This window comes from Halomonas sp. WWR20, assembly GCF_054602495.1.
The window spans coordinates 1-230686 of record NZ_JBTRHR010000001.1; the positions used below are offsets into that span (position 1 = coordinate 1).

Annotated in this window: 198 protein-coding genes and 6 tRNA genes (1 of these 204 cut by a window edge); 59 read left to right on the forward strand and 145 right to left on the reverse strand. The window is 60.6% G+C overall.

Going from position 1 to position 230686, the window contains the following annotated elements:
- The coding region (locus ACW4DH_RS00005) for a zinc-binding dehydrogenase (protein ID WP_459634295.1) at positions 1–778 on the forward strand (778 nt) is incomplete at its 5' end.
- Between the two features lie 143 nt (positions 779–921).
- Here ACW4DH_RS00005 and ACW4DH_RS00010 read toward each other — a convergent pair.
- Positions 922–2028, reverse strand: coding sequence for an FAD-binding oxidoreductase (locus ACW4DH_RS00010; RefSeq protein ID WP_459634296.1), 1107 nt, complete (start codon positions 2026–2028; stop codon positions 922–924).
- 360 nt (positions 2029–2388) lie between these two features.
- Between ACW4DH_RS00010 and ACW4DH_RS00015 the strand changes: the two genes are divergently transcribed.
- Positions 2389–3675 (forward strand): aromatic ring-hydroxylating oxygenase subunit alpha, encoded by a 1287-nt coding sequence (locus tag ACW4DH_RS00015; protein WP_459634297.1) that lies wholly within the window; start codon positions 2389–2391, stop codon positions 3673–3675.
- 85 nt (positions 3676–3760) lie between these two features.
- Here the strand turns inward: ACW4DH_RS00015 and ACW4DH_RS00020 are convergent, their stop codons facing one another.
- Positions 3761–4000: a hypothetical protein gene (locus tag ACW4DH_RS00020; RefSeq protein ID WP_459634298.1), complete on the reverse strand. Its 240-nt coding sequence runs from the start codon at positions 3998–4000 to the stop codon at positions 3761–3763.
- 205 nt (positions 4001–4205) lie between these two features.
- On the opposite strand from ACW4DH_RS00020, the gene ACW4DH_RS00025 reads away from it, so the two are divergent.
- Both ACW4DH_RS00025 and ACW4DH_RS00030 read left to right on the forward strand, forming a co-directional pair.
- A complete protein-coding gene (locus ACW4DH_RS00025; RefSeq protein WP_459634299.1) occupies positions 4206–5798 on the forward strand; it encodes a BCCT family transporter in 1593 nt (530 codons plus the stop codon).
- A gap of 69 nt (positions 5799–5867) precedes the next feature.
- Positions 5868–6767, forward strand: coding sequence for a DMT family transporter (locus tag ACW4DH_RS00030; protein WP_459634300.1), 900 nt, complete (start codon positions 5868–5870; stop codon positions 6765–6767).
- Positions 6768–6811: 44 nt separating this feature from the next.
- Here the strand turns inward: ACW4DH_RS00030 and etfB are convergent, their stop codons facing one another.
- The 10 genes from etfB to rfaH all read right to left on the reverse strand — a co-directional run bounded on the left by etfB (position 6812) and on the right by rfaH (position 17983).
- The gene (gene etfB, locus ACW4DH_RS00035) at positions 6812–7621 is read right to left on the reverse strand and encodes an electron transfer flavoprotein subunit beta (RefSeq protein WP_459634301.1); all 810 of its coding nucleotides are present in this window, start codon (positions 7619–7621) and stop codon (positions 6812–6814) included.
- Complete coding sequence (gene etfA, locus ACW4DH_RS00040; RefSeq protein WP_459634302.1) at positions 7611–8921, reverse strand: electron transfer flavoprotein subunit alpha; 1311 nt, start codon at positions 8919–8921, stop codon at positions 7611–7613. Before etfA ends, etfB begins: the two co-directional genes overlap by 11 nt.
- A complete protein-coding gene (locus ACW4DH_RS00045) occupies positions 8918–10951 on the reverse strand; it encodes a (Fe-S)-binding protein (protein ID WP_459634303.1) in 2034 nt (677 codons plus the stop codon). Before ACW4DH_RS00045 ends, etfA begins: the two co-directional genes overlap by 4 nt.
- 157 nt (positions 10952–11108) lie before the next feature.
- Positions 11109–13181: a dimethylglycine demethylation protein DgcA gene (gene dgcA / locus ACW4DH_RS00050; protein ID WP_459634304.1), complete on the reverse strand. Its 2073-nt coding sequence runs from the start codon at positions 13179–13181 to the stop codon at positions 11109–11111.
- Positions 13182–13192: 11 nt separating this feature from the next.
- Complete coding sequence (locus tag ACW4DH_RS00055; RefSeq protein ID WP_459634305.1) at positions 13193–13726, reverse strand: DUF5943 domain-containing protein; 534 nt, start codon at positions 13724–13726, stop codon at positions 13193–13195.
- A gap of 45 nt (positions 13727–13771) precedes the next feature.
- Positions 13772–14749, reverse strand: a complete 978-nt coding sequence (locus tag ACW4DH_RS00060) for a dipeptidase (protein WP_459634306.1) — start codon at positions 14747–14749, stop codon at positions 13772–13774.
- A 234-nt stretch (positions 14750–14983) separates the two neighbouring features.
- Positions 14984–16126 (reverse strand): choline metabolism transcriptional regulator GbdR, encoded by a 1143-nt coding sequence (gene gbdR, locus ACW4DH_RS00065; protein WP_459634307.1) that lies wholly within the window; start codon positions 16124–16126, stop codon positions 14984–14986.
- A gap of 511 nt (positions 16127–16637) precedes the next feature.
- Positions 16638–16754, reverse strand: a complete 117-nt coding sequence (gene ccoM / locus ACW4DH_RS00070; RefSeq protein WP_459634308.1) for a cytochrome c oxidase subunit CcoM — start codon at positions 16752–16754, stop codon at positions 16638–16640.
- A gap of 147 nt (positions 16755–16901) precedes the next feature.
- Positions 16902–17411 carry an FKBP-type peptidyl-prolyl cis-trans isomerase gene (locus tag ACW4DH_RS00075; RefSeq protein WP_459634309.1) on the reverse strand — a complete coding sequence of 170 codons (510 nt, stop codon included), beginning with the start codon at positions 17409–17411 and terminating at the stop codon, positions 16902–16904.
- A 26-nt stretch (positions 17412–17437) separates the two neighbouring features.
- Entirely contained in the window at positions 17438–17983 is a 546-nt protein-coding gene (gene rfaH / locus ACW4DH_RS00080) for a transcription/translation regulatory transformer protein RfaH (protein ID WP_459634310.1), read from the reverse strand.
- A gap of 223 nt (positions 17984–18206) precedes the next feature.
- Between rfaH and ACW4DH_RS00085 the strand changes: the two genes are divergently transcribed.
- Entirely contained in the window at positions 18207–19577 is a 1371-nt protein-coding gene (locus ACW4DH_RS00085; protein ID WP_459634311.1) for an AmpG family muropeptide MFS transporter, read from the forward strand.
- A 46-nt stretch (positions 19578–19623) separates the two neighbouring features.
- Here the strand turns inward: ACW4DH_RS00085 and ACW4DH_RS00090 are convergent, their stop codons facing one another.
- Positions 19624–21429, reverse strand: coding sequence for an SEC-C metal-binding domain-containing protein (locus ACW4DH_RS00090; protein WP_459634312.1), 1806 nt, complete (start codon positions 21427–21429; stop codon positions 19624–19626).
- 132 nt (positions 21430–21561) lie between these two features.
- Between ACW4DH_RS00090 and ACW4DH_RS00095 the strand changes: the two genes are divergently transcribed.
- The 3 genes from ACW4DH_RS00095 (at position 21562) to ACW4DH_RS00105 (ending at position 26501) form a co-directional block, all read left to right on the forward strand.
- Positions 21562–23466, forward strand: a complete 1905-nt coding sequence (locus ACW4DH_RS00095) for a hypothetical protein (protein ID WP_459634313.1) — start codon at positions 21562–21564, stop codon at positions 23464–23466.
- Between the two features lie 108 nt (positions 23467–23574).
- On the forward strand, positions 23575–25569 hold the full coding sequence (locus tag ACW4DH_RS00100) for a DNA topoisomerase III (RefSeq protein WP_459634314.1): 1995 nt from the start codon (positions 23575–23577) through the stop codon (positions 25567–25569).
- A complete protein-coding gene (locus ACW4DH_RS00105) occupies positions 25566–26501 on the forward strand; it encodes a ketopantoate reductase family protein (protein ID WP_459634315.1) in 936 nt (311 codons plus the stop codon). The genes ACW4DH_RS00100 and ACW4DH_RS00105 overlap by 4 nt, the downstream gene beginning before the upstream one ends.
- A gap of 31 nt (positions 26502–26532) precedes the next feature.
- On the opposite strand, the gene ppc is transcribed toward ACW4DH_RS00105, so the two are convergent.
- The 16 genes from ppc to rpoE form a co-directional block, all read right to left on the reverse strand.
- Positions 26533–29181, reverse strand: coding sequence for a phosphoenolpyruvate carboxylase (gene ppc / locus ACW4DH_RS00110; protein WP_459634316.1), 2649 nt, complete (start codon positions 29179–29181; stop codon positions 26533–26535).
- A gap of 136 nt (positions 29182–29317) precedes the next feature.
- Entirely contained in the window at positions 29318–30151 is an 834-nt protein-coding gene (mazG, locus tag ACW4DH_RS00115) for a nucleoside triphosphate pyrophosphohydrolase (protein WP_459634317.1), read from the reverse strand.
- Positions 30148–32403 carry a GTP diphosphokinase gene (relA, locus tag ACW4DH_RS00120; RefSeq protein ID WP_459634318.1) on the reverse strand — a complete coding sequence of 752 codons (2256 nt, stop codon included), beginning with the start codon at positions 32401–32403 and terminating at the stop codon, positions 30148–30150. Before relA ends, mazG begins: the two co-directional genes overlap by 4 nt.
- Positions 32387–33817 carry a methyltransferase domain-containing protein gene (locus ACW4DH_RS00125; RefSeq protein ID WP_459634319.1) on the reverse strand — a complete coding sequence of 477 codons (1431 nt, stop codon included), beginning with the start codon at positions 33815–33817 and terminating at the stop codon, positions 32387–32389. Before ACW4DH_RS00125 ends, relA begins: the two co-directional genes overlap by 17 nt.
- Position 33818: 1 nt before the next feature.
- Positions 33819–34715, reverse strand: a complete 897-nt coding sequence (gene cysM / locus ACW4DH_RS00130) for a cysteine synthase CysM (RefSeq protein ID WP_459634320.1) — start codon at positions 34713–34715, stop codon at positions 33819–33821.
- Between the two features lie 310 nt (positions 34716–35025).
- A complete protein-coding gene (gene pdxJ, locus ACW4DH_RS00135; protein ID WP_459634321.1) occupies positions 35026–35841 on the reverse strand; it encodes a pyridoxine 5'-phosphate synthase in 816 nt (271 codons plus the stop codon).
- Positions 35842–35970: 129 nt separating this feature from the next.
- A complete protein-coding gene (gene recO / locus ACW4DH_RS00140; RefSeq protein ID WP_459634322.1) occupies positions 35971–36687 on the reverse strand; it encodes a DNA repair protein RecO in 717 nt (238 codons plus the stop codon).
- A gap of 154 nt (positions 36688–36841) precedes the next feature.
- Positions 36842–37741 (reverse strand): GTPase Era, encoded by a 900-nt coding sequence (era, locus tag ACW4DH_RS00145; RefSeq protein WP_459634323.1) that lies wholly within the window; start codon positions 37739–37741, stop codon positions 36842–36844.
- Positions 37738–38430 (reverse strand): ribonuclease III, encoded by a 693-nt coding sequence (gene rnc, locus ACW4DH_RS00150; protein ID WP_459634324.1) that lies wholly within the window; start codon positions 38428–38430, stop codon positions 37738–37740. The genes era and rnc overlap by 4 nt, the downstream gene beginning before the upstream one ends.
- A gap of 39 nt (positions 38431–38469) precedes the next feature.
- Positions 38470–39273: a signal peptidase I gene (lepB, locus tag ACW4DH_RS00155; protein WP_459634325.1), complete on the reverse strand. Its 804-nt coding sequence runs from the start codon at positions 39271–39273 to the stop codon at positions 38470–38472.
- Between the two features lie 11 nt (positions 39274–39284).
- Complete coding sequence (lepA, locus tag ACW4DH_RS00160; RefSeq protein ID WP_459634326.1) at positions 39285–41102, reverse strand: translation elongation factor 4; 1818 nt, start codon at positions 41100–41102, stop codon at positions 39285–39287.
- 272 nt (positions 41103–41374) lie between these two features.
- Positions 41375–42799 carry a DegQ family serine endoprotease gene (locus ACW4DH_RS00165; protein WP_459634327.1) on the reverse strand — a complete coding sequence of 475 codons (1425 nt, stop codon included), beginning with the start codon at positions 42797–42799 and terminating at the stop codon, positions 41375–41377.
- A 197-nt stretch (positions 42800–42996) separates the two neighbouring features.
- Positions 42997–43449, reverse strand: coding sequence for a SoxR reducing system RseC family protein (locus ACW4DH_RS00170; protein ID WP_459634328.1), 453 nt, complete (start codon positions 43447–43449; stop codon positions 42997–42999).
- A gap of 25 nt (positions 43450–43474) precedes the next feature.
- Complete coding sequence (locus ACW4DH_RS00175) at positions 43475–44458, reverse strand: MucB/RseB C-terminal domain-containing protein (RefSeq protein WP_459634916.1); 984 nt, start codon at positions 44456–44458, stop codon at positions 43475–43477.
- Positions 44459–44466: 8 nt separating this feature from the next.
- Entirely contained in the window at positions 44467–45150 is a 684-nt protein-coding gene (locus tag ACW4DH_RS00180; RefSeq protein WP_459634329.1) for a sigma-E factor negative regulatory protein, read from the reverse strand.
- 261 nt (positions 45151–45411) lie between these two features.
- Positions 45412–46017, reverse strand: coding sequence for an RNA polymerase sigma factor RpoE (gene rpoE, locus ACW4DH_RS00185; protein ID WP_459634330.1), 606 nt, complete (start codon positions 46015–46017; stop codon positions 45412–45414).
- Positions 46018–46383: 366 nt separating this feature from the next.
- On the opposite strand from rpoE, the gene ACW4DH_RS00190 reads away from it, so the two are divergent.
- Positions 46384–47463 (forward strand): 3-deoxy-7-phosphoheptulonate synthase, encoded by a 1080-nt coding sequence (locus ACW4DH_RS00190; RefSeq protein ID WP_459634331.1) that lies wholly within the window; start codon positions 46384–46386, stop codon positions 47461–47463.
- An 85-nt stretch (positions 47464–47548) separates the two neighbouring features.
- Here the strand turns inward: ACW4DH_RS00190 and dinG are convergent, their stop codons facing one another.
- A complete protein-coding gene (gene dinG, locus ACW4DH_RS00195) occupies positions 47549–49684 on the reverse strand; it encodes an ATP-dependent DNA helicase DinG (protein WP_459634332.1) in 2136 nt (711 codons plus the stop codon).
- Between the two features lie 35 nt (positions 49685–49719).
- Positions 49720–50994 (reverse strand): ATP-dependent RNA helicase RhlB, encoded by a 1275-nt coding sequence (gene rhlB, locus ACW4DH_RS00200; RefSeq protein ID WP_459634333.1) that lies wholly within the window; start codon positions 50992–50994, stop codon positions 49720–49722.
- Between the two features lie 240 nt (positions 50995–51234).
- Between rhlB and ACW4DH_RS00205 the strand changes: the two genes are divergently transcribed.
- Both ACW4DH_RS00205 and xthA read left to right on the forward strand, forming a co-directional pair.
- On the forward strand, positions 51235–51483 hold the full coding sequence (locus ACW4DH_RS00205) for a hypothetical protein (protein ID WP_459634334.1): 249 nt from the start codon (positions 51235–51237) through the stop codon (positions 51481–51483).
- On the forward strand, positions 51483–52298 hold the full coding sequence (gene xthA, locus ACW4DH_RS00210) for an exodeoxyribonuclease III (protein WP_459634917.1): 816 nt from the start codon (positions 51483–51485) through the stop codon (positions 52296–52298). Before ACW4DH_RS00205 ends, xthA begins: the two co-directional genes overlap by 1 nt.
- Here the strand turns inward: xthA and ACW4DH_RS00215 are convergent.
- The 8 genes from ACW4DH_RS00215 to ACW4DH_RS00250 all read right to left on the reverse strand — a co-directional run bounded on the left by ACW4DH_RS00215 (position 52265) and on the right by ACW4DH_RS00250 (position 59330).
- Positions 52265–53509 (reverse strand): tetratricopeptide repeat protein, encoded by a 1245-nt coding sequence (locus ACW4DH_RS00215; protein ID WP_459634335.1) that lies wholly within the window; start codon positions 53507–53509, stop codon positions 52265–52267. The two genes, xthA and ACW4DH_RS00215, sit on opposite strands and share 34 nt — an antisense overlap.
- 2 nt (positions 53510–53511) lie before the next feature.
- Positions 53512–54267, reverse strand: coding sequence for an energy transducer TonB (locus ACW4DH_RS00220; RefSeq protein WP_459634336.1), 756 nt, complete (start codon positions 54265–54267; stop codon positions 53512–53514).
- Positions 54267–54674, reverse strand: a complete 408-nt coding sequence (locus ACW4DH_RS00225; RefSeq protein WP_459634337.1) for an ExbD/TolR family protein — start codon at positions 54672–54674, stop codon at positions 54267–54269. Before ACW4DH_RS00225 ends, ACW4DH_RS00220 begins: the two co-directional genes overlap by 1 nt.
- Positions 54667–55200 (reverse strand): MotA/TolQ/ExbB proton channel family protein, encoded by a 534-nt coding sequence (locus ACW4DH_RS00230; protein WP_459634338.1) that lies wholly within the window; start codon positions 55198–55200, stop codon positions 54667–54669. The genes ACW4DH_RS00225 and ACW4DH_RS00230 overlap by 8 nt, the downstream gene beginning before the upstream one ends.
- Complete coding sequence (locus ACW4DH_RS00235) at positions 55184–56503, reverse strand: MotA/TolQ/ExbB proton channel family protein (protein ID WP_459634339.1); 1320 nt, start codon at positions 56501–56503, stop codon at positions 55184–55186. Before ACW4DH_RS00235 ends, ACW4DH_RS00230 begins: the two co-directional genes overlap by 17 nt.
- A 56-nt stretch (positions 56504–56559) precedes the next feature.
- Positions 56560–57393 carry a DUF3450 domain-containing protein gene (locus ACW4DH_RS00240; RefSeq protein WP_459634340.1) on the reverse strand — a complete coding sequence of 278 codons (834 nt, stop codon included), beginning with the start codon at positions 57391–57393 and terminating at the stop codon, positions 56560–56562.
- Between the two features lie 261 nt (positions 57394–57654).
- Positions 57655–58581, reverse strand: a complete 927-nt coding sequence (locus tag ACW4DH_RS00245; RefSeq protein ID WP_459634341.1) for an electron transfer flavoprotein subunit alpha/FixB family protein — start codon at positions 58579–58581, stop codon at positions 57655–57657.
- Positions 58578–59330, reverse strand: a complete 753-nt coding sequence (locus ACW4DH_RS00250) for an electron transfer flavoprotein subunit beta/FixA family protein (protein ID WP_459634342.1) — start codon at positions 59328–59330, stop codon at positions 58578–58580. Before ACW4DH_RS00250 ends, ACW4DH_RS00245 begins: the two co-directional genes overlap by 4 nt.
- Before the next feature lie 362 nt (positions 59331–59692).
- On the opposite strand from ACW4DH_RS00250, the gene ACW4DH_RS00255 reads away from it, so the two are divergent.
- Together ACW4DH_RS00255 and ACW4DH_RS00260 are read left to right on the forward strand one after the other, a co-directional pair.
- The gene (locus tag ACW4DH_RS00255; RefSeq protein ID WP_459634343.1) at positions 59693–60889 is read left to right on the forward strand and encodes an acyl-CoA dehydrogenase family protein; all 1197 of its coding nucleotides are present in this window, start codon (positions 59693–59695) and stop codon (positions 60887–60889) included.
- A 10-nt stretch (positions 60890–60899) separates the two neighbouring features.
- Positions 60900–62042: an acyl-CoA dehydrogenase family protein gene (locus ACW4DH_RS00260; protein ID WP_459634344.1), complete on the forward strand. Its 1143-nt coding sequence runs from the start codon at positions 60900–60902 to the stop codon at positions 62040–62042.
- A 199-nt stretch (positions 62043–62241) separates the two neighbouring features.
- Here the strand turns inward: ACW4DH_RS00260 and ACW4DH_RS00265 are convergent, their stop codons facing one another.
- The 6 genes from ACW4DH_RS00265 to ACW4DH_RS00290 all read right to left on the reverse strand — a co-directional run bounded on the left by ACW4DH_RS00265 (position 62242) and on the right by ACW4DH_RS00290 (position 68796).
- On the reverse strand, positions 62242–63396 hold the full coding sequence (locus ACW4DH_RS00265; protein ID WP_459634345.1) for an ABC transporter substrate-binding protein: 1155 nt from the start codon (positions 63394–63396) through the stop codon (positions 62242–62244).
- A 37-nt stretch (positions 63397–63433) separates the two neighbouring features.
- On the reverse strand, positions 63434–64141 hold the full coding sequence (locus ACW4DH_RS00270; protein ID WP_459634346.1) for an ABC transporter ATP-binding protein: 708 nt from the start codon (positions 64139–64141) through the stop codon (positions 63434–63436).
- Complete coding sequence (locus ACW4DH_RS00275) at positions 64128–64895, reverse strand: ABC transporter ATP-binding protein (RefSeq protein ID WP_459634347.1); 768 nt, start codon at positions 64893–64895, stop codon at positions 64128–64130. Before ACW4DH_RS00275 ends, ACW4DH_RS00270 begins: the two co-directional genes overlap by 14 nt.
- Positions 64888–65922 (reverse strand): branched-chain amino acid ABC transporter permease, encoded by a 1035-nt coding sequence (locus ACW4DH_RS00280; RefSeq protein ID WP_459634348.1) that lies wholly within the window; start codon positions 65920–65922, stop codon positions 64888–64890. Before ACW4DH_RS00280 ends, ACW4DH_RS00275 begins: the two co-directional genes overlap by 8 nt.
- Entirely contained in the window at positions 65922–66839 is a 918-nt protein-coding gene (locus ACW4DH_RS00285; RefSeq protein ID WP_459634349.1) for a branched-chain amino acid ABC transporter permease, read from the reverse strand. Before ACW4DH_RS00285 ends, ACW4DH_RS00280 begins: the two co-directional genes overlap by 1 nt.
- A gap of 280 nt (positions 66840–67119) precedes the next feature.
- Complete coding sequence (locus ACW4DH_RS00290) at positions 67120–68796, reverse strand: long-chain fatty acid--CoA ligase (RefSeq protein ID WP_459634350.1); 1677 nt, start codon at positions 68794–68796, stop codon at positions 67120–67122.
- A 206-nt stretch (positions 68797–69002) separates the two neighbouring features.
- Between ACW4DH_RS00290 and ACW4DH_RS00295 the strand changes: the two genes are divergently transcribed.
- The gene (locus ACW4DH_RS00295) at positions 69003–70598 is read left to right on the forward strand and encodes a class I adenylate-forming enzyme family protein (RefSeq protein WP_459634351.1); all 1596 of its coding nucleotides are present in this window, start codon (positions 69003–69005) and stop codon (positions 70596–70598) included.
- Between the two features lie 80 nt (positions 70599–70678).
- Here ACW4DH_RS00295 and ACW4DH_RS00300 read toward each other — a convergent pair whose 3' ends face one another.
- Positions 70679–71446, reverse strand: coding sequence for an enoyl-CoA hydratase/isomerase family protein (locus ACW4DH_RS00300; protein WP_459634352.1), 768 nt, complete (start codon positions 71444–71446; stop codon positions 70679–70681).
- Positions 71447–71562: 116 nt separating this feature from the next.
- On the opposite strand from ACW4DH_RS00300, the gene ACW4DH_RS00305 reads away from it, so the two are divergent.
- A complete protein-coding gene (locus ACW4DH_RS00305; RefSeq protein WP_459634353.1) occupies positions 71563–72540 on the forward strand; it encodes an NADPH:quinone oxidoreductase family protein in 978 nt (325 codons plus the stop codon).
- A gap of 125 nt (positions 72541–72665) precedes the next feature.
- Positions 72666–73595 carry a 2-hydroxyacid dehydrogenase gene (locus ACW4DH_RS00310; protein WP_459634354.1) on the forward strand — a complete coding sequence of 310 codons (930 nt, stop codon included), beginning with the start codon at positions 72666–72668 and terminating at the stop codon, positions 73593–73595.
- A gap of 126 nt (positions 73596–73721) precedes the next feature.
- Here the strand turns inward: ACW4DH_RS00310 and ACW4DH_RS00315 are convergent, their stop codons facing one another.
- The 21 genes from ACW4DH_RS00315 to ACW4DH_RS00415 form a co-directional block, all read right to left on the reverse strand.
- On the reverse strand, positions 73722–75059 hold the full coding sequence (locus tag ACW4DH_RS00315) for a hypothetical protein (RefSeq protein ID WP_459634355.1): 1338 nt from the start codon (positions 75057–75059) through the stop codon (positions 73722–73724).
- A 159-nt stretch (positions 75060–75218) separates the two neighbouring features.
- Entirely contained in the window at positions 75219–75968 is a 750-nt protein-coding gene (locus ACW4DH_RS00320; protein WP_459634356.1) for a class II aldolase/adducin family protein, read from the reverse strand.
- Positions 75969–76041: 73 nt separating this feature from the next.
- Positions 76042–77709, reverse strand: a complete 1668-nt coding sequence (locus tag ACW4DH_RS00325) for a long-chain fatty acid--CoA ligase (RefSeq protein ID WP_459634357.1) — start codon at positions 77707–77709, stop codon at positions 76042–76044.
- A gap of 15 nt (positions 77710–77724) precedes the next feature.
- On the reverse strand, positions 77725–78516 hold the full coding sequence (gene surE, locus ACW4DH_RS00330; protein WP_459634358.1) for a 5'/3'-nucleotidase SurE: 792 nt from the start codon (positions 78514–78516) through the stop codon (positions 77725–77727).
- Positions 78513–79583 carry a phosphotransferase gene (locus ACW4DH_RS00335; protein WP_459634359.1) on the reverse strand — a complete coding sequence of 357 codons (1071 nt, stop codon included), beginning with the start codon at positions 79581–79583 and terminating at the stop codon, positions 78513–78515. Before ACW4DH_RS00335 ends, surE begins: the two co-directional genes overlap by 4 nt.
- An 8-nt stretch (positions 79584–79591) precedes the next feature.
- Positions 79592–80359 (reverse strand): SDR family NAD(P)-dependent oxidoreductase, encoded by a 768-nt coding sequence (locus ACW4DH_RS00340; protein WP_459634360.1) that lies wholly within the window; start codon positions 80357–80359, stop codon positions 79592–79594.
- A gap of 88 nt (positions 80360–80447) precedes the next feature.
- Complete coding sequence (locus tag ACW4DH_RS00345) at positions 80448–81659, reverse strand: acyl-CoA dehydrogenase family protein (protein WP_459634361.1); 1212 nt, start codon at positions 81657–81659, stop codon at positions 80448–80450.
- Positions 81652–82161, reverse strand: coding sequence for a PaaI family thioesterase (locus ACW4DH_RS00350; RefSeq protein WP_459634362.1), 510 nt, complete (start codon positions 82159–82161; stop codon positions 81652–81654). Before ACW4DH_RS00350 ends, ACW4DH_RS00345 begins: the two co-directional genes overlap by 8 nt.
- A 32-nt stretch (positions 82162–82193) precedes the next feature.
- Positions 82194–82979 carry an SDR family NAD(P)-dependent oxidoreductase gene (locus ACW4DH_RS00355; RefSeq protein WP_459634363.1) on the reverse strand — a complete coding sequence of 262 codons (786 nt, stop codon included), beginning with the start codon at positions 82977–82979 and terminating at the stop codon, positions 82194–82196.
- 320 nt (positions 82980–83299) lie between these two features.
- Positions 83300–85267: an acetoacetate--CoA ligase gene (locus ACW4DH_RS00360; protein ID WP_459634364.1), complete on the reverse strand. Its 1968-nt coding sequence runs from the start codon at positions 85265–85267 to the stop codon at positions 83300–83302.
- A gap of 52 nt (positions 85268–85319) precedes the next feature.
- Positions 85320–86018: an ABC transporter ATP-binding protein gene (locus ACW4DH_RS00365; RefSeq protein ID WP_459634365.1), complete on the reverse strand. Its 699-nt coding sequence runs from the start codon at positions 86016–86018 to the stop codon at positions 85320–85322.
- The gene (locus tag ACW4DH_RS00370; protein WP_459634366.1) at positions 86018–86773 is read right to left on the reverse strand and encodes an ABC transporter ATP-binding protein; all 756 of its coding nucleotides are present in this window, start codon (positions 86771–86773) and stop codon (positions 86018–86020) included. Before ACW4DH_RS00370 ends, ACW4DH_RS00365 begins: the two co-directional genes overlap by 1 nt.
- Positions 86770–88035, reverse strand: coding sequence for a branched-chain amino acid ABC transporter permease (locus tag ACW4DH_RS00375; protein WP_459634367.1), 1266 nt, complete (start codon positions 88033–88035; stop codon positions 86770–86772). Before ACW4DH_RS00375 ends, ACW4DH_RS00370 begins: the two co-directional genes overlap by 4 nt.
- Positions 88036–88061: 26 nt before the next feature.
- Positions 88062–89006, reverse strand: a complete 945-nt coding sequence (locus ACW4DH_RS00380; protein WP_459634368.1) for a branched-chain amino acid ABC transporter permease — start codon at positions 89004–89006, stop codon at positions 88062–88064.
- A 76-nt stretch (positions 89007–89082) separates the two neighbouring features.
- Positions 89083–90330: a branched-chain amino acid ABC transporter substrate-binding protein gene (locus tag ACW4DH_RS00385; RefSeq protein ID WP_459634369.1), complete on the reverse strand. Its 1248-nt coding sequence runs from the start codon at positions 90328–90330 to the stop codon at positions 89083–89085.
- 303 nt (positions 90331–90633) lie between these two features.
- Positions 90634–92271, reverse strand: coding sequence for a long-chain-fatty-acid--CoA ligase (locus ACW4DH_RS00390; protein ID WP_459634370.1), 1638 nt, complete (start codon positions 92269–92271; stop codon positions 90634–90636).
- A gap of 60 nt (positions 92272–92331) precedes the next feature.
- Positions 92332–92985 (reverse strand): glutathione S-transferase family protein, encoded by a 654-nt coding sequence (locus ACW4DH_RS00395; RefSeq protein ID WP_459634371.1) that lies wholly within the window; start codon positions 92983–92985, stop codon positions 92332–92334.
- A 61-nt stretch (positions 92986–93046) separates the two neighbouring features.
- Complete coding sequence (locus ACW4DH_RS00400) at positions 93047–93478, reverse strand: hotdog fold thioesterase (RefSeq protein ID WP_459634372.1); 432 nt, start codon at positions 93476–93478, stop codon at positions 93047–93049.
- Positions 93479–93579: 101 nt separating this feature from the next.
- A complete protein-coding gene (locus ACW4DH_RS00405; protein WP_459634373.1) occupies positions 93580–94497 on the reverse strand; it encodes an SDR family oxidoreductase in 918 nt (305 codons plus the stop codon).
- Between the two features lie 51 nt (positions 94498–94548).
- A complete protein-coding gene (locus ACW4DH_RS00410) occupies positions 94549–96540 on the reverse strand; it encodes a TRAP transporter permease (RefSeq protein WP_459634374.1) in 1992 nt (663 codons plus the stop codon).
- Between the two features lie 115 nt (positions 96541–96655).
- On the reverse strand, positions 96656–97798 hold the full coding sequence (locus tag ACW4DH_RS00415; RefSeq protein ID WP_459634375.1) for a TAXI family TRAP transporter solute-binding subunit: 1143 nt from the start codon (positions 97796–97798) through the stop codon (positions 96656–96658).
- A 444-nt stretch (positions 97799–98242) separates the two neighbouring features.
- On the opposite strand from ACW4DH_RS00415, the gene ACW4DH_RS00420 reads away from it, so the two are divergent.
- The 4 genes from ACW4DH_RS00420 (at position 98243) to ACW4DH_RS00435 (ending at position 104380) form a co-directional block, all read left to right on the forward strand.
- The gene (locus ACW4DH_RS00420; protein WP_459634376.1) at positions 98243–100336 is read left to right on the forward strand and encodes a 3-hydroxyacyl-CoA dehydrogenase NAD-binding domain-containing protein; all 2094 of its coding nucleotides are present in this window, start codon (positions 98243–98245) and stop codon (positions 100334–100336) included.
- A 79-nt stretch (positions 100337–100415) separates the two neighbouring features.
- A complete protein-coding gene (locus ACW4DH_RS00425; protein ID WP_459634377.1) occupies positions 100416–101600 on the forward strand; it encodes an acetyl-CoA C-acyltransferase in 1185 nt (394 codons plus the stop codon).
- A 229-nt stretch (positions 101601–101829) separates the two neighbouring features.
- On the forward strand, positions 101830–102936 hold the full coding sequence (locus tag ACW4DH_RS00430) for a zinc-binding dehydrogenase (RefSeq protein ID WP_459634378.1): 1107 nt from the start codon (positions 101830–101832) through the stop codon (positions 102934–102936).
- 28 nt (positions 102937–102964) lie between these two features.
- Positions 102965–104380 (forward strand): aldehyde dehydrogenase family protein, encoded by a 1416-nt coding sequence (locus ACW4DH_RS00435; protein WP_459634379.1) that lies wholly within the window; start codon positions 102965–102967, stop codon positions 104378–104380.
- 74 nt (positions 104381–104454) lie between these two features.
- Here ACW4DH_RS00435 and ACW4DH_RS00440 read toward each other — a convergent pair whose 3' ends face one another.
- The 5 genes from ACW4DH_RS00440 to ACW4DH_RS00460 form a co-directional block, all read right to left on the reverse strand.
- On the reverse strand, positions 104455–105765 hold the full coding sequence (locus ACW4DH_RS00440) for a TRAP transporter large permease (RefSeq protein WP_459634380.1): 1311 nt from the start codon (positions 105763–105765) through the stop codon (positions 104455–104457).
- The gene (locus ACW4DH_RS00445; RefSeq protein ID WP_459634381.1) at positions 105762–106391 is read right to left on the reverse strand and encodes a TRAP transporter small permease subunit; all 630 of its coding nucleotides are present in this window, start codon (positions 106389–106391) and stop codon (positions 105762–105764) included. Before ACW4DH_RS00445 ends, ACW4DH_RS00440 begins: the two co-directional genes overlap by 4 nt.
- A 39-nt stretch (positions 106392–106430) precedes the next feature.
- Positions 106431–107471: a TRAP transporter substrate-binding protein DctP gene (gene dctP, locus ACW4DH_RS00450; RefSeq protein WP_459634382.1), complete on the reverse strand. Its 1041-nt coding sequence runs from the start codon at positions 107469–107471 to the stop codon at positions 106431–106433.
- Positions 107472–107686: 215 nt separating this feature from the next.
- Entirely contained in the window at positions 107687–108676 is a 990-nt protein-coding gene (locus tag ACW4DH_RS00455) for an NAD(P)H-dependent flavin oxidoreductase (RefSeq protein WP_459634383.1), read from the reverse strand.
- A 213-nt stretch (positions 108677–108889) separates the two neighbouring features.
- A complete protein-coding gene (locus ACW4DH_RS00460) occupies positions 108890–109600 on the reverse strand; it encodes an SDR family NAD(P)-dependent oxidoreductase (protein WP_459634384.1) in 711 nt (236 codons plus the stop codon).
- Positions 109601–109912: 312 nt separating this feature from the next.
- Here ACW4DH_RS00460 and ACW4DH_RS00465 point away from each other — a divergent pair, with 312 nt between their 5' ends.
- From ACW4DH_RS00465 to ACW4DH_RS00485, 5 genes are all read left to right on the forward strand, one after another.
- On the forward strand, positions 109913–110902 hold the full coding sequence (locus ACW4DH_RS00465) for a Bug family tripartite tricarboxylate transporter substrate binding protein (RefSeq protein ID WP_459634385.1): 990 nt from the start codon (positions 109913–109915) through the stop codon (positions 110900–110902).
- A gap of 52 nt (positions 110903–110954) precedes the next feature.
- Positions 110955–111461, forward strand: a complete 507-nt coding sequence (locus ACW4DH_RS00470) for a tripartite tricarboxylate transporter TctB family protein (RefSeq protein ID WP_459634386.1) — start codon at positions 110955–110957, stop codon at positions 111459–111461.
- Positions 111462–111530: 69 nt separating this feature from the next.
- The gene (locus tag ACW4DH_RS00475) at positions 111531–113036 is read left to right on the forward strand and encodes a tripartite tricarboxylate transporter permease (RefSeq protein ID WP_459634387.1); all 1506 of its coding nucleotides are present in this window, start codon (positions 111531–111533) and stop codon (positions 113034–113036) included.
- Between the two features lie 28 nt (positions 113037–113064).
- Positions 113065–114069 (forward strand): NAD(P)H-quinone oxidoreductase, encoded by a 1005-nt coding sequence (locus tag ACW4DH_RS00480; RefSeq protein WP_459634388.1) that lies wholly within the window; start codon positions 113065–113067, stop codon positions 114067–114069.
- A 698-nt stretch (positions 114070–114767) separates the two neighbouring features.
- Entirely contained in the window at positions 114768–115580 is an 813-nt protein-coding gene (locus ACW4DH_RS00485; protein WP_459634389.1) for an IclR family transcriptional regulator, read from the forward strand.
- Between the two features lie 126 nt (positions 115581–115706).
- Here ACW4DH_RS00485 and ACW4DH_RS00490 read toward each other — a convergent pair whose 3' ends face one another.
- The 4 genes from ACW4DH_RS00490 to ACW4DH_RS00505 all read right to left on the reverse strand — a co-directional run bounded on the left by ACW4DH_RS00490 (position 115707) and on the right by ACW4DH_RS00505 (position 121023).
- The gene (locus tag ACW4DH_RS00490) at positions 115707–117026 is read right to left on the reverse strand and encodes a lipopolysaccharide biosynthesis protein (RefSeq protein WP_459634390.1); all 1320 of its coding nucleotides are present in this window, start codon (positions 117024–117026) and stop codon (positions 115707–115709) included.
- A gap of 218 nt (positions 117027–117244) precedes the next feature.
- Complete coding sequence (gene cydB, locus ACW4DH_RS00495; protein WP_459634391.1) at positions 117245–118246, reverse strand: cytochrome d ubiquinol oxidase subunit II; 1002 nt, start codon at positions 118244–118246, stop codon at positions 117245–117247.
- 3 nt (positions 118247–118249) lie between these two features.
- Entirely contained in the window at positions 118250–119647 is a 1398-nt protein-coding gene (locus ACW4DH_RS00500) for a cytochrome ubiquinol oxidase subunit I (protein ID WP_459634392.1), read from the reverse strand.
- Between the two features lie 389 nt (positions 119648–120036).
- Entirely contained in the window at positions 120037–121023 is a 987-nt protein-coding gene (locus ACW4DH_RS00505; RefSeq protein ID WP_459634393.1) for a calcium/sodium antiporter, read from the reverse strand.
- Positions 121024–121413: 390 nt separating this feature from the next.
- Between ACW4DH_RS00505 and ACW4DH_RS00510 the strand changes: the two genes are divergently transcribed.
- The 4 genes from ACW4DH_RS00510 (at position 121414) to ACW4DH_RS00525 (ending at position 126566) form a co-directional block, all read left to right on the forward strand.
- Positions 121414–122721 (forward strand): PqiA/YebS family transporter subunit, encoded by a 1308-nt coding sequence (locus tag ACW4DH_RS00510; RefSeq protein WP_459634394.1) that lies wholly within the window; start codon positions 121414–121416, stop codon positions 122719–122721.
- The gene (gene pqiB, locus ACW4DH_RS00515) at positions 122714–124354 is read left to right on the forward strand and encodes an intermembrane transport protein PqiB (RefSeq protein WP_459634395.1); all 1641 of its coding nucleotides are present in this window, start codon (positions 122714–122716) and stop codon (positions 124352–124354) included. The genes ACW4DH_RS00510 and pqiB overlap by 8 nt, the downstream gene beginning before the upstream one ends.
- The gene (locus tag ACW4DH_RS00520) at positions 124351–125013 is read left to right on the forward strand and encodes a PqiC family protein (RefSeq protein WP_459634396.1); all 663 of its coding nucleotides are present in this window, start codon (positions 124351–124353) and stop codon (positions 125011–125013) included. Before pqiB ends, ACW4DH_RS00520 begins: the two co-directional genes overlap by 4 nt.
- Positions 125014–125237: 224 nt before the next feature.
- Positions 125238–126566 carry a DEAD/DEAH box helicase gene (locus tag ACW4DH_RS00525; protein ID WP_459634397.1) on the forward strand — a complete coding sequence of 443 codons (1329 nt, stop codon included), beginning with the start codon at positions 125238–125240 and terminating at the stop codon, positions 126564–126566.
- A gap of 5 nt (positions 126567–126571) precedes the next feature.
- On the opposite strand, the gene ACW4DH_RS00530 is transcribed toward ACW4DH_RS00525, so the two are convergent.
- The 24 genes from ACW4DH_RS00530 to fliD all read right to left on the reverse strand — a co-directional run bounded on the left by ACW4DH_RS00530 (position 126572) and on the right by fliD (position 155894).
- Positions 126572–127273, reverse strand: a complete 702-nt coding sequence (locus ACW4DH_RS00530; RefSeq protein ID WP_459634398.1) for an RNA polymerase sigma factor FliA — start codon at positions 127271–127273, stop codon at positions 126572–126574.
- A gap of 100 nt (positions 127274–127373) precedes the next feature.
- Positions 127374–129572 carry a putative bifunctional diguanylate cyclase/phosphodiesterase gene (locus ACW4DH_RS00535; protein WP_459634399.1) on the reverse strand — a complete coding sequence of 733 codons (2199 nt, stop codon included), beginning with the start codon at positions 129570–129572 and terminating at the stop codon, positions 127374–127376.
- A 169-nt stretch (positions 129573–129741) separates the two neighbouring features.
- Positions 129742–130182: a flagellar protein FlhE gene (locus ACW4DH_RS00540; RefSeq protein WP_459634400.1), complete on the reverse strand. Its 441-nt coding sequence runs from the start codon at positions 130180–130182 to the stop codon at positions 129742–129744.
- Positions 130179–130586, reverse strand: a complete 408-nt coding sequence (locus ACW4DH_RS00545) for a hypothetical protein (protein WP_459634401.1) — start codon at positions 130584–130586, stop codon at positions 130179–130181. The genes ACW4DH_RS00540 and ACW4DH_RS00545 overlap by 4 nt, the downstream gene beginning before the upstream one ends.
- Positions 130587–130702: 116 nt before the next feature.
- Entirely contained in the window at positions 130703–133018 is a 2316-nt protein-coding gene (flhF, locus tag ACW4DH_RS00550; RefSeq protein WP_459634402.1) for a flagellar biosynthesis protein FlhF, read from the reverse strand.
- Positions 133018–135099, reverse strand: coding sequence for a flagellar biosynthesis protein FlhA (gene flhA / locus ACW4DH_RS00555; protein ID WP_459634403.1), 2082 nt, complete (start codon positions 135097–135099; stop codon positions 133018–133020). The genes flhF and flhA overlap by 1 nt, the downstream gene beginning before the upstream one ends.
- Positions 135096–136292: a flagellar biosynthesis protein FlhB gene (gene flhB, locus ACW4DH_RS00560; RefSeq protein ID WP_459634404.1), complete on the reverse strand. Its 1197-nt coding sequence runs from the start codon at positions 136290–136292 to the stop codon at positions 135096–135098. The genes flhA and flhB overlap by 4 nt, the downstream gene beginning before the upstream one ends.
- Before the next feature lie 219 nt (positions 136293–136511).
- Positions 136512–137195: a protein phosphatase CheZ gene (gene cheZ, locus ACW4DH_RS00565; protein ID WP_459634405.1), complete on the reverse strand. Its 684-nt coding sequence runs from the start codon at positions 137193–137195 to the stop codon at positions 136512–136514.
- A gap of 19 nt (positions 137196–137214) precedes the next feature.
- Positions 137215–137604 (reverse strand): chemotaxis response regulator CheY, encoded by a 390-nt coding sequence (cheY, locus tag ACW4DH_RS00570; RefSeq protein ID WP_459634406.1) that lies wholly within the window; start codon positions 137602–137604, stop codon positions 137215–137217.
- A gap of 92 nt (positions 137605–137696) precedes the next feature.
- Entirely contained in the window at positions 137697–139379 is a 1683-nt protein-coding gene (locus tag ACW4DH_RS00575; RefSeq protein ID WP_459634407.1) for a methyl-accepting chemotaxis protein, read from the reverse strand.
- A gap of 70 nt (positions 139380–139449) precedes the next feature.
- A complete protein-coding gene (locus ACW4DH_RS00580) occupies positions 139450–140514 on the reverse strand; it encodes a protein-glutamate methylesterase/protein-glutamine glutaminase (protein ID WP_459634408.1) in 1065 nt (354 codons plus the stop codon).
- A gap of 119 nt (positions 140515–140633) precedes the next feature.
- Positions 140634–141518, reverse strand: a complete 885-nt coding sequence (locus ACW4DH_RS00585; protein ID WP_459634409.1) for a CheR family methyltransferase — start codon at positions 141516–141518, stop codon at positions 140634–140636.
- Positions 141519–141523: 5 nt separating this feature from the next.
- Positions 141524–143686 carry a methyl-accepting chemotaxis protein gene (locus ACW4DH_RS00590; protein WP_459634410.1) on the reverse strand — a complete coding sequence of 721 codons (2163 nt, stop codon included), beginning with the start codon at positions 143684–143686 and terminating at the stop codon, positions 141524–141526.
- A 107-nt stretch (positions 143687–143793) separates the two neighbouring features.
- Positions 143794–145482 carry a methyl-accepting chemotaxis protein gene (locus tag ACW4DH_RS00595; RefSeq protein ID WP_459634411.1) on the reverse strand — a complete coding sequence of 563 codons (1689 nt, stop codon included), beginning with the start codon at positions 145480–145482 and terminating at the stop codon, positions 143794–143796.
- A 217-nt stretch (positions 145483–145699) separates the two neighbouring features.
- Positions 145700–147310 carry a methyl-accepting chemotaxis protein gene (locus ACW4DH_RS00600; RefSeq protein WP_459634412.1) on the reverse strand — a complete coding sequence of 537 codons (1611 nt, stop codon included), beginning with the start codon at positions 147308–147310 and terminating at the stop codon, positions 145700–145702.
- A 240-nt stretch (positions 147311–147550) separates the two neighbouring features.
- Complete coding sequence (gene cheW / locus ACW4DH_RS00605) at positions 147551–148045, reverse strand: chemotaxis protein CheW (protein ID WP_459634413.1); 495 nt, start codon at positions 148043–148045, stop codon at positions 147551–147553.
- The gene (gene cheA / locus ACW4DH_RS00610; RefSeq protein ID WP_459634414.1) at positions 148042–150117 is read right to left on the reverse strand and encodes a chemotaxis protein CheA; all 2076 of its coding nucleotides are present in this window, start codon (positions 150115–150117) and stop codon (positions 148042–148044) included. Before cheA ends, cheW begins: the two co-directional genes overlap by 4 nt.
- 46 nt (positions 150118–150163) lie before the next feature.
- Positions 150164–151129 (reverse strand): flagellar motor protein MotB, encoded by a 966-nt coding sequence (motB, locus tag ACW4DH_RS00615; protein WP_459634415.1) that lies wholly within the window; start codon positions 151127–151129, stop codon positions 150164–150166.
- Complete coding sequence (gene motA / locus ACW4DH_RS00620) at positions 151126–151998, reverse strand: flagellar motor stator protein MotA (RefSeq protein ID WP_459634416.1); 873 nt, start codon at positions 151996–151998, stop codon at positions 151126–151128. Before motA ends, motB begins: the two co-directional genes overlap by 4 nt.
- A gap of 199 nt (positions 151999–152197) precedes the next feature.
- Positions 152198–152500 (reverse strand): EscU/YscU/HrcU family type III secretion system export apparatus switch protein, encoded by a 303-nt coding sequence (locus ACW4DH_RS00625; protein WP_459634417.1) that lies wholly within the window; start codon positions 152498–152500, stop codon positions 152198–152200.
- A complete protein-coding gene (gene fliK / locus ACW4DH_RS00630; protein WP_459634418.1) occupies positions 152493–153686 on the reverse strand; it encodes a flagellar hook-length control protein FliK in 1194 nt (397 codons plus the stop codon). The genes ACW4DH_RS00625 and fliK overlap by 8 nt, the downstream gene beginning before the upstream one ends.
- Positions 153683–154060, reverse strand: coding sequence for a flagellar protein FliT (gene fliT / locus ACW4DH_RS00635; protein ID WP_459634419.1), 378 nt, complete (start codon positions 154058–154060; stop codon positions 153683–153685). Before fliT ends, fliK begins: the two co-directional genes overlap by 4 nt.
- 3 nt (positions 154061–154063) lie before the next feature.
- Positions 154064–154462, reverse strand: coding sequence for a flagellar export chaperone FliS (gene fliS, locus ACW4DH_RS00640; RefSeq protein WP_459634420.1), 399 nt, complete (start codon positions 154460–154462; stop codon positions 154064–154066).
- 22 nt (positions 154463–154484) lie between these two features.
- Positions 154485–155894, reverse strand: coding sequence for a flagellar filament capping protein FliD (gene fliD, locus ACW4DH_RS00645; protein ID WP_459634421.1), 1410 nt, complete (start codon positions 155892–155894; stop codon positions 154485–154487).
- 279 nt (positions 155895–156173) lie between these two features.
- Here fliD and ACW4DH_RS00650 point away from each other — a divergent pair, with 279 nt between their 5' ends.
- The 4 genes from ACW4DH_RS00650 (at position 156174) to ACW4DH_RS00665 (ending at position 159978) form a co-directional block, all read left to right on the forward strand.
- The gene (locus tag ACW4DH_RS00650; RefSeq protein ID WP_459634422.1) at positions 156174–156674 is read left to right on the forward strand and encodes a hypothetical protein; all 501 of its coding nucleotides are present in this window, start codon (positions 156174–156176) and stop codon (positions 156672–156674) included.
- 205 nt (positions 156675–156879) lie between these two features.
- The gene (locus ACW4DH_RS00655; protein ID WP_459634423.1) at positions 156880–157509 is read left to right on the forward strand and encodes a CBS domain-containing protein; all 630 of its coding nucleotides are present in this window, start codon (positions 156880–156882) and stop codon (positions 157507–157509) included.
- A 97-nt stretch (positions 157510–157606) separates the two neighbouring features.
- On the forward strand, positions 157607–158818 hold the full coding sequence (locus tag ACW4DH_RS00660; RefSeq protein WP_459634424.1) for an MFS transporter: 1212 nt from the start codon (positions 157607–157609) through the stop codon (positions 158816–158818).
- 128 nt (positions 158819–158946) lie between these two features.
- Positions 158947–159978 (forward strand): asparaginase, encoded by a 1032-nt coding sequence (locus ACW4DH_RS00665; RefSeq protein WP_459634425.1) that lies wholly within the window; start codon positions 158947–158949, stop codon positions 159976–159978.
- A 37-nt stretch (positions 159979–160015) separates the two neighbouring features.
- Here ACW4DH_RS00665 and ACW4DH_RS00670 read toward each other — a convergent pair whose 3' ends face one another.
- On the reverse strand, positions 160016–160438 hold the full coding sequence (locus ACW4DH_RS00670) for an SRPBCC family protein (protein WP_459634426.1): 423 nt from the start codon (positions 160436–160438) through the stop codon (positions 160016–160018).
- A 201-nt stretch (positions 160439–160639) separates the two neighbouring features.
- Here ACW4DH_RS00670 and queC point away from each other — a divergent pair, with 201 nt between their 5' ends.
- The 5 genes from queC (at position 160640) to ACW4DH_RS00695 (ending at position 164654) form a co-directional block, all read left to right on the forward strand.
- Positions 160640–161362 (forward strand): 7-cyano-7-deazaguanine synthase QueC, encoded by a 723-nt coding sequence (gene queC, locus ACW4DH_RS00675; protein WP_459634427.1) that lies wholly within the window; start codon positions 160640–160642, stop codon positions 161360–161362.
- Positions 161363–162007, forward strand: coding sequence for a 7-carboxy-7-deazaguanine synthase (queE, locus tag ACW4DH_RS00680; protein WP_459634428.1), 645 nt, complete (start codon positions 161363–161365; stop codon positions 162005–162007).
- Positions 162007–162852, forward strand: a complete 846-nt coding sequence (locus ACW4DH_RS00685) for a 6-carboxytetrahydropterin synthase (RefSeq protein WP_459634429.1) — start codon at positions 162007–162009, stop codon at positions 162850–162852. The genes queE and ACW4DH_RS00685 overlap by 1 nt, the downstream gene beginning before the upstream one ends.
- Before the next feature lie 158 nt (positions 162853–163010).
- Complete coding sequence (locus ACW4DH_RS00690) at positions 163011–164360, forward strand: mechanosensitive ion channel family protein (RefSeq protein WP_459634430.1); 1350 nt, start codon at positions 163011–163013, stop codon at positions 164358–164360.
- 39 nt (positions 164361–164399) lie between these two features.
- Positions 164400–164654, forward strand: a complete 255-nt coding sequence (locus ACW4DH_RS00695) for a YkgJ family cysteine cluster protein (protein WP_459634431.1) — start codon at positions 164400–164402, stop codon at positions 164652–164654.
- A 76-nt stretch (positions 164655–164730) separates the two neighbouring features.
- On the opposite strand, the gene ACW4DH_RS00700 is transcribed toward ACW4DH_RS00695, so the two are convergent.
- The 11 genes from ACW4DH_RS00700 to ACW4DH_RS00750 form a co-directional block, all read right to left on the reverse strand.
- The gene (locus ACW4DH_RS00700; protein WP_459634432.1) at positions 164731–165738 is read right to left on the reverse strand and encodes an NADP-dependent oxidoreductase; all 1008 of its coding nucleotides are present in this window, start codon (positions 165736–165738) and stop codon (positions 164731–164733) included.
- A gap of 165 nt (positions 165739–165903) precedes the next feature.
- Positions 165904–167724, reverse strand: coding sequence for a SurA N-terminal domain-containing protein (locus ACW4DH_RS00705; protein ID WP_459634433.1), 1821 nt, complete (start codon positions 167722–167724; stop codon positions 165904–165906).
- Positions 167725–167949: 225 nt separating this feature from the next.
- Positions 167950–168222, reverse strand: coding sequence for a nucleoid-associated protein HU-beta (hupB, locus tag ACW4DH_RS00710; protein WP_459634434.1), 273 nt, complete (start codon positions 168220–168222; stop codon positions 167950–167952).
- A gap of 175 nt (positions 168223–168397) precedes the next feature.
- A complete protein-coding gene (lon, locus tag ACW4DH_RS00715) occupies positions 168398–170806 on the reverse strand; it encodes an endopeptidase La (RefSeq protein ID WP_459634435.1) in 2409 nt (802 codons plus the stop codon).
- Positions 170807–171154: 348 nt separating this feature from the next.
- Positions 171155–172435, reverse strand: a complete 1281-nt coding sequence (clpX, locus tag ACW4DH_RS00720; protein ID WP_459634436.1) for an ATP-dependent Clp protease ATP-binding subunit ClpX — start codon at positions 172433–172435, stop codon at positions 171155–171157.
- Positions 172436–172499: 64 nt separating this feature from the next.
- Complete coding sequence (clpP, locus tag ACW4DH_RS00725; RefSeq protein WP_459634437.1) at positions 172500–173120, reverse strand: ATP-dependent Clp endopeptidase proteolytic subunit ClpP; 621 nt, start codon at positions 173118–173120, stop codon at positions 172500–172502.
- 237 nt (positions 173121–173357) lie between these two features.
- Positions 173358–174701: a trigger factor gene (gene tig, locus ACW4DH_RS00730; protein ID WP_459634438.1), complete on the reverse strand. Its 1344-nt coding sequence runs from the start codon at positions 174699–174701 to the stop codon at positions 173358–173360.
- A gap of 298 nt (positions 174702–174999) precedes the next feature.
- Positions 175000–175074: transfer RNA gene (locus ACW4DH_RS00735), tRNA-His, on the reverse strand.
- A 55-nt stretch (positions 175075–175129) separates the two neighbouring features.
- A tRNA-His gene (locus tag ACW4DH_RS00740) sits at positions 175130–175204 on the reverse strand.
- Positions 175205–175245: 41 nt separating this feature from the next.
- Positions 175246–175322, reverse strand: a tRNA-Arg gene (locus ACW4DH_RS00745).
- Between the two features lie 52 nt (positions 175323–175374).
- Positions 175375–175451, reverse strand: a tRNA-Pro gene (locus tag ACW4DH_RS00750).
- 239 nt (positions 175452–175690) lie between these two features.
- Here ACW4DH_RS00750 and folD point away from each other — a divergent pair.
- The 3 genes from folD to mtnN are packed head-to-tail and all read left to right on the forward strand — an operon-like array spanning position 175691 to position 177831.
- A complete protein-coding gene (folD, locus tag ACW4DH_RS00755; RefSeq protein WP_459634439.1) occupies positions 175691–176554 on the forward strand; it encodes a bifunctional methylenetetrahydrofolate dehydrogenase/methenyltetrahydrofolate cyclohydrolase FolD in 864 nt (287 codons plus the stop codon).
- A 44-nt stretch (positions 176555–176598) separates the two neighbouring features.
- Positions 176599–177069, forward strand: a complete 471-nt coding sequence (locus ACW4DH_RS00760) for an S-ribosylhomocysteine lyase (RefSeq protein ID WP_459634440.1) — start codon at positions 176599–176601, stop codon at positions 177067–177069.
- 36 nt (positions 177070–177105) lie between these two features.
- Positions 177106–177831 carry a 5'-methylthioadenosine/S-adenosylhomocysteine nucleosidase gene (gene mtnN / locus ACW4DH_RS00765; protein ID WP_459634441.1) on the forward strand — a complete coding sequence of 242 codons (726 nt, stop codon included), beginning with the start codon at positions 177106–177108 and terminating at the stop codon, positions 177829–177831.
- 71 nt (positions 177832–177902) lie between these two features.
- Here the strand turns inward: mtnN and cysS are convergent, their stop codons facing one another.
- Positions 177903–179285, reverse strand: a complete 1383-nt coding sequence (cysS, locus tag ACW4DH_RS00770; RefSeq protein WP_459634442.1) for a cysteine--tRNA ligase — start codon at positions 179283–179285, stop codon at positions 177903–177905.
- 3 nt (positions 179286–179288) lie between these two features.
- The gene (locus tag ACW4DH_RS00775; protein WP_459634443.1) at positions 179289–180983 is read right to left on the reverse strand and encodes a glutamine--tRNA ligase/YqeY domain fusion protein; all 1695 of its coding nucleotides are present in this window, start codon (positions 180981–180983) and stop codon (positions 179289–179291) included.
- A gap of 161 nt (positions 180984–181144) precedes the next feature.
- Between ACW4DH_RS00775 and ACW4DH_RS00780 the strand changes: the two genes are divergently transcribed.
- A complete protein-coding gene (locus ACW4DH_RS00780) occupies positions 181145–181642 on the forward strand; it encodes a peptidylprolyl isomerase (protein WP_459634444.1) in 498 nt (165 codons plus the stop codon).
- A 72-nt stretch (positions 181643–181714) separates the two neighbouring features.
- A complete protein-coding gene (locus tag ACW4DH_RS00785) occupies positions 181715–182443 on the forward strand; it encodes a UDP-2,3-diacylglucosamine diphosphatase (protein ID WP_459634445.1) in 729 nt (242 codons plus the stop codon).
- Between the two features lie 41 nt (positions 182444–182484).
- On the opposite strand, the gene ACW4DH_RS00790 is transcribed toward ACW4DH_RS00785, so the two are convergent.
- Genes ACW4DH_RS00790 through ACW4DH_RS00800 form a run of 3 tightly spaced genes read right to left on the reverse strand, consistent with a single transcriptional unit; the run spans position 182485 to position 187526 of the window.
- Positions 182485–186399 (reverse strand): AAA family ATPase, encoded by a 3915-nt coding sequence (locus tag ACW4DH_RS00790; protein WP_459634446.1) that lies wholly within the window; start codon positions 186397–186399, stop codon positions 182485–182487.
- A gap of 42 nt (positions 186400–186441) precedes the next feature.
- On the reverse strand, positions 186442–187068 hold the full coding sequence (locus ACW4DH_RS00795; RefSeq protein WP_459634447.1) for a MiaE family protein: 627 nt from the start codon (positions 187066–187068) through the stop codon (positions 186442–186444).
- A gap of 8 nt (positions 187069–187076) precedes the next feature.
- Entirely contained in the window at positions 187077–187526 is a 450-nt protein-coding gene (locus ACW4DH_RS00800) for a DUF1289 domain-containing protein (RefSeq protein ID WP_459634448.1), read from the reverse strand.
- A gap of 276 nt (positions 187527–187802) precedes the next feature.
- Between ACW4DH_RS00800 and acnB the strand changes: the two genes are divergently transcribed.
- The 4 genes from acnB (at position 187803) to ACW4DH_RS00820 (ending at position 193873) form a co-directional block, all read left to right on the forward strand.
- The gene (acnB, locus tag ACW4DH_RS00805; protein WP_459634449.1) at positions 187803–190406 is read left to right on the forward strand and encodes a bifunctional aconitate hydratase 2/2-methylisocitrate dehydratase; all 2604 of its coding nucleotides are present in this window, start codon (positions 187803–187805) and stop codon (positions 190404–190406) included.
- A 269-nt stretch (positions 190407–190675) separates the two neighbouring features.
- Positions 190676–191281 carry a porin family protein gene (locus tag ACW4DH_RS00810; RefSeq protein ID WP_459634450.1) on the forward strand — a complete coding sequence of 202 codons (606 nt, stop codon included), beginning with the start codon at positions 190676–190678 and terminating at the stop codon, positions 191279–191281.
- A gap of 130 nt (positions 191282–191411) precedes the next feature.
- Positions 191412–191900, forward strand: a complete 489-nt coding sequence (gene rraA, locus ACW4DH_RS00815) for a ribonuclease E activity regulator RraA (RefSeq protein WP_459634451.1) — start codon at positions 191412–191414, stop codon at positions 191898–191900.
- 158 nt (positions 191901–192058) lie between these two features.
- The gene (locus tag ACW4DH_RS00820) at positions 192059–193873 is read left to right on the forward strand and encodes a glycerophosphodiester phosphodiesterase family protein (protein WP_459634452.1); all 1815 of its coding nucleotides are present in this window, start codon (positions 192059–192061) and stop codon (positions 193871–193873) included.
- Positions 193874–193969: 96 nt separating this feature from the next.
- Here the strand turns inward: ACW4DH_RS00820 and ppsA are convergent, their stop codons facing one another.
- Positions 193970–196345: a phosphoenolpyruvate synthase gene (gene ppsA / locus ACW4DH_RS00825; RefSeq protein ID WP_459634453.1), complete on the reverse strand. Its 2376-nt coding sequence runs from the start codon at positions 196343–196345 to the stop codon at positions 193970–193972.
- A gap of 290 nt (positions 196346–196635) precedes the next feature.
- Here ppsA and ppsR point away from each other — a divergent pair, with 290 nt between their 5' ends.
- On the forward strand, positions 196636–197469 hold the full coding sequence (ppsR, locus tag ACW4DH_RS00830) for a posphoenolpyruvate synthetase regulatory kinase/phosphorylase PpsR (RefSeq protein WP_459634454.1): 834 nt from the start codon (positions 196636–196638) through the stop codon (positions 197467–197469).
- Positions 197470–197512: 43 nt separating this feature from the next.
- Here the strand turns inward: ppsR and ACW4DH_RS00835 are convergent, their stop codons facing one another.
- Together ACW4DH_RS00835 and ACW4DH_RS00840 are read right to left on the reverse strand one after the other, a co-directional pair.
- Complete coding sequence (locus ACW4DH_RS00835) at positions 197513–198079, reverse strand: DJ-1 family glyoxalase III (protein ID WP_459634455.1); 567 nt, start codon at positions 198077–198079, stop codon at positions 197513–197515.
- Between the two features lie 103 nt (positions 198080–198182).
- The gene (locus ACW4DH_RS00840) at positions 198183–199286 is read right to left on the reverse strand and encodes an enoyl-CoA hydratase/isomerase family protein (RefSeq protein ID WP_459634456.1); all 1104 of its coding nucleotides are present in this window, start codon (positions 199284–199286) and stop codon (positions 198183–198185) included.
- A 346-nt stretch (positions 199287–199632) separates the two neighbouring features.
- Here ACW4DH_RS00840 and ACW4DH_RS00845 point away from each other — a divergent pair, with 346 nt between their 5' ends.
- Together ACW4DH_RS00845 and ACW4DH_RS00850 are read left to right on the forward strand one after the other, a co-directional pair.
- A complete protein-coding gene (locus ACW4DH_RS00845; protein WP_459634457.1) occupies positions 199633–200067 on the forward strand; it encodes a MerR family transcriptional regulator in 435 nt (144 codons plus the stop codon).
- Between the two features lie 89 nt (positions 200068–200156).
- The gene (locus ACW4DH_RS00850) at positions 200157–201863 is read left to right on the forward strand and encodes an AMP-binding protein (RefSeq protein ID WP_459634458.1); all 1707 of its coding nucleotides are present in this window, start codon (positions 200157–200159) and stop codon (positions 201861–201863) included.
- Between the two features lie 70 nt (positions 201864–201933).
- Here ACW4DH_RS00850 and ACW4DH_RS00855 read toward each other — a convergent pair whose 3' ends face one another.
- The 5 genes from ACW4DH_RS00855 to ACW4DH_RS00875 all read right to left on the reverse strand — a co-directional run bounded on the left by ACW4DH_RS00855 (position 201934) and on the right by ACW4DH_RS00875 (position 205725).
- Entirely contained in the window at positions 201934–202665 is a 732-nt protein-coding gene (locus ACW4DH_RS00855; protein WP_459634459.1) for an S-methyl-5'-thioinosine phosphorylase, read from the reverse strand.
- A gap of 14 nt (positions 202666–202679) precedes the next feature.
- Positions 202680–203261, reverse strand: coding sequence for a hypoxanthine-guanine phosphoribosyltransferase (locus tag ACW4DH_RS00860; protein WP_459634460.1), 582 nt, complete (start codon positions 203259–203261; stop codon positions 202680–202682).
- Positions 203262–203462: 201 nt separating this feature from the next.
- Positions 203463–204485, reverse strand: coding sequence for a beta-N-acetylhexosaminidase (gene nagZ / locus ACW4DH_RS00865; protein ID WP_459634461.1), 1023 nt, complete (start codon positions 204483–204485; stop codon positions 203463–203465).
- 61 nt (positions 204486–204546) lie between these two features.
- Complete coding sequence (locus tag ACW4DH_RS00870) at positions 204547–205065, reverse strand: L,D-transpeptidase family protein (protein ID WP_459634462.1); 519 nt, start codon at positions 205063–205065, stop codon at positions 204547–204549.
- 3 nt (positions 205066–205068) lie between these two features.
- The gene (locus tag ACW4DH_RS00875) at positions 205069–205725 is read right to left on the reverse strand and encodes a TetR/AcrR family transcriptional regulator (protein ID WP_459634463.1); all 657 of its coding nucleotides are present in this window, start codon (positions 205723–205725) and stop codon (positions 205069–205071) included.
- Between the two features lie 209 nt (positions 205726–205934).
- On the opposite strand from ACW4DH_RS00875, the gene lexA reads away from it, so the two are divergent.
- Positions 205935–206579, forward strand: a complete 645-nt coding sequence (gene lexA / locus ACW4DH_RS00880) for a transcriptional repressor LexA (protein WP_459634464.1) — start codon at positions 205935–205937, stop codon at positions 206577–206579.
- A 10-nt stretch (positions 206580–206589) separates the two neighbouring features.
- The gene (dinB, locus tag ACW4DH_RS00885; protein ID WP_459634465.1) at positions 206590–207636 is read left to right on the forward strand and encodes a DNA polymerase IV; all 1047 of its coding nucleotides are present in this window, start codon (positions 206590–206592) and stop codon (positions 207634–207636) included.
- Positions 207637–207660: 24 nt separating this feature from the next.
- On the opposite strand, the gene ACW4DH_RS00890 is transcribed toward dinB, so the two are convergent.
- Positions 207661–208332: an energy-coupling factor ABC transporter permease gene (locus ACW4DH_RS00890; RefSeq protein ID WP_459634466.1), complete on the reverse strand. Its 672-nt coding sequence runs from the start codon at positions 208330–208332 to the stop codon at positions 207661–207663.
- Positions 208333–208441: 109 nt separating this feature from the next.
- Positions 208442–209296 carry a formyltetrahydrofolate deformylase gene (gene purU, locus ACW4DH_RS00895; protein WP_459634467.1) on the reverse strand — a complete coding sequence of 285 codons (855 nt, stop codon included), beginning with the start codon at positions 209294–209296 and terminating at the stop codon, positions 208442–208444.
- Positions 209297–209627: 331 nt separating this feature from the next.
- On the opposite strand from purU, the gene ACW4DH_RS00900 reads away from it, so the two are divergent.
- On the forward strand, positions 209628–211199 hold the full coding sequence (locus ACW4DH_RS00900; protein ID WP_459634468.1) for a ribonuclease J: 1572 nt from the start codon (positions 209628–209630) through the stop codon (positions 211197–211199).
- 121 nt (positions 211200–211320) lie between these two features.
- Here the strand turns inward: ACW4DH_RS00900 and ACW4DH_RS00905 are convergent, their stop codons facing one another.
- The 14 genes from ACW4DH_RS00905 to ACW4DH_RS00970 all read right to left on the reverse strand — a co-directional run bounded on the left by ACW4DH_RS00905 (position 211321) and on the right by ACW4DH_RS00970 (position 223047).
- Positions 211321–211614 (reverse strand): H-NS family histone-like protein, encoded by a 294-nt coding sequence (locus ACW4DH_RS00905; RefSeq protein WP_459634469.1) that lies wholly within the window; start codon positions 211612–211614, stop codon positions 211321–211323.
- Between the two features lie 169 nt (positions 211615–211783).
- The gene (moaA, locus tag ACW4DH_RS00910) at positions 211784–212773 is read right to left on the reverse strand and encodes a GTP 3',8-cyclase MoaA (RefSeq protein ID WP_459634470.1); all 990 of its coding nucleotides are present in this window, start codon (positions 212771–212773) and stop codon (positions 211784–211786) included.
- Positions 212770–213225, reverse strand: a complete 456-nt coding sequence (gene moaE, locus ACW4DH_RS00915; RefSeq protein WP_459634471.1) for a molybdopterin synthase catalytic subunit MoaE — start codon at positions 213223–213225, stop codon at positions 212770–212772. Before moaE ends, moaA begins: the two co-directional genes overlap by 4 nt.
- A gap of 3 nt (positions 213226–213228) precedes the next feature.
- Positions 213229–214011: a cyclic pyranopterin monophosphate synthase MoaC gene (gene moaC / locus ACW4DH_RS00920; RefSeq protein ID WP_459634472.1), complete on the reverse strand. Its 783-nt coding sequence runs from the start codon at positions 214009–214011 to the stop codon at positions 213229–213231.
- The gene (gene moeA / locus ACW4DH_RS00925) at positions 214008–215264 is read right to left on the reverse strand and encodes a molybdopterin molybdotransferase MoeA (protein WP_459634473.1); all 1257 of its coding nucleotides are present in this window, start codon (positions 215262–215264) and stop codon (positions 214008–214010) included. The genes moaC and moeA overlap by 4 nt, the downstream gene beginning before the upstream one ends.
- On the reverse strand, positions 215261–215845 hold the full coding sequence (gene mobB / locus ACW4DH_RS00930; protein ID WP_459634474.1) for a molybdopterin-guanine dinucleotide biosynthesis protein B: 585 nt from the start codon (positions 215843–215845) through the stop codon (positions 215261–215263). Before mobB ends, moeA begins: the two co-directional genes overlap by 4 nt.
- Positions 215846–216014: 169 nt before the next feature.
- Entirely contained in the window at positions 216015–216608 is a 594-nt protein-coding gene (mobA, locus tag ACW4DH_RS00935) for a molybdenum cofactor guanylyltransferase MobA (RefSeq protein WP_459634475.1), read from the reverse strand.
- A gap of 75 nt (positions 216609–216683) precedes the next feature.
- Positions 216684–217922, reverse strand: coding sequence for a uracil-xanthine permease family protein (locus ACW4DH_RS00940; protein ID WP_459634476.1), 1239 nt, complete (start codon positions 217920–217922; stop codon positions 216684–216686).
- 99 nt (positions 217923–218021) lie between these two features.
- The gene (gene upp / locus ACW4DH_RS00945; RefSeq protein ID WP_459634477.1) at positions 218022–218651 is read right to left on the reverse strand and encodes a uracil phosphoribosyltransferase; all 630 of its coding nucleotides are present in this window, start codon (positions 218649–218651) and stop codon (positions 218022–218024) included.
- A gap of 222 nt (positions 218652–218873) precedes the next feature.
- Positions 218874–219566, reverse strand: a complete 693-nt coding sequence (ung, locus tag ACW4DH_RS00950) for a uracil-DNA glycosylase (RefSeq protein ID WP_459634478.1) — start codon at positions 219564–219566, stop codon at positions 218874–218876.
- A 50-nt stretch (positions 219567–219616) separates the two neighbouring features.
- The gene (gpt, locus tag ACW4DH_RS00955) at positions 219617–220105 is read right to left on the reverse strand and encodes a xanthine phosphoribosyltransferase (RefSeq protein WP_459634479.1); all 489 of its coding nucleotides are present in this window, start codon (positions 220103–220105) and stop codon (positions 219617–219619) included.
- Between the two features lie 58 nt (positions 220106–220163).
- Positions 220164–220709: an adenine phosphoribosyltransferase gene (locus ACW4DH_RS00960; protein ID WP_459634480.1), complete on the reverse strand. Its 546-nt coding sequence runs from the start codon at positions 220707–220709 to the stop codon at positions 220164–220166.
- A gap of 137 nt (positions 220710–220846) precedes the next feature.
- The gene (locus tag ACW4DH_RS00965; protein ID WP_459634481.1) at positions 220847–221470 is read right to left on the reverse strand and encodes a riboflavin synthase subunit alpha; all 624 of its coding nucleotides are present in this window, start codon (positions 221468–221470) and stop codon (positions 220847–220849) included.
- 356 nt (positions 221471–221826) lie between these two features.
- Entirely contained in the window at positions 221827–223047 is a 1221-nt protein-coding gene (locus ACW4DH_RS00970; RefSeq protein WP_459634482.1) for a cation:proton antiporter domain-containing protein, read from the reverse strand.
- 141 nt (positions 223048–223188) lie between these two features.
- Between ACW4DH_RS00970 and ACW4DH_RS00975 the strand changes: the two genes are divergently transcribed.
- From ACW4DH_RS00975 to ACW4DH_RS00990, 4 genes are all read left to right on the forward strand, one after another.
- Positions 223189–224232, forward strand: coding sequence for a methionine ABC transporter ATP-binding protein (locus ACW4DH_RS00975; RefSeq protein ID WP_459634483.1), 1044 nt, complete (start codon positions 223189–223191; stop codon positions 224230–224232).
- Positions 224213–224866 carry a methionine ABC transporter permease gene (locus tag ACW4DH_RS00980; protein ID WP_459634484.1) on the forward strand — a complete coding sequence of 218 codons (654 nt, stop codon included), beginning with the start codon at positions 224213–224215 and terminating at the stop codon, positions 224864–224866. Before ACW4DH_RS00975 ends, ACW4DH_RS00980 begins: the two co-directional genes overlap by 20 nt.
- Positions 224867–225003: 137 nt before the next feature.
- Positions 225004–225837 (forward strand): MetQ/NlpA family ABC transporter substrate-binding protein, encoded by an 834-nt coding sequence (locus tag ACW4DH_RS00985; protein ID WP_459634485.1) that lies wholly within the window; start codon positions 225004–225006, stop codon positions 225835–225837.
- Positions 225838–225977: 140 nt separating this feature from the next.
- A complete protein-coding gene (locus ACW4DH_RS00990) occupies positions 225978–226439 on the forward strand; it encodes a GAF domain-containing protein (protein ID WP_459634486.1) in 462 nt (153 codons plus the stop codon).
- A gap of 77 nt (positions 226440–226516) precedes the next feature.
- On the opposite strand, the gene ACW4DH_RS00995 is transcribed toward ACW4DH_RS00990, so the two are convergent.
- The 4 genes from ACW4DH_RS00995 to ACW4DH_RS01010 form a co-directional block, all read right to left on the reverse strand.
- Positions 226517–226593, reverse strand: a tRNA-Val gene (locus ACW4DH_RS00995).
- A 19-nt stretch (positions 226594–226612) separates the two neighbouring features.
- Positions 226613–226689, reverse strand: a tRNA-Val gene (locus ACW4DH_RS01000).
- A 151-nt stretch (positions 226690–226840) separates the two neighbouring features.
- A complete protein-coding gene (glpK, locus tag ACW4DH_RS01005) occupies positions 226841–228340 on the reverse strand; it encodes a glycerol kinase GlpK (protein ID WP_459634487.1) in 1500 nt (499 codons plus the stop codon).
- Positions 228341–228481: 141 nt separating this feature from the next.
- Positions 228482–229351 carry an MIP/aquaporin family protein gene (locus tag ACW4DH_RS01010; RefSeq protein ID WP_459634488.1) on the reverse strand — a complete coding sequence of 290 codons (870 nt, stop codon included), beginning with the start codon at positions 229349–229351 and terminating at the stop codon, positions 228482–228484.
- Positions 229352–229697: 346 nt separating this feature from the next.
- Here ACW4DH_RS01010 and ACW4DH_RS01015 point away from each other — a divergent pair, with 346 nt between their 5' ends.
- Both ACW4DH_RS01015 and glpD read left to right on the forward strand, forming a co-directional pair.
- Positions 229698–230468 carry a DeoR/GlpR family transcriptional regulator gene (locus ACW4DH_RS01015; protein WP_459634489.1) on the forward strand — a complete coding sequence of 257 codons (771 nt, stop codon included), beginning with the start codon at positions 229698–229700 and terminating at the stop codon, positions 230466–230468.
- Between the two features lie 152 nt (positions 230469–230620).
- Positions 230621–230686: the 5' end (the start) of a glycerol-3-phosphate dehydrogenase gene (gene glpD, locus ACW4DH_RS01020; protein WP_459634490.1), read on the forward strand. 1458 nt of this gene lie beyond the right edge of the window; only the first 66 of its 1524 coding nucleotides appear in the window; its start codon is at positions 230621–230623; its stop codon lies off the right edge, out of view.

Consider the following 230686-nt stretch of genomic DNA (forward strand, 5'->3'; position numbering starts at 1 on the left):
TCACTACGTCATGGTGCCGTACGCCGACTTCAACCTGCTCAAGTTTCCCGATCGCGATCAGGCCATGGCCCAGATTCGCGACCTGACCATGCTCAGCGATATTCTGCCGACCGGCTTTCATGGTGCACTCAATGCCAAGGTTGGCGTGGGGTCGACGGTGTACGTAGCGGGTGCCGGCCCGGTAGGCCTGGCCGCTGCGGCTTCGGCCCGCCTGCTGGGCGCCGCCGTGGTCATGATCGGTGACTTCAATCCACAACGCTTGGAACATGCCCGCAAGATGGGCTTCGAGCCAGTGGATCTCAGCCAGCACGATCGACTCGGCGAAATGATCGCGGCGATCGTCGGCGAGCCCCAGGTGGACAGCGCCATCGATGCGGTCGGCTTCGAGGCGGTGGGCCATGGCGGCAAGGAACAACCCGCCGTGGTCTTGAACCAGATGATGGAAGTGACCCGCGAGGCGGGGTCGATCGGCATTCCCGGGCTGTACGTCACCGAGGACCCCGGGGCCACCGAGAAGGCGGCCCAGAGCGGCAATCTGAGCCTACGCTTCGGACTGGGCTGGGCCAAGGCCCACTCCTTCCATACCGGGCAGACGCCGGTGGTGCAGTACAACCGTCAGCTGATGCAGGCGATCCTGCACGGACGGCTCAACATTGCCGAGATCGTCAATGCACAAGTGATTTCTTTGGAAGATGCGCCGCAGGGTTACCAGCAGTTCGATTCCGGCGTGGCGAGCAAGTTCGTGCTGGATCCGCATGGGCTGCTGGGGGCGGCTTAACAGCGAAAACGTACCGGCCTGAGTTAGAAATTTGGGACGCAATGCAGATCAGCCCTCATGACTGTTTGCCATGAGGGCTGACTTCGTTCTTGCTCTCGAATTGCACCCCGCGTCTGAAGAGTCGCGAGCGCAGGCGATTTCCTCTAGAAGTCGACGACTAGATTGCCCTTCGGCCGACTGCAGCAGGACAGGATATAACCTTCTTCGATATCCTCTTCGGTAATGCCGCCGTTGTGATCCATTTCCACTTCACCGGATTTGAGCCCGACGCGACATGTGCCGCATATCCCCATGCCACATGCCTTGGGTATATGCAGCCCCAGCTTCGATGCAGCCGCATGTACCGTCTCGCCAGGCTGGACACGTACGCTTTTCCCCGAGCCGGCGAACTCAACGCTGATCAGATCTGCGTAATCGATGTCTTCAGCCGCTGCCTCGGCCTGTTCGGCCAGCTCCAGCACGTCTTCACGCACATCCAGGGGAGTCGCCCCAAACGACTCTTCGTGATAATGGCTCATGTCGAAGCCATTGCTACGCAGAATATTCTTGATGGCATTCATGTACGGCGTAGGACCGCAACAGAAAATCTCTCTCTCAAGAAAATCGGGCGCCATCAATTCCAGCATTGGCTGCGTCAGGTAGCCACGGTAACCGGCCCACGCCTCGCCGATGTCCTCCTTGTTTTCACATACGATATGCAGCTTGAACTCGGGTATGCGCGAAAACATATGCACGAGTTCGCGATGATAAATGACATCGCGTGGTGCCCTGGCACTGTGAATGAATTCGACATCGACATTGGCATTGGTGTCGAAAAACCAACGCGTCATCGACATCAATGGCGTGATGCCCACCCCACCGGAAAGGAGCAGGACTTTATCGGCAGGAAAGTCTATTGAGTTGAAGTTGCCGACCGGCCCATGTACCACCAGTTCATCGCCGACTTTGAGATTTTCATGCAACCAATTGGATACCTTGCCGCCCGGGATCCGCTTGACGGTGATCGAGAAGCTGTAGGGAATGGATGGCGAACTGGAGATGGTATACGAGCGCATGATCGGCTCGTTCTCGATCTCCAGTTCCAGGGTGACGAATTGCCCCGGTTTGAAAAAGAACAGTACAGGCTGCTCTGCCATGAAGCAGAACGTGCTTACATCCCAGGTTTCCTGAATCACCTTGACGCAGCGTACCGAGTGGCGACCGTTGGTCCAGGTCTGGGTCGTGACCGGATTGAAGAAGTTCATTGTCATCGTTATCTCTGCCTGGCAGTGCCGTGGCTATGCCCACACCGTCCCGTAATGCTCACACGGTCCAGCGCCCTCTCATGCTCGCATTCTGGGTACGCGCCAAACGGCTGGCTTGTCTGTCAGCGACACGCACATGTCTCCTGCCCCCACTCCCTGACAGAGACCGGGCTTTCAAGTCGCCGCTACACCACCTGAGGTCGCGAATAGACAATTGACCAGCTTAGGCATGTACCACAATCGGCCAACAACTACAGTCGCCAGATGCCGCCATGCGCCAATGCCAGGCCTTGTACGACAACAACATCAACCCTTAACTGCATCGCCGTTCTCGCGGGGAGGCGGCGTTCCAAAAGGATATTTGGTATGGACCTGATAGCTTCTCACAAACTGGACGATCCCTTGGCCACGGCTCGCGAGGCGACTGCCGACATGCTGCAGAACAGGGCTCGCACCTTTTCGCTTCCCCAGCCGTTCTACGGCGATGCCAGACTGTTCGCTCTCGATATGCAGGAAATTTTCGAAAAAGAGTGGTTGTTCGCCGGCATGACATGCGAAATCCCCGCCAAGGGCAACTTCATGACGCTCGATGTAGGAGATAATCCGATCGTCATCGTGCGCGGCAGCGAGGGGCAGATCCATGCCTTTCACAATGTCTGCCGTCATCGCGGCTCCCGCCTTTGCGTGAAGGACAAGGGCAAGGTGGCCAAGCTGGTCTGCCCCTACCATCAGTGGACCTACGAGCTCGATGGCCGGCTGCTGTTCGCCGGCAGCGACATGGGTAGTGACTTCGACCTTGCCAGCTATGGCCTGAAACCGGTCAGCGTACGTACGGCCGGCGGCTTCATCTTCATCAACCTGAGCGAGAATCCGCCGGCCATCGACGATTTCCTGGTGACACTGGAGCATTATCTCGAGCCGTACCAGATGGGTAACGTCAAGGTGGCCGTGGAATCGAGCATCGTCGAGCAGGCTAACTGGAAGCTGGTGATCGAGAACAACCGCGAGTGCTATCACTGCAACGGCGCCCATCCTGAGTTGCTCAATTCGTTGCAGGAGTTCGACGACACCGAAGACCCACGCGCCACGGCGGATTACAAGTCGCTGGTCTCTCGCAAGCAGTCGGACTGGGACACCGAGCAGGTACCCTGGCAGCTCAAGCGCTTCGGCAAGCGCAACCGTCTGACCCGTACTCCACTTCTGGACGGCATCGTGTCGATGACCATGGATGGACAGCCGGGCTGCAAGAAGCTGATGGGGCGCTTGACGAGCCCGGACATGGGGTCGCTGCGCATCCTGCACTTGCCCAATTCCTGGAACCATTTCATGGGCGATCATGCCATTGTGTTCCGCGTACTGCCGCTGGGCCCGCAGCAGACGATGGTCACCACCAAGTGGCTGGTACACAAGGATGCCGTCGAAGGCGTCGACTATGATCCCGAGCAGCTTCGCCGGGTGTGGGACGCCACCAACGACCAGGACCGGCGTCTGGCCGAAGAGAACCAGCGCGGCATCAACTCGAAGGCCTACCAGCCCGGCCCCTACTCCACGACCTATGAATTCGGCGTCATCGATTTCATCGACTGGTACGCTGAGCGCATGTTGGAAAACCTGAAACAGGACACGCCGACCCTGCATCTGGCACAAGGCTGAGATTCTCTCGTCCATTACCTGGCCCGCCTTTGTGGGCCAGGCTTTCTTAGGCGGAAGTTGGTATTAACAACCCGACGAGCGAAGGTCAGCGTAACTCGGGGAGCAAAAAACGCTCGATAGCCTGTCGTACTGACGGCAGCATGATATCGCTCCGCTCCATCAGGTCGTGGATCAACGCCTCCAATTCCGGCACGCCGCCCTCGATATACTTGCGTCGTGCCATGCGCGCGCAAGTATCAGGACAAGCATCCTCGGGAATGCGAATACCCAGCGCCACCAGTCGCGCCCGGAAATCGTCACCATCGATCAACTCGACAATCATCATGGTTGAGTCCTCTTGTTATTGTCGCCTGGCTAACACACCCATGAAGTGTAACGGCACTCGATAGGCGATGCGCCTCCCAGCGCGGCGGCAGCTACGCCGATGTCGGTTTCAAACAACTGCGGCTTGCCGTCTCATCCAAGAATGAAAGGCAGCCGTACCTACCGCAATGGCGTATGACTTACACAACAACAAAAGAGGACAACTTATGGACCATGAGGATCCGCTCCTGGCTCCTGGCCAGGACAACAAGCAAGTCATGGGGCTGGACTTTCATAACCCCGTCTTCCCGCTTTCCGCTGTCGCCATTCTGCTGTTCATCGTCTATGCCTTAGTCTATCCCGATGCCGCCAGTGCTCAACTGGGGCTGGCCAAGACCTGGTCGATCGAACACTTCGATTGGCTATTCATGATTGCCGGCAACATCTTCGTGGTGTTCTGCATCGTATTGATCTGCCTACCGGTAGGGAATATCCGCCTGGGCGGCAAGGGCGCCAAGCCGGAATTTTCCCGCATGTCCTGGTTCGCCATGCTGTTCGCGGCGGGCATGGGTATCGGATTGATGTTCTGGAGCGTTGCCGAGCCGGTCGCCTATTACACCGACTGGTACGGCACCCCCCTGAACACTCCCGCCGGTACGCCGGAAGGCGCCAGCGCGGCTATGGGAGCAACGATGTTCCACTGGGGACTGCATCCTTGGGCCATTTATGCCGTGGTGGGGCTGTCGCTGGCGTTCTTCGCCTATAACAAGGGATTGCCACTGACGCTTCGCTCAGCGTTCTATCCTTTGCTCGGCGAGCATACGCGCGGCTGGGCAGGCCATATCGTCGATATCCTTGCCGTTCTGGCGACCATCTTCGGTCTGGCCACCTCGCTCGGCTTCGGTGCCTCCCAAGCGGCAGGCGGCCTGGCCTATCTTTTCGATGTCCCCAATACCATCGGCACGCAGTTGGCCATCATCGTCGTCGTGACCGTTCTCGCCCTGATCTCGGTGTGGCGTGGCATCGATGGTGGGGTCAAGCTGTTCTCGAACATCAACATGGTGATCGCCGCGGCGCTACTGCTCTTCGTGGTCGTAGCCGGCCCCACCTTGGCGATCATTGCGGGAATTGGCACCACCACCATGGATTACCTGAGCCATCTCCTGCCGCTGTCGAACTGGATCGGCCGAGACGATGAAACGTGGTACCACAGCTGGACGATCTTTTATTGGGCCTGGTGGATCTCCTGGTCACCGTTCGTCGGCATGTTCATCGCCCGGGTATCACGTGGGCGCACGGTACGCGAGTTCCTGATCGCCGTGCTGCTGGTACCGACACTGGTCACCCTGGTGTGGATGAGCGCGTTTGGCGGTACTGCACTGTATCAGGCGGCCAACGGTGTCGGTGAGCTGTCCAACGGCATTGGCGACGTCTCGCTGGCAATGTTCCATATGCTCGAGCAGTTGCCACTGACCGGCCTGACCTCGACGCTGGCCATCATTCTGGTTCTGGTGTTCTTCATCACCTCGTCGGATTCCGGCTCGCTGGTCATCGATAACATCACCGCCGGCGGCAAGACGGATGCCCCCAAGAGTCAGCGCGTATTCTGGGCCACGCTGGAAGGCGCCATCGCCGGTGTCCTGCTATATGGCGGCGGCAGCACGGCGCTTGGCGCACTTCAGGCTGGCGCCGTGGCGACGGGGCTCCCCTTCACTCTAGTGCTGCTGGTGATGTGCTTCAGCCTGTATGTGGGACTTCACAAGGAACGGCGGCAACTGGCGACAACACCGAAGGCCACTTCGCTGCGGGAAGCCAAGTAACGTCAAAGTGGCATCCGACCGCCAGCCCATTGCTGGCGGTCGGCTTTTAATCGACCAGGACTCAGTGCAATGCGAAAGAGCTCCTATCGGCGTGGCCTTGCCATGGTTTTTACCGGTATCGTCTTCCTCAGCTTCGACAGCCTGCTGATACGCCTCGCCGGTACGGAAGGCTGGAACATTGTGTTTTGGCGTGGCCTATTCATGTTCTGTGCGCTTGGGCTGGCAAGTTGTTCTGGAGAGAGACTGACCACGCTGCGAGCAAACGCCAGGGCTTCTCTGGCATCCGCCGTGCTTCTCGGCCTGATTTCCAGTCTCTTCGTGCTCGCCGTCATGCACGCCAGCGTGGCCAACGTTGTCGTCATCTTAAGCTCTGCCCCGTTATTTGCCGCCCTGTTCTCTCGCGTGTTCCTGCGTGAGCAGATACCTTTCAGAACTCTGCTGACGATCGTTGCATGCATATGCAGCATGCTGCTGGTATTCGTGGGGTCGGAGTCTGGTGGCATGCTCGAAGGCAATCTCTATGCCCTGGCAGCCGCCGCCGCTGTGGGTGGCAACCTGACCCTGCTGCGTCGCTATCCCTCGATAGACCGCATCCCGCTCATCGCAGGGGGAGGTCTCCTGTCTGCAGCGATTGCCTTACCCATGGCTCACCCTCTAGCACTCAGCGGCCAAAGCTATAGTGTGCTGGCCCTCATGGGATTACTGCAGATGCCGCTGGCGACCGTACTCATCAACAATGCGACTCGCTATCTTCCCTCGGCCGAGGTAGCACTGTTTTATCTGGTTGAAACCGTACTCGGTACGCTCTGGGTCTGGTGGCTTCTGGGGGAGTCGCCCACGGCATCAAGTATGCTCGGAGGTAGCGTGATCATCATGGCACTGCTGGTTCATGCGTGGATTGGATTGCGCCGGGAAGGCACAACCGCACGGCATCACAAAGCCAGTATCCTGACGAAAAGCCCCACCTGAACACGGCGGGGCACATCATTGTCTCCTTAGCCAGACTATCGCCATCAGCGCAGCACGCCCTCTTCCTTGAGCAGGGCGAATATCGCTTCGGCCCCCTGCTCCGGCGACACATCGCTGAGCAGCTGTCCGCCACCGCTTTCCGCCTTGGCTGCTGCCGCCTTGAAGCGATCACGGGCCGAGGAAGATTTGACGATCTTGAGTCGCCTGGGTCGCTTGCGCGCCGGCTGTACCTGCCACTCGGCCTGTAACTCATCCATCACGCTGGCACAGGCATACGTATCGAACTCACCGCGTCGTGCTGGGCCGAACGCGCTTTGGCGCGCGGCCGGTGCGCTGCTATCCACCGTCGCAATGGCCGGCAAGCGGACACGCAAGCGACGCCGTTTGCCTCGCGGCAATGCCTGCAGCACCGTAGCGACACCATGATCGACGCTTTCCACTGCCGCCAGCCCGCTGATCACCGGCCATCCCAGCGCCTCGGATAGAAGGTACGGTACCAGACCCGAGCCTTCTCCCGTCTCGGCACGCGTCCCCGTGAGCACCAGTTGCGGGGCAGCGTCGCGCAGTGTCTTGACCAATGCCGGGACGACATCGGCCCCTGACGCCTGCTTGATCAGGTTCACCTCGCCAATGCCCATGCCCAGATAGCTGCGTAGGGCCTCTTCATTGTCAGTATCATTGACGCTGGCATGGACCAGGCGGACGGCGGCGCCACGCAAGGTCAGCGCCATTTCCACCGCCCGGGCATCCTGATCGGCGCGCCGTGCACGCGCCGTCAACGGATGGCGTCCCACCGACACCAGGACGGCAACATTGAGCCCAGCGTCGTCCGATGACTTGGCGTTATGCGGCATCGCGGTTCTCCTGCTGTTGTTCTCGATCACGCTCAATCCGTGCCACTAGGGCGGCAAGAATTTCTCCGGCGTCGCCGATCACGGCGAGATCGGCGCGCTTGACCATGTCACAGCCCTCATTGAGGTTGATGGCCACAACCTTGTCACAGCTCTGGATGCCCTGAAGATGCTGTATGGCGCCGGAGATGCCCACCGCCACGTAGACTCGCGCGGAAACCCAAGTGCCGGTGGCGCCAACCTGGCGATCCCGCGGCATGAAGCCGTCATCGACCGCCACGCGCGAAGCGCCCTTGGTCGCGCCAAGCACTTGAGCGGCGCGATGATAGCCCTCCCAATCCTTAACGCCATTGCCAGCCGACAGAATGAATTCCGCCTCGGCCAGCGCCACACTGGCCGGATCGACGGCGACCTCGCCCATGTCCTCGATACGACCGAGCACCTCGGGCAGCGCCTGGGTCAGTTCGATCGGCTGGGCGGCATGGCGCGTCTCGCTGACCGGTTCGGCACACTCCGCCAGTGCCAGAGCCACGCGCGGCAGGTTGCGTGAGATATCACTTCTGCCAGCTGCACCGCGTGCCGTACAACGCCATCCGGTGTCGCTGTCGGTGTCCGTCTCGACCTGCCAGACCTGGGTCGCCGGACGCTCACCCAGTCGCACGGCCAGCCGCCGGCCCAGTTCGCCTCCACCGAGTGGGGAATCGGGCAACAGCCAGTAGCGTGGCGCCAGCTCGCGTTCGACACTTTGCAGCGCAGCAATACGCACTTCCGGCAGGTAGCCCGAGAATTCCTCGCCCTCCATATGCAGCAAGCGGTCGACACCGGCCTCGTCGAAGGTCGACTCTTTAAGCTCGCCGCTACCCTCGCCTGCCTTGTGTGCTCCGAAGACAATCGCCAGTACCGCTCCCGGCCGTTCGGGATCGGCATCGGCCAGTTGCCGTGCCAGCCCCAACACGTCACGGTCATGCGAGGAGAGACGACCACCCGGCATGTCGGGCACCACGGCGACCAGAAATGCCGGTGTCTCGATCTCGACGCGGCGGCGCGTGTCCTTGGGCTGCGCCTGACGGCCGCCGGACTGCATTGCAGCCTGCTGCGCGCCACTGCGATCGATACGCTTGATACCGTTGGGGCCGATGAACCCCACGGCACGCGGATTGCGGCGTGTCAGTCCGTTGGGCCCCATCCATTCGCTGGGCGAAGCGCCGCCGCCCAATTCCGCGAGCACCTCGAGATGCTCGGGATGCAGGCGGTTACGAGCGATCCATTCCTTGCGCGGATCACGACGTAGAATCTCGCTCATAGCGTCACCTCCTCCGCAGTACGGCGTGCCTGCCCAGCCGTGTCGTCCCGCGATGCCTTCTCCATCGGTGCCTCGATAGTCAATGCATCGGCGACCAGTTCGGCGATATCCTTGATTTCGGCTTTCGCTGGAGCGCCCGACGACGCGCTACTGGGCGCCACCACACCTTCGAGCATCGCCGTGCATTGCGGACAGCCCACGGCAACCAGTTCGGCGCCGGTCTCGCGCACATCGTTCATGCGCATATCGGGAATGCGCTGCTTGCCGGGAATGTCGGTAATCGGCGCGCCGCCACCGCCGCCGCAGCAGCGCGAGCGGTAACCCGAGCGAGCCATCTCCTGAACCTCGATACCCAGCGCCTTGAGTACCTCGCGCGGCGCTTCGTATTCGCCGTTGTAGCGGCCCAGGTAGCACGGGTCGTGATAGGTCACGCTGCCGCCCTTCCAGGCCTTCAGTGACAGCTTGCCGCTCTCGATCAGTTGGTTGAGATAGGTACTGTGGTGGAACACCTCGTAGTTCCCGCCCAACTCACCGTATTCATTCTTGAGCACATGGAAACTGTGCGGATCGCAGGTGACGATGTGCGTAAAGCGATACTGCCCGAGGGTGGCAATGTTGCGCTTGGCCAATGATTGGAAGGTCGCCTCATCACCCAGGCGCCGCGCCACGTCGCCGCTGTCGCGCTCCTCATTTCCGAGCACGGCGAAGTCGACCTTGGCGGCATGCAGTACGGTCACCAAGGCACGCAGCGTTCTCTGATTTCGCATGTCGAAGACGCCGTCGCCCAACCACAAGAGCACCTCGGCTTCATGCTTGTCAGCCATCAGCGGAAGGTTGAGATCCGCCGCCCAGTGCATGCGCGAGCTAGGATCGAAACCGCCGGGATTGTCAGTCGCGATCAGGTTGTCGAGCACTTCGGCGCCCTTGTTGGGGGTATTCCCGTGCTCGAGGGTCAGGAACCGGCGCATGTCGACGATGGCATCGACGTGCTCGATCATCATCGGGCACTCCTCGACGCAGGCGCGGCAGGTGGTGCACGACCACAGCGTCTCGGCATCGACCAGGGCCTTACCCTGTCGACTGACGATCGGGCCGTGCGGGCTGCCGGCGTGCTCGCCCACCGGCTTGCCTGGATAGGGTGAGCCGGCGTAGCGGGCATCGCTGCCACCGGTCATGCCGACGACCATGTCCTGAATGACCTTCTTGGGGTTGAGCGGTTGGCCGGCGGCGAACGCTGGGCACGCCGCCTCGCAGCGTCCGCACTGCACGCAGGCATCGAAGCCCAGCAATTGGTTCCAGGTGAAATCGGCCGGCTTCTCCACGCCCAACTTCGTCGCGGGATCTTCCAGACGCAGCGCCTTGAGCCCCGTGGAGCGCCCTTCACCGCCCTGCTTGTCCGAAAAGCGCTCGGGACGACGATGAAAGGCGAGGTGTAGCGCGCCGGCAAAGGCATGCTTCATCGGCCCGCCCCAGGTCATGCCGAAGAACAGCTCGCCCAGGCCCCAGGCCACTACGCCGGCCAGCACTACAGCCAGAACCCAGGAGCCCGTCCCTTGTAAAAAGCCATCCGGCAGCACGCCGGCCGTCGGCAGAGTGACCAGGAACACGCCCAGCGAAAAGGCGATCAGGCTCTTGGGCAGACGCATCCAGGGGCCTTTCGACAGCCGCGGCGGGGGATTGCGGCGACGCTTGGCGACGAACACACTCCCGACGAACATGCAGGTCGTGGCGGCCAGCAGCGCCCAGGCCAGAATCGTGCTTTCCAACCCGAAGCCGTGCACGACGATGGCCAGCAAGGCGGCCAGCACGAAGCCACCAGCCGTGGCGACGTGAGTGTTGGACATCGCCTTGTCACGCGCGACGACATGATGCAAATCGACCAGATAGCGCCGTGGCATCGCCGCCAGCCCCCGCATGAGCGGGACCGGCGAGGGCCGCCCCTGGCGCCATAGGCGAACGCGGCGCACGGCACCGATCGCCGCCAGCGCCAGGGCGGAAAAGATCAGGATTGGAAGGATTGTCTCGAGCATCTCACTCTCCCATTGCAGGGTTGGAGCGAAACGAAGTCGAGCGACGACCAGGCAAGGCAAAAATCGACGAAAAAGCGGAGTTTACTAGTGTAAATGAGCATTTTAAGTCGATTTTTAACGCCGCATGGCCGAGCGCAGACCGTTTCGACCAGGCCTGTCAGAAGTCTTTGCATAACCGCAGCGCATCGTAGATCGCGGCGTGCGTATTACGCGGCGCCGTGCAATCGCCCAACCGGAACAGCAGGTAACCCTCGCCACTCTCCGACAGGCACGGCTGAGGCTGGATCGCGTACAGCGCCTCGATATCGATCTGCCCCTTGTTGCGCGACTGCCCCTTGAGGGCGTAGTACAACGATTCGTCGGGGCGTACGCCGTTCTCGACGACGATCTGGTCGACGACGCGCTCCTCCTGGGCACCGGTGTATTCGTTCTCCAGCACCGCCACCAGCGAGTCGCCCTCGCGATACACCTTATGCAGCGCCAAGTCGGAGGTCATGATCACCTCCTTCTCGTAGAGGCTGCGGTAATAGGTCGGGAACGTGGTGCCACCCACCGCTGCACCGGGCTTGATATCGTCGGTGACGATTTCGACCTTGGCGCCTTTGTCGGCCAGGTAGTCGGCCGCCGACACGCCAGCGAACTCGCAGATGGTGTCGTAGATCAGCACGTTCTTGCCCGGCTCCACGGCGCCGCTGAGGATGTCCCAGGTGCTGACCACCAGGCTCTCTTCGCGCAACTCGGCATATCCCCACTCGGGCACCTGCGACAGGAACGGCTGCCCGCCGGTCGCCAGTATCACGATATCCGGGCGCAGGTCGGCGATCGTCGCATCGTCGGCACGGGTGCCCAGGCGCTGATCGACGCCAAGACGCGCCAGCTCCAACTGATACCAGCGGGTGATGCCGGCGATCTGGTCACGCTGCGGTGCCTTCGAGGCCAGGGTGATCTGCCCACCGAGTTGCTCGGCCGCTTCGAACAGGGTGACGTCGTGGCCGCGTTCGGCGCTGACGCGCGCCGCCTCCATGCCGCCGGGGCCACCGCCGACCACGACCACCTTGCGCTTGGGTCCCTCGCTCTTCTCGACGATGTGCGGCACGCCCATGTATTCGCGCGAGGTCGCGGCGTTCTGGATGCACAGCACGTCGAGCCCCTGATACTGGCGGTCGATGCAGTAGTTGGCCCCCACGCACTGCTTGATCTGGTCGACCTGGTCCATCTTGATCTTGGCGATGAAGTGCGGATCGGCGATATGCGCGCGGGTCATGCCCACCAAGTCGACGTAGCCACCCTCGAGAATGCGTTGCGCCTGGTTGGGATCCTTGATGTTCTGGGCATGGATCACCGGTACGCTGACCACTTCCTTGATTCCCGCCGCCAGGTGCAGGAAGGGCTCCGGCGGATAGGCCATGTTGGGAATCACGTTGGCCAGCGTATTGTGCGTATCGCAGCCCGAGCCGACCACGCCGAAGAAATCGACCATTCCGGTCGCATCGTAATAGGCGGCAATCTGCTTCATGTCGTCATGGGTCAGGCCGTCCGGGTGGAATTCATCGCCGGTGATGCGCATGCCGACCACGAAATTGTCGCCGACCTCGGCACGTACCGCCTTGAGCACTTCCATGCCGAAACGCATGCGGTTCTCGAAGCTACCGCCCCATTCGTCGGTACGCTTGTTGACGCGCGGGCTCCAGAACTGGTCGATCAGGTGTTGGTGCACGGCGGACAGTTCGACGCCATCCAGTCCACCTTCCTTGGCGCGCCTTGCTGCCTGGGCGAAGTCGCCGACGATGCGCCAGATGTCCTCTTCCTCGATGGTCTTGCAGGTCGAGCGGTGCACCGGCTCGCGGATGCCCGACGGCGACACCAGGGTCGACCAGTTGAAGCCATCCCAGCGTGAACGGCGACCCATATGGGTAATCTGAATCATGATCTTGCCGCCGTGCTTGTGTACCGCATCGGCAAGATTCTGGAAATGCGGAATGATGCGATCGGTCGACAGGTTGACCGAACTCCACCAGGCTTGCGGACTGTCGATGGATACGATCGACGAGCCGCCGCAGATGCACAGACCGCAGCCGCCCTTGGCCTTCTCCTCGTAATATTTGACGTAGCGCTCGGTGGTCATGCCGCCATCGGTGGCATAGACCTCGGCGTGTGCAGTGCTGACCACGCGGTTGCGGATGGTCTGGTTGCCGATCTTAATCGGCTGAAACAATGCCTCGAAAGCCATCTCGACAGTCCTCAGTTCGCAGGCGTGACAACAAACAGGCCATGATCGTGGCCTTCTTCGGCGGCGCTCTGAACCTGCTCGGCGACGGTGCGCAAGTTGCTTCCCCAGGCGCTGAGGATCTGGTCCATGGCGCCCGCGAACCAGCCGGTGAACATGTATTCGACCTTTCTATCGACCTTGCCAAGCTGGTAGACGAAGGCACTATGCTCCAGGCGCACCCGTGCCGTCCCCGCTTCCAGGTCGATCTGTTCGGTGATGAACCTCCCCCAGCCACGCTGCGACAGGCGCGTCATGTAGTGCTCGAACACCGCCACGCCGCTCAGGCCGTGCAGTTCGGCTTCCTTCTCGCACCAGTGCCAGGCACTCTTGTAACCGGCGTCATAGAGAATCTCGGCGTACTTGTCGGCACCCAGCGCCTCTTCCACGGCGACGTGATTGTTGATGAAGAAGTGGCGCGGCACGTAGAGCATCGGCAGGGCATCGGTGGTCCACACGCCGGTGTCCGAGTCCACTTCAATAGGCAATTCAGGGGCCATCTTGGTCACGGTGTTTTACCTCTGAAACGGTTGTTCTTGTAAAAGCGATTCGGCTCAGGCGCCCCATACCTCTTTTAAAATGCGTACCCAGTTCTCGCCCATGATCTTGCGTACCTGGGTGTCGGAAAGGCCGCGCTTGAGCAGCGCTTCGGTCAGATTGGGGAACTCACCAATGGTGCGAATGCCCAGCGGGTTGACGATCTTGCCGAAGTTGGTGAGGCGGCGGGCGTAGCCCTTGTCGTGGGTCAGCCACTCGAAGAAGTCCTGGCCATGGCCTTGGGTGAAGTCGGTGCCGATACCGATGGCATCCTCACCGACGATGTTCATCACGTACTCAATGGCTTCGCAGTAGTCGTCGATGGTCGAATCGATGCCTTTCTTGAGAAATGGCGCGAACATGGTCACGCCGACGAAACCGCCATGCTCGGCAATGAACCTGAGTTCCTCGTCGGACTTGTTACGCGGGTGTTCCTTGAGGCCGGAGGGCAGGCAGTGCGAGTAGCAGACCGGCTTTTGTGATTCGAGAATGACTTCCTCGGAGGTCTTGGCACCGACATGCGACAGGTCGCACATGATGCCCACGCGATTCATTTCGGCGACGATCTCGCGACCGAAGCCGGACAGTCCGCCGTCGCGCTCGTAGCAACCGGTGCCGACCAGATTCTGGGTGTTGTAGCACATCTGCACGATACCCACGCCGAGCTGCTTGAAGACCTCGACGTAACCGAGCTGGTCCTCGAAGGCATGGGCATTCTGGAAGCCGTAGATGATGCCGGTCTTGCCCTCTTCCTTGGCCCGGGTGATGTCCGCCGTGGTGCGCACCGGACGTACCAGATCGCTGCACTCGGCCATCAACTTGTTGGAAGCCACGATGTTATCGACCGTGGCCTGGAACCCTTCCCACACCGATACGGTGCAGTTGGCCGCGGTCAGCCCGCCCCGGCGCATATCCTCGAGCAGTTCGCGGTTCCATTTGGCGATGATCAGGCCATCGATGACGATGGCATCGTCGTGCAGTTCGGCAGGGGTCATGGCTACGCTCCAAGCGGTGACTTATGCGGGGAGCATAGCCCTGCCTCGCTATCGTTCGGCGCTTGGAAGCGACGGTAAAAATCTCAAAAGCGTCATTGTTGCGTAAACACGACAGCCGACTACGACACGGGAAAGAATTGCGTGATGTCAGACAGAGGCTGACCGAGCAGGCGATGCTGCCCTCAGGTTCGGGCAGCACGCATGATTGCAGGGATACAGGCTTGGACCAGGTCATCAATTCAATAGCGGGACGCTGGCAAAGGTAGGCTCGCCTTGCGCATGGGAAAGCGCCAGCAAGGCACTGGAGACAGGTTCATTGGCGAGAGGCTCGGTCGCCCATGACTTGGTCGCGTACGGGCAACCTCCATCGCGTCCCTGTCGGCTTCGGACACCAGAGCGCTCATCTCGCGGCGGTACGCCGAAATACTCGCGATAACACTTCGAGAAATGAGGCGTCGAGACGAAGCCACATACCGAGGCGACCTCGATGATCGATAGCGAGGTCTGTTTCAGCAACTGACGTGCCCGCACCAGGCGCAACTTGAGGTAATAGCGCGAGGGGGAGCAATGCAGGTACTTCTGAAAAAGCCTCTCGAGCTGGCGCCGAGAGACACTGACGTAACTGGCCAATTCATCGAGCTCGATCGGCTCTTCGAGGTTGGATTCCATCAATGCGACGATTTCCAGCAGCTTGGGCTGGGTCGTGCCCAATACATGCTTGAGTGGAATACGCTGATGATCCTGCTCGTTGCGTACACGCTCATAGATGAACATTTCGGAGATACCCGCCGCGAGCTCACGGCCGTGGTCGCGCTCGATCAGATTCAGCATCATGTCCAGCGGTGCCGTTCCGCCGGACGCCGTGAATCGGTCGCGATCGATGGAGAACAGTCGCGTGGTCAAGACGACCTTGGGGTAAGCCTCTTGCATGGATGCCAGGCACTCCCAATGGGTGCTGGTCTCGTAATGATCAAGGAGCCCCGCCTTGGCCAGGGCCCAGCTTCCCGTGCACACTGCACCCAGCCGGCGCAACTGACGCGACTGAGACTGGAGCCAGTGGATATGCTCACGAGTGACGCTATGCTGCGGGCCGACCCCGCCACATACGACGACCCAGTCGAGTGACAGCGGAATGGTGGTGGATGCGTCGGGGGTTACCTGAAGCCCATCGCTGGCACGTACCGGCGAGCCATCCTGCGTCAGCGTATACCAGCGATACAACTCACGCCCTGCCAACTGATTGGCCATTCGCAACGGCTCTATCGCCGAGGCGAGAGAGATCAGGGTGAAATTATCCAGCAGGAGGAATCCCAGGGTCTGAGGAGCGCCGGAACGACCGGCCGGCGCAGTCGTGCCTGTTGCCTGATTCGATGCCATCTTCGTTATCTCCATCATCTTATTACTCTTGTCGTTTAGACAGGCGTCGCTTGCGCCTCTTGCGCCGTTGTTGTTGTTTTCATATCGGGCCGCAAATGCCTAGGTAGGCCCTACCCCTATGTCGCATATTGGCACGAATACAGGGAGTATTGACGAGACTATTCCTCCCACATGGTCTCAAATGTCGCAAATAGAACACTGAGCGTCGTCAGGATTGGGGTTTTTTACTCTTTGCGTCAAAAACAGATGAGATTGTGATGGATAGTAAATATAGCTATCAGAAAACAGCGGTTTCAGGGACGACCGAATGTCCCGAACGGATCATGCACGCCTGGCGCCGCCCGCCAACCATGGGGGAACAGGAGTAGCACTTACCGGGACGGCTCACATGATGGGAACGATATCGAACCGGCAACAACCACGTACATAAAAAAGCCGGCCCTGAAAGGACCGGCGAGTGGAGGGCTTAAGCCCCCTTCCCCTGACGACAATTACTCTCTGTAGCGTAACGTTACTTTTTACCGTTACGCTTGCTATCGCGGATCACCAGCCAACCCAGCCCGCCCATGAAGGCGATCAATAATCCCACGGCCCCCAGACCGAAAATCACGGCATCGTCCCAGTACATGATCACTCTCCATCGCGGTGTGATGCTGTCACCTTAGTGGGGAATGGCGGGCCCAGGACTGATGTAGATCAAGTTTGGCCATCGCCGCCGGAGCACGCCGGCGCTGGCTTGATCCAGGTCAGGAACTGCCCAGAGTAGAGGGGACCCTTACGGCATTTTGCGATCTTCGAGCTGCGTGTGGCGAATCTCTTCGGCCAGCGGATGCCCTTTGGCCAGCTCAGCGCGCGTCGCCTTACGCAGCGCAAGGACTTCCAGTTCATAGCTTAACGTTTCACCGGCCAGGGGATGGTTGGCATCCACCACGACATGCTGCGTACTCACCTCGAGTACCGTGACGACGCGTGGACCGTCCGGCCCCTGGGCCTGAAAACGCCTCCCCGGCAACACATCATCGCCCCCCGGAAAGGCCGAGCGCGCAATTTGCTGAATCAATGCTTCATCGCGCCGTCCATAGGCCTGCTCGGGCGCCAGGGTGACGCGCAGCGTATCGCCTACGTCGTGATCTTGTAGTGCCTGCTCGAGACCCGCCACAATATTGTCGTGACCGTGCAAATATTCCAGGGGCTTGTCGCGCTGGCGAGAGTCATCGAGTAACGTCCCGCTCGCGTTCTGCAGCGTGTAATGCAGGGTGACGACCTGCTGGGGTGCTATCGGCATGCTTGTCTCCAGAAGGATGGATGCGTTTACGAGCTGCGACGTAACTGGCCAATCGGCAGTTCGAGGCGCTGCTGTTTGTGCAGCATATTGATCAATACGACCGCACGCTCGTCACCTTTCTGGCTTTCGAAGACCGCCTGCAGCTCGCTGAAGGGACCTTCGGCGATTTCCACCATCTCGCCGGGACGGAAGTAGACATTGGCTTCCTGCGCCTCGGGGCTGCGCTGTGCGCACTTCTGCAGCGTTTCGATCAATGCATCGGGTACCGCCAGCGGCTCGCTGCCGAAACTGACCAGGCGGAGTACACCGCGCGTCGAACGGATCGGGCGCCAGTTGCTGGACAGGCGGTCCAGGTGGAGAAACAGATAGTAAGGAAACAGCGGCTCTGCCGCCCAGCAGAGTTTGCCGCGGCGCTTCTTTTGGACTTCAAGTACCGGATGGAAAACCCGGTAGCCTTGATTACTCAGGTGCTCGCTGGCACGAAAGGACTCGCCGCCCTTGCACTGCACCACGTACCAGCGTGGACAGCCGTTCTCATCGGGCGAAGCCGCAGGGTCGCAATGATCCATCATGGTATCTAGCCTTCGTCTTCAGGGTATGCCACGGTACGCAACCAGAAACGTCCCGCGTAGCGGGGCGATATCCTTCACGGCCGTAGGCATTGTCTACCGATACAGGGCATAGCATTGAACAGAGTGATCCAATTGTTACTGTACCGATACTATCATTCGTCCACCCTACGTGTCTGGCCCTTCCAGGGAGCGCTCCGCCGGGTTAGCGCCGTGCGAGGCCGGAATGCGTGAGACCGCCACAACTTCATGGCGAACGGCACTGGGCATCTATACCCAAGCTCCCGTACTGACCATGCTGTTTCTCGGCTTTTCCGCCGGGCTGCCGTTTTTGCTGGTGTTTTCCACCTTGACGGCCTGGCTGCGCGATGTAGGTGTCGAAGTCGCGGCAATCGGCTTCTTTTCGTGGATCGGCATTCTATATTCCATCAAGTTTTTCTGGGCACCGGTCGTCGATCGCCTACCGCTACCGGGGTTGACGCGCGGGTTGGGACAACGCCGCGGCTGGATGCTGCTCGCTCAGGGCATCATTGCCGTCGGGCTGATCGGCCTCTCCGGTCTGACGCCTCAGGGCCATCTCGGCTGGGTCGCCGGCTTTGCGCTGCTGGTCGCCTTCGGCTCGGCCACCCAGGACATCGTCATCGATGCCTACCGCATCGAATCCGCGGTCGAGGAGGTTCAGGCGGCCATGGCCTCGACCTATATCATCGGCTACCGTGGCGGATTGCTGGCCGCCGGTGCCGGCGCCCTGTATATCGCCGATTTGGCGTCGTGGCATGCTGCCTACCTGTCCATGGCCGCCCTGCTGGGCGTGGGCATGCTGACCGTGTTGCTGCGCCCGGAGCCAGCACGCTCTGCCCTGGGCGTCCAGTTGGGTCGTGAGCCGCGAGTCCAGGCTTTCCTGCGTCGCAGTCATGCCTGGCCCCGCCCGGTAAGGCGCCTGACGGCCTGGACATTGGGCGCCGTGGTCTGTCCGTTTACCGACTTCTTCTCGCGCTATGGACGCAGGGCGCTATGGCTCCTGCTGTTCATCGGCGTGTATCGCATCAGCGACCTGTCGATGGCCGCCATGGCCAACCCACTGTATATCGATCTTGGGTTTACCCTCACGGAAATCGCCAATGTGACCAAGGTGTTCGGCATCGCCATGAGCATATTCGGCGGCATCGTCGGCGGGCTGCTGGTCGTGCGTTATGGCGTGGGCCGCATGCTGTTTGTGGGGGCGTTGATGGTGGCCCTGACCAACCTGCTCTTCGTTTTACTGGCCATGTCCGGTCATCAGCTTCCGCTGCTGATCGTCACCATCATGGGCGACAACCTGGCCAACGGCCTGGCCAGCACGGTGTTTATCGCCTTTCTTTCCAGCCTGACGTCACGTGCCTACACGGCCACCCAGTACGCGCTTTTTTCTTCTCTGATGACACTGCCGGGCAAGTTCATCGGCGGCTTTTCCGGCGTTGTAGTCACCGGGATGGGTTACGACACGTTCTTTATGCTAAGCGCCCTGCTGGGCCTGCCTGCCGTATGGCTGGCCTGGCGTATCGCCCGGCACCCGACCTGGACGGCGGAGGTCCACGAGTTGCCCGCTCGGAGCTAGCCCGCCGTGAGCCGAAGCCGGTGATCCTCCAAGTGTCAGGTATCGCTTATTGCTGTTGCGTCAGCCAGTCCAACGCGCCCTGAGTGCTGGTCCACTGGTCGCGCATCAGCATGCGATACTGCCAAGCTTCCGCACGGGAACCGGGAACCGGCGTGTCCACTGCCAGCCGCACCGGACGTGGCCGCTCTTCGCACAACATGGCCACGACATAAGGGTTGGCCTCGTACACGGCCTGCACTTCGCGAGCCGCCTCATCCTGACGCGCCAGCCGGTACAGGGCCAATACCCGCCCCATCAGCACGCCCAGCAGGTTATCCTCCTCGGAAGCCTGCTCGCTTAACGCCAGTGCCTCCTCGTCGCGCCCTTCGCGCAACAGCTGGTCGAGCACCAGCTCACGCAACCCCAGGCTGTCCTCGTCATCCAGCGCCAGAAGCCGCTCGGCCAGCTTGCGGGAGCGTTCACGTGCGCCGCGCTCCATGCCGATGACCAGGGCCAGGCCGCAGCGCAGCAGCACGGCGTTATCGGCATCATGCCAGGCAAAGACACCGCCTTCGGACTCGATCTGGTCCAGCCAGCCCTCGAAGCGCGACGCCAGCGGTTCGAAAAAGCTTTCCGCCATCCACGGCAGGCTGCCGAAGCGGCTGGCCAGGGCCAGCGCCAACGACTGCATTACCCGCGGCGAGTCGAGCCATTCCGGATGGGCACAGACGGTCTGCAGCCAGTCAAGTGCCTCAACCCAGGGATCCGCCACGAACCCCAGCGCAGCCTCCTCATCGACCTCGACCTTGAAGACTTCCAGCCAGGCGGCATACAACGTGTCTTCGCGTGCCGTGGACCGGTACTCGACATGTTGGGCGCCGGCCTGCACAAAATTCAGTTTCGGCGCGGGCGTCAGGACTTCGAACAGTTCCTGCAGCGCCATCAGTGGCTCCGCCAGCGACTCCTCGGAGTTGACCATCTGTTCAGCCAGGGCCGCACCGGGGTTTTCCGCAAGGTCCGCCAGGAATTGCAACTGATCAATATCCAGGTCACTACGCCGGGCCAGGCGCCGAAACCAGAAACGCGCCCGCTCGCGCGCCTCGTCGGCATGTCCCTCATGCAACAGCAGCATGGCTTCGATATACGCTAGTGTGGGCGAGTCCGGTAGCGTCTGCTGAGCACGAACGAAAGCCTCCCGGGCACTGGCGAGATCCTCGCTGTCGAGGTGCATCAGGCATAGTCGTTCCAGAGCCACGCCCCGCAGGAAGGTCGGGCCCCGTTCAAGAATCTCGTCGAGCAATGCGGCTTTCTTGCGATGAAAGCCGCGCTCTTGATAGAGATCGATGAGAATTTCGAAAGCCGGCTCGGCCTGCTCGGGCAGCTGTGACCAGTCGACGGCGTCGAATAGCGTTTCGAGGAGCTGCTGTGCACGCCCCCGCTGGCCGCTCTCGGCGGCGATCAGCCCCGCTTCAAGTAACGCCTGGGCCGGTGCGCGCCCACTGTCCAGTGCGGCCTTGAGCGCCTCGCCCTTCCACTCCTTGAGCGACATCATCCACATCAGATGCGGCGGCAGTGCCCCCGGCAGGGTCACGGCACCACAGCATTGCTTGGTCTTGCGTCCCGAGTCGCACCAGCAGGGCTCGTTACGCCCGGGCTGGGCCAAGGGCTCCGTCTCGAAATTCAGCCGTGCCAGCGGTGTCTGATTCCAGAGCAGCGGCGCCAGCGCCTGGGCCAGCGCCAGATTGCCGCCCAGCCGCCTGGCGCCCTCGTCCCGCGCCCAAGCCATCAAGGCCGGATAATGCTCGTTTTGGCGAATGACGCTCAATGCGCCGCTGGAATACCCCAGCAGTTGTTCTACCCATACGGCCAGCATCGCATCCTCCCCGCGGCAAATCCGTCCAGTTTAGCATGCTCCATCGGGGCTCAGCATGGCCGGCATTTCTCCAGTATCATGCTGGCCACGATATACTGCGAGTCGTTGAGCCCAAGCTTAAGGATATTCACCTTGTTGTTTCCGCGCCCCTTCCGCCAGAAATCCGCTCCCCCGGGTAATGACACGCCACAGGTGCGCCTCGAGCGGGAGGGACGCGATGAGATCCGGCGGATCACCGCGGCCGTTGAAAAGGTCCCCTGGACCGTCAGCCTGATGCAGATTCTATGGACGGCCGGCCCGGTCACGCTGCTGGGGGCCTGGGGCGGTTACCTGCTCGGCTATGGCAAGGCGCCGACGCTGGAAAATTATATCTTCTTTATTTCCTTCACGGTGATTACCGGCGCCGCGGGGATCATCGCCAACATCGCCCACAACCTGACTCGCGGCGGCAGGGCCCAGAGGACTCAGCGCAAGATAGAGCGCGTCATCAAGACCCTGCCCGAGCTGCTGCTGGTGACACGCAACTTGATCGTCGAAAGCCTGGAAGGGGATGCCAGGCGCCGCGAAGCCGCCGCCATGCTGCTGCGCAAGCAGGATCTCTCCCCCGAAGGGGTCGAGCTGGCCGCCATCGAACTGCTCGACGACCGGGATAGCGCCAGGATCATCAGCCAGATCGACATCTACCGACGGGTCGGCCTGCACGCGCGTATCCGCGACCTTGTCGCGCTCAACCGCGAGACGCTGGAGCCACAGTTCGTCGAGCTCTTCGAGGTCGCTCCCGAAGCCACGAGGCTGCTGCGCGAGCGCTTCGAGGGGCATGCGCCCAACATTCATCAGGGCGTGCCCCGCGACGAGAACTTTATCGAGCGAGTCATGGCCGCCATCGAGCAGGACAATGACCTGCTGATGACGCTACAGGATGTCGAGGAGGTTCTCGTACTGGCCTTCGAGCTGATCAGCGGGCGGGAAATTCCCATGCTGAGTTTCGAGTATCGCGGACGTTGGCGACTCGCTCGCGCCTTCGACAACCTCGAAGAAGCCCGCGCGCGGCATCGTATCGCCCAGGCCACCGGTCTGTCGCGCCTCAAGGCGCTGACGGCCTACCTGGCCGAGCAGTCGGGAACGCTGGTCGAGGATGCCGCCTCGGGGCTGCGCGCCGAAGTGCTGCTGGAGCGCTCGGTCCAGGCCATGAATGCCCTGACCGAACAGATCCAACACCTGGCGCAAGCCGTCGAAGCCGGACAAATCGAGCGCAAGCGTACTCTGCGTACCAAGGCCGACATCCTGACCAATGCCATCAAGCTCTACAAGACTGTTTCGAGCGCCTACGAGCAGATCGGCCGCAGCCATGCGCAACTCATCCGCATGGCGGATCGCTGGGAAGCGGTAAGCGCCCACCTGTCCGACGACACTACACGTCTGCGGCTGGGCCCTGGGCGCCGTGGCCTGCGCATACGCGAGCGCACCATCGCCCTGGATGACGAAGCCAAGGCGCAAGTCTGCAAGCGTCTGGCAAAAGCCCTGCAGGCCGCCAACATCAGCGATCGCATCAGCCAGGCGGAAAATGACACCCAGTGGGCCATGGATATCGCCAAACGCCTGGCGATCGACGTTACCCTGGCGCTGGAGCCGTATATCCAGCTTTCACGCCCCGCCGTGCAGCGTGCGATCAACAGCTCCAATGCGGCGGATTTCGGGCAGCTCGAACCCAACCTCTCGGCGGCGGCCAAGGCCGCGCTGGGTGCCGCCATGGTCAAGGAGATCGACAGCGACCTGTCACGCACGGCGGAATCCTTGGCCCTGGCCCTCGTCAGACGCTATCGTGTGGAGCTCGAGCCTAACGCCATCGAATTCTTGAGCCGCCAGTACGGAGCCCGCGAAGCCACACTGCGCATGCTGTCCAACCTGTCGAGTCACACGCGTACCGAGGCGCGCAACATCAGCTATCTCAGCCAGCGGCCACCGGCAGTGGGCGCCCCGCAGCGCGACTGGTATCGCGCTCTGGTACAGGCACGTCGCCATCTGAACCGTCAATAAGCGCTGGCACGCCATCGCTGAGACTATCCAGGCTAGCCAGAATCGGACGAGACTGTAAGAATATCCACCTGTCACACCGTTACCATACCACCGCTTGCAGGACACACCATGCGGCTGATCGTTGCCGAAAAACCCAGTCTCGCCCGCGCCATTGCCGCCGCCCTGCCCACCCCGGCCCAACGCCGCGAGGGTTATCTGGAAGCCGGCGAAGACCGTATCACCTGGTGCCTGGGCCATCTGCTTGAGCAGGCCGCGCCGGATGCCTACGATCCGCGCTACAAGCAGTGGCGCCTCGATCACCTGCCTATCGTGCCCGGTGAGTGGCAGCTGCTGCCACGCGGCAAGGCGCGTGGCCAGTTGGCCGTGATCCGCCGCCTGCTCAAGGCCGCCGACAGCGTGGTACATGCCGGCGATCCGGATCGCGAGGGTCAGTTGCTGGTGCAGGAAGTACTCGAGTATCTCGGCTGGCGAGGCCCGGTGATGCGTCTGCTGATCAGTGACCTCAACCCGCCAGCGGTACGCAAGGCCCTCGCGCACCTGGAAGACAACCGTCGCTACCAACCCCTGTATCGCGCCGCCGAGACCCGCTCGCGAGCCGATTGGCTGTATGGCATCAATCTGTCGCGCGCCTGGACGCTGACCGGGCGCCAAGCCGGCCATGACGGTGTACTCTCGGTAGGCCGGGTCCAGACACCGGTACTGGGACTGATCGTACGTCGCGATCAGGCCATCGCGCGCTTTGTGCCGGCGCCCTTCTATGTACTGTGGGCCGACCTACAGGTGGCGCATGGCGTGGTACGGGCCTGGTGGCAACCCGGCGAACAGCAGCGTCTCGATGAGCAGGGCCGCCTGCTGGAACGTGCCCCGGCCGAGGCCCTGGCAGCGCGCCTGCTCGGCAGCCAAGGCACGCTGACGCGCCTGGAGGCCCAGCACAAGCGTCAAGCCGCACCGCTACCTTATTCGCTTTCCGCGCTTCAGGTCGACGCTGCGCGTCGTTACAAGCTCTCGGCGCAGGCGGTACTCGATACCTGTCAGGCCCTCTACGAGCGCCATCAGTTGATCACTTACCCGCGCTCCGACTGTCGCTATCTGCCTCAGGCACACCTTGCCGAGGCCGCCAAGACGTTGACCGGCGCCTGCCGCAAAGACACGGTGCTCGCCGAGTGGCTGGCCGGCGCCGATTTCTCGCGTCGCTCGCGCGCCTGGAACGACAAACAGGTCGGCGCTCACCATGCGCTGGCGCCTACCGGGCGCACGCCGGACTTCGCCAAGCTTTCGGCCAGCGAAGCCAACGTGTTTAGGCTGATCGTGCGCAACGTCGTGGCCCAGTTCTATGCCCCGCTGGAAACCCGCGAGGTAAAGGCCGAGTTCAGCATCCTCGACGAAACCTTTCGGGCGCAGGGCCGCGAAATCCTCGTTCCCGGCTGGAAGCCGCTGTTCACTACCCGCGACGAAGCGCCTGCGTTGCCGCCCCTGCGCGAAGGCGAAGCGACACGGACCCTGGAATGTGCCGTGGAAGACCGTGAAACCCGTCCCCCGGAGGCGTTCAACGACGCCAGCCTGATCAAGGCCATGATGAACGTGGCTCGCTACGTCCAGGACGATGCGGTCAGGCGCACGCTGCGCGATACCGACGGACTGGGCACCGAAGCGACCCGTGCCGGTATCATCGAAACTCTGCTTCAGCGCGGCTACATCGTGCGTGAAAAGAACGCCCTGCGCGCGACCCGTACCGGTCACGCGCTGATTGCCGCCCTGCCCGAGGCGGCCACTCGCCCGGAACGTACCGCCCTCTGGGAACAACGTCTCTCGGCGATTGCCGAGCGGGACGACCCAGCGGCCCCCTTTCTCGAAGCCCTGGTGATGGATCTGCGCGAACTACTGGGCCAGGCCGATGCCGGACGCATGCAGCAGGCCTTTCACGACGCGCAAGGTCTCGAGGCTCCCGCTCCGCGCAAGCGCAGCGCATCACGTACACGCCGGAGCAACGGTTCGGATAGTAGCAACAAGTCACGCGGGCGCTCTTCTGCAGGTGGCTCGAAAAGCTCCTCCGCCAAACCCCGTGCCGCAACGCGGCGTCGCAAGACATCAAGCTCGTCATGACCCGCGACGCCAGCCCGGCCGATAGCCGGCCCAGCACCGCCCTGTCGCGCTCTCCCTGGTTCATTGTCGGCCCCGGTGCCCTAGGGTGTCTGTTTGCCGCCCGGCTCGTGGAGGTCATGCCACTACGCCTGGTCGGTCGCACTCTCCGCGAGACGCCTTACCGATACCGGAGTCCCCAGGGCATCACGCAACGCATCAGCCTGCCGCGCTTATCCGTAGCCCAACTCGCCGGCGCGCCGCCGCCGGCGCTGGTCATCATTGCCACCAAGGCCTATGCCGCCGAGGAGGCGTTGACGTCCCTCGCCCCCCATATTGCCGCCACAACGCCGCTGCTGCTATTGCAGAACGGCTTCGATGTACAGCCTCGCCTGACGCAGCAATGGACGGGACCGGTACTGTGCGCGACCACCACCGAGGGGGCCTATCGCGACGGACCCGATAGCGTCATCCATGCCGGCCACGGCCAGACCTGGATCGGCCATCTCGAGGGCCGTCACGCCCGCTTGGCAAGGCGAGTCGCCGAGACACTACGGGCCGCGGACTTTTCGGCAGCGGCCTGTGACGATATCCGGGTCCGGCTGTGGCACAAGCTTGGTGTCAATGCCGCCATCAACCCCTTGGTGGCACGTTTCGGCATTCACAACGGCAAGCTGCGCGACGCCGCGTTTCGCCCCCAGGTCGAGGCGCTGATCGACGATATCGTCAGCGTCATGGCAGCGGAAGCCATCCCGCCTCCCGAGGCGGGATGGCGAGCACTAATCTGGAGTGTGGTGGAAGGCACCGCCAACAATCGCGCCTCGATGCTGCAAGACGTGCTCGCCGGACGGCGTACCGAGCGCGACGCCATCCTGGGACCACTGCTCGAGGCCGCGGCACGCCACGGCCTCGAGGTACCGGCGCTGACCGAACTCTACCGCACCACGCCGGCATAAGATGGAAAAGGCAGCGGTCTGCTGCCCGTCGTCACCCGGTGTTGCGCAGCCCCGCGGCAATGCCTGCCATGGTCACCATCAGCGCCCGCGACAGTTCGGCGCTGATGGCGCCATCGGCATCGCGGTTACGCTGCAACAGTTCCGCCTGCAGGCCATGCAACGGATCGATATAGGGATTGCGGACTTCTATGGCCTGGTAGATCAGCGGGGTATTCTCCAGCAGCGCCTGCTGATCGAGAATCGTCAGCAGCACGCCCTCCAGGCGCTGCAGGCGTTCGCGCAACTGTCCGCCAAGTGCCTGCAGAGCGGGTTCATCGACCAGCCGACGCTCGTAGTAAGCAGCGATCTCCGAATCCGACTTGGCAAGCAGCATCTCGAGCATGTCAAGGTAGGTGGCGAAGAACGGCCATTGCGAGCGCATCTCGCGCAGCCGCTCGAGACCACCCTCTTCCTCCAGCCGCTTGGTGAAAGCTTCGCCGCTGCCCAGCCAGGCGGGAAGCATCAGCCGGGTCTGGGTCCAGGCAAAGATCCACGGAATGGCGCGCAGAGACTCTACTCCGCCTTCCTGACGACGCTTGGCCGGGCGCGAGCCGAGCGGCAATCGGCCCAACGCACCCTCCGGCGTCACCGCACGGAAATACGGTACGAAATTCGGATCCTCGCGGACCACTCCCACATAGGCTTTGTGGGCGATATCCGCCAGCCGGTCCATTTCCTCGCGCCATTGCGGCTCGGGCGTGGGCGGCGGCAACAATGTCGCTTCCAGTACCGCCCCGGTGTAGATCTCCATCGAGCGCAGCGCGATATCTGGCTGGCCGAACTTGAAGCGAATCATCTCCCCCTGTTCGGTCACGCGCAGGCTACCATTCACCGATCCCGGCGGCTGGGAGAGAATCGCCGCATGGGCCGGGCCGCCGCCGCGGCCCACAGTGCCCCCACGACCATGAAAGAGCGTCAGCGCCACGCCATGCCGGTCACACACCTCGACCAGGCGCTCCTGAGCTCGATACTGTGCCCAGGCGGCCGCCAGTTGCCCGGCATCCTTGGCAGAATCGGAATAGCCGATCATGACTTCCTGGCTGTCTCCGGCCAGCGTGCGATACCCCGGTAGCGCCAGTAGCCGGTCGATGACGTCACCGGCATGATTCAAGTCGTCGAGCGTCTCGAAGAGGGGCGCGATAGGCAGGCGCACGTCTCCGCCGACCTCTTTCATCAACAGCGCCACCGCCAGCACATCGGACGGGTGCGCCGCCATGGAAATGATATAGGTGCCCAGCGCTTCGCGGTGTTCGCGGGCAATGATGCGGAAGGTATCGATGACTTCGCGGGTTTCGGCGGAACACTCCCAGCGACGAGGAATCAGTGGACGCGCCGATTGCAGCTCTTCGAGCAAGAACGCCTGGCGCTGCTGCTCGTCCCAGTCACGGTAGTGGCCCAGCGCCAGGCAGTCGGTCAACTCTTCGAATACCTGTACATGCCGCCCGGCCTCCTGACGAATGTCGAGCTTGGTCAGCGTGACGCCGAACACCGCCACCCGGCGCAAGGTGTCGAGCAATACGCCATTGGCGATGGTATGCAGACCGACGTCGCATAGCGAACGATAGCAGGCCAGCAAGGGCGCATAGAGCTGATCGCGCGTCTCGATGATCGGCTCGTCCTTGGCCGGCTCCCCGTCCAGGCGCGCCTTGGCCCAGTTGCGTGTGGCCTCGACGCGCGCCGTCAAGCGCTTAAGGATAGCCCGGTAGGGCTCCGGTTCATCGCCGACATCGGCCTTGAGCGCGCTGTTGGCCTTCCACATCGACAACTCCGCCTTGAGCTGATCGAGGTCGCGCAGATAGAGGTCGGCGGCCATCCAGCGTCCCAGCAGCAGCACTTCCTCGGTGACCTTGGCCGTGACGTTGGGATTGCCATCGCGATCCCCTCCCATCCAGGAAGCAAAACGCAACGGAGCGGCATCCAGCGGCAGGCGCTCGCCGGCGGTCTCCAGCAACAGGTTGTCCAGGTCGCGATGAAAGTCGGGCACCGCCTGCCATAGCGAATTCTCGATAACGGCAAAGCCCCAGCGGGCCTCGTCGACCGGCGTAGGACGCTCGTGACGGATTTCGTCGGTGTGCCAGGCCTGACTGATCAGCTCCTCGAGACGGCCGCGTGCGCGCTGGCCTTTCTCGAGACGTTCCGAGGAGGCTTCCATGACGCTTAGACACTCGTCGATGGCATCGTATTTCTGGATCAGCGTACGGCGAATGACCTCGGTCGGATGCGCGGTAAGCACCAGCTCGACACGCATGCCGGCCAGCGTTTCAACCAGCCGACGCGGCGAATGCCCCGCGTCACGCGCCCGGGCCAGCAACTCGCCGAGATCGGGCTGGGTGCCGGGCTTGTAGTCCTCGACGCGACGAAACCGCGCGCGATAGTGCTGCTCGGCGATATTGGCGAAGTTGAGGAACTGGTTGAAGGCCCGGGTCACCGGCAACATGTCCTGCTCCGGCAAGGCGCGCAGATATTCAATCAGATCGTGACGTGCCTTGGGATCGCCCTGTCGGCCGCCCTTGGCATAGGCGCGAATGGTCTCGATCTTGTCAACGAATTCTGCACCGAGGTCATCGGCGATGGTTCGCCCCAGACTGTCTCCCAATACCCGTACATTGTCTCGCAGCGATTCGTGCAAGTCGTGACTCATAGCTCCCTCCCGTGAATCGTCACGTGCCGCCCCATGGCGGCACACATCGTCTATCGGCTTGGCCGCTTAGTGCGCGGGCCTCGGCGGGGCCCGATACAGGCTCGCACTATTCGCCAGGGCCCTGAATGATCCTGTCTCACTCGGCTGACGTTCGCTCTTCCCGCTTGGCGGCCTCCCACTGCGCATCCATTTCGGCCAGGCTCGCCGAGGCCGGCTCGCGGCCCTGTTGTTTCAGGACTTGCTCGACGTAGCGAAAGCGCCGATCGAATTTGCTATTGGTCGCCCGCAGCATCTGCTCGGGATCGGCCTTGAGGACACGCGCCAGATTGACCACGGCGAACAGAAGATCGCCAACTTCCTGCTGGGCATGCTGCGTATCGTCGGCCTCCAAGGCCTCTTCGACTTCGGCAAGTTCCTCACGGATCTTGGCGATCACGCCGCGGGTATCCGGCCAGTCGAACCCTACTCGGGCAGCACGCTTGGACAGCTTGGCCGCACGCGACAAGGCTGGCAGCGCCTGGGGTATATCATCCAGCGCCGAGGTGGCCTCGCGCGTGGTGCGCTCCTCCTGCTTGAGCGACTCCCAGCGCGCATTGATCTCCTGGGTATCCATGCCGTCCTTCGGGCCATCGCGCCGCGAGGCCAGCGTACCATCAGGAAAGACATGCGGATGGCGGCGCAACATTTTCGCCGTCAGCACATGCACCACATCGGAGAAGTCGAAGCGCCCTTCCTCAGCGGCAAACTGACTGTAATAGACAACCTGAAACAGCAGATCACCGAGCTCGCCGGGCAGTTCATCGAATGCTCGGCGTTCGATTGCATCGGCCACTTCATATGCCTCTTCCAGCGTATGCGGCACGATAGTGTGCCAGTTCTGCTTGAGGTCCCATGGGCAACCCTGCTCAGAGTCACGCAGTACGGCCATCAAGGTCAACAAGTCGCTCAGATCGTGGCGCGGCTCGCTCATGCAGACACTCCTCCCCCGTTGCGCAGCCGCTTGACATCGATAACGTTGGGCAATTGCTGAATGCGCGCAAAGATGCGCCCCAGCGCCTCGAGCCCGTCGACTTCCAGAGTCAGTTTCATGCGTGCGATGTTGTCGTGCTTGTCGGTTACGGTATTGACCGACAACACATTGGCGCGATCGTGGGTCAGCACATGGGTGACGTCACGCAGCAGCCCCGAACGGTCCCAGGCCTCGATCTCGATATCCACCGGGTACTGGACATTGGCACGCTGGCCCCATTCCACGTCGACGATGCGCCGCGGCTCCTCGCTGCGCAGTTGCAGAATGTTGGGGCAATCCTGGCGGTGAATCGTCACGCCCCGCCCCTGGGTGATGAAACCGATGATCTGGTCGCCCGGTACCGGGTGGCAGCAGTTGGCCATCGCGGTCTTGAGATTGCCCACGCCGAGCACGGTGATGCCGCTGGCGTCGTCCTTGGCATGCCGCTTGGGCTTGGCCAGCAGCCGCTCGAGCTGCTCCTGGTCGTCGGTGTCGCCGAACAACTGTTGCGCCTGATGCAGCACCTGTCCGATGCGTAAGTCGCCCGCCCCGATGGCGGCATACATGTCATCGGCGTTCTGGTAGTTGACCGCCTCGGCCAGCGTGACCAGATCGATCCCCTCGATATCAAGCCGGCGGAACTCCTTCTCGAACAGATGCCGGCCCTCCACGAGATTCTGGTCGCGCGCCTGATGCTTGAACCACGATTGGATCTTGGCCCGCGCTCGCGACGTCTTGACGAAGCCCAACGTGGGGTTCAGCCAGTCGCGACTCGGCCCGCCCTTGGTGGCGGTGAGAATCTCCACCTGGTGCCCGGTCTTGAGCTTGAAGGTCAGCGGCACGATCCGCCCGTTGACCTTGGCGCCCCGGCAACGATGACCGACTTCGGTATGTACGCGATAGGCGAAATCGATGGGCGTGGCGACCTTGGGCAGATCGATGACGTGCCCGTCCGGCGTGAACACGTAGATGCGATCCGGCGCCACGTCGCTGTTCAGCCCCTCGCGCAGATCGCCGATATCGCCGACTTCCTCCTGCCACTCCATCACCTGACGCAGCCAGGCGATCTTCTCCTCGTAGCTGCGGCTCTTGGCGTTGACATCGGTCCCCTTGTAGCGCCAGTGGGCGCACACGCCCAGTTCCGCTTCCTCATGCATGGCGAAGGTACGGATCTGAATCTCCAGCACCTTGCTTTCGGGCCCGATCACCGCGGTATGCAGCGACTGGTAGCCGTTCTTCTTGGGATTGGCGATGTAATCGTCAAACTCGTTGGGTACGTGATGCCAACGCGAGTGGACGATGCCCAGCGCGGTGTAACAGTCGGTCAGCTCGGGCACGAGAATGCGTACGGCGCGCACGTCATAGACCTGAGAGAAATCGATGCGCTTGCGCTTCATTTTGCGCCATATCGAATAGATATGCTTGGCCCGGCCGTCGATCTCGTACTGCAGTATTCCCTGCTGCTCGAGCAGGCACTTGATCGACTCGACCACCTCATGAATGTAGCGGTCTCGGTCGAGTCGCTTCTCGGCCAACTGCTTGGCGATGGCCTTGTAGTCCTCCTCCTGCAGATAACGAAAGGAGAGGTCCTCCAGCTCCCACTTGAGCTGGCCGATGCCCAGTCGGTGCGCCAACGGCGCATAGATATCGAAAACCTCGCGCGATACCCGCAGGCGTTTCTCCCGTGGTGCCTCCCTGACCTGACGCAGCGCGCAGGTGCGCTCGGCAATCTTGATCAGGGCGACGCGCACGTCATCGACCATGGTGACCAGCATCTTGCGCAGGTTTTCCTGCTGATTGTGCTGAGACAGCCCCTGCTTGGGTGCCTGCAACTGGCTGATGGCGGCCATGTTGAGCACGCCATCGATCAGCCCCGCGACCTCGTTGCCGAAGCGCTTCCTGACGCCTTCGACACTGATCCGGCCCTCACGTACCGCGCGATAGAGTACCGCGGCTTCCAGCGATGCCTGATCGAGCTTGAGTTCGCCAAGGATATCGGCCATTTCCAGGCCGATCCGAAAACTCGACCCCTCATCCAGCCCGGTGCCGTTCAACTTGCCGGCTTCTCGCGAGAGACGCTCGGCCAGCTCGCAGGCGGCGCGCATGTCGTCCGCATCCCGCAGTGGCACATCCTCCTGCAGACGGGCCAGCCACTGATCGATATCCACGTTACCGCTGGCTGTCAGTGGCTGTTCTTCACGAACCTTGACCATTGTCCCCCCTTCCCGATGGGCTTACGCAACGTCGCCCGACATCCCGCGTCAACAACAGTACGGATTCGAGATGCGCCGTATGCGCGAACATGTCGGCCACGGCGGCACGCGTGATGCGGTAACCGCCTTGCACAAGATGTGCCGCATCGCGCGCCAGCGATGCCGGATCGCAGGATACATAGAGAATATGCCGAACGTCGCTTTGCGCCAGCGCCCGACAGACGCTGTCGGCGCCGTCACGGGGCGGGTCGAGCAGCACGACATCAACGGCGTCAAACGATAGCGTAGCCGACCCGAGATCCGCCTGTCGCGCATCGACCTGGTGCAGTCCGGCACGCCGCGCATTCTGGCTCAGGCGCTCGGTCATCATCTGGCTGCCTTCGATACCGGTAATCGAGGCGACATGCGGCGCCAGCGCCAGAGTGAAATTGCCCACCCCGGCAAACAGGTCAAGGACGCGCTCATCACCGCGTGGCGCCAGCCAGTCGATGGCGGTCTGAACCAGTGCTTGGTTGACCTCGGCGTTGACCTGCAGGAAATCGCCGGGGGCGAAGCCCAATTGCAATTCGCGCTCCCCGAGAGACAGGGAGACGCTTAAATCCGGTATCGCGCCGAGCCAGGTCAGTACCAGCGGGTCACGACCGGCCCGCCAGGCCACGGATACACCGTGACGCTCGGCGAAGGCCCGCCAGCGCTCGGCGTCCTCGGGCACTTCTCGTAGCTGACGGACAATCACGCAGGGACCGGCATCGGCATCGATGAGTTCGAGATGCCCGACCCGGCGCGGTGCGTCGAGCGCTTCGAGCTGTTCGCGCAGCGGCTCCAGCAGCCGCGCCAGCGATGGTGTCAGGACAAAGCAGGAATCAATATCGACAAGATGGTCGCTGCGCCGGGCGCGAAAGCCCAGATGCACCGCCCCCTGCGCATCGACCTTGACCCCCAAGCGGGCACGCCGCCGGTAACCGCTGCCATGACCGGCGATCAATCCCACCTCGCCGGGCAGTTCGAGCCCCTGACGAGCGAACAACTCCTGCAGGACCTTGATCTTGTGCTGACGCTGCTCCACCAAGGCCAGATGCTGAAGATCGCAGCCGCCGCAGCGCGTATAATGCGGACATGGCGGTACAACCCGAGAAGCCGCCTCACTGAGCTGGGCCACGATATGCGCTTCGTCGAAGCGCTTACGCGTGCGATGTACCGCGACCTGTACACGCTCGCCCGGCAACGCCGCGTCGACGAACACCGTCTTGCCCGTTGTCGCATGCGCCACGCCCCGCCCATCGTGGGCGAGCCGCTCGACGATGAAGACATCGCTGGCGTCAGCGTGCCGTTCGCTTTCCCGCGGCATCGAAGAAACGTCGGAAGGCATGACGCTCTTGGGTTTGGCTGGCCGACGCTTGCCGAGCATGGGCATGTCAAAGCTCCGGGGCGTAGAGGCCCGTGGATAGATAGCGATCGCCACGATCGCAGACGATAAACACAATCACGGCATTCTCGACCGTCTCGGCGATACGCAATGCACCTGCCAACGCGCCTCCGGAAGAAACGCCGGCCAGAATACCCTCTTCCCGGGCCAGACGACGCATATGTTCCTCGGCTTCGTACTGGCCGATATCGAGCACCGTATCGACTCGCGAAGCGTCGAAAATACTCGGCAGATACGCCTGCGGCCAACGGCGAATGCCCGCGATACTTGCACCATCCTCGGGCTGCAACCCGACGATCTGGATATCCGGATTGCGTTCCTTGAGGTAGCGCGAGGTGCCCATGATGGTACCGGTAGTGCCCATGGCACTAACGAAGTGAGTCAGGGCACCACCGGTCTGTTCCCACAATTCGGGGCCCGTGGTGCGGTAGTGCGCCAAGGGGTTGTCGTGGTTGGCGAACTGATTGAGCGGCTTGCCCTCGCCCCGGGCGATCATCTCGTCGGCCAGGTCCCGCGCGCCTTCCATCCCCGCCTTCTGATCGACACCGATGAGCGTCGCGCCATAGGCCGCCATGGCCTGCTTACGCTCGCTGGAAGCGTTTTCGGGCATAATCAGGATCATGCGGTAGCCCTTGATCGCCGCTGCCATCGCCATGGCGATGCCGGTATTGCCGGACGTGGCCTCGATCAGGGTGTCGCCGGGTGCGATCTCGCCGCGGGTCTCGGCTTCGACAAGCATCGCCAGCGCCGGGCGATCCTTGACCGAGCCTGCCGGATTATGGCCTTCGAGCTTGGCCAGCAGCGTGTTGTTACGACCGGCGGTGAGTCGAGTCAGGCGCACCAGAGGCGTGTGGCCGACGATCTCCTCAAGCGTGGGATAGTGCATGCGTTCGTCCTTAAAAATCGCGGATAGGACAGCCGGCGGCAGGCAATTCCTGCCGCACGGCCCCGGGGCACGCGAAACGTGTCTGGTAAAGAGATATACGCCGAATTATATCTTTGCCTTCGTCATGAAGACAGACACGCATGTCACGGCTTCCCGCTCCGCCACCATGCGCAAGGAACCTCTGTCGCTGCCAGGCGGCGGGATGCCGGCGTACGCCTGCATCACAGACGGACGCTGTCAGGACTGTGAATCAGACCATTGGACTGAGCCTCGCTTGTGCGCTGCACGGCCCCGCCCACCGCTCGAGCCGTTAGGAGCAGCAGCCGCCTTCGTGCATGTGCTCATCGTGATCATGATCCAGGGCATGAGCGTCCAGTTGCGCCATCAAGCCACTCTCCTGACCGGCGATTACCAGACGTTTCATGTCCGCCACGGCCTCCTTAAGGCCAACGAACAGCGCCCGAGCAATAATCGCATGGCCGATGTTGAGTTCATTGATCCCCGGGATCGCCGCGATGGCCTCGACATTGTGGTAGTGCAGGCCATGGCCAGCATTGACGATCAATCCCAGCTCACTGGCCAATTCCGCCGCAGCGGCGATCCGCTCATGCTCGATGCGTGCCGCATCACCGCTGGCTTCAGCATAAGCACCGGTATGCAGCTCCACCACCGGCGCCCCGACGTCGAACGCCGCCTGGATCTGCTCGGGGTCCGGATCGATGAATAGCGACACCTCGCACCCCGCCGCGGCCAGGCGCCGGCAGGCCTCGCGCATGCGCTCGGCATCGCCCGCGACGTCGAGCCCGCCTTCGGTGGTCAGTTCCTCGCGCTTCTCGGGCACCAGACATACATGTGCCGGACGCACTTCCTCGGCCAGGGCGATCATCTCTTCGGTCACGGCCATTTCGAGATTCATGCGCGTCGTCAACATCTCGGCCAGCAGTCGCACGTCACGTGGCTGGATGTGGCGGCGATCCTCACGCAAGTGCAGGGTGATGCCATCCGCGCCGGCTTCCTCGGCAAGCAGCGCCGCCTGCACGGGGTCCGGATAGCGTGTGCCCCGCGCCTGACGCAGGGTGGCGATGTGGTCGATGTTGACGCCGAGCAGAATACGGGGGGGATACATGGATATCATCTCCAGTCGAAAAACAGCCAATCGAAAGTTCTCAGCAAAAGCGGGTAGAAGAGGCAAGGCGCCCACCCTGCGCGCGCATGGCGCAGGTACGTCACAGCATGGATATCATCGCCCCGTGCTTCATTCCGCCCGCAAGGTGCGCTGTCGCTGTGCCGCGAGCCGATACATCAGCTCACGCGAACGCAAGGGCTTGTTGCCCAGCAGCGGCGCCAGGGCGGCGCGTGTCAGTTGCTTGGCCAGTCCGGCAAGCCCCGGCGCCTCCCAGTCGCCTCGTGCCAGCAGTTTAAGTGAACGGCCATCGGAGCCTCTTTCATGGGACCCTGCCCGCCGGAAACGGCGAATATCCGCCCGGTAGACATAACTTCCGGCCGGGTCCAGCGGCGCATCGCTTTCGTCGCTGAAGACCGGCGCGGCGTCGAGCGCCTCGAGCAGAGTGATCTCCAAGCGCCGCAATGCCGGACCCCGCTGAGCCGGCAGTGTCAGCGCTTCCAGAGTCAACGTGTAGATACCGAACACATCACGAACCGCAAACTCCAATGGCAAGGTGCGCGTCAGTAACTCGTTAATATAGAATCCGCACAGCAATCCCTCGCCGGCCAGCAACAGTGCCGAGCCGGACGTTTCCATGACTCTCAAGCGCTTGAGTTCACTCTCTCCGGTCCAGGTGACATGCAGCGGACTGAAAGGTTGCAGGCGCGCGCGGGTCTTGCTGCCCGCACGCTGCACGCCCTGCGCCACGGCGCGGACACGACCGTGTTCCAGGGTCAGCAAATCCACCAGGGCGCTGGTTTCCCGATAAGGTCGCTTGTGCAGGAGAAAGGCCGGCTGGAGCTGCATGCAGGTCCCTGTAGTGACATAACTGGATCGAAGCGACACCCGACATGGACAGTCAGCGGAACCTACGGCAACGGCCGCGACCTCCGCTGGAGATTAGCCGCCGATGAGGTCCGCCACCGTTTTGGATTCGATCGCGAACGGCAGTGACCGTCCATCAGTCGAGATCGTAACCCAGGCTTTTCAGCGCCCGGTCGTCATCGGACCAGCCCCGCTTGACCTTGACCCACAAGTTGAGCATGACCTTGGCACCGAAGGCCCGCTCCATCTCGAGGCGCGCTTCACGGCCGATATTCTTGATGCGCTCGCCGTTCTCACCGATCAGGATCTTCTTCTGACCTTGGCGCTCCACCAACATCAGCGCGCTGATGTGAACGATACGGCCTTCGTCACGGAACTCCTCGATCTCGACGGTCATCTGGTACGGCAGCTCGTCCCCCAACTGGCGCATGACTTTCTCGCGGACCAGCTCGGCTGCCAGGAAGCGCTGGCTCTTGTCGGTGATTTGATCCTCGGGAAAGTAATGAAAACTCTCCGGCAGATACTTGGCCACTTCCCTCTCGAGCTCCGGCACATTGGTTCCGTGTTTGGCGGAAATCGGCATTACCGCGGCGAAATCGCGCTTTTCTGTCAGCTTGGGAAGCCAGGGCAACAGCTCGCTCTTGTCGTCCAGCCAGTCGACCTTGTTGACGGCCAGAATCACCGGCGCCTTGACGTGGGAAAGCTTCTCCAGCACCCCCTCGTCCTCCTTCGTCCAGCGGGTCCGGTCGACGAGAAACACGACGCAATCGATATCGCGTAACGCCTGGGTCGCCGCCTGATTCATGAATCGATTGATGGCCTTGTTTCGATCCTTGGACATGATATGCATGCCCGGGGTATCGACATAGATGAACTGGGTTTCCCCCTCGGTCTTGATTCCCGTCACCTGATGACGCGTCGTCTGAGGCCGCCGCGAGGTAATCGAAATCTTCTGGCCCAGAATACGGTTCATCAGGGTCGACTTGCCGACGTTGGGCCGCCCGATAATGGCAACGAATCCACAGGTTTGACTCATGACCGCTTTCCTCGTGTCGACTCCAGTCTCGTCAGGGCACGCTCGGCAGCCTGCTGTTCCGCGTGGCGTCGGCTGGCACCGACCCCCAGCGTGTGATCGGAGAGCATGTCGACATGACACTCGATGGTGAAGGTTTGATCGTGCGCCTCGCCTTCGATGGTCACTACCTCGTAGCGCGGCAACGCGGACTGGCGCGACTGAAGAAACTCCTGCAGCCGGGTCTTGGGATCCTTCAGGGTATCCTGCAAGTCGAGAGCCTCCAGGCGCGTACCATACCAGGACAGCACACGTGTCTTGGCAATCTCCATACCTCCATCAAGATAGATGGCCCCGATGACGGCTTCTACGGCATCCGCGAGTATCGAGTCGCGCCGGAAGCCACCGCTTTTCATCTCGCCCGAGCCCAGCCGCAAGTACTCGCCAAGTGCGAATTCACGGGCCAATTCAGCCAACGTTACCCCTTTGACCAGACGTGCACGCAGGCGCGACAACTGCCCTTCACGTGCCTGAGGAAAGCGCTGGAAAAGTGCTTCGGCAATCACGAAATTGACGATGGAGTCGCCGAGAAACTCCAGCCGCTCGTTGTTATCGCCACCATAGCTGCGGTGGGTGAGCGCCAGCTCAAGCAGCGCAGGGTCGCGGAACTGATAACCAATGCGGCGACTAAATGTGGATAGAGAGCTACTCACGGATCTCCCGTTTGATCATAAAACGCATTGTGATGCCTATTAGTGAATCGTGCGAACCGTCGAGACGCTGGGGAATCCCCCCTCCCAGTGCAGCCACACGGCAAAAGCCTTGCCGACGATGTTGGCTTCAGGAACGAAGCCCCAGTAGCGGCTATCGTTGGAGTGGTCGCGATTGTCCCCCATCATGAAATAGTGATGTTCCGGCACCACGACCTCTCGCATCTGCGGCCCCGGATCTCGGGGGTTGTTGTAAATCTCGTGCGAGGCTGCGCCAAGCTGCTCCTCGAGCAACTCCTCGGTGGGCGCCGCCAGCGGGTTGGCCTCGAGTAAGGTCTTGGGCACCGGCTCGCCATTGACGTAGAGTTGCTTGTTCGCGTAACGGATGCGGTCTCCCGGCAATCCTATGACCCGCTTGATGAAATTGACGGAAGGATCCTGCGGGAAGCGAAATACCATGACGTCCCCGCGCTCCGGCTCACCCAGATCGACGATTTCGGTATTGAGCACGGGCAGGCGCAACCCGTAGGTAAACTTGTTGACGAGGATGAAATCCCCGATTTCAAGCGTGGGACGCATCGAGCCGGAAGGAATCTGGAACGGCTCGACGATAAAACTGCGCACCACCAGCACGACCAGCAGCACCGGAAAGAAGGAGCGAGCGTAGTCCACCAGCCAAGGCTCCTTCTTGACGGCACCGCGTGATGAATCGTCCAGCGGCCCGCCCGCACCGCTTTCGGCCACCGTTAACGCGGCGTGACGCTTTCGCCGCCACCAAATGGCATCCATCAGCCAGATCAATCCCGTGACGGCGACGGCCACCACCAGCAGAAGCGAAAAATCCATGTGCTAAGTTCCTAGTCATTCACCTTGAGTACGGCGAGGAAGGCGTCCTGGGGAATTTCTACCTTGCCCACCTGCTTCATACGTTTCTTGCCCGCCTTCTGCTTTTCCAACAGTTTCTTCTTACGCGTCATATCCCCCCCATAACACTTGGCGGTTACATTCTTGCGCAAGGCCTTAACGGTGGAGCGCGCCACCACTTGCCCACCGATGGCGGCTTGAATGGCGACGTCGAACATCTGCCGCGGAATCAACTCCTTCATCTTTTCGACCAAGGCACGGCCTCGGCCATGGGCATGATCACGGTGGATGATGACAGCCAGGGCATCCACCTTGTCGCCATTGATGAGCACGTCCAGACGAACCAGCTTGGCAGCCTGGAAACGCTCGAAGCTATAGTCGAGCGAGGCGTAACCACGGGAGATGGACTTGAGACGGTCGAAGAAATCCATGACCACTTCGCTCATCGGTAACTCATAGATGAGCTGAAGCTGACTGCCCAGGAATTGCATGTCGAGCTGATTGCCGCGCCGCAACTCGCACTCGGTAATCACGTTGCCCACGAACTCCTGCGGCACCAGCATGCTGGCGCGTACGATGGGCTCGCGCATTTCGTCGACATTGGCCATGTCCGGAAGCTTGGAAGGGTTGGAGACATACACCACCTCGCCATTGTCCATGGCCAACTCGTAGACGACCGTCGGCGCGGTGGTCAACAGATCCAGATCGTATTCGCGCTCGAGCCGCTCCTGGATGATTTCCATATGCAGCGTGCCCAGGAAGCCGACACGGAAGCCGAAACCCAGCGCATCAGAGTTTTCCGGCTCGTACGCCAGCGACGCATCGTTCAGCGCCAGCTTCTCGAGCGCATCGCGAAAGTCTTCATAATCGTCGGCACTGACCGGGAACATCCCCGCATAGACCTGCGGCTTGACCTTCTGGAACCCCGGCAGACGCGGTACATCAGGCGTCTTGGTGCGGGTAATCGTATCGCCGACGGGAGCGCCATGAATATCCTTGATGCCGGCCACGACGAATCCTACCTCGCCGGCACGCAGGACATTGGTCTGATGGCGCTTGGGTGTGAAAATACCGACTTCGTTGGCTTCCGAGTCGCGTCCGGTGGACTTCATGCGAATCTTGTCACCCTTCTTCAGGGTACCGTCGAAGATCCTGACCAGCGAAACCACGCCCAGGTAATTGTCGAACCAGGAATCGACGATCAGTGCCTGCAGCGGCCCCTCCGGGTCGCCTTTGGGGGGCGGCACATCGCGCACCAGGCGCTCGAGCAGCTCGGCCATGCCGATGCCCGTCTTGGCCGACACCTGACAGGCGTCCGTGGCGTCCAGACCGATGATTTCTTCTATTTCCTGAGCCACCTTCATCGGATCGGCCTGGGGAAGATCCATCTTGTTAAGGACCGGCAGCACCTCAAGACCCTGCTCAATGGCGGTATAGCAGTTGGCGACCGACTGCGCCTCGACCCCTTGGGCAGCATCCACGACCAACAGTGCGCCTTCACAGGCGTAGAGCGAGCGCGACACTTCATACGAGAAATCGACATGCCCGGGGGTATCGATGAAGTTGAGCTGGTAAGTCTGACCGTCCGGCGACTGATAATCGAGAGTGACGGACTGAGCCTTGATCGTGATACCGCGCTCGCGCTCGATATCCATCGAGTCGAGCACCTGCTCTTTCAGTTCACGCTCGGTCAAGCCTCCACAGAGTTGAATGATGCGATCCGCCAGTGTCGACTTGCCATGGTCAATATGCGCAATGATCGAAAAATTTCGGATGTGTTTGAGCTTTTCGCTACTTACGTCATGAGACATCGAGCTTGTTCCGGTCCATGCAGGCATCCAAAGATCAGCCAGGAAAAGCTTCTCCTCGGATGCGTAAAATTTGATTGTCGGCATTGTACCGGCATGGGGCTAGCAGGAACAGTAACTCCGCTGCGAAGGCTCCGGCACGCATCGCCTCATGCTACGCGTTCTCTTGGTTATCGATGTATCAACACCCGACAGACCTCTGGAACATAAAACGATTGCCCATAAAAACGGGGCCTTGAATAGGCCCCGTTTCGCTACTTGTAGGCTTTAATGCTTCACTCGGCTTCGGCTAAGCGCAGCGCCACGAACAAAGGCCGGCCATCACGGATGATGCGAACCGGAATGGCGCGATCCGCAGAGGCCTTGTCGATGGCGTCCATCAGATCTTCAGCGCTCTCGACCGGCTTCTGGTCGAAAGTCACGATGATATCACCGCTGGAGATACCGGACTTGGCCGCTGCGCCGCTTGGATCCACCTGGTTAACCAGAACGCCGGAGTCGATATCGAGCTGTTCGCGCTCCTGCTCGGTAAGATCGCGCACGGAGATGCCCAGGCGGGCCTGACTGCCTTGTTGCTCGGGAGTCGCGCTGCTCTGGCCCTGCTCTTCTGGCCAGTTGCCCACTTCCACCTCAAGCTGCTTCGACTCGCCGTTACGCATCAACCCGAGCTGGACTTCCTCGCCGGGACTGACCCGCCCGATCAGCCGGGGCAACGTCATAGACGACTCGACATCCTCACCATTGACGTTCAGGATCACATCGCCAGCTTGCAGCCCCGCCTGGGCCGCCGGGCTTTCTGGCGCCACGTCCGCTACCAGAGCCCCCCGCGCATTCTTGAGCCCGAACGATTCGGCGAGGTCCTGGGAGACCGGCTGAATGACCACCCCCAGCCAGCCGCGGCTGACCCGCCCTTCGGTACGCAACTGGTCGGCGATATTCATGGCGACGCTGATCGGGATGGCGAAAGAGAGCCCCATGAAACCACCGCTACGGGTGAAAATCTGCGAGTTGATCCCTACCACTTCGCCATCGAGATTGAAAAGCGGGCCGCCGGAGTTACCCGGATTGATAGCCACATCCGTCTGGATAAACGGTACGTAGGTGTCACTGGGCAGTGTGCGATTGATGGCACTGACGATGCCGGCAGTGACCGAGTGGTCAAAGCCGAACGGCGAACCGATGGCCGCGACCCACTCGCCGACTTCCAGCTCATCGGAATTCCCCAGCTTGAGCACCGGGAGGTCCTGAGCGTCGATCTTGAGCAAGGCCACGTCGGTTTTCTTGTCGGCGCCGATTAGCTCGGCCTGCAGTTCGCGATGATCATTGAGGCTAACCACGATTTCGTCCGCGCCGTCGACCACATGTGCATTGGTCATCACATAACCGTCTTCGCTGATGACGAAGCCAGACCCCAGTGAGTGGCGCTCCTCACTGCCCTGTCCCGGGCTTCCAGGCATCTGGGGAAATTGATCACCGAAGAAATGCCGAAAAATGTCGGGAATTTCCTGGCCCTGAGGTCCAAAGGGCGACGCACTACGCGCGGGAACGGCACGTGTCGTCGAAATGTTCACCACACCAGGCGCTGCCTGCTTAACCAACTGAGTAAAATCCGGCAGGTCACGCGCCTGAGCTACCTGGACCGCCAGGAAAGCCAGCATTGCCAACAGCCAGGGTGAAAATTGTCGTGTTATGCGTTCCATCTAAGGCTCCTGCTACAACACATGGATTCGTTGAAGTCATTTTTGCGCCGGCCTTCGTGGCAAATGTCACTCTACCAAACGCCACGTCGGTACCGACTCTGCCCAACGGCATGACTGCATGGGGCATTGAAGGAAAACGAAATGAAATTTCTCGCTTCTTGCACCGCTTCTCATTGATGCCTGAACGCGACAAGAGTTCATCCGTTTCGCCTGAATGCGTCAGTTCGTCGCAGCAACTTGGGCCGATAAAGCGTCCGGGAAGTCTCTCGACGGCTATGCCAGTACACGCCTAAAAATCCTATCCCCAACCCCAACGCGAAGCCGCCGGGCACCAGTAAGGTGCCTGACCCTGCCCAGCGCTCGGCAATGCCTCCCAGCAGAATCGCCACGAGCAGTGGCGCTCCGTAGAGCAATACGACCCCACGTAGGTACACGCGCTCCTCGACCCCCAGGGTGACATGATCACCCACGGCCAGAGGCGTATCACCGCAATCGATGGATAGACGATGCGCTTTGCGCCGCCATTGAGACAGGATGCCTTGGCCACACCCGGATCGGGCCTGGCACCCTTCACAACCGGAACGGCGCTGGGTTTCGATCCAGGCTTGACCATCGCGTACAGCCACGACGTGACCCTCCTGCTCCATCATCGGCGGGGTTTCCTGTTCTCGCGTCTCATTGGGCGCTGGCCGCATGCGTATCGGGCGATGACCACTCGACATGCATGGCAACACGGGCCAATACCTCTGCCGGCGCCTCGCCGAGGACCAGTATCTGCATGGCCCTCCCGCCCAGTGAGGCATGCCGAACGGCCGCCTGTGACACTCCGGAACGGTAAACGCCTGGGGCCAACACCGTGACTGCCGAGGAAATCGGCTCTACAAACAGACTGAAACTGTTCAGCCCATCGCTATACAGTCGATGCTCGATACGTGACTCACTGACACTCAGGTGCGAGGTGATCGGCTGAGCCTGATACCCTGGCGGTAGCCACGCCGGTTTCCAAGGAACCTCTGGCGCTTCTCGCACCGGCTCGAAGACAAGGTCACCGGAATAGAGACGCGGCGCCTCGAGATCGGTCATCTGGAAGGTTTCAAGCACTTGGCCGTCATTGCCGAGCAGTTGCTGCTTAAGTGGAAGTGCCGTCTCCTGGTCAAGCCACAGGCGATGGCCGAATCTCAGCTTGTCCAGTGGCACGATATCCAGGCGTTGCGTCGCACGCCCGGCGATACGCTCCTCACCGGCAAGCTGTAGACGGTAGTGCTCGCCGAGATGCGACATGATCACATCGGGGGACGCCGAGGGCTCAAGACCGCCCCCCTGGGACCAGGCGCCTCGACTCACACGTCCTCGCCGCTCATAGATGACCGGAGGGCCGTCGAGAAAGCGAGCCACTTCATATTCGATACCGTCTCGCACCTGATGGAAAAGCGCTACGGTTCTGACACCCTCATGGCTCAACCGTACACCACGCGCGCGAAAGATATAACAATGCCCGGCCCACAAACTTCGCTCTAGCCATGCTTTGGCACTGTCTGGCGCCTGCTTAGCGGTCAACTCGGTACAATTGTACCCCTGCTCTCCCGGAGCGTCTCCGCTAGACGCGGCATCCGCTGTCTGCCACGGAAACGCTGCCACCCACAAGGTGGCGACAAGCACCGGCAACATCAGCGTTGACTCGGCAACTCTTGACCCACATCGCCGTTGGCTCTCATCAAGGGCATCCAGGCGTCACCGGAGCGATAGGCTGCACCCTGGGCATGGCGATCGAGATAGGACTGCAGGGCGCGCGTCTGATCCATTTCCGCCTGTTGCGATTGACGCTGATTCGGCGACATGAAAAACGGCGCCTCGGCACCTACGGCCATCAACCCATCGGCAGCCGGCGCCTGAAACAACGGCAGATGCGACAGCGGCGCGGCCTGACTGTTGACCGGCATCGCCATGTCAGGATGATTTTCCTCTTTCAACCCGGCTAGCTCACCCCGGATGGAAGTCTCCTCCCCGCCCTCGTTGTAGAACCTGACCCCGCTGATCACCATCAAAGTGACCGCAGCGGCAATCGCGGCACTGCCGGCGAAGGAGAAAGGCATAGCACGCCTTGGCGCCGGGTGAGCCTCCGCTTCGGGAAGCGGCTCGGATGCGATCCGGGCCATGATTCCGGCCGACAGATCCACACTGACATCGGCTTCACGGTCACGCTGCATCATACTGCGCGCCAGATGGTAACGGCGCCACGTATCAGCCTCTTCGGGTGCGTCCCCGAGCGTCTTCAACGCGCGACGCAACTCGAGTTCGTCACCTTCATTGTCCATCAATGCAGACAACGATTCCCGCAGACTCTGATTCATTTTCATACCCTCACACTCGACAAGGCGGGTAGCCACACATTACGAGCAGCACGAAACTGCTTATTATTCGTTACCCGCTTGCCCCTACTGGCTGGGGCAAGCATCACGAGTCGGCGCCCCGCATACGCAACCAACCCAGAGGACCCATGCCACGGTCAAAGTTCACCTGTAACCGCAACCGGATCCCTCTATCCCACTGTTATGCTGAGACGTCCAAGATGTGTTTCAGTTCACTGCCAACTTCATTTCCGAGCATTTTCTTCACTCTTGGACGACATCTTCATCACGGCTAGTGCTCAATAAAGGCTGGATATGTCGGTCGACGGCTTCGCGGGCCCGAAAAATACGTGACCTCACCGTACCCACCGGGCACTGCATGATGCTGGCGATATCCTCATAGGAGAGCCCGTCGAATTCGCGCAACGTGATGGCGGTTCTGAGATCCTCGGGGAGATCCTCGATGGCCTGAAATACTGCCGCTTCGAGCTGATCCCGGGCGATGGAGGCCTCGGGAGTCTCGATGTCGGACAAACGACCGCTGTGGTCCAGGATTTCCGCATCGGCAATATCCAGGTCGCTACCCGGCGGACGACGTCCGCGCGATACCAGATGATTCTTGGCCGTATTGATGGCGATACGGTACATCCAGGTATAGAAAGCGCTTTCGGAACGAAATTTCCCCAGGGCACGATACGCCTTGATGAAAGCCTCTTGAGCCACGTCCTGGACTTCTGCATGATCGTGAACGTAACGCCCAATCAGTCCGAGGATGCGGTGCTGATATTTCTTCACCAACAGATCAAACGCTCGCGTGTCGCCTTTCTGGGCACGCTCGACGAGTTGCTGGTCGGTTTCCCCGGCGCCCATTCAGGCCCTCCCTTGTCGAGAGTAAATTGGTAACGGAGCCGAAAGGCTATTTCTGCCAAACGATGCCTGCTGCAGTGAAATCATAAAATTCAACCTGGGCCCGCGGGGCTATTAATTGCTCTGCTCGAGTATGTTCTGTCAGTTTCGAGACAGGCGTAGATCGTGAACGGCAATTCTCCAATGGCTACTTAGTGTTCATGTTTCTGGGCATCTCATCAAGACAAACCCGTATGGCTTAATGTCTTGCACCAGCCTGAGCAGGCTCGACGCCAGTTCAACATTGATTTTTCCATGGTTCACAAGCGATAGTAAGCGCACTTGTCACTACTCACCTGCCGCTTGCAGGAACACATAACAGGTAGCTGAATGTCTGAACAGCAGGTCAACAACCTTAACGTCCTGTCGCAGGATGTCCTAATCACGCCCGATACGCTCAAGCAGGACATCCCCCTGTCCGAAGCCGCCGAGAAGACGGTGATCAAGGGCCGCCATACCATACAGCAGATTCTTAATGGTGAAGATCCGCGGCTGCTGGTGGTCATTGGACCTTGCTCGATTCACGACACCGCCGCTGCGCGCGATTATGCGCAACGCCTGCGGCGCTTGGCCGACGAGGTCAAGGACAGCCTTTACGTCGTCATGCGCGTGTATTTCGAGAAACCGCGCACCACCGTCGGCTGGAAGGGATTGATCAACGATCCGCACATGGATGATTCCTTCGCCATCGAAGAAGGTCTGCATATCGCGCGGGGGCTTCTGGTCGAGCTGGCCGAGATGGGATTGCCGCTGGCGACGGAAGCCCTGGACCCCATATCGCCCCAATACATGCAGGACTGCATCAGCTGGTCGGCGATCGGCGCCCGTACCACCGAATCCCAGACCCACCGTGAAATGGCCTCTGGCCTGTCCTCTCCGGTAGGCTTCAAGAACGGCACCGACGGCAGTCTCGACGTAGCCGTGAATGCCCTGCAGTCGGTCGCCCATCCGCACAATTTTCTGGGCATCAACCAAGCCGGGCAGGTTGCCATCATTCGCACCCGCGGCAACGCCTATGGCCATGTCGTGTTACGGGGGGGCAACGGCAAGCCCAATTACGACAGCGTCAGCGTGGCGCTCGCCGAGCAGGAGCTGCACAAGGCCAAGATCAAGCCCAACATCATGATCGACTGCTCACACGCCAATTCCAACAAGGATCCGGCCCTGCAGCCGCTGGTCATGGAAAACGTCACCAACCAGATCATCGAGGGCAACCAGTCGATCATGGGATTGATGGTCGAGTCGCATATCGGCTGGGGCAACCAGAAAATTCCCGAGGATCATTCGCAACTCCAGTATGGCGTCTCGATCACCGATGCCTGCATTGACTGGGACGCGACCGAGCTAGCCATGCGCAAGATGTCGGACAAGCTGCGCCCGGTGCTGGCCGGACGCCGCCGCGACATTTGAGGTCTGCAGGGTACCGACGGAAAGGGCTCGTCACTTGACGAGCCCTTGTCGTTTCGACGCGTCTGTTCCCGCGCGGACCGGCGGCCTACTGGGCCTGACCGTCGATTTCGCGCCGGAAGGGTGGCAGGGAGTCGAGCAGCGCCCGCCCGTAGCGGCGCGTCAGCACGCGCCGGTCGAGTAGCGTGATCCGTCCCTGGTCGGCCTCCTTGCGGATCAGGCGCCCGCAGGCTTGTACTAGGCGCACCGAGGCATCGGGCACCGAAATCCGCATGAACGGATTGCCTCCCCGGCTTTCGATCCACTCCGCAAGCGTGGCTCCAACCGGGTCGTCGGGCACCGAGAACGGCAGCCGAGTAATCACCACATGCGTCAGATAATCGCCCGGTAGATCGATCCCTTCGGCAAAACTGGCCAGGCCGAAGATAATGCTGCCCTTGCCGGCATCCACCTGTGCTCGGTGACGCTCGATAAGCTCGCGCTTGGGCAAACGGTCCTGAGCCAGCACCTGCGCCTTGCGCGCTGAAGAAAGTCCCTCTTCCACCGCGCGCAGCTGCTTGCGCGAGGAAAACAACAGCAGTACCGCCTCCTTACCGTCCAGCCCTTCGACAAAATCGATGATCGCCTTTTCATGCGCTTCGCGATTTCCCGGATCGACCGCCTCACGAGGAACGCTCAGCACGGCACGCGAATAATCGAAGGGACTCGGCAAGCGCTGGTAGCGATAACGGTTGGCCAAGCCCGCACGCTCCTGAAGGCGCTCGAAGCGATTGAGCGCCGTCAAGGTGGCCGAGGTGATCACCGCACCATAGCAAGTTCCCCAGAGATGGCGCGCCAGGGTTTCGGCCGCCGATATCGGGCTCGCCGAGAATGTCAGCTCGCCCTCACCGGCGATCTGCTCGAAGGTCAGCCAACGCGCCTGGGGAGCCTCGCCTTCAGTATCCTGCGCGCCCATTGCCTGCCATAGCGCGTGGGCTTCCAGCGCCCTACCTTGCAGCAACGCCACCAGTGGCAGCCAGGGCTCGGCCTGCTCGCGAGGCAAGCCGGTGGCTTTGTCGGGATCCAGACTTTCGCGCAGGATGTCGGCCATCGTTTCCAGCGTGCGAGACAGCGCTGCGAACGCCACCACCAAGGCTCCCGACAATTCACGCAGCGCTTCGGGAATCCGCCCCATAGGGAAGCGATGATGCCGCGTCTCCTCGCCGGCCCCCTGGGCCAGTTCGGCCAGTTGATGCCCCATGCCATATGCATCGCCCAGACGCGGCTCAAGCGCAGCGATCAACTCGGGCAACCCACCCAGCAGGCGCGCCAGAGTCGGCTGCACGCCCAGCGCCGTATTCAGCTCGGTTAGCGATTTCTTAAGAGTGCGCAGCCAGCGCAGCGTGCCATTGACCGGGAGACGATGGTAAAAGTGCTCCAGCGCCTTGTCGGGCAGATGATGCCCCTCGTCGAAGACATAGATGCAGTCCTTGGGCGGAGGCAGCACCACCCCGCCGCCCAGCGACAAGTCGGCGAGCACCAGGTCATGGTTGGCGACGATGATATCGGCCTGTTCGAGATGACGGCGGGCTCGGAAAAAGGCACAGGCCCCGAAGTGCCCACAGCGGCGGTTGGTGCACTGCCGATGGTCCGTGGTCAGGCGTCGCCAGGTGCGGTCCTCAACGGACTGGGGCCAGCTGTCGCGATCGCCCTCCCAGCGCCCAGCCGCATAGGCATCAGCCATGTCGCGCACCAGCCCGTGAAAGTCATCGCCATCGCGGGATTCGATGGCCTGTTCGAACAGCGACAGGGTCGGATTCTCCTCCCCGCCGTCCAGCACCTGATCCAGTCGCGCCACGCACAGGTAACGCCCACGTCCCTTGGCCAGAGCATAGTCAAAGGACAAGCCACTATGCTTCTTGAGCGCCGGCAGATCCTGATGCAGTACCTGTTCCTGCAGCGCCACGGTCGCCGTGGATACCACTAGCCGCTTGCCGCGCGCCTTGGCCACCGGCAGGGCTGCCAACAGGTACGCCAGGGTCTTGCCGGTGCCGGTGCCCGCCTCGAGCACGCAGACGTGCTCATTGGACAGGCGGCGACCGGCATCGTCGGCTTCGATGCCGGCCAGGGTGCGGGCGATTTCGGCGATCATCAGCCGCTGGCCATATCGCGGCGTCAGCTCGAGGCCCTCGAGTACCCGACGATAAGCGTCCTGGATTTCGCCCTTCAGGGTCTCGTCGAGCATACTCGCTCCTTCACACAACCGCGCGGACTCGCTGCTTACAGCATTCCTTCAGGGGGATGCTCGCAAGGCAGCTTGCCGTTGATATAGGTTTCGATCTCGGGAAGGGAGAAGGCATCCTCCTCGCCGACAAAGCTGATCGAGACACCCTTGGCCCCCGCGCGGCCGGTACGGCCGATACGGTGAACGTAGTCTTCGGGGTCTTCGGGCAAGGTGTAGTTGATGACATGGCTCACATCTTCGATGTGAATCCCGCGGCCCGCCACATCGGTGGCCACCAGTACGGAAACGTCGCCTTCCCGAAAGCGTTCCAGCGTCTTGATACGCTGCCCCTGAGGGACATCACCGGAGAGCATGGCCACGTTGACACCCGCCTTGCGCAGCTCTTCGTCCAGCTTGCGCACCAGGTCGCGGCGGTTACCGAACACCATGACCCGCTCCATCGCTTCCTGCCTGACCAGATTGATCAGTAGCGTGAGCTTTTCATTGTCACTGACCAGATAGACACGCTGATCGATGTTGGCGGCGTTCTCGGTAGTGACTTCGATCTCGACGTGGGCCGGCTGGTGTGTCCACTGGCTGGCCAGGTTGAGGATGTCTTCGGTAAAGGTTGCCGAGAACAGGAAGGTCTGGCGTTCTTCGCTTTTCGGCGTATGGCGGATGATGCGCTTGACGTCCGGGATGAACCCCATCGACAGCATGCGATCCGCCTCGTCCAGCACCAGCACCTCGACCTGCGTCAGGTCCACGTCGCGCTTCTCGTGGAAATCCAGCAGCCGACCCGGCGTGGCCACCAGAATATCCAGCTTCCGGCTCAGGGCGTCACGCTGCTTCTGATAATCCATGCCCCCCACGGCACTGGCTACGCTCAGCGAGGTGAACCGGGCCAGCGCCTTGGCATCCTTTTCGATCTGCAGGGCCAGCTCACGCGTCGGCGCAATGATCAACGCACGCGGCGCTCCGTCTTTCTGCCCGTCCGGCGCCTTCTCTTCGAGAAAGTAGGCAAGAATCGAGATCAGGAACGCTGCGGTCTTGCCGGTCCCGGTCTGGGCCTTGCCGACGACATCGCCCCCCAACAGGGTATGGGACAGCGCCTCGGCCTGGATCGGCGTGCAGTACTCGAAGCCGAGCGCATGAATGGCACGCATCAGCGGCAGTGGCAGATCGAAATCGTGAAAGCGCCATTTTCCCGCCATGGGTGGCACTTGAAACTGGCGCAGATCCCAACTTGCCTGGGATTTACGCGGCTTGCGCCGGCGGCGTTTAGGCTTGCGATCCTGGGCCGGCACGGAGGTATTTTCCGACTCACTCATAGGCTTGTGTATCTATTCAATGTCCGTGTGGGTATGGAGAAAGAGGCGCGCCCGAGCCCACCCGCCGGGACGCGCAACCTGCCTGCTGCGAGAAGGCAGGAGACGGTAAGCCGCCTATTGTATCAGTCTTGGGCATCGGCGCGGCGAAAAAACCACTGCCGCCCTCGCCGCATACGGGTATGGGGTGGATGGCCGGGGCTGGTAGAATGGCCGGCAATCCCGCTGACGAAGGTTGTTGCCATGACTCGCAGAAAGAAAACCCGCTCGCTCGCCGACAAGGTGACGATCCGTACCGGTCGACGCAAGGATTACAAGAAATGGCGCCACGAGAATCCCGATGAGGTGACCTCCTCGCGCCGCTTCGTGCAGAAGAAGCGCCAGCAACGTAAGCTCCAGGCCGTGCGCAAGATGGCCCGCCAGCAACAGGGGCCGACGCTCGACCCGCGCTCGGCCCCCATTCGTCCGGACGACGAGAACGGAGCCTCATGATGCGTCTGGTGTCCTTCAACATCAATGGGCTGCGCGCGCGCCCCCACCAGCTGCAAGCGCTGGTCGAAACACATCGGCCCGATATCATCGGCCTTCAGGAAACCAAGGTTCAAGACAGCGAGTTTCCGCGTGAAAGCGTGGAATCGCTGGGCTATCACGTTTTCTATCATGGCCAGAAGGGACATTACGGCGTGGCCTTGCTGTGCCGCCAGGCGCCAGAGCAGGTTTTCTACGGTTTTCCCGACGATGGCGAAGAGGCTCAGAAGCGCATGATCGGCGCCCGCTTCGTAGGGGAGGATGGCGTTCCCCTGACGGTGTGGAACGGTTATTTTCCTCAAGGCGAGAACCTCGCCCACCCCACCAAGTTTCCCTACAAGCAACATTTCTATGCTCAGCTGATTCGCATGCTCGAGGAAGACCACGACCCGGCCGAACGCATCGCGGTGATGGGAGATTTCAACATCTCACCGCACGATATCGATATCGGCATCGGCGAGGCCAGCCGCAAGCGTTGGCTACGCGAAGGCAAGACCAGCTTTCAGCCGGTGGAGCGCGAATGGCTGTCCCGCATCATGCGCTGGGGCCTGCAGGACTGCTATCGACATTGTCACCCGGAAACCGATGATCGTTTCAGTTGGTTCGACTATCGCTCAAGAGGGTTTGAGCGCGACCCCAAACGCGGTTTGCGTATCGATTACATCCTCGTCAGTCAGGCGCTCGCCTCGCGCGTCAACGACGCCGGTATCGACTACGAACTGCGCAGCATGGAACGCCCGTCGGATCACGCCCCCGTCTGGGCCGAATTCTCGCTCTGAAGCGACTCCGGTTCCGAACGGCGCTCATCAAGAATCGTTAGCCACGTCTCTGCTTGAGCGACACCCGCATCACGGGCGGCGCTGAATGCTTGCCTTGCCGCCTGTGTATCGCCCTGCTCCAGCTGCGCCACGCCCTCCAGCAGCCGATTGCGCCCGTGAGTCTCGATGCCGGCTTCACGTGCTTGACGCAAGGCAGCGATCGCCCGTGTCCATCGCCCCCAGCCATACGCCAGCTCACCCAGTTGCTGCCAGTCCTTGGCCGCCTGAGTACGCTCCGCCAATGCCTGCCAAGCCTCCAGGGCCCGGACGTGATCACGCGCCGCCGTCCAGGCTTGGGCCAGCAGACGGGCATGCGCTTCATTATCTGCGAGGCGCCCGTCATCGAGTGCCTGCGCCAGATGTTCTGCGGCCCGCGCCGGGGTACCGCCCGCCAGATGCAACTGAATCAGTCGCTCAAGGTCCTCGTCATCGGTAAGGGCCCCTTTGCGCCAGCCGGCCTCCCATAGCGCTGCAGCCCGTCCGGGCACTTCCAAGCGCTGAGCGAGAGCCGCCGCACGCCGCCAGGTATCCGGATCGTCGGGTGCGCGCTCAAGCAAGCGGTCGAGCATACTCAGTGCCTGCTCGGAATCGCCAGCCCGCTGATAGAGGGATGCCGCCAACCGCAGTTGCGTATCGGTCAACGTCGAGGTGTTGCGTCGCGCCCTGTCCAGCCACTCCACGGCCGTGTCCCAATGCTCAAGCTGCCCCTGTATCTGGGCCATGAGCCACAGGGAGTCGGCATCGGGTCGACCTTGCGACAACCAATTTTCCAATAGTGTGGCCGCCTGGGCTGTCTGGCCGGCGCGTAGCCGCAACTGGGCTTCTTGATACAACCAACGCCGACGCAATTCGGCATCCACTCCGTCAATGTGGCGGGCTGTCTGCAGCAGATCCGCCGCCTCGCCCTCATTGGCGCGCCGCGCCTCGGCGGTTGCGGTGAGCTGCAGGAACAACGCTCGCGCCCAGCGATCCGCCGCATTACCCCCCTGCAGGCGCGCAGCCGCCCGGCGAGCCTGACTCGCCACCTCGGCATACTCCTCGTCCGCCAGACGCTCCTGCAAGCTTTCCAGCAGGCGCACCATGTCCGGCTTGAGCGCGGGACCGGTAGCCAGGACATTCGAGGCGAATCCCAAGCACAACGTCATGATCAGCGACACAACGAACAGACGCATAGCTATCCCCTTAGCTGGAACTCGAGGCGTTGCCGGGCTTCCCGGGGCGCGCTGGCCGTAGGAAATTGCCATTCGGCAATGGCGCGCAGTGCGGCTCGCTCGAAGACGTTACGTGGCTGGGCATCTACGACTCGCAGCGAATCGCGGTCGACGCGTCCATTCGGCTGAATGGTGAAACGCACCTCGACATACCCTTCCAACCCACGCCGCTGAGCCCGAGAGGGATACTCCGGCGGCACACGCACCGTCGGTTGCGGTGAGCTGACCGTCTCGGCAGGCGTGGTCGCGGGCGCCTGTGTCGCCTGGGGTGCGGTATCGGCGACCGATTCGCTAGGCGTCGGGGTCGGCGTAGGTTCCGGTTCCGGGGTTGGCTCCGGCTCAGGCTGGGGCTCGGGAACCGGCTCCGGTGTCGGCTGCTCGACAGCGAGCTCGGGCAGTTGCGTGTCCAGCGGAACTTCAGGCGTATCCAGCGGTGGCGCCTCGGGTTCGGGCAAGGCAATGAGCGTCTCTGCCTGCGGCGCCGGCATGGGAGCGGGCGGTGGCGGAGGCGGCGCTGCGGCAGGTGGCGTTGGCATCGCCTCGGCCGGTGCCGGCGCCTGCTCGGGCGCTTGCTGCTGAGGCGCCTCGACCATGGAAATCGACAACGGCACGACAATTTCCTGGTGCGTGTCCTCAGGTGGCGTGACCAATAACGCCAGCAGATAGAACAGCAACAAGGCCAGCAGCGCCCCTCCCAGGGAGCCTAGCAACATACGCATCAGCCGGCGCCTCGGCTGGCTGCGACGGCCACGTTGTCCACGCCGGCCTCACGGATGCGGTCCATCACTTCGATCAACAAACCCGTCGTCGAGCTGCGGTCCGCCTGAACGACGACGCCACCGTCATCGCTGACCAGTCTCGCCACTTCTCCCCCGATGCGATGGGCATCGACCGGTTGACCATTCACCCAGACCGAACCTTCGGAGGTGATGGCAACCATGACCTGGGCATCGGGGCGCGGTGAGGCCGACGCTGCCTCGGGCCGCTCGATTTCCACCCCGCTCTCCTTGATGAAGCTGGTCGTCACGATGAAGAAAATCAGCATGATGAAGACCACATCGAGCATTGGCGTGAGGTTGACCTCGGTCGCGTCATCGCTGGTATTCGAAAGTCGGCGCCTACGCATGAGCATCCTCCGCAGCGCGAGCCATGCGGTCATGCAGCCGCTGGTCCTCGCGCCGGATAACGTGTTCGAGACGGGTCGTGAACAGCAGGCCGACCACGGCGACCGCCATGCCGGCCAACGTCGGCAGGGTCGCGCGCGCCACGCCGTCCGCCATGGCGCGTGCCTGGTTGACATCCGTCAGGGTCAGGCTGTCGAAGACTTGGATCATGCCGGTTACGGTGCCCAGCAACCCCAGTAGCGGACACAGCCCCACCAGCAATTTGAGCCACGGCAACGGCATACGCAGCCGGGCCATCAACTCGCGCGTCCAGACTTCACGCAGCGTCAGCGCACTCCAGCTGGAATGCTCACTGCGCTTCACCCAACTGACAATCAGGGCACGACGCGCCCGGTGGTGAGTAAAGCGCCAGTACAGCCAACGCTCCAGCGCGATGCCGAACAGCACCACCGACACACCGGCGATAACGACGAGTACAGGGCCCCCGGCCTCGACCAGCCACATCACGGGATCAAGAATGAACGGCATGGCCCCGAGTCTCCGTGGTGACCGTTTGCGATTCGAGGTGCTCCGCCAGCACGGCACTGGCACGCCCTTCCAACAGCCCCACCAGTGCCCGGCTGCGACTCAACAGCGCGGTATGCGCGAACAGCAACGGCACGGCGGTGATCAGGCCCAGTACGGTCGTGACCAAGGCCTGGCTGATGCCACCGGCCATTAGCTTGGGATCGCCGGTGCCGAACACGGTAATCGACTGAAACGTCACGATCATGCCCGTCACGGTGCCCAGCAATCCCAGCAAGGGCGCAATGGCCGCCAGTAACTTGACCAGTGGCTGGCCACGTTCCAGTCTGGGCTGTTCGGCGAGTAGCGCCTCATCAAGGCGCGCCTCCAACGCCTCGGGAGCATGCTCACGACCAAGCGCAGAGAAGCGCTGCAGCACCCGCCCCAACGGATTATTATCACGCAGGGTCTCGGGCTGACGCAGTTGCTGATGCATGCGCCGGCTGACGACCAATAGATAGAGATACTGAGCCAGGGCTACCAGCAGACCCAGCACGCCCAGCGCGACCACGACGTAGCCGACGGCTCCGCCCTGATTGAAGCGCTCCCAGAGGCTGGGTTGCTGTGCCAAGGCATCCAGTACTGCGCCCTTGGTGGGATCAAACGTCACGACATCGCCCGTACCCTGCTGAAAATCCCGCAGGGCTTGCTCAGCTTGTGCGGGAGTATGTTCTGCCACTACCAGGCGCTCCTCCTCCCCGGACAGGCGCAGCAGATCGCCATTGCTAAACGCCAGGAAGTCACCCAGCCGAATCACCTCACGCTCTGCGATCTCACCGTCACTGCCCGCCACCGGCGCCGTAAAATGGACCTCCCGAGCGGTTTCGGCCACCAATGCCGCCAGGTTGTCACGCAGCGATGCCAGCGTTGCCACATCCAACAACCCCTGCTCGTCGAGCCGTTTTGGCAGCGTGGTCGGGGTCCCCACCGTGAGCCAGCTTTCGCCCAGATCGTCACGTAGCTCACCGGCGTAACGACGCGCCACGTCAAACACCCCTTCCAGATCACCGGCCTGTTCGGCGCGGCGTGCGCTCAGCGCCTCGAGCGACTGACGCTGCTCCTGCTGTTGAGCTTCGAGTCCCTCCCGGCGTTCGCGGGCGGCACTCAGACGCGCCTCGGCATCGGCTACCGCCGCCTGCAGGGCGGACTGGTCTTCAAGCAACCGCTCCAGGCGCTCTTGATCGCGGGCTTGTGCCGCCTGGCTATCGGCACGAAAGTCTTCAAGCAGCTCATCGAGTGGCGCCGCCTGGGCAAGACCCGCAGACATGCCCAGACACAGCACCGCAGCTCGCCTCCACGTCTTTAACTTCGGCAGACATAGCTTCATGACCGTGGCTCCTGCGTATCGGCGCTCGTCGAGGTGGCATTTTCCTGCGCCACCGATACCGGCAACGCGAGCAGTTCCGGCGCACGTTGATCCTGGGCGATGCGAATGCCCTTACGCAGCTCCGTCAATTGAGTGTCATTCAGCGGCTGCCAGTCATCCTGCGCCGTTTTCCAGACACCGCCCCGATGGCCATCGGGGGTCAGATAGTAGAGTCCCACCCGGCCGATGCGGAGATAATCCACTTCGAGAGTCTCGTCACCCTCCAGTACGCCTCGCCAGCTATCCATATCACGCCCGTAATCGAGCTCCGTGCGCCAGGCGGCAAACAGCCGGTCCCACTTGTCGGCCAGGCTCACTCCCTCATCGGTCAGCATCGTCTCCAGGCTTGCCACCCGTGCCAGACGCTCCTGGCGTAAAAACGGCATATCCGCTTCGATCAGGCGACGCAGCCGAGTGACCATGCTACGCATTAGCCTTGGAAGGGATTCCCGAGTCACTTCCAAATCATCCATGGCCTGCTCGCGCCGCGCCAGTGTCTCGGCCTGACGCTCGACCCGTGGGGCCAGTTCCTCGTTGTAGCTTTCCAGCCGCTGTGCCTCGCGCTCGGCCTCACGCAAACGCTCGAGGGCCTGGCGCGTCTCTTCGTCCGCGGCATCGATACGTTCCTGCAATGCGGCCTGCTCGCGCTGAGCCGACACGCTCTCGTCGCGCAAGGAATCCTGACCCCAGGAAGCCGACACCGGCAGGCATAATAGAAACAACAGCATCGCCCACCCGCGCATCAATACCGATGGCTGGTGGGGCATTTTCCACTGCGGGTTCTTACGCACCACGCTCTCCCATGTCCAGTTATGTTCTACCCGTTGACAAGCCCGGCATGTATCGACTCACGAAACGAAAACGGACCTACAAGCCATGCATGATGTGGCAGCTTGCATTCACCGGCCCTTTGAGCAGGCCTTAGCGTAGTAAACACGCACGCTAATACAAACAAGAACAATTATCAATAATGACGAAGGCCCGAGCACAAAAAAACCGGCCCGCAGCAGCGGACCGGTCGAGCCTTACCTCTCAAATAGGCAGCGAGAACTTTACAGCTTCTGCTCGAGCTCGGGCAGGATCTGGAACAGATCCCCGACCAGACCGTAGTCGGCGATCTGGAAGATCGGCGCTTCCTCGTCCTTGTTGATCGCCACGATCACCTTGGAGTCCTTCATCCCCGCCAGATGCTGGATCGCGCCGCTGATGCCCACCGCGATGTACAGCTCCGGGGCGACGATCTTGCCGGTCTGGCCGACCTGCATGTCGTTGGGCACGAATCCGGCGTCCACCGCGGCGCGCGAGGCGCCTACCGCGGCGCCGAGCTTGTCGGCGATACCGTCGAGCAGCCGGAAGTTGTCGCCGTTGCCCATGCCGCGCCCGCCGGAGATGACGATCTTGGCGCTGCCCAGGTCGGGGCGGTCGCTTTCGGCCAGCGCTTCCTTGACGAAGCTGGAACGGCCGCCGTCGGCGACGAAGTCGACCGCTTCGATGGCGGCGCTGCCGCCCTGCCCCACGCCGTCGAAGGCAGTGGTGCGCACGGTGAGCACCTTGAGCGGGTCGTCGCTCTTGACGGTGGCGATGGCGTTGCCGGCGTAGATCGGACGGCGGAAGGTGTCGGGACCTTCGACGCCGATGACGTCGGAGAGCTGCGAGACGTCTTTCAGCGCGGCCAGACGCGGCAGGACGTTCTTGCCGGTGGTGGAGGCGGCGGCCAGCACGTGACTGTAGTCGCCGGCGAGTTCGACCAGCAGGTCGGCCAGCGGCTCGGCGAGCTGGTGGGCGTAGACGGCGTTATCGGCCACGCGTACCCGGGCGACACCGTCGAGCCTGGCGGCGGCCTCGGCGACGCCGCCGACGTTGTCGCCGGCCACGAGCAGGTCGATGTCGCCGCCGATGGCCTGGGCGCAGGCGACGAGATGGGCGGTGGCGGCGGAGAGGTCGCCGCTCTGATGTTCGGCGAGAACCAGCAGACTCATACGATCACCTTGGCTTCGTTCTTGAGTTTGTCGACGAGCTCGTCCACGGAGCTGACCTTGATGCCGCCCTGGCGTTCGGCGGGCGGCTCGACCTTGACCAGTTGGACCCGCGAGCCGGTCTCGACGCCGTAGTCGGCGGGCGTCTTGACCTCGAGCGGCTTCTTCTTGGCCTTCATGATGTCGGGTAGCTTGGCGTAGCGCGGCTCGTTCAGGCGCAGGTCGGTGGTGACGATGGCCGGCAGGCCCAGCGCGATGGTCTGCAGGCCGCCGTCGATCTCGCGGGTGACGCTGGCCTTGTCGCCGTCGATCTCGATCAGCGAGGCGAAGGTGGCCTGGGGCAGCCCGGCGAGCGCGGCGAGCATCTGCCCGGTCTGGTTGTTGTCGGTGTCGATGGCCTGCTTGCCGAGGATCACCATCCCGGGCTGCTCCTCGTCGACCACGGCCTTGAGCAGCTTGGCCACGGCCAGCGACTCGACCCGGTCCTCGGTTTCGATGTGCAGGGCGCGGTCGGCGCCCAGGGCGAGCGCGGTGCGCAGCTGTTCCTGGGCGGCCTTGGGCCCGACGGTGGCGACCACTACCTCGGTGGCGATGCCCTTCTCCTTGAGGCGTACGGCTTCTTCGACGGCGATCTCGCAGAAGGGATTCATGGCCATCTTGACGTTGGCCAGGTCGACATCGGAGTGATCCGGCTTGACGCGGATCTTGACGTTGTAGTCAATGACGCGTTTGACCGCGACGAGGACTTTCATGGCGTTACCTTTTACTATTTTTCGCAATGAGGAACACAGTTTCGAATTAGGTAAAAAGTAAAATCATGCCCAATGAAGCGTCAAGCAATAACCCGCTGGCACGACCAAAGGTGTAGTTCAAACTGTCGCGAATGAACTCCTTGTGGCTAATCGGTTTAAGATAAGCAAAACGGCGTTTAATGTTGAGTTATGCTTTCGTGGCAGACTTGCATGGCGACTTCAGCCTCGGCCTTGCGCTTCTGTGGCAGAACCCGCTTCAATACCGTCGATCGCGGCTTCAGGAGTTGCCACTAGGTAGCTTCATCCTTTACATTCTGCTATGCGATATCACCTTCCACGAATGACGAAACAAGAGATTAGCCATGAATCTCAACTTCACTCCCGAGGAGCTGGCTTTCCGCGATGAAGTCCGGGCATTTCTGAAGAATCAGTTGCCGGACGATATCGCCGCGAAGGTCAAAGGGGGGCGCAAGCTCTCCAAGGAAGATCATCAGCGTTGGCAACAGATCCTGAGCAAGCAGGGCTGGTACGCAACTCACTGGCCGGTTGCGCATGGCGGCACCGAGTGGAGCGCTATTCAGAAGCATATCTTCGACGAAGAAAGCGCGAGTTTCGGCGCCCCTCGTACCATTCCGTTCGGCGTCAACATGGTGGCACCGGTCATCATCAAGTTCGGTAGTGAGGAGCAGAAACGCCATTACCTGCCCCGCATTCTCAATGGCGAGGACTGGTGGTGTCAGGGCTATTCCGAACCCGGCGCCGGCTCTGACCTGGCATCCGTCAAGACCCGGGCGGTACGTAATGGCGATCACTACGTCGTCAATGGCCAGAAGACCTGGACCACCCTGGGCCAGCACGCCAACATGATTTTCTGCCTGGTGCGCACGGATACCGAGGTGCAGCCCCAGCGTGGCATTTCATTCCTGCTCATCGACATGAACACCCCAGGCATTACCGTGCGCCCGATTATCACGCTGGATGGCGAGCATGAGGTCAACGAAGTGTTCTTCGATGACGTCAAGGTGCCGGTCGAGAATCTCGTGGGTGAAGAAAACAAGGGCTGGACCTACGCCAAGTATCTGCTCACGTATGAGCGCACCGGCCTGGCCGGCATCGGCGCGTCCAAAGCTGCCCTGGCCCACCTCAAGCAACTCGCCGGCCGTCAGCGCAAAAATGGCAAGCCGCTGCTGGAAGACGTCAGCTTTCGCCGCAGGATCGCACAACTCGAGATCGATCTCATGGCGGCGGAAACCAGCAACCTGCGGATCATCGCGGCCGTCGAGGGCGGCGGTGTCCCGGGTGCGGAAAGCTCGATGCTGAAGGTCAAGGGCACCGAGATCCGCCAGGCCATTACCGATCTGCTACGCCGTGCCATCGGCCCCTATGCCCAGCCGTTCCTCGAGGAGGAGCTAGAGCTCGATTACGACGGTGAGTACCTCTCCGACGAGTTTGCCGCGCCGCTGACCCCACACTACTTCAACATGCGTAAGCTCTCGATTTTTGGTGGGTCCAACGAGATCCAGAAGAATATCGTATCCAAGATGATCCTGGAGCTTTAGGAGACCGGCCATGGATTTCAAACTGACTGACGAGCAGCAGATGCTGCAAGAAACCGTATTACGTCTGGTACGCGACGAATACGAGTTCGAAAAGCGCGAAACCTATCGGCAATCTGAAGCCGGCTTCAGCGAAGCTTTCTGGCAGCAGTTGAGCGATCTGGGCCTGACCGCGATTCCTTTCGCCGAGGAGTACGGCGGCATCGGCGGTGGCGGCGTGGAAACCCAACTGGTCATGACCGAGCTGGGCCGCGGCCTGTGCCTCGAGCCGTACTTGCAGTCCATCGTCCTGGGTGGCGGGCTGATTACCCAACTGGGCAGCGACAGCCAGAAGCAAGAGCTGATTCCGCAAATCGCCGCCGGTGAACTCAAGATCGCGGTCGGCCTGCAAGAGCCGCAGAGCCACTACAATCTGGCGGATATCGTCACGCGCGCCGAGAAGACGGCGTCCGGCTATCGTTTGAACGGACGCAAGGCGGTAGTGATCGGAGGCCACGTCGCCGACAAGCTGATCGTCTCCGCCCGCACCCATGGCGAAGCCGGCGAGACACAGGGTATCAGCCTGTTTCTGGTCGACGCCGACGCCGCGGGCCTGGATAAGCGCATCTATCCGACCAATGATGGCTTCAAGGGCTGCGACCTGTGGCTCAATGACGTTGAAGTGGATACCAGCGCGCTGTTGGGGGAAGACGGTAACGCCTACCCAGGTATCGCCTACCAGGCAGGCCGCGCCATTGCCGCGCTGTGTGCGGAAGCCGTCGGCGCCATGGAGGAAACGGTCAAGCTCACCTTGGACTACCTCAAGACACGCAAGCAGTTCGGCGTGCCGATCGGCAAGTTTCAAGTACTTCAACACCGCATGGTGGATATGAGTTCCGAATTGGAACAAGCCCGTTCCATGGCGCTGGTGGCCGCCAATGTGGTGGACGAGGCAGATAGTGTCGAACGTCAACGCGTCCTCTCCGCCGCAAAGAATGTGATCGGTCGCGCTGGGCAGTATGTGGCGGAACAGGCTATTCAGCTACATGGCGGAATCGGCATGACCTGGGAATACAATCTCGCCCACTATGCCAAGCGCTTGGTACTGATCAATCATCAACTGGGGGATGACGACCATCACCTGGAAGTGTTCAGCGAATTGATGGACAACGTCTGATTCCTTCCCTGCAAGCATCGTTCACCGCCGATGCTCTCTCTTGCTCGCCAGTACTGTCATCTCAGACTGGCGACATTTTTATTTATGCTTTGTATCGGGTAAACCCGACCGTTACGGCATGCCTCTTGGTAAAGACTATAAAGACAAACGCCAGCCAACTCTCGTTGGCTGGCGTTAAACAACTTGAAATCAACCAAGATCAGTTGGTCTCGACGGTCTTCTGAACGATTTCGCCATCTTCAACCACGGCCATGGTGGTGTTGGTAATGAAACCACCGTCTTCGGTCACGCCCTGAACGTCATAAACGTTGTACTGCGGATCCATCTCGGCCAGAGCCTCGTCTATGTGGCTGCGGATCTGCTGCGGCTCGGTGCTACCGGCCAGCTCCATGGCCTTGACCAACGCATGCAGTGCCAGATAGTTGTAGGCCGCCTCGGAACCCGGCATCTTGTCATGCTCAGCCTGATAGCGTTCGATAAAATTCTGTGCCGTTTCGGTATTGTAGGCGGATAGCGGGACGACCCCGATCGCCCCTTCGAGCATGTCGAGCCCGCCTGCGACTTCAGCCACTTCATCGAGCTTGGCCTGATCCATCAGGATGAACTCCCCCTGAAAGCCCAACTGGCGCGCCTGCTGGGTGACGAGGCCGGTCGGCTCGGAAGCGCCGCCTACGAACATCACATCAGGGTTGGAGGCCAGGACACGGCTGACACCGGTATAAAAGTCGGCGGACTTGTTGTAATCCATCGGGTTAAGCGCGACGACCTCACCACCCTTTTCCTTCCAGCTGTCTATCAACATGTCGGTCCAGATCTTGGCATATTCATGCGTAGCACCGGCAACGCCGAGCTTCTTGCCGTAATGCTCCAGAGCATAGTCGGAGAAGGCATCGACATAGCCCGTAAACGTCGGCGGAATACGCAGCGTCAGCGGGTTGCCGCGTTTGGTTACCGACGGCACGCTGGTATACGCCATGATCAGAAAATCGTCGTTGACATTGAAGTCCTGCAGGGCAAAGACCCCACCGGTATGTGGCACGAAAACGGCGGTGACATTGGATTCCTGCACCAAGCGTTTGGCATTGGTCGCCGCCTGACTCGGCGAATACTTGTCGTCCAGCGTCACCAGATTGATCTTGTAGGTTTCATCATCAATGGTGAAACCGCCGGCCTCGTTGACTTCATCCACCGCCATGCGCAACCCCGACAGGGTGTTTTCCCCGTATAACGCGGCGCCACCACTGAGCGGCCCGGTGAAACCGATGTTGAGCGTCTCTTCAGCATGGGCGCCTGCACTCTGCATCAGCGCCAAGGCGGTAGCTGCGGTGACTCCGAGCGTTTTTAGCGTTTTCATTGTTGTCGTCTCCTTGGTTACAACTGCATGGGCCTGCTCAGGCCCCGATGTAAGCTTTGCGTACGGCTTCATTGCCCAGCATGGTTTCCCGATCACCTTCCATGACCAGTTTTCCGCCTTCGATGACATAGGCACGGTGCGCTATCTTGAGTGCCGCAAAGGCGTTCTGCTCCGCCAGCAGCACACTAGTGCCCTGCCGATTGATCTTGGTAATCGCCTCGAACATCTGCTTGACCACCAGAGGCGCCAATCCCAGAGAGGGCTCATCCAGCATCAACAGACGAGGCCGGCTCATCATGGCCCGACCGATCGCCACCATCTGCTGCTGCCCGCCACTGAGCGAGCCGGCCGGGTGATCTTTCTTCTCCTCAAGAATCGGAAACAGCTCGAGCACTTCTTCCAAATTGCGCTGATTGCCGGCCTTGTCGCGACGATGCAGATAGGCACCCAGCATCAGGTTTTTCTTGACCGACATCTGTGGAAACAACTTGCGTCCTTCGGGACACTGCACCACGCCGGATGCCACCAGTGCCGAAGGCCTGAGCCCACTAAGCTTGCGATCTTCCAGCGTGATCTCGCCGGATGTCGGCTTGAGCAGCCCACTGATGGTATTGAACAGTGTGGTTTTCCCCGCCCCGTTGGCACCTAGCAATACCACCAGCTCTCCCGAATCCACATGCATCGAGACTTGGCTCAAGGCCTTGAAACTGCCGTAGCAAACATCGACACGCTCAAGCTGCAGCATCGTGCTCTCCCCCCAGGTAAGCTTCGATAACGGCGGGATTCGTCCTGATCTCTTCCGGGGTGCCCTCGGCGATCTTCTCGCCATGGTCGAGCACCATGATCTTGTCGGCCATGCCCATGATCATGTCCATCTTGTGCTCGATCAGGCAGACAGTGATGCCGTGCGCCACCATCTTGTGAATCAGTGTGGCCAGTCCCTCCGTCTCCTCGGGGTTGACCCCGGCGGCGGGCTCGTCGAGCAGGATCAGCTTGGGTTGAGTGGCCAGGGCCAGCGCAAACGCCACCCGCTTGCGCTCCTCTTGGGAGATATCCAGCACCACGCGATTCTCCAGGTGCGCCAAGCCCACGAACTCCAGCGCTTCACGGGCCTTCTCGCGACATTGACGCTCCTCGTGCTGCAATCGTCGGGAGTTGATCAGCACATCCCACAAGCCGGAGCGTGTGCGTAGGCGATGCCCGACGATCAGGTTGTCCAACACCGTGGCCTGATCGAAGAGATGCGTGGTCTGGAAGGTCCGCCCGACGCCCAGGCGGGCCACCAGGTCGCAGCGCATCCGCGTGACATCCTGCCCATCGATGATGATGCGTCCCGACGTTGGCTTGTGTACCGCGGAGATCAGGTTGAAGAAGGTGCTTTTACCCGCGCCGTTGGGCCCGATGATGGCATTGATCTTGCCGGTCTCGAATTCGACGCTGACATCGTTCACCGCGGCCAGGCCTCCGAACATCTTGGTCAGGCGCTCGATCTTAAGCATTGTGGTTCACCCCGTTCTTGTGGGCAGGCGTGACCTTGGAGGCCGGCCTGGGGTCCTTCTTGCGTGCTGTCTCGGTGTCCTTGCGTAGCTTCCAACCCAGGAAGGTCCCCACTATTCCGCGGGGCATGAAGATCACCAGCACCACCAGCAGCGGCCCGAAGATGATCATTCGGTAATCCTCGAGGAACTGCAGCGACTGGGTGATCCAGATGATGCCCACGGTGCCCAACAACGGTCCGAAGAGGGTGCCGAGACCGCCCACCAGCAGGTAAGTAATCATGTCGAAGGTATGGTTGATGTTCGCTTCCTCAGGTCCGATGAAGCGGATCATCGCGGCGTACAGGGCTCCGGCGATGCCGGCATAGGTCGTGGACAGAACAAACGCCAGTACCTTGTTGCGCATCAGGTTGATGCCCAAGGACTGCGCCAGTTCGTCACCGTTGCGGATCGCCAGGAAGGTCCGCCCCAGCAGCGACGATGTCAGGCGCCCCATGAACCAGATAGAGAAGACCAGGAAGGCCAGCACCAGATAATAGAACGGCGTGGTTTGGGTGAAATCCACCACTCCGAACCCGTAGGGCGCGGCAATGTCGCGAATGCCGATGGCGCCGTGGGTCAACTCCTCCCACTTGTCCATCAGCAAGTAGATGATGAAGCCCACGCATAGCGTGAAAATGGCGAAATAATGCTCTTTCAGGCGCAGGGACACGATGCCGACCAGGAAGCCCAAGAATGCCGACATCACTCCGGCGGCCAGAAAAGCCGGCCAGAAATTCCAGCCATGGTCGCTGGTCAGAATCGCTAGCGTGTAGGCGCCGATGGCGAAGAAACCGCCGTGCGCCAAGTTCAACTGACCGCAGTAACCGGTAATGATGTTGAGGCCGTAGACGGCAATGGCCCAGATGAAAGCGCTGGCCATGACATAGATCTGATATTCGTTTTTAGCCAACAGCGGAAACACCAGCGCCAATGCCAACAGAAACAGCTTGGCGCCACGCCCGGTCAGCAGGGATGCGATGCGATGCATTAGTGCGCCCCCTTGGTGAAAAGCCCCGTAGGACGGATGGATAGGATCACCACCAGCAGCGCGAAGGCAATGATGTCCTTGTAGTCGGTAGAGATGTAAAAACCCCCGAAGCTTTCAGCGAAACCGATGATCATTCCGCCCACGATCGCGCCGGGAATGCTACCCATACCGCCGAGAATGATGATGACGAAGGCCTTCATGATCACCAGGTGCCCCATCGCCGGGTAGACCAGATTGATCGGCGCATACAGGGTCGCGGCAAAGGCGGCGAGCATGCCCGAGATGGCAAAGGTCAGCATGGCGACCCGGTTGGCATCGATACCCACCAGAAAGGCGCCTTCGCGGCTCTGCGCCATGGCGATGATCGTCGAGCCGACCATGGTTTTTTTCAGGAACAGGTGCAGCAGAATCATTAGCGTGAAGGCCCCGGCCACGATCAGCAGGCGCTGCTCGGGAATGATCAGACCGTTGACGTTCATGATGCCGGTGAAGGGTGACGTCATGCGGCGGAAATCCGAGCCCCAGAACAGCTGAACCACGGCCTCCAGGAACAACAGGATGCCGATCGCCGCGATCTTGTCATGGATGGGTGGGGCATGACGCAGCGGATGGAAAACCAGTCGCTCCGACAGTACCGCCAGTATGGCGACCACACCCCCCGACATCAGCATGGCAATCCAGTAATGCACGCCGATTTCGGTCATGAAGAAATACGAAGCGAACGCGCCAACCATGTAGAAAGCGCCGTGCGCGAAGTTGGGAACGTGCAATATGCCGTACACCAGAGTCAGGCCCAGGGCCACCAACCCATAGATGCTTCCTAATGTTATGCCATTAAGAATTTGTTGAAAGAACAAGTTCAAAGCGACGCCCTCCCGGAGAAGTTTGTTTTTATCTTGGATAGTGGTCCCGGCCAATTAATATTGACCAGCGTTTTAATTGGTAAGTGCGGTAACTTTATTGCCAGACCAATGTGTAATTCACCCAATAACTTATTAATCATTGTTAATTTAGCCTTAGAGTGAGTTATTACACCTGAACGTGTAATCAATCTGGCATGGCGCCAATTGGACTGTCAATTAACAAAACGTAGTTTCATACAGCAAAATATAGAATGGCAAGACGCAAGATTATGAAGTGCAATACCGATCCACGGCATGAACTTATCCATGGATCGGCGCCCCATTCGGTGTGGAATTACTCGGCCTTCTCGGTCTTGGCCTGCCACTCCTCGTCCTGTAATGCTCGCCACTTCAACTTGCCGGTTGGTGACCGCGGAAGAGTGTCGCGAAATTCAACGTACGTGGGCACCTTGTAGGCGGCCATTTCCTCGCGGCACCAGACGATGATGTCCTGCTCGCTAACCTCGCCGATCTCGGTGTCACGCAGCACGATGCATGCCTTGACCGTCTCACCGCGGCGCGGGTCCGGTGTCGAAATGATGCAACACTCCTGAATCGCCGGATGGCGATACATCAGATTTTCCACTTCCGACGGCCAGACCTTGAAGCCCGAGGCGTTTATCATCCGCTTCAGGCGGTCGACCATGAAGAAGTACCCTTCTTCGTCGTAGTAGCCCAGGTCGCCGGTGCGGAAGAAACGCTTGCCGTCGAGCTCGATGAAGGCGCGTTTAGTCTCCTCGGCCCGGTTCCAGTAGCCCTGAAAGACCTGCGGCCCGTGACTGACGATCTCCCCGACCTGCCCGGCCTCTTGCTCCTGCTGGGTATCCATGTCGATGATCCGACAATCGACGTTGAAGATAGGAATACCCAGGCACTGTGCCTTGGGATGGTCGACCGGGTTGATATGCGTTGCCGCCATGGTTTCCGACAGGCCATAGCCTTCGACGTAGGGTAGCCCGGTGAGGTGGCGCAGCTTCGCCTCCACCGCCTTGGGCATCGCCGCCCCGCCGCCGCTGATCCCCTTGAGGCTGGAGAGATCGTATTTTTCCACCTCGGGATTGGCGAGAAAATCCATGGCCATGGTCGAGATGTTGACCCAGCTTGTCACGGCATAGCGATGGATGAGTTCGGCCGCTACCTGGCGATCCCAGCGAGTCATGATCACCGCCGTCGCTCCGCTGTAGATCGGCCCGTTCATCGCCCCCTGCATGCCGGTGACATGGAAGTACGGCAGCGTCGCCAGGACCACCGCCTCGCTGGTACCCTGATTCCACACCGTCTGGAAAAGTGTGGTGGCCATGGCGGAGCGATGGGTATGCATGCAGCCCTTGGGCGCCCCGGTAGTCCCCGAACTGTACGGGAACACGCAGAGGTCGTCGGGCCCGACGGTATGCTCGCCGGGGACATGACCGGCATCCAGCGCTTCACGCCAGGTGATGCCACCGGAGAACTCGGGCGGCCTGGCCGGTGCCTGCACTTCCGCCGGCAGGGTCAGCTCGGTGGGCTCGCGAACATAGTCGGAATAGGCGGCGACGATCACCCGCTCAAGCTTCCCCTTGCCCGCGAGCGGGGCGATGAAGCCCGCCAGTTCCTGCCCGCATAGACATACTGCGGCACCGGTGTCGTTCAGGTAGTGCTCGAGCTCGGCGGTATGGTTCATGGGGTTGACCGGTACCACCACCGCATCGGCGCGCAGGATTGCATAGTAGGCAATGGTGAACTGCGGGGCGTTCTGCATGTACAACAGCACACGATCGCCCTTCTTCACACCCTCGCTTTGCAGGTAGCCGGCCAGCGCCTCGACCTCGCGAAAAAGCTCCGTGTAGGTGATCACCGTGTCGTAGTAGATGATCGCGGCCTTGCCGGGATAGCGCCGGGTGGAAATCTCCAGGTTGGTGAACAGGCTGGTTTCGGGCACCGTCAGGTGTTTGGGCAGATGCTCAGGCCACACTTCGTAATGACGGGTAAACATGGGATCGATCTCCTGTTGTTGTGAATTGTGCAGGCCCCGCAACAGCCGCTTGTTTCCATGTCGGTGCGAGGAGAGCTCACCGACACGCCATCCTGTTTTTCTAGCGATTGCTCGATTTCGAATCTGTCATGTATTGTTGATGAGCGTCAATAAGGATGGAATGTAATTTCATTAGACAAAATGATAATGTTCTGGAGATCACGACGATGCTTGCCCTAGACGAGAAGGCGCCCGATTTCTCTCCCCATGTCGCAGACGAGCCTTTCGAACCGCTGGCCGAACGCATCCAGACATATGCCGTCTCTCAACCCGACAAGATCGCGCTATACGATCGCGACCAGCGAGTTACCTGGAAGACGTTGATCGGCACGGTCAATGCCATCGCCCACCGTCTACGGGAGCAAGGGCTGCAACCGGGCGACAAGGTGGCGGGCCTGTCGGAGAACAGCGCTTCCTACGTCGCACTGTACCTGGGGGTGCTGGCGGCGGGCGGTTGTATGGTGCCGCTCTCGGGTATGGCAAGCGATGATGCGCTGGAACTGATGATCAACGACAGCGATGCTCGGTTCCTGTTCGTATCGGCGCGCAATCGCCAGCTGACGGAAGGCTTCCGCCACCGTCTGGCGACCATCCCCCCAGGCCACCAGGTCGGTCTGGATTTTCAGGATACGCACTGGCCAGGGCTCAATGACTGGCTGGCAGAGGCGCCTTGCGACCGGTGCGTGGTCGAGGTCACGCCGGACCATCCCTTCAATATCATCTACAGCTCCGGCACCACGGGCACGCCCAAGGGTATCCTGCACGATTACCGCTTTCGTTCACGCCAGATTCGGCGCCTGACCACCTACGGACTGGATAACGACGCCGTCAATCTGATTTCCACGCCGCTGTACTCCAACACCACCCTGGTATCGGCCCTGCCGACGCTGTTCAATGGCGGCACGCTGGTGCTGATGGCCAAGTTCGATGCCCGCGGCTTCCTGGAACTGGCCCAGGAACACCGGGTCACTCACGCCATGCTGGTCCCGGTGCAGTACCAGCGTATCCTCGCGGTCGAGGATTTCGATGACTTCGACCTTTCAAGCTTCCGGCTCAAGCTTTCCACCAGTGCCCCGCTGCGCAGCCCGGTGATTGCCGAGGCCATGCGCCGTTGGCCCGGGAACATTCTCGAGGTCTACGGCCTGACCGAAGGCGGCATTTCCACCAGCCTCGATTGCGCTGCCCACCCGAACAAGTGGGATTCGGTAGGCAAGCCGACCGAAGGATCGCAGGTGCGCATCATCGACGAGGAGGGACGGGAACTTCCCCAGGGGGAGATCGGTGAGATCGTCGGTCGTGCCGGTGCCATGATGCGGGGCTACTACAAGCGGGATCAGCAGACCCGCGAAATGCTATGGATCAGCCCCGAGGGCGAGGCTTTCCTGCGAAGCGGCGACATGGGGCGCCTGGACGAGGATGGCTTTCTGTACATTCTCGATCGGCGCAAGGACATGATCATCTCCGGCGGGTTCAACATCTATCCGGAAGACCTGGAAAAGGCGCTACTCGCGCATCCGGACGTGGCCGACGTGGCAGTGATCGGCATCCCCAGTGAGCATTGGGGCGAGACACCGCTGGGCCTGGTCGTACGCCAGGCCGGCCGCGACGTGAGCCGCGACGAACTGCTCGAATGGGCCAACGGTCAACTGGGCAAGACGCAGCGCCTGAGCGGGATCGAATTCCGGGATGAACTGCCGCGCAGCACGATCGGCAAGATTCTCAAGCGGGAGTTACGGGCGCCCTACTGGACCCGGCACGCCTAGAAACAGGCTGGGCCCAGCAGGGCCAACCCCACCGGCACGGGATGCAGCGCGCCCCGTGCCGGCAGGATCACATCCTTCCGCTATTTGTTGTTGCCGCGCTCGAGAAAGCGTCTGAGTGCCGCCTGGCAATCGTCCGACTTGAGCCGCTCGCCAAAGTGTTCGCGCTCGACCTCCAGGGTCTCCTTGACCTGAGCGGCCCAGGCACGGCGCAGCAGTGCCTTGCTCAAGCGCACCGATTCCCGCGGCTTGGCCGCCAGGCGTTGCGCCATTTCCCGTGTCGTCGTTTCCAGAGCGTCATCGTCCACGACCCAGTTGACCAGGTCGTGACGCAGCGCCGTTTCGGCATCCAGCGCCTCCCCCAGCAGCAGCAACTCATTGGCCTTGCGATACCCCAGCATCAGCGGCATCAGAAAGGAAGAGGCCGCCTCCGGACAAAGTCCCAGATCGACGAATGGCGTGCGAAAGACCGCGGAGCGACCGGCGATGACGAAATCGCAGTGCATCAGCAGCGTGGTGCCGATACCGATGGCCAGCCCCTTGACCGAAGCGATCACCGGCGTCTCGCAATTCATGAGGTGCTCGATGAAGTCCAGCCCGGCACTGGGACGCGGAGTGGGATCCTGGGCGCGATCCCGGAAGTCGCCAATGTCGTTGCCCGCCGTAAAGCAGTCCCCCACGCCGGACAGCACGATGGCGCCGACCGACTCATCCCGATCCGCAGCCTGCACGCTCTCCGACAGCTCATGGTATATCGCCTCGGTCAGGGCGTTCTTCTTGTCCGGGCGATTGATCTGGAGATGGCAGACGCCCTGCTCCATGGTGCGCAGCACCGCTGACGATTCGGTCATGACGATAGTCTCCTTTCGACCTGCTTGATTGTTGTTGCAGAATAGAGTTCCACAAACAATATCCATGAGCGATTATTGTTTCGCAACAACTCTAACAACTCCATAAGGAGCGTGTAATGAAGGCTTTAGTCTGCCGTGAATACGGCCCCCCCGACACCCTGACACTCGAAGACCTGCCCTCTCCCGAAGTCGTCGACAAGCAGGTCCGCATCCAGGTGCACGCCTGCGGCGTCAATTTTCCCGACACGTTGATCATCGAAGGCAAGTATCAGATCAAGCCCGAGATGCCCTTCTCTCCCGGTGCCGAGGTGGCCGGCATAGTGGACTCGGTCGGCGCGGCCGTGACCCGTTTCAAGCCGGGCGACCGAGTCATCGCCATGGCCGGCTGGGGCGGCTATGCCGAACAGATGGTCACCGACGAGGACCGCGTCACTCCGCTGCCGGATTCCATGGACTTCGTCACCGGTGCCGGATTCAGCATGGCCTACGGCACCTCGATGCACGCCCTCAAACAGCGTGCCCAGCTCAAGCCGGGCGAGACTCTGCTGGTGCTCGGCGCCGGAGGTGGCGTCGGCCTGGCCGCGGTCGAGATCGGCCGGATCATGGGTGCGCGGGTCATTGCCGCCGCCGGGTCCCAGGAAAAGCTCGACATCGCCCGGGCCAGCGGGGCGGCCGAAACCCTCAACTATCGCGAGGAATCGATCAAGGATCGCGTCAAGGAGCTGACCGGTGGACGTGGCGCCGATGTCATCTACGATGCCGTCGGTGGCGACGCCTTCGACGAAAGCCTGCGCTGCATCAACTGGAACGGTCGCCTGCTGGTGGTCGGCTTCGCCAGCGGCCGGATTCCCCAGGCGCCGGCCAATCTGCCGCTGCTCAAGGGCTGTGCCATCGTCGGGGTGTTCTGGGGGCGCTTTCGCACCGAAGAGCCCGAGGAAGATCGCCAGAATTTCCAGACGCTGTTCGAGTGGCACGCCGAGGGCCAGCTCAAACCGCACATCAGTCATACGCTGCCGCTCGCCCAAGGCGCCGAGGCCATGCGAATCCTGACCAGCCGCGAAGCCATCGGCAAGGTAGTCTTGCAAATGGCCTGACAGGCGGCAGACACTGCATCATCGCACTGTCTGGCCTCTCCCGCCTGCCATTCCCGCCTACCGGAGCGGGAATGGCAGGTTCGGTCGTTCAGGCATTTTCACTCTCAGTACATACGAGAAACCTAATGAAAGTCATTTTCGTTGCCGGAGATCCCAAGCCCGAGCGCTGGACGAATCCGATTCAGGACGCGCTGCCCGAAGCCGAAATTCACGTCTGGGACCCCGACGCCCCGGCCTGTGACGCCGATTACGCCATCGTCTGGCAGCCGCCGACCGCGCTATTCGAAAAGGAGAAGAAGCTCAAGGCGATCTTCAACCTCGGTGCCGGTATCGACGCCCTCCTGCAGGTCCCCAACCTGCCCCGCGATATTCCCGTCGTGCGCCTGGAGGACGCCGGAATGTCGGTGCAGATGGCGGAATACGTGGCCTACCATGTGATCGGCATCAGCCGTGACATGGCCGTCTATCAGCAGCAGCAAGCCGAAGGTGTCTGGAAGATCCGCCGCCCGATCAAACGCAGCGAATGGCCCATCGGCGTGCTCGGCCTGGGCCATATCGGCAAGCGTGTCGCCCGCACCCTGGCATCGCTCGACTATCCGGTACACGGCTGGGCACGCTCCGCGCATGACATCGAAGGCGTCCAAAGCTTTGCCGGTGCGGATGAGCTCGACGCCTTCCTCGGCGAAACCCGGATTCTGATCAACACCCTGCCGCTGACCGAGGAGACCCGCGACATCATCGACTACGAGCTGCTCTCCAAGCTCAAGGCAGAGGCCACGGTGATCAACGTCGGGCGCGGCGAGCATCTGGTCGATGACGATCTGCGTCGCAGTATCGAAGAAGGTCATATCAGTCAGGCGGTACTCGACGTCTTCCGCGAGGAACCCCTGCCCGCCTCGCATCCCTTCTGGCACATGCCGCAGGTCACCATCACGCCGCACGTCTCTGCGCGTACCCTGCGCGAGGCGACCATCGAGCAAATCACCGGCAAGATCCAGGCGCTCGAGGCCGGTCGGGATATCAGCGGTGTCATCGACATCCAGCGCGGCTATTGAGCCACGACAGCCCTGAGCGGTCACTACAGCCCTGAGCGGCCACAACTGCCCCCGCCACAAGCCCGCCGCCCTGGCGGGCTCTGTCGTATTCGGCCTCCTTACCCGGGGCGAATTCTTCCGTTGCAATCACCATGCCATGAGAGCCAGAAGCACCAGCATCAGCGGCAGGGAGACGAGAGCAAAAAGGCCGTTCCAGCCAAACGCCACGGTATATTTGGAAATGCGGCCAAAGCGCGCCAAGGTCATGGCCGACGGCCCGAAGGGAGACAGCATCATCGCCAGCGAGAAGCCGATCACCAGCCCCGTACCGATGGTCAGTGCCGAGATGCCGCTCTCCTCGACGCGCGCCAGCACCCCGGCCAGAAAGCTCAACACGGCGATCGGCGCAATGCCCAGCGCTGCCGCTGCCGGCAGCGCCAGCATGCCGGCTACCGCCAGCGCCAGTTCATGCCGGGCCGACAGCAACGCAGGATCGACCAGATCGGGGGGTACCAGCGATGCCAGCACCGTACCCAGCGCCGCGGAGCTGGCAAAGATGCACATCTCGTTGCGCAGCAGAACGGTGGTGGCGGTCATTTCCCGCCAGGCATGGCGCGGACGGCGCTCACTGAGGAGCAAGTAGGTCACGGTAATGCAGGGCACCATGAGCATTGCCGCACGCGACACGTTCAGCTCCGTCAACGTCACGATAAGTCCCATGGCCGCCAGCAGCACGACAACGAGACTTCCCAAGGTCAAGGTACCCTCCGGCATGCCCTCGAGATTCACTCGCTGGCTGCTGATCACGGTGAAGCGACGCCGCTCCAGTCCCCACCCGACCAGCAGGAACATGCCGGCAGCCAGCGCAGTATAAGGCAGCAGGCTTCCCCACGAGAGGGTCGGCACTTCGCGCGTCACGATAGCCATGGCCACGCTGGTCGGAGCGATGAGAGGCACCAGCGCGAAGCCGCGCAGCGTCACGCCCAGCAGGCAGCGCAGCCACTCCAGACGCAGCGGATGACGAATGCCGCGCTGATCGAGCGTTTCCGCCAGCCCTCCACAGAGTACACTCATCATGCCGAAATTGAGGACCGATCCCATTGCGCAGCTGGCCAGCGCATATTTTGGGTACAGCCACAAAGAAGTGCCGCCCAGCAGGACATCATGGATGCGTCTCAGCACCTCGAAGCGTCGTACCAGGCACTGCATCTGTCCCAGACTGCCCAGGAAACAGGCATAAAAGGCCGCGGCCTCGGCCGCTCCCGCCAGCCGCTCGAGTGTCATCCGCCCGCTGAAGGCGACCATGGCCAGGCTCAACGCAGCTACTGTCGCCAACAGTTGCGCATAACGATCGAGCTGGCGGAAAGACCCAGCGAAATAGGTGACGAAACATCCACAGGCCAGATAGCTGAACCCTTCGATACCGCCAGCGATGGCCATCAGCTCAAGCAGCACGCCGCTGGACAACCAGGCGCTACGCGTCACGTCGAACGGGTAAGAAAGTGAGGAATTGGCTCGTGTTACGCACGATATGCCTTGGCTGAATGAGAAATCGAAGCGCCATGCAAAAGCGGCCCCCGACGGGAGGCCGCTTTCGTATCACGCACCCTTTGCAGCACCGCCACGCCGGTCAGCCCGGCGCTGTCACACGGCGTAGACGTGCCCGTTGCTTTCCAGCAGACGCAACAACGCCGGCCAGGTCAGCTTGGCCGCCTTGCCCAGATCGCCCGACTGCTGGCGAGTGGTCTCGATCGCCGCCTCCGAAGGCAAGTAAGTCGGGCCGCAGGCTTGAGCGCGGACCTGAATCTCGCAAGCCTTCATCAGGAAATACAGATAGGTGAAGGCTTCCGCCACGCTATTGCCCACCGTGAGCGTGCCGTGATTGCGCAGGATCATCATTCGCTTGTCACCCAGATCGCGGATCAAGCGCTCGCGCTCGTCCAGGTTCAATGCCACGCCCTCGTAGTCGTGGTAACCGAGGTGATCGAGGCACAGCATCGCCGTCTGACTCAACGGCAGCAGACCGTCACGATGCGCCGATACGGCGGTCCCGTCCGCGGCATGCAGATGCATGACCGCGCCGGCATCCTCACGCCCCATATGCACGGCACTATGGATGGTGAAGCCCGCCGGGTTGACCCGGTGCAGGCTACCGCTCTGAACGATCTGGCCGTCACGGTCCACCTTCACCAGCGACGAGGCGGTGATCTCCTGAAACAGCAACCCGTAGGGGTTGATCAGGAAGTGATGCTCGGGTCCCGGCACCCGCGCCGAGAGATGGGTGAAGACCAGATCATCCCAGCCGAAGTGGGCGACCAGACGATAGGCGGCGGCGAGGTCCTTGCGGACCTGCCATTCCGCGTCCTGATTGGGGGTTTGTTGTGCCGGCTGCATTGTTGTTGTCTCCCGTGTGAGCTAGTAGGTGCCGTCATGAAGGCGCCCGCCCCATGACGGATCAGTTGGCTGATTAACCGCTTTGCTTTTGTTTCTCCTCGTCCTGCAGTACCCGCCACATCAGCTTGCCGGTGGAAGAGCGCGGCAGAGTCTCGCGGAACTCGACGTAAGCCGGCACCTTGTAGGCGGCCATCTCCTCGCGGCACCAATCGATGATGTCCTGCTCGCTGACCTGCCCCACCTGACCGTCACGCAACACGATACAAGCCTTGACCGTCTCGCCGCGACGCGGATCGGGCGTCGAGATGATGCAGCACTCCTGAATCGCCGGGTGGCGGTACATCAGGCTCTCCACTTCCGATGGCCAGACCTTGAAGCCCGAGGCGTTGATCATCCGCTTGACGCGGTCGACCATGAAGAAATAGCCCTCCTCGTCGTAATAGCCCAGGTCGCCGGTACGGAAGAAGCGCTTGCCGTCGAGTTCGATGAAGGCGCGTTCGGTCTCCTCGGGGCGATTCCAGTAGCCCTGGAAGACCTGCGGCCCGTGACTGACGATTTCACCCACCTGGTCGGGCCCCAGCTCCTCCTGCGAGCCCACGTCGATGATCCGGCAGTCGACGTCGAAGACCGGGATGCCCAGACACTGGGCCTTGGGCCGCTCCACCGGATTGATATGGGTGGCGGCGATGGTTTCCGAGAGCCCGTAGCCTTCGATGTAGTGCAGCCCGGTGAGCCGGCGCAGTTTCTCCTCGATGGCCTTGGGCATCGCCGCCCCACCGCCACCGATACTGCTGAGACTGGACAGATCGTACTGCTCGACATCCGGATCGGAGAGGAAATCCATGGCCATGGTGGCGATGTTGACCCAGGCGGTAACCCGGTAGCGCTCGATGAGCCTGGCCGCCACCTGGCGGTCCCAGCGCGTCATGATCACCGCCGTCGCCCCGTTGTAGATCGGGCCGCTCATCGCGCCCTGCATGCCAGTGACATGGAAGTACGGCAGCGTCGCCAGGATCACGGTCTCGCTGGTGTTCTGGTTCCACACCCCACGATGCAGGGCCGTCGCCATCGCCGAGCGATGCGTGTGCATGCAGCCCTTGGGTGCACCGGTAGTGCCGGAACTGTACGGGAAGACGCAGTAGTCGTCGGGACCGGCGGTATGCTCGCCGGGAACGTGGCCGGCGTTCATTGCCTCGCGCCAGGCGATCCCACCCTCGAAATCAGGCGCCTCGAGCGGTGCCTGGACTTCCGCCGGCAGTTTCAGGTCGGTGGGCTCACGCACATACTCGGCGTAGGCCGTGACGATGACCTGCTTGAGCCGCTCCACCCCGACCAGTGGCGCGATCTGCACTGCCGTCTCCTGACCGCAGATACAGATGGCGGCGCCGGTATCGCTCAGGTAATGCTCGAGTTCGGCAGTATGGTTCATCGGGTTGACCGGCACCACCACGGCATCGGCACGCAGGATCGCATAGTAGGCGATGGTGAACTGCGGGGCATTCTGCATGAAAAGCAGCACCCGGTCGCCCTTGCCCACGCCCTGGCTTTGCAAGTAGCCGGCCAGCGCCTCGACCTCGCGGAAAAGCTCCGTGTAGGTGATCACCGTATCGTAGTAGATGATCGCCGCCTTGTCGGGATAGCGCCGGGCGGAAATCTCCAGATTGGTGAACAGGCTGGTTTCGGGCACCGTCAAATGCTTGGGCAGATGCTCAGGCCAGACAGCGTAATGACGGGTAAACATGTATAACATTCTCCTTTAACCGGACGTTGGCGTCAGTTCGGCGACAGCCTGCTCTTCGCCCAGTTCGAGCCAGCCGCGAGACTCCCGCAGCGGCGTGATGGCAATCCTGTTGTCGCGCAGCGCACTGATGTCGGCCTCGGGCGCCACGATGTGCTTGGAGGAGCGCTCGAACCCCAGCCACCAGTAAGGCAACCCACGGGCATCCTCACCCGCCAGCAGGCGCGGCCGCTGGATCGAGCCCCGCGACTGATGGACCATACGCAAATGCGTGATGTCGCTGGCATTGCAGGCCGGAAAATTGACGTTCCAGCAACACCCGGCCTCGGTACGCTGCTGCCAGAGCCTGCGGATCATGGGATCGGCAAAGGTTTCGGCGGGGGACCAGTCGACTCTGTCGCGCTCATAAAAGGCCTGACTCAACGCAATGGCGGGCAGGCCCAGCAACTCCGCGGAGAACACGGCGCCGACGGTGCCCGAATACGGCACCGAATCGCCGACGTTGGTGCCGCAGTTGACGCCGGAGAGCACCACATCGGGCGGCGAATCCTGCAGCCATTCTGCCATGGCGAACATCACGCAATCCGCCGGTGTGCCCGACACGGCATAGCGTCGCGTGTCGTGCTTGAAGACCCGCAGCGGCGAATGCAGCGAAATGCTCTGCCCGGTACCGCTCTGATCATGTTCCGGCGCCACGACCCAGACCTCTTCCGCCAGCCCGGCGGCGATGCGCTCGAGGATCGCCAGCCCCGGAGCGGCGATCCCGTCGTCATTGGTCAACAGCACTCGGCGAAATAACCGCTCACTCATGACAGGGCTCCCTGCTCGCCGCGCTGGGCGATCTGCCAGCCGGTTTCGGCCAGTACACCGGCGCGCTGTCCCACCTCGAGGGCATTGGCATTGCTCGCGTTACCCTGCAGGGCACGGGCATAGACGCCCTGCAGGATCGCCGCCAGGCGAAACAGCGAGAACGCCAAGAAGACGTGCCAGTCACCGATCTCCTGACGGCCGGTACGCTGGCAGTAACGCTCGAGCACTTCCGCCTCGGTGGGAATGCCCTGCGCCTGCAGGTCGATGCCGATCAGACCGCGCATGCCCTCCATGTCGGCGGGCAGGTGATAGGGCAGGCAGCAATAGGCCAGATCCGCCAGCGGATGGCCCAGGGTAGACAGCTCCCAGTCGAGGATAGCTGCGACCCGAGGCTCGTCGGGGGCGAAGATCAGGTTGCCCAGGCGGTAATCGCCGTGAGCAATGGCGGTTTCATCGCGAGCCGGGACATGTTCCGGCAGCCATTTCATCAATTGCTCCATGGCCGGCATGTCGCCGGTACGCGAAGCCTGGTACTGCCCGCTCCAGCGTTTGACCTGGCGCGCGACATAGCCCTGCGGCTTGCCGTAGTCCGCCAGCCCCACCGCCTCGATGTCGACCTGATGCAGGTCGGCCAGGGTGTCGATGGCCGCCATGTGAATGGCTCGGCGTCCGGACTTCTCCACCTCCTGCAGCGCCGGATGGGTCAGCACCCGACCGGCGATGTAGTCCATGACATAGAACGGCGTACCGATGATGCTGTCGTCCTCGCACAGCACATGGGTCTGCGGCACCGGTAGCGAAGTATTCTCCGCCAGGGCGCGGATCACCCGGTATTCCCGCTCCACCATGTGTGCCGAGGGCAGCACCTTGCCCGGCGGCTTCTTGCGCAGGACATAACGACGCCCGGCCGTTTCCAGCAGATAGGTAGGATTGGACTGCCCGCCCTGGAACTGCCGCACGCTCAGGTGGTCGTCCATTGCCGGCAGGTAATCGCGCAGATAACGCGCCAGTGCCGCTTCATCGATACGGTGCGCCGGCAGCACGTCAATCAGTTGTGGTTCGCTCATGAAGAACCTCAGCAGGCCGTTTCACCGCCGTCCGCCACGATCACCTGTCCGGTGATGTAGGCACTGGCGGGCGTCGAAAGGAACACGGCCAATCCGGCGATATCCACCGGATCCCCGATGCGGCGCAGCGGTGTCTTGTCTTCTGCCTGCTTGACGCGCTTGGGATCCTCCCACAGGGCCTTGGCGAAATCGGTGCGGATCAGTCCCGGGGCAATGGCATTGACGCGGATGCCCTTGGGGCCCCACTCCACCGCCAGGTTGCGTGCCAGTGCCGCTTCCGCCGCCTTGGAGACGCCGTAGGTCCCGATCACGGTGTTGCCACGCAGTGCGGCGATACTGGAGAGCATGACCACGCTGCCCTCACCGCGTTCGGCCATCTGCGGCAGCACCATGTTGGCGAGCCAGAAGGTGCCCTTGACGTTGGTGTCCATGATCTTGTCCCAGGCCTCGTCGGTCATCTCGCTGGTCAGGCCGTACACGGGGTTGGTGGCGGCGTTACACACCAGTACGTCGATACGCCCCCAGGTCTTCAAGGTGGTATCGACAAGGTTCTGCAAGTCTTCCTTGCGCCCCACGTGACAGGGCACGGCGATGGCTTCGTGGCCCGCTTCCTTGAGTTCATTGGCCACGGACTCGCAGGCGTCCGCCTTGCGGCTAGAGATCACTACCTTGGCGCCGCACTTGGCCATCTCCTCGGCGATCGAACGGCCGATCCCCTTAGTGGAGCCGGTGATCAGCGCCACCTTGCCGGTCAGGTCGAACAATGGATTGGTCATGAGTCGCTTCCTTTCAGCAGGTTCTTGTTCTGAAAACCCGTGCATGACGACCACGTCATGAACGGGCCCAGAGGTTCAGTCGTGCGGATCAGCGCTGCGGGGCGTAAGAACGCATCTCGAGCTTGGCGATGGAGTCCAGGTGCACCTCGTCCGGGCCGTCGGCCAGGCGCAGGGTGCGCACTTGCGCCCAGGCCGCGGCCAGGAAGCTGTCCTGACAGACGCCCATCGCGCCGTGAGCCTGGATAGCCCGGTCGAGGATCTGCAACGCCATGCTCGGCGCCGCGACCTTGATCATGGCAATTTCCTGGCGCGCCACCTTGTTGCCCACGGTATCCATCATGTGTGCCGCCTTGAGCGTCAGCAGGCGGGTCTGCTCGATCTCGATACGCGAGCGGGCGATGTCTTTGCGGATGGAGTCGAACTTGGCCAGCGGCTTGCCGAACGCCTCGCGCTCGTGGACGCGCTCGCACATCGCCTGCAGGGCACGCTCGGCCACGCCAATGGTGCGCATGCAGTGGTGAATGCGCCCCGGCCCCAGGCGCCCCTGGGCGATCTCGAAGCCGCGCCCTTCGCCCAGCAGCATGTTGCTGGCCGGGACGCGCACATTGTCGTAATGAATCTCGGCATGGCCGTGCGGGGCATGGTCGTAACCGAACACGGTCAGCGGGCGCACGATCTTCACCCCAGGTGTATCGAGCGGCACCAGGATCATCGACTGCTGCTTGTGTCGCTCGGCATCGGGATCGCTCTTGCCCATGACGATGGCGATCTTGCAGGTCGTGGTCATGGCACCGGAGGACCACCACTTGCGGCCGTTGACGACGTACTCGTCACCTTCGCGGCGGATCTCGCAGGCAATGTTGGTGGCGTCCGACGAGGCGACGTCGGGTTCGGTCATGGAGAAACAGGAGCGGATCTCACCGTCGAGCAGCGGACGCAGCCACCGTTCCTGCTGCTCCGGCGTACCGTAGCGGGCCAGGACTTCCATGTTGCCGGTGTCCGGCGCCGAGCAGTTGAAGACCTCCGAGGCGACGTGCGAGCGGCCCATGACTTCGCAGAGATGAGCGTATTCGAAGTTGCTCAGGCCGGCGCCGAATTCGCTCTCGGGAAGGAATAGGTTCCACAAACCCTGTTCCTTCGCCTTGGCCTTCAGTTCCTCAAGGATGGGCGGCGGCGCCCAGCGGTTCTCCGCCTTGGCCGTCTGTTCGTGGAAGACGTGCTCGTTGGGATAGACGTGCTGATCCATAAAGGTCATCAGTCGATCACGGATCTGCTGCGCTTTTTCCGAAAGCTCAAACATGGCTATTTTCCTTGTTGTCCTGTACCGCCGAAACCAGCGGTACACCTTCTGGATGCTCACTGCCGGAACGCAGGCGGAAGGTGCCTTCACCGATGGCGAGCAACCGGCCGTCCTGGTCACGTATCTCTCCGGAGCTGTTGAAAACCCGGCTGCCCCCTGCCCGCTTGAAGCCGACGGCACGAATCACGCCGCCCGAGCACTGACCGGTAAAGGTCGTGGTCAGCGACAGGGTGATGGCCTTGCGGATACGGCCCGGATAGGGGCAATAGACGCCCGCCTGCGCCAGGACGACATCCAATAGCGAGGTGAGCACACCGCCATGGATGACACCCCCCAGATTGAGGTGATGGGGAGCAACCGCCAGCTCGATGACGGCCTCCTCTTCGTTCCAGGAGACCTGCCGGTATCCCAGCACGTTATGAAAGCCCGGCAGGTCATTGCCGCCACCGATGGGCAGGCTGCCGTTCTCTCGCTGATGTAACTGTTCCGGGTATTCCGTCATGACAGCGCTCCTGAGCAGGCCGTTACGTGGTGTTAGACTTTCATGCCGGGCAGGTTGAGTGAGGCGGTGTTGCCACCGTCCACCGGCAGCACCTGGCCAGTGATGAAGCTGGCGTCATCACTGGCCAGAAAGGCAATGGCCGCGGCGACCTCTTCGGGGCGTCCGTAGCGGCGCAGCTCGCAGCGCGAGCCCAGCTTGTGCTCCTTGCCCTTGGCGCGGGCGGCGTCGAAGACGCGCTGGGTCATGCCGGTTTCGACCAGCCCGGGACATACCGCGTTGACGCGAACGTTGAACTCGCCCAGATCGCAGGCGCTGGTCATGGTGAGGTTGATGACGCCGGCCTTGGAGGCGCTGTAGGCGTTGCCGCCAGCACCGGAGCGGATACCGGCCACCGAGGCGGTATTGACGATGGCCCCCTGCGCCCGGGCCTGCATTGCGGCGCCGACATGCTTGGTGAACAGCATGGGACCGATCAGATTGACGCCGAGAATTCGCTCCCAGTCGGTGCGATCCTGCTCGGTGATCGGTGGGTAACCGCTACCGGTGACGCCGGCGTTGTTGCACAGCACATCGATATGACCAAAGCGTTCCAGCATTGCTGCCACGACAGACTGCACCGCGGTTTCGTCGGAGACATCCATCTCGCTGATCAGTGTTTGGGTATCGCTGGGAAGCTGCGCCTGCGTCGCGGCCAGCCCTTCGGCGGACCAGTCGACCAGCACCAACCGCGCCCCTTCACTGGCCAGACGCTGCGCCGTGGCGCGTCCAATACCGCTGCCGGCACCTGTGACTATGGCCACTCGACCTTCAAAGCGCATGGAGAGGCTCCTTCATCAGTGCAGGTTTCCCTGCATTCGCTAGCTATCGAATCTGTCATGTATGGTCGTGGAGCGTCAACATATATGGAATCAAATTCCATTAGACAAAACGCTAATGGTCAACTCCCACGCAAAGATGCCTGCTCTGAAATAGCGCCCGTCATTGAGGCGTCAGGCGCGTCTCCATGTCAGCTCGACTTGGAGACATCAGCGCATTTGCGCGCTGAACAGATACGAAATACGACGGAACGTGCATACTCCACCGCATCATTTGCCGAAGGCCGTTTCCCGCCTCTTCGAAGCCTATTGCGAGACGGCATTCACTCCTTTGATGATCGCTCGGCCATATGCATGAAGCATCGCAGGCTGTCGGGATTGACCATGGCATCCGGATTTGCCGCCTGATCCAACGGCATGCCCAGCAACAGCTTTTTGACCGGCAGTTCCATTTTCTTGCCGGTCAGGGTGCGTGGAATTTCGGCGACGGCGATCACCTCATTGGGAACATGCCGCGCCGACAGGTTATCGCGGATCGCCGCCTTGAGGCGTGAGGCTAGTGCATCGTCGAGAACCGTTTCCGGCGCCAGTACCACGAACAGCGGCATGCAGGACGCCCGTCCCAGGTACTCCAGATCCACCACCAGGCTGTCGAGCACCTCGGGGAACTCCTCCACCACGCGATAGATCTCGGCGGTGCCCATGCGGATGCCGTGGCGATTGATGGTGGTGTCGGAACGGCCGTAGATGATGCCGCCACCGCGCGGAGTGATGCGGATCCAGTCGCCGTGACGCCACCGGCCCGGGTACGTCTCGAAGTAGCTTTCCCGGTAGCGTCTGTCGCCCTCGTCGTTCCAGAAATACAGCGGCATCGACGGCATCGGAGCGGTGACCACCAGCTCACCCACGGCGTCCACTAGCGCATTGCCGGCATCATCCAGCGCCTGGGTCGCCACCCCGAGCGGCCGACACTGCATCTCGCCGGCGATCACCGGCTTGATCGGGCAGGCGCCGACGAAGTTGGCGGCCACGTCGGTACCCCCGCTGATGGCGGCGATCAGCACGTCGCCCAGTTGCGCCTGCAGCCAGTGGTAACTCTCCTCGGCAAGCGGCGACCCGGTGGAGCCGACGCTGCGCAGATGACGAAGATCCGCCAGCCTGCCGGGCTCGACGCCGGCCTTCTTGCAGTTGCCGAAATAGGCCGCCCCGGCACCGAAGAAGGTCATCCCGGTCTCCCCGGCGAAGCGCCACAGCATGCCGAGGTCGGGGTAGCCGGGGTTACCGTCGTAGAGGCAGATACATGAGCCCACCAGCAGGCCGCTGATCTGGGCGTTCCACATGATCCAACCGGTGGTGGTGAACCACATGAAGCGATCCCTGGGTCCGAGATCGAGATGCAGCGCATGCCCCTTGAGCCCTTCGAGCAGAGCGCCGCCGTGGCCATGCACGATGGGCTTGGGCATGCCGGTGGTCCCCGAGGAGTACACCACCCATAGCGGGTGATCGAAGGGCACCTGCTCGAACTGCGGTGATGCCTGGCGCTCGATCAGCGCTTCCCATGCGAGGCTTTCCGGCAGCGACGCCCCCGGGTCCAGGTAGGGCAGCAGCACGACCTTCTCCAGCGTGGGCAGCGCCTGCTGCAGCTCCGCCACCACCTCGAGACGATCGTAGTCCTTGCCGCCATAGCGATAGCCGTCGGCGGCGATCAGCACCTTGGGGTCGATCTGGCGGAAGCGATCCAGCACGCTGCGACGGCCCATGTCCGGCGAACAGCTCGACCAGATGGCACCGAGGCTGGCGCAGGCAAAGAAGGCGACCACCGTCTCGGGCACGTTGGGCAGATAGGCCACCACCCTGTCTCCCGGCCCGACACCCCATTCGCGCAGCCCCTGCGCCGCCGCAGCGACCTGCTCATGCAGCTCGCGCCAGGACAGTGTCTGCAACGGTCGCAGCTCGGAGCGGGAAAGGATGGCGGGACGCTCGCCATCCTCCTGGTGGAAACGGAACAGCTGCTCGGCCAGGTTCAGACGGGCGCCTTCGAACCAGCGGGCGCCGGGCATGATGCGCTGGTCGAGCACATATTCATAAGGTGCGGAATGGCGGATGTCGAAATATTGCCAGAGGCTTTCCCAGAAGGTTTCCAGATGCTCCACCGACCATGTCCACAATGCTTCGTAGTCCTCGAAGTGCAGGCCGTGGTGGCGTTCGAGCCACTGCATGTAGTCGTGCAGGCGGCTTTCGGCAATACGCTCCGGGCTGGGTGTCCAGAGCACGTCGGGCTGAGTGATCACTGCGGGCCTCCCTAACGTTATTGTTGTCTGTCTGGGTGGCGAGTTTTAGGACCTAGACTTCGAGCCACTCCCGGCGTACCTGAGGGTCGTCCTGCAACTGCTGGGGAGTGCCGTCGAAGACGATGCGCCCTTCTCCCATCACGTAGACGCGCTGGGAGATGTCGAGGGCGATGCTGAGCTTCTGCTCCACCAGCAGCACGGCCATGCCCGCCTGCGCCATCTCCTTGAGGATCTCGGCGACGTCGGCGACGACCTTGGGCGCCAGCCCTTCGGTGGGCTCGTCGACCATGATGCAGCGGGGGTCGCCCATCAGGGTGCGGAACATGGTGAGCATCTGCTGCTCGCCGCCGGAGAGCACCTCGGCGGGGGTGTCCTCGCGCTCCTTGAGCCGGGGAAAGCGTGCATAGACGGCCTCGAGACTCCACTGCTTGCCGGTCTTGCCGCGCCGTTTCATGCCCAGCTCCAGGTTCTGCCCCACCGTCAGGCCGGGGAAGATGGCCCGGTCCTCGGGGACGTAACCCATGCCGTGATGGGCGATCTGGTGAGGCGAGAGCCCGGCGAGCTGGGTGCCGTCCAGGCAGATATCGCCCTTGGGCGGGACCAGCCCCATCACCGACTTGCATAACGTGGAGCGTCCTCCGCCGTTGCGCCCGAGCAGGCTGACGATTTCCCCGGCGTTGACCTCGAGATCGACGCCACGGAGGACATGGCTCTTGCCGTAATAGGCATGCAGATCGCGAACATGCAGCATCAGTGCACCTCCGTGCCGAGATAGGCTTCCTGAACCGCGGCATTGGCGCGGATCGCTTCCGGCGTGTCGGTGGCGATGATCTCGCCGTAGACCAGTACGGAGATGCGGTCGGCCAGCCCGAACACCACGCTCAGATCATGCTCCACCATCACCAAGGTACACTCCGTGGTGATGGCCTGGATCAGCTTGACCACATCATCGGCCTCGCTGCGACTCATGCCGGCGGTGGGCTCGTCGAGCAGCAGCACCTTGGCGCCGGAGGCGATGGTGGCGCCGATCTCCAGCGCGCGCTGTTCGGCATAGCTCAACAGCGACGCCGGCACGTCACGCCGATGCTGCAGGTTGAGTCTCTCCAGCAGTTCGTCGGCCCGCTCCGTCACCGCCCGCTGCGCGCCCACCCGCTTCCAGAAGGCATACTTGTGACCCATGGACCACAGCAGCGCGCAGCGCAGGTTCTCGGCTGCGGTCATGTTCTGGAACAGGTTGGTCACCTGAAAGCTGCGGCTCAGGCCCTTGCGGTTGACCTGATGGGGAGGCAGGCCACTGATAGGCTTGCCGAACAGCGCCACTTCGCCATCCGAGACCTTGAAGCGGCCGCTGATGAGGTGAAACAGTGTGGACTTGCCGGCCCCGTTGGGCCCGATCACCACATGGCGCTCGTTTTCGCGGATGTCGAGATTGACGCCGCGGATGATCTCGGCACGGCCGAAGTTCTTCTTCACGCCTTTCAGCGTAAGGGCCATTTGCGCACTCATGCCTCACCTCCCGTGCGGGCGCCCAGCGCCCGTTGCAGCCGGGGCCGGGCGTGCCAGACATACAGCGCCAATCCCGCCGCCAGAACCAACAGCGATACCAGCCAAGGTGTCACCTGGGTCGCATTCACCGTGACCGCGATCAACGTCATGGGGGCGCTCGGGTCCCAACTATGGAAATAGTGGTAAGCGAGTTCCACCACGCAGATCAGCCCCAGCAGCGCGACCAGCAGGCAGGCGACAGTGTAAAGCCGCGCCCCCGCGTTGCCCTTCCACTGTCCGGCCCGCCAGGCCTGCACCTGCTGATGGGCCACACCGAACAGCCCCTGCGGGGCGAACATCACCACGGCGATGAATAGCAGTCCGAAATACAGCACCCAGGCATCGGTGATCGACGAGAGCGAGCTCTGCAGGTAGATCACCAGCACGGCACCGATGACCGGCCCGAAGAAATAGCCGATGCCGCCGATGTAGGTGCTCAGCAGCACCTGGCCGGAGATCGCCTGGCCGACGGCCTCGTCGGTGACGATCTCCTGGGTGATGATGAACAGCCCGCCGGCCAGCCCGGCGAAGAACGCCGACAGCGCGAATTGCAGAAAGCGCACCACATAAGGGTTGTAGCCGACGAACTGGGCCCGCTCCGGGTTGTCGCGCACCGCATTGGCCATCCAGCCCAGCGGCGTCATGCGCAGCAGATACATGGCCACCGCGGCGAGCAGCGTCCAGGCGACTACCAGGTAATACACGTTAGTGCTCGGACCGTAATCGACACCGAACAGCGATGCCACCTCCACCCGATTGCCGAAGAGTCCCGCCTCGCCGCCGAAGAAGTCGGTGAACATCAACGAACTCGAATGCACGAGTGCACCGATGCCCAGCGAGATCATGGCAAACACCACCCCGGCACGGCGGGTGGAAACGGCGCCGAAGATGATGCCGAAGCCCAGCCCCGCGACGGCCCCGACCAGCGGCAGCAGCTCCAGCGGGATCATCAGCCCGGTGTCGTTGGCCAGGCGCATGGCATGCATGGCGCAGTAGCCCCCCAGTCCGAAGTACACCGCGTGGCCGAAGGACAACAGGCCGGTGTTGCCCAGCAGCATGTTGTAGGAGAGTGCGAAGACGATCATCACGCCCATCTGGCTGAGCATGTCGATCGAGTATCCCGAAGAGAACAGCTGCGGCAGGATCAAGGCGACGACGGTCGCCGCAAGCCACGGCCAGAGGGCACGTAGCCGGCTCGAGGGGAGTCGGGCTGCGGTGGTCATGGGCTTTTCCCGTTGTATGGTCATGTTCATGCTTCACGTTTCCCCATCAGTCCGCGTGGCCGGAAGATCAGCGTCAGCACCAGCAGCAGGAACGGCAGCACCGCGGCGATGCGCATCGAGTCCAGATACCACAGCGTGGCGAAGAAGCTGTCCCGCGAGACCTCCACCCACGAGAAAAGTCTGGCCAGCGAGAGGTCCACCGACAGCGCCAGCGTCTGCAGTACACCGATGATGAGCGAAGCGATCAACGCCCCGGGAATCGACCCCAGCCCGCCCAGCACCACGACGACGAACACGATGGGGCCCATCATGAACGCCATGCCCGGCTCGGTGACCAGATGGATCCCGCCGACCACGCCGCCCAGCCCCGCCAGGGCGCAGCCGAAGGCGAACACCCACATGAAGACCCTCGGCACGTTATGCCCGAGTGCCGAGACCATGTCCGGCCGCGACAGCGACCCCTGGATGATCAGCCCGGCGCGAGTCTTCTTGAGCAGCAGAAACAGGCCGAGAAACATCACCGCGGCCACGGCCAGCACGAAGACCCGGAAGGCGGGATACTCGATGCCGAACAGAGTGAACAGCGAGAAGTTCAACGACTCCGGCATGCGGTAATCGACCGGCACGTTACCCCAGAACAGGCTGACCAGTTCCTCGATCACGTAGGCCAGGCCGAAGGTGAACAGCAGCTCCGGCACGTGTCCGTGCTTGTGCACATGCCGCAGCCCGAAGCGCTCGACGAGCGCGCCGACCAGCCCCACCAGGATCGGCGCCACGAACAGCGCCACCCAGAAGCCGGTCGCCAGGCCCACGGTGTAGGCGAAGTAGGCCCCCAGCATGTAGAAACTGGCATGGGCGAAATTCAGCACGCCCATCATGCCGAAGATGAGCGTCAGGCCGCTGGACAGCATGAACAGCAACATGCCGTACAGCAGGCCATTGAGCAGGGAAAACACTAGCGTCTCGATCATGATCGCCGCCCTCCATCGATCCGGTTCTGGAAACTCCGGCCCGCCAGCGCGTGACCGGAGCGTCATGAGGATGCCGTTACGGGCGCTGCATCTCGCAGCTGGAGGGAAGCGTGGCGTCTTCGGCGGGAATCCGGGCGATGGTGCGGAAACCGACGCCGGAGTTGTCCGCATCGTACTTGGCGTCGGCGTCCATGACCGAGATGTACATGGGCTGGATCAACTGATGATCCTCAGCACGCATGGTGACGGTCCCGGTGGGCGATTCGAACTGCATGCCCTCAAGGGCCTTGGCGACCTCGACGGCATCGGTGCCGCCGGTCTCCTCGATCGCCTCCTTGAGCATGTACATCTCGTTGTAGATGCGATGGTAGTACCAGTCGATCTCGGGATAGCGCTGCTTGAACTCGTTGAACCAAGCCTCGTAATCCGACAGGTTCTCGTCGACATTGACGTCGGCATGCCACTCGCTGATCTGGTGCAGCCGATCCACGCCCCGCTCACCGACAGCCGCCGGCGTACCCAGTCCGCCACCGTAGTAGGTGTAGAAATTCACATCGAGCCCCGCACTGTCGGCTTCACGCACCAGCAAGGAGAGATCGTTGCCCCAGTTGCCGCTGATGACCGAATCGGCGCCCGACTGCTTGATGCGGCTGATATACGGCGAGAAATCCCGCACCTGACCGATCGGATGCAGCACATCGCCAACGATTTCGATATCCGGGCGCTTCTCCTTCAGCATTTCCTTGGCCGTCTTGGAGATGGCATGCCCGTGGGAGTAGTCCTGATTGATCAGGAAGACCTTCTTGATCTCCGGCTGCTCGGCCATGTAGTTGGTCAAGGCCTCCAGCTTGATGTCGCTGTTGGCGTCGAAGCGGAAATGCCAGAAGCTGCAGCGCTCGTTGGTCAGGGCGGGGTCGACCGCCGCATAGTTGAGAAACAGCACCCGGTTGTCCTGATTGCGGCGATTGTTGCGGTCCACCCCTTCGACCAGCGCTCCGGCGACGTTGGAACCGTTGCCCTGGGTGACGAAGGGAATGCCCTGGTCGATGGCGCGCTGCAGCAGCTGCGAGGATTCCGATGCACTCTGCTTGTTGTCCATGGGCACGATCTCGAAATCGCGCCCCATCACCCCGCCGTCCTGATTGATCTTGTCGGCGGCGAAACGAAAGTGCTTGAGTCCGGCATCGCCCACGTTGGCGAACGGGCCCGAGAGCGGCTCGATATAGGCGATCCTGATCGGTCCGTCGTCCTGGGCACTCGCGGCAACGCAGAACGTGAGACTAAGGGCGCCAGCCAGAGTGGCGGCGCGACGGCGGATTGTCATGGGGCGTGCTCCTTCCATCATCACGACCGACATGGTCGCGTTGTTATATTTGTTACGACTTTTGGAGTATCCGTGATCGGGCGTAGCCGATCAGAGCAGATGCTTTACATATAAATAGAGCGCTCGCTCTTTTTCAACCACCTTATCGTAAATTTTCGATACTTTATTCCGCTTAGCGACATACCTCCCTTCAAGTGGTTGTCAATGTCGTCTGGCCGTCCCGTTTTACGCGCCCAATGCCCGGAATTCACCCCCAGGCGATGCGTGAGACGGGACGGTCGGTCTCCGGGATTAGCGTGCCGGTTAGCTGTCGTCAGGCAAGCGGTAGTCGTGGAAGTCCTGGCGCAGCCGGGCCTTCTGCAGCTTGCCGGTGGCGCTATGCGGCAGCTCGTCGACGAATACCACGTCGTTGGGCAGCCACCAGTCCGCCACACGCCCGCGCAGGAAGTCGAGAACATCGTCGCGTTCGATGTTCGATCCTTCGGCCCGCACCACCACCAGCAGCGGCCGCTCGCCCCACTTGGTGTGGTGGACGCCGATGACCGCCGCTTCCGCCACCTCGGGGTGCCCCACCGCCTCGTTCTCCAGATCGATGGAACTGATCCACTCGCCGCCGGACTTGATGACGTCCTTGACCCGGTCGACGATCTCCATGAAGCCGTCCTCGTCAATGGTGGCCACATCGCCGGTGCGGAACCAGCCCTCCTCGTCGAAAACCTTGGCGTTGGCCTCGGGATTCTCGTAGTAACCGCTGGTGATCGCCGGGCCGCGCACCAGCAGTTCGCCGAAGGCCTTGCCGTCGTGAGGCAGACGCTTGCCGTCGATATCGACGATCTTCATCTCGACACCGAACAGACTGCGCCCCTGCTTGGCGCGGATGTCGAGCTGCTCGTCATCGGAGAGCTTGCGCATCGCTGGCGTGGGGATGGAAACGGAGCCGACGGGACTCATCTCGGTCATCCCCCACCCTTGGATGCCTTCCACGCCATGACGCTCCGCGAACTCGCGGATCATCGCCCGCGGGGCCGCGGAGCCGCCGATCTGCACGCGCTTGAGCGCCGTAAAAGCGGTACCGGTCTGACGCATGTGGTTGAGCAAGCCCATCCACACGGTGGGCACGCCCCAGGCGTCCGTGACGTACTCCTGATTCATGATCTCCGCCAGCCCCGGCCCGTCCAGCCGAGGGCCGGGGAAGACGATCTTGGAGCCGGTCAGCAGCGCGAAATACGGCATGCCCCAAGCGTTGACGTGAAACATCGGCACCACCGGCAGCAGCGCGCTCTCCTCGTTGAAGTCGACACCGGGCAATGCCAGCACGGAAAGCGAGTGCAGGACGGTGGAGCGATGCGAATAGAGCACGCCCTTGGGATTGCCCGTGGTCCCCGAGGTATAGCAGAGCGACGAGGCCTGGCGTTCGTCGAATTCCGGCCAGTCGTAGTGCGTCGGCTGCTCTTCCAGCAGCGTCTCGTAGCAGTGCGCATTGGGCAGGCTGGTGTCGGGCATGTGCTCGCGATCGGTCATGATCACGTAACCCTTCACTCCCTGGAAATGCTCATGGACCTTCTCGAGTAACGGTACGAACGTCAGGTCGACGAAGAGATACCGGTCCTGGGCATGATTGACGATATAAGCCAGCTGCTCCGGATGCAGCCGGGGATTGAGGGTATGACAGATGGCGCCGACGCCCGACACGCCATAGTACAGCTCGAGATGGCGATAGGTGTTCCAGGCGATCGTCCCGACCCGCTCATCCGGCCTGACTCCCAGGGCATCGAGGGCATGGGCGAGCTGGCTGGTGCGCTGGAGCAGCTCGCGAAAGCTGTAGCGATGAATGTCCCCTTCGGTACGCCGGGAGACGACTTCCTGGTGGGGGTAGTTCAGGGCAGCATACTCGACGATCTGCGAGATGAGCAGCGGTCGATCCATCATGAGTCCATGCATAGGCTTACTCCACTCCCTTGTTGTTATTGACGCATCATCATTCAACGCTTACTTAGGTTTTCAGGTGCGCTTTTGCGCTTTGAAATCTTCCAGTCCCGCCTTGTAATCGGCAAACACCCGCTGCATCGAGGCGCGTTCACGCATCAATGTCAGATACGGCTTTACCTCGGCGACACCGGCCAGGGCGTCTTCGCCCAGCACGCGCCGGCTCGCATCGCTGATCAGTGGCAAATGGATGGCCGCCACCAGATCGGCCATCCCGAACCGGCTGCCGGCAATATAGGGCTCGAAACGGGCCAGACGCTGCAGTGCCGCCACGCCTTTTTGCAGATCGGTGGCGACCTCCCGGCGGGTCTGGTCGCTGACCGAGCCGCCGAAGAAGGCCTCCGGATAGAGCCGACGTGCGGGCAGTTCCAGATAAAGCTCAGTAACTCGCATCAGTTCGCGGGCCTTGGCGCGGGCGAAGGCGTCCTGCGGATACAGAGGCGTCTGCGGGTACGCCTCCTCCAGAAAGTCGAGCATGACCTGGGTCTCGGAGAGCACTCCCTCCTCCGTTTCCAGGCTGGGCACCTTGCCCATCGGGCTGCGGACGAGATAGTCGGGATCGGCTGAGGGATAAACCCGTACCTCCTCGAACTCCAACGCCTTTTCCAGCATCGCGGCCTTGACGATGTTGTAGTAGTTACTGATCGAGAATCCGTAGAGCTTCAACAAGGCACCTCTCCTGAGCGTTCTGAAACATGTACGTGGTGGAGCATGGCTTGGCGGCCGTGACTCAGCTCCCGGTGCGGCCGATGACGGCCATGGTCAGGCGCGACATGCAGACCAGCTTTTCGTTGTCATCCTCGATACGGATCTCCCACAGCTGCGTCGAACTGCCGATATGCAGCGGCCTTGCCGTACCATGGACCCAGCCACTGCTCATGGAGCGGACATGGTTGGCGTTGATCTCCAGCCCCACGCAGGCCTTGTCCGCCGATTTCAGGCACAGGTTCGCGGCAACGCTGCCCAGCGTCTCGGCCAGCACCACCGAGGCGCCGCCGTGCAGGATGCCGGCCGGCTGTACGGTGCGCCGATCCACCTGCATGCGCGCGCGCAGGTAGTTCTCCCCGATTTCGGTGAATTCGATGCCGATGTGATCGATCAGGGTATCGCGTGCACGCCCCTGCAGCTCTTCGACGGTAGGGGCTTGATTCCAGATGCTCATGCCAATATCTCGTGTGCGGTTTAGAGAGAGTAGGAAAGGTTGATGGCGCTTTCCCACTAGGCTTTGGTGGTCCAGCCGGCTCGGTGGCCGGCTGCGGCAGATTAGACCTTGGCCGGATCGCCCTTCAACTTTTCCTGAAGCATCTCGCGGATATGGGGCGCGGCTTCGTACGGATCGCCGGGATTGCGCTGGTGGATGATCGCCTCCATGCGCTTCTCGACGTTGCCCAGTGCCTCGGGATGGGAGTAGATGTAGAAGCGCTCTTCGCGAATGGCGTCGAAGGTCCACTCGGCCACGTCCTTCGCCGACACCTTGCCCGAGGTGACCGCCTTGTCCGACATGGCGCGCGCGACCTGCTGGCTCACGGTCGGCTCGGTAGTGTTCTGCAGTTCGTCGGGGCGGTGGCGGGCCGACTGATGAATCGAGGTGGGCACGAAATAGGGACACAGCACCGACGTGCCGATCGGCGCCTCGACCAGCTTGAGATCCTGATAGAGCGTCTCGCTAAGCGCCACCACGGCATGCTTGGAGACGTTGTACACCCCCATGGTTGGCGCCGTCAGCAAGCCCGCCATCGATGCGGTATTGACGATATGGCCCTGATAGTCGGGATCCTGCCTGGCACATTCCAGCATCAGGGAGGTGAAGATTCGCACGCCGTGGATCACACCCCACAGGTTCACGCCCAGCACCCACTCCCAATCCGCCTGGGTGCTCTCCCAGATCAGCCCGCCGGAGCCCACACCGGCGTTGTTGAAGACCAGGTGCACCGCACCGAATTCAGCCATGGCGGCATCCGCCAGCGCCTGGACGTCCTCGGCCTTGCTCACGTCGCAGCGCATCGCCAGTACCGCGACGCCCTGCCCGGTCAGCTCGGCCCTGAGCGCCTCCAGCGCCTGCTGCTGAACGTCGGCCAGCACCAGCTTCATGCCGAGCCGGGCGCCGATATGGGCGAACTCGCGCCCGAAACCGCTGGCCCCGCCGGTAATGACGGCCACCTTGTTCTCGAAATCCTGCATGCCACTCTCCCGAATCAATGGACGAATAGAAGTGAAGCGCCGAATGAGTCCTCAGCCCGCCTTGTCCCGGCGGGTCACGGGGGGTTTGGCGGCCGGCTCCATCAGGGCGGGGCTTCGCCACGGACGCAGACTGCCGACCAGGTAGATCGTCACCACCAGTCCCAGGCCGATCAGATCGCTATAGGCTTCGGGATAGATCAGCAGCGCCGTAGCGGCCAGCAGCAGGGTCCTCAGCGGCCAGTGGATGACCCCGATCCGATAGAGATAGCCTTCCTGTGCCGAGGCCAGCAGCCACATGGCGGCAATCGCCGTGCACCCCGACAGCAGGATAGGCACGAGATCCCCCTGAAGGATCAGGGAGGGGTTGAGCACGAACAGGAACGGCAGCACGAACAGCACGCTGCCCAGGCGTATGGCGCTGACACTGGTCTTGCCCGCTCCGGCCCCGGCGATGCCCGCCGCGGTGATCGACGCCAGCGCCACCGGGGGTGTGATGTAGGACATCATGCCCCAGTAGAGAATGAACAGGTGGCTGGCCAACGGGTTCAGGCCGGCGGATACCAGTGCCGGCGCCAGCAGGATCGACAGGAAGATGTAGCAGGCGCTGACGGTCATGCCCATGCCCAGGATGAAGCTGGTCACGGCGCCGGCCGCCAGCATCAGCGGGATGCTGTCTCCGGCATACAACAGCAACTCCCGCGAGAAGGCCCCCGCCACGCCCGTGTAGGAGAGTCCGCCCACCACCAGGCCAATGCCGGCGAGAATGGCGACCAGGTTGGCGACGCTGACGGTCAGTTCCCTCATCAGCGCCAGCAGACGTGCCAGGTTGAGGCGATGCTGACGCTTGAACAGCGAGATCACCAGCAGCACCGCGGAGGCGTAGTAAGGCGCGTAGGCCTCCAGGCGCATGACGATCAGCATATAGATCAACATGGCCAGGCCCAGCAGATAGGGCCATCCCTCCTTGAGAGTCTGCTTCAACGAGGGGATCTCGTCCTCGCGCAAGCCCTTGAGCCCGTTGCGAGCCGCATAGTTGTCGACCTGAAAGAGCAACGCCAGATAAAACAGCACCGCCGGAAACACCGCGGCGATCATCACATCGGCATACGGTACGCCTAAAAAAGAGGCCATGATGAAGGCCACCGCCCCCATCACCGGCGGCATCAATGTGCCGCCGGTGGAGGCACAGGCCTCGATGGCGCCGGCGTAATGGGCCGGATATCCCGTGCGCTTCATGGTGGGAATGGTGATGGAGCCGGTGGTGATGATGTTCGAGATCACACTGCCCGACAGGCTGCCCATGATGCAGCTCGACAATACGGACACCTTGGCCGGCCCGCCCCGGGCACGCCCCAGCAGTGCCGTGGCGAAACGCATGAAGAACTCGCCGCCCCCGGTGACCGTCAGCGTCACGCCGAAGACCACGAAACCGATCACCAGTTGCGCCACCACCTGCATGGGAATGCCGATGATGCTCTCCGCGCCCATCACGTGGGCGCGGATCGTGCCGCCCAGGTCATAGGGCGTGCCCCATAGAAACCCCGGCATGAACTCGGCATACAAGGGATAGCTGCCGAATACCAGGGCGATGAGCATCAGCACCCAGCCGCCGCAACGACGCACTCCCTCCAGCACCAGCACCAGCACCAACGCCGAGATCCACGTGGCCTCGGCCGGCGCGCTGAAGTCCCAGCCCTGGGTGATGATGGTCATGCCATGCAGACCCAGATAGCCAGTCGAACCAAGCGCCGCCAGCGCCAGCGGCCAGTCGTACCAGGGCACGCGATGCGCGTCACGGCTGCGTGCCGGATAACACAGAAAAGCGGCGGCCAGAAACAGGCCGATCAGGTAGTAAAGGTAGGAACTGCCCAGCGGCTTGAAGCCCAGCAGCCAGAGACTGAACGTCTGGTTGATGGCCATCAGCAAGCCAGCGGTACCCAGCACGATGATGGCCCAATAGGTCACCCCATGCAGACGCCCTTGCGGCTCGCTGTCGGTCGCCGGAGCGGCAGGCTGAGTGGTGGAAGGCTGAGAACCCGGCATAAGCATCGCTCCATCGATTGCCGCGCTGATATCGGAGCGTCCCGCTTGACGCTCCACCCGGTAGCCGCCAGATGGCGTCAGGGCCACCGGGCAGACGTGAACGGCCAGATTCCGGTTACAGGGAATCCAGCGCCTGGGTTCTCTGTCGTTCCCATATCTTGGCGAATTCCTCGTCGCTCTTGCCTTCGCCTTCCGCGATTGCCTGCGACCAGGCTGTCTTCAGCGCCTCGAGGCGCTTGAGCCGTGCATCGTTCCAGGCCTGCATCTCGTCGGTCCAGATGCCCTTCTCCTTGAGGTAGCGAATCGCCCCCTCGTGAAACGGCAGCTCGATGGGCGGGGTTCCAGCCTTGTCCAGCGCCCAGCTGGAAATCCGGTCGGTGGCGTCCTTGTAGAGGTCGAAGGTCTCGTCCAGCGCCTTGGTCAGGGCATAGACCTCATCGGCGCTGGTGTCCGCCCTGGTCCCGAGCACCGGGTAGCGATAGGCTGCCAGCTCCACCGGGTTGTCCTGGGAAATGCCGGCGCCGACGGTTTCCTCGTTGGGCTCGTAGATCGGCGCCATCTGGGTCAGGCGCTGCCAGCCCTGCTCATCGTCTGCCGGGATCGGCACCCAGTGAATGCCGCGTGGCGACTGCTCGAGTTCATAGAGCTGGCTGGGCGTGGTGGTCGTGCAGGCGGCGTCGGCCTTGCCCTCCGCCAAGGAGCCGATTGCCGCCTTGTAGGAAGGAAACATGATCGCCTCGACGTCGTCGCGATCCAGCCCGGCGAAGGCCAGAAAGGCGTCGCAGGAGAAATTGATCCAGGGATTGCCCGCGATGTAGGCCACGCGTTTACCCTTGACGTCTTCGAGGGTCTCGATGCCGGCATCGGCGGCAGTAGGCATGCCGAAGGAGGCCGGTCGCCCCGCGATGGCGCGCAGATCCTGCGGCCCCCAGCGGCGCTCGGCGAAGTCATAGGTGCCCTCGACGGCAAAGAACGACGCACCGCCCAGGAAACCGTAATTGGCACGACCCTGAACGAGCGGCTGAATGCGCCCGATGGCCGAACTGGCAGGCTGAATGCGCACCCGAGTGCCGTATTCCCGCCCGAAGGCATCGGCGATTGCCGAGGCTTCGGCGTAACCGGCCGACCCGACATCGTATGATGTCCAGATCATGGTATCGGGCAGTTCCTGAGCCTGCGCGTGGGCGCCGAGAGTCAGTATGGCGGTAGCCGTGATCACCTTGAGATGGGAGCGGAAATCGAGTGCCTGTCGAGTCATGAGGCGTCTCCGTTGTTATTGTGGCGTTTTAGTGCGGCAGCAGCAGCCCTTACATCGACTACAGTTACTTACAGCTACGGCGCCGTCGTCGAAACTGGATTATTATTTTCTTATGTGAAATAAGATTTTGTTCGTCCAGTTTAAGCACTTCCGGACACCGCTCTGCCATTAGCGCTTTGTATAATAAATTCGTTTAGCGTTATACATCACACTGGCCGAGGTGGAACATGTTCATGCAGCATGCCAGGGACACGCCACCCTCATTACGTTATCCCATTGCCCACGACCTTTATCGCATAGCGAAATGTTGTTTCGATCGATTTAATTCTCGAAAAGCTTCGGTTATGCTCCGAAGTATGCTTTTGCTCGCCCGGCGGGCCGACGATCAGCACGGGCGACAACCATCACGCCGGGCTCCGGCCCGTATCAGCGCAAGGAGGAGTTATGTCTGAGGTTGTGAGTTACGCCCGCGAGGGGCAGGTCGGCGTCATCACCGTCAACTACCCGCCGGTCAACGCCCTGAGCCACGCCGTACGCAGCGGACTGCTGGACGCCCTGCGTCAGGGACAGGCCGACGACGAGGCCAAGGCACTGTTGCTGGTATGCGAAGGCCGCACCTTCGTCGCGGGTGCCGACATCCGTGAATTCGGCAAGCCCATGCAGGAGCCCGGCCTGCCCAGCGTCATCGAGGCGTTCGAGAACAGCCCCAAACCGGTCATCGCCGCCCTGCACGGCACCGCCCTCGGTGGCGGCCTGGAGCTGGCGTTGGGCTGTCATTACCGTGTCGCCCTGCCGGCCGCCAAGGTCGGCCTGCCGGAAGTCAAGCTCGGCCTGCTGCCGGGTGCCGGCGGCACGCAGCGCCTGCCCCGCCTGAGCGGCGCGCAGAAGGCACTGGAAATGATCACCACCGGCGACTTCGTCAGTGCCGGAGAGGCGCGCGAATACGGTATCGTCGACGCCATCGAGGACGGCTCCAGCATCGCCACGATCGGCCGTGCCTATGCCGAGAAGGCGATCAACGAAGGCTGGCCGACACGCCGGGTCCGTGATGTCACCGACAAGCTCGAGGCGGACAAGAACAGTGGCGTGTTCGACGAGTTCCGCGCCAATCTGCAGAAGCGGGCGCGCAACCTCTTCTCTCCTTTCAAGTGCGTCGATGCCGTGGAAGCGGCTTTCAAGCTCTCCTTCGAGGACGGCATGCAGCGCGAGCGCGAGCTATTCATGGAGTGCATGGAGTCGCCGCAGCGTGCCGGACTGGTCCACGCCTTCTTCGCCGAGCGTGAAGTCTCCAAGGTCCCGGGCCTCGCCCCCGACACGCCGGTCCGCGACATCGACCGGGTGGGTATCATCGGCGCCGGCACCATGGGCGGCGGTATCGCCATGAACTTCGCCAACGTCGGCATCCCGGTACGTCTGCTGGAGGCCAAGCAGGATGCACTGGATCGTGGCCTGGCCGTGATCCGCCGCAACTACGAGAACACCGCCAAGAAGGGCCGTATCACCACCGCCCAGGTCGAGGAGCGCATGGCGCTGATCGAGCCGACCCTGAGCTACGACGACCTGGGCGACGTCGACTTGGTCATCGAGGCGGTCTTCGAGGACATGGGCATCAAGAAGCAGATTTTCGGTCAGCTCGACAAGGTCTGCAAACCCGGCGCCATCCTCGCTTCCAACACCTCCACGCTCGACATCGACGAGATCGCCTCGGCGACCCAGCGCCCCCAGGACGTGGTCGGCATGCACTTCTTCAGTCCGGCCAACGTCATGAAGCTGCTCGAGAACGTGCGTGGCGAGAAGACCGCCGATGACGTCAAGGCCACCGTCATGGCCCTGGCCAAGCGCATCAAGAAGGTCGGCGTGCTGGTGGGCAACTGCTACGGCTTCGTCGGCAACCGCATGCTGCACCGTCGCGGCGCCGAGGCGATGGAGCTGGTCAACGACGGGGCCACGCCGCAGCAGGTCGACAAGGTGCTGACCGACTTCGGCTTCCCCATGGGTCAGTTCGCCATGTCGGACCTGGCGGGAATAGATGTGGGCTATCGCATTCGTCAGGAACGCCGCAAGGCGGGCGAGGACATTCCGCCGAGCTGGGCCGACAAGCTGGCCGAGCAGGGCCGCCTCGGCCAGAAGACTCAGGCGGGCATCTACCGCTACGAGGAAGGCAGCCGCAAGCCGATTCCCGATCCGGAAGTCGACGCGCTGATCAACGAGTTCCGCCAGGAACAAGGTATCACGCCCCGCGAGTTCAGCGATCAGGAGATCCTCGAGCGCTGCCTGTACGTGATGATCAACGAAGGCGCCAAGATTCTCGAGGAAGGCGTCGCGGCGCGTTCACTGGATATCGATATCACCTGGATCTATGGCTACGGCTTCCCCGCCTATCGCGGCGGTCCGATGTTCTGGGCCGATCAGGAAGGGCTCGACAAGGTGCTCGCCGGCATCCGTCAGTTCCACGAGAAGCTCGGCGGCGAGCAGTGGCAACCATCCGCCCTGCTCGAGCGCCTGGTGAAGGAAGGCAAGCGCTTCGGCGATCTCTGATCCACATCGACCCCGGGGCCGTCCAGGACGGCCCCACCCTGCCCGCGACAACTTACAACGATTCAACGGAGCATTCCCCATGTCTGAAGCTGTCATCGTCTCCACGGCGCGTACCGGCCTGGGCAAGTCCTACCGTGGCGCCCTCAACAATACCCATAGCGTCGACATTGCCGGTCACGTCATTCAGCAGGCCGTTCAACGCGCCGGTATCGACCCGGCAATCGTCGAGGATGTCATTCTCGGCGCCACCTTCCATGAAGGCGCCCAAGGCAAGAACATGGCGCGCCTGGCTGCGGTACGAGCCGGACTGCCGGTCACCACCGCCGGGCTCTCCATCAACCGTTTCTGCAGCTCGGGCCTGCAGGCGATCACCCTCGCCGCCCAGCGCATCGTCTCCGAGAAGGTGCCGGTCATGGTTGCCGGCGGTGTCGAGTCCATCAGCCTGGTGCAGAACGACAAGATCAATCAGTTCCGCGCCACCAACGAATGGCTGATGCAGCACAAGCCCGAACTCTATCTATCGATGATCGAGACGGCCGATATCGTCGCCAAGCGCTACAACATCAGCCGCGATGCCCAGGACGAATACGCCCTGATCAGCCAGCAGCGCACCGCGGCAGCGCAGGAGGCCGGACGTTTCAACGACGAGATCGTGCCATTCACCACCACCATGCTGATGAAGGACAAGGAGACCGGCGAGGTCAGCGAGCGTGAAGTGACGCTCACCAAGGATGAGTGCAACCGTCCCAACACCACGCGGGAAGCTCTGGCCGGCCTCGAACCGGTACGCGGTCCGGATCAGTTCGTCACCGCCGGCAACGCCAGTCAGCTCTCCGATGGCGCCTCGGTGTGTGTGGTCATGGATTCCGTCTATGCCCAGAAGAACAACATCGAGCCGATGGGCATCTTCCGCGGCTTCGCCGTGGCCGGTTGCGAGCCGGACGAAATGGGCATCGGTCCGGTCTATGCCATTCCCCGTCTGCTCGAGCGCACTGGCTTGAAAATGGATGACATCGATCTCTGGGAGCTCAACGAAGCGTTCGCCTCTCAGGTCGTGTACTGCCGCGACAAGCTGGGCATTCCCATGGACAAGCTCAACGTCAATGGCGGTTCCATCGCGGTCGGCCACCCCTACGGTGTCACCGGCTCACGCCTCACCGGCCATGCCTTGATCGAAGGCAAGCGCCGCGGTGCCAAGTACGTGGTGGTGACCATGTGCATCGGTGGCGGCCAGGGTGCGGCGGGCCTGTTCGAGGTCGTCTGAGCCGTATCGTCGCCATCGGGAGTAGCCGGTGGCGACGATGCCTGTGGCTTGGCCGCGGACAGCCCGCAGGTACCGGCCTCTTCCCGCCGGCACGCGCAAGGCTTGCAATTTTGCCGCCGCGAACTGCTGCGCCGGGCATGCGGCCGGGCGGATTCCAACCCCAGCATTTTCTACATTCTCGGCCGGCCATGGCCGGTCGGCATCAAGGTCGACAAAGGGAAGCGATACCATGACACGTGAAGCCAAGGCAGTGGTCTGCCGGGACTGGAATCAGCCGATCCAGGTGGAAACCATCCAGGTTTCGCCACCGAAGCGCAACGAGATCATGATCAAGCTGGCCGCCTGCGGGGTATGCCATAGCGACCTTTCCGCCGCTACCGGCAAGATCCAGTTCCCCCCTCCCCTGGTGCTGGGCCATGAAGGTGCCGGTCGGGTGGTGGCGGTGGGCGAAGGCGTCACCGCCTTCAAGGAAGGCGACGCCGTCATCAGCTCCTTCATTTCCATGTGCGGCAAGTGCCGTCAGTGCGTGCGTGGCCGCCCGGTGCTGTGCGAGAACGCCGCCAAGGCACTCATCACGCTTCCCGATGGCACCGTGCGCACTCACGACAGCCAGGGCAACGCGCTCAATGTGTTCGGCGCCTGCGGGGTGATGGCGGAATACGCCACCCTGCACGTCGACAACGCGGTGAAGATCGACCAGAACGTGCCGCTGCAGAATGCCGCCTTGGTGGGCTGCGCGGTGATGACCGGGGTCGGCGCCGTGTTCAATACCGCCCAGGTGGAGCCGGGCTCGCGCACCGCCGTCTTCGGGGTCGGCGGCGTCGGTCTCAATGCCATTCAGGGCTGTCACACCGCCGGCGCGGAGATGATCGTCGCCGTCGACACCAACCCGGAAAAGCTCGAGATGGCCCGTCAGTTCGGCGCGACCCACACCGTCAATGCCAGCGAAGAGGCCGACGCCGCCAAGGCGGTCAAGAAGCTGACCGGGGGCGTCGATTATGCCTTCGAATGCGTGGGCGCCGGCGCGGTGGTCGCCCAGGCTTACAAGTCGCTGGCGCGCGGCGGCACGGCCGTGGTGGTGGGCGTTGCCGACCCGGCCGACAAGACCTCCATCGGCACCTTTTCGCTGCCCGCCGATGAACGCACGATCAAGGGTAGCTGGCTGGGCTCGGCGCGCCCGCAGTACGATTTCCCGCGGATTCTCGCCCTTTATCAGGCCGGCAAGCTCAAGCTGGACGAACTGGTGACCCGTACCTACTCCATCGACGATGCGCCCCAGGCGTTTCTCGACATGGAAAAAGGCATCAACGCACGTGGCGTGATCGTGTTCGACTGAGCCGGTTCGCGGATAACGAGGACGAAAGATGAAACGTATCGACAAGCTGTATATCGACGGCCGCTGGGAAGATTGGACCGGCGACATGATCGAGGTTCACGAGGCGGCTACGGGACAGGCGCTGGCCGCGATTCCCGCCGGCAGCCGCGAGGCGATGGAACGTGCCATCGCCAGCGCCGACAAGGCTTTTGCGCAGTGGTCGCAAAGCTCGCTCGATCAGCGTCTCGACGTGTTGCGCCAGCTTCACGAACAGTTGGAAGCCCGTGGCGACGAGATCGCCGAGGCGATCTGTCGTGAGGTCGGCATGCCGCTGAAGCTGGCCCGCCAGATCCAGGCCGGGCTGCCGGCCGTGATCACCAAGAGCTATCTCAAGATGCTGCCGGATTTCCCGTTCACCGAAACCGTGGGCAACTCGGAAATCCAGTATGCGCCGGTAGGGGTGGTCGGCTGCGTGACACCGTGGAATTATCCGCTGCACCAGGTGATCCTCAAGGTCGTGCCGGCGCTCGCCGCCGGCTGCACCGTGGTGCTCAAGCCCAGTGAAGTCGCACCGTTGAGCGCCTTTCTGCTGGCCGAGATGCTCGACGCCACGGACCTGCCGGCGGGCGTGTTCAACGTGGTGTCGGGCTATGGCCATGAAGTCGGTGACGTGCTGATCCATCACCCCAAGGTGAAGATGGTTTCCTTCACCGGCTCCACCCGCACCGGGCAGACCATTGCCCATGCGGCGGCCGAGGACTTCAAGCGCATCGCGCTGGAAATGGGTGGCAAGTCGGCCTCGGTAGTGTTGCCGGATGCCGACCTTAAGGCTGCCGTCAAGGGCACGATCAACAACTGCCTGCTCAACTCGGGGCAGACCTGCACCGCGCTGACGCGCCTGCTGGTGCCGGCGAACAGACATGACGAGGCCTGCGAGCTGGCCCGCGAGGCCGTGGCCAGGATGACGCCCGGCAATCCGCTGGACGAAAGTACCCGCCTGGGTCCGCTGGCCTCGGCGGTACAACGCGAGCGGGTGCTGGACTACATCCGCCTCGGCATCGAGGAAGGTGCCACGCTGGTGTGCGGCGGCACCGAAGCTCCCGAGGGTTGCGAGGCAGGCTTTTTCGTCAGGGCCACGGTGTTCGGCAATGTCGACCCGCAGTCGCGCATCGCCCAGGAGGAGATCTTCGGGCCCGTGCTGTGCATCATTCCCTACGAGAGCGAAGAGCAGGCCATCGAGATCGCCAACGGCACGCTCTATGGTCTCTCCGGCGCCGTCTGGTCGGGTGATCAGGAGCGCGCCAAGAGCCTCGCCGGCCGCTTGCGCACCGGCCAGGTCTTCGTCAACGGTGGCGCCTTCAATCCACTGGCCCCGTTCGGCGGCTTCGGCCACTCCGGCATTGGCCGCGAATTCGGCAAGTGGGGACTCGAGGAGTTTCTCGAGGTGCGCGCCCTGCAGCTTTGACCTACCGGCATGAAAAAACCGGAGCCAATGGCTCCGGTTTTTTGTGTTCCCATGAGGCTGTTGGAACAGTGCCGTTAGAAAAGCGTATCCGGCAGGTAGGTGGCGATTTCGGGGAAGACCATGATGATCCCCATCCCGATGAGATTGACGATCACGAACGGAATCACCGACCAGTAGATGTCGCGCATGGTGATACTCGGCGGCACAATCCCCTTCAAGTAGAAGAGATTGAAGCCGAAAGGCGGCGTCATGTAGCCGATCTCCATGTTGATCACGAACAGGATGCCGAACCAGATCGGATCGAAACCCAACGAATTGACGATCGGCAGGAACACCGGCAGGGTGATCAGCATGATTCCTACCGGGTCGAGCAGCATACCCATGAAGAACACGATGACGATCATGGTGATGATGATGCCCCAGCGCCCGCCCGGCAGTCCCATCATCAGATCTTCGATCAGCATCTGTGCGCCCATGCCCTGGTAGGCTGCGCTGAAGGCGTGGGCGGCAAACAGGATCCAGGCAATCATGCCGGTCAGCTTGAAGGTGCGAATCGCCGCTTCCTGAAGGATGTCCCAGTTGAGCTTACGGTATACGGCCGCCGAGATCAGCGCGCCCAACACGCCCATAGCGGCTGCCTCGGTCGGCGTGGTGATGCCGCCGATGATCGATCCCAGCACCATGACCACGATACCGATCGGCAGCAGCACTGCGCGTACCGCACGCAGCTTGTCGCCCCAGCTGCCCCGCTCCTCCGGCGGCAATGCCGGCGCCATGTGCGGCTGAAGGTAACTGCGCACCAGTACATAGGTCACCGTCAAGGTGACCAGGAGGATGCCCGGCAGGACGCCTGCGGCGAACATCTTGCCTACCGAGACGCCACTGATCATGGCGTAGAGAATCATCATGATGCTGGGGGGAATCAGGATGCCCCAGCCCCCACCGGTATTGATACAGCCGAGCACCATGCGCTTGTCGTAGCCACGCTCAAGCATCGCGGGCAGCGCGATGGTCCCCATCGCCACGACGGCGGCACCGCTGATGCCGACCATGGCACCGAACACGGCACAGATGCCCAAGGTGCCCACCGCCAGCCCACCACGCACTCCCCCACACCAGAGGTGCATCATGCGGTAGAGATCGCGGGCCACACCGGTTCGCTCGAGAAGCATCGCCATGAACACAAACAACGGAATCGCCACCAGAGTGAAGCTCTCCATGGTGCCCCACATCTGCGACGCCACCATATAGAAGGAGTCCACCCCCCAGGTAAAGTACAGGAAGAGCACGGAGACCCCGCCCAGCACGAAGGCCAGCGGCAACCCCAGGACCAGAAAGAATATCAGCGACAGGAAGAACAGCAGCGTGGTGATCTCAATGCTCATTGCATCTCCTCCGGAGAGGATTTCGGCGCATCGGTAACAGATTGCAGGTTAAGCGCGACAAGGACGTCTTCCAGTAACTTGGCGATACCCTGCAACAGCAAAAGCAGGGTGCCGACAGGAATGGCCAGCTTGATTGGCCAGATAGGCGGATTCCAGGCGGAATAGGAGGTTTCCATGCTCTGAACGGATTCCCATGCCATGGAACTGCCGAAATACAGCAGCGCGAGCGTGAACAAAAAGAACATGGACGAAGTGAAGATATCGACCCAGGCCTGAGTCCGACGGGAAAAGGCGCTGTAAAGCAGATCGACGTTCACATGACCCCGGTGGGCCATGACGTAACCACCGGACATCACGATGTACAGACCGAACAGCATCTGACCCAGTTCATTGGTCCAGGAGGTCGGCGCCGAAAACACGTACCGCATGAAAACTTCGAAGATCAACAGCAGAAAAATAACGAATATCAGGTACGCGACCCACCGGCCAAGAAAAACATTCAGCCGGGTTATTCCATTGACGTACGCATGAATCAGGCGCATCGCTAGCCCCGTAACAGGATTGGAATGAATAAAAAAACGGGTCCGCGTCAGGCCTTTCCCAGCGAATGCATGGCGCATTCCCATAGGTCTTCCAGCCGACGGGACCCGCGAGCCCGTTTCGAATCAGAGGTAGCCGAGCTCTCCCAGGAAGGTCTTCAGTTTATCCAGGGCTTCGGCGGCCTTCTCGCTACGCTTACCCTCTTCGTCCCACGACTTCTGGGCGACTTCGGTCAAGCGTTGCTGAACGTCGTCAGGCAATGTGTTGACCTGTACGCCCTGTTCTTGCATGGCCTTGGAGAGCGCGACACGTTCCTGATACTGGTATTCGTTGGTGCGGTACCAGAACTGCTCGTCCAGTGCCTGCTTGACGATTTCCTGGTCCTTCTCGGAGAGCTTGTCGAGCGCCTTCTGACTGACGATGATGACATCGGTCCCGGCAATGTTCAGAGCCGGCTTGACGTGGTATTTGGCCACTTCGTACAAGCTCATGCTGGCGGCACCTTGGGCGGCACCCCAATGCGCGCCATCGACGACGCCAGTATCCAAGGCCGGATAAAGCTCACTGCCCGGCAGGTAGGTAGTGGAGGCGCCGGCATCGTCCAGAAACTTCTGCAGCGCACCGGAAGAGCGGATCTTGAGCTGCGTGAAATCTTCCCAGTTATTGATGGGATTCTTGACGACCATCTCGGTGGGATAGACCTTGTCCGTGGCCCAATAGACTCCGTACTGCGCAGCCTCATCCTGAAGCATCTTCTCGAAGCCCAGGTTCTTGTGGAAGTAAGCGGCTTCCCAGACGTTATGGAACGCGAATGGCAACCCTGACGCGATCCCGGCCAGTGTCATCTTGTCTTGAGCGTAACCGGGAGAAATGGTGCCCATCTGGAGAATGCCGCGGCTGACGGCATTGAAGGTTTCCTGGGCCTTGAACAAGGCGCCCGCTTCGAACAGCTGCAGCTGCACACGGCCATCGGTGCGCTCCTCGATCACGTTCTTCAGGCGCACCAGACTATCCTGGTAGGAACTGCTGGCACTCGGCCAATGAGACTGCACACGCCACCGGGCAACGTCTTGCGCGCTCGCCAGTTGCGGCAACAGACCGGCGGCCGTCAAGGCTACGGCACTAGCGGGCACCAGAAGCTTCTTGAATAGGGGAGTGAATTTCATAGAGCATCCTCTAGCTGTAGTTATTGTCACTGTCGAGTCGTGGACATAGTTTATTTCGCTATGCAAAACTAGCGATTGCATGGTGATCTGAAATTACCATACGGAACACTGAATTCAATATCGATTTTGGTCGAAAGTACGCTTTATCAAGCGCAATGCATTTAGATTTTCTATATAAGCGTTAATTTAAATTCTAATTTAAAAACCCATTAAGGCTAACCGGCAGGACATACTCGCCGTAAGGCCAGCTCGGCGCCCTCTTCGAGTTCGGCGACGATATCGGCCAATGGCGCTATCCGAGCCGCCAGGCTCACCCCCTGACCGACTGAGAGCGCTCCCTGCTGCCAGTCACCGCTGGCATAGGCCGCCTTGCCCAGCGTACCGCGTACATGGGGAAGCAACTGCTGGATATCGTTAACCCCTTCTCGCTCCAGCGCCTGTACCGTCTCGGTCGTGGCATTGCGTAACACGCGCATCGTGTTGCGCACCGAAGACATGATCAGCGTAGTGTCCCCCGCCTGAGCATCGATCAGCCGTTGCTTATAGGCATCATGAGCGGGGATTTCTGCTGCGGTGAGAAAATGCGTGCCGATCGCCACACCATCGGCGCCCAAGGCCAGCAAGGCTATGATCTGTTCTCCCGAGGCGATTCCGCCACCCAGCGCAAAGGGAATGCGCAGCGCACGGGCGGCAAGGATTCCCTGCACCAGGGTCCCGACAGGGGACTCGCCGGGATGCCCGCCACACTCGGCGCCGACCAGAGTGACGGCATCGACACCTGCCGCCTCGGCCTTGAGCGCGTGACGAAGCTGAGGCACCTTGTGAATGATCTTGCAGCCACTGGCCTTTAGCGACGCCACATAGGGAGACGGATCACGTCCCGATGTTTCGACCATGGCGATGCGCTCATCCTGGATGAGGCTCATGACCTCATCGGTACGATCTCCTGGCAGAAGCTTGGGCAGCATGGAGACGTTGACGCCGAAGGCTTGCCCATCAACCAACTCCCGGCAGCGCTGAATTTCGTCTCGCAGCGCATGAGTATCGGCAAAACTGGCGGCCGTGATGAACCCCATCATGCCACCGTTGACCGCCGCCGCAACGTAGTCCGCATTGGATAACCACTGCAATCCAGTCGCCATGATCGGCAACCGAGTTCCCAACAAATGGGACAACCGAGTTTCGCGCCAGCCAGGAGTCGCCATCGCTACATTCCTTGGGTCATGTGCCAGTGCCGTTCAGCACTGACTTAACAGAAAGGGGATTCAGAACACCATCTTGTCATGGCCGACAGCGGCTGGCTGATCAAAGCTCGCCCGCTGATTCAGCCATGGGGGCACTTAAAAGCATCGATAAACGAAATGCTGTTTCGCATTTAAAACACAGCGCTTATCGCGGGTCAATCGTCCCGTGAAAGATCAGCCCACCGTGACGCCGCCACAGACAAAGAGCGTCTGGCCGGTAATGAAGCCACTGCGCTCATCACAGAAAAAGCTTACCGCCTGAGCCACATCCTCGGGCTGCCCCATGCGTTTCAGTGGGATATTGTCGATGATTCGGCGAGCGCGTTCGGAGTCAGGCGGGTTGTTCTGCCAGAAGGCAGTGGTCGCGATGGGGCCCGGCGCCACGCAATTGACCGTGATGCCGTCAGCCGCCAATTCTAGTGCCCAAGTGTGGGACATGGCCTGAAGAGCGCCTTTGGTCGCGCTATAGATACTGCGCGCCTCCTTGCCCAGCACAACCCGGCTGGTATTTGTGACGATACGTCCGAAGCCCTGTTCACGCATGACGGGAACGACAGCCTGGGTACACACCAACGCGCTGCGCACGTTCAGCTCCATAAGTGTCGAGAAATCGTCTAGCGTCGCCTCTTCCAGCAGCGCCGGACGTACCAGACCGACATTGTTGACCAGCCTGGTCACCCGGTGCTCACGGGCCAGTTGCGAGACCCGTTCGCGAGTCTTCTCGGCATCGCGTAGATCCAGTAGGTGAAACTCACTCAGCGAGTCCGCTTCGGGTGCCAGAATGTCTAACACGATGACTCGGTATCCATCCTCCTGCAGCCGCAGCGCAATGGCTTGGCCAATATTGCGGGCGCCCCCGGTCACAATTACGCAAGGCCTGGACATGGCATAAGACTCCCCTAATAAAATAATGGCGACATTAAACTAAAGTTCAACCACGCCCTGTACTGAACCCTGCCAGTACTCATGTTGCGCGTTTCATTTTTAATTTAACGTTGCAGAGCCTACCCCATAACGTTCATGTAGCCCACCGCCGCAAATAAACCAAAGTCTTATTGCCAAAATTTTAAACTTACCTCAAACCGAATGACGCTTGAATTGCCTTCTCGGTCCCCTTTAAATTAAGCACGCTATCACGAACATAAATTCGGAAAGTGAACTTTTTCCGGCAAAGACCCAAACAGACGGTGCTTTATAATGAAAAGAGTTCTGACACGCTTAGCCAGCGTCGTAGCACTAGGTGTAGCTACCACCCTACCTCTCGCTTCGCCCAGCCAGGCCGCCGATGAATGGCCTACCGACACGATCCGCCTCGTAGTGCCCTATTCTGCAGGCGGCACGACAGACATTCTGTCACGCAAGGTGGCGGACCTGCTGCAAAAGGAGCTGGGCACCGTCGTGGTCGAAAACCGCCCAGGCGCCGGCTCGACCATCGCTACCGGGCAGCTGGCCCGGGGCGGGCGCGATGCGGATCACACCATCCTCATGGCCTCTCCGGGTCACACTATTGGTCCGGCCATTTACCCCAACCTGCCCTATGACCCCATCGAAGACTTCCGCTTTATCCGCAACGTCATCGAAATCCCCAATGTCATGGTGGTGCCGGCAAACAGTCCCTATGACAGCGTGGAGGAATTCATCAACGCCGCCAAGGAGCAGGAAATGTCCTTCAGCTCCAGCGGTGTCGGCAGCTCGATTCACATGTCCGGCGAACTGTTCAAGACACTCACCGATACCCAAATGGTGCACGTGCCTTTCCGGGGCAGCGGCGAAGCCCTGCCGGCACTGCTCAGCGGCGATGTCGATGTGTCGTTCGAAAACATGCCGACCGTGCTGCCCCACATCAAGGCCGGCAAGCTCAAAGCCCTAGCGGTAACCTCGGCCGAACGGTCCAAGTATCTACCTGACGTGCCGACCTTAAGTGAAACGGGCGCCGACGAAGATCTGAAAAATTTCACCACCAATGCCTGGTTTGGCCTGATTGCCAACAAGTCCATGCCCGACGTTGCCGTAAACCGCCTTCAACAAGCGCTGGACAAGATCATCGCAAGTGAAAGCTTCCAATCCTTCCTGCCTCAACTGGGGGCTACCGCAGCCGATGAAGCCGGCGAGGATTTCCGCGCTTACGTCAAGACCGATCTCGAGCGCTGGAGCGAAGTTGCCGAGCAGGCAGAAATCAGCAACTGAGCGAGCCGCAGGGGGGAACTCCCCCCTGCTCTTCTAGTGGTGGAGTTTTTGCATGCCTACGTCCAACCCCGGTACGGCCAGGGCCCGGCTCACATGGGTGAATCTCAACACCCTGCTGGGCGCCCTGCTGTTTTTCATCTCGATCGTTTTCATCTTTTATCTGGTTCCGCAATACATCAACGAGCCGCCACGCCTCAACAACCCCATGCTGTCGCCCCGCTGGCTCCCCGCCGTGGCAGGCTGGATCGTCCTGGTCTTGTCGGTACTGCTGTTCATCGAAGGCTGTCTGGCCCCGCCACTTGCCAGCGGCATCGAGCAGGAGCGGGCTCCCGCCCAGCGCTGGTTGTTGCTGGCCGTAGCGTTGGCCGTGTACATGCTCTGCTTCGAACTTCTCGGCGCCATGGCCGCCGGTATCGTGGCGACGCTGATTCTTTTTGCCGCGCATCCTATCCGTCAGCCGTGGATCTATCTACTCGGTATCGTTCTACCGGTTGCCGTCACGTTGCTGTTCGTTCATCTGCTCAATGTGCCGCTGCCTGTCGGGCAGGTCTGGGAATGAGCCTGTTAACACCGCATAACCTCTATCTCCTCTTCACGGGTTATAGCTCTCTACTCAGGAAGTTTTGTTATGGATAATTTTCATGAGGTACTCGAGCTGTTCCTGAGCGTAAACAACTTCATTGCCATCGCAGTGGGGGTTGTCATTGGCGTGGTGGTGGGCGCGATTCCCGGATTGACTGCTACCATGGCCGTGGCTTTGGCGCTGCCGTTCACCTTTGCACTTGAGCCGATTACTGCGATCCTGCTGTTGGTTGGCATCTATAAGGGCGGCATGTATGGCGGCTCGATTACCGCCATCCTGATTCGCACTCCCGGGTCGCCCGCCTCTGCCTGCACACTGCTCGACGGCTATCCGCTGGCACAACAGGGCCACGCCAAGAAGGCGCTCAAGACCGCTCTCTACTCCTCCTGCATTGCCGATGTCATTTCCAACATCGCATTGATCTTCTTTGCCGCCTACCTTGCCAAGATTGCGCTTAACTTCGGGCCACCGGAGTTTTTCTGGCTGATCTGCTTCTCGCTGACCATTATCGTATCCATCGCCGGCGAATCGGTTCTCAAGGGTCTAATCGCCGCCAGCCTGGGCATCATCGTCTCGACCATTGGCCTGGACATGGTCTACGGGACTCAGCGGCTGACATTCAATAACTACAATCTGATGGACAGCATCTCCTTTGTGCCTTTGCTGATCGGCCTCTTCGCTATTCCCGAGGTCATTGATTTTTATGTCAAGAAAGCCCAACCGCATATTCGCTCCGCCGTGACCGGCAGCGGCCTGTCATTCAAGGAACTTAAGCGCTGCATGACCACTATCGTGCGCGGCAGCCTGATCGGCGTCATCATCGGCGCCATTCCGGGAACAGGCGCCACAGCAGCGGCATTCATCTCCTATGGCGACGCCAAGCGCCGTTCGCCGCGCAGCGCCAACTTCGGCAAGGGAGAGATCGAAGGTGTTGCCGCCTCGGAAGCCGGCAACAATGGCGTTGCCGGGGCCACGCTGATTCCCCTGCTTTCTTTGGGAATTCCCGGAGACGTCATCACCGCCATCATTCTGGGCGCCTTCATGATCCATGGCTTGACACCGGGCCCGGTACTGTTCCAGGAGAACCTGCCGCTGATCTATGCGCTGTTCTGCGGTATCTTGCTGAGCTCGGCAGTCCTGCTGGTGGTAGGCAATGTCGCTATCCGTTATTTTTCGCTGATCGCCGACATTCCCAAATCGATATTGCTGCCTATCGTATTGATGTTCTGCGTTTACGGCTCCTATGCCGTCAATAACAATACCTTCGATATCGGCCTGATGTTGCTGTTCGGGCTGGTCGGGTTCATCTTCAATCGTACCGGCTTCGCGACTGCACCGTTTCTTATCGGCTTCATTCTGGGGCCGATGTTTGAGGACAATCTGCGCCGCACCCTATTGATCGGCAGTGGCGACCCGACCTTCTTCTTCCGCGGTCCGATTACTTGGTTCTTCATCGCATTGACCTTTGTCTCTCTGGGCTTTGCGGTGCGCCGTTACTGGAAGGAAAGCCGTGAGCAGGCCAGACAGAAGCGGCTCGCCGAACATACCTGAAGCGTCTATTCACCGGCAGGATGCATGCATGAAAGCCATTGAAATTACTCGATACGGCGGCGGCCCCGAGGTACTAAGGCTGGCGCAGCGCCCGGTCCCTCGTCCCGGCTCGGGAGAGATACTGATCCGGGTAGCGGCGTCGGGGATCAACCGCCCCGATGTCTTTCAACGCCTGGGCAATTATCCTGTCCCGCCGGGAATCTCGGATATTCCCGGGCTGGAAGTGGCCGGCGAGATTGTCGAAGGCGACCTCTCCCACCCCGACAACCGTTGGGGCTTGAAGGTGGGAGACCGTGTCTGCGCCCTGCTGCAAGGCGGCGGTTACGCTGAATTGTGTGCCGCCCCGCTAGGCCAATGCCTGCCGGTGCCGGAAGGGCTCAACGATATCGAAGCAGCAGCACTGCCCGAAACGTTCTTTACCGTATGGAGCAATGTGTTTGATCGTGGCGGGCTAGGCCAGGGTCCGCATGGTAAACATGAGACTCTGCTGGTCCAGGGCGGCAGTAGCGGTATCGGCACGACGGCGATTCAGTTGGCTTCAGCTCTCGGCTATCGGGTCCTGGCCACCGCCGGTAGCGCGCAAAAGTGTCAGGTATGCGAGGATCTCGGCGCAGAGCGCGCTATCCATTACCGTGATGAGGATTTTGTCGATATCGTCAAGGCCTCGACCGGACGGGGCGCGGATGTGATTCTGGACATGGTGGGCGGCTCTTATGTGGCTCGCGAGCTGGAATGCGTCGCCGACGACGGCCGTATCGTGCTGATTGCGCTGTTAGGGGGCGCCAATGCGGACATCCCTCTGGGCGACATCCTGCGCCGGCGTGTCACGCTTACCGGCTCAACGTTACGCCCGCGGCCCGTCGCCTTCAAGGCAGCTATTGCAGAAAAACTGCACGCCCACGTGTGGCCATTATTAAGCGCCGGAAAGATCAGGCCCATTATCGATCGCGTGTTACCTGCTCCTCAAGCGCGAGAAGCGCACAGCCGTATGGAGTCCAGCGAACATATCGGAAAAATAATATTAACGTGGTAAGCACTACTTTTATTTTTATTAAAGCCCGTCGATCATCCACGGGCTTCTTCTAAATTCATTAAGATCCTCTGCTATTCATTTCATTCGCGTCACACTCAATAGCCGCCACAGGGATTTCTTTTCCCTACCTTGCGCTATCGCTCTGCAGACTGGACCTGCTTCAGATCGTCCAGGAACCCCCTGCATCTTGCACTTAAGCGTTAAACGGAATGGCTGGGCGATTCTATCGGGTGATCCTCTGTCTCCGTCCCTCCTACCCCTCACTTACCTGGCTTCGTTCGCCCTTTCAGGCAAGACGGAGGTATCTCGCCTCGATAATGTCAAAATTATCGATTAATAAAACGTCAATTCGCATAGCAGAATTAGATTGACAAAACATGAGCTTGATGGCATTGAAGCACTAGTGGCAGTGATCATAGGTAGTATATGTCTTGATTTTGGGGTTGATCACCGATGAACTGGAACACATCAACACCGACCCTGGCCATGTCAACAGAGCCGTCTGGCATTCTCGCTCTGGAGGTCAACGCTTCGAAAATGGCAACATGACGGTGTCAGACATTGCGTTTCGCGCAGCCGAACGTAGCTCTCAGCATTATAGAATGGCTCGAAAGGCAGGTAACGACGCTTGAACAAAAACATTGAGTGGCGGTTTGTACATAACGCGAACCGACGATTTTAGGATCCATGGGGTATACATGAACAAGTCATTGAGCATAGACGACCAAGCTGCAAACGCCAAGGATCGCAATTTCGTCACCGCCCTCTCGCGAGGCCTGGAACTACTTCGAGCTTTTGGTGCCGGCGAAGAATATCTGGGTAACGCCGAGCTTTCCAGCCGCACCGGTATTCCTCGGCCGACAGTGTCACGCCTCACTTATACATTGACACAGCTGGGCTATCTTCAGCATAACGAACGTCTGGAGAAGTATCGGCTGGGCGCCGGGGTGCTGGCTCTTGGCTATCGATACTTGGCCAGCATGGGCATACGCGATCTGGCCAGACCGCATATGCAACGACTCGCTGACGCGACGGATTGCATGGTGGCCTTGTGCAATGAGGATCGCCTAGCCATGACTTACATCGAGGTCTGCCAGGGTAGTGGCCCCTTGGTGATGCGGCTCGAAACCGGGTCGCGCATTCCCATGGTGACAAGCGCAGTGGGACGCGCTTGGCTATGCGGAATTACCGAGACACGACGGGAGCAGGTACTACGCGACTTACGCAAACGCGACCCCGACAACTGGCCTGCCGTTGAACAGGGCATTCAGGAGGCCATGAAGAGCTTTGCCAAGTACGGATTCTGCACTTCCGAGGGTGACTGGGAACGCGAAGTCAGTGGTGTCGCGGTACCGCTCGTGCTCGAAGATGGTGCCGAAGTCATGGCAATCAATTGTGGCGGTTCGTCACTGCGCCTGAGCCACCGGGTCCTGACTGAAAATCTCGGCCCCCGGTTGCGTGACCTGGTGAGCGAAGTCAAGGCTTCGCTGAACCCCGTTTCCCGCATGTAGGAACACGACTTACCACGCCTGAAAGCGAGCCCAGGTTGGCTCGCTTCGCCCGCCCAGTCGAACTCTGGCGACGCCACACGCACTCTTCCCGAGTCTTGATACGCTCATGACTTTTTCAGGCAGAACTTAGCAAGCCGTTTCTTGATCACTGAAGGTCGTGCTGTCGACGCGCCTCGAATATAAAATCGTGAAGGCGATCAATGCGACGTTCAGTATCGCTCCCGAAAGTGCAAACAAGGCGACGGCAGCGATATCATCTTTCATGAAATAAAACCCTACGCTCAATGCCCCAAAGCGGATCACCATGCTGACCATTTCGTAAACAAGAAAAACGCCCTGGAGCTTAAGCACCGGAAGCGAACTCACGGCCGGCCGATTCACCAGGCCGAAAAAGAGCCACACGCTTAGCCAGCGGGCATATTCGCCAGCCATGCTCCACTCATCGCCGAATACCAGGCCGAAAAGCCAGGGGCCAGCCAGCATGACCACCCCGAAAGGCACGACGCCCAGAGCCAGCAGCGCCACAGTCGCTTGGATAAGCAGTTTCGCCAGATTCTCGCCATTTTTCTCCGCCGCACTGATGCGCGGATAGAAGACGTCTCCAATAGACTTGCTCAGCAGTTGCGCGGGCGCACCCAGCGCTTGCCTGGCGAGGGTGTAGAACCCCGCCGCAGCGGGCCCGAACAGACTGGCCAGCATCAGTACCGGCAACCCCTGGGATAGGGCGTTGAGAAACACCTGCGGCGTCCTGTACATGGGGAAATCGACGTAACGCCTGGCCAGATCCTTCAGCGAACGACTCTCGCCTTCTTCGTCTGCCGCTTCTCCCGCCGAAACCTTGCCCTGAAGGGCATACTTCATGAGGATGAAGACATGGAACGCCGTGCCGAGTACGGTCAGGATGATCAGGGCAAGTGCCGTCGGGCCGAACAGCCCCACACCGACTTTGCTGCCGTTCAGCACCAGCGCCTTCGCAATCAACGCCTTGGCCGTCGCCTTGTAGTGGCTCTTCCTGATCAGCCACTGTTCGGCGATCTGGACTCCTGCCATCAGCAGCATAGCGAGAGGCAAAAACGCCAGGAAAGGCGACAGCGTTTCGGCCCCCAGTAGTGAAACGATGTCGTGGCCCCACAACAGCAATATCAGGCTTGCACCCAGTGCAGTAACCACAGCGATCAGTGCAGCCAGTCTGACCAGCCCCAAGGCCTGTCCGTCGTGCTTGGGCAGGACGATGGCCACCGGGTACGTCAGCGACGCCAAGGGCGCCAGGATTGCCACCACCGTCATGAACGTACCGAGTATGCCGATGACATTCGGGTCGTAGAGGCGCGTAATGACCGGCGTCAAGCCTAGAGTGATGACCTGCGAAAGCGCGGCACCCGAGGCCACGGTCGCCACATTGCGAACAAACGTCTTTCTTGCCAATCGGGCCAGCAACTGCTGCATGATATTGACCGTTTATTATTGCTATGCAAATTATGAAGCAGGCCCGCGACCGTTCAAGTGCCGCTCGATGCGTGCTTGCAAACGTCCCTTTGCTTTATAAAGATTGCAGGTTTGGTGCCGCTTCGGTCAGGTGCAGAACTCGCTACGCTAACACACAACCGCCACGCTCTAGAACGTGGCGGTTGTGACTACAGGATTCCGCGATATCTCGAGTCGTATCAGTGGTAACCTTCATCGGCACGCACCTTTCCACGGAAGACCCAATAAGACCAACTCTGGTATCCGAGAATGATGGGGATGACGAACAGCGTTCCTACCAGCAGAAACAGTTGTGATTCCGGCGCAGAGGAGGCATCCCACAAGGTGTAGTCGGGTGGAACGACATAGGGCCAACGGCTGACCAGCAGCCCCAGATAAGTGAAGATGAACATGCTCATCGTGAAAATGAACGGTAATATCTCACGCCGGGCCCTGACTGACCAGAAAAGCGCTGCTGCGCTGAGTATCGCCAGTGCCGGCAGAACCCATATCACGTGAATGTTGCTGAACCAGCGCTCCCAGACACCGGAGTCGATATAAGGAGTCCATAAGCTGACGAGGGCGAACACGACCAGCACTACGCCGAGAAGCTTCGGTACCAGCCCGTAGGCCCACTCCTGCACATGCCCTTCGGTCTTCATGATGATCCAGGTCGCGCCCAGTAGCGCCAGGCCCGCCATCATCCCGAGGCCGGTCATGATCGTGAAAGGCGTCAACCAGTCGAAGGGGCCACCCGCGAAGGTGCCACTCTCCGTCTTGAAGCCCAGTATGTAGGCGCCTACCACCGCCCCCTGGGCGAAAGCCGCCACCGCAGAGCCACCGGCAAAGGCGATGTTCCATAACTTGCGCGAACGCTGGGCCTTGGAGCGCACCTCGAAGGCCACCCCTCGAAAAATCAGCGCTGCTACCATCAGGAAAACCCCGATGTACAAGGCAGGCAGAATGATCGTGTACACCAGCGGAAAGGCCCCCAGTAGAGCGGTACCTGCCAGGACCAGCCAGGTCTCGTTACCATCCCAGATGGGGGCCCCGGTGTTCATCACCACATCACGGGCCTCTTCATCGGGAGCAAAGGGAAACAGGATCCCCATTCCCAGCACGAAGCCATCCAGCAATACATACATGATGATGCTAAAGGCGATGATGACCGCCCAGATCATCGGCAGACCGGACATGTCCATGAGTTACCCCCTCCTAGATGCAGTGTTGCCAGCAGCAGATACATGAGAAGGCAGCGATGCCGATGTCGGCACTGCGCCATGGCTCTCGCCCTCCTGCATACCCTTACGGATGACCCGAGTGAGATAATAGATTCCAGCCCAGAAGATCACCGCGTAGACGGCGGCATAACCGAGCAGAGTAAACAGCACCATGCCACCGGTCAGCGACGGCGTGACTCCCTCCGCCTGGCTCATCATACCGTAGACTACCCAAGGTGCCCGCCCCGTCTCGGTGGTAATCCAGCCTGCCAGCAGTGCGATGAATGGCGCCACGCTCATCAATCTCAATCCTTGCAGGAAGAACCGGCTGGTATAGATCTTCCCACCGCGCCGCAGCACCAGACCCGCCACGGCAAACACGATCATCAGCACGCCCAGCGCCACCATGATGCGGAAGCCGTAGAAGGTGAACCAGACAGGCGGCTGTTCGTCACGCGGAATCTCGTTGAGCCCTGGCAATTCACCATGCGGGTCGTGGGTCAGGATCAGGCTCGCCAAGTAAGGAATACCGATCTCGAAGCGGCTGGTCTGATTGTCCTGATCGGGAATCGTGACCAGCAGCAGCGGCACCGAGGATTCTGTCTCCCAGATCCCCTCGATGGCGGCGATCTTGCTCGGCTGATGCTCCAAGGTGTTGAGACCATGGAAATCACCGATTATCGCCTGAGCCGGGGCGGCGAACAGCAACAGCCACAAGGTCATCGACAATGCCTTCTTGTTGGCTTCGACGTCATGGCGACGCAGCAAGTACCAGGCACTGACCCCCGCGACGATAAAGGCGCCGCACAGGAAGGAGGCCATGACCATGTGCATGAGACGATACGGGAAAGAGGGATTGAAGATGGCATCCATCCAGGACGTGACATGGAAGACACCATCTCGCAGTTCCACCCCGGCCGGGGTATGCATCCAACTGTTGCCGGCGAGAATCCAGAAAGACGAGATCAGCGTACCAAGCGCGACCATGAGCGCGGCGAATAGATGCACACCAGGCGACACGCGGTCGCGGCCGAAGAGCAGCACACCGAGAAAACCCGCTTCCAGGAAGAAGGCGGTCAGCACTTCGTAACTGAGCATGGGCCCGAAGAAGTTGGCTGCAGCCTGGGAGAAATTGCTCCAGTTGGTGCCGAACTGGAAGGCCATCACGATACCCGACACCACCCCCATGCCGAAGACCACGGCAAACACCTTGGTCCAGAGCATCGAGAGGCGCTCCCAGGCCTGGTTACGGGTCGCGACATATAGCCCTTGCAGAAGCGCGACGAACGATGCAATGCCGATCGAGAAAGCCGGAAAGATAGCATGAAATGACACGACAAACGCAAACTGCAGTCGCGACAGCAATAGGGGATCAAGCTCCATGGATAACTCCTTGCAAGCCCATGAATATTTTTGCCGCTGCCACAGCGGCAAGAGGAATCTCCGCCCACGAGGCCATGCTCGCCCCCTATCGGTGACATCTAAGGCGATTGCACCAGATCGTCGGCGCCCATATGCTCGCTTCTAAGATTCATCTATGCCATGCCGCGGCAATAAGTATCGTACGGTTTCTCGGCCTGCTGCTGAAGAAGCAAGACTCCCCTTCGGGTGTGTCTTGTTGCCGCAGGAGAATCCAGAAGAAGGCTTCCCGCTTCCTACTTGGACATCAAGAACTGACACACCCGTCTCACAAGCCGTCGAGACGAGGTGTTCCGCGCCCTCTAAGCGTAGAGCGTGACGCCAGTCCTCCGCCAGTCTATTACGCCGGGATTTCAGACGCCGCGCTCAGCAATGACCGTCATCACCAGATAAGCGGTATAACCGATGAACGTGGCCAGCAATGCAGCCCCCTCCCAGCGGTTGATACGCCCCTGACGGCCTTTCCAGCCAATGCCGAAGAACATCAGGGCAAGCGTCAGTCCCGCCATGACAGGCCAGTCACGCATGAGAACTTCACTGCTGCCGGTCTCGATGGGGGTAATCACGCCGGCCAGGCCGACAACGGCCAGGGTATTGAACAGGTTGGAGCCCACTACGTTGCCAATGACCATATCATGTTCGCGTTTCTTTACCGCGCTGATCGACGAGGCCAGTTCCGGTAACGATGTCCCAATGGCCACTACCGTCAGACCGATGATCAGATCGCTGACGCCGAATCCTTCCGCGATGCTCACCGCCCCCCAGACCAGCAATCGTGAACTGGCTATCAACACCAGCAACCCTACCACCGTCCAGATCACCCCACGCTTGAGCGACATGGGATGGGAGTCGAGGTCGGCCTGGGTCTCGGCAGCGATGGGATCGTCGTTTTGCTGTCGGGCCTGCCATATGCTGTAGCCCAGAAAAGCCACCAGAATAGCCAGCAATACTCCTGCGTTGAGACGCGACACCGTACCATCCATCAGCACCCAGGCAGAGAGCAGCGTGACGCCCGCCAGCACGGGAAGCTCCTTTTTCAGTACCTGAGAGTGCACGCCCAAAGGCACCAGCAGGGCAACGATCCCGAGTATCAACCCAATATTGGTGATGTTAGAGCCATAGGCATTGCCCAGCGCGAGCCCAGGATTTCCCTGAGCTGCAGCCAGCACCGACACCATCAGTTCGGGTGCCGATGTGCCGAAACCGATGACAATCATGCCGATCAACAACGGTGGTAGCCCTAGATGGCGCGAAGTAGCAGCGGCACCATCGACGAAACGGTCCGCGCTCCATACCAGCAGTGCCAGCCCAATCCCTATGGCAATCAAGGCGATCAACAATGTGTTTCTCCTGCGCAGTACATGAGTGAAAATCAGCTCCGCCCTGTCAGGCAATCCGGATCAGGACACGTCCCTGAAGATAGATGTCCGGCCCGCAAAGGCAACCGAGCAAGGCGTAATACTCTGACATGGCGCGCATTCTAGCCGGATTTTACGGAGACAGTCGCCATAGATGGTGTCAGACTGCTAACCTTCATTCTTGCATGTATGACGAGCTCATCGGATAAGTCCCCGGTAGCATAGCTTTTCAATGCTGGGCTCATACGAGGGATACCGGCAAACAGGTAAAGGAACCGGTTTCACATCGAGGAACGTTACAATTTGGTAGACACCGCACTTTCTTCATCCGCCCCATCGGGCTTATCAGGTGCAGCAACCCGCGGTGCGTCAGTGTCACGCCGGCGTTTGCGGGCCTGCCAGCAGTGCGATCTGGTGACATCTCTCCCGTCACTGCGGACCGGCGAGAAAGCTACTTGCCCCCGCTGCCATCATACCCTGGCCCGGCGCTTTCATCGTCCTGCAGAGCGGAGTCTGGCACTGGCAATGGCGGCATTGATTGCACTGGGACTCGCCGTATCCTTTCCTTTCGTCAGTTTTGAAGCGCAGGGCGTCAACAACCGCATCGAACTGACCGAAACCGCCACGTCGCTGATCGGCTTTCACGAACCCATCGTAGCCATCGTGGTCCTGCTCACCGTGGTAATTCTGCCCATTTTTTATTTACTCGGGGTGATCTGGCTACAGATTGGTCTATTGCGCCGCCGGCCGCTGCCACGTAGCCGCCAGATAGCACGTTCGCTGGCTCACCTCACGCCTTGGATGATGGCCGATGTCTTCGTCATTGGCGCTCTGGTCAGTCTGGTCAAGGTTGCCGGCATGGCCGACATCGGGCTCGGCCCGTCATTCTGGGCGTACTGCATTTTCGCCCTGCTGCTCTTGATGACCAATCATTCCCTCGATGAAGACTGGATGTGGTTCTCGCTGGCCAGCGAGCCCCTGGCACCCGAGGGTGCTCGAACCGGTGAAACGGCAGCGCCGCAACGCCTCACCGGCTGCCCGACCTGCGGCCTGCTCAATCGCCTCGGCGAAAGCTGCCACGGCTCGTGCCAGCGCTGTGGCGAGCACCTGCACACCCGGCAGCCATATACGTTGCAGCGCACCTGGGCGTTACTGATCGCTGCGGTAGTCATGTATATTCCGGCTAACCTCTACCCGATCATGACCACCACCACATTGGGAGAAGCCACACCTTCGACCATCATCGGCGGAGTGTTGATCTTTCTGCAGGGGGGCGACTGGCCAATCGCGCTGATCATCTTCACCGCCAGTGTTGTGGTGCCGATAGGCAAGATATTGGCGCTGGCCTGGCTGTGCATTGCCACGCGTCGCGGTGCCCCCACGCTGACTCACATGACCCGGATACGTCTTTATCGGCTGACCGAGTTCATAGGTCGCTGGTCGATGATCGATGTTTTCGTCGTAGCCATACTCGTTGCTCTGATCCATGCCGGCGCCTTGATGTCAGTTACACCGGGCCCTGCAGCCCTTGCCTTCGGCTCGGTGGTGGTCATCACCATGCTGGCCGCCATGAGCTTCGATCCGCGCCTCATCTGGGACGCCCCCTTGCACATGTCCCATACAGGGCCGCGTGTTTCGGCACACGACTCGTTACCTACCCAGGATGTCCATGATGAATGACACTTCACGCCGTGCCATACGTCAAAGGCAGAATCGTCTGTCGCCGATCTGGATCGTGCCACTGGTCGCTGTGCTGATCGGGCTATGGATGCTCTATGACAACTACGCCAGCCGTGGCCCCGTGATTACGTTGATCATGGAAAATGCCGAAGGCATCGAAGCCGGCAAAACGCTGGTCAAATCGCGCAATGTCGAAGTCGGCCGCGTCACGGCAGTCGAGCTCTCAGAGAACTTTACGCATACCATCGTCACCGTAAACATGAATCAGGGCACCGAGCGGATGCTCAACGATCAGACACGCTTCTGGGTCGTCAAGCCGCGCATCGACCGGGAGGGTATCAGTGGTTTGGGCACCGTGCTGTCAGGCGCCTACATTCAGCTGTTGCCCGGCCATGGGGATGAGTCCCAACGCCACTTCGATGTGCTGGAACATCCTCCGGTCGCCCCGCAGGATGCCGAGGGGCTACGCATCAACCTGATCAGCCAGTTGGGCAACTCCCTGCGAACCGGCGATCCGGTAACCTACCAGGGCTATACCGTCGGACGTGTCGAGGACACGGACTTCGACCCGGGAACCCGTGAAATGCGTCACCGACTCTATATCCAGTCGCCCTATGACGTACTGGTAACCGATACCACGAGGTTCTGGACCGCATCGGGTATCGGGCTGCGCCTGGACTCCGAGGGTTTTCGGGTCAATGTCGAATCCTTCGAAACGCTACTCAGCGGCGGCGTCACCTTTGGTGTGCCCGAGGATGTCACCATGGGTCACCCGGTCGAGCCCGGCGAAACCTTCACGCTTTACGACGATGAAGAAAGCGCCCGCCAAGGGACTTACAATCGCTATATAGAATACGTGCTGCTGGTCGACGACAGCGTACGCGGATTGAGCCGTGGCGCTCCGGTGGAATATCGTGGCGTGCGTGTGGGAACCGTAGTCAGCGTGCCCTGGCATTTCACCGCGCCCCAGCCCGATTCGCTGCAACGCTTTGCGATTCCGGTACTCATCCACCTCGAGCCGCAGCGGCTCGAGGATAGCGACACGGAATACAGCATCGAACAATGGCGTACCCGGATCGGCCGCATGTTCGAGCACGGTCTGCGCGCCTCGCTCAAGACCGGCAACCTGCTGACCCAGGCGTTGTATGTGGACCTCAACTTCCAACCCGAGGCGCCTGAATACACTCCCACTGCGTTCGAAGGCAAGAGCGTTTTCCCCACCACCTCGGCAGGCCTGGCCCAGATCCAGCAACAGGTCACCGAACTGCTCGAGAAACTCAACGACCTGCAGGTCGAACCGGTTCTGGACGAGCTCAACGGCACGCTGCAGGCATCACAGGCTACGCTGGAGGAAGCGCAAGCCACTGCGGCGTCGCTCAATGCCCTGCTGAGCGACCCGGCATTCCGCGATATGCCCAGCAGCATCAACGATACTCTCAAGGAGTTGCGTGGAACGCTGCAGGGCTTTTCTTCCGACTCCCAGGGCTATCAGGAGCTGGTCGGCACGCTATCCAGCCTCGAGACTCTGCTACGTGACCTACAGCCGGTGGCCCGCACCTTGAGTGAACAACCCAACGCCTTGATCTTCGACAAGCGCAGCAATGAAGATCCACTACCGAGGGCCCCGCGATGACAGCGCCGATCTCCTATGCCCGCTACCGTGATGTCGGTACACGCCGAGTGCCGCTTGTCGGGCCAAGACACGCATGGCTCACCATGACCTGCGTCGTCCTTTTGTCGGTCATGCTGAGCGGCTGCGCCGGTTCCTCGACGTCAGCGTCACGCTATACCCTGCCCGCCGCCGGGCAGGGGGTGCAATATTCGACACCAGCGTCCCGCACCCTGATTCTCGAGCCCATTCGCGTTGCCCCTTATCTCGACAGTGACGGTATCGTCATGCAACTCAGCGATATCGAGATTCACCAAGCCAGCAATCATTTATGGGCCGAAGATCTCAACCGTCAACTCGAAAGGAGTCTGCGTCATCATTTGAGTCTTGCACTACCCGAGGTTCGTGTGCTGCGCGAAAATCGCGGGGCGGATGCGGAACAGTCGCTCAGTGTCAGGCTCGACGTGGAAAATTTTCAGGGACGCCATGACGGTATGGCAGTGGTCAGCGGGCAATGGCAGTTGCGCGATCCCAGCGGCCGGTTGCTCTCGCTGCAGCACTTCGACATTGAGCGCGCCCTGGATGCGGACGGCTATCCTGCGCTGGTCCGTAGCCTGGGGAGCGCCTGGCAGACGGTTGCCGAGCAACTCGCAGATGAAATAGCCAACCAGCCGTCCCTGTAGTGCGATCACCCTCGCATCGCCGAAACTTGCCTGCGCGGGGTTAGACAAAAGATGCATAAGTTACAGAACTCTGGCATCATGCCGGGGCGGCTTACGACCAGTCACCTCGCCGCTTCCATTCCAGGCGCGTTTTTGTTCCCGCCCTGATTCCTGTTTTGAAACGCCTCGGCCCTTGACTGACACCTATTCATAGGTGACCGGCGGATGTGCGTTGCGGAGTTTTCATGTCCTTTTCCGAACTTGGCCTATCCGCCGAGCTGTTACGTGCTATCGAGACACAAGGTTATTCCACCCCTACCCCCATACAGCAGCAGGCGATTCCTGTCGTGCTCAAGGGCGGTGATTTGCTGGCCAGTGCGCAGACCGGCACCGGCAAGACCGCAGGTTTTACGCTACCGATGCTGCAACGCTTGAGTGGCGGTGCCCGCCCCCGCTCGCGGCAGGTCCGGGCCCTGGTGCTGACCCCGACACGCGAACTTGCCGCCCAGGTCGGCGATAGCGTGAAAACCTATGGGCAGCACCTGCCTCTGCGCTCCCTGGTCATCTTTGGTGGCGTGGGCGCCCAACCGCAGATCGACGCCATGAAGCCCGGGGTCGATATCTTGATCGCCACACCGGGACGCCTGCTCGACCTGCACCAGCAGCGCCACGTCGACCTGTCCCAGGTCGAGATCCTGGTACTCGATGAAGCCGACCGCATGCTCGACATGGGCTTTATCCGAGATATTCGGCGCATTCTCGGCCTATTGCCGGCCAAACGTCAGAACCTGTTATTCTCAGCGACGTTCTCGGCGGAGATCCAGACGCTGGCCAACGGGCTGCTGAACGCGCCGAGCACTATCGAAGTTGCGCGGCGCAACACCACTGCCGAAACCGTCGATCAAGCCGTTTTTCGGGTCGACCGTGGCCAGAAGCGCGAGCTGCTCGCTCATCTGATCCAGACGCATCGCTGGTATCAAGTGCTCGTCTTTACACGTACCAAGCATGGCGCCAACCGGCTCGCCGAACAGCTTTCCAAGCAGGATATCCCGGCCATGGCCATCCATGGCAACAAAAGCCAGTCGGCACGTACGCGAGCGCTCGGCGCGTTCAAGGACGGCAGTTTGCAAGTGCTGGTGGCAACGGATATCGCAGCGCGCGGTCTGGATATCAGCGAACTTCCGCACGTCGTCAATTTCGAGCTGCCCAACGTACCCGAGGATTACGTGCATCGTATCGGCCGTACCGGACGCGCGGGCAGCGAAGGCCGAGCGATCTCTCTGGTCTGTATCGATGAAGACAAGCTACTTTCGGATATCGAAAAGCTGATCAAGCGCAAGCTGCCCAGCCATGTCGAGCCGGGCTTCGAACCCGACCCTAATGCCAAGCCCGAGCCCATCGAGAATGGTCGACGCGGTCAGGGGGGACGCCGTGAGGGTGGCGGCGGTCAGCGTCGCCAGGGCAATGGTGCTAGAAGTGGTGGGAATTCTGCCGCCAAGGGTCAACGCCAGGGCGCTTCCGAAAAGCCGGCACGTCGTCGCCAATCTCGAGGCACCGGTCACAACCACGGTTGATTCGTTCACGCCGCCAGCCGTGAGCGCAGCCGCGCCACGGCCTGGCTATGCAACTGACAGACTCGCGATTCGCTGACCCCGAGGACGGCCCCGATCTCCTTGAGATTGAGCTCTTCCTGATAATACAGGCCCAACAGCAGCTTTTCACGCTCCGGCAAGCCATCGATGGCGCTGATCAGCTGTTCGCGCTGGTCGCCCTGCAGCAGCGATTCCAACGGGGATAATGGTGTCCCCTCCCCCCCGGCTGCCGGCTCGCCGCTCTCCTCGACCACTTCATCGAAAGCCAGCAAGTGCCCGTTGTTGGCATCGATCAGCAATTGCTGATAATCCGTTAACGACATTTCCAGTTCCGCGGCAATCTCGCGCTCTTCGGCAGGTCGGCCGAAACGCTGTTCAAGCCGTCGAACCGCCTGGTCCAGCGCCCGCGCATTACGCCGCACGCTGCGGGGTATCCAGTCACGGCTGCGCAGCTCATCAATCATCGCTCCGCGGACACGTTGGCTGGCGTAGGTGGAGAAGCTGGCGCCCTGTCCAGTATCATAGCGCCCCAGCGCATCGAGCAGCCCAACCATGCCAGCCTGAATAAGATCCTCAATGTCGACGCTCGCCGGTAAACGCACCTGAAGCCCCAACGCATGGCGTCGTACCATGGGTAGATGTTGCTCAAGCAGTTGAGAGTGATTGATTTTGCCCTGTGCCGTATACATCGCCTCGCCTCGGGTCGGAGTTAGCTCAAGTTCAGTGACACATGACACTGATCCATGACCCCACGCTTGGCATTATTGACGCGACGGCGCATCTCCCAAGTCACGAATACCCGTTACTTCCAGCCCCTATTTTCCATTTTGTATCAATATGTATCGTATGCCAGGCAATGATCTCTTCAAACGGCATGGGTTTGGCGAAAAGATAGCCCTGCAACTGGTCGCACCCGTACTGCTGCAGCAGTAGATGCTGCTCGGTACTTTCGACCCCTTCGGCCACGACGATCAGGTTCAGCGCATGGGCCATGCGGATGATGGCATCGACGATATTGCGATCGTCGTCGTCGTCGACCATGTCCATGATGAAACTGCGATCAATCTTGAGAGTGTCGACGGGGAAGCGCTTGAGATAGCTGAGACTGGAGTAGCCGGTGCCGAAATCGTCAAGCGCCACCGAAGCGCCGGCTGCTCTCAGACGCGTCAACAGTTCAGCGGCTCGAGCCGGCTCCTGCATCAGCGAGCTCTCGGTAATCTCCAGGGAGATCTCTCCCGGCGAAACATGGTGATGGCGCATGATACGCTGCAGTTGATCGGCGAAATCGGATTCCATTAACTGACGGGCCGCAATATTCACGGCGATTTGCGATACGAGCCCTTTCGCCTTCATGCGCTGCAAGTCCTGACAGACCCGCTCAAGAATCCAGTAGCCCACCGGTACTATCAGCCCGGTATCCTCAAGCACCGGAATGAACTGGGCCGGGGACATGGGAGTATTGTCGGGGCCACGCCAGCGTAACAATGCCTCGAAACCGACCAGCTCGAAGGTACAAGCATCCACCTTGGGTTGGTAATGCAGCTGGAATTCCTCGTTCTCCCAGGCCCGGTTCAATGCACTTTCCAGCGAGAACCGGCTGAGTGTCGTTTCGTCGTCCCCCGACTTGAAAAAACGGATCGTGTTGCGTCCTTGATACTTGGCATTGGACAGAGCGACATCCGCGTTCTGCATCAGGATATCGGTGTTTTCGCCATCCTGCGGGTAGCTGGAGATGCCGATACTGGCGGTAATGAACACCGCATTGCGACCGAGCGTAAAGCGCTGACTGAGCGCCACCGAGATGCCATGCGCCACGACACGCTGATCTTCCTGGCTGCGCTCACCCTCCAGCACCACCGCAAACTCGTCCCCTCCCAGACGCGCCAGCAGTGCCGCCGAGTTCAATGCGACATGAATACGCCCGGCAACCTGCTTGAGCAATTCGTCGCCCTGATGAGGCCCCAGGCTATCGTTGATTTGCTTGAATCGGTCGAGCCCTACGAGCAACAGCTGAAAAGCTTGGCGTTTGCGGCAGGCTCTGCCCAGCCACTCCTGACAATGTGTACGGTTGGCAAGGCCCGTCAGTTGATCATGGTTGGCGAGATAATGCAGACGCTGCTGACGTTCCCGCTCCTCGGTAATATCGGACAGTACACCCACCATGCGCACCAACCGTCCTGCTTCGACGACCGGATAGCGCAGGTCATGAACCCAAACCACATTTCCATCGGGATTTAGCAGACGGTACTGCAGATCGACAGGTGCGGGATCCTGCATCCATTCATGACAACTGTCGGCGACTTTCTGGACCTGGGAGACATCCTCGGGATGGATATGTCGCATCCAGGCGCGCGCATCATCACTCAGCGTATCGAGCCCCACCCCCAGAATACGCTCGAAGGAGGGACTGATATATTCGTAGCGCCCTTTTTGCAAATCGTACACCCAAAAGACTTTGGGCACCTTGTCGATCAGCTCATGCAAGCGCGCCTCGCTTCTCTCGAGCGCAGCGTTCAGGCGCTGCTGTTCACTCACGTCCCGCGACACGATCAGTACGAAGCGTCGACCGGATACGTGCAATGGCACGAAACAGAGCTGCCAGTCGCAGCATCCCCCCCGGCAGTTCTGTCGCCAGGCGATATGCTGCCGACGTGTTCCCTCCAGCGCCTGCTCGAGCAGCTTCTGCAGTTGTGCACGCTGCCCCTTGGGCCATCGGTACGCCCAAGGCCGGCCAAGCGCCGTCTCGCTATCCACGTATCCCAACTGCATGCGGCCCTGGTGTGCCACGAAACATACCAGCCCCTGCTCATCGACGATTTCGATGCAGCCGTTCTGGGCGTCAATCAGCCCTGCGAGCAGGGCTCGCAACACATTGTCCTGTCGAGCGTAGGTGTAATGAGCAGCCACCTCACGAACGCCCCCATCTGTGTCGCCATTTATCAGGCGTTCGATAAGGGCCAGATCGTTGTTGGAATTCAGCAGCGCCATAGCAAGTTCCACAGTCCTGTCAGTGGATAAACGGCTCGGCCGCAAGCCAGTCTTTTATATACGTACAAGCCGACACGGACGGTCAGCTCTTATCCCTATCGACTGCTGGTGGCAAAACTGTAATTTCCCGGAGCGGCCACGCAAGTGGCCCAGCGCTCAACCGGCGGCATCACTGATAATCGACGATGACCTGCAGGCCTTTTACACGCATCGATGTTGCGTGTCTCACCCCAGACGACAGGCGAAAGCGAAAATACACCGCGCTATCAGCCGGCAAACCTGCCAGCGCCTCAGTGGTTCCCTGCCCTGCCGGTAGCGCCGTGCAGCGCGTCGGATGGCATAGCCATGCTTCCAGCACCGGCGTGACATCCGGTGGCGCCTGATAGCGCCAGCGCACCCGGGTGATACGGCCTCGATGTGCGGGGCTTTCGGCAGGAGGCTGCAGGTTCTTCGAGGTTTCGAGCCGTCCCGGCGTGGTCAGCAGCACGCTTTTGCCTTGAGCGACCCAACTGCCTGCCGCTGCCCACGCCGGAGACACTGACAACATACCCACCGCCAGGACAAGGCTCAGGGCATTCACCAGCCCCAGGGCAAGACGCGCCAGCCTCATTTAGTCATCCCCTGCTGATGAGTTTCACGTTCCTGCAGAATCAGCAGTTCGGTGTCGAGATACCGTGCAGCCGACTGCTGCAGGTTCTTGAGTAGGCCCGATGCCGGGGACAGCCCGGCATGCACCACCAGCAGACGCGACGGGCCATCTGCCAAGCGCAGCCGTTTCAGGGCCAGATAGGCACGACGAAAGCCGTCGGAGTCATGCTCGACCCACAGTGCCCAGCGTGCCTGCTGCTGCGCCAGGGTCGGCAGATGGGGATTACGCGTATCCAGCGGGACGACACGCCAGCCATGAGCATTGCCCACCCACCGGTGTCCCTGTCGTTGCCATCGCTGCAGCGCTTGCATTACACGCTGCGACGCGCCTGTCGAGACGCTGGGTAAGCCTACGGTCATGAGCATGCGTAGCTCCGCGGCGGGGGCCTCGGAGCTTACGACTCGAGGTGCTGCTGGCTTCGGTTCCCTCACCTCCTGGGCTTCAGCCCAGCGACGCAGCCCTGCGGCTTGGTCCAACGCACTCATTGTCCGGCCTCAAGGCCAGCCCCACCTAGATCTCGAAACACGTCGCACGCCGTCAGCAGCTGAACCAGCGCCTCGAGAAGCGTTATCGCCGAACGTGAACGGCGGCTGCCCAACAATCCCAGTAACTGGGCCCTGACATCCCGCGCCCAATCGCCTCGCTCCAAGTCGAGCCGGCTGGCGGCAGCGGCAAGTGAACCGGCCAGTAACAACTGCAATTCGGGGTCGCATGCCGAGCGCCCGCTATCGTCGATTCGCTGCCAGGCACGCTTGGTCAGAGCAGGCAGCTCCTCCTGAGCCAACTGGTGACAGAGCACTTGAAGTCGGACCGCGTCGACTCCCCCATCGGACGTGGCTGGAGACAGCCAGTAGCGCTGCGCCAGCCGTTGGCCGCTGTCGCACTCCGCCAATTCCCCCCACCAGGCCTGAACCGGTTGTCCATCGGCCAGGCGCACGCCAAGGGTACGCATGACCAGGCGAGCCGTACGTCCGCGATAGCGGCAATCCAGCGTTTTCAACACCGATGCCTCGTCACGCAGGGCACTGAGCCTATGCCGCTCGCCGTTCAGACTGACCCGCGAATGGCCCTTGGCGCCTGCCAGCCATACTGAGCGGGAGTCTTTACCCGCCAGGTACAGCCGCGCCTCGATTCCCGGGCAGGACGGTACCAGTTGATAATCCACTTCCTGCTGCTGTTCCGCGCAAGTCAGCCGGGGCTTCTCACCGGCAGGCAAGCGATGCATCAGCCAGGGCAAGAGCGAAGGCAGGCCTTGCCCATCCAATACCCACGCCGGCAGTTGCCAAGTGCTGCCTGTCGGGGCGCCAAGACGTGGCCATAACATCGTCGATGGCGTCGAACCATGACGTTCGCCCTGCAGCATCTTGCCCCAGGCGGCAGGCTCCAGCAGCGCCGGCACACCCGCCGACTGAGCCGAGGCTGACATGCCCGACAATCGCCATGCGCGCTCCAGTCCGGTGAATCCAGGCATCTCCCGGCGCAGCACGTCGAGTGTTGCCGCCAGGGAGCGCCCCTGTCCCAACAACCCCCGAGTCAGCGACTGCAGTTTACGCCCCGCCCCCGCCTGTCCACGTGGCGCCACGCTGTCCAAGGCAAAAGGCGAGTCGCCATGTTCCGATAGGGCCTGATGAAGCAGAGATTTTCGCTCGGCCAGGCGCAGATCCTCGGGAACTTGCTGACCATGTGAAACATACAGTACCCGCAAGCCATGGCGCATTACGGTATCCAGCACGGCGCCCAGACGCGGAGCTTCATCGACTTTGGTCAGGATACAGCCATCCAGTCCGGCACCCGCCTCGCGAGTGGCTTCCTGATAGGTCTTCACCACGTCTTCCAGCGTATCGCCATGACTGGCAGCGTTGAGCAGCAGCAATCGTCGCACCGGCCGTTGTCCCCCGCCAAGACGTGCGATCTGCCCGGTCACGCGCTGGTCACGCTGACTCATGCCGACGGTATCGATGATGACCAGCCGCTTATCGGAGAGTTGCTCAAGCAGACCGCCCAGCGGGGCGTCGGCTTCCAAGGCATGCACTTCGACACCCATCAGACGGGCATAGATGCGTAGCTGCTCGTGGGCGCCGATACGATAGCTGTCGGTAGTGACCAACGCGACATTGGCGCTGCCATGGCGCATCACGTAGCGCGCCGCCAGCTTTGCCGTAGTCGTGGTTTTACCCACCCCGGTGGGCCCCACCAGCGCGAACACGCCACCCTTGTCGAGCAATACCGCCTCGTCCTCAAGCACCGGCAGGCGTGCCGCCAACTGGCGTTCAAGCCAGGCATCCGCTTGAGCGGCCTCGGCATGTAACTCGACAGGAAGGGCCTCGAGCAGCTCCAGTGTCAGGCGCGGACCGAAACCCGCCAGTAGCAGCCGCTGGCGCAACGCCATGACCACCGGAGAAGCTTGCCCCTCATGCGAAGCCTCACCCGAGCGGGACAGCATCTCGCGCATGCCCTGCATTTCTCCGAGCAGGCGTTCGCCGAGCGCTGCGAAATCCATCGACTCCTTCACCGGAGCGGGTGCAGCATCTTGAGCGGCACGCGTGGGAAGCGCCGCGGTGGACGGCGCAGTTGACGAAACGCCCGAGTGCGGCGGTGCCGGCACTTGACGCGGCGGCGCTGCATCGCGTACCTCGCCTCCCGTCAGGCGCTCATGCTCGTCATTGGCCAGAGCCAGGACTTCGACCCCCTCGTCGAGCCAGCGGTTGGAAAGGATCAAGGCATCCTCGCCCAACATGGCGCGGACCTGACGCATGGCGTCGCGGCTGTTGGCGCCAATGAAACGATGCACGCTCATCAATGGCCTCCGATCATGGTGGTGACGCGCAGAGTACGGTCATCGGGAATTTCGGCTTGGGACATCACGACCAGGTGTGTGAGGCGCCGGCGCAGGAAGCGCGCCAGCAAGGCACGCAGACCATGCTGGACCACCAGCACCGAGGGTTCGCCACGGGCTTCCTGGCGCTCCACAGCCGCCACCGACTGCTGCATGAGCGTGTCGGCCAAGCCCGGCTCCAGCGCTCCGCCATTGCCCATCGCCTGCGCCAGCACCTGCTCGAGGTTGGCATCCAGCCCAATGACGTGCAGCTCCTGCCCACCGGGGAACCATTGCTGGGTAATCGCCCGACCCAGCGCGATACGTACCACCGCCGTCAAGTCATACGGGTCGCTCTGCGGTGTCGCGTGTTCCGCCAGCGCGTCAAGGATGGTGCGCATGTCGCGAATCGAGACTTCCTCATTGAGCAGGTTGTGCAATATTCTCTGCAGCGCGGTCAGCGTCAGTGCTTTGGGCACCACCTCCTCGACCAGAGCCTTGTTTTCCTCTCCGACCTTGTCGAGGAGCTGCTGGACTTCCTGACGGCCAAGCATTTCGCCGGCGTGGCCATGCAGCAGATGGTTGAGGTGCGTGGCGACGACGGTGCTGGCATCGACCACGGTATAGCCGTAAACCTGGGCCCGCTCGCGCTGTCCACCCTCGATCCATACCGCCGGCAGGCCGAAGGCCGGATCCTTGGTAATAGTTCCTTCGATGCTCCCCGAGACCTGACCGGGATCGATCGCCAGCCATTTACCCGGGTAGGCTTCGGCACGTCCGACTTCAACGCCCTTGAGAGTAATCACGTACGTATTGGGGCCGAGCTCGAGATTATCGCGAATATGCACCACCGGCGGCAGAAAGCCGACATCCTGAGCGAACTTCTTGCGTACGCTCTTGATCCGTCCCAGCAGTTCGCCCTGCTGGCGCTGATCGACTAGCGGAATCAGACGATGGCCGACTTCCAGGCCTAGCGTGTCGACCAATTGCACATCGTCCCAGCTGGCTTCCGGCGTTTCCGGCACCGGTGGCGGAGTCTTGGCGCTGACCTGCTCCTCGGCGCTGCGCTGCCCTTTCTGCACCAGCCACCAGCCCAGCGAGCCAAGCAGCACGGCAAACAGCAGGAACACCAAGTTGGGCATACCCGGCACCATTCCCAGCAGGCCCATCACGCCGGCCGCCAGAAACATTACTTGGGGGTTGTTGAACAACTGACTGATCAACTGCTGGCCGACGTCCTGATCGGTGTTGACCCGCGACACCGTGACGCCCGCGGCGGTGGAGATCACCAGTGCAGGAATCTGCGCGACCAGGCCGTCGCCCACGGTGAGCAGCGTATAGGTCCGCGCAGCTTCGGCAAACGGCATGCCATGCTGGGCCACGCCAATGATCAAGCCCCCGATCAAGTTGATGACCATGATCATCAGACCCGCCATGGCATCGCCACGCACGAACTTGCTAGCGCCGTCCATGGAGCCGAAGAAGTCGGCTTCCTGAGAGATCTCGCTACGTCGCTTACGAGCGTCCTCTTCTCCGATCAGACCGGCGTTGAGGTCGGCATCGATGGCCATCTGTTTGCCGGGCATGGCATCCAGGGTGAAACGCGCACCGACTTCAGCGATACGCCCCGCCCCCTTGGTGATGACCATGAAGTTGATGACCACCAGAATCAAGAACACCACCAGCCCCACGGCAAAGTTGCCGCCGATCAGGAACTCGCCGAAGGCCTCGATGACAGCACCCGCCGCCCCGGCCCCCTCGTGGCCTTCCATCAACACGACCCGGGTGGAGGCCACGTTGAGCGATAGCCGCAGCAGGGTAGAAAACAGCAGTACCGCCGGAAACGCCGCGAAATCCAGCGGTTTCTGGGTAAACATGCTGACCAGCAGCACCATGATCGCCAGCGCGATATTGAAGGTGAAGAATATGTCCAGCGCGAACGGTGGCAAGGGCAGGATCATCATCGACAGGATCATGATGATCAGTACGGGGCCCGCCAGCAGCTTGAAGCGTGCGTCGTTCAGCCAATTCTGGCGGCCCAGCAGGTCACTCAGCGCATTCATTCGGATTCCTTGGCATCGCTATCGGCTTGGCGGCTATCGTCGCGTTGATTGTCAGACACATGATTATCCAGCGCCTCGGGAACGGGCAGATCCCTTGGAGTATCGGGCATCGCCCCCCCCTCTTCGCGTACGCGCTTCAGGCGGTAGGCCCAGGCCAGAACCTCGGCCACCGCAGTGTAAAGATCCGCCGGGACCTCATGATCGAGGTCGACGTGATGGTATAGCGCACGCGCCAACGGCGGCGCCTCGAGCAGCGGCACATGATGCTCACTGCCCAGTTCGCGAATTCGGGCCGCCACATGATCGGCCCCCTTCGCCACGACGCGTGGCGCTGACATCTCGCCATCACGATAGGAGAGCGCTACGGCATAGTGCGTCGGGTTGGTGACGATGACATCCGCGTCGGGCACCTTGCTCATCATGCGCTGCCGGGCCATCGCCTGTTGCTGCGCGCGGATGCGCCCCTTGACATGCGGGTCGCCTTCGGACTCCTTGTGCTCCTTTCGGATGTCTTCCTTGCTCATGCGCAGTTTCTTGGCGTGGCTCCACAATTGATACGGCACGTCGATCAGAATCACCACGATCAGCGAGACGACGATCAACGCGCAGCACAGCACGGCTAGTTCCATGGCGGTCGCCAGCGCCTGATCCAGCGACTGGCTCGCCAGCCCCAGCAGCTCCCCACGATGCGCCCACAAGAAAGTGACCGCCACGCTGCCGACCAGGGTCGACTTGGCAATGGCCTTGGCGAGCTCGGCCAGAGCCTGGGTCGAAAACATCCGCTTGAGGCCCTTGACCGGGTTGAGCTTGCTGGCCTGGGGCTTGAGCGACTTCGCGGAAATCAGCCAGCCTCCCAACAACATCGGTGCCACTAGTGCCACTACCGTCAGCAGCATGAATAGCGGCATCAGCGCAAGCAGCGTTCGCTGCCCGAGTTGCCAGACATGCGTCAGCATCAGGGCGGTGTCGAACGCCAAGCCTCGTTCAAAAAGAAACGATTGTTCCATGACCAGACCCAACTGGTCGTAAAGCAGGCCACCCATCGACCACAGACCCGCCACCCCGCCCGCCAGCAACAGAAACGTCGTCAACTCGCGGGAACGTGCAACCTGGCCTTCCTCACGCGCCTTTTCCAGGCGCCTGGGTGTGGCCTCTTCGGTCTTGTCATCGTCGCTGTCGCTTTCCGCTGCCATGTCCTTCTCCGCCCACAGGCGTTGGATGGTCGGGTGGATGCAGCGTATTCTGGCGGGACAAAGATAGGAGCAATCACGTGAACAGCGTGACGATTCACACGCTATTTATAATGACAGTCTAAGTGGCAGTTGCGCGTCGGCAATATGCCGTCGCGCTGGGGAAGGCCAGGATCCGCATGGATCCTGGAAAGCCGGCTCGCGGCGAGCCGGCGATAGGGTTCAGAAACCCAGGCTGTCGAGCAGATCGTCCACCTGATCCTGACTGCTGACGGCGTCTTCGCCGTCCGGCTTGATCTGAGGGCCATTGAGCAAGGTGTTTTCCTGTTCCTTCTTCTCATCGGCGACACGCTGTAGCTCGCGACGCTCATGCCCCTCGGGAACATTGTCCACCAGCACCTGGACCAGTTGATTCTCGATCTGACGGATGACCTCCATCATCTTCTTGATGACCTGGCCCGTCAGGTCCTGGAAGTCCTGAGCCATCATGATTTCTAGCAATTGGGCGTTGGTCGCCTGGGTCTTGGCGGGGATATCCTGCAAATAGGTGCGGGTATCCTTGACCAGATCCTTGGCATCGCTGAGTTCGATGGGAGACTCGAACCAGGACTGCCAGCGTTGGTCGAGCTGCTGCGCCTGCGCTTCGAGCTTTTCCTGGATAGGCTGAGCCTGGTCAATGGCGTTAAGCGCGCGATCCGCTGCCTGCTCCGTCATCATGACCACATAATTGAGACGATCGCGAGCATCGGGGATGGCTTGGGCCGCCTTCTCGACCTCCTTGTCGAGACCCAACTCACGCATGCTGTCATGCAACATGCGCGTCAACTGGCCGATCCGCAGAATCAGATCGTCGGCGGGCACGTTACGCGTGGCCCCCTCTTGTTCTTTAAGCGCTTCTCCGCTCATGATCAGTGCTCCTCCAGGCTCACTTGCCCAGTTTTTCGAATATCTTGTTGAGCTTCTCTTCCAGGGTTGCCGCGGTAAAGGGCTTCACCACGTAACCGTTGGCACCCGCCTGGGCAGCCGCGATGATGTTTTCCTTTTTGGCTTCAGCCGTCACCATCAGCACTGGCAGGTGAGAAAGCCCGGAATCCTGACGAATCTCCTTGAGCATGGCGAGCCCATCGAGATTCGGCATGTTCCAGTCCGATACGACGAATTCGAAATTACCGGCACGTAGTTTATGCAATGCTTCCTGACCATCCTCGGCTTCTTCTACATTGGTGAAACCCAGCTCTTTCAACAGGCTGCGAACGATACGACGCATGGTCGGAAAGTCGTCCACCACCAAAATACTCATGTTCTTGTCAGCCATCGTGATTCCTCGTCCTGCTTGGCTAATGCATCGGCATCGTACGCCGATACTCTCTATGGATATGGGAGAACGGCCGGTGCCGGTCAGCCCGTTTAAAATTCTTCCCAATCATCGGCATCACTAAGCGCCGCTTTTGGGGGAGGCGCTGAGCGACTCGCGTCGCGCGTTTCACGTGAGCTGCCCAAAGCTAGCGGCTTGTCGGTTGCCGTGACGGCCTGATGCACGGCGTCATCCGCCAAGCGAAAAGATGCAACGGCCTTTTCGAGCCGCGCCGCCTGCTCTTCCAGAGAGGCTGCGGCAGAAGAGGCTTCCTGCACCAGTGAAGCATTCTGCTGGGTGACCTGGTCCATCTGGACAATCGCCTGATTCACCTGAGTAATGCCGTTACTCTGCTCCTGCGATGCAGCGGCGATTTCATCCATGATGTCGGTGACGCGATGTACCGCTGCGACGATCTCCTGCATGGTGCTACCTGCCTGGTCCACCAGCGCCGAACCGCTCTCGACACGCCCCACCGAGGCGTTGATCAGTTCGCGGATCTCCTTGGCGGAGGCCGCCGAGCGGCTGGCCAGCGTTCTGACCTCTCCGGCGACCACGGCGAAACCGCGCCCTTGCTCGCCGGCACGCGCCGCCTCGACGGAAGCATTCAGCGCCAGAATGTTGGTCTGAAAGGCGATGGAGTCGATCACTCCGACAATCTCGGTCATTTGCCTTGAGCCCGAGGTGATATCGCGCATGGTCTCCACCACCTGGGCCACCACTTCACCGCCACGTCCGGCAGTCTGGGAGGCATCCGACGCCAGTTGGCTAGCCTGACGCGCATTGTCGGCGTTCTGCTTCACCGTGGCGGTCAATTCCTCCATGCTCGACGCCGTCTCCTCCAGGGATGCCGCCTGTTGCTCGGTACGTGAGGATAGGTCGGCATTGCCACCGGCAATTTCGCGAGCACCGCTATGAATCGAGCCACTGCTCGCGCGCACGGTACCCACGGTACGGGCGAGTCCCGTCTGCATGCGTTGCATGGCGGCAAACAGACGCCCGATTTCGTTATTGCCCCGCTCGGCGATGGCTTGCGAAAGGTCGCCTTGCGCGATCCGGTCGAAGTGTGCCACCGCCTCGTCGAGAGGCTTGACTACGATCCGCATCAGCCCCATGCGGACGCCCACCGCAATCAGGATCGCCAGCCCCAGCAGTAGAAACGCCACCAGCTCGACGTTATGTGCGAAGCCCTCGTTATCGGCGATGAGCTCCGCCCCCCGCTCTTCGCTATAGCGAATGAATGCCTGAGTCGCTTCATCGAAATCACGGGTCAGTTGCGAAAGAGTTTCATCCTGGCTCAACGCATAACCGGGGTCCGCGTTGTTAAGCAAGGGAGTCAGCCCTTCATTGACCAATGCGGTATACGTGGAGATGATCGCCTCGACGTAGGGAAGCCGCTGGCTGTCCTCGGGCATCGGTACTGCCTGGAACTCCGCAAAGCGCTGCTCGCCTTGCGCCAGTGCCGCCTTGGCGGCGTCAAGCATGTTCATGGCACGGTCGATATCGCCTGCCTGGAAGGCATTCATGTAGCTGGAGATGAGTACTTGAGCACGCAGCAGATTGACTTGGGTACGATTAAGCGTGGTGGATTGTTCCACATTGATCTGCGCCAGCTCATCGATAACCTCGCCGCTGACGTTCTTGGCCAAAAACCCTAGGGCGCTGACCATTCCGATCAAGGTTACCATCACGACCAGAGCCAGGGTCAGGCTGAACCTGACCGAGAGGTGGCGCATTTTCCCTTCCATTCTTTACGTCCCCGCGTTAACGCACTATATCGTTTGAGCCGTTGAAAATTTGTAAGCCTTACACTCGCTGGGCACGCCCCGAGGCGGCTACCCGCCCCAGTAGTTTTGAGGCGATATCGTCCAGTGGGGAGGTTTCCACGGCTCCCCCCAGTGCAATGGCCTCACGCGGCATGCCGAAGACCACGCAGCTTTCTTCATCCTGGGCCAGGGTATGCGCGCCGGCCTGACGCATTTCGAGCAGTCCTGCGGCGCCGTCCTTGCCCATGCCGGTCAAGATCACCCCAACCGCGTTGCGTCCGGCGGACTGGGCCGCGGAGTGGAACAGCACATCGACGGAGGGGCGATGTCGGTTGACCGGTGGGCCGTCATCCAGACGCACGACGTAGTTGGCCCCCGAACGAGCCAGCTTAAGATGATGATCCCCTGGTGCGATGTAGGCATGCCCGGGGAGCACACGCTCGCCATCCTCGGCCTCCTTCACGGTTATCCGGCATAACCGATTGAGACGCTCGGCAAAGGAGCGGGTAAAGCCCCCCGGCATATGTTGCGTAATCAGAATCGCCGGACTGTTGGCGGGCAATGGCTCGAGTACGCTGCGAATTGCCTCGGTTCCTCCGGTCGAAGCGCCGATGATGATTAGCTTCTCACTGGAGAGCAGCGGTGCATTGAGAGGCGCACTGGCCTGTGTCTGGGTATCGCGACGCAAGGTGCGCGGACGCGACTTGGCGGCCACACGGATCTTGTCGGCGATCAGCTGCGTGTATTCACGCATGCCGTCGCGGATACCGATTTCGGGCTTGGCAACGAAATCCACCGCCCCCAGCTCCAAGGCGCGCAGGGTGATTTCCGAGCCTTTCTGGGTCAAAGACGAAACCATAACCACCGGCATCGGGCGTAACCGCATCAGCCGTTCCAGAAAATCCAGGCCGTCCATCCGCGGCATTTCGACGTCAAGCGTCAGCACATCCGGGTTGGTGCGCTTGATCAGGTCCCGCGCCACCAAGGGATCGGGCGCTGTCGCAACGACTTCCATATCCGGCTGGCTATTGATAATTTCGCTCATCAGGTCGCGAATCAGCGCTGAATCGTCAACGCAAAGCACCTGGATCTTATTGGGGGACAAAGTAACGTCTCCTTCTGGAGCCCCACCCTGCGGGCACTGGCCACATGAATTGGCGTTTTGGGGCCGGTCTTGACCGCACCGACCCAATATGTGGCGCCATGTAAGAATTATCGGCGCCGTTACGCCGGGCTTGAGGGCTTACGCGACAATTCGTAAACCGTTTGTCCCCGTAACCGAAAAGCTTGACTGATATAGGAAAAACTTTCCGAATGCCCCGCAAACAACAATCCGTCAGGCTTGAGCTGGGGCGCAAAACGCTCGAGAATCCGCGCTTGGGTCTGTTTGTCGAAATAGATCATCACGTTGCGACAGAAGATGGCATCGAATGGCCCCTTGACGGCCCAGCTGGGCGCCAATAGGTTAAGCGGCTGAAAATCGATCATCTCGGCAATTTCCGGACGCACTCGAACCATGCCCGATTGCGCGCCATTTCCCTTGAAGAAAAAGCGCTTGAGCTGCGCCTCGGAAAGCTTGCCGACCTGCTCGAGGGAATAGACGCCGGCGCGGGCCTTGGCCAACGCCTCCGTATCGATATCGGTCGCCACAATCCTTGCCTGGCTGGCACGCGAGCCCAATGCCTCGATGAGCGTCATGGCCAACGAATACGGCTCCTCCCCCGTGGAGGCGGCGGCACACCAGATCCGCACCGGTCCCGACACTTGTACGACATGCCGAGCCAGTAGCGGGAAATGATGTGATTCGCGAAAGAATGCCGTGAGGTTGGTGGTCAACGCATTGGTAAACGCCTCCCACTCCTTGGCCTCGAAGTTACGCTCAAGACGGTCAAGATATTCGGAGAAGCGGGTCATGCGATGCAAGCGCAACCGCTTGGCGAGACGGCTGTAAACCATCTCGCGCTTGTGCTCCGCCAGCACAATGCCGGCGCGCTGATAAATAAGCTTGCGAATCCTTTCGAAGTCGGAATCGGTCAGCTCGAGGTCTCGCTCGAGAGCGCTGAAGCCGCTGGACTGATTATGCGGCGGCACCAGAACATCACGGGTCATGGCGTTCAAAAGGCCTCCCAATCATCGTGTGCAGGCGCTGCCTGTTTGGCAGCAGGCTTGTTTGCGGCCGGCCTCGGCTGGCTGCCCGACGACAAGGCGGGCCGGGAACCGCCGAGCGCTTTGGGAGAAGCAGCGCTTTCATGCTGTTCAACTTCGCTTCCGCCTAGCCGGAAGACGGCGACGGAATGCGCCAGGAAGCGCACCTGAGCTTCTAGCTCCGAGGCGGTCGTGGCCGAAGTCTGGACGAGCTGGGCATTCTGCTGCGTGACATCGTCCATCTGAGTGATGGCTTGGTTGATCTGCTCGATGCCGCTGGTCTGTTCTTCGGAAGCCGCCGAGATTTCATGCATGATGTCGTTGACGCGTTTGACCGAGACCACGACTTGCTCGATGGACGCCTCGGCCTGGCGAACCAGCTCGGCACCACTACCGACTTCCTTGGTGGAGGCATTGATCAGGTCGCGAATTTCCTTGGCCGCTTGGGCGCTACGACTGGCCAGATTGCGCACCTCATCGGCCACCACGGCAAAGCCGCGCCCCTGCTCACCAGCCCGTGCCGCCTCTACAGAAGCGTTCAGTGCCAGAATGTTGGTCTGGAAGGCAATCGAGTCGATAACGCCGACGATATCGCCCACCTTGCGCGAACTCTGGGTGATCCTGTCCATGGTCTGGACGACCTGCCCCATGACCTCACCACTGTTGCGTACGGTATCGGCAGCTCCACCCGCCAACTGACTGGCCTGACGCGCGTTGTCGGCGTTCTGCTTCACCGTGGCGGTCATCTCCTCCATGCTCGATGCCGTTTGCGTCAGCGAGGCCGACTGTTGCTCAGTACGCGCTGACAGATCGACGTTGCCGGTGGCGATATCCTGCGTGGCGGGAATTACCACGCCGACACCGGTATTGACGTCATGAATGATGTTGCTCAAGCTGCGGCGCATGGTATCCAGCGCGCGCGTCAGGCGACCGACTTCATCATCGTTGTGCTTGGACATCTGCACCCCGAGGTTACCCGCGGCGATCTGCAGCGTAACGTTGAGCGCCTCGCGAATCGGTCGCAAGGTGGTGCGAATCGTGCGGACCCCTAGTACCAGCAACAGCAATAGGCCGAGCAGCAGAAGTCCGCCCTGCGCCATCAGCATGTTGCGCTCCTGCTGCTCAGCCTGCGCCGCCATCGCCATGGCATTGTCACGCTTGGCCTGGATCAGGCTGTTGAGCGCCGTACTCATTGCCTCGTTTTCACCGATCATGACATCGTTGTAGGCCACATAGGCTTGGTAGAAATCCCCGCTACTCAGAGAGTTCATGACAGCGCCCAGACCATCGTCGATGTAATGACGCAAATTCTTGCCAAACGCCTCGGCGGTCGGCGTGTGATTGATTTCACGCGCTTCATATTCCGTCCAGGTGGATTCGAGCTCACTCAGGACCTTTTCCACCTTCTGACCGACCGTCTCCATGTTATCCGACATGGGATTGCTGACCGGGCCACTTACCAGCTGACGCCCCTTGGCCATCAACTGATCGAGCTCCTGCAGGCGCACGACGTCTTCAAGCCCATCCCGATTGAGCGTGTGCAGGCGATCACCGGCCTGCATCAAACTGTATATCGACAAACCGCCGCTGAGGGCGAGGGTCACCACGCCGATACTGATCATGCCGATCAAGCGACTGCGCAGCGTCCCCAGCTTGATGCCGCGCAGGCGGCCCAATACACCACTCGGCTTCAGTTCGCCACGCGCCATGCGTCCGCGCCGCTGCCCTGCAGCCATTGCGGCGTAGGCTTGCTCGGCATACGCGCGCGCCTTGGCATCGGCCCGGATACGTACCGAGGTATAGCCCACGATCTGGTCAGCCTCGACAATCGGTGTCACCGTTGCATGGACCCAGTAGTAATCGCCATTCTTGCGGCGATTCTTGACCAGGCCGGTCCATACCTCGCCTGCCTTCAGGGTTTGCCATAAATTGGCGTAAGCAGCAGAAGGCATGTCGGGATGACGCACGATGTTGTGCGGTGCCCCGATCAATTCTTCCCGAGTAAAACCACTTGCTTCGATGAAGGCAGGGCTGGCATAGGTAATCTGCCCCTTGGCATCGGTACGGGAGATCAGGAATTGATGCTCGCTGATTTCGTATTCCCGCTCGGTAACCGGCTGGTTGTTACGCATTGAATTGTTCCCTGAATCCGCTGTTTATTTAAGTATTGTTAACCATGTATTGAGTCGTTGGCGGCGCCCAAAGGCTCTAACGTCACGCTCAGGTGGCATGAAAAGGTCTAGAATGACTCCCACCCCGTCGCTTGTGTTTCCCGATCCGGTGATGTCATGGAAACTCGCCCTTCGGTTTTCTCCTGCATCAGGTGCCGGACACCGTGCGAGGCGCCATCACTCTGCAGGGCTTTTTCCGGATGCCCCCTGCCCGCTAGCTGAAAGACAGCCACGGATTCGCGCAGGGCGGCAGCTTGTCGCTCGAGATCGGCCGCCGAGCGGGCGGCATTCTGCACCAGCGATGCGTTCTGCTGCGTGACTTGATCCATCTGGGTAATGGCCTGATTAACCTGGCCGATGCCGTTGCTCTGTTCTTGAGACGCGGCGGCAATCTCGTCCATGATGTCGGTGACTCGCTGAACCGCCGCCACGATATCGTTCATGGTGCGTCCCGCTTGGTCGACCAGGACCGAGCCACTTTCGATACGGCCCACGGAGGCGTCTATCAGCGTGCGGATTTCCTTGGCGGAGGCCGCAGAGCGGCTGGCCAGCGAGCGCACTTCACTGGCGACCACGGCAAAGCCACGTCCCTGTTCGCCGGCTCGCGCCGCCTCGACGGAAGCGTTCAATGCCAGAATATTGGTCTGGAAGGCGATCGAGTCGATCACGCCGATGATCTCGGCCATCTGATGGGCGCCCTGGGTAATGCTGCGCATGGTGGTCACGACATCGCTGACGACTTCGCCGCCACGCTGTGCGGTTTGCGACGCTTCCGATGCCAGCTGGCTCGCCTGACGTGCGTTATCGGCATTCTGCTGCACCGTCGAGGTCAGCTGCTCCATGCTGGATGCGGTTTCCTCCAGCGAGGCGGCCTGCTGCTCGGTGCGCGAAGAGAGATCGATATTGCCTTGAGCAATGTCGTGTGAGCCTGAATAGATGTTATCGCTCCCCTCGCGCACCATACCCACGGTACGCGAAAGGCTTTCCTGCATGCGTGACAGCGCCGAAAACAGCTTACCAATCTCGTTCTCGCCACGCCCTTCCACCGTGACGGACAGATCGCCATGCGACATGCGCTCAAAGTGATCGACGATTCGTTTAAGGGGATTGATGACATTGACGGTAACACCCCATAGCACCACCGCGACGACTATCAACGCCAACGCTACGGCGATGCCGAAGGCAACTTCCAAGACAAGGGACTTGCTCTGGAAGTCCTGATAGAAGCCGGCACCCTGCTTCTCGATGGTGACGAAATAATCCACGGCACTGGTATAAAAAGCATCATTGAGCGCACCGATACTGTCGATAGCCGATGCATACCCCTCGAGGTCACCGGTCTCCAGCGCGGCTAGCTGAAGCTCCAGCGCCTCCATCAGCGGCTGATAGTTCGCCTTGATCTCGGCAATCAGCGCTTGATGGCGCGGCGGGAATGGCATGCTGAAGAACGTCGCGAAGGTGTCATTCAGCTCGGCGATACGGCCTTCGAACACCGAGCCATCCTGATCCTGGCCAGGATGCTCCTGCAGATAATGGTAATGCTCCTGCATGTCCAGGCGCAGCATCATCAGTTCGCTGTTGGCACGATTCAAGGTCGACTTCTGTTCGATATCGACCTTGTTGAAGGATTTCAAAGCATCTTGACCGTACTCCACCGCATAACCGCCCAGCGCACTGACCATCAGTACCAGTCCGGTGAAGGTCAACAGCACCAGAATCCAACTGACGCGCACCGTCATATTGTCGAGTAGCTTCACTGTACCTCCCTGCATATCTCGGCGGTCAATATCGACCTGTAAGCTTCTCTCCGGTAGCCGCAAAGAGAAGCTGGACAACAGCGTATTTTTTTAGTGTCTGTAAGGGGCACCAACGCCTGGCTACCAGGCGCGTCATGCGCCTGGGCCTGTTCGGTTTTTAGGTTATCGGCGTAGTGCGTCCGATCTTGAGGGCAGGAATGGCTTTAGAAGGGTTGGCTTATGCTTCGCTTAACAGGTGGGGGACACTCTGCGCCGCACTACGTTGGGCATCGCGAGTTTCAGCTAACGTGAACCACGTGACCTCCTGAACCAGCCGCTCGGCCTGTTCACTCAACGTGGCAGCGGAACCTGCGGCCTGCTGTACCAGCATGGCATTCTGCTGCGTGACTTCATCCATCTGCCCTACGGCCTGACTGACCTGCTCGATGCCTGCACTCTGCTCGCGAGAGGCGGAGGAGATTTCCTGCATCAGTTCGGTCATGCGTGCCACCGAGGTCACTACGCCACGGATGGTTTCACCGGTTCTGTCGATCAGTACCGCGCCGCTATCGATCTGCTGATGGGAAGTGTCGATCAGGGTGCGGATCTCGCGGGACGCCTCTGCACTACGGCTGGCCAATGTCCGCACTTCGCCGGCGACGACGGCGAACCCCCGCCCCTGCTCTCCGGCCCGAGCCGCCTCGACAGAGGCGTTCAGTGCCAGAATATTGGTCTGGAAAGCGATGGAATCGATAACGCCGACGATATCGGTTACGCGGCGCGAGCTTTCGGTGATGGCGCGCATGGTGGTGACGACTTCATCCATCATGTCTCCCCCGCGAGCGACCTGGGTACTGGCCTCGCTGGCGATGTCACTGGCCTGCTGAGCATTGTCGGCATTCTGGCGCACGGTCTGGGTCAATTCTTCCATGCTCGAGGCCGTTTCCTCCACCGAAGCCGCTTGCTGCTCGGTACGTGCCGAGAGATCCTGATTGCCGGTCGCGATCTGGCCGGCGCCGACACTGATCCAGTCCGTGGCCTGGCGAATGTTGTTCATCGATGAGGCCAAGCGGGTACGCATGCCTTCGATGGACGCCAGCAGGCTGGTGGAGTCGCCGGCTTTGAGGGTCAGGGGTCGCGAGAGATCGCCTTCAGAGATGCGTTTGACAACCTCCTGGGCATGATGCGGATCACCGCCCAGACTTTTCAGGACATCACGAATGATCCAGCCCATGATCAATGTCACGGTCGTGCCGATAATCAGCAGTAACAGCCCTAGCTGAACGAGGCTTTTCCAGAACTTGGCGCCGATATCATCCAAGTAGACTCCTGCAGCCAGGTTCCAGTCCCAGACGGGAACCCGTTGGACATAGCTGAGTTTGGCTACCTGCCCGCCTCCCGCCTCGGCACGTTCGGACATGTAGTTTACGAACCCGCCGACCTGAGCATTGTTGTCCGCAGTGGACTTCAGTTCACGGTAGAGATGTTTCCCTTGGGTATCCTGATAGCCGCTCATGTCATCGCCCCTTTCACGGCGCGGATGGGCGACGATCCGTAACTCATTGTCGAAGGCAAAGATATATCCACCCTTGCCAAAGCTCAGGTTGGCCAACCTGTCGATGGCTCGTGACTGAGCCTCCTGGGTGCTCATTTCACCGCGCTCGACGCGCGCCACGTAATCCTCCACCAGATCGCGAGCGCTGCCTACGAAATAGCGCAGGCTCGCGACACGCTCATCGAGCAGACCCTCGCGTTTATCGAAGGCCGTCCATCCTACCAGCACCAGCATCCCTACCCACATCAGGGCCAGCGTGGCCCACAGTTTCCTACTCGTCGTCCAATCGCGCATGGCACTCTTCGCTTATCGTCTAGGGATTAGGTTGCGTTAGGTATATTCGGTTTTTGTGAATTTATAGTATCGATTCTCCAGGTATCGACTTGGAGGTCTTGAAATTTAGGGTCGGATACATTGCCGCGCGGAATAGCCACAAGAAAACCCGTTCCGAGCGGAACGGGTAAAGAGGAAATTCATTGGCAGGTGAATACGCTGAAGCAATGAGGGAGATGCCTGCTTAGCGTCTATCTGGTGTTACTTACCGGTCTTGTCGATCAACGCCATCTCTTCGCTCGTAAGCAACTTGTCGATGTCGACCAGCACCAGCATGCGATCCTCCAAGCTGCCCAGACCACTGAGGTAATCAGAGGACAACGCCACACCGAACTCCGGTGCCGGCTTGATCTGCTCCGGGGTCAGGCTCATGACATCGGAAACGCCATCCACCACGATGCCGACGACGCGCTCGCCCACGTTGACGACGATGACCACGGTCTGGCCACCATACTCGACGTTATCGAGATGGAACTTGATGCGCAGGTCGACAATCGGCACGATCACGCCACGCAGGTTGGTCACCCCCTTGATGAAGGCCGGCGCATTGGCGATGCGGGTGACGTTTTCGTAACCGCGAATCTCCTGAACCTTGAGAATGTCGATGGCGTACTCTTCTTCGCCCAGCGAGAAGACCAGGAACTCGCTGCTCGCGGCATCGCTGGCCGCCATGGTGGCCTGTGATAGGTTCGTCATGATGGTAGGACCTCCTGCTTAGGTTCCGCCAGGCTCTCGCGGCGTATCGCCGGCGTTTTCTGACGGTTGAGTCGTTGTAGATCGGCAATGTCGAGGATCAGCGCCACGCTACCGTCACCCAGGATGGTGGCAGCGGAAATCCCCGGGACCTTGCGGTAATTGGTTTCGAGATTCTTGACCACGACTTGCTGCTGACCGATAAGATCGTCGACCAGCAAGGCGTAGCGGCGCCCTCCACCCTGAACGATCACGGCAATGCATTCGGTCGGCCGAGTCTTGGCCCCTTCGATATCCAGCACTGAATGCAGGGCGACCACTGGCAGATACTCGTCACGCATTTTGAGCAGCTGATCATCGCCCGCCATGGTGTAAAGATCGTCGGCCTGGGGCTGCAAGGACTCGAGCACCGCCCCCAGCGGCAAAATGAACATTTCCTCGCCGGCCTTGATCGACATGCCGTCGAGGATGGCCAGGGTCAGCGGCAGTACGATGCGCGTCGTGGTGCCGTGGCCGGTCTGCGAGGCAATCTCGACATGGCCGCCCATCGCCTGGATGTTGCGCTTGACCACGTCCATGCCCACGCCGCGTCCCGAGACATCGCTGACCTGTTCGGCGGTGGAGAAGCCCGGCGCAAAAATCAACTGCCAGACTTCATCGTCACTCATGGTGTCGGAGACCGCCAGCCCGTTGCTTACCGCCTTGGCCAGCAGCTTTTCACGATTGAGCCCGGCGCCATCGTCGATGACTTCGATGAGGATATTGCCTCCCTGATGCTGGGCGGACAGCGTCAGGCGCCCGGTACGGGGCTTGCCTTTGGATTCGCGCACTTCGGGCGTCTCGATACCGTGATCGAGACTGTTGCGCACCAGGTGGGTCAGCGGATCGATGATGCGCTCGATAAGACTCTTGTCGAGTTCGGTGGACTTGCCCTCGGTCACCAGCTCCACATCCTTGTTCAGCTTGGCGGCGAGGTCGCGCACCAGCCGCGGGAAGCGGCTGAAGACATAGTCCATGGGCATCATGCGGATCGACATCACCGCTTCCTGCAGATCGCGGGCATTGCGTTGCAGCAGGTTCATGCCGTTGGCCAGCGGCCCATGGGTGACTCCGTCCAGATCGCCCGCCGTCTGTTCCAGCATCGACTGGGTGATGATCAGCTCACCGACCAGATTGATGATCTGATCGACCTTGTCGACCGGCACGCGGATGGTACCCGACTCGCCCCCCCCTTTGGCCGCAGGCTTGGCACCTGTCTTGGCCGGCTTGGGTGCCTCGTTCTTGGTCGGCAGGACATCCGCTTTTACTGGAGCTTCCTGCACGACAGGCGCTGGCGCCTCGACGGCCGGCTCGTCCTGCTGGGCGGCGGATGCACCCGACGCGGCGGGCTCCTTACGGATTTCCAACTGCTCGGGTTCGATGATAAAGCACATGACTGCCTCGATATCATCGGCACTGACGTTGGACTCCAACCGCACGACATAACGCGAGGCATCACCCGCTTGCTCGAGAATGGACCCGAGCTGCCCCAGCTCCTCGACAAGCAATTCACGGTCCTTGTCGGATACGCCCAGCAGGGTAACGCTCAGCGCGCCCACGCCGGCCGCCTCGGTCGCTGCCGGCTTGGCTGGCTCGGGGTCAGGAGCCGCCGGCTTGACCGGCGCGCTGCCGCCATCGACACTTTTGCCCATCTCATCCAGCGCAAGTTGTTTGAGTGTTTCGCAGATGCGCGCATAAGCGTCAGGATCGGGTTCGGAGCCATTGCGGTAGGCATCCAACTGGTCGTGAAGCATATCCTTGGTTTCCAGAAAAAGATCGACGATGTCCCGGCGCAGCGCCATCTCGCCACGGCGCGCATGATCCAGCAGGTTTTCGAGAAGATGAGTCGTGTTCTGCAGAATGCTGAAGCCAAAGGTGCCGGCGCCCCCCTTGATGGAATGCGCAGCGCGGAAGATGGCGTTGAGCTGCTCGGCGTCCGGCTCGTCAACGTCGATTTCCAGCAAGTGCCGTTCCATGTCACCCAGAAGCTCTTCCGCTTCCTCGAAAAAGGTGTCGTAGAAATCGGTAATATCCATGCTCATTTCCACAAGTAGAGTCAGTGGGCCCCGGGCGACCAGGTCGCTACATTGCCGGGGAAGTAGTCGTCACGTCCGAGTCAGCCGAAACCGTCTCCGCCTGGCTGTCCTGTCGTGCCGTTGCCGGTGTCTCGGGCAGTTCGACCTGCGGCACACCAGGCACCGGCGAAGCCATGACGCCCATCATGCTTTGCGCCTCGATCCTGGCCGCCGCCCGCTTGTCCAGCACAATGATACTGATGCGCCGATTTACCGCATCGCTGGGATTTGTCTCGGCCAGGCTGATGCGTGAGCCCATCCCCGCGACCCGCAGCAGCTTGGTGGAATCCAGACCCGACGCTACCAGCTCTCGACGCGAGGAGTTGGCGCGATCCGCGGAGAGTTCCCAGTTGCTGTAGCCCCGCTCGCCACCGGCGTACGGAATATCGTCGGTATGTCCACTCAGGCTGATGGAGTTGGGCATCTCGTTGAGCACCGGCGCGATGGCTTGCAGAATCTCACGCATATAGGATTCGAGTTTGTCGCTGCCCAGCTCGAACATCGGCCGCTGGTCGGAGTCGACGATCTGGATGCGCAGCCCCTCCGGAGTCATGTCGATGCGCAACTGGGAGCGCATTTCCCGCAGGCGGGGATTGGCCTCGATGACTCTTTCCAGCCGCTGGCGTAGATTGATCAGCCGCTGCTGTTCCTCGCTGGGCCGTGTCTGCAGGCGCACATCGATTCGCTGGACCTCGCCCTCGGCGTGGGTCGGGTCGGGCCCGCCGCCGGGAATCGCGCTGGTGCTCGCGGTATTCTTGTCGCCCCCCGTCAATGCCACTGCGATCGGCGTACGGAAATACTCGGCAATCGACTTCAACTCGTTCTCGCTGGCAGACGACAGGATCCACAGCACCAGGAATAGCGCCATCATTGCCGTCATGAAATCCGCATAGGCGATTTTCCAGCTGCCGCCATGATGTCCGTGCACCACCTTCTTGCGCTTGATGATGATCGGGCGACGATCCTGACTCATGCGGCACCTGCGTCGGGCTTGTTGTTGCGCACATGATCTTCAAGCTCGCTGAACGAAGGACGCTCGGCGCTGTGCAGCGCCTTGCGCCCGAATTCCACAGCCAGTTGCGGAGCATAACCGTTGAGGCTCGCCAGCAGCGTGACGCGAATGCACTGGAGCATTTTCACACCTTCCGCCACCTGCCGATCGATACGGTGCGACACCGGCGTCACGAAGCCATAGGCCAGCAGAATACCGAGGAAGGTTCCCACCAGAGCGTGAGCGATCATGATGCCCATCTGCTCCGCTCCGGCATCCGCTGAACTCAGCGCCTTGACCACCCCCATCACCGCCGCGACGATGCCGAAGGCCGGCAAACCGTCCCCGACCTTGGCTAGCGCATCGGCAGGGATATGCGCTTCATGCTCGAAGGCCTCTATTTCATGCTCCATCAACGCATCGATTTCATGCGAATCCATGTTGCCGCTGATCATGATACGCAGGTAATCGGTCATGAAAGCCATGATCATGGGATCGGCGAGAATACGCGGATATTCTGCGAACAGCGCACTCTCCTGGGGCGAGTCGATGTCGCGCTCAATGGCCAGCATGCCATCGCGACGCGCCTTGGAGAGCAGCTTGTACTGCAGAGCCATCAGCTCCATGTACATGGCCTTGTTGTATTTGGTCGTTCTCTTGAGCTTGGACACCGACTGCAATGTCGCCTTCATCGCCTTGCCATTGTTGGCGGCGATGAAGGCGCCCAGGGCTGCTCCACCGATCATGAGAAATTCGGTGGGCTGGAAGAGAGGTCCCAAGCTACCGCCGGCCAGGACGAAGCCGCCGAATACCGACAGGGTCACAATCACAAAACCGATCAAAATGAACACTGAACATTCCCCTGGCTGCATACGTAACTGACGTGTTGAATCTTCTATCGGCAGCAGGCGGTCCGGCCTTGAGGAATAAGCGCAGCGGAAATGCAAGTTTTCATCGGGGGGCCGTTAGACTCAACTGTCTTTCAACGATATAAGGGCATCCGGCTGCCACCATGTCACCCTGCCCAACCGCTGCGGCCAACGTCCAGCGTCAGCGCGGCTTGGCCATGTCCGTAGAGGCTGACTGCTGGACGTCATGCACCCAGACCAACAGCTCGGCGATGACCTGATAAAGCGCAGGCGGAATACGTGCGTCGAGGTCGACGCCCATCAGCAGGCCCACCAGTTCCGGAGCATCATGGACGAAGACGCCCTGATCCTTTGCGGCGGCGATGATACGTTCGGCCAGCTCGCCATACCCCTTGGCAACGACCGAGGGCGATTCCGTCGAATCGCGATAGGCCAGGGCAACGGCCTGGCGGCGCTTGTCCGGCCGAGGAGGAGCATTATTCATCTTGATCCTCCCAACGTCTGTCGACTCGGATATCGGCCTCAAAGCCCAGCCCGGATAGCCGCCGTCTCAAATCGGGCACGCCCTGACTGAGCTGTACCAGACTCGTTTCGCTATGGGTTTCCAACCTGAGAGCCACACGTTTTTCATAAAGGGTGAGCTCCACATTGAGTGGACCAAGCTCCGGGAGAGTCAGCGCCAACTCGCTGCGCCAGGGAGCGCTATCCTGCCCCCCCTCGCCATGCGAGTCTGCGCCCGATTGCGGCGAGCCACTGTGCCCCTCATGAATGACCAGTGCCAGCATGATTCCGGGCCATAACAGCCCCTCCCAACGCAGTGTCGGCGTCACCAGCAACTCCAGCTGATGCCTGACGACACTCTGCAGCGTCTCGGACAAGCGCTCAGGTGAATGCCCGAGCTTGTCGAAGGCCTCCGCAGCCTCACGGGAGACATCACCCGCAGGCCCTGCATAGGTCTCGACTCGCCCTAGCGGGCCGCCACTCTCGGCAGACGGCTGAAGCGGCGAGGAAGCAAGCGACTGCCCCGTAATCGCCGACGTCGGTGTCCCCGTCTGAGAATTCGCGGGCTGCCCAGCAGCGTGCTTTCCCACGCCAGGATGAGGCATCGTCACCGGCGCCGTATCCATACTCCGCCCCTGCCCAGCCGGCGGCAGCGGCCGAAATATCAGCGATTGCCACATCTGCGGCTCGCGCATCAACGTTTCACGCGAAAACTCACCGCGATACCAGCGGACCAGATGGGATTCGTAGAACAAGCCACTCTCTTCGACGCTGTGCCTGAGCGCCATGGCAAGTACCGGCGCAGAGGATTCTCCCGGCAACAGCGGAGCTGCGGGACTGACGACGGAAGGAGGGGCGGGGAACTTGACCAGGATATCGGCAATGGTGCGAGCTGCCGGGCTGAAGTGAGTCCGTGTCGAGGATGGTGCCAGGGCCTGCGACGACGCCTCCCTGGCCGGTTTCTTGTCTTCAGGTTCCAGAGAAGGTCGCGAGGCAATCGCGGAGGCGTTGCCGCCCTGCAGGCGTGAATCGCTATGCAGCGCCTTGATGGCGTCTTTTGGCGAAGCCGGCGTCACCGGCTCCGGCAATTCCTTGGTAACGGGAATATCCACACGCCGACCCAGAACCTGATGCAACAGGGTATCCAGGATCGGTGTAATGCCACTCACGAGTGGCCTTCGTGCCTGGCCCGGATACGCGAGGACATGTTGCCCTGCCCTTGGTTATACGCCTGGGACAAGGCCCGCTGACGCCTTGAGTTACCCAGCATGTCACTCAGTTCGTCGCGGCGCGCCTCGAGGTAACGGCGGATTTCGCCATCGTTTTCCAGGATACCCACCAGCAAATCCATCTTGATGACACGAGCCTCATCATCAAGGCTGCAGTTCGATTCCATGCTCTGCAGACGCTCCACGTCCACTATGTAGCGGGATTTCTGCTGAATCAGCTGGTCCCACTCCTGCCGTCGTGCACTCTCGAGCATCGCCTGAGACTGGGTAAGCAACCCTTCGTATAGGGACAGAAGCTCCGTGGATGTCTGCATGAATCAATTGCCGTTCGCTTGGGGGCCGATCTGTCGCCAGGCCGAGCCGATATCATCGAGTAACTTCGCGGCCTGATCCAGACGAGCCTCGTCGTTATGCAGATTCGCCTGTAGCAGTAACCGCGACACGTAATCGTAAAGTGACGCTAAACGGGTGGCGATCTCGCCTCCCTGCTCATGATCCAGCGCCGCCGCCAGACCGTTGTTGACGATATCCAGTGCCTTGGTGATCGAGCGCCCCTTGGCGGCGGTATCGCCATCCTGCATCTGAAACCGGGCGGCACGAATTGCCGCCTGAGCGCCATCGAACAGCATGACGATCAATTGATGGGGGCTGGCGGACATGACCCCGGTCTCGACGCCGACACGCGCATAGGCGTTGGCACCACGCATCGCATTCATGGATTGAATCTCCTCGGCATCATCACTGGTTAAGCTGAGCGTTCATGGCATCGAACTGCTGGGTCAGATAGGAACTGGTCGAGTTCATCTGCGAAACCAGCGAATCGAGCTGGGCAAACTGGGTGCGGTAACGCGCGACGGTGGCATCGATGGTCTCCCCCATGCGTGTGTAACGATCCCCAAGGCGCTCCAACGTGGCGTCGATGCCATCGGTGGCATTCTTGATCAGCCCCTTGTCACCCAGCATGGTTTCCAGACTCTCGTCGAGCCGGGTTGCGAAGCCGCCTTTTCCATCAGCGCCAGTAAAGAACTCGCTTACCGCAGACAGGTTGGTGCTGATCGCCTCGTCCAGATCCTCATCATCGACTTTCAGCGTTCCATCCAACTGCAGCGTCACGCCCAACTGGGACAGCATCTGGATCTCGCCTTCGCCCGCTCCGCTCATCACGTTACGCAGACGCGACTCGACGCCTCGCAGGGTGGAATTCCCCAGCAGGGTGCCCGCCGTCTCGGATTCGGCATCGTAACTGCTCAGACTTGACGTCGTACTCTGCAAGGAGTTGTAGGCGCTGACAAAGCTGGTCACGGCTTTTTTGATAGCAGCATTATCGCGGGATACCGTGAGGATTTCCGACTCCGCCCCTGTCACTGAGGAGAGATCCAGCGTCACGCCCTGGATGGCATCCTTGACCGTATTGGAGGGGCTGGTGATTTCGATACCATTGACGGCAAGCATTGCATTCTGGGCAGTGACCGTCTCGCTCATTCCAGTGGTGCTACTACCGTCTGTCGTTTCGGGATAGCTGAATTTCGTGCTTAGTTCAACATCGCTGTCGGCGCCAGCACTGATGGCAGTGATCTGCGACTCGGTTCCGGTTTCATCGGATGTCAGTACCAGACGGTAAGGATTGGCAGGATCTCCGTCGTTGACAATGGAAGCCGTGACACCAGCCTCTTTGGCGTTGATGGCGTCACGCAGTCCTTCCAGGGAGTCATTGCTTTCGTCGACGGTTACCGTGAAAGATGAAGCGCTATCGCCCTCACCTATTGTGAAATCGAGCGTGCCCTGACCTATCGATGCAGTCTTGTCAGCCACTCCCTGAGACGCCAGCGATTGCGCCTTGGCCAGTTGCGTGACCGATACCTCGTAACGTCCGGGCACGGCTTCGCTACCGGCGGATGCCGTGACGGCATCACCGGTAATACTGCTGGTGACCGCCTGGAAGGTCTCCGCCTTGTTGAGTGCGGCGGCGGCCGTTTGCAGCTTGTCCAGGGAACTTTCCAACTGCCCGAAAGCAGACAGCTTGGCTTTATAGCTGCTCTGCTGGGATACGATGGGAGAGAGCTTCTCCTGTTCGGCAGATTTCAGCTGATCCAGCAGGCTGCTGAGATCCAGTCCCGAACCGATCCCCAATGATGAAATCGTAGCCATGACATCCCTCTGAGATGGTGCCTTTTGTATCATGCCACCCGAGTCTCCGCGGCATGAGAAGGCGCTATATATGTGTCCTATTCCCCTACATCGGCTTCATGGCGCCGAACTTTAACGAGCAGACGCATTTCAGGGCCGTTCCGCCAGGAATGATAGAAAGATATACCCCCCCGACGCGTGCGCATGGCAATGGCCCCCTCTGTCAGGGCAGGTTTTCTGGTCATGGGCGGGCGGAATAAGAGAAGATAGGGGTTTCGCTGCCCAACCGCAGGAGTTGTAATGGATTCGACCCGTTTATTCGCCGATTATCATCTCTGGCAACGCTTTCAGCGTCAGGACCAGGTGAGCCGTGAGCATCAAGCCGCCCTGCGCAAGATGGCGGAATCCGGCGCCATGGCGACCCGCGTGACCCAGGCCTACCGCAGCATGGCCGACCAGGGAGCCAAGGAAGGCGCCTGCTATCGCACCCTGTTCCAGCGCAAACGCGAAAATAACGAGACCTTGGCATGTGAAGGCTGGCTATTCGTCAGGCGGGTGCTCGCCGAAGGCGGGACTACCCGAGTCCGAGCCACGTTATTGGAAAGCTTCACGCTCGAAGATGGCATCCTGACTCCTGGCGACAAAGCCGGTCAGAAGGTCACACTGGAAATCTTCGATGAGATACTCGTCAAGCGCACCATGAGCCTGGGGTGTCGTATCGATCGGCACGACAATTCCGATGACACACGATTCATCACCTTTCTCGACAGTGTGCGCGGCGACCTTCGTCCCCACCTGTAAATCTCGGTGCGAGAGGTTTTGGCCGCAATGACGGAACCAGCGCCTTCTGACGCGGTCTTTTTCGGTGTTGGCTTGATTAGCTTTTTGAATTGCTGACCGCCGGAGACGCCGGGCGATCGGAACCCTCTACACTCAGGTCTTGTCGGAGATATTGGCGAGCGAAGCTCAACATTTTCCAGACAAGGCCGTAAGGACCCTCTTCATCATGCCGCACACGAACAGCTCTTCTACTCTGCGCCGCTATGCAGCGCTGCGTCTCGACACCCTCGATGACGTCACGCATATTGCCCAGCCACCGACCACCGAGCACACATTAAGCCTCGAAAGCCCGGCTCGTGCATTGCTCACCGATTTCCAGGTGACTCGCGCTCAGAGCATCCTGGCATTGAATAGTGCCGTCCATGCCTTGAACGTCATGAAGCAGGCAGGTGTGCGGCTGTTGATGGTCATCGACACTGAAGGCCGCTTCACCGGCGTGGTCACCGCACGCGAGCTGATCGGTGGTCGCCGGGTCACCCTCGCCATGCAGCAGTACCAGGTGGGACGCGATGAAGTGACCGTAGAAATGGTGCAGTCACCTCGTCATCAGCTTCATGCGCTGCCACTGGCCAAGCTGGAGCACGCCAATGTCGGCGATCTCGTCGAAACGCTGAAGTCCTTTGGCGATCAGCACATTCTGGTGACCGAGCCGACAGCCGACGGCGCCGCGCGCATTCGCGGCTTGGTGTCCGCCTCCGACATCAGCCGGGCCTTGGGTATCGACCTGAACCAGCCCCCCGAAGCCCGCTCCTTCGCGGCGATCTGTCAGGTCATCCTAGGCCACGAGATCAGCTGAACATGCACCACATGCATGGGCACTGCGGAACGCACACCCGTGACCTGACGACGCGTCCCTGATAGCCTACCTGCCTTCCCACCCGCGCGAGCCCCGCATGACATCGACCGCAAGGCAGGCAGGCCTTCTATCGTTTCTTCCGCTGATGATTCTGGTCGCTCTGAACTTGCGACCCGCACTCTCCTCGCTGGCCCCTGTGCTGCTGCGGATACAGCAGAGTACCGGCCTGTCCGAGCTGGCTATCGGCGCACTCACCACACTTCCGGTATTGTGCCTGGGGCTTTTTGCCCCTCTGGCGCCACGCTTGACCCGACGCCTCGGTGCCGAGCGAACGTTGTCGCTGGCCTTGCTTATCCTGGGCACAGCCCTGTTGATCCGTGCCAGCAGTACGCCCTGGCGGCTGTTCTTGGGCACGCTGATGGCGGGCGCGGCTATCGGCATTGCCGGCACCCTGCTACCCGCCTTGGTGAAACGCGAACGCCCCGACCAAGCCGACCTGCTGACCGGTGTCTATACCATGGCACTATGCCTGGGCGCAGCATTGGCCGCCGGTTTCAGCGTCCCGATAGCCAACGCCTTCAATGACTGGCGTATCGGGCTGGGCAGTTGGGCCCTGCTGGCGTTTATCGCGTTGGTAGTATGGTATATCCGGACGCCGCATCCCTGGCCGCAAAGCATCCACACGCCAGCGCACTTCACGCCTCTGAAACTCAGACGCGCTTCCCTAGCGTGGCACGTTACCCTGTTCATGGGCACCCAATCCTCGCTTGCCTACATCGTGTTCGGCTGGTTGCCGGTACTGCTGCAGCGACGCGGATTAAGCGAAGCCGAATCGGGCTGGCTACTGGCGATCTCGCTCATGGCCCAACTGGTGACAGCACTCGGCGCCCCCTGGCTGGCGCGCCTGGGACGTGACCAACGCCCTGCCATCTGGCTAATGTTGTCGGTAACCGGCATCGGCCTGCTCGGCTTGCTTCTGGCGCCACTGGAGTGGAAATGGGCAAACGCTATCCTGCTGGGATTCGGACAAGGCGGCAGTTTTAGTCTGGCGCTTTCGTTGATCGTGTTACGGACGGCCCATTCGCGCCTGGCGGGGGAACTTTCCGGCATGGCGCAGGGCTTCGGCTATTGTCTGGCGGCGCTGGGGCCGCTGGCGGTCGGTCTGATACTGCACTACACCGACAGCCTGAACGTGATGGCGGCCCTGTTTACCGCGATCATCGTTATCGCGGCCTTTCTTGGTGGGCTCGCGGGGCGCGACAGACGCCTGGACACCGATCCCCAAGGACGCCTATTTATCCGCTCCTAGCCTTATCCTCGAGGCGGTAACACGCTTCGCAGGGTATGCAAGGTTGCAAGAATTGGCGGGGATTCCTGAGCGGCGGTCACCCCGATTGCCTTATTAACATGATCAAAGTGTAGAGAGGGATTCTCGCTATGGCGTCTCTTCTTGTGATTTATGCTGGCGGCACGCTAGGCATGGTAAACGGCTCACGCGGGCTTCAGCCTGGCAATGATTTCGAGCCGCGCCTGCGCCAGGCCATGATGCAACTCTCTCCGGCACGCCAAGCTTCGTTACCTGAATTCGACTTAGTGGAATATGCCGCTCCCATCGACTCGAGCAGTGCCACGCCAGCCGACTGGCAGCGCCTGGCCAGAGATATCGCGGCGCAGTACGACCAGTATGCCGGCTTCGTGGTGCTGCACGGCACCGACACATTGGCCTGGACAGCCTCCAGCCTGGCGTTTCAGCTCTTGGGAACCGGCAAGCCAGTGATCGTTACCGGCGCCCAGAAGCCCCTGGAAGCCGACGGCAGCGATGCCCTCGCCAATATCGAAGCCGCCTTGCGCTTCGCCGAACATCCGAGGCTACAGGAGGTCGCCGTCTGTTTCGGGGGTAAATTGCTACGCGGTTGTCGCTCGCGCAAATGGGACACTCAGGCCTTCGAAGCGTTTATCAGTCCCAACTATCCCCTGCTGGGAGAAATCGTCGACGGCGACGCCATCCTCTACCCTTCGCGAGGACTGGCAAGCCAGCGTCGCGGCGCCCCCCGCTTCGAGTTGCCCGACCTGGCCTCGCTTCCGGCGTCACCCGTGGTACGTATCCCGCTCTGGCCGGGTATCGCCGCGCGGCATATTGCCAGCTGGTTGAACGATACACAGGTGCACGCAGCGCTGCTGGAAGTCTGGGGCAGTGGCAACATTCCCGATGACCCGGCCCTACTCGGTACCCTGGCCGAGGCCAGCGGCGAAGGTAAGCTGCTCGTCGCGATCAGCCAGTGCCCGCATGGCCCCGTCACGATGGGCACCTACGCGACAGGACAAGGGTTGGTGGAAGCCGGGGTACTTTCAGGCGACGCCATGACGCCAGAAGCCGTCATCACCAAACTGGTTCATCTCGTGGCCCAGCCGCTGGAACATCGGGATCGCCGCGAGCGGTTTCTGACATCCCTGGCGGGCGAGCGCTGAATCCTCAAGCCTGAGCCGGCCGGCGCGGGAGCGTCGGTCACTTCGTCTCCTGCAGGCGAGCTTCGACGCGATCGAGAATCTGCCGACTGACTTGGCTGACCAGTGGCGTAGCCGCCTTGTTGACGGCTTTCTCCACCAGCTTGTTGCGAATCTGGTACTCCAGCGTCAGTTGGACATGCGTGCCTTCAGCCACCGGCCGCAACTCGTAGCGGCCTTGATTACGCACCCCATCGATGGATTCCCACGCCAGGGTCGAAGGCGGTTGACATTCAGTGATCAGCACATCGAAGCTCCAATCCATGCCCACGGCCCGCACATGCCAGCGGTAGCGGGACTCCCCCAGCGGTACAATCGCCTCGATCATGTCCGAATAGTCGGCAAAGTTTTCGACGTGCTCAAGCAGTGCAAAAACGCGTTCCGGCGTTGCATGCAACACCGCGCTGTGTTCGATAGTCGCCATGCATATTTCCAATGTGATCGTGGCTGTCACGAGAGTAACGATAACCACCATAAACCGCCACTTGCAAAGGGCAAGCGACGGATCGCATAGGGGTGCGCTGGTCAGCTAGATCGGGCCTCGCTACAATAGCCCCCTTGTCCGGACCGGATCCCGGCCAACCGCTGCGGCGGATCCTATAAATTCTCCGAAAGAGGTTTTTTCGTGGCGTCTGCTCTATCCCCTTCTTCCCTGCGTGCCGTAGTGATCTATTCCGGCGGCATGGACTCCTTTACCGTACTGCATCGTGCCATCGCCGAGGGCTTTGAAATTCACGCCCTGTCATTCGACTACGGCCAACGTCACGCCCGTGAACTCGATGTCGCCCGTCACGTCTGTCAACAACTGGGCATCGCCCATCAGGTCGTGGACATTCGAGCCATTCATGGCCTGATTGGCAATTCGGCGTTGACCGACACCCGCCGCGCCATGCCCAGCGGCGATTACAACGATAGCAACCTGACCGCGACGGTGGTACCCAACCGCAACATGATCCTGCTGTCCCTGGCGATCGCCCAGGCGGTCAATATCGGTGCCCCGGTGGTCTTCTACGGCGCGCATGGTGGAGACCATGCACTGTATCCCGATTGCCGCCCCGAATTCGTCGAGCGCATGAACGAGGTCGCCGCGATTGCCAATTTCGAGGCCGTGGAGATTCGCGCGCCCTATCTGCATAGCCATAAGGCCGACATCCTCGCCGACGGTCTGGCCCTGCATCTCGATTATGCCCAGACTTGGACCTGCTACCTGGGCGAGGCCGAGGCCTGCGGTGAGTGCGGTAGCTGCCGGGAGCGCCTGGCCGCCTTTGCCGCGCATGGTCTAAGCGACCCGCTGCCGTACCGTAAGCGCCGCGACACTCAGCCGACAGCGACGACCCAAGGGGACTGAATGTATCACGTTAAGGAAGCCTTCTATTCGCTGCAGGGCGAAGGTGCGCGGGCCGGCCGCGCCAGCGTGTTCTGTCGCTTTACCGGCTGCAACCTATGGTCGGGTCGCGAACAGGATCGTGCCAGTAGCGCCTGTCGTTTCTGCGACACCGACTTCATCGGCACCCATGGCCAGAATGGTGGACGCTTCCGGGACGCCGAAGCGCTCGCAACGCATCTCGCAACACTGTGGCCGGCGGAGAGTAGGCGGGCGACGCCCTACGTCGTGTTCACCGGCGGCGAGCCGCTGTTGCAACTCGATAGCGCCTTGATCGAGGCCATGCACGCCCGCGATTTCGAGGTCGCCGTGGAAACCAACGGCACCTTGCCTCCCCCGCCGGGCATCGACTGGTTATGCGTGAGTCCCAAAGGCCAGACGAAGCTAGCCATCACATGCGGGGACGAGCTCAAACTGGTCTATCCGCAGGCCGATGCTCCACCTGAGCGGTTCAAGGCACATACTTTCGGCCACTTCTACCTTCAGCCCATGGATCTTCAGCCGCAAGGCATGAACGGCACGACGATGACAGCGACCGTGGCGTATTGCCTGGCCCATCCCCAGTGGCAACTTTCGCTACAGACGCACAAGATCGCGGAGATTGATTGATGACCCTTTTCGTCAACGGCTTGACGCAGTTTGATGCGTCGCTCTGGTGCCCGAGCCGCGGGTTGATCGGGGTTAGCTGGCAGGTCAACGCCGAACTTGACGGTGAGCTCGGCGAGGACGGCATGCTGTTTGACTTCGGCGAGGTCAAACCCTGGATCAAATCGCGCCTCGACGCCGAGGCGGACCACACGCTTGTAGTGCCCACGAAGGCGCCAGGAGTGACGGTACATGAGTGTGCCGAGGGTCTTTGCCTGCGTGCGACGCTTCCCTACAGCATGGAGGTGCGCGGCCCGCGCCAGGCATTCACCCTGCTGCCCTGGAGCGAGATCACCGCCGAGCGACTGGCGCGTCATTACGGCGAAGCCCTGACCCGGCGTCCCCCACCGCGGGTCGAGGCCATTCGGCTGACCCTACATGAGGAACATATCGACGAGGCCGCCTACACTTACAGTCACGGCCTCAAGCGCCACGTCGGTAACTGCCAGCGCATCGCGCATGGCCACCGTTCACGTTTGCATATTTGGCACAACGGTACGCGCGACGCGAAGCTCGAGGCGCAATGGGCCCAACGCTTAACGGATCGTTATCTGATCGACGTGGAGGATATTGTCGACGGCGATGACGAGCGACATGACCAACTGACAACGCGCTACCGTAGCGCTCAGGGTCAGTTCTTTCTGCGCCTGCCCAGTGAGCGTTGCGAGGTACTGCCAACACCGACAACCGTAGAACATATCGCCGCCTGGATAGCCCATGAGATCGCCCGGGACAGCAAAGCGCACATCCGCGTACAGGCCTTCGAAGGTATAGGCAAGGGCGCTTTCGCCGAGGCCAGCGGCGGCTAGGCAGAGCCAGTGGCAGCCATAGCACGCCCCTCTGTATCGATGGCTCACTATGCTCTGCCATGGGCTGGTAGTTGACGGCAGGCACATGCGACATGGATGCCCATCAACCCGACGGTCCTTTTCAACTGACGTAAACCCAAGGAATGGAGACCCAAGGAATGCAGTGGCTCGAACGCCAACTCGGTACGTCAATTTCCAATTGGGCCATCGCCCTGTCGATTCTAGTACTGCTGTTTGCACTATCGCTGGGATTGCGCCAACTGCACCGATACGTACAGGTCAGCGTCAATCCCCGTCTACGCGGTATTCGGGTTTTCGGGCAGGCCGTATATCTTCCCGTCCAATGCCTGATCTGGCTTTATGGCCCCGCCCTGGCGATGGTCACGTTGCTGCCCGACATTCCGGCGCGAATGGCCCTGCTGGTCACAACGCATACGCTGGGCGCAGTGCTGGTCGTCTGGCTATTGCTGCGTGTCGCCCGGCGTATGATCCGCTATCTGGATCGCTGGTCGCAAAACCGCAGCAACGCTCTGGACCGTTACTTTCTGCCGTTCCTTGCCCGCTGCTGCGCCGTCTTCTTCCCCGTATTGCTGCTCTTTTCCCTGCTTCCCCTGGCAACCGATTCCCCTGGATTGCAGACCGCCCTGCACAACCTTGCCAGCCTGACCCTTATTGCAGGTATCGCGGTAGTGCTGATCTACATGGTAGGCATCGGCGAGAACATACTGCACTCGCGCTTTCGCACCGACGTCACGGATAACCTGCGTGCCCGCCAGGTTCATACCCAGGTGGCGATGCTGCGCAAGCTGGTCAACTTCATCATCATCGTCCTGGCGGTAGCCTCGATGCTGATGGTCTTCGACAAGGTGCGTCAGCTGGGAGCCAGCATTCTGGCTTCGGCGGGGATTATCGGCGTCGTGGTCGGCTTTGCCGCCCAGAAGGTGCTCGGTAACCTGCTGGCCGGCATTCAAATAGCGCTGACGCAGCCCATACGCCTGGATGATGCCGTCGTGGTCGAAGGCGAATGGGGACGCGTCGAAGAGCTGACTCTGACCTACGTGGTGATCAAAATCTGGGACCTGCGGCGCCTGGTGTTGCCAATCAATTATTTCATCGACAATCCCTTTCAGAACTGGACGCGCAATAGTGCCGATCTGATTGGTACCGTCTTCCTCTACGTCGATTACACGCTTCCCCTGGACCCTTTACGCGAGGAACTGGCACGCATCGTCGAGGCGTCGCAGTACTGGGATGGCAAGGTATGCGTGGTACAAGCCACCGATTTCAGCGAGCGCACCATGCAGGTAAGAATCCTGGTCAGTGCCGGTAGCGGGGGCGACGCCTTCGATTTGCGCTGTGAGGTGCGCGAAAAACTCATCGCGTATATCAATGCGCATTACCCCTCCGCCCTGCCCCAATTGCGCGTCGAAGCGGGAAGCTTTGCCATGTCAGAAGAGACCGCCGAAATGAATGGCGATTTAGCGCGGCGGATCGGCGAAAACGTCTGATTGCATTAAACTCATTGTTTTCGACACTGGATACTCTTTATGGCATGTCGTGTGGGATGTGGCGCCTGCTGTATTGCGCCCTCCATTACCTCTGCGATTCCCGGCATGCCGCAAGGCAAACCTGCCGGGGTGCGTTGCGTGCAGTTGGATGCAGACAATCGCTGCCGACTGTTCGGCGACCCTCGCCGCCCCGCCGTCTGTCAAGACTTCGCTTATGATCGCGATATCTGCGGCGAGCGACGCGAACACGCCATGAGCGCCCTTATCTGGTGGGAAAGCGTCACCGGCACATAAAAAAAGGCGCCACCTATCGGCGGCGCCTACCATCGCAAGACTTGACGATGAGCGGTCAGCAACCCTGCTACGCGGGTCAGGTGTTCAAGCGCACCAGCATCTTGCCCTGATTGCCCCCTTCGAAAAGCTTGAGGAAAGCATCCGGCGTTCTCTCGAGCCCCTCCTCGATGGTTTCCTGATAGTCGATGTCGCCATGTTCGACATGTGGCGCCACTTCATCCAGAAACTGCAGGTAGTGATCCCAGTGCTCACTGACGATAAAGCCCTGCATACGTGCCCGCTTGGAGGTCAACAGGAACAGGTTCGACGGTCCCGGTTGCGGCGTCGTGTCATTGTAGCGCTCGATCATGCCACATACGGCGATACGCCCGTGATCGCGCAGATTGTTGAGTGCCGCTTCCAGCAGCACGCCCCCCACGTTCTCAAAATAGACATCAAACCCCTCGGGGCAAGCCTCCTTGAGATCCTGGGTCAGCGCCTGCGCATCCTTGTCGCGATAGCTGACCGCCCCGACACCCCGCGCCTCGAGCCAATCCAGCTTGGATTGGCTACCTGCCACGCCAACGACCTGGCACCCTTTGCTCTTAGCCAGTTGCACGGCCAGCGAGCCGACCGCCCCGCTCGCCGCGCTGACCAGCACCCGCTCGCCTTCCTGAAGCTGCGCAATAAGATTCAAACCGGTCCAGGCCGTCATACCCGGCATACCCAGTACGCCAAGATAGGCCTGTTCCGGCACGTCATACACCGGCAGCGGCTCGAGGTGGTCCCCAGGGACCTGAGCGACATCGCGCCAGCCAAACATATGACGCACACGATCCCCCTGATGAAAGCGTGGGTGGCGAGACGCCACGACTTCGCCGATCGCTCCGCCCTGAAGCGGCGCGCCCAGCTTAAACGGCTCGACATACGTCTTTACGCCATTCATCCGGCCGCGCATGTACGGATCTACGGACAGCCACGTGTTACGCACACGCACTTCACCTTCGGCGACATCCTCCAGTGGCGTTTCACGAAACTGAAACAGCTCACGCTCCGGAAGGCCGCGCGGATGCTCATCGAGGGTGAAATAGTGGGATACGGTCATGTCGCTTGTCTCCTAGCCTGATAATGATTCAATGGTTTCAGGGTAGGAGGCTCATGCGCGGCCCGCAACTTCCTGTCGAGCCTCAGGAATGTAAAAAAACAGGGCGCAGTTTCAGCTGCGCCCTGCAATTCCAGCGATGCGGGTTTCCCGAGTCAATCCGGCATGCTATAGACGTTCGATCTCGGCATCCTGACGCAACGTGTCGTTAAGCCCTTGGATAGCCGCCTGAGCACGTAGACGCTCCGCCAGTTGCACCACGAAACCACCCACCTGATCCTCACTGTCACCCGCGTTAATTTCCGTCAGGGCGACGACAGCGGCCCCATTCTGGGTCGCCACCGTGCCGTAAGCCGCACCGTCTTGCGGCTGGGGCAGGCGGAAAGCCTCGGCGAGGACGGCCTGGGGGATTGCCTGTTCCTCGCCCTGGCGGGAGACATCTTCGGCCTGTTGCCAATCGAGTTCCAACGTATCTCCGCTGCGCAGCGCAGCCACGGCTTCTTCGGCTTGTGCCATCAGCGCCTCACGCGTCTTAGCCTGCTCGACAGCGGCCCGCACCTGCGCTTCAACCTCTTCGAACGGCAGTGTCGTCGCGGCCCGGTGATCGGTGACACGCAACACCATGCGACGCTGATCATCCAACTCCAAGACATCGCTGTTATAGCCTTCCTCCAGCACATCCGGCATGAATGCCGCATCCATGACGCCAGGCTCCGAGAGTATGCCTGAAGCATCGTTACGTGAGACCCAGTCGGACTCCTGCACCGTCAACCCCAGGTCTTCGGCGACACTGGCCAGGTCCTCGGCCGCGAAGCTTTCATCGATGAGGATTTGCACACGCTCATTGAAGACATCGTCGGCCGCGGCCAGACGCGCCTGTTCGGCCAATTGATCGCGCATCTCTTCGAACGAGGGCAATTCCAGGCCAGTCACCTTGATAAGGTGCAAGCCGTTCTCGGTTTCGACGATCGAAGACACCTGTCCCTTCTCGAGACTGAAAGCGGCATTTTCGAAGTCTTCGCCAAAGAAACCTCGGTTAATGACGCCAAGCGATCCACCCTCTTCGGCCGTGGTCGCGTCCTCGGAATATTCCTGCGCCAACTCGGCGAAATCGGCCCCATCGGCAAGCCGCTGCTGAACCTCTTGGAGGATGGCTCGCGCCTCCTCGCGGCTACGCTCATCACCAAAATCGACCATGATATGGGATACCTGACGGGGCGCTTCGCGCTGTGCGGCCGCATATGCCTGCTGCAGCTGTTGCTCGCTCACCTCGAGCCCCTGAGCCAGGTCGGCCTTGTCTAGCACGACATAACGCAGACGCACTTGCTCGGGACGCTGATAGGCCTGCTGATGAGAAGCATAGTAATCCTGCAGATCTTCATCGCTCACCTCGACAGGCGCCGCCAGGTTTGTCTCATCCAGTACGGCGTAACGGAAGTCCCGCGTCTGGTTCTGCAGCGCAGTCAGGCGTTCACGCTCGAAGGGCAGCATAAAGGCCGCCTGAGCCAGTCCCTGCTGCAACTGCTGACGCAGCATGTCGGTCCTCAGTTGCTGACGGAAAGACAGCGGCGTGTAACCGGCGCTGCCTAGCCTGTTACGGAATATCTCACTGGAAAAGCGCCCATCCTGATCCTGGAATTCAGGCAAGCCGACGATAATCTGATCGAGCTGCGCTTCGGACAGATACATGTCACCCTCTTCAGCGTACTGCTCAAGCAAGGTGCGATTAATCGTCTGCTCGATGACCTCGGCGCGGAATTCGCGTTCCTGTTCAGGCGGCACCTGACCAGAGCGTATGCCCCGCTGAACCTGTAGCTCGACTTCCTGGCGCTTTATCTCTTCCCCATTGACCGTTGCGACAGTATCGCTACTTGCGCTGAAGAGGCCTACCAGCGACTCCACGCCAAAAAAGGCGAAAGTGACGATGATTGCCCCGACAATGGCCTTTGCGATCCACCCTTGGGAGCCTTCTCGGATACGTTGCAGCATGCTGGCCTCAAAATGATGGTTTTTTGTTCCGAGCCGCATTATAACGACTCATCGTGAGAAGACATCAAGACGACCGGATTTGAGCATGAAAGCAATAAAAAAGCGCATCGCTTAGCGATACGCTTATTTTGGGCGACCCCACCCTGAGCGGTAGTAGTTCGTCAGCAGAATATTCACTGCTTGGAACAAACGGCAGATATCCAGGCGGCCCGCCAGCTTCCAGTCTTAGTTGACCGAATCCTTCAGCGCCTTGCCCGCTTTGAAGCTCGGCACCTTGGCGGCGCTGATTTCGATCGGCTTGCCGGTCTGCGGATTACGACCGGTGCGTGCAGCACGCTCCTTGATGGAGAAGGTACCGAAACCTACCAGTGCTACAGAATCACCTTTTTTCAAGCTATCGGTGACGGTCTCGATCATCGCGTCGAGTGCACGGCTTGCAGCGGCCTTCGGAATGTCGGCGGATGCGGCAATGGCTTCGATCAGCTCGGACTTGTTCACTCTTCACCCCTTGACTGTTACGAGAATTACTGGAAATCGGCGCAAAACTCGGGTGGTTAACGCTTTGACAGCAAAGCCGCAATTTATAGCAATGCAATGAAACACATGTCAAGCAATACCCGCGCCAAACCGCGTCATGGCGGGATTTTCGCCCCGCCATGATTGGTAAATAGACTTAATGTGTACTAATCGATGTATGCGAAGAAGTGGAATCTTCAGGACGACTATCATCCTCTCCATTCTCCGGCTTTCCTGCTAACGCCACATCGAGAACTTCATCGATCCACCGTACCGGGCGAATATCCAATGCGTTCTTGATATTATCCGGAACTTCTTTCAGATCCCGACGATTCTCTTCCGGGATAAGCACCGTCTTTATACCACCGCGCCGCGCCGCCAGCAATTTCTCCTTGAGCCCACCGATGGGCATCACTTCTCCACGCAGGTTCACTTCCCCTGTCATGGCTACGTCACAACGGATCGGGCGCTCGGTATAGGCCGATACCATCGCGGTCACCATGGCAATACCCGCGCTGGGGCCATCCTTGGGAGTGGCACCCTCGGGAACGTGGATATGCAGGTCTTCCTTCTCGAAGCGTTCCGGATCGATCCCTAGCGGGATAGCCTTGGCCCGCACGACGGTATGCGCGGCACTCACCGACTCCTTCATGACATCCCCCAAAGAGCCCGTCTTGTTGACGCGCCCCTTGCCTGGGGTGATGACAGACTCGATATTGAGCAGCTCACCGCCAACCGATGTCCAAGCCAGCCCGGTCACGCGGCCGACTTGATCCTGCTGATCGGCCAGACCATAGCTGTAACGCCGGACACCGGCATACTTCTCGATATCCTCCGCCGTCAATGTCTGGCTAGACTGCGCTCCCGCCTTGCCTTCGGACTCAACGCGCTCGCGCAGCACTTTACGGCAGACCTTGGCGATCTGGCGCTCAAGCTCGCGCACGCCAGCTTCCCGAGTATAGTAGCGGATCAGCTCCAGCAAGCCCTCATCGCTGATGTCGAGCTCCTGATCCTTCAAGCCATTCGCCTTGAGCTGCTTGGGCACCAGATAGCGCTTGGCGATGGCCAGCTTCTCGTCTTCGGTGTAACCGGGTAGACGAATGATTTCCATACGATCCAGCAAAGGACCTGGAATGTTCATCGAGTTGGCGGTACAGATGAACATCACCTCGGAGAGATCGTAATCCAGCTCCAGGTAATGATCGTTGAACTTATCGTTCTGCTCAGGATCGAGCACCTCCAATAACGCCGAGGACGGGTCTCCGCGATGGTCCATGCCGATCTTGTCGACCTCGTCGAGCAGGAACAGGGGGTTCTTGACGCCCGCCTTGCTCATGCGCTGGATCATCTTGCCGGGCAGCGATCCGATATAGGTACGCCGGTGGCCACGAATCTCCGACTCGTCTCGTACGCCACCGAGCGCCAGCCGGACATACTGGCGATTCGTCGCTCGAGCGATGGACTGTCCCAGCGATGTCTTGCCAACCCCTGGCGGCCCCACCAGACAGAGCACGGGTCCCTTGAGCTTCTTGACACGCTTCTGAACAGCGAGATATTCAAGGATACGCTCCTTGACTTCCTCGAGGCCGTAATGGTCTTCATCCAGCACCGACACGGCGCGTTCCAGATCATGCTTGACGCGGGTGCGCTTTTTCCACGGCACGGCAAGCAACCAATCCAGGTAGGAGCGCACCACGGTCGCTTCGGCCGAGGTCGGCGACATCATCTTCAGCTTGCCCAACTCCTGGGTAGCCTTTTCAGCCGCCTCCTGAGGCATGCCGGCGTCCTTGATCTTCTGCTCGTACTTCTCGGCCTCATTGGGAACATTTTCGAGCTCGCCCATCTCTTTCTGGATGGCCTTCATCTGCTCGTTGAGATAATACTCGCGCTGGGATTTTTCCATCTGATCCTTGACGCGTGAGCGGATGCGTTTTTCGACCTGAAGCAGGTCGATCTCGGACTCGATGAGCGCCATCAGATGCTCTATGCGGTCACGTACGCGATCCATCTCGAGCAGTTCCTGCTTGTCGCCAATCTTCAGCGACAGATGAGCGCAGATCGTATCGACGAGACGGCTGGGATCTTCGATGCCCTGCAAGGAATTGAGCACCTCGTTGGGCACTTTCTTCGACAACTTGACGTACTGCTCGAATTGATTGAGCAGTACGCGAACCAGGGACTCCTGTTCGCGCTCGGTCAAGGGGTGGCTTTCACGCGTCGCGGCTTCGGCTACGCTATATCCCTGCTCGACCGTGCTGACCGATCGGATATCGGCGCGGAAGCTGCCTTCGATCAGCACTTTGACAGTGCCGTCAGGCAGCTTGAGCAGTTGCATGATGTCCGCCACCGTGCCGACCGAGAACAGGTCGCCGGATTCAGGATCGTCCTGACCCGCTTCGCGCTGTGCGACAAGCAGGATGCGCTTGTCATTTTCCATGGCGGCTTCCAGCGCCTGGATCGACTTCTCACGACCCACGAACAGGGGAATGACCATCTGCGGATAGACGACCACATCGCGCAGGGGAAGAAGGGGCAGACTCAAAGTCTGTTCAGCGTTCTGCTCCATCGCAGACGTTCCTCAATATTCGGGTGGATGGGCCGCCATAAGGCGGCGCTCGCATACCCAGTGATATGGGGGTGAAGAAGAAGGATGCAACCGCAGCCAGACTCGGTATTACCCGCACTAAATAGACATTGGCGCATGGCCCGTTGGCGTTATCACGATGGATAACAGGCCGCAGCGCATACCAGGCAGCATTTACCGAAGAAGCGCAATCAACCGACGCGGCGAAACTGCAATCATCTTGTGCAACGTGGTCCGCCGACTAGCGAGTGGATTTGGCTCAACTCCGTGTACATGGCAGGGCTAAGAAAAAGGGGCCTGACGGCCCCTTTTTCTGCCGGGATCAAGTTCTCAACCGTCCTGGCCTGCCACCTTGCTTTCTTCCTGCTTGGAATAGATCAGCAGCGGCTCGCTGTCACCGGCGATTACCGAATCGTCGATCACCACTTTACTCACGCCTTCCAGAGAAGGCACTTCATACATGGTATCGAGCAGCACGGATTCGAGAATCGAACGAAGCCCACGCGCCCCGGTCTTGCGCTCCATTGCCTTGTGTGCAACCGAACGCAAGGCATCTTCCCGGAACTCAAGCTCCACGCCTTCCATTTCAAACAGCTTGGCGTATTGCTTGATCAAGGAATTCTTGGGCTCCGTGAGAATCTGGATCAACGCGTCTTCGCTGAGCTCGGTCAGTGTCGCAATAACCGGCAGACGTCCGACAAACTCGGGAATCAGGCCGAACTTAACCAGGTCTTCAGGCTCGACATCGGCCAGTACATCACCCATGCCTTTGGTCGCATCCTTACTTTTGACGCTGGCATTGAAGCCAATCCCGCCTTTTTCCGCACGGTCGCGAATGACTTTTTCCAGCCCTGCGAAAGCGCCGCCCACGATGAACAAAATACTGCCGGTATCGACCTGCAGGAACTCCTGCTGGGGATGCTTGCGCCCGCCTTGAGGCGGAACCGAGGCAGTGGTGCCTTCGATGAGCTTGAGCAACGCCTGTTGCACCCCCTCACCCGAGACATCGCGCGTAATCGAAGGATTGTCCGACTTGCGTGAAATCTTGTCGATCTCATCGATATAGACAATTCCGCGCTGCGCCTTTTCGACATCGTAGTCGCATTTTTGCAGCAACTTCTGGATGATGTTCTCGACATCCTCTCCGACATAGCCCGCTTCGGTCAGGGTAGTCGCATCGGCTATGGTAAAGGGAACATTCAGCAGACGCGCCAGCGTCTCCGCCAATAGCGTCTTGCCGCTACCGGTAGGCCCGATCAGCAGAATATTGGATTTACCCAGCTCGACATCGTCCGATTTCGTGCCCGCCCGCAAACGTTTGTAATGATTATAAACGGCAACGGAAAGCACCATCTTGGCGCGATCCTGGCCAATCACATAATCATCGAGTGTATTGCGTATCTCACGCGGAACCGGCAGCCGATCCTCGTCGCCCTCAGCGTCGGCCTCCAGGACTTCTTCGCGAATGATGTCGTTGCACAGATCGACACACTCGTCGCAGATATAGACGGAAGGACCCGCGATCAGCTTGCGCACTTCGTTCTGGTTCTTGCCGCAGAACGAGCAGTACAGCAGTTTGCCGTTCTCGTCTTTGCCTTTGCCGTCGGCCATTCGCTTACCTCTTGATGGTGGCGGTCAGCGACCGCCGGAAATGCATGTAATGGGTTAAACGCTATCAGGATGCAGGGCGCTTATCCAGCATGGCATCGATCAAGCCATATTCAACCGCCTGGCCACCATCCATGAAGTTATCCCGATCGGTATCCCGGGCGATCGTCTCGATGTCCTGACCGGTATGCTCAGCCAAGATCCGGTTCAGCTTGTGCCGAATCGTCAGTATCTCGCGGGTGTGGATCTCGATGTCCGCCGCTTGCCCCTGATAACCGCCCAGTGGCTGGTGAATCATCATCCGCGAATGCGGTAGACAGTAGCGCTTGTTCTTGGCACCACCGGCGAGCAGCAGCGCCCCCATGCTAGCCGCCTGACCAATGCAGACGGTAGAGACATCGGGCTTGATGAACTGCATGGTGTCGTAAATCGACATGCCGGCAGTCACCGAGCCACCCGGTGAGTTGATATACAAATGAATATCCTTGTCAGGATTTTCAGATTCGAGAAACAGCAGCTGCGCAACCACCAGATTCGCCATATAGTCTTCGACCTGGCCGACCAGGAAGATGACACGCTCCTTTAGCAGGCGGGAATAGATGTCATAGGACCGCTCGCCGCGAGCACTCTGCTCCACGACCATCGGGACCAGACCGCCTGCGTTGCTGATGTCAAACTCGTTACCCATTGCGTGGCTTCCTTAATCCGGTGACTGAAGAGTCCTGACTAGCGACCCGGCCGGAGCCGGGTCTTGCTAAACGCTTATACCCAGGAGAGCCGAGTGAAACGGCTTTAAGGTCTGTCGCGTGTGGCGCAACCTCAAGGCAGTTATCGAAGCGCCATCCTGCTCGAGAGCTGTGCCTGATACTCCACATGCCTGAGGTTCATTGTCCGGCCTGCAGAAAATCAATCTACAAGTCTCGGATCAGGCGTTTTCCTCTTCTTCCACTGCTTCGGCCTGCTCGCCTTGCTGGGCCGCCTGCAGGGCCTGTTCATACGACATGGGCACATCCTTGACCTGTGCCTGTTCCAGCAGTTTATCAACCGCCTTCTCTTCAAGCAGTGCAGATTTGATCTGACTCTTCATCTGATCGTTTTTCAGATAATATTCAATCACTTGCTCGGGCTGCTGATACTGCTGGGCCAGTTCCTCGACACGCGCCTTGATTTCGTCATCGCTGGCGTCAAGCTCATTGACCTTGACCACCTCGGCCAATAACAGACCGACCTGAACGCGGCTTTTCGCCTGTTCGGCAAACAACTCGTTCGGCAACTGAGAGACATCGAAATCCTCACCCAGACCGAACTGCTGTGCCGCCTGACGCTTGAGACCATCGGTTTCCTGCTGCACCAGCGCTTGCGGTACGGGGAACTCGTTAGCCTCTTTCAGCGCTTCAAGCACCTGCTGTTTGACACGATTCTCGACCGCCTGCTTGACTTCACGCTCCATGTTTTTCCTGACTTCGACACGGAACTTCTCGACATCGCCGTCTTCCACGCCGAACTTCTGGATGAAGTCCGCATCGATTTCGGGCAGTTGCTGAGCCGATACCTTATGGAGCTTGACCTTGAACGTCGCTTCCTGGCCTGCGAGATGCTCGGCTTGATAATCCTCCGGGAAAGTGACCTTGATTTCGCGCTCATCACCGGCTTGCATACCGACAAGCTGCTCTTCGAAGCCGGGGATAAAGCTATTGGAGCCAATCACCAACTCATGCCCCTGGGCTTCGCCGCCCTCGAAAGGCTCATCGCCCAGAAAGCCCTGGAAATCGATGGTTACCTGATCGCCTTCGGCAGCCTCGCGCTCGACCGCTTCCCAGCCGGCATTCTGCTTGCGCAGGGTTTCGATCATCTGATCGATATCGGCTTCAGTGATCTCGGCGCTGGGACGCTCAACTTCGACACCGTCAATCGACGTCAGCTCGATCTCGGGATAGATTTCCAAAGTGGCCACGAACTCAAGGTCCTTGCCATCTTGGTTAACCGTCGGCTCGATAGACGGGAATCCCGCAGGATTCAGGTTTTCCTGGGTAATCGCCTGGACATACTGCTGACGCATGACTTCGCCCACCACCTCGTTGCGCACATCCTGCCCAAAGCGCTGGCGCACGACCGCCATCGGAATCTTGCCGCGACGGAAACCATTCAGACGAACGGTCTTGGCGGTCTCCTGTAGGCGCGCGGCCACGGCCTGATCGATCTCAGTGGCTGGCACTTGAACAGTGACGCGACGTTCTATCTGGGAAGTCGTCTCAACAGAAACTTGCATGAATGATCCTCTACCGACTGGGGGCGTTCTCGAAATGCGTTAAAACGAGGATTCTAAGAATCCCGATACGCGCTGGCAAGCACGCTTTAGGCTCTTTATGGGGATATAACCGCAGATTACAAGGCTTCAACCGGATTCAACGTGATTAAATCCTCCGCCGATGCGTTGCCACAAGGCAAAGCGGACCAGACAATACTCGGCACGGACGGACACCGACTCGATTCATCGGCGTAAAAAACAGTCAGGTTGACGGATGCAAGTCGAACGAGAGAAGGAGATCGAAGAAAGCGACGTCGAATGGGGTGGATGATGGGGATCGAACCCACGACCACCGGAGCCACAATCCGGGGCTCTACCACTGAGCTACATCCACCATGACGTGCTTGTTGCAGCAGTTAATACAACATCGATGAACACTGAACGAGATATGGGGTGGATGATGGGGATCGAACCCACGACCACCGGAGCCACAATCCGGGGCTCTACCACTGAGCTACATCCACCATAACCTACAAACAGTGCTACCGGGCAAGCGGTGCTTCTTTGGCGCGCCCAGCAGGACTCGAACCTGCAACCTACGGCTTAGAAGGCCGTTGCTCTATCCGATTGAGCTATAGGCGCATTCTAAGGCTTGCTGCTTCAGGTCCGCACTCGATCCTGTCGTGTTCGATAGTGGTCGGGGTAGAGGGATTTGAACCCCCGACATCCTGCTCCCAAAGCAGGCGCGCTACCAGACTGCGCTATACCCCGTGCCTTTCGATACGACCTGAAATCGTTATTCGAGCCCGTCGATGCGCTGCGTATTCTACGCAACTTTAATGGCAGGTCAAGCCCTTACCTTGCATACGTGAGCTTCGACCAAACTGATTCCTGCCGCCATGCTCAAGCGCGATTTCTTACGAACTCGCGTTGACTGGCGCCCCCGGCATGCGAGAATTGCCCACCTCAGTGACGCACCTTTCAGTACTCTGGCATACAAGGGAGAGGGGATGACCGCTCAATTGATCGACGGCAAGGCGATTGCCGCCCACGTGCGTGAAAAAGTATCCCGACAGGTCAAGGCCCGTCGCGAAGCGGGCAAGCGCACGCCGGGTCTGGCCGTCATTCTTGTCGGTCAGGATTCCGCTTCAGAAATCTATGTCCGCAACAAGCACCGCGCCTGCGAACAGGCTGGCGTTCAGTCGTTTCGCCACCAGCTTCCCGCATCCATCACCCAGGAAGAGCTTGAAGCTTTGGTCGATCGCCTCAACGCAGACAGCGCCATTGATGGAATTCTGCTCCAGTTGCCGCTACCCAGGCATCTCGATTCACGCCCCATCCTCGAACGAATCCGGCCAGACAAGGATGTCGATGGATTCCATCCCTACAACCTCGGCCGCCTGGCCCAGCGCTTGCCGGTATTACGCCCCTGCACTCCCAAAGGCATCATGACCCTTCTTGAAGAGAGCCATATCGCAGTGCGCGGGCTCGACGCCACGATCGTCGGCGCGTCCAACATTGTCGGCCGTCCCATGGCGCTGGAGCTGCTACTGGCGGGATGCACCACCACTATCTGCCATCGCTTTACGCGTGATCTGGAAGCGCACGTGCGCAAGGCGGACTTGGTGGTGGTCGCGGTTGGCCGACCCGGCCTGGTCAAGGGCGAATGGATCAAGCCCGGTGCGATCGTCATCGACGTGGGAATCAACCGGGACGCTGACGGCCGGCTGCTTGGCGACGTAGAATTCGAGACAGCAGCGGCACACGCCAGCTACATTACTCCGGTCCCGGGTGGTGTAGGTCCCATGACGGTAGCGTCACTGCTGGAAAACACCTTATATGCCGCGGAACTTCATGACGCCATGTCAGACTAAGACATTCGCGCTAGAATAGCCCTGCAACCTAGCAAGGAGAGAAAATGAGCGACGAAAAGACCATGAACGTGGAAAGCTTTAACCTCGATCACACCAAGGTTAAAGCGCCCTATGTACGCTTGGCCGGTATCAAGAAAGGCCAGCATGGCGATGAAATCCATAAATACGACATGCGTATCTGTCAGCCGAACAAGACTCACATGGAGATGCCTGCGCTGCATTCCCTCGAGCATCTGATGGCAGAGCTGTCACGCAACCATACCGACAAGATTGTCGATATCAGCCCCATGGGCTGTCAGACGGGCTTCTATGTCGCGCTGATCAATCATGACGATTATGACGACACCCTGAATCTGCTGGAGAAGACTCTGCGTGACGTACTGGATGCCGAAGAAGTGCCGGCATGCAACGAAATGCAATGCGGTTGGGCCGCCAGCCACAGTCTGGAAGGTGCCAAGGATCTGGCACGCGAGTTCCTGTCCAAGCGCAGCGAGTGGAACCAGGTATTCGCCTAATCCCTTTTCTCCTTTTTCCCAAGGTTTCTTCGACACATGCAGAAGATAGGCATCATTGGCGCCATGGCCGAGGAAGTTGCCCTGCTCGCCTCACATCTCGAGAATCGTGAAACGCATCACCATGTCGGCTCGACCTTCCATACCGGTCAGTTGCAGGGCGTCGAAGTCGTCATCTTGCAGTCCGGCATCGGCAAGGTAAACGCCGCGGTTGGCACTACCTTGCTGCTCGACATGTATCATCCGGAAGTGGTGATCAACACCGGCTCCGCCGGTGGATTCGGCGAAGGCCTGAATGTCGGTGATGTGGTTATCTCCAGCGAGGTTCGCCATCACGATGTGGATGCAGTCGTCTTCGGCTATGAGCATGGCCAGGTTCCACGCATGCCAGCGGCCTACCTGCCCGACCCGATGCTGATCAAGGTGGCTCGCGAATGCGTGGAAAGCCTGGGGCACCTCAATGTCGTCGAAGGCCTGATATGCACGGGCGATGCCTTCATGGCCTGTCCGGAGTCCGTCGACCGCGCCCGGCAACGCTTCCCGACGATGCTGGCTGCCGAAATGGAAGCGGCCGCCATCGCCCAGACCTGCCACCTTTATGGTTGCCCTTTCGTGGTCATTCGCGCCCTTTCGGACATTGCCGGTCAGGAGTCAAACATCTCCTTCACGGCATTTATCGACCAAGCCGCCACGCATTCGGCCGAGGTTGTCGAAGCGATGGTCAAACGCTTGGGTACGCCAGTGAATGCGCTAAGCAGCGCCTGAACACCCATTACTCTGTAAAAATCTACAAAAAACCGCGAGAGGCCTCGCGGTTTTTTGTTTCCTACACGCCGTCAACGCTCAAACACCCAGGTCGTGCCCTCCCGCGAATCCTTGAGCACGATTCCCTTGGCCGCCAACTCGTCACGGATCCGGTCGGCTCGGGCAAAATCCCTGGCCTGCTTGGCCTGCGCTCGCTCAGTGATACGCGCCTCTATATCGGTCTCGGCTATCGGCAGTTGTGCCGTCTCTCCCTTGAGGAACATCGCCGGGTCCTGACCAAACAGCCCGAGCACGTTCCCCAGGCGCTTAAGCTCGAAGGCGAGCGCCGGTGCCTGATCGGGACTCTCCTTCCTGGCACGGTTGAGCTCTCGCGCCAAGTCGAACAATACCGCCAAGGCCTCGGGGGTATTGAAATCATCGTCCATTGCGGCGATGAAACGTTCAGCGAAGTTCGCCCTGAGTATACCGGCCACCGGCTCGACGCCCTCCAGCGCATTGTAAAAACGCACCAAGGACTTGCGCGCCTCGTCAAGGGCGTCCGGCGCGTAATTGATCGGGCTACGATAGTGGCTGGCCACCAGTAGATAGCGCACCACTTCCGGGTCGTGCACCTCAAGCACGTCACGAATGGTGAAAAAGTTGCCCAGCGACTTGGACATCTTTTCCCGATTGACCCGGACAGCGCCAGCATGCATCCAGGTATTGACGTATTTGTGGCCGGTCGCCGCCTCGCTCTGGGCAATCTCGTTTTCATGATGGGGAAAGGTCAGATCGGGCCCCCCGCCATGAATATCGAAGGTGTCGCCAAGACAGCATGTCGACATGGCGGAACACTCTATGTGCCAACCCGGACGCCCCGCCCCCCAGGGGGACTCCCAGCTCGCCTCGCCAGGCTTGGCCGATTTCCACAACACGAAATCCAGCGGATCTTCCTTGTGGGCATCGACTCCGACCCGCGCGCCCGCACGCATCTCGTCGAGATCACGATTGTTGAGCTTGCCGTAGCTCTCGAAGCGACGCACCCGATAGTAGACGTCACCATTGGCAGCGGAATAGGCATAGCCTTTGTCCATCAGGCGCTCGATCATGGCGATAATCTCGGCGAGATACGCCGTGGCTCGCGGCTCATGATCGGGGCGCAATACGCCAAGGCGGGTCTCATCCTCGTGCATGGCCTCGATCATACGCGCCGTCAATCGCTCGAACGGCTCGCCGTTTTCATCGGCGCGCCGGAGTATCTTGTCATCGATGTCGGTAATGTTGCGCACGTAATTGACATCGAAGCCACGCTCACGCAGATAACGGGTAATGACGTCGAATGCCACCATCACCCGCGCATGACCAATATGACAGTAGTCATATACGGTGATGCCACAGACGTACATGCGCACTCGGCCCGGTTCGAGAGGGACAAAGGGCTCCTTGCGTCGTGTCAGGGTGTTGTAGATTTGCATGTACTACCCCTTGTTCTGCGCCTGCTGATTCTGCACCTTCGCCCAGCTGTCCTTGAGCCCCACCGTGCGATTGAAGACCAGATGCCCGGCTTGACTGGCATGCCGATCCGCACAGAAATAGCCCACCCGCTCGAACTGGTAACGGCTTTCGGGCACGGCATCCGCCAGACTCGGTTCGGCGAATCCACGGACGACGTCCAGCGACTCGGGGTTCAAGTGATCGAGGAAGTCTCCATCACGGTCCCGATCGGGCGCTTCAAGCAAGAACAGGTTCTCGTAGAGTCGCGCTTCGACAGGCACGGCATGCGGCGCACTCACCCAGTGAATGACTCCCTTGACCTTACGGCCCTCGGGGTTCTGCCCTAGCGTGTCGAAATCCACGCTGCAATGCAGCTCCTCGATCTCGCCCGCATCGTTCTTGACTACCTCGTCGCAGCGAATCACGTAAGCATTACGCAGGCGCACCTCCTTGCCCGGCGCCAGACGGAAAAACTTCTTCGGCGGCTCCTCCATGAAGTCATCCTGATCGATCCATATCTCGCGACTGAATGGCAGGCGACGCATTCCCATATCTTCGCGCGCAGGATGGCCCGGCACTTCGAATGCCTCGTCGTGGTCCTCGGGCACATTGGTCAGCACCACCTTGAGCGGCTTGAGGACACACATGGCGCGCGGTGCGCTATCTTCCAGATCGGCGCGAATGGCATGGTAGAGCATGGCGATATCCACCAGGCCGCCATCGGCGCGGGTCACACCGATCATGTCGCAGAACTTGCGGATCGATGCCGGCGTATAGCCTCGGCGACGCATGCCCGAAATCGTCGGCATGCGCGGATCGTCCCACCCGTCGACAATGCCATTGTCGACGAGCAGCTTGAGTTTGCGCTTGGAGGTTACCGTATAAGCCAGGTTGAGCCGCGCGAATTCAATCTGACGGGGCTGCGCGGGCACCGGCAAGTTGGACAGGAACCACTCGTAAAGCGGACGGTGATCTTCGAACTCCAAGGTACACAAGGAGTGCGTGACTCCCTCGATGGCATCGGACTGGCCATGAGTGAAGTCATAAGAGGGATAAATCTTCCATTTGTCGCCGGACTGGTGATGGCTGGCATGACGAATTCGATACAAGATCGGATCACGCAGATTGATGTTCGGCGCCGCCATGTCGATCTTGGCGCGTAACACCTTCTCCCCCTCGGCGAACTCTCCCTTGCGCATGCGCTCAAGCAGATCGAGATTCTCTTCGGCGGCGCGGTCACGATACGGGCTCGGACGTCCCGGCTCGGTCAGCGTGCCGCGGTACTCGCGAATCTCATCCGGCGACAGATCATCGACATACGCCTTGCCCTCGCGTACCAAATGCTGGGCCCAGCTGTAGAGCTGGTCGAAGTAGTCGGAAGCGTAACGCACCTTGCCCGCCCACTGGAATCCCAGCCATTCGACGTCTGCCTTGATGGCATCGATATAGGCCTGTTCCTCCTTGGCGGGGTTGGTGTCGTCAAAGCGCAGGTGGCATCGCCCGTTGAACTGCTCGGCGAGCCCGAAATTCAGGCAGATCGACTTGGCATGACCCACATGCAGAAACCCATTGGGTTCCGGCGGAAAACGGGTCACGATCGTCTCGACCTTGTGCCCCTCGACTTCCTCGCGGATCTGGTTACGAATGAAATTCGGGGCGCTGGGGCTGTCGTTGCTCATGGGGCGTCAAAGAACCTCTATATATTAGCGAGTTACGAAAAGGCAGTACTTTGGGTCTGAAAGCCGCCTGCAGTTTCGCCCTTCGGTACAAAACGGCTATTATAGCGCGACGCCTGCGCGCAACGCCAAGACGCGCTCAATCTGATAAATCAGGAATCCCCATGATTGTTCTGCATACTAATTACGGCGACATCACCCTGCAGCTTGACCATGACAAGGCGCCCAAGACGGCGGCCAACTTCGAGCAATACGTGCGTGACGGGCATTATGACGGTTCCCTTTTTCATCGAGTCATCAACGGCTTCATGATTCAGGGCGGTGGATTCGATCAGGATTTCGAACAGAAACCCACTCGCGAGCCGATCGAGAACGAAGCCGATAACGGCCTGAAGAACCGCAAGGGCAGCATCGCCATGGCCCGGACCCAGGATCCGCATTCTGCCACCGCCCAATTCTTCATCAACATTGCCGACAATGATTTTCTCGATCACCGCAGCAAGGACATGCAGGGCTGGGGTTATTGCGTATTCGGCGAAGTCGTCGAAGGTCTCGAGGTCGTCGAAAAGATTAAGTCCGTGTCGACGACACGCCGCGGCATGCATGCCGACGTGCCTGCGGAAGATGTCATCATCGAGCGGGCCGAACTCAAGGACGAATGAACCTGGTGATTGTCACCGCCACGCGCCCGCCTCTAGCGGGCGCGTCACTTTCTGGCCCTGTCGAGGTGCGACATGACAACCCTGCTGATCTCCGACCTGCATCTTCACCCGGGGGCGCCTGGCATCACCCACGGCTTTCTGGATTATCTGCAACACCGCGCGCGGCATGCCGATGCACTATACATTCTCGGAGATTTCTTCGAAGCCTGGATCGGTGATGACTACCGTGGCGAGTACGAGCAGCACATTATCGATGCCCTGCGACACCTCACGCAGGGCGGCACACAGCTATATTTCATGCATGGCAACCGCGACTTTCTGATTGGCGATGGCTTCGCCCGGGATACCGGCGCGACCCTGCTGGATGATCCCTGCGTCGTTCATTTCGCCAATACCCCTGTCCTGCTGATGCATGGCGACAGCCTGTGCACACGCGATGAGGCCTACATGAAGTTTCGCGCCACGGCCCGCAATCCCGAATGGCAGGCCCAGATTCTCGCGCTTCCCATCGAACAACGCCTGGAACTGGCCAAGAGTCTGCGCATGCAATCCGGGGACGCCAATACCGCCAAGGCGGAAGACATCATGGACGTCACACCGGAAGAGGTGGTCAAGGTCATGCGCTCCCACGGTGTCCGCACCCTGATCCATGGCCACACGCATCGCCCAGCCGTCCATGACTTCGACATCGACGGACAACCCGCCAGGCGCATCGTCCTCGGCGACTGGCAGCCGGACCATGCCTGGGAGATCCGCGCTGAAGACGGCCGTCCCCCCGAGCTGCATCGCTTCACCTTCTAGCGAAGCACGGCCAAGAGACGCATCGCTGGTCGCGCCACTCCTCAGACCTGGCGCATCCTGGCTCTAGTGGCGTCAGTTCCCTGCTCCGACAGCGCTCTCCAGCGCATCAATACCGGTGCATCGGTCATCGACACCTGACGCAGTAAACGCCCGAACTCTTCTCGAGCCTGATCATCGTCAGGGTCGATCAGCGTCAGCCACAGCTCATGCGCGTTGAGCTGATGGTGCAGATTTTCATGTTCGCGAGCGTAGGCCAATGCCTGTTCAGCCAATGACCGGATGCTGGCCGGAGAATAACCGATATGGTGGCGAACCCGGGCCAACTGCATCGAGAGTTCCGGCAGGTACAGGGTGTTACGCTCACGCGCGACCATCAGGCACTGATCGAGATAGTCCTCGCCCCGGGCATATTCGCCTAGTGCCAGGCAGGCATCGCCATACAACAATGAAGGCCGTTGATAGCAGTCTTGTCCGGTCACCTCTGCAAACTGCTTGATATTGGCCTCCAGGATGTCCAAGCCTTGCCGATCGCCCGACAATACCTGACACCACCCCAGCGCGCCTTGGGCCGACACATGCCAGAGATGCAGATCCGGCGTTCGGGTCAGCTCAAAGGCACGCTCGGCGCGCAACTTGGCCAGATGGACATGCCCCAATTGACGATACATGGCGGCAGCGAACAACAGCGCCATGGCCAGCGAGCCCGGATGGTTGATCGTCTCGGCCAGACGAATCGCCGCCTCGGCTTGATGCTCGGCACGTCGATACTCGCCTCTCAGGCACTGGGTCCAACCTTGATAACAGGCCGCTGCCACCTGAGGATGGTCGGAAAACGGTAGCCAGTCGAGAATCATTGGCTGATGCAGCGGATCGATCTCCTCGAGGTGCTCATAGGCATGGCGGATACGTCCCGCCCAGTACTCACAATGCGCCTGGGCATAATCGGCCAGCCGGCGATAGCGAGGATCGGCGAGCTGATCGGCCAACGATGCCAGACGCGAAGCCAGTGAAAAGGCATCGGCATGCGCGTGGCGCTGGCTACAGCCCACCCATAATCCCCACTTGACCAGAAAGAACTGCTCCAGGTCCGGCTCGTCGTCAGGATCGCTGGTTTCATAATTCAGCAACTTGCGAGCCTGCAGGAAACTTTCATGTGCGAGCGGCGAACCGTACCCCTCCAAGGCGAATGCCGCCTGGCCACGGACCGTCAGCAGGCTGATCTCCCGCTCCGCCTGCCCATCATCGATGTGACGCAGGCTCGCCAATCCGGCATCCGCCATCTGCAGGGCCGTCCGGTTGGCACTGACCTTAAGCGCTTCACGCGCCGCCAGCTCGAAATAACGGGCACCTCGCGCATAATGGCCGCTGCGGCGTAGGTGGGTAGCGAAATATCCCGGCCGCCGGCTGATCCACGCCGGGAAACGCTCTTCGATCAGCGAAACGACCTGCTGGTGAGTCGTCGCCCGCACATCGGGAGGACAAGACTGATAGGCCGCTTCTTGTAGCAACTGATGGGTGAACTCGTATTCGAATTCGGCGTCGGGCGCACACGGCTCGATGATCTCGAGCCGGCGCATGTGTTCGATGACCTGCTTGAGCCGCCCCTCATCCAAACCGGTACATTCCCGCAGTAGACTCAGGCGTATCTGACGCCCCAGAACAGCCGCCACATGAGCGACATTGCGGTCCCCCTCGAGCTGATCGATGCGACTGATCAACAACCCCAGCAAGCCGCGCGGCAGCTCGTCGGCCTGAAAACAGCGACCTTCGCGGCGATCCATGTCGAGACGCCGGCAGATCTCCTGCAAGTAGAGCGGCACGCCATCGCAGCGCTCGATCAACTGCCCGCGCAGCCGGGGGTTGAGATGCAGTCGGTAACGTCGTGCCAAGTGTGACAGCAGACGTGAGGATTGTGTGGCATCGAGGCGATCGAGAGAAACTTGCTGGTCCCAATGGAGCTTGATCGGCAACGGCTCGCGTCCATGATGACTGGCCACGAACAGGAAAGGACTGTTGATCGGCAAACGCGCCTGCAAGGCGGCCATCACTTTCAGAGAAGGCTCGTCGACCCACTGCAGGTCGTCGATCATCAACACCAAGGGCTTATGCGCGGTGATTCGCTCGATCAGACCGTGCAGCGTGCGCACCACCCATTCGACCACTTCACCGCTCTGGGGAATCGTTTCTTCCGGTGCCGCCTCACTGATACCCAGTGCACCATGCAGGAGCGTCATCCGCTCCGGCGTCAGACCGGACAGCAGCGGCTGGGCTTCAAGCAACGACTGCAGGCCAGCCTCGTCGAGGTCATGACCGAGATGCCAGCGCAGCAGTACCCTGGCGACACCGAACGGCGCCTGCGCCAGCAATCGTGTGGCGGGCAACCAGCATAGCGCCAGATCCCGGCCTTGCTCCAACTGGCGGAAGCTGACCATCAGCGCCGATTTACCCATACCTGCGGCGCCCTGAACCAGCACACTCTGACGCAGGCCGATTCCGACCCGAGCCAGTGCATCGTGCAACTGACGAAGTGCTGCCTCGCGCCCGATCAGGCTGGGCGGCGTTGCGCCCCGCGCATCTTCGTTGGGTCCCAGCACCAGTGCACGCAGGCGCACCCGACCATCGACCGCGATCAGCCTTGAAGACAAGCGCGGCTGCAGATCCAGCGCTGGCGGCATATGCTGGCTGGCATCCTGTGAAATGACCAGCTCGCTTCCCTGAGCGGCACTCATCAGCTCCAGCGCCGGCTGGGTCACCTGTCCCAGCGGGTCCGCCAATTGCCGCTCGGGCAAATAGACGACCAGACCGCTATGCAGGCCCGCCGACAGTTCGAAGCGTGGCGCGTCTCCGGCGCCGCCCCAATGTCGGCCGATCTCCTCGGGCAGGTGTTGGCGGCAATGTTCGTACAACGCCACCAGCTCAGCCAATTGATGTGCCGGCCCATGGGTGCCGAAACATGCCAATCCGAGGCCCCCCGTCGCGCCAGGTAACCAGAACCCGCCGAGGTGGTGACATTGCCGCTCCAGCCAGCGCATCAGTTCAAGCTGCAACGTCAAGCAAGCACAGGCTTGAGTACGATCCTGCCAGTCGCCTTGCAGATGCAAACGTATTGCCATTACCGATAATTGGCGATGTTCGATTTCACTGGTCTGCAGCGGAGCGCTGTTCAGTGACAGGGCACGGGAGAACGCCCCCTGGGGAGAGACACCGGATGCCGGGTCCAGGCCGTTGTCGGACCAATAGCGGGCCAATTGCAGAAAGCCCGGCTCGGGCTGTTGTCCCGAAAGCGCCAGCAACTGCAGATAGGCGTTGAACTGCTCATGCGCCGCCGCCGCCTGCCCCTGCTCCGCCAACTGGCGGACCAGCCGTTCATGAAACGGCCCATATCCCGAGAAGCGGCTGACCAACTGGCGTAACACCATATCCGGCAGCTTGGGCTCGCCAGCCAATACGCGTTCGGCAAATTCAATGACTCGCTGGCGCCACTCGCCGCGCACCTTGAGTAACCAACGTTGAAACTCGCCGCACTGCGGTAGCTGCAACTCCACGACCAGGTCACCGGTATATACCTGCAACAATGCCTCGAGAGACGCGATATCGGGAGGCGACTCGAGCAGCCCATCCACCCGCGACAGGTCCAGCGACCAAGATGTCGGTAGCGTCAGGGCAATGGTCTGCCGCGAGACGCTGAGAATGTCGTCGGCGTCCTCGCCCAGGCTCTGCCGCAGGCAGTGCAGCGCGTGACGCAGATTGGTACGTCCCGAAGATACCCCCTGGTCGGGCCACAGCATTTCCGCTAGTGCCGCTCGGCTGACGGGTTGATGAGCATGCAGCAGCAGGTAAACCAGCAAGGCCTTGACCTTGTCATAGCTGAACTGGGTCAGCGTCTCGCCGCCCGCCGCCAGCGAAAAATGCCCCAACAGCGATAACTGCACATTGCCTGGAGTAGCCTGCGTCATTGTTATGATTTCCTGCGTTGTGCTGCCGTGAACGATGTTTTGCTACGCGGCCATCGGCAAACCGCTATGGAAGCGGAAGCTGTGATCCGGCGACTCGATCAGGGCTTGCTCGCAACTGGCGAAGAAAGCCACACGATCGTCGATCGGCTCATCGGCGTAACGCTTCGCCAACATCAAATAGTCCTCGTAATGGCGTCCTTCGGACTTAACCAGAGTCCGGTAGAACTTGGCAAGCTCGTCATCGAGGTGGGGGATCAAGCAGGCAAAGCGTTCGCATGAGCGCGCCTCGATAAAAGCGCCAATGATAAGAATATCGACCAACCGCTGCGGATCTTTGACCCGCACATGCTGCCGCAGCCCCTCGGCGTAGCGTGAGGCCCGCAAATGGCGATAATCGACACCCCGGGCACGCATGATATTCACCACCTGCTCGAAGTGGAGCAATTCCTCGCGAGCCAACTGCGACATCTTGGACAACAGGTCCGGATGGTCGACATAACGGTACATCAGACTCATTGCCGTCGAGGCTGCCTTCTTCTCGCACTGGGCATGATCAATCAGCAGCAGTTCCTGCTGTTCCAGGGCCGCCTCGACCCAGGCCGCAGGCGTGGAACACGGCAGAAAGTCCCGCAGGTCGGAAGGGAGCAATACTTCTAGCGATTCTTGCATGTCGGTCTTCACGATAAAGGGTCATCGGTAGTAGGCGAATTCAGACGCCCCTGTGCGGCCTGCATAAGCTCAGCATGCAACGCCTGGTAGAGCGTCGCAGGGTCTTTCTCTGCGGCGTTGCGGGGGGAGAGACCGTAACGGGTGATATCGTTGATACGCGTTCTCCCCACCCGCAGCAGTTCTACTGCTCGGGATAACGCTGGCTGTTCGTCACGAAAGCGGACACCGTAGCGAACCAGCTGTGTCTCCAGCCGGCCGGCATCGGTCACCTGCAGGTAACGGTCGGCGACTTCAACGCGCAGGGCGTCCAGTTCCTGCATCCGCTGGCGACGCTGCCTGTCGTCAAACCCGAACCAGTCGAGAATTTCCCTGTCGGTCCGTTGACAGCCACGGCAGACCCGATCACCAACCGTGGTCGAACACAACCCCACACAGGGAGAAACGATACGTTGAGCCATAACATCTCACTTGGGTCCAAGCCGCCATGTTATCGCGAGTCTCTTCCGACAGCGACAGGTCCGCCGCATTGTCTGCCACCCCAGATCTGGCCAGGACCACCAAAGTTCAAGCGCTGCCGAAGGAAGCCGTCTTAACATTGTCGACAGTTTCGAGTAGAATTCGCTCGCTCATTAACCCGGTTGATGCAAGCACCAAAGCGTCAGTTTTGAGGATGTTCACGGAAGTTGCTGTGTCCGCTGAGGCTTTGGATTCGATAATAGATGAGGATCCCCAACGTGCTTGAAGCTTATCGCCAACATGTCGAGGAACGCGCTCTTGAGGGCGTACCGCCGAAGCCACTGAATGCCGAGATGACAGCCGACCTGATCGAGCTGCTCAAGAATCCCCCGGCCGGCGAAGAAGAATTTCTCCTCGCGTTGATTACCGACCGCGTCCCGCCCGGTGTCGACGAGGCCGCCTATGTCAAGGCCGGCTTCCTGACCGCCGTTGCCAAGGGCGAAACGCAGTCTCCGCTGATCGACAAGGTGCATGCGGTCAAGCTGTTGGGCACCATGCAGGGCGGCTACAACATCGCCACCCTGGTCGAGCTGCTCGACAATCAGGAACTGGCCAAAGAAGCCGGAGAACAGCTCAAGCATACCCTGCTGATGTTCGATGCCTTCCATGACGTGGCGGAACGCGCCAAGACCGGCAATGCTGTCGCCCAGGATGTCCTGCAATCCTGGGCCGATGCCGAATGGTACCTGGCCAAGCCAGCCCTCGCCGAGAAGATTAGCCTGAGTGTCTTCAAGGTGCCCGGCGAGACCAACACCGACGACCTTTCCCCGGCGCCCGATGCCTGGTCGCGTCCGGACATTCCGTTGCATGCCAATGCCATGCTCAAGAACCCGCGCGACGGTATCGAGCCGGCCGAACCCGGCGCCAAGGGACCGCTTGCCCAGATCGAAGCGGTCAAGGCCAAGGGCTTCCCGGTCGCCTACGTCGGCGATGTGGTCGGCACCGGTTCTTCGCGCAAGTCCGCGACCAACTCCGTGCTGTGGTTCTTCGGCGACGACATTCCCTACGTGCCCAACAAGCGCGCCGGCGGCTACTGTTTCGGCAGCAAGATCGCCCCCATCTTCTTCAACACCATGGAAGACGCCGGCGCCCTGCCCATCGAGATGGATGTCGACAAGCTCGACATGGGCGACGTCATCGACGTCTATCCCTATGCAGGCAAGGTGACGCGTCACGACAGCGACGAAGTGATCTCGACCTTCGAGCTCAAGACTCGGGTGATTCTCGACGAAGTCCGCGCGGGCGGTCGTATCCCGCTGATCATCGGCCGGGGTCTGACCGAAAAGGCGCGAGCCGAGCTGGGCCTGGGCCCGTCGGACGTGTTCAAGACGCCGGAGCAGCCGGTCGATAGCGGCAAGGGCTACACCCTGGCGCAGAAGATGGTCGGCAAGGCGTGCGGCATGCAGGGCGTGCGCCCCGGCATGTACTGCGAACCGAAGATGACCACCGTCGGCTCGCAGGACACCACCGGCCCGATGACGCGCGACGAACTCAAGGATCTCGCCTGTCTAGGCTTCCAGGCCGACCTGGTCATGCAGTCCTTCTGTCATACTGCCGCCTATCCCAAGCCGGTGGATGTGGAAACCCACCACACCCTGCCCGATTTCATCATGAACCGCGGCGGCGTTTCGCTGCGCCCGGGTGACGGTATCATCCACTCTTGGCTGAACCGCATGCTGTTGCCGGATACCGTGGGTACCGGCGGTGACTCTCACACGCGCTTCCCGATGGGCATCTCGTTCCCGGCGGGCTCCGGTCTAGTGGCTTTCGCCGCCGCGACCGGCGTCATGCCGCTGGATATGCCTGAATCGGTACTGGTGCGCTTCAAGGGCGAGCGTCAGCCGGGCATCACCCTGCGCGACCTGGTCCATGCCATCCCGCTGTACGCCATCAAGCAGGGCCTGCTGACCGTCGAGAAATCCGGTAAAAAGAACATCTTCTCGGGTCGCGTTCTGGAAATCGAAGGTCTTGAAGACCTCACCGCCGAGCAGGCCTTCGAGCTCTCCGATGCCTCTGCCGAGCGCAGCGCCGCAGGCTGCACCATCACCTTGGGTGAGGATCGCGTCGCAGAGTATTTGCAGTCCAACATCACCCTGCTCAAGTGGATGATCAGCAACGGTTATGGCGATGCGCGTACTCTGGAACGTCGCGTCCAGGGCATGCAAGAGTGGCTGGCCGACCCAAGCCTGATGCGTGCCGATCAAGACGCCGAATACGCCGCCATCATCGAGATCGACCTGGCGGAAATCGATCAGCCGATTCTCTGTGCCCCGAACGACCCGGACGACGCCCGCTTGTTGTCCGATGTCGCCGGCCAGACCATCGACGAAGTGTTCATCGGCTCGTGCATGACCAATATCGGCCACTTCCGCGCTGCCGGCAAACTGCTCGAGAAGCAGCCGGCCGGAAGCCTAAAAACGCGTTTATGGCTTGCACCGCCGACCAAGATGGATCAGCATCAGCTGACCGAGGAAGGCTACTACGGTATCTACGGTCGCGCCGGTGCGCGCATGGAAATGCCCGGCTGCTCGCTGTGCATGGGTAACCAGGCCCGTGTGGCGCCGAAGTCCACCGTGGTCTCCACCTCGACACGCAACTTCCCCAACCGCCTGGGAGATGGTGCCAACGTATTTCTGGCATCTGCTGAATTGGCGGCCATAGCGGCGGTGGAAGGCCGACTGCCGACGGTAGAGGAATACAAGGGCTATATGAGCCAGTTCAATGCCATGGCCGGTGAAATCTACCGTTACATGAACTTCCACGAAATCGAAGAGTTCCAAAAAGCGGCCTCAAGCGTGATTCCGGTCGCACAGGAAGCCTGATCACTCGACTCCAATGCTCGCGCAATAGAAGAAGAGTGTGCAGGTGAACGAAACGCCCCGCCCTGTTGTGCGGGGCGTTTTTTTTGCGCCGTACACCGCTTTTCTATTAGCCCTGGCTTGCGTTGGCTTCGCCGCTCGTTTTATGTTTAGTGCCAGCTCATCGTACATCGCATCACTACACTGGCAGGAAGCCATTTCAACCCGAAGTGAAGTATTCTTCGGCTCGGAAAACGTCCTTTCCCAAGGACAGCCCCCACAAGGAGAGTCTCGTGAAACTCAACACCCTGCTGACCCTGTCTCTAGCTTCATCGTCGCTGTTAGCCCTTTCTCCGGCCGTGCTGGCCGCGCCGTATAATCCCGACGGGCTGTACTTCGGTGTCGGCACCGGCTTCAGTTCTCTGAAAAACGACAGTGACGAAGTCGGCGACTTCATCGAATCGGGAAGCGAGGATTTCGATCTCGACGATGACGACAATAGCTGGAAAGTGTTCGTCGGCTACGAATTCAACGACTATTTTGCCACCGAGGCCTTCTACTCCGATCTTGGCAAGGTAACCCTCGAAGGCAATGATTTCGCCAGCAAGGATCTGGATTCCAGCGCCTATGGCCTGAACCTGGTGGGTAAACTTCCGCTTACCCAGTGGTTCGAACTGTATGCCAAGGCGGGCCTTGCCAAGTGGGACACCGATGTCGACGGCAATCTGGGCGACGTGAATGCGGACCTGGAAGACAACGACGGTGTCGATCCGGTTTATGGCGCAGGCGTGCAGCTCAATTTCGAGCCGCTTCTGGTACGTGCCGAGTATGAACGATTCGATTTCGACAGCGATTACCAGATCGATAGTTTCACGGCATCCGTGGGCTGGAAATTCTAAAAGCTGTCTGGCGGCGGTGCTGAAAGGCGCCGCTGCTATCCACCCCCTGTCCAGCAGCCATACCCCCAGGAAGGGTTCTCAAGCCGGCCGGTTGTGGCATGAACGAATGATAATATCCTAGGAGAAGCCCATGACCCATATTGTCACGCCCGACATCTGTGATGCGCATCCCGAAGTCGAAGCGCTCGACCCCATCTTCGTCAACCTGGGAGGACGCGAAGCTTTCTGTGGCCCGGTGCGTACCGTGAAATGCTTCGAGGACAACTCGCGGGTCAAGGAAGCCGTCGCCGAACCTGGCGAAGGCGCCGTGCTGGTCGTGGATGCCGGCGGATCGCTGCGTTGCGCGATGCTCGGTGATATGCTCGCCGCCCAAGCCGCCGACAATGGCTGGGCCGGCGTCATCATGTACGGATGCGTCCGCGACGTCGACATCCTGGCCGAAACCGAACTCGGCGTTCAGGCCTTGGGGACCCACCCGCGCAAGAGCGAAAAACGTGGCGAAGGCCAGCGCGATATTGCGGTAACCTTCGCCGGCGTGACGCTCGCCCCAGGGCAGTGGGTATATGCCGACAACAATGGCATCGTCGTGGCCAACGAGCGCCTGACCCTGGATGCCTGAATTCCTACGATCTGGCCTGTGTACGCACAGGCCTTCCGGCCTACCCCGTTCAGTCACGCCCGATCCCTCGCCGACGTGGCGTTAACGCCATCCTTGGCGCATTGTCACTTAACCGACACAATGAGAGGCTGCCGACGAACCACAGCTGATAGGTAGTCATGCTCGCGACACGCACCCTTTTCGCCGATATCCTTGTCCAACTGCGGGCCCATGCCCGATCGTTACTGCTCTTCCACCTATTCTTTACTCTGCTGGCGACAGCACTCTGGGTACCGTTTTCCGCCTGGACGCTGTCGACATTGCTGCGGTATATCGGCCGTCCGGTGCTGAGTAACGGCCAGATACTGGATGTGGCACTGTCGCTGCCCGGGCTGGTATGGTTGATTGTCGCGATCAGTTTCAGTTTTCTGCTTATCTTCTTGCAGCAGGCGGGCATGATGCTCACGCTGGCCAGCCCTGCCGAAGGGCGCTACCGCACGACATTCGAAGCCCTGTTCCAAGTCATCAAGCGCTTTGTGCCCCTGGCGGCGCTGACCTTTCTCCAAGTCAGTAGCCACATCCTGCTAAGTCTTCCCTTTTTGCTACTCATTACCCAGACCTACGACGCCATGCTCGGCGGCCAGGAAGTCTATGCCTTGCTGCGCTTGAAGCCGCCGCTCTTCTGGGGATTTCTGGCCGTCGCCATCCCCTTGCTGGGCATCGCCGTGCTATTGAATGCCCGGCTGTATTTTCGTTGGTTCCTGGCCTTGCCGGCCATGATGTTCGAAGGACTCGGCCCGCTTGCCGCCTTGAAGCACAGCCGTGAGCTGACGCGCGGGCGCCGACGCCATATCGCGCCGCTCGTGGTCGGCGTTGCGATATGCGTCACACTGCTTCCGATAATTTTCACTCTGATCTTCGATGCCGTGGGCGACCCTCTGCTGAGCAGTCTGCCCGACCGTATCAGCGTGTTGATTCCCGCCATGATCCTTTATCTGGCGTGTTACATCATCTCGACACTCGCCATTACCTTTCTGGGCATTGCGGCTAACAGCCTATTGGTCATCAACCTGTTTCACCGCCTCAGCGGCATCACACCGGACTTTCACCCGCCCACGGCGGCAGCGCGCTCAGGCCTGCTGGCCTGGGGTATGGAACTGCTATTGCTACTGTTTGCGGTCATTCAGGCGGCGATCATCCTCGGCGGCTTCGAGCTACGCGATGACGTGACCATCACTGCACACCGCGGCAGCTCCATGAAGGCCCCCGAAAACACTCTGGCGGCAGTCAAACAGGCCATTGCCGATGGGGCCGACTATATTGAAATCGATGTGCGCCTGCTGCCGGATGGCAACATCGTGCTATCGCATGACCGCAACCTGAAGCGCATCACCGGCTCCGATCAGGACCTTCGCGAGCTGACGCTCGAGGAAGTCCGTGAGATCGATGTCGGCAGCTGGTTCGGCGATGCTTTCGTTGGCGAACATGTCGCCACATTCGAAGAGGCCATCGCGCTCAGCCAGGACCACGCCGGGCTTTATGTGGAACTCAAGCCCGACAGGGACGATACCTCCCAGCTCGTGGAGAAGGTCATTGGCCTGCTTCGCCGCCACGCGATGCTCGACAGGTCCATTATCGCCTCACTGGACCCCGCCGTGATCAATGCAGTCGAACGCCTGGCACCCGAGGTCCGCACCACGCTTTTCGTGCAGTTTCTGTTACCCGGCGCGCTGTTTACCACCAATGCCGATATCATCGGATTGCGTCATACCCGAGCCACTTCGGATGTGGTGCACCACGTGCATCGCACGGGCCGGGAACTGCATGTATGGACGGTTAACCGCACCGGTGACATGTCGCGTTACGTGGATATGGGCGTCGACAACATCATTACCGACCGCCCCGATGCACTGGCCGAGCTGCTCGAGGAGCGCCATAGCCTGACGGATGGCGAGTTGCTGCTGATCAAGCTGCGTAATTGGCTACGTAGCTGACCTGCATAGGCGGATAACACAAGGCGCATACCTGTGGATGCGGCAAAAAAATGCCCCCGGCAAAACAGCCGGGGGCATTTCGCAACGCGGTGGCGATCAGTGGGCCGGCGACTCGCCCGCCAGCATGAACCAGGTTTCCAATACCGCATCCGGGTTCAAGGATACGGAGTCGATACCCTGCTCCATAAGCCACTTGGCAAGGTCCGGGTGATCCGACGGCCCCTGACCGCAGATACCGATGTATTTGCCTTGGGCGTTACAGGCCGAGATAGCCATGGCCAACAGCTTCTTGACCGCCGGGTTACGTTCGTCGAACAGGTGCGCGACGATGCCCGAGTCGCGATCCAGCCCCAGTGTCAACTGCGTGAGGTCGTTGGAGCCGATGGAGAACCCATCGAAGTATTCAAGGAACTCGTCCGCCAGCAGCGCATTGGCCGGCAGTTCGCACATCATGATAACCTTGAGTCCGTTTTCGCCACGCTTGAGGCCATTGGCGGCCAGCAGCTCGACGACTTCGCGCCCCTCGTCAGGAGTCCGCACGAACGGCACCATGATCTCGACGTTATCCAATCCCATCTCGTCGCGCACCCGCTTGAGTGCCCGACACTCCAGCTCGAAGCATGGGCGGAACGATTCGGAAACATAACGTGACGCCCCACGGAAGCCGAGCATCGGGTTCTCTTCGCCCGGCTCGTAGAGCTTGCCGCCGATCAGGTTCTCGTATTCGTTGGACTTGAAGTCCGAGAGCCGCACGATCACCCGCTTGGGATGGAACGCCGCCGCCAGGGTCGAGATCCCCTCGACCAGCCGGTCGACATAGAAGCTCACCGGGTCGGCATAACCCGCCGTGCGTACGTCGATGATCTGCTGCAGATCGGCAGGCAACGTCGCGTACTCCAGCAACGCCTTGGGGTGCACGCCGATCATGCGGTTGATGATGAACTCCAGGCGCGCCAGCCCCACCCCGGCATTGGGCAGGCTGGCGAAACCGAAGGCACGATCGGGGTTGCCCACGTTCATCATGATCTTGAAAGGGATTTCCGGCATCGTATCGATGCTGGAGGTCTGGCATTCGAAGTCCAGCAATCCCGCGTAGACATGCCCCGCATCGCCTTCGGCGCAGGACACGGTCACTTCACGGCCTTCCTCCAGCACCTGAGTGGCATCGGTACAGCCCACCACTGCGGGAATCCCCAGTTCACGGGCAATGATCGCGGCGTGGCAAGTGCGTCCGCCACGGTTGGTGACGATAGCCGAGGCACGCTTCATCACCGGCTCCCAGTCCGGATCCGTCATGTCGGTAACCAGCACATCGCCGGGCTGGACCTTATCCATCTCGTCGGGGCTCATGATGATCTTGACCGCCCCCTGGCCGATGCGCTGGCCGATGGCACGTCCGGAGATCAGCAAACGGCCCTTCTCCTTGAGCTGGAAGCGTTCCAGCACTCCACCCTCGACGTTCGACACTACCGTTTCCGGCCGCGCCTGTACGATATAGAGACGGTCATCATCGCCATCCCGCGCCCACTCGATATCCATGGGACGGCCATAATGTTGCTCAATGATCACGGCCTGACGCGCCAGATTCATGATCTCGTCATCGGAAAGGCAAAAGCGATTGCGATCCGCCAGCGGGACGTCCACCGTCGCTACGGAACGTCCTGCGGAAGCATCTTCGGTATAGATCATCTTGATCAGTTTCGAGCCCAATGTACGTCGCAGTACGGCAGGCTTGCCCGCCGCCAGGGTCGGCTTGTGCACATAGAACTCGTCAGGGTTGACCGCGCCCTGCACCACCGTCTCGCCCAGCCCCCAGGAACCGGTGATAAACACTGCGTCGCGGTAGCCGGACTCCGTATCCAGGGTAAACATGACCCCGCTGGAAGCCGTCTCGGAACGTACCATCTTCTGAACACCGGCGGACAACGCCACCTGGGCGTGATCATAGCCGCGATGGACACGATAGGAGATGGCGCGGTCATTGAACAACGACGCAAAGACTTCATGCACCGCACGCTTGACGTTATCGAAACCGTCTATGTTCAGGAAGGTTTCCTGCTGGCCGGCAAAAGACGCATCGGGCAGATCCTCGGCGGTTGCCGAGGAGCGTACCGCCACCTTGAGATTGGGATGCTTGACCTGCAGCTGTCCGTAGGCGTCACGCAGTGCATTTTCGAATTCAGGGGGCAACGGCGTTTCGATGACCCAGCGGCGGATCCGTTCGCCCGTGGCTACCAGAGCCTGCACATCATCGGCGTCAAGCGCCTCGAGTTCGGCATTGATACGCTCATTGAGCCCTTCATGAGCGAGAAACTGGCGATAGGCGTGAGCCGTCGTGGCAAAGCCACCCGGGACAGTCACGCCGGCACCGGCCAGATTGGAAATCATCTCGCCAAGTGAGGCGTTCTTGCCACCGACGCGGTCGACGTCGCCCATCCCGAGCTGGTCAAACCAGACAATGTACTGTTCCAAGAAAACCCCCTGTCAGGCACAAAAAGGTAAACAAGCGCATCCATGCTCGCAGTACAGCCGGCGACAGGCTCGCTGCGTCACGTATGGTGAATGTGTTTCACCCTAACAGCCGCCCGCGGTATTCGCCATTGGTCTAATAGCGAACGCCCTGGAGTATTTTTACAACAAATGAGCGTTTTGCGGCGTTTGTGTAGTGAACCGCATCGATACAGCGTTAGCGCATTGCCTGGCACACTCGCAGCGTCGACAATGACAGGCTGCTCAAGCGTCCCATTTCAAGCGAGAAAATCATGCCCCGTACCGCCTTCTTCATTTCCGATGGCACCGGCATCACGGCCGAAACCCTGGGCCGCAGCTTGCTGGCCCAGTTCGAGAACGTCGATCTGCAGTTGATCACCAAGCCCTATATCGACACGCCCGACAAGGCACGTTCGCTCGTGGCCATCATCGAGTCGACGGCGGTACGCGATGGCGTGCAACCGATCATCATCGATACCATCCTCGACCAGACGATTCGCGACATCATTTCACAAGCGCCGGGATTCAAGGTCGACATCTTCTCCACCTTTCTCGCCCCACTTGAAGAGGAACTCGGCACCCACTCGTCCTATACCGTGGGCCGTACACACGCCATCGGCCACGACGATGTCTACATGCATCGCATCGAATCGGTCAATTTCGCCCTCGACAACGACGATGGGGCCCGCACCCATCAATATGATGCAGCGGATATCATTCTGGTCGGCGTCTCGCGCTGCGGTAAGACACCCACCTCGCTGTATCTGGCGCTACAATTCGGCGTGCGTGCCGCCAACTACCCGTTTACCGAAGACGACCAGGACGAAAACGGCACGCTGAAGATGCCGCCCTCCCTGGCGCCCTATCGCCACAAGCTGTTTGGATTGACCATCGACCCACGGCGCCTTGCCGCGATACGTACCGAGCGGCGCCCCAACAGTCGCTACTGCTCGCTGGATCAGTGCATGCTGGAAATCCAGCAGGCCGAAGCGCTATATCGGCGCGCGCACATTCCCTTTATCGACACGACCCGCTTTTCGATCGAGGAAATATCCACGCGCATGATCGCCGAAACCGGTTTGCAGCGACGCTTCAGTGCCCGCTGATGGCTATACCTACCATGCCGCCCGGCGAAAGGCCGTATTCGGCTCAGGGAGTGTCCACCAGCATGGCCTCGGCAATACGGTGCGCCGCCGCATCGTCGACCAGCCGGCGGACCAGGTGCAGAGCGAAAGGGATTGCCGTGCCTGGCCCCTGACTGGTGATCAACCAGCCATCTTCGACCACGGTCATATGCGTCAGACGTCCTCCCGCTTCTTCCAGAGGCGCCTGAAACGCCGGAAAGCCGGTTACGGCGCGTCCACGAACCATGTCATAAGCCGCCAGCACCACCCCCGGCGCAGCGCAGATCGCTCCGACCCAGCGTTGGGCTTCCTGCTGGCGGGTCAGGAATCCCCTCAGGGGCAAGCAGTCGCGCAGTCTTTCGGCGCCGGGCATGCCGCCAGGCAGCACAATGAGATCATAGACCTGGTCTTCACGTAACGAGCTGAGCCTGACATCGGCAACCAAGCGGCTGCCACGTGCCAGGGTCACGGTTTCCTCCTCCTCCACCGAGGCTACGCAGACCTCGATCTCGGCACGACGCAGCACGTCAATCAGTGTAACGGTCTCGATATCCTCACTGCCGTGGGCAATGGGTAACAGTACTTGAGGCATCTCAGGTTCCCTCCTGGATATTGGGTATGAATCGCTGTACAGGGTAGCGGCCGATGAGGGACTTGCCAGTCACCCCCGCGCAGCATGTCATCCAGCGAATCGCTTACAGCGCTTCCAGCGGATGCTCGTCGGATGTCCAGAGCGGCAGAAAAAAGCCGTCGATATAGGACGATGCCACGCTGGCGACGTTCGGATACGCCCACTGCGGATTGCGGTCCTTGTCGATCAGCAATGCCCGTACGCCTTCGGCCAGTTCGGTATGCCGGCAACACTGTACCGATAGATTGAGCTCGTCACGCAAGGCGCAGGCCAGACGCCCGTGCCGGTGGCGCTTTTGCATACGCCACACCAGGTGCGCCGTCGTCGGACATCCGGCGGCGAGACGTTCCCGGTTGGCCATAAGCCAGGCGTCATCACGCGTATCGTCTAGGATGCGTTTGACCACGGCCACTACGTCGCCTGCGTCGGTTAACGCCTGAAGCGTGTCGATACGGGGCATTACCTGCCCCTCGGGCATGCTCTCGCGGGCTTCGAATTGTGCCAGCACTTGGCGCACTCCGGCATCCGGATAGCGAAGATCGGCTTCCTCAAGCGCGCCAAGCACGGCGTTACGCCGCTCGCGAGGAATCAGCCTGTCCGCCAGCCCCAACATGACGGCGTCGCGCCCGTTGAACTGAGCCCCGGTCAAGCCCAGGTAAAGGCCGATGCCGGTCGGCATGCGGCTCAAAAACCAACTGGCCCCGACATCGGGATACAGGCCGATGCTGATTTCCGGCATGGCAAGACGCGTGTTTTCGGTCGCCACTCGCTGTCCTCCGCCGGCCATCAATCCCAGGCCGCCCCCCATGACGATACCGTCGCCCCAGACAATCAGCGGCTTGGGGTAGCAGTGAATCAGGTGATCGAGCTGATACTCGGCGGTGAAGTAGGTCTCGGCAAAGGCGCTCTCGCCACCGCTATACTCGGTCATCGCCCGGTACAACGAGACGATGTCGCCGCCGGCACAAAACGCCTTGCCGCCCGCTCCCTCCAACCAAACGCAGGCAATCGAGCGATCCGCTGCCCAAGCTTCGAGCTTGGTGTAAAGCGCCTGGATCATTTCCAGCGACAGCGAATTGAGCGTTCGAGGTGCGTTGAGTGTCGCGACACCGATACGCCCGCCTTCCCGAGCCGGCAGTTCATCGAATAGAACGGGCAATGTACTCATTTCAGCGCTCCTTTCTATGGGCGTAAGGGCAAGAGACCGTCATACCGAAGAGCGGCAACGCGCGACGATGGGCCCATGCTTCACTAACGATTTTCATGGTTCTCTCTGCAGGTATATGAGTCTTTCATCAAGATTGAAACCTTGCCTTGGTCCGTCCTGTTGATGATATTGAACTTAGTATCTATTTTTAGCCGCCGCCCCTTATCCAGCTTGCAAGGCTGCTGGCGCCACGTCTTCACTCCTGCACATACTGTTTATGCCCGCCTGCTTTACGTTAACGTAAACCTCCTCTAGTCTGAGGCTGGTGGCCTAGTGCCGTGGCCGACCCATTCAAGGACCGTCTCTCATGCCATCCCCTACTCGCACCGTTGGCGGCACCCCGTCCCGCCGCACCTATTCCATCGGCGAACTCGCCAGGCGATTTGACGTTACAGCCCGGACGATCCGCTTCTACGAGCAGGAGGGACTGCTGGCTCCCGAGCGTCAGGGGCAGACTCGCATCTATCATGAAAAAGATCGCGTTCGCCTCAAGCTGACGCTGCGGGGGAAGCGGCTGGGATTCTCCCTGGCTGAAATTCGTGAAGTCATTGGGCTCTACGATGACGAACACGACGGCGATGCCCGCCAGCTCAAACGCATGCTCGATATTCTCGCCGACAAGCGCCAGGGGTTGGCGCAACAACTGGAAGACATCCACGTGATGCAGCGCGAGCTGGAAGACGTCGAAGGCCGTTGTCAAGATGCGCTGGCCCGTCTGGAACAGGAACGCCTGCCCAGCTGATCTCGGCGCAGTGGCTTTCTTGATACAAGCTCGAACAGCTCTGAACTCTGGTGCCCTGCACCCACCATAACGACAAGACAGGAGTTGAGATGACACCCCACACCCCCACTATCCCCGCTCAAGGCCTCAGCTATGTCAGCGGCGTCAGTGAGACGCCGCTGAAGGGTCAAACGGTGGGTGACTGCTTCGATGAGATCGTCGTACGTCACGGCGACCGCGATGCGCTGATCAGTCGCCACCAGGGGATTCGCTACACCTGGTTTGAGTTCAAGCACGCCGTCGACCAAACGGCCCGGGCGCTGCTGGCGATCGGCGTCGCCAAAGGCGATCGCGTCGGCATCTGGGCGCCCAACTGTGCAGAATGGTCGATCATTCAGTTCGCGACCGCCAAACTGGGCGCCATACTGGTCAATATCAATCCCAGTTATCGGGTCCATGAGCTGGAGTACGCGCTCAGCCAGTCCGGGGCGTCAACGCTGGTACTGCAAGGCGGTTTCAAACAGGCCGATTACGTCGCCATGCTTGCCGAGCTGGCGCCGGAAATCGACGCCGGCTCGCCTCGTGAATTTGCCAGCGCGCATCTTCCCCATCTCAAGCGCTTGATCTGTCTCGATCCCGCCATGGCACGTCCCGGCATGTGGACGTGGGAGTCGCTGCAGTCCCATTCCGACGCAGTGAGCGCCTCATATCTTGCCGAACTACAGGCCAGCCTGCAGTTCGACGACCCCATCAATATCCAGTACACCTCGGGCACCACCGGTGCGCCCAAAGGGGCCACCCTCTCGCATCACAACATTCTCAACAACGGCTTCTTCGTCGGTGAGCGCATCGGCCTGACCTGCGAAGACCGCATGGTCATTCCCGTACCGCTGTATCACTGTTTCGGCATGGTAATGGGTAACCTGGGCTGCATGACCCATGGCGCAGCGATGATCTACCCTGACGCCGGTTTCGACCCGTTGGCCACGCTGACTGCGGTAGCCGAAGAAAGGGCCACGGCGCTCTACGGAGTGCCGACCATGTTCATCGCCGAACTGGAACATCCGCGATTTTCACATTTCGATCTTTCCAGCCTGCGGACCGGCATCATGGCCGGCTCCATCTGTCCCATCGAAGTCATGCGCCAGGTCATCGACAAGATGCACATGCAAGAGGTGAGCATCTGCTACGGCATGACGGAAACCAGTCCGGTGAGCCTACAGACACAGACCGACGCACCGCTGGAAAAACGGGTCACCACCGTGGGCACCATTCATCCCCATCTCGAAGTCAAGCTGGTCGACCCCGTGACCGGCGCGGTGGTCGCCCGAGGCGCGAAAGGCGAGCTGTGCACGCGCGGCTACAGTGTCATGCTGGGGTACTGGGAGAATCCGCAGGCAACGGCCAAGGCCATCGACGACGCCGGCTGGATGCACACTGGCGATCTCGCGGAAATGGATGCAGAGGGCTATGTCGCTATTACCGGGCGGATCAAGGACATGATCATTCGCGGCGGAGAGAATATCTATCCCCGTGAAGTAGAGGACTTTTTGTACACTCATCCCGCAGTATCCGACGTACAGGTCATCGGGGTGCCCGACGAGAAATACGGCGAAGAAGTGATGGCCTGGGTCAAGCTTGTCGCGGGCCAATGTCTGGACGAAGAGCAACTGCGTGAATTCTGTCGCGACAGAATCGCTCATTACAAGATCCCACGTTACGTCAAGTTCGTCGAGACCTTTCCCATGACCGTGACCGGCAAGATCCAGAAATACAAGATGCGCGAAGTTGCAATTCATGAACTCGGGGGACAATAACCGCCGCGTTACCCCGCGTGTCGATCCCCACCGAACGATCGGTGGGGATCGACACGCGGGGATGAGTGTATTACCCCTCAAGCATGGCGCTGACGATACGCCTGATACGCTCGGCTCCCCCCGCCTGGGCCGCCTCGATCTCGACCATGGAGATCTCGCGCTCGACGACACCCGCCGCTGGGTTGACCACTAGCGCCAGGCAGGCGTAGGCAATATCCAGCTCACGCGCCAACACCGCCTCGGGCATGCCCGTCATTCCCACCAGTGTGCAGCCATCGCGCGCCATACGGGCGATTTCGGCCACGGTTTCCAGACGCGGCCCCTGGGTGCAGCCATATACGCCCCCGTCGTGCAAGGGCTCCGCAGCCCGCCTCGCGGCATCACGCACCGCCTCGCGCAGCGACACCGTGTAGGGCCAGGAAAAATCGACATATTTGAGCGGCTTGTAGCGTCCGTCGAAATAGGTCGATTCGCGCCCCACCGTATAGTCGATCAGCTGATCGGGAAGTACCAGGGTGCCGGGGCCCAACGCCGGGTCGATACCGCCCGCCGCATTGATCCCGACGATGCATGTCGCCCCGGCTTTTTTCAGTGCCCAGATATTGGCGCGGTAATTGACCCGGTGCGGCGGCAGCTTATGAGGATGACCGTGGCGCGCCAGGAACAGGAGCTCCCTTTCACCCATCGCACCATGTATCACGCCCGATGAGGCCGCGCCAAGCGGTGTTTCCGAGGTATGCCGCTTGATGACCTCCAGCCCCTGCATCTCGGTCAGGCCCGCACCGCCGATGATCGCCAGCATGGTTCTCTCCCGCCTCAGAGCCCCTTCGGAGCAAAGATGCCCGGGGCATTGCGCCAGTATCCCTTGTAATCCATACCGAAACCGAAAACGTAGCGATCCGCGACTTTCAGGCTGCAATAATCGGCCTTGAGGCCGGGAACCGCCTTGCGATCATGGTTCTTGTCGACCAGCACCGCCGTCGAAATACTCGCCGCACCGGCGTCGCGGCAATACTCGAGGATCGCCGCCAGTGTCGAACCCTCGTCGAGAATATCGTCGACGATGACCACATGCCGGTTGGCCATGGGAACTTCCGGCGATACCCGCCAGAACAACTCGCCGCCGCGTAGCCCGCCACGATAACGCGTGGCGTGCAGGTAATCGACTTCGAGCGGGAATCCCAGGCGCGTCAACAGATGGCCGGTGGTAATCAGGCCACCGTTCATGACGCAATAAAAGACCGGCAGCTTGTCACCCAGATTGGCGGTAATGGACTGCGCCATCCGATCCAGGGCAACTTCCACTTCCTCTTGGGTGATCAGACAATCGGCATGGGCCATGACATCCCGCATGGTGGCCAGCGATTCATGGCAAACGGCAGAAGCTTGTTTAGGCATCGGACTCTTGATTTTCACGGCTGGGCTGGAGGCTCAGCGCCCAGGCAGGCGCTGAGCCTCCAAGATGATGAAAGCGGTACGGTCAATGACAGGCCCGCTGCGCCTGCGGCACCCTAGCGCCTTGTCCCGCGTTGCGCAACGTCGGCATGAGGATCCCAGAGAGATCATAGGGACTCTCCCTATTGCGCCCGGGCCGTCGCGTTATTCAGGCGATTCTTCGGACATGGCCTGCAGGCGTGCATGCGTACGGCGCCAGCGCGTCAGGGCCGTCAGCGTCTCCAGCCCCGGCCGGGCGCGGGCATAGCGCAGCTTACCCAGCCGCCGGGAAGGTCTTCCTTCGCACGCCTCAAGCACTTCTACCGCGGCCTGGCGGTCATTACATACCAGGACCATGTCGCACCCCGCCGCCAACGCGGCCAGGGCACGCTCGGCGGGGCTGCCGGCAACATGCGCGCCGGCCATCGACAAGTCGTCGGAAAAGATCACCCCCTTGAAGGCCAGCTCCTCGCGCAGCATCCCAAGCCAGCTCGGCGAGAAACCGGCGGGACGCCGGTCGAAGGCCGAAAACACCACATGGGCGGGCATTATGCCGTCCAGGCGCGACGCCAGGGCGGCAAACGGCACCAGGTCGCGAGCACGCAGTTCGTCAAGCGAACGCGGATCTTCCGGCAGCGCCAGATGAGAGTCGACATTCACCCCGCCATGGCCGGGGAAATGCTTTCCCACCGCCACCATGCCGGCTTCGTGCAGACCTTCGATGAAGGCGCCCGCCAGCGCGCTTACCGCCTGAGGATCGGAGGCAAAGCTGCGATTACCGATAGCGGGCGAGGCATTGTCGTCGATGTCGAGCACCGGCGCGAATGACAGATCGAGCCCACATGCGGCCATTTCCATGCCAAGCAGCCATCCTGCATCCTGAGCCAGGGCAAGCGCCTCTTCCGGCGATTCCCGGTGCAGTCCCCCGAAACGAGCTGCTGGCGGCAGGCGGGTCACACCCTCGCGCAGGCGTTGCACCCGACCGCCTTCCTGGTCGATTGCCAACAGGATATCGGGGCGAATTTCGCGTACCGCACGGCTCAACTCCTGCACCTGTTCTGCGCTTTGCGTGTTGCGTGCAAACAGGATGACGCCGCCGACTTCGGGACGCGCTAGCAAGTGCCGTTCGTCCTGCGTCAGGGTGGTGCCTTCCAGATCCAGCATCACCGGGCCGAGAGGTTGGGTCATCGTCACGTTCCTGGAAAATGAAAAGGGATTCTAATCGACCCGGCCGAGCCATCACAATGCACTATAGATGCAACCAGACAGGGGTTCCCGGCACGGCCCGTTCAAAGACGTCCATTAATGCCGCGTTACGCAGACGGATACAGCCATGGGACGCAGCAACCCCCATCGGTTCGTCGGGGGGAGTGCCATGCAGGTAAATGTAGCGGCGCTGGCTGTCATTCTCGCCCCCACGATTCATACCGCGCTCCAGACCGCACAGCCACAGGATTCGCGTCAGGATCCAGTCCCGATGGGGATACTCCTGCGCCAGAGCGGTCGTGTAGATCTCTCCCGTGGGGCGACGTCCGCGAAATACACTATCCACGGGCTGGCCTGCCCCGATTGCCGCGCGGACATAATGCCAGCCTAGCGGAGTCTGTCCGCTGCCTTCGCGTTGTCCCACGCCTGCGGCACCCGTCGACACCGCATACTCTGCGCACACTTCACGTCCCCGCCATAGGCTGAGCCGCTGATGCGTGACATCGATTTCCAGCCACACGCCCCGCTCGGGAGGCAAATGCTGCAGACATGGTGTACGCATCGCTTAGCTTACCTGCTTGATTTCGGCATCCGGCAAGGGTGCGGTCATTCCCGCGACCACTACCGGGCGCAGACGGCGGATCAGTTCCCGCACGCTTACATGCTCGCCGAAATCTTTCTCGGCGATATCGCGTAAGGCATCCAGGCCGGAAAGCGTGAAGATTACCGACCCCAGCATGAAATGAAGCCGCCAGAAGCGCTCGGCATCCGGCAGATCCGGCGTCGCCCGACGTACCAGCGCTGCAAAGCGTGCGAAGACACTGCCGTAGTGCTCCTGGATGTAACGACGCAGATGACCTTGTGCCTGAGTATAGGCGAGCCCCAGCAGGCGCATGAAGGTTTTCAGACTGTTACGCTCGGCGGGCACTTCAAGCACGGTACGTGCCATGGTTTCCAGCAGGACCTCCAAGGGAATCACATCCGGGTAGCGGCTCTCGAGAGTATCCAGCGCGGCGTGGAAACGTTGGGTAAAGGGATCGAGATAGCGGGCGAAAACCGCCTGGATCAGGGACTTCTTGGAACCGAAATGATAATTTACCGCCGCCAGGTTCACCTTGGCCTTGCTAGTGATATTGCGCAGTGAAGTTTCGGCAAACCCGCGCTCGGCGAACAGCACTTCAGCGGTATCCAGAATGCGTGTCACGGTATCAGTTTGGGCCATGGGAATGCCTCGCTCCGGCCATAAACAGTTGTTTTAAACGCTATGATTCTACGCGCACAACTTTTGACTCACAATGGCAACGATTAAACGTTCCATGCCTGCCGGCACGACCGCTTTGACGGAAGAAGTTGCAGACACCGAAATACTGGATACAATCACATACTGTACAGCCGAACACTTCCAGCCCAACACAACTCCGCGGAGGTTGCATGTCCCGCCCGCTCACGCCTCGCCAGCAGAACGTCTACGATTTCATCGTCAAAACGATAAACGAATTCGGCTATCCTCCGACGCGGGCTGAAATTGCGCGAGCCTTGGGATTCCGCTCTCCCAACGCCGCGGAAGAACATCTGCGGGCGCTCGACCGCAAGGGCGTGATTCGCATGATTCCCGGCACTTCGCGGGGTATTCGCCTAGCGGCCACGGAGCTCGACACATCCGCCCCCACCAATGATCAGGGACTTCCCATTATCGGTGAGGTAGCCGCCGGGAGCCCGATTCTCGCTGCCGCTCACATCGACCGTCACTGCCCGTTGCCGCCCGATTATTTCACGCCGCGTGCCGACTACCTCTTGCGGGTGCGCGGACTGTCGATGAAGGATATCGGCATTTTCGACGGCGACCTGCTTGCCGTGCACCGCACTCAGCGTGTGCAGAATGGCCAGATCGTGGTGGCACGACTCGAGGACGAGGTGACGGTAAAACGCTTCAAGCGCGAGGGACACCAGGTCTGGCTGCTGGCGGAGAACTCCGATTTCGCCCCGATCGAAGTCGATCTGCGTCATCAGCCTCTGGAAATCGAAGGTCTAGGGGTCGGTGTGATCCGCGGCGGCGACGGTAGCGGTCTGCACTGACCTTGGCACGATGCGCAAGATTCTCCATGCCGACTGCGACTGCTTTTATGCGGCAGTGGAAATGCGTGACGCTCCGCACCTGAGCGGGGTTCCTCTGGCTATCGGGGCCAGCCCCGCGCAACGCGGTGTAGTGGCGACCTGCAACTACCCTGCCCGTGCGTTCGGCATTCATTCTGCGATGCCCACGGCAAGGGCACTGCGGCTATGCCCCGAGTTGACCCTCCTGCCACCAGACTTCGATAAATATCGCCAGGTATCGGCTCAGATCCAGAGTATTTTTCATCAGCTTACGCCCTGGGTCGAACCGCTTTCGCTGGATGAAGCCTATCTCGACGTTTCCGAAGTCACCGGCTGGCATGGCAGCGGGACCTGGATGGCCCGTTGGCTGAAACAGGAGGTTCTCTCGCGCACCGGTATTACCGTTTCCGTCGGTGTCGCCCCCAACAAGTTTCTTGCCAAGATCGCCAGCGATTGGGAAAAACCCGACGGGCTGTTCGTGATTACACCCGATGCCATGGAGGATTTCGTCAGCCGGCTCGAAGTCAAACGACTGCATGGTGTCGGTCCTGCGACGGCGGCGAAACTCGAAGGCATGGGGATACGCACCTGTACGGACCTGCGCCACCGATCTCTGGCGGCACTGACGGAGCGTTTTGGCAAGTTCGGCTATCGGCTTTTCGACCTGGCGCGAGGAGTCGATGATCGTCCCGTCAAGGTGGAGCGTGAACGCAAATCGGTCAGCGCGGAAACCACCTTCCACCAGGACCTTCCCGACCTGAATGCCTGTCGAGACGCCTTATCGTCTCTCATCGAGCGACTGAACGCGCGCCTGCAACGTCACGGCAATCCGGCCATTCACAAGCTGTTCGTCAAGATCCGTTTCGATAACTTCAGTAGCACTACGCTGGAAAGCAGCGGAGCTCTCCCCGAGCCCGAGAGATATTGGACGTTGCTGGAGAATGCCTGGCAGCGCGGTGCACGTCCCGTGCGACTGCTCGGGGTCGGTGTCAGGCTGGTGCAGGAAGACGCTACGCGACAGTTGGGTCTATTCGACTGAACTGGCCGAAATCAGGCCGAGGGATCACTTGGTATCGAGATAGCGATGGGCATCGAAAGTACGGACCCAATCCGGATGATAGGCGGCCATGATGCTGAGCAACATGCCGCTGATAAACGCCTCGGAAGGCAGCAGCATGGGCAGGAACAGTGCATATTCTCGCACTTGGCTATGCACTGTCGGATCATGGCTGCCAAGCCATGCAAAGACTATGACGCCAATCCCGGTACCCAGTAAGGAGAGCGCGGCGCCGAAAAAACCGCAAAGGAAAATGTAGATGAAATAATTGTTCGGCAGGAAGCGATCGACACCGCGCCATATACCATGTGCGATCAATACCGGTATCACTGCGGTGACCACATAGTTGACCCCCAGCAACGACCATTCGACCTTCCCCACCAGCACCATGCCGACGTTGATGGCTGCAAGCGAGAGTAATGCCAGAGGCGCGCCGAAGACCAAGGTCAGCAGTGTGGAAAGCATTAAGTGCAGGGTCAGCCAATCCACCGCCTGGGCACGTAACTGCCAGAGCAGCAAGGCGCAAACCGTGGCGCCCAACAGCCGATGCTGCAGTCCCCGCTGTTGTACCAAGGTGCGCCACGGTGCCTGCCAACCCGCCAGCATCAGAGACGCGACGGCCAGCAGAGCCGCCAGCGCCAAGCTCCATGGCGCCAGCACGGTAGCCGAAAAAGACATGCATTACCTCGCTGCCATACCACTGTGGTTAACGCACGCCGCAAAGCCACCTATATCCAGCTACCTGCTGGCGCACTCACGTTACGTAACCACCTGAGCATCATGGCACTCAAGCAAAAACCACCGTTTTGTTGCCGTGGATCAGGACCCGGTCCTGCAAATGCCAATGCAGGCCCCGTGCCAGTACCGTCTTTTCGACATCGCGGCCGAAGCGCACCAGATCCTCCGCCGTATGGCAGTGCGAAACCCGATGGATGTCCTGTTCGATGATCGGCCCCGCATCGAGTTCCTCGGTCACGTAGTGGCAGGTAGCGCCGATGAGTTTCACGCCCCGCTCGTAGGCTTGATGGTAGGGCTTGGCGCCAGCAAATGACGGCAGGAAGCTATGGTGGATGTTGATGACTTTCCCGGCATAACGCTGGCATAGCGTTGGCGGCAGAATCTGCATGTACCGCGCCAGGACGATCGTGTCTGCCTCAAGCGCATCGATCAGGCTCTCGACATCGGCAAAGGCTGCCTGCTTGTCGTCGGCGTTGACCGGAACATGGTGATAGGGTACGCCATGCCACTCCACGAGGGAGCGCATATCGTCATGGTTGGAAATGACGCCGACGATGTCGCCGTCGAGTTCTCCGGCGGTCCAGCGATAGAGAAGGTCCACCAGGCAGTGCGAGGCTTTCGAGACCAACAGCACCATACGCTTGCGACGCGCGGTATCGGTCAACGCCCAGTCCATTTCGAACTCCGCGGCGATGGGCGCAAAGGCCTCACGCGCGCCTGCCGCATCCAGCCGTAGGGAAGCGGCCTGGATCTCGTAGCGCATGAAAAAACGTCCGGTCGCCAGGTCGGAGTGCTGGTTGGCCTCGGTGATCCAACCGCCATGACTGGCGATGAAGCTTGAAACCCGGGATACAATACCTACCCGGTCAGGGCAGGAAACGACCAAACGATATGAATGAGACATGCAAAACCGCCATAAAAGGGAGTGAGATCATCACGCGGCGGCATCGATCAGGACGCGCACACGACACCAGAGCAACCGGCAGGCATGTGGCGAGCGAAAAGTACCGCCGAAGGGGGCATGATTGTAGCGATTGCTACCCTTTGCGTCAGCTCCGAGATAGCGCCTGGCGTGACACGCGACGGCCTGCGTTGTGAGGGCACGGCCTCATCCCGTATAGTGGAAGCCTTACTCCAGCCTCAGGTCAGTAATGCTGCAACCCCGCGTGCAAGTCCGTATACGTCCTCGTCCACCTCTGCATTTTCTCCCGTTGGGTGGCTGTGGCGAGATCGGCATGAATCTCAGTCTGTATGGATACGGCGATCAGTGGATCGTCGTTGATTGCGGCATGATGATTCGCCAGGACCTCACGGATACGCCGCTGCAGGTGCCCAATATTGACGAACTGCCAGGCCTTGGCATTACCCCCAGCGCGCTGGTGCTCACCCACGGTCATGAAGACCATCTCGGTGCCGTGGCCTGGCTATGGCCACACTGGAATTGTCCCATTTACGCGACTCCGCTGGCGGCAGGTTTACTGCGGGCCAAGTTTGCCGAGCATCACCTGGCGTCCCATGCCATCGAGATCATTGAGCCCGGCGACGCCGTGGAAGTCGGCGCTTTCTCGCTGCGCTTTCTCCCCCTGCCTCACTCGATCCCGGAGAGCTGTGCGCTGCTTATGCTGACGCCCCATCACCGGGTGTTGCACACCGGCGACTGGAAGCTCGATCCCGACCCCTTGATCGGCCAACCGATCGATGCGGAACTGTTTCGCTCCCTGGCGCCAGTGGACCTGTTGATCGGCGATTCCACCAATGCGCTTGATCCGGGCCACTCGCGCAGCGAAGGCGACGTTGCCCGTGCCCTTGAGGAAACCCTGCCGCAATGCTCGGGACGTGTCGTCGTCAGCTGCTTCGCCAGCAACCTCGCCCGGGTTCTCGCGCTGGGCCGCGCCGCACAACGCAGCGGGCGCCGCGTCAGCCTGATGGGGCGCTCCATGGAGCGCATGGTCCGGGTGGCTCGTAGCCTGGGTTACCTAGAGGATTTCCCCCCTCTGGTGCCGGTAAGCGATCTCGGTTATCTCCCCCCCGAGGAGATACTGGTCATTGCCACGGGTAGTCAGGGGGAGCCGCGCGCCGCACTATCGCGGCTCGCCCAGGGCAGCCACCCCCACTTCGAGCTTCATTCCGGCGATTCGGTTATCTTTTCAGCCCGCGCCATACCGGGCAATGAAGTGATGATTACCCGGCTTCAGAACGGTTTGAAGCGTCTTGGCGTCACGATATTCGACGAACACAGCCATCCGGGCCTGCACGCCTCGGGGCACCCGGCCCAGGAGGAGCTGCGCACTTTCTATCGGTGGGTCAAGCCGAGGTATCTATTACCGGTACATGGCGAGCTCGCCCACCAACAGGCGCACCAGCAGTTGGCGGAGGATGAAGGCATCCAGGCCCCGTTGATTCCTCAGGATGGCGATCTGATTCGCTTCGACAAGCAGGGACTGGCACTCGAAAGGCGCCATACTCTGATTCCGCGGATCGTCGAGCAGAATACCGTAAAGCCCCTTGCCGGTTTGAACAAAACTCGCACGGCGACGCATAGGCGCGGTGGCACACTGTCAGTCACCCTGCCTGTCAGACGCATGGAAACCGGCTGGGCCCGTATCGGGCGGCTGTTATGGGAAGCCAGCGCAGAAACCCCACTCGACGATGTGGCATTCGCCGACTGGCTGGATGACACCCTTGCAGAATTGCAGGCAGACAACGTCGCGGACGTTCGGCGCCAGCTTCATTCGCCACTGGTACAGTGGCTTGACCAGCATTTACGTCACCTGCCCGATATCTACCTGCATATCATGCCGGCATGACGCCGATAAATCCTACTTGAACACTGCCAATGCCAACATACGTGGAGGCAAATCGCAGCCATAAAAAACGGATCGAAAGATCCGTTTTTTATGGCGCCGGCGTGTCGTTATTGCCGCCCCTTCATTCGTCGTTACGTTTACCTTTCGGCGGGCGCCCACGACGCTTACGGGGCTGTTCACCCATCAAGTCATTCAATGACAGGCCCGCATCGTTGATGGCTTCACGAATCTCCGCCAGCTTGCGCTCTTTGGAGGCGCTTTCAGCTTGGCGCTGCTGTTCTTCCTGCTGCTTCTGTTCAATAACCTCTCCGATGACTTCGGCGAGCTTATGTAATTGCTCCATACTCAGCTGACGAGCTGCTGCACGCGCCACATTCTTGTTCCGAGCGATGCGCTCTAGAGAGTCGGTGGACATTGTCCTCCTCCATGCCGAAGTCACGATTCAGTACCACTGCGATTTGTGGTAAAAAGTATATGCCTCGCATGCTTTTTAGCAAGAAATGTCACTCAAAAAAGAACGATATTCTTGAATTTCAGTCGCCATGAGTGACGGTGAAAACGTGCGTATAAGCGCCCAGTCTGATTCATCCCCCCGTCATATTCATGAAGCGCACCACCTGAACATCCCCATCGGTTGTAAAATGGTGGCGTTCGGGCTTAAGCGGCATGGCTTCGATGATACGCTGCTTTAAGCGCTCGATATCGCCGGGGTGTCGACATAGCACTTCACGCAAATCGACTGAATGTTCGTTACCGAGGCACAGTAGCAGCCGGCCTTCGACGGTGACCCGAACTCGATTGCATGTCGCACAGAAATTATGGCTATGCGGGGAAATAAAACCGACGCGCGAGTCACTATCGCTCATGCGAAAATAACGGGACGGTCCCAGAGTGGACTCCGTCGTGGGTAACAAAGGATAGCGCTGCTCGATGCGCGCCTGCACTTCGTCACTGGAACAGTAGGTCTCTTCACGCGAGTGATCGGAAACATCGCCCAGCGGCATTTCCTCGATGAAGCTGATATCGAGCGCTTCATCGCGGGCAAAATCGACGAGATCCAACACCTCATCGTCATTGCGCCCCTTGAGAATCACTGCGTTGAGCTTGATCCGCTCAAACCCCGCATCACGCGCGGCACGAATGCCGTCTATGACCCGATTCAGATCGCCGGTACGCGTCAGTTGGCGAAAACGCTCGGGATCGAGCGAGTCCAGGCTGATATTCAAGCGTGAAAGCCCACCGGCCTTGAGGGCTCGGGCATGCTTGCCCAAGCCCGCACCATTGGTGGTCATGGCAAAGTCCTTGAGACCCGGCAACGCCCCAATCTCGCTGACGAGGTCTTCGATTCCACGGCGCACCAATGGCTCCCCGCCGGTGAGGCGGATCTTTTCCACGCCCAGTTCGACAAAGGCCCGCGCCACCAGATTCAGCTCTTCCAAGGTCAGTACCTGGGCGCGAGGCAGAAACGTCATGTCCTCGCTCATGCAATATACACAGCGAAAATCGCAGCGATCAGTCACGGAGATGCGCACATACCGAACCGTACGCTGGAAACTGTCTATCAACTCCGTCATATCTCCTCCCAGCGGCGTGCGTCCCGGTGATCGCTGTCACGCTCGGAAACCCAATAATCCCCGCTTGTGGTGTGTTCTTTTTTCCAGAATGGCGCGCGCGTCTTGAGGTGATCCATCACAAAGTCACAGGCTTCGAACGCCGCGCGGCGATGAGCGCTACCCACCACGACCAGTACGATAGGATCCCCCGGCTCAAGCTTACCGATCCGATGAATGACACGGACGTCGATCAACGGCCAACACTGCATGGCCTGCTCCGCAATCGCCGCCAACGATTGCTCGGTCATCCCCGGATAATGCTCGAGCGTCAACGCCTGAACCTCGGGACGCTCGCTAAAGTCTCGTACCAGCCCTGTAAAGCTGACCATCGCCCCAATATCCGAACGATGCGCGCTCATGGCGCGCTGCTCCTGGGCGACATCGAAAGGCGCTTCTTGCACACGTACCAGCATGAATCAGCCTCCTGTCACGGGCGGAAAGAACGCCACCTCATCCCCATCGGTGAGCAGGCTGGCGTCGGTTGCCATCACTTGGTTGACCGCACAAAGGACCCGCGACTCGTCGAGTATCGAAAACACCTTGTCGCGCACTGCAAGCGCGGACTTCAGTCCGGCAACATCATTGCCCGCGATGGCCTCGAGAGGAATATCGACCTCAGGAAGGTGAACCCGTTCACGCAGCTCGGCAAGAAACTTGACCCTGACCAGTGGTATCTCGGACTCGCCTTCCGGCAAAGGGGCATCGACAACGACGTCCCGGTCACCCGCCTCGCGCTGCCAGTCGCCCGACTTACCGCCCAGCTTGCTTTCCAGGCGAATATCGGAAATTCGCATGCCCTTATCCACTGCCTTGCACATGTCGTACAGCGTAAGACATGCCACCGATACCGCCGTGAGCGCTTCCATCTCGACACCCGTGCGCCCGGTGAGGCGGCAGCGGGCCTCGACATCGACACACGTCTGTTGTTCATCCAGCTGAAAATCGATGCTGACCTTGGAGAGCATCAGCGCATGACATAGCGGAATCAGTTCGTGGGTACGCTTGGCCGCCTGAATACCGGCGATCCGTGCCGTCGCCAGGACATCGCCTTTGGGCAGACCGCCCTCAGCGAGCAGCGCCAGGGTTTCCGGTAGCATATGGATACGGCCACGAGCGACGGCCTCACGGCGGGTTTCGGGCTTGTCCGCAACATCCACCATATGGGCTTCGCCGCGGGCATTGAGATGGGACAGGCTCATGTCAGGTCACCAAAGGGTTGAATCGTCACGGGCATCCCGATACCAATCTCGGCATGTTCGGGTGCAATTTCTATCAGACAGTTGGCTGCCGCCATCGAGCTCAGCAGGCCCGAGCCTTGTCGCCCGGTGGTACGGACCTGCAGCCGGTGGTCGTCTCCCATGAAGTAGACGCCGCGATGATAGTCGGTGCGCCCTTCACGGCTAGCGAGAGTTTCGCAGGCCAGCGCACTCAAACGCACCGGCTGCCAGTGCTGTTCGCCTTGCAAACGGCGCAGCAGCGGCTGGACAAACTGCAGGAAGGCCACCATGGCCGCCACGGGGTTGCCTGGCAGTCCGAAAAACGGTACCCGCCCTACACTGGACGTGAGCCAGCCGAACGCCAGCGGGCGGCCCGGGCGCATGGCGATCCGCCAGAACCCGAGTTCACCGCCGGCCGCCTGGAGCGCCGGCTTGATCCAGTCCGCCTGCCCTACCGAGACGCCCCCGCTGGACAGCACCATGTCAGCGCTGGCACTGGCACGCGACAATCCCCAGGCGATTTCCGACGCATCGTCGCGCAGTATGCCCAGGTCCTGCACCTCACCGCCCAGCCGGTTCAACAGTCCCGTCAGGGAAAAACGGTTGGCATCGTAGATGCCTGCACCGGGCAAAGGCTCACCCGGAGCCGTCACTTCATCGCCGGTGGAGAAGACCGCGACCCGGACCCGGCGATGCGTTCTCACCCGCGCCAGCCCCAGCGACGCAATAAGGCCGAGATGCTGCGGTCGAACCCGGGTCCCCTTGCGCAAGGCCAAGGCGCCTTTGGCCAGATCTTCCCCGGCCCGGCGCACATTTTGTCCCCGCTGCACCTGATCGGCCTGCAACAGTCTGACGGCGTCCTTCTCAAAGGCTAGCTGCTCGCGCATGATCACGCTATCGGCCCCTTGAGGCAGGGGGGCCCCGGTCGTGATCGATACCGCCTCCCCCGCCTTCAGCGTACCGGGGAAACGCTCACCGGCCAGCACTTCCCCCGCCAGCCGCCAATACTCCATGGGCGAGTCTGGCCAGGCGACGGCGATGCCATCCAGGGCGGCATTGGTATTTTGCGGCACGTCGATCGGCGAGATCAGATCCTCGCCCAGTACGCGATCCAGCAGCCCCGAAAGACATACGGGCTGCGTCTCGACGGCATCGGGTGCCATCGCCAGCAGCGCCGACAGCGCCTCCTTCACGCTCAGTAGACGCGCCTCCAGGTCGAAGCAGGACAGGCTCATGAGTCCGGCTCCGCAGCACAAGACTGACGCGGGCCGCTGCGCATACGCATCCAGCGTGCCGGCCAGGCGGCGACCCACTCGGCGATGGCGTCATGATCGTCCAGGTCCAAGCGCTCCACATCATATGGGACTTCGACGTCGCCCTGAACGGCCGCGGCGCGAACCCAGGCGTCCTCGCCGGCCAGCAGCGGCTTGCCCAGCGAGACGCGATGCAGTTCCAGCTTGGGAATTGGCCACTCCTTGAACCCTTCGACCAGAATCAACGCCGGTGCCAGCGGCTCGACCTGAGCGATCATGGCGCCAAGATCGGCCTCCTCCTGCCCCGGCGTTTCCATCATCAGCGCAAAACGCTGGCTTGACGCCACGACCATCGGCACTGCCCCCGCCGAACGCAGGCGGTGACTGTCTTTGCCCGGCTGGTCCACATCGAAGCGATGGTGGGCGTGCTTGATCACGGCGACACGCACGTTGCGTGCCGTCAAGCGTGGCAGAAGAGACTCCAGCAATGTCGTCTTGCCCGTCCCGCTCCAGGCGGCAATTCCAAGCAATGGCGTATTCAGCGTCTCAAGTGACAATGCCATTGAAATTCAGTCCTTGTCGAAGGCGGCGCATCATCGAAAAACAGTTGCCCTAGTATTGCACTGAATGGCTTCTCACCCCAGCCGAATCGACGCGATGAACCTCCAGGGAGAGCGAAGATCAATAGCTGCTGAAAGCGCAGAAAAGCCAGCGTGCAGCCTTATGAAAGCCTCAAGGGTAATGCCGCATGGAGCGCTCCAGCGCATCGCGTTCGTCGGGTGAATTGAGGTTGGAAAAGGCTTGCGGCATATCCGAGAAGTCCACATGGCACCAGGCATGACGTGCATAGAAGCGGTCTATCTTGCGCTCGCCGTCCGCCAATATCTGGCCAAGATCGTCGCGCAGCGCGGTACGCATCAGGGCGACTACGGGATGGGCGCGCTGACCGTCATGTGCCACGCCGATATCATGCTGCTGCGTTCCATGCCTCAAGCGCTCGACAAGCGTCACGGGCAAGGCCGGGGAATCGCAGGGCACGATCAATGTCCATGGCGTCTCGACCGCACACATACCGCTCCAGATGCCCATCAAGGGTCCCTGGTAGCCCGCGTCACGATCACTGACGACCGGGTAGCCTAGCTGGCGGTAGGCCTGCTGCGTTCGGTTGGCGTTGATCAGCACCGCCCCGACCTGATCCGTGAGGCGCGCCAGCACATGCTCGATCAATGGCCGACCCATGAACGGCTCCCAGCCCTTGTCACGCCCGCCCATGCGTCGTCCCTGGCCGCCCGCCAGAATCACGGCGGTGATATCTTCTGCCTGCATGCGTTACCTCTATTCTATTGATCCCGTTCCCGCCACAGCCATGCCGGAGAGCCACACCAACCCGGGGCCGACCGGCTATTCTCCTTCCCGGGCAGGAGGCAGCAACAGGTTGAGCACGATGCCCACCACGGCGGCCAGGCTCACGCCCTGCAGCGCGAACTGTCCGCCTCCCAGTTGCATACCGCCAATGCCGAAGACCAGGATCAGCGAGACCACCACCAAATTACGCGGCGCGGTCAACGAATGTCCGGCCTTGACCAGCGTATTCATGCCCACCACGGCGATCGAGCCAAACAGCAGCGTCATAATGCCTCCCATCACCGGTGCGGGAATCGTCAGCAGCAGCGCCCCGAGCTTGGCCACGAACGCCAGCAATATGGCCACGATGGCCGCCACGGTCATGATGACGGGGTTGAAGCTACGGGTCAGCATTACAGCCCCGGTCACTTCGGAATAGGTCGTATTGGGCGGTCCGCCAAACAGCGCGGCGATCGACGTCGCCAGCCCGTCACCCAGCAACGTACGGTGCAGACCGGGATCTTCCAGGTAATTGCGCCGCGTCACCGAGCCGATGGCCACCATGTCGCCGATATGCTCGACTGCCGGGGCGATGGCGACCGGAATCATGAACAGGATGGCGGAGATTTCGAAGCTTGGTGCCACGAACTTGGGCAGCGACAGCCAGCTCGCCTCGTGCATCGGTGTCAGGTCGACTACGCCCATGGCCAATCCCAGCCCATATCCGACCAGAATCCCGCCCATGATGGGAATCAAGCGAATCAGCCCCCGCCCGAAAACCGCCAACACCAGGGTGACAAGCAGGCTGATCATCGACAGGGCAATCGCCTGTTCATAGCTGATGTTGTCGCTGGTCTCGCCAATCGCCATGCTTACGGCAACTGGCGCCAGCGCCAGACCGATAACCATGATCACCGGCCCGACTACGACCGCTGGCAAAAGACGGCTCAGCCATGCGGTGCCCTTGAGCCGCACGATCTGCGAGATCGCCACGTACACCAGCCCGGCCACGAACAGTCCTCCCAGCGCAGCGGAAACGCCGAAATTGGCCGTCGCACTCTGGATCGGTGCAATGAAGGCGAACGAGGATGCCAGGAATACCGGCACGCTACGTTTCGTCACCGCCTGAAAGACCAGCGTGCCGACGCCCGCGGTAAACAGGGCTACGCTGGGGTCGAGCCCGGTCAACAACGGTACCAGCACCAGGGCGCCAAAGGCGACGAAGAGCATTTGCGCGCCGGTCAGGACGGTGCGCGGCAATGAGGTCGCCGGCGGCGGCAGGGCGGAATCTGACATGCAGGAAAGCCTCCGATAATTATCGATAACGTCGGCGATGCCGACGCACGGCGCTCAAAAAAAGGCCCCTATCTTAGGGGCCTTGAGAACCTTGGGAGCTCAGCGGGTACCGAAGATCTTGTCGCCAGCGTCACCGAGTCCAGGAACGATGTAGCCGTTCTCATCGAGGCGCTGATCGACGGAGGCGGTATAGATCTCGACCTCGGGATAGGCCCGCTTGACGCGCTCGATGCCTTCGGGGGCCGCTACCAGCACGATAACCTTGATCTGCTGGCAGCCGCGCTCCTTGAGCATGTCGAGCGTCGCCACCATCGAGCCGCCGGTCGCCAGCATGGGATCGATGACGATGGCCAGGCGTTCGTCGAGATCATTGACGAACTTCTCGAAGTAGGGCACCGGCTCCAGGGTTTCCTCGTTGCGATACAGGCCTACCACGCTGATACGTGCGCTGGGAATCAGGTCCGTCACACCATCCAGCATGCCCAGCCCTGCCCTCAGGATCGGGACGATAGTGACCTTCTTGCCCTTGAGGTGTTCGACCTCAATCGCCTTACCGCTCCAGCCCTTGATCGTTGCCGTCTGTAACTCAAGATCCTGAGTCGCCTCGTAAGTCAGCAGCTTTGCCACTTCACATGCCAGTTCACGGAAACTCTTGGTGCTGATGCCAGCGGCCCGCATCAGCCCAAGCTTGTGCTTGACCAGCGGATGATTGATGGCATGAACGCTCATGGACGATACTCTTTCAACGGATGGGGGCAAACACGGACCGGCAGGTCATGCATCGAATATTGCGTACGCCAGCATGCCTAGCGGTGGCGCAGCAATAGCCGCAAGACGCCTGATCCGAAGTTGCGGCCAATTCTAGCGCGCCAGTGCGCCGGGGTTAACCCGGATTTCACTGCGGATTTCATTGAGAGTGAAGGGTTGGGCAGGATTAGACTTCAGGCCCGCTCATGTTTCCACGACCACCTCGGGCAGTTGCCAATCGATGGCGGACTGGCCGCGTGCCAGCAGAAACTCATTGGTCTGCGAAAAATGCCGCTGACCAAAAAAGCCGCGATGTGCCGACAAGGGTGACGGATGTGGCGCATGCAGAACCCGATGCTTGCTGCGGTCGACAAAGGCCGCTTTCTTCTGCGCATAGCTGCCCCACAGCAGAAATACCACGCCGTCACACTGGGTGTTGATGACGTCTATCGCACGGTCGGTAAACTGCTCCCAGCCCTGCCCGCGGTGAGACCCCGCCCGGCCCTGCTCTACCGTCAATACGCTGTTGAGCAGCAGCACGCCCTGACGCGCCCACGCCTCCAGAAACCCATGCGCCACCGGACGAAACGCCACATCCACGGCCAGCTCCTTGTAGATATTCTGCAGCGAGGGCGGCACGGGTATGCCGGGGCGCACGGAAAAACACAAGCCATGCGCCTGATGGGGACCGTGATACGGATCCTGCCCCAGGATGACCACCTTGACTCGCTCCAGCGGGGTCAGCTCAAAGGCGCGAAACCAATGCGATGAGTGCGGATAGATCACCTTGCGTGCGGCTTTCTCGCGCGCCAGGAAATCACGCAGCGCCTGCATATAGGGCAACTCGAACTCTTGCCCCAGATGTTGGCTCCAGCTCTCCGGCAGTACCTCGTTCATGCCTTATCGCTCCTCGGTAACGCCATGCTGCATCGCACGGTCCGCTGTCATTATTCCTGGCGCGACCGGATCTGATCGACCAGCGGCTCGACATAGGCAATGCCCATGTCCCAGGGGAACTGGATCCAGCAGTCCTGGGCCACTTCGGTGAGGCACTGATCGACCAGCGGCCGGCCTTCCGGCTTGGCATAGATCGTCACGAAATGGGCCTTGGGCAGCATCTCGCGAACCGCGCGGGCCGTCTTGCCGGTATCCACCAGATCATCCACCAGCAACCAGCCCTCGCCGTCATGATCGACCCCTTTCATGACATTGAGCCCGCCTTGATCCATGCGCTCGTAGCTCTTGATACACACCGTATCGATCAGCCGAACATTGAGTTCGCGCGCGATCAGCGCCGCAGGGATCAACCCGCCGCGGGTAATGGCGATGATGCCTTTGAAGTCACGCTCGACGAGTTGATGACACAGCATCCGCACGTCGCGGTGCAACTGGTCCCAGGAAACGGTGAAATGCTGATGGTAGCGGTTGGCAGTCATGGGATCGATCACGCTAGGAGGAGGAATCAGGTGCCGAGCTGCGCCGACACCCTCGGGATCATTCGTCTTCGGTAAACGTACACACGGCGAAAACGTTGTGACCGGCATCGCGAATCTTCTTCGAGCCGCCCAGTTCGGGCAGATCTATGATCGCCGCGGTCTCGACCACCTTGCCACCGCTGCGCTGAATCAGCTTGGCCGCGGCCAGCATGGTGCCACCGGTGGCGATCAGATCGTCCATTACCAGGATGCGATCACCGCTGCGGAAAGCGTCTGAATGCAGCTCCACCGAGGCTTCACCGTATTCTAGCGTATATGTCTCACTCAACGTCTTGAACGGCAGCTTGCCCTTCTTGCGCACCGGCACGAAGCTGCAGCCCAGCTCGTAGGCTAGCGGCGCGCCGATGATGAAACCTCGTGCATCGATGGCGGCGACGGCGTCCAGCTCCATCTCCTGATAGCGATGGACGAAACTGTCGATGAGCTTGCGAAACGCTGCGCTGTTCTGCAATACCGGAGTGATATCACGAAAATTCACCCCCGGCTGCGGCCAATCGGGGACAGTTCTTATAACGGACTTAATATAGTCGCCATAAATGCTCATCTATGGGGCTCCATCGGCAATAACGGCACGAGCCGTCGCAGGACAGCGAAAAGCCGCACATGGTACCCAAAGCCACGCGCAGAATCGAGCGGTGTTCGTCAGCATGACCGAACCTGCCACGGCGGGCATGAGCGTTTTCATGGCTGCGTCTCGGCAACACGTGATGCCAGGACACGCTCCACGGTTTCGACAATCGCCTGGGTCTGCGGATCTATCTCGATATTGACGTAGTCGCCGGGGACGCGATCTCCTAGCGTGGTTCGCGCCAGCGTTTCGGGAATCAGATTGACGCAGAACCTCACCCCCTCCACCGTTCCGAGGGTCAGACTGATGCCATCAATGCCGATATAGCCTTTTTCAAACAGGAACCGGGTATATTCCGGCGCCACCGAGAACCACAGCCGGCGATTATTGGGTGCCTCCTCAACCTGTGTCAGTTCGGCCTGGCAGATGATATGACCCGACATGGCATGGCCACCAATCTCATCACCGAAACGGGCCGCCCGCTCGATATTGACGCGGTCCCCCATGGATAGAGTGCCGAGATTGGTCAGACGCAACGTCTCGCGCATCAGGTCGAAACTGACATGACATCCATCGATGGCCGTGACCGTCAGACAACAGCCGTTATGCGCCACGGAAGCCCCCAGAGCCAAGCCTTCCACCAACTCAGGCGGTAGCTCCACGACATGCGTGCGAAACTGCTCCTTTTCCTCCACTGCCACCAGCGTGCCGGTGCCTTGTACGATGCCCGTGAACATGCTTTCTCCTTGGAACGCTGCCGATCCGCAGGCCACGCCCACAACCGAAAACGTGGCATAAAACGAAATACTACCATGCGCCACGCCTCAACCACATTGCCGCAAAAACGCCTAAGAAAGCATCAACCCATAAAACTATCCACCAAAAAAACCCCAGGCTCCATGCGTTCCGACCTGCCGGATTGACTCGGGGCAGAAGCGGACCTAGAATTCAAGCAACGATTAAACGCCGATTTGCACCTGGATTGCGGGCGTTCCAGCCGCTCTTTACGGTTGGATAGACAGCTAAAAAGGTGTGTCCAGCGTTGATGGCCACCCACATGGGTGGCCTTTTTTATGGTCGCCTGGTCGAGGTATCAATCACTCGCCCGCCCATACGCCTTGGCGAGTGGCGACGCACTGATGCCATGCGCTACAAGCGAGGCGAACACCACCAGACTGCCCGCTTCCCAAGCCATATGATTGCCGGTCTTGTTCGCCACCAGCATGCTGTAGAACAGCGCTGAAACACCAATCGGCCCGAACCAGCCTGCCAATAGCGCAATGTGCCATTCACGCCACGGCGCAAGCCAGGGACGCAGGGCCAGAATCACCGGCAGTCGCCGTAGCCCCAGCACGCCAAGGACCAGCAGGACACCGCCCCAGCCCAGTTCCCACCAGGCCCCCCAAGGTGCCATCAGACCAAACAGGATGAAGATCGGCACGGTAAAGAACTGATTGACGGTTTCCTGGATGTTCTCGGCCTCACTGCGCTCCTTACCGCCAACCCGCTGATCGAATGCCACACCGGCGGCAAAGACCGCCAGTATGCTATCGGTCCCCAGCAGCTTGCCCGCTCCCAGCGTCAATAGAGTCAGAGCAATCGTCAGGGAAAGGAAGGACGGCTGGCTGATCATGTCGTGACGCTCCGCCCAGCGCAGCGCCTTCCCTACGCCTAGCCCGATCAGCACGCCGATCAGAATGCTACCGCCGACTTCCCAGAACAGCACTTTGGTCAACCACTCTGTCCATACTGCGGCTTCCGGTTTGGTCAGCAACAGGATGGGCAACAGCACCAAGGGATAGGCCAGTCCATCATTGGCCCCCGACTCGGTCGATAGCATGTGCCGGTAGTCGCCCGGAAGGTTTTGCTTGGCGACCTCGCCGGTGACGACCGATGACGCGACCACCGGGTCGGTTGGGCAGATGCAGCTACCTACCAGCAGCGCGACCAGAACCGGCAGTCCCAACAGCCAGCCGGCCAATGCCGAACTGATCAGGCACATGGCCGGCATGCCGATCAGCAGCAGGATCAATAGCGGGCGCCAGTTCGTCAGGGGGTAGCGTGCCGGCAAACGCAAGGCGATCGCCATCAGACTGATGCCCAGCGTCAAGCGCGTGGCCTGCTCGAGTATATGCTCCTGATTGCCCCACTGTTCCGGCTTTAGCCAGCCCAGCGCCTGCGGCCCGATCGCCACGCCGATCACAAAGGCCAACAGCGGAACCGAAAGCCATGATCGATTGAGCGGACGATTGAGCAATCCCACCATCAACACCGTAGCGCCTACCGTGGCCAGCGCTATGTTCAGTTGGCTCATGTTCACCTGTTTCCTTGTCGGTGAGTGGGTACGGTCTCTTCGCCTTCAAGCGTAGCAAGACCTGCGACTGCGTGGCGGATGCCCACATTCGCCCGCTGAACGCGTTATACTGTGGCGTTTTGTTCCTGCACATGTAGAGCCATGATAAGACTCGAAAACGTCTCCAAGACATACGGTACGGGCCCGAAGGCGATCCATGCCCTTCAGGACGTCAATCTGCATGTCACGCAAGGCAGCATTTATGGGGTGATCGGCCTGTCCGGCGCCGGCAAGTCCACCCTCATCCGCTGCGTAAACCTGTTGGAATGCCCGACGCAAGGCAGTGTCGCCGTCGATGGGCAGGAGCTGACCGCGCTCGATCAGCAACAGCTGCGCCAAGCACGCCATCAGATCGGCATGATCTTCCAGCACTTCAACCTGCTCTCGTCACGCACTGTCTATGCCAATGTCGCCCTGCCGCTGGAACTGATGGGCATCCCGCGGCGCGACATTCGCGAGCGGGTCATGCCGTTGCTCGACCTCACCGGGCTCACCGACAAGGTCGATAAATACCCGGCCGAACTTTCAGGTGGGCAGAAGCAGCGCGTGGCGATCGCCCGCGCTCTGGCCAGCCGGCCCAAGGTCCTGCTATGCGATGAAGCCACCTCTGCACTCGATCCGCAGACCACCGCCTCCATTCTCGAGCTGCTGCAGGACATCAACCGTAAACTGGGCCTGACCATCCTGCTGATCACGCATGAGATGGAAGTTGTGAAAAGCATCTGCCATCACGTGGGGCTGATTTCCGATGGCAGGCTGGTGGAAGAGGCGGCGGTGGGCGATTTCTTCACCGCGCCCCGCACCCAGCTGGGCCGCGACTTTCTCAATGCCTTCCTCGAGCTCGAGCCTCCGCAGGCGCTGATCGAACGGCTCGAAGCGCAGGCCGGGCAGAATACCCATCCGGTGGTGCGCCTGGCGTTTTCCGGCGATGCCGTCTCGACGCCACTGATTTCACGCCTGGCGCGCGATTGCCATATCGATGTCAGCGTTCTGCAGGCCAAGGTCGAGTCGATCCAGGATCGCACCCTGGGCCTGATGATTGCCGAGCTGATCGGCCCGCCAGACAGAACGGCACAAGCTCTGGCCTATCTCGAAACTCACGATCTGCAAGTTGAGGTACTGGGTCATGTCCAACGCAATGCTTGAACTGGTATGGCGAGCCACGCTCGACACGCTCTACATGGTCGCCATTTCGGGACTCATCGCAGCATTGGTAGGTATCCCGCTAGGCGTGCTGCTTTACGTTACACGCCCCCGCCAGGTGCTTGCTCACCCCGTGGCCAACCGTACCCTCGGCGCGATTACCAATATCGGCCGCTCGATTCCCTTCATCATCCTCATGGTGGCGATCATTCCCTTCACGCGGATGATCGCCGGAACGTCCATCGGCACCAACGCCGCCGTGGTGCCCCTGACCATTGCCGCGATTCCCTTCGTGGCCCGCCTGGTAGAAGGGGCACTCAACGAAGTGCCGCCCGGTCTCGTCGAGGCGGCACAAGCCATGGGCGCCAGCCCCTTGCAGATCATCACCAAGGTTTTATTGCCCGAAGCCAAGGGTGGCATCATCAACGGCATGACGATTACCGCCGTTACCCTGGTCAGCTATTCGGCCATGGCCGGCGCGGTGGGCGGCGGCGGACTAGGGGATCTGGGTATCCGTTACGGCTATAACCGCTTCGACCCGATGGTCATGCTGGTTACCGTGGCGATTCTGGTGGTCATGGTGCAGGGCTTTCAGAGCCTGGGAGATCGCCTGGTGCGCAAGGCCGACCACAAATAACCTGCAAATTGATCATAAGCGATAGAGTTTTTATAGCTTTTAATTCAAAATTGCGCCACAGCGCATGCCTGCAGCCTACGAGGCTGCAGGCAGCGGTATCTCTCGATATTCGCCGAGTCAACAAGGAGAAAGAATACATGAATCACACGCTGGCAGGATTCTTCCGCCCCGCCCGTCTGCTGGGTGCCGCTACGCTATTGAGTGCCGGCCTGATCGCAGGTTGCGGAGGTAGCGACGAGGCGGACACCAGCAGCATCAAGGTCGGCACCGTCGCCGGGCCCGAGACCGACGTAATGCAGGTCGCCAAGCAGATCGCTCAGGATGAGTACGGCCTGGATGTCGAGATCGTCGAGTTCACCGATTACGTTTCGCCCAACGCCGCACTGGCCGATGGCAGTCTGGATGCCAACGCCTTTCAGCACGAGCCGTATCTGAACAGTATGGTCGAAGACCGCGGTTACGATTTTGCCATCGCCGGCAAGACGTTCGTGTATCCGATCGGCGCCTACTCCAACACGTATACGAGCATCGAGGAGTTGCCGGATGGAGCCACCATCGCCCTGCCCAACGATCCGTCCAACGAAGCCCGTTCATTGATCCTGATGCACAATGAGGGCTTGATCACTCTTGAGGATCCGACCGACCTCGAAGCGACGCCCATCGATATCGCCGAGAACCCGCATGATTTCACCTTCCGTGAGATCGAGGCCGCTCAACTGCCGCGTGTGCTGCAGGATGTCGACCTGGCCTTCATCAACAATACCTTCGCTCAACCGGCCGGTCTCAATCTGCAGGATGACGCGCTGATCAAGGAGGGCCCCGAGTCGCCCTATGTCAATCTGATCGTGGTGCGTGAAGGCGATCAGGATCGCGAGGCCATTCAGCAGCTAGTCGAGGCCTACCACAGCCAGGCTGTCGTCGACAAAGCCGAAGAGCTGTTCAAAGGCTCTGCAGTGCCCGGTTGGGAATAAGCGACCCGACGGCCGCATGGCATGGCCTGCCGATAACGGGCCCCGCATCAGCGGCAATCAGACGGGCCGGCTCGATGAGTCGGCCCGCTGTCGTTTAATTCCATGGCGTTTGAGCGCACTTTTCATTCCCAAGGATACCTATGAGCGATTACCCCCTACTGGCCCGCCAGCTCGAAACCCTGCTCGACACCCGCGACTGGCTCACCAATGCCGCCCAGACCTGCGCCTTTCTCAAGACAGAAATAGCGGAACTCAACTGGGCGGGATTCTATCTACAGCGTCAGCCCGAGATGCTGATCCTGGGACCTTTTCAGGGCCTGCCCGCCTGCAACCCCATTCCCTTTACCAAGGGAGTATGTGGCACGGCCGCGCGTACCGGCACAACTCAACGCATCGATGATGTCCAAGCGTTTCCGGGACACATCGCCTGCGACGTCGCCTCACGTTCGGAGCTGGTGATCCCGCTGATGGTCGATGGCACGCTGTGGGGAGTGCTAGACCTCGACAGCCCGCGACCGGCACGCTTTAGCGCAGAGGATCAGGCAGGCATCGAACGCCTGATGGAAGTCTTCGTGCAGGCCAGCGATCTCGGCCACGCCTGAGCCTCGATCAAGCCATCGGCATCGAGCCGGGCACAAACGAAAACACCCCGAAGCAAACGCTTCGGGGTGTCGGAATTTGGTAGGACCAAGCGGATTTGAACCGCTGACCTCCACGATGTCAACGTGGCGCTCTAACCAACTGAGCTATGGTCCTGCACGATGCCAGCCTGATTTGGTAGGACCGAGCGGATTTGAACCGCTGACCTCCACGATGTCAACGTGGCGCTCTAACCAACTGAGCTACGGTCCTGCAGGCATGCGGCTTGGCCGCGACAACGGATGCGTATTCTACCCATCGCCCGCATAAATGCAAGCCCCAGAAAAAATTCTCTCGATTCAAGCAATTGCCGGTCCTGCAGCAACTAAGGCGGGCCCGGCGACCCGCCTGTCCCGCCGGACTCTTACCTGACCGTGAAACCCATCGTCGCCTGCACGGCCTGACACCAGCCGGCATAGAGCGCTTCGCGGGTATCCTCGGCCATCGCCGGTTCAAAGCGCCTGTCCGTGGCCCACTGCTGGGCGATCTCCTCGCAGCTCGACCAGAAGCCAGTCGCCAGCCCCGCCAGATAGGCCGCTCCCAGCGCTGTGGTTTCGGCCACCCTGGGCCGACAAACGGGTACGTTCAGGATATCGCTCTGAAACTGCGCCATGAAATCGTTGGCTATCGCCCCACCGTCGGCACGCAGCTCCTTCAGCTTGAGGCCCGCATCCGCCTCCATCGCCGCCAGTACGTCACGGGTCTGATAGGCCATCGATTCTATTGCGGCACGTATAAAATGCTCCTTGGTGGTGCCGCGGGACAGCCCGAACACCGCCCCGCGCACGTCGCTGCGCCAGTAAGGCGCCCCCAGCCCGACGAAGGCCGGCACCATATAGACCCCCTCGTTGGAGCCCGCCCGTTCAGCGTAGGCCTCCGAGTCGCTGGCCTTGCCGAACATGCGCAAACCGTCGCGCAGCCATTGAACCACCGAGCCGGAAACGAAGATGCTGCCTTCCAGGGCATACTCCACCTTGCCATCCCGTCCGCACGCGATGGTGGTCAACAGCCCGTTGCTCGAACTCACCGCCTTTTCGCCGGTGTTCATCAGCATAAAGCAGCCGGTTCCGTAGGTATTCTTGACCATGCCCGGCTCGAAGCATGCCTGACCGAAGAGCGCCGCCTGCTGATCACCTGCGACACCGGCGATCGGTACCTCACTGCCGAAGAAGTGATGCGGCAGAGTCTTGCCGTAGATTTCGCTGGAGTGGCGAACCTCGGGCAGCATGGCGCGAGGCACATCGAGCATCTTCAGCAGTTCGCTGTCCCATTGCAGGGCGTGAATGTCGAACATCAACGTGCGCGAGGCGTTGGTATAGTCGGTCACATGCACCTTGTTGCCTGTCAGGTTCCAGATCAGCCAAGTATCGATGGTGCCGAACAGCAGTTCGCCCCGCTGGGCACGCTCGCGAGCGCCTTCGACGTGGTCGAGGATCCACTTCACCTTGGTCCCGGCGAAATAGGGGTCGATCAAGAGCCCGGTTTTTTCGCGCACCATCGACTCGAAACCGTCCTGCTTGAGCTGGTCGCAGATATCCTTGGTCTGGCGCGACTGCCAGACGATAGCATTATGGATCGGGCGTCCCGTCGCCTTCTCCCAGACCACCACCGTCTCGCGCTGGTTGGTAATGCCGATGCCGGCGATTTCGGTGGCATCGACCTGGGCGTTGTTCATTACCTCCGTGGCGGTTACCAAGACGCTGGTCAGAATCTCGCGGGGATTGTGCTCGACCCAGCCCGGATGCGGAAATATCTGCGAGAACTCGCGCTGTGCCGTACCGACGATGCTCCCGGTGCGATCGAACAGGATCGCTCGTGAGCTTGTGGTGCCTTGGTCGATGGCCAGGATGTATTTCTTTTCCATCAGGATCTTCCTTAATTCAAGAGGTTCAGCGGCTCCGGCCTCAACCGAGCGTTGTGTCGCGAACGGACGCCGGAACATACGCACCGATGTCACTATCGGCTCAGGTCGGCTCGCCCAATGAAAGGCAACGGTAGCGCGGGACTACTTGACCGTGTCACCGGCAAGCGCGCCGCTGGTGCCATTCGCCTGGGCCACTCCCACAGTCTTCTGGCTCGCTTCCTCCAACGCACGCATACGCGCCGGCAGGAAGGGGTAGATCAGCAGTCGATAGGCGCCGCCACCGATAACGCCGCCAATTAGCGGTCCGACGACCGGTATCCACCAGTAATTGCCCGGCGCAGGCAGCGCGGAGCTGCCCCAACCGGCGAAGTAAGCGAACAGCCTCGGCCCGAAGTCACGCGCCGGATTGATCGCCCACGCCTCCAGGTAGCCCATCGAAGCCCCGATGATCGCCACCAGCAGACCGATCATCAGCGCGCCGGAGTTGGCCATGGGCGCCGTCTCGTTGTACTGCTCGGTAATGGCGAAGATGCCGAACAGCAACAGCGCCGTCAGGATGATCTCATCCAGCAACGCATGCATTGGCGTGATGGCGAGACCAGGATGGGTAAAGAACACACCGGCGGCGCCCCCATCCGCACGCGTGAGGCCGTGGGTCTGGTTGAAATGATCGATGACGGGCGAGAACAGGGTATAGACGATCATGGCGCCGACGAAGGCACCGACGACCTGAGCCACCCAGTAAGGCACCACCTTCTTCCATGGAAAGTCACGGAACGTCGCCAAGGCAAGCGTGACTGCCGGATTGGCGTGGGTACCGGATACCGAGCCCGTGACGTAGATGGCGAGCGTGACGCTCAACCCCCAGGCCATGCACACGCCCCAGTAGGCGTTCAGGTAAGGGCTGGGATCGTAGAGCACATACATGCAGGCGACCGAATCGCCGAAAGCGATGATAATGAAGGTGGCCACCGCTTCGGAAATCAGCTCACCGACGAATTGCCTGCTCATTGCCCCTCTCCTTCCGTGCATGGATGGGGGAGCGCTTGGATGTACCTCCTCTGCGCAAGACGACATGAAGGGATAGTGGGTCGATCGATGACCAGAATGTAAGATGGCATGTTCGCTACCTCGCTCGGCGTGGTCAGTTGCGCTATGGCGCTCGAGATGTTCGCTTTAGCTTTTTGCAGTTGATGATTTTTCGATTTCGAACATGAAAAACTTATTCGCCTCGCCTTGGCATTACAAATGAAAAGCGCATTTAGCGCCTTAGACCATGGTCCAACGGCTTGGCGTGCCACCCCATAATATGGCGCCGGCCTCGACCACTGCAGGACAGAACGCCAGGAAAACGCACATGCCTCAGCACCATCGTCATACCGCCATCATCGATCTGATCAAGCGTCAGGGTTATGCCTCCATCGAGCAGTTGACGAAGCATTTCAACGTCACGCCCCAGACCATTCGACGGGACCTGAACCAGCTGGCCGACGGCAACCTGGTCCGCCGCGTCCACGGTGGCGCCGGCCTGGTGGAGTCGAGCACGGTCAACGCCTCCTACACGACGCGCAAGACGCTCAACTTCGAGGCGAAGAGGCGCATCGCGACACAGCTCGCCACTCACATTCCCGACCATAGCTCGCTGTTCATCAACATCGGTACCAGCACCGAGCTGGTTGCCGAAGCGCTGCTGGAGCACCGCGGTCTCGAAGTCATCACCAACAACCTCAACGTCGCCACCATTCTCCAGCACAAGGAAGACTTCAATGTCATCATCACCGGCGGCATGGTGCGTTCCCGCGACGGCGGCATCATCGGCGAGGCAACGATCGATTTCATCAGACAGTTCAAGGTCGACTACGGCATCATCGGTATCAGCGGCATCGATCTGGACGGCTCACTGCTCGAGTTCGACTATCAGGAAGTACGCGTGGCGCAGGCGATCATCGAGAACTCCCGCACCGTCTTCCTCACCGCCGACCACTCCAAGTTCTCGCGTAACGCCGTGGTCCGCCAGGGCAATCTCAGTCAGCTCGATGCCCTGTTCACCGACCGGGAGCCACCCGAGCCGATCAAGGAGCTGCTCAGCACCTACGGCATCGCCCTGCATATCGCCCACCAGGATTGAGCCGCTCCCTCTCCGGCACGCCCTGCGTCTCGATCGAGAGGCGCTGGGTGTCATTAGGCAACTCTTGATGTTCGCTCGAACATGCATTATTTTCACTTACGAAAACCCCTCGCATTCACGCCAACCAGGCAATTAATTGAGCGGAGAGGCGCATGTCTTCCCATCAGCCCCACTCGTCACAAATTCCTGCCATACTCGACCTTTTCGTCATCGGTGGA

Bases quoted from the DNA above. Each gene is read 5' to 3' on its own strand.
- ACW4DH_RS00010 (WP_459634296.1), bottom strand. From the start codon at position 2,028: ATGACAATGAACTTCTTCAATCCGGTCACGACCCAGACCTGGACCAAC.
- ACW4DH_RS00015 (WP_459634297.1), top strand. From the start codon at position 2,389: ATGGACCTGATAGCTTCTCACAAACTGGACGATCCCTTGGCCACGGCT.
- ACW4DH_RS00020 (WP_459634298.1), bottom strand. From the start codon at position 4,000: ATGATGATTGTCGAGTTGATCGATGGTGACGATTTCCGGGCGCGACTG.
- ACW4DH_RS00025 (WP_459634299.1), top strand. From the start codon at position 4,206: ATGGACCATGAGGATCCGCTCCTGGCTCCTGGCCAGGACAACAAGCAA.
- ACW4DH_RS00030 (WP_459634300.1), top strand. From the start codon at position 5,868: ATGCGAAAGAGCTCCTATCGGCGTGGCCTTGCCATGGTTTTTACCGGT.
- etfB (WP_459634301.1), bottom strand. From the start codon at position 7,621: ATGCCGCATAACGCCAAGTCATCGGACGACGCTGGGCTCAATGTTGCC.
- etfA (WP_459634302.1), bottom strand. From the start codon at position 8,921: ATGAGCGAGATTCTACGTCGTGATCCGCGCAAGGAATGGATCGCTCGT.
- ACW4DH_RS00045 (WP_459634303.1), bottom strand. From the start codon at position 10,951: ATGCTCGAGACAATCCTTCCAATCCTGATCTTTTCCGCCCTGGCGCTG.
- dgcA (WP_459634304.1), bottom strand. From the start codon at position 13,181: ATGGCTTTCGAGGCATTGTTTCAGCCGATTAAGATCGGCAACCAGACC.
- ACW4DH_RS00060 (WP_459634306.1), bottom strand. From the start codon at position 14,749: ATGACCCCTGCCGAACTGCACGACGATGCCATCGTCATCGATGGCCTG.
- gbdR (WP_459634307.1), bottom strand. From the start codon at position 16,126: ATGGCATCGAATCAGGCAACAGGCACGACTGCGCCGGCCGGTCGTTCC.
- ccoM (WP_459634308.1), bottom strand. From the start codon at position 16,754: ATGTACTGGGACGATGCCGTGATTTTCGGTCTGGGGGCCGTGGGATTA.
- ACW4DH_RS00075 (WP_459634309.1), bottom strand. From the start codon at position 17,411: ATGCCGATAGCACCCCAGCAGGTCGTCACCCTGCATTACACGCTGCAG.
- rfaH (WP_459634310.1), bottom strand. From the start codon at position 17,983: ATGATGGATCATTGCGACCCTGCGGCTTCGCCCGATGAGAACGGCTGT.
- ACW4DH_RS00085 (WP_459634311.1), top strand. From the start codon at position 18,207: ATGCGTGAGACCGCCACAACTTCATGGCGAACGGCACTGGGCATCTAT.
- ACW4DH_RS00090 (WP_459634312.1), bottom strand. From the start codon at position 21,429: ATGCTGGCCGTATGGGTAGAACAACTGCTGGGGTATTCCAGCGGCGCA.
- ACW4DH_RS00100 (WP_459634314.1), top strand. From the start codon at position 23,575: ATGCGGCTGATCGTTGCCGAAAAACCCAGTCTCGCCCGCGCCATTGCC.
- ACW4DH_RS00105 (WP_459634315.1), top strand. From the start codon at position 25,566: ATGACCCGCGACGCCAGCCCGGCCGATAGCCGGCCCAGCACCGCCCTG.
- ppc (WP_459634316.1), bottom strand. From the start codon at position 29,181: ATGAGTCACGACTTGCACGAATCGCTGCGAGACAATGTACGGGTATTG.
- mazG (WP_459634317.1), bottom strand. From the start codon at position 30,151: ATGAGCGAGCCGCGCCACGATCTGAGCGACTTGTTGACCTTGATGGCC.
- relA (WP_459634318.1), bottom strand. From the start codon at position 32,403: ATGGTCAAGGTTCGTGAAGAACAGCCACTGACAGCCAGCGGTAACGTG.
- ACW4DH_RS00125 (WP_459634319.1), bottom strand. From the start codon at position 33,817: ATGCCCATGCTCGGCAAGCGTCGGCCAGCCAAACCCAAGAGCGTCATG.
- cysM (WP_459634320.1), bottom strand. From the start codon at position 34,715: ATGCACTATCCCACGCTTGAGGAGATCGTCGGCCACACGCCTCTGGTG.
- pdxJ (WP_459634321.1), bottom strand. From the start codon at position 35,841: ATGTATCCCCCCCGTATTCTGCTCGGCGTCAACATCGACCACATCGCC.
- recO (WP_459634322.1), bottom strand. From the start codon at position 36,687: ATGCAGCTCCAGCCGGCCTTTCTCCTGCACAAGCGACCTTATCGGGAA.
- era (WP_459634323.1), bottom strand. From the start codon at position 37,741: ATGAGTCAAACCTGTGGATTCGTTGCCATTATCGGGCGGCCCAACGTC.
- lepB (WP_459634325.1), bottom strand. From the start codon at position 39,273: ATGGATTTTTCGCTTCTGCTGGTGGTGGCCGTCGCCGTCACGGGATTG.
- lepA (WP_459634326.1), bottom strand. From the start codon at position 41,102: ATGTCTCATGACGTAAGTAGCGAAAAGCTCAAACACATCCGAAATTTT.
- ACW4DH_RS00165 (WP_459634327.1), bottom strand. From the start codon at position 42,799: ATGGAACGCATAACACGACAATTTTCACCCTGGCTGTTGGCAATGCTG.
- ACW4DH_RS00170 (WP_459634328.1), bottom strand. From the start codon at position 43,449: ATGATGGAGCAGGAGGGTCACGTCGTGGCTGTACGCGATGGTCAAGCC.
- ACW4DH_RS00180 (WP_459634329.1), bottom strand. From the start codon at position 45,150: ATGAATCAGAGTCTGCGGGAATCGTTGTCTGCATTGATGGACAATGAA.
- rpoE (WP_459634330.1), bottom strand. From the start codon at position 46,017: ATGGGCGCCGGGGAAACCGACCAGCAACTCGTCGAGCGTGCCCAGAAA.
- ACW4DH_RS00190 (WP_459634331.1), top strand. From the start codon at position 46,384: ATGTCTGAACAGCAGGTCAACAACCTTAACGTCCTGTCGCAGGATGTC.
- dinG (WP_459634332.1), bottom strand. From the start codon at position 49,684: ATGCTCGACGAGACCCTGAAGGGCGAAATCCAGGACGCTTATCGTCGG.
- rhlB (WP_459634333.1), bottom strand. From the start codon at position 50,994: ATGAGTGAGTCGGAAAATACCTCCGTGCCGGCCCAGGATCGCAAGCCT.
- ACW4DH_RS00205 (WP_459634334.1), top strand. From the start codon at position 51,235: ATGACTCGCAGAAAGAAAACCCGCTCGCTCGCCGACAAGGTGACGATC.
- xthA (WP_459634917.1), top strand. From the start codon at position 51,483: ATGCGTCTGGTGTCCTTCAACATCAATGGGCTGCGCGCGCGCCCCCAC.
- ACW4DH_RS00215 (WP_459634335.1), bottom strand. From the start codon at position 53,509: ATGCGTCTGTTCGTTGTGTCGCTGATCATGACGTTGTGCTTGGGATTC.
- ACW4DH_RS00220 (WP_459634336.1), bottom strand. From the start codon at position 54,267: ATGCGTATGTTGCTAGGCTCCCTGGGAGGGGCGCTGCTGGCCTTGTTG.
- ACW4DH_RS00225 (WP_459634337.1), bottom strand. From the start codon at position 54,674: ATGCGTAGGCGCCGACTTTCGAATACCAGCGATGACGCGACCGAGGTC.
- ACW4DH_RS00230 (WP_459634338.1), bottom strand. From the start codon at position 55,200: ATGCCGTTCATTCTTGATCCCGTGATGTGGCTGGTCGAGGCCGGGGGC.
- ACW4DH_RS00235 (WP_459634339.1), bottom strand. From the start codon at position 56,503: ATGTCTGCGGGTCTTGCCCAGGCGGCGCCACTCGATGAGCTGCTTGAA.
- ACW4DH_RS00245 (WP_459634341.1), bottom strand. From the start codon at position 58,581: ATGAGTCTGCTGGTTCTCGCCGAACATCAGAGCGGCGACCTCTCCGCC.
- ACW4DH_RS00250 (WP_459634342.1), bottom strand. From the start codon at position 59,330: ATGAAAGTCCTCGTCGCGGTCAAACGCGTCATTGACTACAACGTCAAG.
- ACW4DH_RS00255 (WP_459634343.1), top strand. From the start codon at position 59,693: ATGAATCTCAACTTCACTCCCGAGGAGCTGGCTTTCCGCGATGAAGTC.
- ACW4DH_RS00260 (WP_459634344.1), top strand. From the start codon at position 60,900: ATGGATTTCAAACTGACTGACGAGCAGCAGATGCTGCAAGAAACCGTA.
- ACW4DH_RS00265 (WP_459634345.1), bottom strand. From the start codon at position 63,396: ATGAAAACGCTAAAAACGCTCGGAGTCACCGCAGCTACCGCCTTGGCG.
- ACW4DH_RS00270 (WP_459634346.1), bottom strand. From the start codon at position 64,141: ATGCTGCAGCTTGAGCGTGTCGATGTTTGCTACGGCAGTTTCAAGGCC.
- ACW4DH_RS00275 (WP_459634347.1), bottom strand. From the start codon at position 64,895: ATGCTTAAGATCGAGCGCCTGACCAAGATGTTCGGAGGCCTGGCCGCG.
- ACW4DH_RS00280 (WP_459634348.1), bottom strand. From the start codon at position 65,922: ATGCATCGCATCGCATCCCTGCTGACCGGGCGTGGCGCCAAGCTGTTT.
- ACW4DH_RS00290 (WP_459634350.1), bottom strand. From the start codon at position 68,796: ATGTTTACCCGTCATTACGAAGTGTGGCCTGAGCATCTGCCCAAACAC.
- ACW4DH_RS00295 (WP_459634351.1), top strand. From the start codon at position 69,003: ATGCTTGCCCTAGACGAGAAGGCGCCCGATTTCTCTCCCCATGTCGCA.
- ACW4DH_RS00300 (WP_459634352.1), bottom strand. From the start codon at position 71,446: ATGACCGAATCGTCAGCGGTGCTGCGCACCATGGAGCAGGGCGTCTGC.
- ACW4DH_RS00305 (WP_459634353.1), top strand. From the start codon at position 71,563: ATGAAGGCTTTAGTCTGCCGTGAATACGGCCCCCCCGACACCCTGACA.
- ACW4DH_RS00310 (WP_459634354.1), top strand. From the start codon at position 72,666: ATGAAAGTCATTTTCGTTGCCGGAGATCCCAAGCCCGAGCGCTGGACG.
- ACW4DH_RS00320 (WP_459634356.1), bottom strand. From the start codon at position 75,968: ATGCAGCCGGCACAACAAACCCCCAATCAGGACGCGGAATGGCAGGTC.
- ACW4DH_RS00325 (WP_459634357.1), bottom strand. From the start codon at position 77,709: ATGTTTACCCGTCATTACGCTGTCTGGCCTGAGCATCTGCCCAAGCAT.
- surE (WP_459634358.1), bottom strand. From the start codon at position 78,516: ATGAGTGAGCGGTTATTTCGCCGAGTGCTGTTGACCAATGACGACGGG.
- ACW4DH_RS00335 (WP_459634359.1), bottom strand. From the start codon at position 79,583: ATGAGCGAACCACAACTGATTGACGTGCTGCCGGCGCACCGTATCGAT.
- ACW4DH_RS00340 (WP_459634360.1), bottom strand. From the start codon at position 80,359: ATGACCAATCCATTGTTCGACCTGACCGGCAAGGTGGCGCTGATCACC.
- ACW4DH_RS00345 (WP_459634361.1), bottom strand. From the start codon at position 81,659: ATGTTTGAGCTTTCGGAAAAAGCGCAGCAGATCCGTGATCGACTGATG.
- ACW4DH_RS00350 (WP_459634362.1), bottom strand. From the start codon at position 82,161: ATGACGGAATACCCGGAACAGTTACATCAGCGAGAGAACGGCAGCCTG.
- ACW4DH_RS00355 (WP_459634363.1), bottom strand. From the start codon at position 82,979: ATGCGCTTTGAAGGTCGAGTGGCCATAGTCACAGGTGCCGGCAGCGGT.
- ACW4DH_RS00365 (WP_459634365.1), bottom strand. From the start codon at position 86,018: ATGCTGCATGTTCGCGATCTGCATGCCTATTACGGCAAGAGCCATGTC.
- ACW4DH_RS00370 (WP_459634366.1), bottom strand. From the start codon at position 86,773: ATGAGTGCGCAAATGGCCCTTACGCTGAAAGGCGTGAAGAAGAACTTC.
- ACW4DH_RS00375 (WP_459634367.1), bottom strand. From the start codon at position 88,035: ATGACCACCGCAGCCCGACTCCCCTCGAGCCGGCTACGTGCCCTCTGG.
- ACW4DH_RS00380 (WP_459634368.1), bottom strand. From the start codon at position 89,006: ATGATCGAGACGCTAGTGTTTTCCCTGCTCAATGGCCTGCTGTACGGC.
- ACW4DH_RS00385 (WP_459634369.1), bottom strand. From the start codon at position 90,330: ATGACAATCCGCCGTCGCGCCGCCACTCTGGCTGGCGCCCTTAGTCTC.
- ACW4DH_RS00390 (WP_459634370.1), bottom strand. From the start codon at position 92,271: ATGCATGGACTCATGATGGATCGACCGCTGCTCATCTCGCAGATCGTC.
- ACW4DH_RS00400 (WP_459634372.1), bottom strand. From the start codon at position 93,478: ATGAGCATCTGGAATCAAGCCCCTACCGTCGAAGAGCTGCAGGGGCGT.
- ACW4DH_RS00405 (WP_459634373.1), bottom strand. From the start codon at position 94,497: ATGCAGGATTTCGAGAACAAGGTGGCCGTCATTACCGGCGGGGCCAGC.
- ACW4DH_RS00410 (WP_459634374.1), bottom strand. From the start codon at position 96,540: ATGCCGGGTTCTCAGCCTTCCACCACTCAGCCTGCCGCTCCGGCGACC.
- ACW4DH_RS00415 (WP_459634375.1), bottom strand. From the start codon at position 97,798: ATGACTCGACAGGCACTCGATTTCCGCTCCCATCTCAAGGTGATCACG.
- ACW4DH_RS00420 (WP_459634376.1), top strand. From the start codon at position 98,243: ATGTCTGAGGTTGTGAGTTACGCCCGCGAGGGGCAGGTCGGCGTCATC.
- ACW4DH_RS00425 (WP_459634377.1), top strand. From the start codon at position 100,416: ATGTCTGAAGCTGTCATCGTCTCCACGGCGCGTACCGGCCTGGGCAAG.
- ACW4DH_RS00430 (WP_459634378.1), top strand. From the start codon at position 101,830: ATGACACGTGAAGCCAAGGCAGTGGTCTGCCGGGACTGGAATCAGCCG.
- ACW4DH_RS00435 (WP_459634379.1), top strand. From the start codon at position 102,965: ATGAAACGTATCGACAAGCTGTATATCGACGGCCGCTGGGAAGATTGG.
- ACW4DH_RS00440 (WP_459634380.1), bottom strand. From the start codon at position 105,765: ATGAGCATTGAGATCACCACGCTGCTGTTCTTCCTGTCGCTGATATTC.
- ACW4DH_RS00445 (WP_459634381.1), bottom strand. From the start codon at position 106,391: ATGGGAATGCGCCATGCATTCGCTGGGAAAGGCCTGACGCGGACCCGT.
- dctP (WP_459634382.1), bottom strand. From the start codon at position 107,471: ATGAAATTCACTCCCCTATTCAAGAAGCTTCTGGTGCCCGCTAGTGCC.
- ACW4DH_RS00455 (WP_459634383.1), bottom strand. From the start codon at position 108,676: ATGGCGACTCCTGGCTGGCGCGAAACTCGGTTGTCCCATTTGTTGGGA.
- ACW4DH_RS00460 (WP_459634384.1), bottom strand. From the start codon at position 109,600: ATGTCCAGGCCTTGCGTAATTGTGACCGGGGGCGCCCGCAATATTGGC.
- ACW4DH_RS00465 (WP_459634385.1), top strand. From the start codon at position 109,913: ATGAAAAGAGTTCTGACACGCTTAGCCAGCGTCGTAGCACTAGGTGTA.
- ACW4DH_RS00470 (WP_459634386.1), top strand. From the start codon at position 110,955: ATGCCTACGTCCAACCCCGGTACGGCCAGGGCCCGGCTCACATGGGTG.
- ACW4DH_RS00475 (WP_459634387.1), top strand. From the start codon at position 111,531: ATGGATAATTTTCATGAGGTACTCGAGCTGTTCCTGAGCGTAAACAAC.
- ACW4DH_RS00480 (WP_459634388.1), top strand. From the start codon at position 113,065: ATGAAAGCCATTGAAATTACTCGATACGGCGGCGGCCCCGAGGTACTA.
- ACW4DH_RS00485 (WP_459634389.1), top strand. From the start codon at position 114,768: ATGAACAAGTCATTGAGCATAGACGACCAAGCTGCAAACGCCAAGGAT.
- ACW4DH_RS00490 (WP_459634390.1), bottom strand. From the start codon at position 117,026: ATGCAGCAGTTGCTGGCCCGATTGGCAAGAAAGACGTTTGTTCGCAAT.
- cydB (WP_459634391.1), bottom strand. From the start codon at position 118,246: ATGGACATGTCCGGTCTGCCGATGATCTGGGCGGTCATCATCGCCTTT.
- ACW4DH_RS00500 (WP_459634392.1), bottom strand. From the start codon at position 119,647: ATGGAGCTTGATCCCCTATTGCTGTCGCGACTGCAGTTTGCGTTTGTC.
- pqiB (WP_459634395.1), top strand. From the start codon at position 122,714: ATGAATGACACTTCACGCCGTGCCATACGTCAAAGGCAGAATCGTCTG.
- ACW4DH_RS00520 (WP_459634396.1), top strand. From the start codon at position 124,351: ATGACAGCGCCGATCTCCTATGCCCGCTACCGTGATGTCGGTACACGC.
- ACW4DH_RS00525 (WP_459634397.1), top strand. From the start codon at position 125,238: ATGTCCTTTTCCGAACTTGGCCTATCCGCCGAGCTGTTACGTGCTATC.
- ACW4DH_RS00530 (WP_459634398.1), bottom strand. From the start codon at position 127,273: ATGTATACGGCACAGGGCAAAATCAATCACTCTCAACTGCTTGAGCAA.
- ACW4DH_RS00535 (WP_459634399.1), bottom strand. From the start codon at position 129,572: ATGGCGCTGCTGAATTCCAACAACGATCTGGCCCTTATCGAACGCCTG.
- ACW4DH_RS00540 (WP_459634400.1), bottom strand. From the start codon at position 130,182: ATGAGGCTGGCGCGTCTTGCCCTGGGGCTGGTGAATGCCCTGAGCCTT.
- ACW4DH_RS00545 (WP_459634401.1), bottom strand. From the start codon at position 130,586: ATGCTCATGACCGTAGGCTTACCCAGCGTCTCGACAGGCGCGTCGCAG.
- flhF (WP_459634402.1), bottom strand. From the start codon at position 133,018: ATGAGCGTGCATCGTTTCATTGGCGCCAACAGCCGCGACGCCATGCGT.
- flhA (WP_459634403.1), bottom strand. From the start codon at position 135,099: ATGAATGCGCTGAGTGACCTGCTGGGCCGCCAGAATTGGCTGAACGAC.
- flhB (WP_459634404.1), bottom strand. From the start codon at position 136,292: ATGGCAGCGGAAAGCGACAGCGACGATGACAAGACCGAAGAGGCCACA.
- cheZ (WP_459634405.1), bottom strand. From the start codon at position 137,195: ATGAGCGGAGAAGCGCTTAAAGAACAAGAGGGGGCCACGCGTAACGTG.
- cheY (WP_459634406.1), bottom strand. From the start codon at position 137,604: ATGGCTGACAAGAACATGAGTATTTTGGTGGTGGACGACTTTCCGACC.
- ACW4DH_RS00575 (WP_459634407.1), bottom strand. From the start codon at position 139,379: ATGCGCCACCTCTCGGTCAGGTTCAGCCTGACCCTGGCTCTGGTCGTG.
- ACW4DH_RS00585 (WP_459634409.1), bottom strand. From the start codon at position 141,518: ATGACCCGTGATGTTCTGGTGCCGCCGCATAATCAGTCCAGCGGCTTC.
- ACW4DH_RS00590 (WP_459634410.1), bottom strand. From the start codon at position 143,686: ATGCGTAACAACCAGCCGGTTACCGAGCGGGAATACGAAATCAGCGAG.
- ACW4DH_RS00600 (WP_459634412.1), bottom strand. From the start codon at position 147,310: ATGCGCGATTGGACGACGAGTAGGAAACTGTGGGCCACGCTGGCCCTG.
- cheW (WP_459634413.1), bottom strand. From the start codon at position 148,045: ATGACGAACCTATCACAGGCCACCATGGCGGCCAGCGATGCCGCGAGC.
- cheA (WP_459634414.1), bottom strand. From the start codon at position 150,117: ATGGATATTACCGATTTCTACGACACCTTTTTCGAGGAAGCGGAAGAG.
- motB (WP_459634415.1), bottom strand. From the start codon at position 151,129: ATGAGTCAGGATCGTCGCCCGATCATCATCAAGCGCAAGAAGGTGGTG.
- ACW4DH_RS00625 (WP_459634417.1), bottom strand. From the start codon at position 152,500: ATGAATAATGCTCCTCCTCGGCCGGACAAGCGCCGCCAGGCCGTTGCC.
- fliT (WP_459634419.1), bottom strand. From the start codon at position 154,060: ATGCAGACATCCACGGAGCTTCTGTCCCTATACGAAGGGTTGCTTACC.
- fliS (WP_459634420.1), bottom strand. From the start codon at position 154,462: ATGAATGCGATGCGTGGTGCCAACGCCTATGCGCGTGTCGGCGTCGAG.
- fliD (WP_459634421.1), bottom strand. From the start codon at position 155,894: ATGGCTACGATTTCATCATTGGGGATCGGTTCGGGACTGGATCTCAGC.
- ACW4DH_RS00650 (WP_459634422.1), top strand. From the start codon at position 156,174: ATGGATTCGACCCGTTTATTCGCCGATTATCATCTCTGGCAACGCTTT.
- ACW4DH_RS00655 (WP_459634423.1), top strand. From the start codon at position 156,880: ATGCCGCACACGAACAGCTCTTCTACTCTGCGCCGCTATGCAGCGCTG.
- ACW4DH_RS00660 (WP_459634424.1), top strand. From the start codon at position 157,607: ATGACATCGACCGCAAGGCAGGCAGGCCTTCTATCGTTTCTTCCGCTG.
- ACW4DH_RS00665 (WP_459634425.1), top strand. From the start codon at position 158,947: ATGGCGTCTCTTCTTGTGATTTATGCTGGCGGCACGCTAGGCATGGTA.
- ACW4DH_RS00670 (WP_459634426.1), bottom strand. From the start codon at position 160,438: ATGGCGACTATCGAACACAGCGCGGTGTTGCATGCAACGCCGGAACGC.
- queE (WP_459634428.1), top strand. From the start codon at position 161,363: ATGTATCACGTTAAGGAAGCCTTCTATTCGCTGCAGGGCGAAGGTGCG.
- ACW4DH_RS00685 (WP_459634429.1), top strand. From the start codon at position 162,007: ATGACCCTTTTCGTCAACGGCTTGACGCAGTTTGATGCGTCGCTCTGG.
- ACW4DH_RS00690 (WP_459634430.1), top strand. From the start codon at position 163,011: ATGCAGTGGCTCGAACGCCAACTCGGTACGTCAATTTCCAATTGGGCC.
- ACW4DH_RS00695 (WP_459634431.1), top strand. From the start codon at position 164,400: ATGGCATGTCGTGTGGGATGTGGCGCCTGCTGTATTGCGCCCTCCATT.
- ACW4DH_RS00700 (WP_459634432.1), bottom strand. From the start codon at position 165,738: ATGACCGTATCCCACTATTTCACCCTCGATGAGCATCCGCGCGGCCTT.
- ACW4DH_RS00705 (WP_459634433.1), bottom strand. From the start codon at position 167,724: ATGCTGCAACGTATCCGAGAAGGCTCCCAAGGGTGGATCGCAAAGGCC.
- lon (WP_459634435.1), bottom strand. From the start codon at position 170,806: ATGGAGCAGAACGCTGAACAGACTTTGAGTCTGCCCCTTCTTCCCCTG.
- clpX (WP_459634436.1), bottom strand. From the start codon at position 172,435: ATGGCCGACGGCAAAGGCAAAGACGAGAACGGCAAACTGCTGTACTGC.
- clpP (WP_459634437.1), bottom strand. From the start codon at position 173,120: ATGGGTAACGAGTTTGACATCAGCAACGCAGGCGGTCTGGTCCCGATG.
- tig (WP_459634438.1), bottom strand. From the start codon at position 174,701: ATGCAAGTTTCTGTTGAGACGACTTCCCAGATAGAACGTCGCGTCACT.
- folD (WP_459634439.1), top strand. From the start codon at position 175,691: ATGACCGCTCAATTGATCGACGGCAAGGCGATTGCCGCCCACGTGCGT.
- ACW4DH_RS00760 (WP_459634440.1), top strand. From the start codon at position 176,599: ATGAGCGACGAAAAGACCATGAACGTGGAAAGCTTTAACCTCGATCAC.
- mtnN (WP_459634441.1), top strand. From the start codon at position 177,106: ATGCAGAAGATAGGCATCATTGGCGCCATGGCCGAGGAAGTTGCCCTG.
- cysS (WP_459634442.1), bottom strand. From the start codon at position 179,285: ATGCAAATCTACAACACCCTGACACGACGCAAGGAGCCCTTTGTCCCT.
- ACW4DH_RS00775 (WP_459634443.1), bottom strand. From the start codon at position 180,983: ATGAGCAACGACAGCCCCAGCGCCCCGAATTTCATTCGTAACCAGATC.
- ACW4DH_RS00780 (WP_459634444.1), top strand. From the start codon at position 181,145: ATGATTGTTCTGCATACTAATTACGGCGACATCACCCTGCAGCTTGAC.
- ACW4DH_RS00785 (WP_459634445.1), top strand. From the start codon at position 181,715: ATGACAACCCTGCTGATCTCCGACCTGCATCTTCACCCGGGGGCGCCT.
- ACW4DH_RS00790 (WP_459634446.1), bottom strand. From the start codon at position 186,399: ATGACGCAGGCTACTCCAGGCAATGTGCAGTTATCGCTGTTGGGGCAT.
- ACW4DH_RS00795 (WP_459634447.1), bottom strand. From the start codon at position 187,068: ATGCAAGAATCGCTAGAAGTATTGCTCCCTTCCGACCTGCGGGACTTT.
- ACW4DH_RS00800 (WP_459634448.1), bottom strand. From the start codon at position 187,526: ATGGCTCAACGTATCGTTTCTCCCTGTGTGGGGTTGTGTTCGACCACG.
- rraA (WP_459634451.1), top strand. From the start codon at position 191,412: ATGACCCATATTGTCACGCCCGACATCTGTGATGCGCATCCCGAAGTC.
- ACW4DH_RS00820 (WP_459634452.1), top strand. From the start codon at position 192,059: ATGCTCGCGACACGCACCCTTTTCGCCGATATCCTTGTCCAACTGCGG.
- ppsR (WP_459634454.1), top strand. From the start codon at position 196,636: ATGCCCCGTACCGCCTTCTTCATTTCCGATGGCACCGGCATCACGGCC.
- ACW4DH_RS00835 (WP_459634455.1), bottom strand. From the start codon at position 198,079: ATGCCTCAAGTACTGTTACCCATTGCCCACGGCAGTGAGGATATCGAG.
- ACW4DH_RS00840 (WP_459634456.1), bottom strand. From the start codon at position 199,286: ATGAGTACATTGCCCGTTCTATTCGATGAACTGCCGGCTCGGGAAGGC.
- ACW4DH_RS00845 (WP_459634457.1), top strand. From the start codon at position 199,633: ATGCCATCCCCTACTCGCACCGTTGGCGGCACCCCGTCCCGCCGCACC.
- ACW4DH_RS00850 (WP_459634458.1), top strand. From the start codon at position 200,157: ATGACACCCCACACCCCCACTATCCCCGCTCAAGGCCTCAGCTATGTC.
- ACW4DH_RS00855 (WP_459634459.1), bottom strand. From the start codon at position 202,665: ATGCTGGCGATCATCGGCGGTGCGGGCCTGACCGAGATGCAGGGGCTG.
- ACW4DH_RS00860 (WP_459634460.1), bottom strand. From the start codon at position 203,261: ATGCCTAAACAAGCTTCTGCCGTTTGCCATGAATCGCTGGCCACCATG.
- nagZ (WP_459634461.1), bottom strand. From the start codon at position 204,485: ATGACCCAACCTCTCGGCCCGGTGATGCTGGATCTGGAAGGCACCACC.
- ACW4DH_RS00870 (WP_459634462.1), bottom strand. From the start codon at position 205,065: ATGCGTACACCATGTCTGCAGCATTTGCCTCCCGAGCGGGGCGTGTGG.
- ACW4DH_RS00875 (WP_459634463.1), bottom strand. From the start codon at position 205,725: ATGGCCCAAACTGATACCGTGACACGCATTCTGGATACCGCTGAAGTG.
- lexA (WP_459634464.1), top strand. From the start codon at position 205,935: ATGTCCCGCCCGCTCACGCCTCGCCAGCAGAACGTCTACGATTTCATC.
- dinB (WP_459634465.1), top strand. From the start codon at position 206,590: ATGCGCAAGATTCTCCATGCCGACTGCGACTGCTTTTATGCGGCAGTG.
- ACW4DH_RS00890 (WP_459634466.1), bottom strand. From the start codon at position 208,332: ATGTCTTTTTCGGCTACCGTGCTGGCGCCATGGAGCTTGGCGCTGGCG.
- purU (WP_459634467.1), bottom strand. From the start codon at position 209,296: ATGTCTCATTCATATCGTTTGGTCGTTTCCTGCCCTGACCGGGTAGGT.
- ACW4DH_RS00900 (WP_459634468.1), top strand. From the start codon at position 209,628: ATGAATCTCAGTCTGTATGGATACGGCGATCAGTGGATCGTCGTTGAT.
- ACW4DH_RS00905 (WP_459634469.1), bottom strand. From the start codon at position 211,614: ATGTCCACCGACTCTCTAGAGCGCATCGCTCGGAACAAGAATGTGGCG.
- moaA (WP_459634470.1), bottom strand. From the start codon at position 212,773: ATGACGGAGTTGATAGACAGTTTCCAGCGTACGGTTCGGTATGTGCGC.
- moaE (WP_459634471.1), bottom strand. From the start codon at position 213,225: ATGCTGGTACGTGTGCAAGAAGCGCCTTTCGATGTCGCCCAGGAGCAG.
- moaC (WP_459634472.1), bottom strand. From the start codon at position 214,011: ATGAGCCTGTCCCATCTCAATGCCCGCGGCGAAGCCCATATGGTGGAT.
- moeA (WP_459634473.1), bottom strand. From the start codon at position 215,264: ATGAGCCTGTCCTGCTTCGACCTGGAGGCGCGTCTACTGAGCGTGAAG.
- mobB (WP_459634474.1), bottom strand. From the start codon at position 215,845: ATGGCATTGTCACTTGAGACGCTGAATACGCCATTGCTTGGAATTGCC.
- mobA (WP_459634475.1), bottom strand. From the start codon at position 216,608: ATGCAGGCAGAAGATATCACCGCCGTGATTCTGGCGGGCGGCCAGGGA.
- ACW4DH_RS00940 (WP_459634476.1), bottom strand. From the start codon at position 217,922: ATGTCAGATTCCGCCCTGCCGCCGCCGGCGACCTCATTGCCGCGCACC.
- upp (WP_459634477.1), bottom strand. From the start codon at position 218,651: ATGAGCGTTCATGCCATCAATCATCCGCTGGTCAAGCACAAGCTTGGG.
- ung (WP_459634478.1), bottom strand. From the start codon at position 219,566: ATGAACGAGGTACTGCCGGAGAGCTGGAGCCAACATCTGGGGCAAGAG.
- gpt (WP_459634479.1), bottom strand. From the start codon at position 220,105: ATGACTGCCAACCGCTACCATCAGCATTTCACCGTTTCCTGGGACCAG.
- ACW4DH_RS00960 (WP_459634480.1), bottom strand. From the start codon at position 220,709: ATGAGCATTTATGGCGACTATATTAAGTCCGTTATAAGAACTGTCCCC.
- ACW4DH_RS00965 (WP_459634481.1), bottom strand. From the start codon at position 221,470: ATGTTCACGGGCATCGTACAAGGCACCGGCACGCTGGTGGCAGTGGAG.
- ACW4DH_RS00970 (WP_459634482.1), bottom strand. From the start codon at position 223,047: ATGAGCCAACTGAACATAGCGCTGGCCACGGTAGGCGCTACGGTGTTG.
- ACW4DH_RS00975 (WP_459634483.1), top strand. From the start codon at position 223,189: ATGATAAGACTCGAAAACGTCTCCAAGACATACGGTACGGGCCCGAAG.
- ACW4DH_RS00980 (WP_459634484.1), top strand. From the start codon at position 224,213: ATGTCCAACGCAATGCTTGAACTGGTATGGCGAGCCACGCTCGACACG.
- ACW4DH_RS00985 (WP_459634485.1), top strand. From the start codon at position 225,004: ATGAATCACACGCTGGCAGGATTCTTCCGCCCCGCCCGTCTGCTGGGT.
- ACW4DH_RS00990 (WP_459634486.1), top strand. From the start codon at position 225,978: ATGAGCGATTACCCCCTACTGGCCCGCCAGCTCGAAACCCTGCTCGAC.
- glpK (WP_459634487.1), bottom strand. From the start codon at position 228,340: ATGGAAAAGAAATACATCCTGGCCATCGACCAAGGCACCACAAGCTCA.
- ACW4DH_RS01010 (WP_459634488.1), bottom strand. From the start codon at position 229,351: ATGAGCAGGCAATTCGTCGGTGAGCTGATTTCCGAAGCGGTGGCCACC.
- ACW4DH_RS01015 (WP_459634489.1), top strand. From the start codon at position 229,698: ATGCCTCAGCACCATCGTCATACCGCCATCATCGATCTGATCAAGCGT.